Annotated in this window: 204 protein-coding genes, 6 tRNA genes, 9 rRNA genes, 2 pseudogenes and 1 riboswitch (1 of these 222 cut by a window edge); of the genes and pseudogenes, 164 read left to right on the forward strand and 57 right to left on the reverse strand. The window is 43.4% G+C overall.

The features are described 5' to 3' along the window. Together glyS and glyQ are read right to left on the reverse strand one after the other, a co-directional pair. Positions 1 to 2044, reverse strand: the 5' portion of a protein-coding gene (gene glyS / locus CXF80_RS14085) for a glycine--tRNA ligase subunit beta (RefSeq protein WP_101033454.1). The gene continues 41 nt to the left of window position 1, outside the view; 2044 of the gene's 2085 nt are visible here — the first part of the coding sequence; it begins with the start codon at positions 2042 to 2044; the stop codon falls past the left edge of the window. Between the two features lie 9 nt (positions 2045 to 2053). Next, complete coding sequence (gene glyQ, locus CXF80_RS14090; RefSeq protein WP_101033455.1) at positions 2054 to 2959, reverse strand: glycine--tRNA ligase subunit alpha; 906 nt, start codon at positions 2957 to 2959, stop codon at positions 2054 to 2056. Between the two features lie 112 nt (positions 2960 to 3071). Between glyQ and CXF80_RS14095 the strand changes: the two genes are divergently transcribed. Then, entirely contained in the window at positions 3072 to 3635 is a 564-nt protein-coding gene (locus tag CXF80_RS14095; RefSeq protein ID WP_101033456.1) for a DNA-3-methyladenine glycosylase I, read from the forward strand. A 92-nt stretch (positions 3636 to 3727) separates the two neighbouring features. Here CXF80_RS14095 and CXF80_RS14100 read toward each other — a convergent pair whose 3' ends face one another. The 5 genes from CXF80_RS14100 to fadB all read right to left on the reverse strand — a co-directional run bounded on the left by CXF80_RS14100 (position 3728) and on the right by fadB (position 11524). Next, a complete protein-coding gene (locus CXF80_RS14100; protein ID WP_101033457.1) occupies positions 3728 to 6910 on the reverse strand; it encodes an amidohydrolase family protein in 3183 nt (1060 codons plus the stop codon). Between the two features lie 359 nt (positions 6911 to 7269). Continuing rightward, positions 7270 to 7713 (reverse strand): MOSC domain-containing protein, encoded by a 444-nt coding sequence (locus tag CXF80_RS14105; RefSeq protein ID WP_101033458.1) that lies wholly within the window; start codon positions 7711 to 7713, stop codon positions 7270 to 7272. 3 nt (positions 7714 to 7716) lie between these two features. Next, positions 7717 to 7962: a sulfurtransferase TusA gene (tusA, locus tag CXF80_RS14110; RefSeq protein ID WP_101033459.1), complete on the reverse strand. Its 246-nt coding sequence runs from the start codon at positions 7960 to 7962 to the stop codon at positions 7717 to 7719. 225 nt (positions 7963 to 8187) lie between these two features. Continuing rightward, on the reverse strand, positions 8188 to 9351 hold the full coding sequence (gene fadA, locus CXF80_RS14115; RefSeq protein WP_101033460.1) for an acetyl-CoA C-acyltransferase FadA: 1164 nt from the start codon (positions 9349 to 9351) through the stop codon (positions 8188 to 8190). A gap of 22 nt (positions 9352 to 9373) precedes the next feature. Then, positions 9374 to 11524 carry a fatty acid oxidation complex subunit alpha FadB gene (gene fadB / locus CXF80_RS14120; RefSeq protein ID WP_101033461.1) on the reverse strand — a complete coding sequence of 717 codons (2151 nt, stop codon included), beginning with the start codon at positions 11522 to 11524 and terminating at the stop codon, positions 9374 to 9376. Between the two features lie 237 nt (positions 11525 to 11761). Between fadB and pepQ the strand changes: the two genes are divergently transcribed. The 4 genes from pepQ to hemG (CXF80_RS14140) all read left to right on the forward strand — a co-directional run bounded on the left by pepQ (position 11762) and on the right by hemG (CXF80_RS14140) (position 15749). Further along, on the forward strand, positions 11762 to 13081 hold the full coding sequence (pepQ, locus tag CXF80_RS14125) for a Xaa-Pro dipeptidase (protein WP_101033462.1): 1320 nt from the start codon (positions 11762 to 11764) through the stop codon (positions 13079 to 13081). Further along, positions 13074 to 13688, forward strand: a complete 615-nt coding sequence (locus CXF80_RS14130) for a YigZ family protein (protein WP_101033463.1) — start codon at positions 13074 to 13076, stop codon at positions 13686 to 13688. The genes pepQ and CXF80_RS14130 overlap by 8 nt, the downstream gene beginning before the upstream one ends. A gap of 73 nt (positions 13689 to 13761) precedes the next feature. After that, the gene (locus CXF80_RS14135; protein ID WP_101033464.1) at positions 13762 to 15219 is read left to right on the forward strand and encodes a TrkH family potassium uptake protein; all 1458 of its coding nucleotides are present in this window, start codon (positions 13762 to 13764) and stop codon (positions 15217 to 15219) included. A gap of 2 nt (positions 15220 to 15221) precedes the next feature. Further along, on the forward strand, positions 15222 to 15749 hold the full coding sequence (gene hemG / locus CXF80_RS14140; RefSeq protein ID WP_101034782.1) for a menaquinone-dependent protoporphyrinogen IX dehydrogenase: 528 nt from the start codon (positions 15222 to 15224) through the stop codon (positions 15747 to 15749). 82 nt (positions 15750 to 15831) lie between these two features. Here the strand turns inward: hemG (CXF80_RS14140) and CXF80_RS14145 are convergent, their stop codons facing one another. Then, positions 15832 to 16137 carry an ArsR/SmtB family transcription factor gene (locus CXF80_RS14145; RefSeq protein WP_101033465.1) on the reverse strand — a complete coding sequence of 102 codons (306 nt, stop codon included), beginning with the start codon at positions 16135 to 16137 and terminating at the stop codon, positions 15832 to 15834. A gap of 198 nt (positions 16138 to 16335) precedes the next feature. Between CXF80_RS14145 and hemG (CXF80_RS14150) the strand changes: the two genes are divergently transcribed. Further along, positions 16336 to 16887: a menaquinone-dependent protoporphyrinogen IX dehydrogenase gene (hemG, locus tag CXF80_RS14150; RefSeq protein ID WP_101033466.1), complete on the forward strand. Its 552-nt coding sequence runs from the start codon at positions 16336 to 16338 to the stop codon at positions 16885 to 16887. A gap of 6 nt (positions 16888 to 16893) precedes the next feature. On the opposite strand, the gene CXF80_RS14155 is transcribed toward hemG (CXF80_RS14150), so the two are convergent. From CXF80_RS14155 to def, 5 genes are read right to left on the reverse strand one after another with little or no spacing between them, the layout of a single operon-like run. Continuing rightward, the gene (locus CXF80_RS14155) at positions 16894 to 18336 is read right to left on the reverse strand and encodes a TrkH family potassium uptake protein (RefSeq protein WP_101033467.1); all 1443 of its coding nucleotides are present in this window, start codon (positions 18334 to 18336) and stop codon (positions 16894 to 16896) included. Positions 18337 to 18342: 6 nt separating this feature from the next. Then, positions 18343 to 19752, reverse strand: coding sequence for a Trk system potassium transporter TrkA (trkA, locus tag CXF80_RS14160; RefSeq protein ID WP_101033468.1), 1410 nt, complete (start codon positions 19750 to 19752; stop codon positions 18343 to 18345). Positions 19753 to 19768: 16 nt separating this feature from the next. Continuing rightward, positions 19769 to 21052 carry a 16S rRNA (cytosine(967)-C(5))-methyltransferase RsmB gene (gene rsmB, locus CXF80_RS14165; protein WP_101033469.1) on the reverse strand — a complete coding sequence of 428 codons (1284 nt, stop codon included), beginning with the start codon at positions 21050 to 21052 and terminating at the stop codon, positions 19769 to 19771. A gap of 1 nt (position 21053) precedes the next feature. Beyond that, entirely contained in the window at positions 21054 to 22010 is a 957-nt protein-coding gene (gene fmt, locus CXF80_RS14170; RefSeq protein WP_101033470.1) for a methionyl-tRNA formyltransferase, read from the reverse strand. 8 nt (positions 22011 to 22018) lie between these two features. Further along, entirely contained in the window at positions 22019 to 22531 is a 513-nt protein-coding gene (gene def, locus CXF80_RS14175; protein ID WP_101033471.1) for a peptide deformylase, read from the reverse strand. A gap of 126 nt (positions 22532 to 22657) precedes the next feature. On the opposite strand from def, the gene CXF80_RS14180 reads away from it, so the two are divergent. From CXF80_RS14180 to CXF80_RS14225, 10 genes are all read left to right on the forward strand, one after another. Continuing rightward, on the forward strand, positions 22658 to 23764 hold the full coding sequence (locus tag CXF80_RS14180) for a LysM peptidoglycan-binding domain-containing protein (RefSeq protein WP_101033472.1): 1107 nt from the start codon (positions 22658 to 22660) through the stop codon (positions 23762 to 23764). Between the two features lie 83 nt (positions 23765 to 23847). After that, positions 23848 to 24864, forward strand: a complete 1017-nt coding sequence (gene dprA, locus CXF80_RS14185) for a DNA-processing protein DprA (protein ID WP_101033473.1) — start codon at positions 23848 to 23850, stop codon at positions 24862 to 24864. 2 nt (positions 24865 to 24866) lie between these two features. After that, positions 24867 to 25340 carry a DUF494 family protein gene (locus CXF80_RS14190; protein ID WP_101033474.1) on the forward strand — a complete coding sequence of 158 codons (474 nt, stop codon included), beginning with the start codon at positions 24867 to 24869 and terminating at the stop codon, positions 25338 to 25340. A 59-nt stretch (positions 25341 to 25399) separates the two neighbouring features. After that, positions 25400 to 25963 carry a DNA topoisomerase family protein gene (locus CXF80_RS14195; RefSeq protein ID WP_101033475.1) on the forward strand — a complete coding sequence of 188 codons (564 nt, stop codon included), beginning with the start codon at positions 25400 to 25402 and terminating at the stop codon, positions 25961 to 25963. A 38-nt stretch (positions 25964 to 26001) separates the two neighbouring features. Then, positions 26002 to 26568 carry an L-threonylcarbamoyladenylate synthase gene (locus CXF80_RS14200; protein WP_101033476.1) on the forward strand — a complete coding sequence of 189 codons (567 nt, stop codon included), beginning with the start codon at positions 26002 to 26004 and terminating at the stop codon, positions 26566 to 26568. A 4-nt stretch (positions 26569 to 26572) separates the two neighbouring features. Continuing rightward, positions 26573 to 27499, forward strand: a complete 927-nt coding sequence (gene hemF / locus CXF80_RS14205) for an oxygen-dependent coproporphyrinogen oxidase (protein WP_101033478.1) — start codon at positions 26573 to 26575, stop codon at positions 27497 to 27499. A 218-nt stretch (positions 27500 to 27717) separates the two neighbouring features. After that, positions 27718 to 27879, forward strand: coding sequence for a hypothetical protein (locus CXF80_RS20175; protein ID WP_157822237.1), 162 nt, complete (start codon positions 27718 to 27720; stop codon positions 27877 to 27879). Beyond that, positions 27876 to 28124, forward strand: coding sequence for a hypothetical protein (locus tag CXF80_RS14215; RefSeq protein ID WP_101033480.1), 249 nt, complete (start codon positions 27876 to 27878; stop codon positions 28122 to 28124). The genes CXF80_RS20175 and CXF80_RS14215 overlap by 4 nt, the downstream gene beginning before the upstream one ends. A gap of 68 nt (positions 28125 to 28192) precedes the next feature. Then, positions 28193 to 29029 (forward strand): shikimate dehydrogenase, encoded by an 837-nt coding sequence (aroE, locus tag CXF80_RS14220; RefSeq protein WP_101033481.1) that lies wholly within the window; start codon positions 28193 to 28195, stop codon positions 29027 to 29029. Further along, positions 29026 to 29286 carry a DUF1488 domain-containing protein gene (locus CXF80_RS14225; RefSeq protein ID WP_101033483.1) on the forward strand — a complete coding sequence of 87 codons (261 nt, stop codon included), beginning with the start codon at positions 29026 to 29028 and terminating at the stop codon, positions 29284 to 29286. Before aroE ends, CXF80_RS14225 begins: the two co-directional genes overlap by 4 nt. A 27-nt stretch (positions 29287 to 29313) precedes the next feature. Here the strand turns inward: CXF80_RS14225 and CXF80_RS14230 are convergent, their stop codons facing one another. Together CXF80_RS14230 and CXF80_RS14235 are read right to left on the reverse strand one after the other, a co-directional pair. Next, entirely contained in the window at positions 29314 to 30549 is a 1236-nt protein-coding gene (locus tag CXF80_RS14230; RefSeq protein ID WP_101033485.1) for a sensor domain-containing diguanylate cyclase, read from the reverse strand. Between the two features lie 298 nt (positions 30550 to 30847). Continuing rightward, entirely contained in the window at positions 30848 to 31393 is a 546-nt protein-coding gene (locus CXF80_RS14235) for a gamma carbonic anhydrase family protein (RefSeq protein WP_101033487.1), read from the reverse strand. Positions 31394 to 31976: 583 nt separating this feature from the next. Here CXF80_RS14235 and CXF80_RS14240 point away from each other — a divergent pair. The 4 genes from CXF80_RS14240 (at position 31977) to CXF80_RS14255 (ending at position 40051) form a co-directional block, all read left to right on the forward strand. After that, positions 31977 to 33519, forward strand: a 16S ribosomal RNA gene (locus CXF80_RS14240). Between the two features lie 381 nt (positions 33520 to 33900). Then, positions 33901 to 36804 (forward strand): 23S ribosomal RNA (locus CXF80_RS14245). 192 nt (positions 36805 to 36996) lie between these two features. After that, positions 36997 to 37112 (forward strand): 5S ribosomal RNA (gene rrf / locus CXF80_RS14250). Together the 16S, 23S and 5S rRNA genes form the textbook arrangement of a ribosomal RNA operon. 455 nt (positions 37113 to 37567) lie before the next feature. Beyond that, complete coding sequence (locus CXF80_RS14255) at positions 37568 to 40051, forward strand: putative bifunctional diguanylate cyclase/phosphodiesterase (protein WP_101033488.1); 2484 nt, start codon at positions 37568 to 37570, stop codon at positions 40049 to 40051. On the opposite strand, the gene CXF80_RS14260 is transcribed toward CXF80_RS14255, so the two are convergent. Both CXF80_RS14260 and CXF80_RS14265 read right to left on the reverse strand, forming a co-directional pair. Continuing rightward, positions 40023 to 40991 carry an alpha/beta fold hydrolase gene (locus CXF80_RS14260; RefSeq protein WP_101033490.1) on the reverse strand — a complete coding sequence of 323 codons (969 nt, stop codon included), beginning with the start codon at positions 40989 to 40991 and terminating at the stop codon, positions 40023 to 40025. The genes CXF80_RS14255 and CXF80_RS14260 overlap by 29 nt on opposite strands. A gap of 63 nt (positions 40992 to 41054) precedes the next feature. Then, positions 41055 to 42860, reverse strand: coding sequence for a DUF885 domain-containing protein (locus tag CXF80_RS14265; protein WP_101033492.1), 1806 nt, complete (start codon positions 42858 to 42860; stop codon positions 41055 to 41057). A 214-nt stretch (positions 42861 to 43074) separates the two neighbouring features. On the opposite strand from CXF80_RS14265, the gene add reads away from it, so the two are divergent. Then, positions 43075 to 44070, forward strand: coding sequence for an adenosine deaminase (add, locus tag CXF80_RS14270; RefSeq protein WP_101033494.1), 996 nt, complete (start codon positions 43075 to 43077; stop codon positions 44068 to 44070). A gap of 101 nt (positions 44071 to 44171) precedes the next feature. On the opposite strand, the gene hemN is transcribed toward add, so the two are convergent. The 3 genes from hemN to CXF80_RS14285 form a co-directional block, all read right to left on the reverse strand. Next, positions 44172 to 45548 (reverse strand): oxygen-independent coproporphyrinogen III oxidase, encoded by a 1377-nt coding sequence (gene hemN, locus CXF80_RS14275; RefSeq protein ID WP_101033495.1) that lies wholly within the window; start codon positions 45546 to 45548, stop codon positions 44172 to 44174. Positions 45549 to 45736: 188 nt separating this feature from the next. Beyond that, positions 45737 to 46486 carry an NRDE family protein gene (locus CXF80_RS14280; protein WP_101033497.1) on the reverse strand — a complete coding sequence of 250 codons (750 nt, stop codon included), beginning with the start codon at positions 46484 to 46486 and terminating at the stop codon, positions 45737 to 45739. A 56-nt stretch (positions 46487 to 46542) separates the two neighbouring features. Continuing rightward, complete coding sequence (locus CXF80_RS14285; RefSeq protein ID WP_101033499.1) at positions 46543 to 48129, reverse strand: metal transporter; 1587 nt, start codon at positions 48127 to 48129, stop codon at positions 46543 to 46545. A gap of 319 nt (positions 48130 to 48448) precedes the next feature. On the opposite strand from CXF80_RS14285, the gene CXF80_RS14290 reads away from it, so the two are divergent. From CXF80_RS14290 to CXF80_RS14300, 3 genes are all read left to right on the forward strand, one after another. Then, a complete protein-coding gene (locus CXF80_RS14290) occupies positions 48449 to 49048 on the forward strand; it encodes a YhgN family NAAT transporter (protein ID WP_101033501.1) in 600 nt (199 codons plus the stop codon). A 480-nt stretch (positions 49049 to 49528) separates the two neighbouring features. Next, entirely contained in the window at positions 49529 to 49843 is a 315-nt protein-coding gene (locus CXF80_RS14295; RefSeq protein ID WP_101033503.1) for a hypothetical protein, read from the forward strand. Continuing rightward, positions 49843 to 52683, forward strand: a complete 2841-nt coding sequence (locus CXF80_RS14300; RefSeq protein ID WP_101033505.1) for an immune inhibitor A domain-containing protein — start codon at positions 49843 to 49845, stop codon at positions 52681 to 52683. The genes CXF80_RS14295 and CXF80_RS14300 overlap by 1 nt, the downstream gene beginning before the upstream one ends. Before the next feature lie 84 nt (positions 52684 to 52767). Here the strand turns inward: CXF80_RS14300 and CXF80_RS14305 are convergent, their stop codons facing one another. Beyond that, the gene (locus tag CXF80_RS14305; RefSeq protein WP_101033507.1) at positions 52768 to 53352 is read right to left on the reverse strand and encodes a chorismate--pyruvate lyase family protein; all 585 of its coding nucleotides are present in this window, start codon (positions 53350 to 53352) and stop codon (positions 52768 to 52770) included. Positions 53353 to 53478: 126 nt separating this feature from the next. On the opposite strand from CXF80_RS14305, the gene CXF80_RS14310 reads away from it, so the two are divergent. Together CXF80_RS14310 and rlmF are read left to right on the forward strand one after the other, a co-directional pair. After that, the gene (locus tag CXF80_RS14310) at positions 53479 to 53880 is read left to right on the forward strand and encodes a flagellar basal body-associated protein FliL (RefSeq protein ID WP_101033509.1); all 402 of its coding nucleotides are present in this window, start codon (positions 53479 to 53481) and stop codon (positions 53878 to 53880) included. Further along, positions 53880 to 54962, forward strand: coding sequence for a 23S rRNA (adenine(1618)-N(6))-methyltransferase RlmF (gene rlmF, locus CXF80_RS14315; protein ID WP_101033511.1), 1083 nt, complete (start codon positions 53880 to 53882; stop codon positions 54960 to 54962). The genes CXF80_RS14310 and rlmF overlap by 1 nt, the downstream gene beginning before the upstream one ends. Here rlmF and CXF80_RS14320 read toward each other — a convergent pair. Next, positions 54959 to 55813 (reverse strand): formate dehydrogenase accessory sulfurtransferase FdhD, encoded by an 855-nt coding sequence (locus CXF80_RS14320; RefSeq protein WP_101033513.1) that lies wholly within the window; start codon positions 55811 to 55813, stop codon positions 54959 to 54961. The two genes, rlmF and CXF80_RS14320, sit on opposite strands and share 4 nt — an antisense overlap. 343 nt (positions 55814 to 56156) lie before the next feature. Between CXF80_RS14320 and CXF80_RS14325 the strand changes: the two genes are divergently transcribed. The 21 genes and pseudogenes from CXF80_RS14325 to CXF80_RS14420 all read left to right on the forward strand — a co-directional run bounded on the left by CXF80_RS14325 (position 56157) and on the right by CXF80_RS14420 (position 75101). Next, positions 56157 to 56624, forward strand: coding sequence for a DUF3305 domain-containing protein (locus tag CXF80_RS14325; protein ID WP_101033515.1), 468 nt, complete (start codon positions 56157 to 56159; stop codon positions 56622 to 56624). Next, on the forward strand, positions 56621 to 57265 hold the full coding sequence (locus CXF80_RS14330; protein WP_101033517.1) for a DUF3306 domain-containing protein: 645 nt from the start codon (positions 56621 to 56623) through the stop codon (positions 57263 to 57265). The genes CXF80_RS14325 and CXF80_RS14330 overlap by 4 nt, the downstream gene beginning before the upstream one ends. Positions 57266 to 57427: 162 nt before the next feature. After that, positions 57428 to 59107: a 4Fe-4S binding protein gene (locus CXF80_RS14335; protein ID WP_101033519.1), complete on the forward strand. Its 1680-nt coding sequence runs from the start codon at positions 57428 to 57430 to the stop codon at positions 59105 to 59107. A gap of 10 nt (positions 59108 to 59117) precedes the next feature. Continuing rightward, the gene (locus CXF80_RS14340) at positions 59118 to 59783 is read left to right on the forward strand and encodes a TorD/DmsD family molecular chaperone (protein ID WP_101033521.1); all 666 of its coding nucleotides are present in this window, start codon (positions 59118 to 59120) and stop codon (positions 59781 to 59783) included. Positions 59784 to 59833: 50 nt separating this feature from the next. Further along, positions 59834 to 60028, forward strand: a complete 195-nt coding sequence (locus tag CXF80_RS14345) for a formate dehydrogenase (protein ID WP_101033523.1) — start codon at positions 59834 to 59836, stop codon at positions 60026 to 60028. Positions 60029 to 60044: 16 nt separating this feature from the next. Continuing rightward, on the forward strand, positions 60045 to 62894 hold the full coding sequence (locus CXF80_RS14350; protein ID WP_101033526.1) for a formate dehydrogenase subunit alpha: 2850 nt from the start codon (positions 60045 to 60047) through the stop codon (positions 62892 to 62894). A gap of 25 nt (positions 62895 to 62919) precedes the next feature. After that, a complete protein-coding gene (gene fdh3B, locus CXF80_RS14355) occupies positions 62920 to 63516 on the forward strand; it encodes a formate dehydrogenase FDH3 subunit beta (RefSeq protein WP_101033528.1) in 597 nt (198 codons plus the stop codon). Positions 63517 to 63564: 48 nt separating this feature from the next. Beyond that, positions 63565 to 64581: a formate dehydrogenase subunit gamma gene (locus CXF80_RS14360; protein ID WP_101033530.1), complete on the forward strand. Its 1017-nt coding sequence runs from the start codon at positions 63565 to 63567 to the stop codon at positions 64579 to 64581. A gap of 1019 nt (positions 64582 to 65600) precedes the next feature. Next, positions 65601 to 66008: a VOC family protein gene (locus CXF80_RS14365; protein WP_101033532.1), complete on the forward strand. Its 408-nt coding sequence runs from the start codon at positions 65601 to 65603 to the stop codon at positions 66006 to 66008. Positions 66009 to 66016: 8 nt separating this feature from the next. Beyond that, positions 66017 to 66223, forward strand: a complete 207-nt coding sequence (locus CXF80_RS14370; RefSeq protein WP_101033534.1) for a hypothetical protein — start codon at positions 66017 to 66019, stop codon at positions 66221 to 66223. Between the two features lie 448 nt (positions 66224 to 66671). Continuing rightward, a complete protein-coding gene (locus CXF80_RS14375; protein ID WP_101033536.1) occupies positions 66672 to 68378 on the forward strand; it encodes a BCCT family transporter in 1707 nt (568 codons plus the stop codon). 294 nt (positions 68379 to 68672) lie between these two features. Beyond that, positions 68673 to 68876, forward strand: a complete 204-nt coding sequence (locus CXF80_RS14380) for a hypothetical protein (RefSeq protein ID WP_101033538.1) — start codon at positions 68673 to 68675, stop codon at positions 68874 to 68876. Positions 68877 to 69008: 132 nt separating this feature from the next. Next, positions 69009 to 69347 (forward strand): TraR/DksA family transcriptional regulator, encoded by a 339-nt coding sequence (locus tag CXF80_RS14385; protein ID WP_101033540.1) that lies wholly within the window; start codon positions 69009 to 69011, stop codon positions 69345 to 69347. Between the two features lie 148 nt (positions 69348 to 69495). Continuing rightward, the gene (locus tag CXF80_RS14390; protein WP_101033542.1) at positions 69496 to 69891 is read left to right on the forward strand and encodes a cupin domain-containing protein; all 396 of its coding nucleotides are present in this window, start codon (positions 69496 to 69498) and stop codon (positions 69889 to 69891) included. Between the two features lie 103 nt (positions 69892 to 69994). Continuing rightward, positions 69995 to 70249, forward strand: coding sequence for a DUF5676 family membrane protein (locus CXF80_RS14395; RefSeq protein ID WP_101033544.1), 255 nt, complete (start codon positions 69995 to 69997; stop codon positions 70247 to 70249). A 735-nt stretch (positions 70250 to 70984) separates the two neighbouring features. Then, positions 70985 to 71374: a septal ring lytic transglycosylase RlpA family protein gene (locus tag CXF80_RS14400; RefSeq protein WP_101033546.1), complete on the forward strand. Its 390-nt coding sequence runs from the start codon at positions 70985 to 70987 to the stop codon at positions 71372 to 71374. 149 nt (positions 71375 to 71523) lie between these two features. Beyond that, on the forward strand, positions 71524 to 72207 hold the full coding sequence (locus CXF80_RS14405) for a hypothetical protein (protein WP_157822238.1): 684 nt from the start codon (positions 71524 to 71526) through the stop codon (positions 72205 to 72207). A gap of 318 nt (positions 72208 to 72525) precedes the next feature. Continuing rightward, on the forward strand, positions 72526 to 72699 hold the full coding sequence (locus CXF80_RS20520; RefSeq protein WP_232772110.1) for a hypothetical protein: 174 nt from the start codon (positions 72526 to 72528) through the stop codon (positions 72697 to 72699). 617 nt (positions 72700 to 73316) lie between these two features. Beyond that, the gene (locus CXF80_RS14415) at positions 73317 to 74027 is read left to right on the forward strand and encodes a hypothetical protein (protein WP_101033551.1); all 711 of its coding nucleotides are present in this window, start codon (positions 73317 to 73319) and stop codon (positions 74025 to 74027) included. A gap of 95 nt (positions 74028 to 74122) precedes the next feature. After that, positions 74123 to 74224 (forward strand): annotated as a pseudogene (locus CXF80_RS20795) (DUF1643 domain-containing protein); the annotation flags it as partial. Positions 74225 to 74519: 295 nt separating this feature from the next. Further along, the gene (locus CXF80_RS14420) at positions 74520 to 75101 is read left to right on the forward strand and encodes an antibiotic biosynthesis monooxygenase (protein ID WP_101033553.1); all 582 of its coding nucleotides are present in this window, start codon (positions 74520 to 74522) and stop codon (positions 75099 to 75101) included. A 580-nt stretch (positions 75102 to 75681) separates the two neighbouring features. Here the strand turns inward: CXF80_RS14420 and CXF80_RS14425 are convergent. Next, positions 75682 to 76296 (reverse strand): TetR/AcrR family transcriptional regulator, encoded by a 615-nt coding sequence (locus CXF80_RS14425; protein ID WP_101033555.1) that lies wholly within the window; start codon positions 76294 to 76296, stop codon positions 75682 to 75684. 111 nt (positions 76297 to 76407) lie between these two features. Between CXF80_RS14425 and CXF80_RS14430 the strand changes: the two genes are divergently transcribed. The 7 genes from CXF80_RS14430 (at position 76408) to CXF80_RS14460 (ending at position 83446) form a co-directional block, all read left to right on the forward strand. Beyond that, a complete protein-coding gene (locus tag CXF80_RS14430) occupies positions 76408 to 76950 on the forward strand; it encodes a carboxymuconolactone decarboxylase family protein (protein ID WP_101033557.1) in 543 nt (180 codons plus the stop codon). A gap of 895 nt (positions 76951 to 77845) precedes the next feature. Further along, on the forward strand, positions 77846 to 78262 hold the full coding sequence (locus CXF80_RS14435) for a GFA family protein (RefSeq protein WP_101033559.1): 417 nt from the start codon (positions 77846 to 77848) through the stop codon (positions 78260 to 78262). A 390-nt stretch (positions 78263 to 78652) separates the two neighbouring features. After that, positions 78653 to 79441 (forward strand): EcsC family protein, encoded by a 789-nt coding sequence (locus CXF80_RS14440; protein ID WP_101033561.1) that lies wholly within the window; start codon positions 78653 to 78655, stop codon positions 79439 to 79441. 268 nt (positions 79442 to 79709) lie between these two features. Then, positions 79710 to 80177 (forward strand): hypothetical protein, encoded by a 468-nt coding sequence (locus CXF80_RS14445; protein ID WP_101033563.1) that lies wholly within the window; start codon positions 79710 to 79712, stop codon positions 80175 to 80177. 94 nt (positions 80178 to 80271) lie between these two features. Continuing rightward, a complete protein-coding gene (locus CXF80_RS14450) occupies positions 80272 to 81315 on the forward strand; it encodes an alpha/beta hydrolase (RefSeq protein ID WP_232772111.1) in 1044 nt (347 codons plus the stop codon). A 299-nt stretch (positions 81316 to 81614) separates the two neighbouring features. After that, positions 81615 to 82331: a ZIP family metal transporter gene (locus tag CXF80_RS14455; RefSeq protein WP_101033567.1), complete on the forward strand. Its 717-nt coding sequence runs from the start codon at positions 81615 to 81617 to the stop codon at positions 82329 to 82331. Positions 82332 to 82576: 245 nt separating this feature from the next. After that, positions 82577 to 83446 carry an EamA family transporter gene (locus CXF80_RS14460; protein ID WP_101033569.1) on the forward strand — a complete coding sequence of 290 codons (870 nt, stop codon included), beginning with the start codon at positions 82577 to 82579 and terminating at the stop codon, positions 83444 to 83446. 209 nt (positions 83447 to 83655) lie between these two features. Here CXF80_RS14460 and CXF80_RS14465 read toward each other — a convergent pair whose 3' ends face one another. Then, positions 83656 to 84606, reverse strand: coding sequence for a LysR family transcriptional regulator (locus CXF80_RS14465; RefSeq protein ID WP_332871111.1), 951 nt, complete (start codon positions 84604 to 84606; stop codon positions 83656 to 83658). A 49-nt stretch (positions 84607 to 84655) separates the two neighbouring features. On the opposite strand from CXF80_RS14465, the gene CXF80_RS14470 reads away from it, so the two are divergent. The 4 genes from CXF80_RS14470 (at position 84656) to CXF80_RS14485 (ending at position 88776) form a co-directional block, all read left to right on the forward strand. After that, positions 84656 to 85486: a CmcJ/NvfI family oxidoreductase gene (locus CXF80_RS14470; RefSeq protein WP_101033571.1), complete on the forward strand. Its 831-nt coding sequence runs from the start codon at positions 84656 to 84658 to the stop codon at positions 85484 to 85486. A 158-nt stretch (positions 85487 to 85644) separates the two neighbouring features. Beyond that, complete coding sequence (locus tag CXF80_RS14475) at positions 85645 to 86769, forward strand: alkene reductase (RefSeq protein ID WP_101033573.1); 1125 nt, start codon at positions 85645 to 85647, stop codon at positions 86767 to 86769. Between the two features lie 85 nt (positions 86770 to 86854). Further along, positions 86855 to 87862: a zinc-dependent alcohol dehydrogenase family protein gene (locus CXF80_RS14480; protein WP_101033575.1), complete on the forward strand. Its 1008-nt coding sequence runs from the start codon at positions 86855 to 86857 to the stop codon at positions 87860 to 87862. A gap of 581 nt (positions 87863 to 88443) precedes the next feature. Then, positions 88444 to 88776 (forward strand): DMT family transporter, encoded by a 333-nt coding sequence (locus CXF80_RS14485; protein WP_101033577.1) that lies wholly within the window; start codon positions 88444 to 88446, stop codon positions 88774 to 88776. Between the two features lie 264 nt (positions 88777 to 89040). On the opposite strand, the gene CXF80_RS14490 is transcribed toward CXF80_RS14485, so the two are convergent. Continuing rightward, entirely contained in the window at positions 89041 to 90204 is a 1164-nt protein-coding gene (locus CXF80_RS14490; protein WP_101033580.1) for an iron-containing alcohol dehydrogenase, read from the reverse strand. 268 nt (positions 90205 to 90472) lie between these two features. Here CXF80_RS14490 and CXF80_RS14495 point away from each other — a divergent pair, with 268 nt between their 5' ends. From CXF80_RS14495 to CXF80_RS14520, 6 genes are all read left to right on the forward strand, one after another. Next, positions 90473 to 91342, forward strand: coding sequence for an AraC family transcriptional regulator (locus CXF80_RS14495; protein ID WP_101033582.1), 870 nt, complete (start codon positions 90473 to 90475; stop codon positions 91340 to 91342). A gap of 70 nt (positions 91343 to 91412) precedes the next feature. After that, positions 91413 to 91736, forward strand: coding sequence for a N(4)-acetylcytidine aminohydrolase (gene yqfB, locus CXF80_RS14500; RefSeq protein ID WP_101033584.1), 324 nt, complete (start codon positions 91413 to 91415; stop codon positions 91734 to 91736). A 333-nt stretch (positions 91737 to 92069) separates the two neighbouring features. Further along, on the forward strand, positions 92070 to 93407 hold the full coding sequence (locus CXF80_RS14505) for a coproporphyrinogen III oxidase family protein (RefSeq protein ID WP_101033586.1): 1338 nt from the start codon (positions 92070 to 92072) through the stop codon (positions 93405 to 93407). 291 nt (positions 93408 to 93698) lie between these two features. Next, a complete protein-coding gene (locus tag CXF80_RS14510) occupies positions 93699 to 94544 on the forward strand; it encodes a PfkB family carbohydrate kinase (RefSeq protein WP_101033588.1) in 846 nt (281 codons plus the stop codon). A 292-nt stretch (positions 94545 to 94836) separates the two neighbouring features. Then, positions 94837 to 95529 (forward strand): MOSC domain-containing protein, encoded by a 693-nt coding sequence (locus tag CXF80_RS14515; RefSeq protein ID WP_101033590.1) that lies wholly within the window; start codon positions 94837 to 94839, stop codon positions 95527 to 95529. A gap of 39 nt (positions 95530 to 95568) precedes the next feature. Further along, on the forward strand, positions 95569 to 95928 hold the full coding sequence (locus CXF80_RS14520; RefSeq protein WP_101033592.1) for a DUF4870 domain-containing protein: 360 nt from the start codon (positions 95569 to 95571) through the stop codon (positions 95926 to 95928). A gap of 95 nt (positions 95929 to 96023) precedes the next feature. Here CXF80_RS14520 and CXF80_RS14525 read toward each other — a convergent pair whose 3' ends face one another. Continuing rightward, entirely contained in the window at positions 96024 to 97943 is a 1920-nt protein-coding gene (locus tag CXF80_RS14525) for a methyl-accepting chemotaxis protein (protein ID WP_101033593.1), read from the reverse strand. A 412-nt stretch (positions 97944 to 98355) separates the two neighbouring features. Beyond that, on the reverse strand, positions 98356 to 100005 hold the full coding sequence (locus tag CXF80_RS14530) for an electron transfer flavoprotein-ubiquinone oxidoreductase (protein ID WP_101033595.1): 1650 nt from the start codon (positions 100003 to 100005) through the stop codon (positions 98356 to 98358). A gap of 231 nt (positions 100006 to 100236) precedes the next feature. Next, a riboswitch (molybdenum cofactor riboswitch) is annotated at positions 100237 to 100369 on the forward strand. On the opposite strand from CXF80_RS14530, the gene moaA reads away from it, so the two are divergent. The 11 genes from moaA (at position 100357) to CXF80_RS14585 (ending at position 108910) form a co-directional block, all read left to right on the forward strand. Continuing rightward, a complete protein-coding gene (gene moaA / locus CXF80_RS14535) occupies positions 100357 to 101337 on the forward strand; it encodes a GTP 3',8-cyclase MoaA (RefSeq protein WP_101033598.1) in 981 nt (326 codons plus the stop codon). (Overlaps the previous riboswitch by 13 nt.) A gap of 86 nt (positions 101338 to 101423) precedes the next feature. Next, positions 101424 to 101900 carry a cyclic pyranopterin monophosphate synthase MoaC gene (moaC, locus tag CXF80_RS14540; RefSeq protein WP_101033600.1) on the forward strand — a complete coding sequence of 159 codons (477 nt, stop codon included), beginning with the start codon at positions 101424 to 101426 and terminating at the stop codon, positions 101898 to 101900. Between the two features lie 64 nt (positions 101901 to 101964). Continuing rightward, a complete protein-coding gene (gene moaD, locus CXF80_RS14545) occupies positions 101965 to 102213 on the forward strand; it encodes a molybdopterin synthase sulfur carrier subunit (RefSeq protein WP_101033602.1) in 249 nt (82 codons plus the stop codon). Between the two features lies 1 nt (position 102214). Next, the gene (gene moaE / locus CXF80_RS14550; protein WP_101033604.1) at positions 102215 to 102685 is read left to right on the forward strand and encodes a molybdopterin synthase catalytic subunit MoaE; all 471 of its coding nucleotides are present in this window, start codon (positions 102215 to 102217) and stop codon (positions 102683 to 102685) included. Positions 102686 to 102727: 42 nt separating this feature from the next. Then, a complete protein-coding gene (gene modA / locus CXF80_RS14555; RefSeq protein WP_101033606.1) occupies positions 102728 to 103573 on the forward strand; it encodes a molybdate ABC transporter substrate-binding protein in 846 nt (281 codons plus the stop codon). Beyond that, the gene (gene modB / locus CXF80_RS14560) at positions 103573 to 104253 is read left to right on the forward strand and encodes a molybdate ABC transporter permease subunit (protein WP_101033608.1); all 681 of its coding nucleotides are present in this window, start codon (positions 103573 to 103575) and stop codon (positions 104251 to 104253) included. The genes modA and modB overlap by 1 nt, the downstream gene beginning before the upstream one ends. Continuing rightward, positions 104234 to 105346 (forward strand): ABC transporter ATP-binding protein, encoded by a 1113-nt coding sequence (locus CXF80_RS14565; protein WP_101033610.1) that lies wholly within the window; start codon positions 104234 to 104236, stop codon positions 105344 to 105346. The genes modB and CXF80_RS14565 overlap by 20 nt, the downstream gene beginning before the upstream one ends. Positions 105347 to 105730: 384 nt before the next feature. Next, positions 105731 to 106192, forward strand: coding sequence for a hypothetical protein (locus tag CXF80_RS14570; RefSeq protein ID WP_232772112.1), 462 nt, complete (start codon positions 105731 to 105733; stop codon positions 106190 to 106192). 13 nt (positions 106193 to 106205) lie between these two features. After that, the gene (locus CXF80_RS14575; protein WP_101034784.1) at positions 106206 to 106883 is read left to right on the forward strand and encodes a response regulator transcription factor; all 678 of its coding nucleotides are present in this window, start codon (positions 106206 to 106208) and stop codon (positions 106881 to 106883) included. A gap of 67 nt (positions 106884 to 106950) precedes the next feature. Then, the gene (locus CXF80_RS14580; protein ID WP_101033613.1) at positions 106951 to 108192 is read left to right on the forward strand and encodes a sensor histidine kinase; all 1242 of its coding nucleotides are present in this window, start codon (positions 106951 to 106953) and stop codon (positions 108190 to 108192) included. Between the two features lie 40 nt (positions 108193 to 108232). After that, positions 108233 to 108910 carry a TIGR01621 family pseudouridine synthase gene (locus tag CXF80_RS14585; RefSeq protein WP_101033615.1) on the forward strand — a complete coding sequence of 226 codons (678 nt, stop codon included), beginning with the start codon at positions 108233 to 108235 and terminating at the stop codon, positions 108908 to 108910. 133 nt (positions 108911 to 109043) lie between these two features. Here the strand turns inward: CXF80_RS14585 and CXF80_RS14590 are convergent, their stop codons facing one another. Beyond that, positions 109044 to 110252, reverse strand: coding sequence for a GGDEF domain-containing protein (locus tag CXF80_RS14590; protein WP_157822239.1), 1209 nt, complete (start codon positions 110250 to 110252; stop codon positions 109044 to 109046). 153 nt (positions 110253 to 110405) lie between these two features. On the opposite strand from CXF80_RS14590, the gene CXF80_RS14595 reads away from it, so the two are divergent. Next, on the forward strand, positions 110406 to 110573 hold the full coding sequence (locus CXF80_RS14595) for a YqaE/Pmp3 family membrane protein (protein WP_101033619.1): 168 nt from the start codon (positions 110406 to 110408) through the stop codon (positions 110571 to 110573). A gap of 188 nt (positions 110574 to 110761) precedes the next feature. Then, complete coding sequence (locus CXF80_RS14600) at positions 110762 to 110893, forward strand: DUF2986 domain-containing protein (RefSeq protein WP_101033621.1); 132 nt, start codon at positions 110762 to 110764, stop codon at positions 110891 to 110893. 91 nt (positions 110894 to 110984) lie between these two features. Here the strand turns inward: CXF80_RS14600 and moeB are convergent, their stop codons facing one another. After that, on the reverse strand, positions 110985 to 111755 hold the full coding sequence (moeB, locus tag CXF80_RS14605) for a molybdopterin-synthase adenylyltransferase MoeB (protein ID WP_101033623.1): 771 nt from the start codon (positions 111753 to 111755) through the stop codon (positions 110985 to 110987). Between the two features lie 8 nt (positions 111756 to 111763). Further along, on the reverse strand, positions 111764 to 113017 hold the full coding sequence (gene moeA, locus CXF80_RS14610) for a molybdopterin molybdotransferase MoeA (RefSeq protein ID WP_101033625.1): 1254 nt from the start codon (positions 113015 to 113017) through the stop codon (positions 111764 to 111766). 155 nt (positions 113018 to 113172) lie between these two features. Between moeA and CXF80_RS14615 the strand changes: the two are divergent. Then, positions 113173 to 113466 (forward strand): annotated as a pseudogene (locus tag CXF80_RS14615) (GIY-YIG nuclease family protein); the annotation flags it as partial. An 8-nt stretch (positions 113467 to 113474) separates the two neighbouring features. On the opposite strand, the gene CXF80_RS14620 reads toward CXF80_RS14615, so the two are convergent. The 4 genes from CXF80_RS14620 to hslR form a co-directional block, all read right to left on the reverse strand. Then, positions 113475 to 115334: a M14 family metallopeptidase gene (locus CXF80_RS14620; RefSeq protein ID WP_101034785.1), complete on the reverse strand. Its 1860-nt coding sequence runs from the start codon at positions 115332 to 115334 to the stop codon at positions 113475 to 113477. 190 nt (positions 115335 to 115524) lie between these two features. Continuing rightward, on the reverse strand, positions 115525 to 117081 hold the full coding sequence (locus CXF80_RS14625) for a phosphoenolpyruvate carboxykinase (RefSeq protein ID WP_101033629.1): 1557 nt from the start codon (positions 117079 to 117081) through the stop codon (positions 115525 to 115527). A gap of 252 nt (positions 117082 to 117333) precedes the next feature. Next, on the reverse strand, positions 117334 to 118194 hold the full coding sequence (hslO, locus tag CXF80_RS14630) for an Hsp33 family molecular chaperone HslO (RefSeq protein WP_101033631.1): 861 nt from the start codon (positions 118192 to 118194) through the stop codon (positions 117334 to 117336). Positions 118195 to 118204: 10 nt separating this feature from the next. After that, positions 118205 to 118618, reverse strand: coding sequence for a ribosome-associated heat shock protein Hsp15 (gene hslR, locus CXF80_RS14635; protein WP_101033633.1), 414 nt, complete (start codon positions 118616 to 118618; stop codon positions 118205 to 118207). A gap of 263 nt (positions 118619 to 118881) precedes the next feature. Between hslR and gspC the strand changes: the two genes are divergently transcribed. The 12 genes from gspC to CXF80_RS14695 all read left to right on the forward strand — a co-directional run bounded on the left by gspC (position 118882) and on the right by CXF80_RS14695 (position 130396). Continuing rightward, positions 118882 to 119796 carry a type II secretion system protein GspC gene (gspC, locus tag CXF80_RS14640; protein WP_101033635.1) on the forward strand — a complete coding sequence of 305 codons (915 nt, stop codon included), beginning with the start codon at positions 118882 to 118884 and terminating at the stop codon, positions 119794 to 119796. A 24-nt stretch (positions 119797 to 119820) separates the two neighbouring features. Next, positions 119821 to 121953 carry a type II secretion system secretin GspD gene (gene gspD, locus CXF80_RS14645; protein WP_101033637.1) on the forward strand — a complete coding sequence of 711 codons (2133 nt, stop codon included), beginning with the start codon at positions 119821 to 119823 and terminating at the stop codon, positions 121951 to 121953. 7 nt (positions 121954 to 121960) lie between these two features. Next, positions 121961 to 123505, forward strand: a complete 1545-nt coding sequence (gspE, locus tag CXF80_RS14650) for a type II secretion system ATPase GspE (RefSeq protein WP_372491462.1) — start codon at positions 121961 to 121963, stop codon at positions 123503 to 123505. A 3-nt stretch (positions 123506 to 123508) separates the two neighbouring features. Next, complete coding sequence (gspF, locus tag CXF80_RS14655) at positions 123509 to 124741, forward strand: type II secretion system inner membrane protein GspF (RefSeq protein WP_101033641.1); 1233 nt, start codon at positions 123509 to 123511, stop codon at positions 124739 to 124741. 100 nt (positions 124742 to 124841) lie between these two features. Continuing rightward, positions 124842 to 125276 carry a type II secretion system major pseudopilin GspG gene (gene gspG / locus CXF80_RS14660; RefSeq protein WP_101033643.1) on the forward strand — a complete coding sequence of 145 codons (435 nt, stop codon included), beginning with the start codon at positions 124842 to 124844 and terminating at the stop codon, positions 125274 to 125276. 1 nt (position 125277) lies between these two features. Next, positions 125278 to 125850 (forward strand): type II secretion system minor pseudopilin GspH, encoded by a 573-nt coding sequence (gspH, locus tag CXF80_RS14665; RefSeq protein WP_101033644.1) that lies wholly within the window; start codon positions 125278 to 125280, stop codon positions 125848 to 125850. Then, positions 125843 to 126250 carry a type II secretion system minor pseudopilin GspI gene (gene gspI, locus CXF80_RS14670; protein WP_232772114.1) on the forward strand — a complete coding sequence of 136 codons (408 nt, stop codon included), beginning with the start codon at positions 125843 to 125845 and terminating at the stop codon, positions 126248 to 126250. Before gspH ends, gspI begins: the two co-directional genes overlap by 8 nt. Continuing rightward, a complete protein-coding gene (gspJ, locus tag CXF80_RS14675) occupies positions 126231 to 126905 on the forward strand; it encodes a type II secretion system minor pseudopilin GspJ (protein WP_101033646.1) in 675 nt (224 codons plus the stop codon). Before gspI ends, gspJ begins: the two co-directional genes overlap by 20 nt. Next, complete coding sequence (gene gspK / locus CXF80_RS14680) at positions 126905 to 127891, forward strand: type II secretion system minor pseudopilin GspK (protein ID WP_101033648.1); 987 nt, start codon at positions 126905 to 126907, stop codon at positions 127889 to 127891. The genes gspJ and gspK overlap by 1 nt, the downstream gene beginning before the upstream one ends. Before the next feature lie 50 nt (positions 127892 to 127941). Further along, entirely contained in the window at positions 127942 to 129147 is a 1206-nt protein-coding gene (gspL, locus tag CXF80_RS14685; protein ID WP_101033650.1) for a type II secretion system protein GspL, read from the forward strand. Position 129148: 1 nt separating this feature from the next. Then, positions 129149 to 129625, forward strand: coding sequence for a type II secretion system protein M (locus CXF80_RS14690; RefSeq protein ID WP_101033652.1), 477 nt, complete (start codon positions 129149 to 129151; stop codon positions 129623 to 129625). A 9-nt stretch (positions 129626 to 129634) separates the two neighbouring features. After that, positions 129635 to 130396: a type II secretion system protein N gene (locus CXF80_RS14695; protein WP_101033654.1), complete on the forward strand. Its 762-nt coding sequence runs from the start codon at positions 129635 to 129637 to the stop codon at positions 130394 to 130396. A 179-nt stretch (positions 130397 to 130575) separates the two neighbouring features. Here CXF80_RS14695 and yrfG read toward each other — a convergent pair whose 3' ends face one another. After that, positions 130576 to 131241 (reverse strand): GMP/IMP nucleotidase, encoded by a 666-nt coding sequence (yrfG, locus tag CXF80_RS14700; protein ID WP_101033656.1) that lies wholly within the window; start codon positions 131239 to 131241, stop codon positions 130576 to 130578. A gap of 77 nt (positions 131242 to 131318) precedes the next feature. Between yrfG and nudE the strand changes: the two genes are divergently transcribed. Both nudE and cysQ read left to right on the forward strand, forming a co-directional pair. Beyond that, positions 131319 to 131906 carry an ADP compounds hydrolase NudE gene (gene nudE / locus CXF80_RS14705; protein ID WP_101033658.1) on the forward strand — a complete coding sequence of 196 codons (588 nt, stop codon included), beginning with the start codon at positions 131319 to 131321 and terminating at the stop codon, positions 131904 to 131906. Positions 131907 to 132022: 116 nt separating this feature from the next. Then, positions 132023 to 132832: a 3'(2'),5'-bisphosphate nucleotidase CysQ gene (gene cysQ / locus CXF80_RS14710; protein WP_101033660.1), complete on the forward strand. Its 810-nt coding sequence runs from the start codon at positions 132023 to 132025 to the stop codon at positions 132830 to 132832. 279 nt (positions 132833 to 133111) lie between these two features. Here cysQ and mnmH read toward each other — a convergent pair whose 3' ends face one another. The 3 genes from mnmH to CXF80_RS14725 form a co-directional block, all read right to left on the reverse strand. Next, on the reverse strand, positions 133112 to 134212 hold the full coding sequence (mnmH, locus tag CXF80_RS14715) for a tRNA 2-selenouridine(34) synthase MnmH (RefSeq protein WP_101033662.1): 1101 nt from the start codon (positions 134210 to 134212) through the stop codon (positions 133112 to 133114). Then, entirely contained in the window at positions 134212 to 135267 is a 1056-nt protein-coding gene (gene selD / locus CXF80_RS14720) for a selenide, water dikinase SelD (RefSeq protein ID WP_101033664.1), read from the reverse strand. Before selD ends, mnmH begins: the two co-directional genes overlap by 1 nt. Before the next feature lie 747 nt (positions 135268 to 136014). Further along, positions 136015 to 137124, reverse strand: a complete 1110-nt coding sequence (locus CXF80_RS14725) for an acyl-CoA desaturase (protein ID WP_101033666.1) — start codon at positions 137122 to 137124, stop codon at positions 136015 to 136017. Between the two features lie 156 nt (positions 137125 to 137280). Between CXF80_RS14725 and fabR the strand changes: the two genes are divergently transcribed. Further along, positions 137281 to 137898, forward strand: a complete 618-nt coding sequence (gene fabR, locus CXF80_RS14730; protein WP_101033668.1) for an HTH-type transcriptional repressor FabR — start codon at positions 137281 to 137283, stop codon at positions 137896 to 137898. Between the two features lie 64 nt (positions 137899 to 137962). On the opposite strand, the gene trmA is transcribed toward fabR, so the two are convergent. Beyond that, entirely contained in the window at positions 137963 to 139060 is a 1098-nt protein-coding gene (trmA, locus tag CXF80_RS14735; RefSeq protein WP_101033670.1) for a tRNA (uridine(54)-C5)-methyltransferase TrmA, read from the reverse strand. A 129-nt stretch (positions 139061 to 139189) separates the two neighbouring features. Here trmA and murI point away from each other — a divergent pair, with 129 nt between their 5' ends. Further along, complete coding sequence (gene murI / locus CXF80_RS14740; RefSeq protein ID WP_101033673.1) at positions 139190 to 139969, forward strand: glutamate racemase; 780 nt, start codon at positions 139190 to 139192, stop codon at positions 139967 to 139969. Positions 139970 to 140011: 42 nt separating this feature from the next. Here murI and CXF80_RS14745 read toward each other — a convergent pair whose 3' ends face one another. After that, on the reverse strand, positions 140012 to 140455 hold the full coding sequence (locus tag CXF80_RS14745; RefSeq protein WP_101033675.1) for an RNA recognition motif domain-containing protein: 444 nt from the start codon (positions 140453 to 140455) through the stop codon (positions 140012 to 140014). Between the two features lie 687 nt (positions 140456 to 141142). Between CXF80_RS14745 and CXF80_RS14750 the strand changes: the two genes are divergently transcribed. The 7 genes from CXF80_RS14750 (at position 141143) to birA (ending at position 149042) form a co-directional block, all read left to right on the forward strand. Beyond that, a 16S ribosomal RNA gene (locus CXF80_RS14750) occupies positions 141143 to 142685 on the forward strand. An 89-nt stretch (positions 142686 to 142774) separates the two neighbouring features. Next, positions 142775 to 142851 (forward strand) — tRNA-Ile (locus CXF80_RS14755). 145 nt (positions 142852 to 142996) lie between these two features. Further along, positions 142997 to 143072, forward strand: a tRNA-Ala gene (locus CXF80_RS14760). A 352-nt stretch (positions 143073 to 143424) separates the two neighbouring features. Beyond that, a 23S ribosomal RNA gene (locus CXF80_RS14765) occupies positions 143425 to 146328 on the forward strand. Between the two features lie 128 nt (positions 146329 to 146456). Next, positions 146457 to 146572, forward strand: a 5S ribosomal RNA gene (rrf, locus tag CXF80_RS14770). Between the two features lie 494 nt (positions 146573 to 147066). Continuing rightward, a complete protein-coding gene (murB, locus tag CXF80_RS14775; protein WP_101033677.1) occupies positions 147067 to 148083 on the forward strand; it encodes a UDP-N-acetylmuramate dehydrogenase in 1017 nt (338 codons plus the stop codon). Then, a complete protein-coding gene (birA, locus tag CXF80_RS14780) occupies positions 148080 to 149042 on the forward strand; it encodes a bifunctional biotin--[acetyl-CoA-carboxylase] ligase/biotin operon repressor BirA (RefSeq protein ID WP_101033679.1) in 963 nt (320 codons plus the stop codon). Before murB ends, birA begins: the two co-directional genes overlap by 4 nt. 37 nt (positions 149043 to 149079) lie before the next feature. On the opposite strand, the gene coaA is transcribed toward birA, so the two are convergent. After that, complete coding sequence (gene coaA, locus CXF80_RS14785; RefSeq protein ID WP_101033681.1) at positions 149080 to 150030, reverse strand: type I pantothenate kinase; 951 nt, start codon at positions 150028 to 150030, stop codon at positions 149080 to 149082. Positions 150031 to 150253: 223 nt separating this feature from the next. On the opposite strand from coaA, the gene CXF80_RS14790 reads away from it, so the two are divergent. From CXF80_RS14790 to rplQ, 45 genes are all read left to right on the forward strand, one after another. After that, positions 150254 to 150329, forward strand: a tRNA-Thr gene (locus tag CXF80_RS14790). 7 nt (positions 150330 to 150336) lie between these two features. Further along, positions 150337 to 150421: transfer RNA gene (locus tag CXF80_RS14795), tRNA-Tyr, on the forward strand. 34 nt (positions 150422 to 150455) lie between these two features. Beyond that, positions 150456 to 150529: transfer RNA gene (locus tag CXF80_RS14800), tRNA-Gly, on the forward strand. A 9-nt stretch (positions 150530 to 150538) separates the two neighbouring features. Then, positions 150539 to 150614, forward strand: a tRNA-Asn gene (locus tag CXF80_RS14805). A gap of 113 nt (positions 150615 to 150727) precedes the next feature. Continuing rightward, on the forward strand, positions 150728 to 151912 hold the full coding sequence (gene tuf, locus CXF80_RS14810; RefSeq protein ID WP_101033683.1) for an elongation factor Tu: 1185 nt from the start codon (positions 150728 to 150730) through the stop codon (positions 151910 to 151912). Between the two features lie 268 nt (positions 151913 to 152180). After that, positions 152181 to 152552 carry a preprotein translocase subunit SecE gene (gene secE / locus CXF80_RS14815; RefSeq protein ID WP_101033685.1) on the forward strand — a complete coding sequence of 124 codons (372 nt, stop codon included), beginning with the start codon at positions 152181 to 152183 and terminating at the stop codon, positions 152550 to 152552. A gap of 10 nt (positions 152553 to 152562) precedes the next feature. Next, on the forward strand, positions 152563 to 153114 hold the full coding sequence (gene nusG, locus CXF80_RS14820; RefSeq protein WP_101033687.1) for a transcription termination/antitermination protein NusG: 552 nt from the start codon (positions 152563 to 152565) through the stop codon (positions 153112 to 153114). A gap of 128 nt (positions 153115 to 153242) precedes the next feature. After that, positions 153243 to 153671 (forward strand): 50S ribosomal protein L11, encoded by a 429-nt coding sequence (rplK, locus tag CXF80_RS14825; RefSeq protein ID WP_101033689.1) that lies wholly within the window; start codon positions 153243 to 153245, stop codon positions 153669 to 153671. Positions 153672 to 153675: 4 nt separating this feature from the next. Next, on the forward strand, positions 153676 to 154377 hold the full coding sequence (gene rplA, locus CXF80_RS14830) for a 50S ribosomal protein L1 (protein WP_101033691.1): 702 nt from the start codon (positions 153676 to 153678) through the stop codon (positions 154375 to 154377). Between the two features lie 273 nt (positions 154378 to 154650). Continuing rightward, positions 154651 to 155151 (forward strand): 50S ribosomal protein L10, encoded by a 501-nt coding sequence (rplJ, locus tag CXF80_RS14835; RefSeq protein WP_101033693.1) that lies wholly within the window; start codon positions 154651 to 154653, stop codon positions 155149 to 155151. Positions 155152 to 155205: 54 nt separating this feature from the next. Next, positions 155206 to 155571 carry a 50S ribosomal protein L7/L12 gene (gene rplL, locus CXF80_RS14840; RefSeq protein WP_101033695.1) on the forward strand — a complete coding sequence of 122 codons (366 nt, stop codon included), beginning with the start codon at positions 155206 to 155208 and terminating at the stop codon, positions 155569 to 155571. A 234-nt stretch (positions 155572 to 155805) separates the two neighbouring features. Next, positions 155806 to 159837, forward strand: a complete 4032-nt coding sequence (gene rpoB, locus CXF80_RS14845; RefSeq protein WP_101033697.1) for a DNA-directed RNA polymerase subunit beta — start codon at positions 155806 to 155808, stop codon at positions 159835 to 159837. Positions 159838 to 159919: 82 nt separating this feature from the next. Next, a complete protein-coding gene (gene rpoC, locus CXF80_RS14850) occupies positions 159920 to 164146 on the forward strand; it encodes a DNA-directed RNA polymerase subunit beta' (RefSeq protein WP_101033699.1) in 4227 nt (1408 codons plus the stop codon). 176 nt (positions 164147 to 164322) lie between these two features. Then, complete coding sequence (gene rpsL / locus CXF80_RS14855) at positions 164323 to 164697, forward strand: 30S ribosomal protein S12 (protein WP_101033703.1); 375 nt, start codon at positions 164323 to 164325, stop codon at positions 164695 to 164697. 82 nt (positions 164698 to 164779) lie between these two features. Further along, positions 164780 to 165250, forward strand: coding sequence for a 30S ribosomal protein S7 (gene rpsG, locus CXF80_RS14860; RefSeq protein WP_101033705.1), 471 nt, complete (start codon positions 164780 to 164782; stop codon positions 165248 to 165250). Between the two features lie 78 nt (positions 165251 to 165328). After that, positions 165329 to 167425: an elongation factor G gene (gene fusA / locus CXF80_RS14865; RefSeq protein WP_101033707.1), complete on the forward strand. Its 2097-nt coding sequence runs from the start codon at positions 165329 to 165331 to the stop codon at positions 167423 to 167425. A 69-nt stretch (positions 167426 to 167494) separates the two neighbouring features. Continuing rightward, positions 167495 to 168679: an elongation factor Tu gene (gene tuf, locus CXF80_RS14870; RefSeq protein ID WP_101033683.1), complete on the forward strand. Its 1185-nt coding sequence runs from the start codon at positions 167495 to 167497 to the stop codon at positions 168677 to 168679. A 353-nt stretch (positions 168680 to 169032) separates the two neighbouring features. Further along, positions 169033 to 169344: a 30S ribosomal protein S10 gene (gene rpsJ / locus CXF80_RS14875; RefSeq protein WP_011635639.1), complete on the forward strand. Its 312-nt coding sequence runs from the start codon at positions 169033 to 169035 to the stop codon at positions 169342 to 169344. A gap of 27 nt (positions 169345 to 169371) precedes the next feature. Continuing rightward, complete coding sequence (gene rplC, locus CXF80_RS14880; RefSeq protein WP_101033710.1) at positions 169372 to 170010, forward strand: 50S ribosomal protein L3; 639 nt, start codon at positions 169372 to 169374, stop codon at positions 170008 to 170010. Between the two features lie 17 nt (positions 170011 to 170027). After that, a complete protein-coding gene (gene rplD, locus CXF80_RS14885) occupies positions 170028 to 170633 on the forward strand; it encodes a 50S ribosomal protein L4 (RefSeq protein WP_101033712.1) in 606 nt (201 codons plus the stop codon). Further along, positions 170630 to 170932, forward strand: coding sequence for a 50S ribosomal protein L23 (gene rplW / locus CXF80_RS14890; RefSeq protein ID WP_101033714.1), 303 nt, complete (start codon positions 170630 to 170632; stop codon positions 170930 to 170932). The genes rplD and rplW overlap by 4 nt, the downstream gene beginning before the upstream one ends. Before the next feature lie 16 nt (positions 170933 to 170948). Beyond that, positions 170949 to 171773, forward strand: a complete 825-nt coding sequence (gene rplB / locus CXF80_RS14895) for a 50S ribosomal protein L2 (RefSeq protein ID WP_101033716.1) — start codon at positions 170949 to 170951, stop codon at positions 171771 to 171773. 15 nt (positions 171774 to 171788) lie between these two features. Continuing rightward, positions 171789 to 172067, forward strand: coding sequence for a 30S ribosomal protein S19 (gene rpsS, locus CXF80_RS14900; protein WP_101033718.1), 279 nt, complete (start codon positions 171789 to 171791; stop codon positions 172065 to 172067). A gap of 15 nt (positions 172068 to 172082) precedes the next feature. Beyond that, positions 172083 to 172415 carry a 50S ribosomal protein L22 gene (rplV, locus tag CXF80_RS14905; RefSeq protein WP_101033720.1) on the forward strand — a complete coding sequence of 111 codons (333 nt, stop codon included), beginning with the start codon at positions 172083 to 172085 and terminating at the stop codon, positions 172413 to 172415. 12 nt (positions 172416 to 172427) lie between these two features. Continuing rightward, the gene (gene rpsC, locus CXF80_RS14910) at positions 172428 to 173117 is read left to right on the forward strand and encodes a 30S ribosomal protein S3 (protein WP_101033722.1); all 690 of its coding nucleotides are present in this window, start codon (positions 172428 to 172430) and stop codon (positions 173115 to 173117) included. 11 nt (positions 173118 to 173128) lie between these two features. Then, entirely contained in the window at positions 173129 to 173539 is a 411-nt protein-coding gene (gene rplP / locus CXF80_RS14915) for a 50S ribosomal protein L16 (protein WP_101033724.1), read from the forward strand. Beyond that, positions 173539 to 173730 carry a 50S ribosomal protein L29 gene (gene rpmC / locus CXF80_RS14920; protein ID WP_101033726.1) on the forward strand — a complete coding sequence of 64 codons (192 nt, stop codon included), beginning with the start codon at positions 173539 to 173541 and terminating at the stop codon, positions 173728 to 173730. Before rplP ends, rpmC begins: the two co-directional genes overlap by 1 nt. Then, positions 173730 to 173978: a 30S ribosomal protein S17 gene (rpsQ, locus tag CXF80_RS14925; RefSeq protein ID WP_101033728.1), complete on the forward strand. Its 249-nt coding sequence runs from the start codon at positions 173730 to 173732 to the stop codon at positions 173976 to 173978. Before rpmC ends, rpsQ begins: the two co-directional genes overlap by 1 nt. Positions 173979 to 174153: 175 nt before the next feature. Then, a complete protein-coding gene (gene rplN / locus CXF80_RS14930; protein WP_011635649.1) occupies positions 174154 to 174522 on the forward strand; it encodes a 50S ribosomal protein L14 in 369 nt (122 codons plus the stop codon). 10 nt (positions 174523 to 174532) lie between these two features. Continuing rightward, entirely contained in the window at positions 174533 to 174847 is a 315-nt protein-coding gene (gene rplX / locus CXF80_RS14935; RefSeq protein WP_101033730.1) for a 50S ribosomal protein L24, read from the forward strand. Positions 174848 to 174860: 13 nt separating this feature from the next. Continuing rightward, positions 174861 to 175400 (forward strand): 50S ribosomal protein L5, encoded by a 540-nt coding sequence (gene rplE, locus CXF80_RS14940; RefSeq protein ID WP_101033732.1) that lies wholly within the window; start codon positions 174861 to 174863, stop codon positions 175398 to 175400. A 10-nt stretch (positions 175401 to 175410) separates the two neighbouring features. Next, positions 175411 to 175716, forward strand: coding sequence for a 30S ribosomal protein S14 (rpsN, locus tag CXF80_RS14945; protein WP_101033734.1), 306 nt, complete (start codon positions 175411 to 175413; stop codon positions 175714 to 175716). Positions 175717 to 175740: 24 nt separating this feature from the next. Next, a complete protein-coding gene (gene rpsH / locus CXF80_RS14950; RefSeq protein WP_101033736.1) occupies positions 175741 to 176133 on the forward strand; it encodes a 30S ribosomal protein S8 in 393 nt (130 codons plus the stop codon). 10 nt (positions 176134 to 176143) lie between these two features. Then, positions 176144 to 176677: a 50S ribosomal protein L6 gene (rplF, locus tag CXF80_RS14955; protein WP_101033738.1), complete on the forward strand. Its 534-nt coding sequence runs from the start codon at positions 176144 to 176146 to the stop codon at positions 176675 to 176677. A 10-nt stretch (positions 176678 to 176687) separates the two neighbouring features. Continuing rightward, a complete protein-coding gene (gene rplR, locus CXF80_RS14960) occupies positions 176688 to 177038 on the forward strand; it encodes a 50S ribosomal protein L18 (protein WP_101033740.1) in 351 nt (116 codons plus the stop codon). A gap of 12 nt (positions 177039 to 177050) precedes the next feature. Further along, positions 177051 to 177554: a 30S ribosomal protein S5 gene (gene rpsE, locus CXF80_RS14965; RefSeq protein WP_011494651.1), complete on the forward strand. Its 504-nt coding sequence runs from the start codon at positions 177051 to 177053 to the stop codon at positions 177552 to 177554. A 6-nt stretch (positions 177555 to 177560) separates the two neighbouring features. Continuing rightward, positions 177561 to 177749, forward strand: coding sequence for a 50S ribosomal protein L30 (gene rpmD / locus CXF80_RS14970; RefSeq protein ID WP_101033742.1), 189 nt, complete (start codon positions 177561 to 177563; stop codon positions 177747 to 177749). Beyond that, positions 177749 to 178183: a 50S ribosomal protein L15 gene (gene rplO, locus CXF80_RS14975; protein WP_011635657.1), complete on the forward strand. Its 435-nt coding sequence runs from the start codon at positions 177749 to 177751 to the stop codon at positions 178181 to 178183. The genes rpmD and rplO overlap by 1 nt, the downstream gene beginning before the upstream one ends. 7 nt (positions 178184 to 178190) lie before the next feature. Next, a complete protein-coding gene (gene secY / locus CXF80_RS14980) occupies positions 178191 to 179513 on the forward strand; it encodes a preprotein translocase subunit SecY (protein WP_101033744.1) in 1323 nt (440 codons plus the stop codon). A gap of 41 nt (positions 179514 to 179554) precedes the next feature. Continuing rightward, positions 179555 to 179668: a 50S ribosomal protein L36 gene (gene rpmJ / locus CXF80_RS14985; protein ID WP_006083579.1), complete on the forward strand. Its 114-nt coding sequence runs from the start codon at positions 179555 to 179557 to the stop codon at positions 179666 to 179668. A gap of 116 nt (positions 179669 to 179784) precedes the next feature. Further along, entirely contained in the window at positions 179785 to 180141 is a 357-nt protein-coding gene (gene rpsM / locus CXF80_RS14990; RefSeq protein ID WP_101033746.1) for a 30S ribosomal protein S13, read from the forward strand. Positions 180142 to 180158: 17 nt separating this feature from the next. Further along, positions 180159 to 180551: a 30S ribosomal protein S11 gene (gene rpsK / locus CXF80_RS14995; RefSeq protein ID WP_011635661.1), complete on the forward strand. Its 393-nt coding sequence runs from the start codon at positions 180159 to 180161 to the stop codon at positions 180549 to 180551. A gap of 32 nt (positions 180552 to 180583) precedes the next feature. Beyond that, positions 180584 to 181204 carry a 30S ribosomal protein S4 gene (gene rpsD, locus CXF80_RS15000; RefSeq protein ID WP_101033748.1) on the forward strand — a complete coding sequence of 207 codons (621 nt, stop codon included), beginning with the start codon at positions 180584 to 180586 and terminating at the stop codon, positions 181202 to 181204. Between the two features lie 24 nt (positions 181205 to 181228). Next, on the forward strand, positions 181229 to 182218 hold the full coding sequence (locus CXF80_RS15005) for a DNA-directed RNA polymerase subunit alpha (protein WP_101033750.1): 990 nt from the start codon (positions 181229 to 181231) through the stop codon (positions 182216 to 182218). Between the two features lie 40 nt (positions 182219 to 182258). Next, complete coding sequence (gene rplQ / locus CXF80_RS15010) at positions 182259 to 182654, forward strand: 50S ribosomal protein L17 (protein ID WP_101033752.1); 396 nt, start codon at positions 182259 to 182261, stop codon at positions 182652 to 182654. A gap of 2215 nt (positions 182655 to 184869) precedes the next feature. On the opposite strand, the gene ccmE is transcribed toward rplQ, so the two are convergent. From ccmE to ccmA, 5 genes are read right to left on the reverse strand one after another with little or no spacing between them, the layout of a single operon-like run. Then, positions 184870 to 185358, reverse strand: coding sequence for a cytochrome c maturation protein CcmE (ccmE, locus tag CXF80_RS15015; protein WP_101033755.1), 489 nt, complete (start codon positions 185356 to 185358; stop codon positions 184870 to 184872). Continuing rightward, the gene (ccmD, locus tag CXF80_RS15020) at positions 185342 to 185554 is read right to left on the reverse strand and encodes a heme exporter protein CcmD (RefSeq protein WP_101033757.1); all 213 of its coding nucleotides are present in this window, start codon (positions 185552 to 185554) and stop codon (positions 185342 to 185344) included. The genes ccmE and ccmD overlap by 17 nt, the downstream gene beginning before the upstream one ends. Then, the gene (locus CXF80_RS15025) at positions 185554 to 186300 is read right to left on the reverse strand and encodes a heme ABC transporter permease (RefSeq protein WP_101033759.1); all 747 of its coding nucleotides are present in this window, start codon (positions 186298 to 186300) and stop codon (positions 185554 to 185556) included. Before CXF80_RS15025 ends, ccmD begins: the two co-directional genes overlap by 1 nt. Then, on the reverse strand, positions 186300 to 186986 hold the full coding sequence (gene ccmB, locus CXF80_RS15030; protein ID WP_101033760.1) for a heme exporter protein CcmB: 687 nt from the start codon (positions 186984 to 186986) through the stop codon (positions 186300 to 186302). Before ccmB ends, CXF80_RS15025 begins: the two co-directional genes overlap by 1 nt. A 9-nt stretch (positions 186987 to 186995) precedes the next feature. Beyond that, positions 186996 to 187646, reverse strand: coding sequence for a cytochrome c biogenesis heme-transporting ATPase CcmA (gene ccmA, locus CXF80_RS15035; RefSeq protein WP_101033761.1), 651 nt, complete (start codon positions 187644 to 187646; stop codon positions 186996 to 186998). Between the two features lie 323 nt (positions 187647 to 187969). Here ccmA and CXF80_RS15040 point away from each other — a divergent pair, with 323 nt between their 5' ends. Then, on the forward strand, positions 187970 to 188263 hold the full coding sequence (locus CXF80_RS15040) for a c-type cytochrome (RefSeq protein ID WP_101033762.1): 294 nt from the start codon (positions 187970 to 187972) through the stop codon (positions 188261 to 188263). 94 nt (positions 188264 to 188357) lie between these two features. On the opposite strand, the gene ccmI is transcribed toward CXF80_RS15040, so the two are convergent. Next, the gene (gene ccmI, locus CXF80_RS15045; protein WP_101033763.1) at positions 188358 to 189614 is read right to left on the reverse strand and encodes a c-type cytochrome biogenesis protein CcmI; all 1257 of its coding nucleotides are present in this window, start codon (positions 189612 to 189614) and stop codon (positions 188358 to 188360) included. Positions 189615 to 190031: 417 nt separating this feature from the next. Here ccmI and CXF80_RS15050 point away from each other — a divergent pair, with 417 nt between their 5' ends. From CXF80_RS15050 to rrf (CXF80_RS15080), 7 genes are all read left to right on the forward strand, one after another. Continuing rightward, positions 190032 to 192002 carry a heme lyase CcmF/NrfE family subunit gene (locus tag CXF80_RS15050; RefSeq protein ID WP_101033764.1) on the forward strand — a complete coding sequence of 657 codons (1971 nt, stop codon included), beginning with the start codon at positions 190032 to 190034 and terminating at the stop codon, positions 192000 to 192002. A gap of 16 nt (positions 192003 to 192018) precedes the next feature. After that, positions 192019 to 192573, forward strand: a complete 555-nt coding sequence (locus CXF80_RS15055) for a DsbE family thiol:disulfide interchange protein (protein WP_101033765.1) — start codon at positions 192019 to 192021, stop codon at positions 192571 to 192573. Then, positions 192573 to 193055, forward strand: a complete 483-nt coding sequence (nrfF, locus tag CXF80_RS15060) for a heme lyase NrfEFG subunit NrfF (protein WP_101033766.1) — start codon at positions 192573 to 192575, stop codon at positions 193053 to 193055. The genes CXF80_RS15055 and nrfF overlap by 1 nt, the downstream gene beginning before the upstream one ends. Before the next feature lie 75 nt (positions 193056 to 193130). After that, a complete protein-coding gene (locus CXF80_RS15065; RefSeq protein WP_101033767.1) occupies positions 193131 to 193655 on the forward strand; it encodes a TlpA family protein disulfide reductase in 525 nt (174 codons plus the stop codon). A gap of 559 nt (positions 193656 to 194214) precedes the next feature. After that, positions 194215 to 195757 (forward strand): 16S ribosomal RNA (locus CXF80_RS15070). Positions 195758 to 196138: 381 nt separating this feature from the next. After that, positions 196139 to 199042 (forward strand): 23S ribosomal RNA (locus CXF80_RS15075). Positions 199043 to 199170: 128 nt separating this feature from the next. Continuing rightward, positions 199171 to 199286 (forward strand): 5S ribosomal RNA (gene rrf / locus CXF80_RS15080). Positions 199287 to 199982: 696 nt separating this feature from the next. Here rrf (CXF80_RS15080) and mutT read toward each other — a convergent pair. From mutT to nadC, 9 genes are all read right to left on the reverse strand, one after another. After that, complete coding sequence (gene mutT / locus CXF80_RS15085) at positions 199983 to 200381, reverse strand: 8-oxo-dGTP diphosphatase MutT (RefSeq protein ID WP_101033768.1); 399 nt, start codon at positions 200379 to 200381, stop codon at positions 199983 to 199985. Positions 200382 to 200484: 103 nt separating this feature from the next. Then, entirely contained in the window at positions 200485 to 200694 is a 210-nt protein-coding gene (gene yacG, locus CXF80_RS15090; protein ID WP_101033769.1) for a DNA gyrase inhibitor YacG, read from the reverse strand. A 42-nt stretch (positions 200695 to 200736) separates the two neighbouring features. Continuing rightward, positions 200737 to 201471 carry a cell division protein ZapD gene (zapD, locus tag CXF80_RS15095; RefSeq protein ID WP_101033770.1) on the reverse strand — a complete coding sequence of 245 codons (735 nt, stop codon included), beginning with the start codon at positions 201469 to 201471 and terminating at the stop codon, positions 200737 to 200739. Beyond that, positions 201464 to 202093: a dephospho-CoA kinase gene (gene coaE / locus CXF80_RS15100; RefSeq protein ID WP_101033771.1), complete on the reverse strand. Its 630-nt coding sequence runs from the start codon at positions 202091 to 202093 to the stop codon at positions 201464 to 201466. The genes zapD and coaE overlap by 8 nt, the downstream gene beginning before the upstream one ends. Next, complete coding sequence (locus CXF80_RS15105; protein ID WP_101033772.1) at positions 202090 to 203016, reverse strand: prepilin peptidase; 927 nt, start codon at positions 203014 to 203016, stop codon at positions 202090 to 202092. Before CXF80_RS15105 ends, coaE begins: the two co-directional genes overlap by 4 nt. Positions 203017 to 203055: 39 nt before the next feature. Next, on the reverse strand, positions 203056 to 204324 hold the full coding sequence (locus CXF80_RS15110) for a type II secretion system F family protein (RefSeq protein ID WP_101033773.1): 1269 nt from the start codon (positions 204322 to 204324) through the stop codon (positions 203056 to 203058). A 122-nt stretch (positions 204325 to 204446) separates the two neighbouring features. Then, entirely contained in the window at positions 204447 to 206153 is a 1707-nt protein-coding gene (pilB, locus tag CXF80_RS15115; RefSeq protein WP_101033774.1) for a type IV-A pilus assembly ATPase PilB, read from the reverse strand. 101 nt (positions 206154 to 206254) lie between these two features. Continuing rightward, a complete protein-coding gene (locus CXF80_RS15120; protein ID WP_101033775.1) occupies positions 206255 to 206677 on the reverse strand; it encodes a prepilin-type N-terminal cleavage/methylation domain-containing protein in 423 nt (140 codons plus the stop codon). Between the two features lie 1081 nt (positions 206678 to 207758). Next, positions 207759 to 208637, reverse strand: a complete 879-nt coding sequence (gene nadC / locus CXF80_RS15125; RefSeq protein WP_101033776.1) for a carboxylating nicotinate-nucleotide diphosphorylase — start codon at positions 208635 to 208637, stop codon at positions 207759 to 207761. Between the two features lie 734 nt (positions 208638 to 209371). On the opposite strand from nadC, the gene ampD reads away from it, so the two are divergent. From ampD to CXF80_RS15165, 8 genes are all read left to right on the forward strand, one after another. After that, entirely contained in the window at positions 209372 to 209926 is a 555-nt protein-coding gene (gene ampD, locus CXF80_RS15130) for a 1,6-anhydro-N-acetylmuramyl-L-alanine amidase AmpD (protein WP_101033777.1), read from the forward strand. A gap of 138 nt (positions 209927 to 210064) precedes the next feature. Beyond that, positions 210065 to 210916 carry a beta-lactamase regulator AmpE gene (ampE, locus tag CXF80_RS15135; RefSeq protein ID WP_101033778.1) on the forward strand — a complete coding sequence of 284 codons (852 nt, stop codon included), beginning with the start codon at positions 210065 to 210067 and terminating at the stop codon, positions 210914 to 210916. Between the two features lie 386 nt (positions 210917 to 211302). After that, positions 211303 to 212055, forward strand: a complete 753-nt coding sequence (gene pdhR / locus CXF80_RS15140) for a pyruvate dehydrogenase complex transcriptional repressor PdhR (RefSeq protein ID WP_101033779.1) — start codon at positions 211303 to 211305, stop codon at positions 212053 to 212055. Between the two features lie 69 nt (positions 212056 to 212124). Beyond that, the gene (gene aceE, locus CXF80_RS15145; protein WP_101033780.1) at positions 212125 to 214791 is read left to right on the forward strand and encodes a pyruvate dehydrogenase (acetyl-transferring), homodimeric type; all 2667 of its coding nucleotides are present in this window, start codon (positions 212125 to 212127) and stop codon (positions 214789 to 214791) included. A gap of 11 nt (positions 214792 to 214802) precedes the next feature. Then, positions 214803 to 216803, forward strand: a complete 2001-nt coding sequence (gene aceF / locus CXF80_RS15150; protein ID WP_101033781.1) for a pyruvate dehydrogenase complex dihydrolipoyllysine-residue acetyltransferase — start codon at positions 214803 to 214805, stop codon at positions 216801 to 216803. Positions 216804 to 217003: 200 nt separating this feature from the next. Then, positions 217004 to 218434, forward strand: a complete 1431-nt coding sequence (gene lpdA, locus CXF80_RS15155) for a dihydrolipoyl dehydrogenase (protein ID WP_101033782.1) — start codon at positions 217004 to 217006, stop codon at positions 218432 to 218434. 328 nt (positions 218435 to 218762) lie between these two features. Continuing rightward, positions 218763 to 223226 (forward strand): EAL domain-containing protein, encoded by a 4464-nt coding sequence (locus CXF80_RS15160; RefSeq protein WP_101033783.1) that lies wholly within the window; start codon positions 218763 to 218765, stop codon positions 223224 to 223226. 104 nt (positions 223227 to 223330) lie between these two features. Next, positions 223331 to 225595 carry a patatin-like phospholipase family protein gene (locus CXF80_RS15165; protein ID WP_101033784.1) on the forward strand — a complete coding sequence of 755 codons (2265 nt, stop codon included), beginning with the start codon at positions 223331 to 223333 and terminating at the stop codon, positions 225593 to 225595. A 245-nt stretch (positions 225596 to 225840) separates the two neighbouring features. Here the strand turns inward: CXF80_RS15165 and hxpB are convergent, their stop codons facing one another. Further along, positions 225841 to 226500, reverse strand: a complete 660-nt coding sequence (gene hxpB, locus CXF80_RS15170) for a hexitol phosphatase HxpB (protein ID WP_101034787.1) — start codon at positions 226498 to 226500, stop codon at positions 225841 to 225843. 402 nt (positions 226501 to 226902) lie between these two features. On the opposite strand from hxpB, the gene acnB reads away from it, so the two are divergent. Together acnB and CXF80_RS15180 are read left to right on the forward strand one after the other, a co-directional pair. Then, the gene (acnB, locus tag CXF80_RS15175) at positions 226903 to 229500 is read left to right on the forward strand and encodes a bifunctional aconitate hydratase 2/2-methylisocitrate dehydratase (protein WP_101033785.1); all 2598 of its coding nucleotides are present in this window, start codon (positions 226903 to 226905) and stop codon (positions 229498 to 229500) included. Positions 229501 to 229785: 285 nt separating this feature from the next. Beyond that, positions 229786 to 230475: a hypothetical protein gene (locus tag CXF80_RS15180; RefSeq protein WP_101033786.1), complete on the forward strand. Its 690-nt coding sequence runs from the start codon at positions 229786 to 229788 to the stop codon at positions 230473 to 230475. Positions 230476 to 230686: the final 211 nt, after the last annotated feature.

Raw genomic sequence — 230686 nt, forward strand, 5'->3', positions numbered from 1 at the left:
CACGAAGATTGGTTAATAAGGCTAAACGATTATTTTTCAATGCTTCATCATCAGCCATTACCATCACATCTTCAAAAAACAGATCGACACTTTCGCGTAAGTCAGCTAGCAAGGTTAATGCTTGTTGGTAATCGCCATTGGCAAACAAGGGGGCTAACTGCGGTTGCAGTTGTGCTAGTTTGTCGGCTAAGGCTTTTTCTGCTGTTTCGGTTAATAGTGCTTGGTTGATGGTTTCAGGCAGTTTACCTTCAACTTTAGCCAGAATATTCGATACCCGTTTATTCGCTGCTGCAAGCGCGGTAGAAGCGTCTAAACCACGGAAGTGAGAAACAGCATTAATACGGCTGTCAAAGTCTGCTGGACGAGTAGGGCGACGAGCAAGTACGGCCAAAATAACATTGACTTGAATGCCTTTATCTTGGTACCAAGCACGGAAACGTGCGAGCAGGAACTCAAGGACATCTTCGCCGCTATTGGCATTAGTCACGTTAGCTGCGTGCAATGCTTGAGCTTTAGCGATTAATTCAACTAAGTCGAGTGGCAGTTTGTTTTCAACGATAATGCGTAAAATACCAATGGCTGCACGGCGAAGGGCAAATGGGTCAGCCGCCCCTTTTGGAGCTTGGCCAATACTAAAAATACCCACTAAAGTATCGAGCTTTTCAGCTAACGCAACGGCACATGATACGCTTGCTGTTGGTACTGTATCACCCGAGAATTTAGGTTTGTATTGCTCTTCAAGCGCCACGGCAACGGCTTCTTCTTCGCCGTCTAAACGGGCATAATGCATGCCCATAGTGCCTTGAGTGTCGGTAAACTCCATAACCATATTAGTCATAAGATCAGCTTTAGACAATAAACCGGCGCGGCTGGCATCAGCACTATTAGTGTTTACACCGTTGTCGTTCATTTGCGTTGCAATGAAACCAGCTAGCGTTGAAATACGCTCAACTCGGGCCTTTAATGTGCCCAGTTGTTTTTGAAATACCACAGTTTCCAAGCTAGCAATACGAGATTCAAGCTTTTGTTTCTTATCAGTATTAAAGAAAAACTCTGCATCAGCAAGACGAGGGCGTACCACTTTTTCGTTACCCGATATAATCTGTTGTGGATCTTTTGATTCGATGTTGGTAACAAAAATAAAGTTAGGCAGTAGCTTGCCTGCTTTATCAAATACGGGGAAGTATTTTTGGTCACCTTTCATGGTGTAAACCAAGGCTTCAGAAGGCACATCTAAAAACTTTTCTTCAAAACTGGCCGTCAATACAATTGGCCATTCAACTAATGAGGCCACTTCTTCTAATAAGCTGTCTTCAATATCGGCAACGCCGCCTAATTTGGCTGCAGCGGCTTCAGCATCGGCTTTAATCAGTGATTTACGCAGGTGATAATCGGCAAGGACTTTTCCTTGCTCTTTAAGCGCGGCGAGGTAGTTGTCTGCATGATCTAATTCAAAGCTCGCTTGGCCCATAAAGCGATGTCCGCGAATAACGCGGTCAGATTTAATCCCAAGTAATTCGCCAGAAACTATTTCGCTACCTAGTAACATGGTCACTGTGTGCACAGGGCGAATAAACTGCGTTTTGTTGTAACCCCAACGCATCCGTTTTGGAATAGGTAACTTGTCTAACGCTCGCTGTGCCATGTCAGTAATTAAGCTTTTTGTTTCAACGCCAACTACTTTAGCTTGATGAACTAACCATTCACCTTTATCGGTCACTAAACGTTCGGCCTGTTCAATAGTAATACCGTTACCACGCGCCCAACCTTGTGCTGCTTTAGTTGGATTACCGTCTGCATCAAATGCTGAACTGACTGCGGGTCCACGTTTTTCAATCACTTTATCGGCTTGAGCTTGTGCTAAACCAATGACATTAATCGCTAAACGTCGAGGGGCTGCGTACCAAGTTGCAGATTCAAAATGTAAATCTGCTTTGGTTAATTCATCGGTAAAGTTTGCTAGAAATGATTCGGCTAAAGTGCGCAGTGACTTTGGCGGTAACTCTTCGGTACCAATTTCAATGAGTAAGTTTTCAAAATTCATTCGTTACCTCTACTTACACATTGGGAAGCCAAGAGCTTCACGTGCTTGATAATAAGATTCTGCAACACCTTTTGCCATCGTGCGAACGCGAAGAATATAACGCTGGCGTTCGGTAACTGATATAGCATGGCGAGCATCAAGTAAGTTGAAAGCATGTGATGCTTTCATGACTTGCTCGTAAGCAGGTAATGGTAGCGGTTTTTCGAGTGATAAAAGGTGATGGCACATTTTTTCACACTGATCGAACAGGGTGAACATAAAGTCGACATCGGCATGTTCAAAGTTATAAGTTGATTGCTCAACTTCGTTCTGATGGAAAATATCACCATAAGTGACACGACCTAAAGGTCCGTCGGTCCAAACAAGATCGTATACACTATCAACTTCTTGAATATACATCGCTAGACGCTCAAGTCCGTAAGTGATCTCACCGGTAACGGGGCTGCATTCAATGCCGCCGACTTGCTGGAAATAAGTAAACTGAGTCACTTCCATTCCATTAAGCCAGATTTCCCAACCCAATCCCCAAGCACCTAATGTTGGCGATTCCCAATTGTCTTCAACAAAGCGAATATCATGTATTTGGGTATCAATGCCGAGGGCTTCAAGTGAGCCAAGATAAAGTTCTTGGATGTTGTCTGGCGATGGCTTGAGGACTACTTGGAATTGATAGTAATGTTGTAGGCGATTAGGGTTTTCACCATAACGTCCATCAGTAGGACGGCGAGACGGTTGCACATATGCACTGCTCATTGGCTCTGGGCCTAATGAACGCAAGAACGTCTGCGGGTGAAAAGTACCAGCGCCAACTTCCATATCCAGAGGTTGAACAATAGCGCAACCTTGTTGCGCCCAATATTCCTGAAGGGTTAGAATAAAACCCTGAAATGTCTTTACGTCGTGTTTCGTCGTCATGTCTACTACTGTCAGGCTATTAATAGAAAATGGTTATGATTATACCTTGTCGAGCAAGGCAGATGTAGGTTATTTTTTAACGTATACATAAAAACGTTAATGGGACTCTAGTATGCAAGTTAACCGATGTGGTTGGGTAAGTGAAGATCCTTTATATCAGCAATACCACGATACGGTTTGGGGACGACCTCAATTTGATCCCAAACAGCTTTTTGCTAAGTTATGTTTAGACGGTCAGCAGGCTGGATTATCGTGGCTTACTATTTTAAAAAAGCAGCAAAACTATGAGCAATTTTTTGCCAATTTTGAGCCCAGTATTATTGCCCAATATGATCAACACAAGGTGGAAGCATTAATGCTTGAACCGGGTATTGTGCGTAATCGACTTAAAATAAACTCGATCATCAAAAATGCCAAAGCCTATATGGCGTTTGTAGAGCAGGGTAATGATTTTGCTACTTTTTTGTGGGATTTTGTCGGCGGTTCGCCTAACGTTAATCAGTTTGAATCATTGAGTCAAGTTCCAGTACAAACCCCTGAGTCTGAAGCTATGTCTAAGGCATTAAAAAAGCTTGGTTTTAATTTTGTCGGGCCCACAATTTGCTATGCGTTTATGCAGGCGGTGGGGATGGTTAATGACCACACCACAGATTGTCATTGTTATGGCCAGTTTTAATGAGTCTTGATCGACAATAAAAAGGGCTGTTCCACGTGGAACAGCCCTTTTTTGTCTAAGTCACTTTATTGTAATTTAACATATTAACTGGTTTAGATTTTCTCGAAGAAAAATGGTTTACGTTGGTGTTTATCACCGTTTAATTGATCCATGGTTTCTGAGTTAAACAACTTACCATTGACCATGGTATAAGTGACTTTATCAGTAGTTCTGATATCGGCTAATGGATCGCCATCAATCACTATTAAGTCTGCCAATTTACCGACTTTAATAGAACCTAGTTGATGGTCCATACCAAAGGTAATAGCCGGATTTATGGTCGCTGTTTTCAATACTTCCATATTACTCATTCCACCTTGAGCAAACATCCACATTTCCCAGTGAGCGGCTAGACCTTCACGTTGACCGTGAGCACCAATATTGGGCTTTACGCCGAGTTCATTGAGTTCATTTGCTACACGCGCCACGTTAAAGTGGTTGTAATGTGCGTCGGGTGCTGTGGTTCTGCGCATTGAACGTGCATCTAAAATATCGTGTGGTACATACATGCTTAGCCGAGGGTGAGCCCAAACATCGGTTTTGTCATACCAGTAGTTTTCGCCTGAAATACCGCCATAGGCAACAACCAGTGTCGGGGTGTAGTGGACTTCCGTCTGGCTCCAAAATTGTTTGATGTCGTTATAAATTGAGGCAACGGGTAATGAGTGCTCTACCGTTGTGTGGCCATCGGCAATCATCGACAAGTTATGTTGTAATAAACTGCCACCTTCTGGTACCACCATCATTTCAAGTTCGCGTGCTGCGGCGATAATTTGCTGGCGCTGATCGCGACGTGGTTGGTTATAGCTTTTAACACTAAAGGCACCAACTTTTTTAAGACGCTCTAAATGGAATTTAGCATCATCGAGCGAGTCAACGTGCGAGGTGTAACCGGGTAGATTTGCGCCATACAAAATGGTACCGGTTGAAAAAATTCGTGGCCCAACAATTCTGCCGGATTTTTGCTGCTCAGAAGCGGCAAATATTTCAGTGGTGTCATTTGATGGATCATGGATCGAGGTCACCCCAAGTGATAAACCTGAATACAATGCCCAGTTTTGCTGTGGAATAATTTCATCATCTGCTTGACCACCATGAGCGTGGGCATCGAATAAGCCTGGCATAATCGTTTTGCCGCTGATGTCGATGACTTGGGCGTCTTTAGGAATAGTGGTATTAGCACCGCCGACGCTAACAATTTTATTGTCTTTAACAATGACAACACCATTATCGATCACCTTGTCATTTTCCATGGTGATTACTTTGCCGCCAGTAAACACCACGGTTCCACGTGGAACATCAGCCTTATCTTTAAAGCCAATAGAAGTTATTTTAGGTTCAACTTTGGTTTCTGCTTTAGCATATTGAGTGTCTATATCGGCTTGATATAAATCAGGGCCCAATGTCCAATACAGTTGGTTGTTTTGGCTATTCCAACTAATACTCTCTCCTGCACGGGTGCTTAGTTGGCTAATGGGCAAATTAGTGGCTTTAGGGCCAATGGCAATGGTTTCACCGTGTTTTGCAAAGGGCGTAACATAAACTCGGAAACGCTCGGCAAAGGCCAAGTGCTCACCGTTTGGTGACAAACGAAACTCTGTAGCATGCTCACTGGTGTAATGGGTACGCTTTTCAAAACCATTCATACCGATGGATGCGAACTCTGGTGTCTCATCTGAATCCATAAAGTAAACCCGTTCTGGGTCCGCGCCAAATTGGGGCTGATGGCCACTGGCAGTTAGTTTGGTATTTTGCTTACCTTTGATATCGACTTTATATAAACCAGGTTCTTGTGACCAAGTCCGTGGTGTTATGTCGCCACCACGTGCTTTTCGATAAACGATATAATCGCCATTAGGTGAAAAGGTCGGTTCAACATATTTACCAGGCTCACTGGTTAACACTTTAGCATTGCCACCACGGGCGCTAACGACCCTAACGGTGCCTTGTAGTTGGTCTGTCCAAGTGGTAAACACAATATCTTTGCCGTCTCGAGACCATTGTGGAAACAGTTCATTTATATCTTCGTCTAAACGCGTTAAACGCGCTTTTTTACCATCGTTTATATTACGGATCCAAATTTTACCTAAAGCCTCAAACACCACTTTGTTGCCGTCTGGTGACACTTGTGCCATACGCAGCATTTTTACATCAAACTCATCTTGGTCAAGATTTTGGGTAAAACGGACCGAGGGTTGAATGTCTCGTTGAGCGTTAACACTAAATGGGATGTCAGAGACTTGTTTGCTGTCTACGTCGAGTTTGTTTATTTTACCTTTAGCCCAAAATACGATGTGCTTGTTGTCATTGGTCCATGACATTGTCGGGTATACACCATGGATGGCCCAGGTTTCCTGCATATCACGATCAAGCTTGTCATAAAGCTTGGTTTCTTTACCTGAGTTTAAATCGACAGAATATAACGTGGATTGGAATCCATCGCGTTTGATGTATGCCAGTGTTTTACCATCAGGACTTGGTGTTGGACGAATTGCACCACCGGTACCTTCGATTATGACTTCTATATCACCCGTCTGAGTATCGTAACGCTTTATTTTATAAATGCCTTTAACTGAGTCTTTAGAGTAGTGAAAGGTTTTGCCTGGGGTGGCATCTTGGCTGAAGTAGATGTAACGCCCATCGGGTGAGTAAGCGGGTTCGCCTAAATCTTTTTGTTCATTTGGGCGCTCTGTAAGTTTAACGCCTTCACCCCCTGCGATGTGATACATCCATACTTCACCAGCTCCTAAGCTGCGGGTACCGGTAAAATGTTTTCTGGCCACGAGATATTGTGAATCTGGACTCCAGGCAGGGCTATTTAATAGACGGAATGTTTCGGTGGTAATGGGGTGGGGATTAGTGCCATCGGCATTCATAATCCAAATATTATCACCGCCATCCTCGTCAGAGGTAAAAGCAATATATTTACCATCAGGACTATAAACGGGCTGCATTTGCCAAGCAGTACCTTGTGCTAGTGGGGTTGCTTCACCACCAGCAATCGGAATTTGGTAAATGTCGCCTAATAGATCAAACACTATGTGTTTACCGTCTGGTGACACATTGATATTCATCCAAGTACCTTCAGAAACATTAATGTCTATTTTTGTCAGAGGTGCATTTTCAGGCGCATTGACGAGCCATTTCGTTTTTTCATCTTCAGCAAAGGCTGCTGTATTTAGCCCTAACGTTAATGCCAGCGCGGTATAAAGTGGTGTTATTTTTTGAGTAAACATAAATTATCCGTTATTTTTTTAGTTTGTTGTTGGCTTTGTTATTCTTGTTTTTTATTTTACGAATAGCGTTAAATCAGTTCATTTATTCTTAATTCTTATATTAAGTATGAGGTTGAAATGAATTTAATGGCCCCCTTTATCGCATAATTAACGCATAAGGGGTACTACAATTCTGTTTCAATTGATGATGTATATTAACAACTTAATCATGTTGACCCATCGCAAGCGAAGTTTGCAATGAGTTTTTCGGGATAACGTCAGTAATAGAAATGGGTAAATGTGCTACAGATATTAATGTATCAAGCTTAATTTGAGATGAGTTCTATTTAATGAATGTGGCTAAATTTATTATTTACAGCTTAGCTAAGGATGATTAGATCACCAGGCTGAATTAATCCGCCATTGATGACTCTACACGTAACACCACCACGCCAATCTGGAGTTAATGCCTGTTCTAGACCTGCATGCGCGAGTTCCATTTTTTTACAGGGATCGGTTTCGCCGGTGATCTGCAATCGAAGCTCAGTTCCAATGGTGATAATTTTGCCAACATCAGCGGCGCTAAATTGGTAGCCGTTAATTAATAAATTGGCTCGACGAGTTAACCAATCTAAATCTGTTTTGACCTGTTGGCAGGCTATTTGCCATTGCTGTTTCGACAATACGGTAACTTGGCGTTTGCCTGGTCGGCCAAAAACATCATTTTCCACCCCTCGCGCTAAGGTCACATTGGCACAGAAAGCGGGTTTCATTGCGCCGCGTTTTGCCGTTTTGTATGCGATAGCTTCCAAGGTGATAGTCATTATTTACAATCCTTTTTTGAGCAAGTAATGGTAAGGGGCTTTACTGATATCGAAGGCAATTAACGTGTGGTCCATAAATTCACAAAAACTTGGGATATCACGAGTCGTAGCCGGATCATCTGCAATGATGAGTAATGTTTCACCTTCGGCCATTTTTCGAACGGTTTTACGGATCATCATTACAGGTTCTGGGCAGCGAAGTCCAAGTGCATCGAGTTGGTATTGTGCTTGGGTGTAAATATCGGTCATTGAGTGTTATCTATTTTAACTAATCTAATTAGCGCTAATATTACTCTTGTGATTTATGCTTGCCAAGTTTGCTATTAATTTATGTTTTTTTAACGTTTTTTATTTTGCCTAAAACATGTTTCACGTGGAACATTAGCCAAAGTAGGAAAAGAAAAAAATAAAAAAAACGAGCCAAAAGAGCTCGTTTTTTATTACTGATCATTAATCAGCTTGGCATTTGTAACCTTATACGCGTTCGAATACGGTTGCGATACCTTGACCTAAACCGATACACATAGTGGCAAGACCAAGTGTTGCATCTTTTTCTTCCATTAAGTTAATCAGTGTTGTTGAAATTCGTGCGCCTGAACAACCTAGTGGGTGGCCCAATGCAATTGCGCCACCGTTAAGGTTAATCTTCTCATCGACGACATCTTGCAAGCCAAGATCTTTAACACAAGGTAAAGACTGTGCAGCAAAGGCTTCATTCAATTCGATAAGATCTAAATCTGCAACAGACAAACCGGCACGGGTTAATGCTTTTTTGGTTGCGGGTACTGGGCCGTAACCCATAATGGCTGGATCACAACCCGCAACAGCCATAGAGCGGATGCGAGCACGAATCGTTAACCCAAGGGCACGCGCTTTTGACTCTTCCATGACCAACATAGCAGAAGCACCATCTGATAATGCTGATGATGTACCCGCTGTCACAGTACCGTTAACGGGGTCGAATGCTGGACGTAAACCCGCAAGCGACTCGAGTGTTGTTTCAGGACGGATAACTTCGTCATTCATCACTTTAATCAGTGTGCCGTTTGCGTCGTGGCCTTCAATACCCCAAATTTCTTTGGCAAAACGACCTTCAATCGTTGCTGCATGAGCACGCTGATGAGAGCGCACGGCAAACGCATCTTGTTGTTCGCGAGTAACACCGTACATTTTACCCAACATTTCAGCGGTCAAGCCCATCATGCCTGATGCTTTTGCAACACGGTTTGCGAGGCCTGGATGGAAATCAACACCGTGGTTCATTGGTACATGACCCATGTGCTCAACACCACCAATGATGAAGGTGTCACCTTGGCCGGTCATAATGGCACGAGCCGCTTGGTGTAGGGCATCCATTGACGAACCACATAAACGGTTTACGGTAACGGCGCCAGCTGTTTTAGGAATACCAGCTAATAATGATGCGTTACGAGCAATGTTGAAACCTTGTTCAAGGGTTTGCTGCACACACCCCCAAATCACATCTTCAATGTCATTAGGGTCTAGTTGTGGGTTACGCACTAATAGCGCTTTCATTAGTTCTGCAGACAAGGTTTCTGCACGTACATTTCTAAATACCCCAGCCTTAGAACGGCCCATTGGGGTACGAATGCAGTCTACGATAACAGCTTGTTTCATGATTTAATTCCTTTCCCGCTAATTAGGCTTGGTAGTAACTACCGTTGTTGGCTGCAAGTGCACGCATTGCATCGGTAACTTGATACAAGCCACCGAGATGTGCGTATTTGTCTGCTAGGGCAACAAAGTTTGCTACGCCCATGGTGTCTAAGTAACGGAATACACCGCCGCGGAATGGTGGGAAACCAATACCGTAAACCAGACCCATATCGCCTTCAGCAGGTGATGCAATAATGTCTTCTTCTAAACAACGGACGGTTTCGATGATCATCGGGATCATACAACGAGCGATAATATCATCAGACTCGAATGCCTTTAATTCACCAAAAGTGGCGTGCAATAATTCATAGCTTGTTGGATCAATGTCTTTCTTCGTTTTACCACGACGGTCGACAGAATAAGCATAGAAACCTTTTGCATTTTTTTGACCTAGACGCTTGTTTTCAAACATAATGCCGATAGCATCTTTGCCATTTTTACCCATGCGGTCAGGGAAGCCTTCTGCCATTACAGCTTGGGCGTGATGACCGGTATCTAAACCGACTACGTCAAGTAAGTAAGCCGGGCCCATAGGCCAGCCAAACTGTTTTTCCATCACTTTATCGACAGCAGCAAAATCCGCACCTTCAGCGAGTAGACCACTAAAGCCGGCAAAGTATGGAAACAATACCCGGTTAACGAAGAAGCCTGGGCAATCATTTACCACAATTGGGGTTTTGCCCATTTTGCTAGCGTAAGCCACAACGGTTGCGATGGTTTCTTCAGAGCTATGCTCACCACGGATAATTTCAACTAATGGCATTTTATGCACAGGGTTAAAGAAGTGCATACCGCAGAAACGCTCTGGTTTCTTCAGGCTTTTTGCCAATAAGTTGATTGAGATGGTTGAAGTATTTGACGCAATAATGGCATCTTCAGATACGTATTGTTCGACTTCTGCAAGCACTGTCGCTTTCACTTTTGGATGTTCAACAACGGCTTCTACAACGATATCGCTATGTTTAATGGCGGCATAATCTAATGAAGGAGTAATGTTGTTTAATACTTTAGCCATTTTCTCTGGCGTAGAGCGGCCTCGAGCAACTTGAGTCGTAAGGATTTTAGCTGCTTCGTTTAAGCCTAACTCTAATGCTGGCTGAGCGATGTCTTTCATGACAATCGGCGTGCCTTTGCTGGCACTTTGGTATGCAATACCACCACCCATGATACCTGCACCCAATACCGCGGCTTGGTTTATATCATGAGCCAGCTTACCGGCTTTCTTTGCTTTACCTTTTACAAACTGGTCATTTAAGAAAATACCAATTAGAGCTTGGGCAACGTCTGTTTTAGCCAATTTAATGAAAGCCTGTGCTTCCACTTTTAATGCGCCATCACGATCTAAACCTGCAGCGTGTTCAATAACATTCACAGCGGCCATTGGCGCGGGATAATGTTTGCCTGCAACTGAGAACACCATTCCTTTCGCTGTGGCAAAAGACATCATGGCTTCAAGCTTTGGTAACTGTAATGGTGATTGCTTTTTGGTACGTCGGGCTTGCCAATCAAGGCTGCCATTAAGTGCATCATGCAACATTTGGATAGCTGCGGCTTGTAAATTCTCTGGTGCAACAACGGCATCAATAGCACCTACTTTTAAGGCATCTTCTGGGCGTTGATCTTTAGCCGTGGTGATCCACTCAAGCGCATTATCTGCACCAATCACTCTAGGCAAACGCACTGTGCCACCAAAACCAGGAATAAGACCTAATTTTGTTTCTGGTAACCCGATACGAGCATTGGTATCTGCAACACGTAAGTCAGTTGCTAAAATGGTTTCACAACCACCACCAAGAGCAAAACCGTTTACGGCAGAGGCCGTTGGGAACGGTAAGTCTTCTAGCTTATTGAATACCGCGTTGGCTTGTTCAACCCAAGCTAACAAGGTTGCATCGTCTTGTTGAAATAGGGTTAAGAATTCAGTGATGTCTGCGCCAACAATAAAAGTGCTTTTTGCTGATGTCAGCAATAAGGCTTTAATGTCAGTGTTTTGTTTGATGCTGTCTAGCGCGGCATCAAGAGAGGCTATAGTTTCTCTGTCAAATTTATTTACCGAACCTTGTGCGTTAAAGCACAGTTTGGCAATATTATCTTCAAGTAACTCAACCTGAATGGTAGGGCTTTGGTAGATCATTGCTTGCTTCCTTATTGCTTAAAAGCGACTTCCACATCTTATTTACTGTGCAGTTATCAAGCTTGAATCACAGCGGTTTCGGCCATCTATTGACCAACTAATTATCAGTGTGCGACTAAATGAGACAAATTACAACAACCAATTTAAACGGCCGTTTAATTTCTTATCGTCTAGGGAGGAGTTTTTATGTTTGTGATAGACTGATCAAGTTAACACTTATTAAAAAAGGGATACTCAATGGATCTGTTAGCCCATCTATATCATGCACACATCGGTGAACTAAATCGTCGAGTCGCTGAAATTTGTCTGCGTGAGAATATTTCAGGCTTAGTTATTCATTCTGGTCAGCCGCACCGACAGTTTTTAGATGATTTAAACTATCCCTTTAAAGTTAACCCGCAATTTAAAGCTTGGTTGCCGATTTTAGATAATCCTAATTGTTGGATTATTGCCAACGGCCAAGATAAACCGCGTTTAGTATTTTACCGTCCGGTCGATTTTTGGCACAAGGTGAATGATTTGCCTGATGCCTTTTGGACTGAGCATTTCGAGATTGAATTATTAACCAAAGCGGATCATATTGCCGAATATTTACCCAAAGAGATGACTCAATGGGCTTATGTTGGTGAGCATTTGGATGTTGCAGATGTATTAGGATTTACCTCTCGAAATCCCGATGCTGTGATGAATTACTTACATTTTCATCGTGCGGATAAAACCCAATATGAACTTGAGTGCATGCGCCGAGCGAATCAAATTGCCGTAAAAGGTCATTTAGCGGCCAAAAATGCTTTTTATAATGGCGCTAGCGAGTTTGAAATACAGCAGCGTTATTTGCTCGAAATTGGCCAAGGTGAAAACGAAGTGCCTTATGGCAATATTGTGGCATTAAATCAAAATGCCGCTATTTTGCATTACACTGCTTTAGAACATATAAATCCAGCACAGCGTTTATCATTTCTTATTGATGCTGGGGCCAGTTATCACGGCTATGCTGCTGATATTACAAGAACTTATGCATTTGAAAAAAATCGCTTCTGTGAATTGATTGATGCACTCAATAAGGTGCAATTAGCCATCATTGACACCATGAAACCCGGGGTTAAATACACCGATCTCCACATTGCGACTCACGAGCACATTGGTCAGTTATTGATTGATTTTGGCTTGGCTAATGGTACGGTTGAGCAGTTAGTTGCCCAAGGCATTACCCGAGCATTTTTCCCCCATGGCTTAGGTCATATGTTGGGGCTACAAGTCCATGATATGGGCGGTTATGCTCATGATGAACGTGGTACTAATGTCGCCGCGCCAGATGAGCACCCATTTTTACGTTGCACCCGAGTGTTAGCAGCAAATCAGGTACTCACCATTGAACCTGGTATTTACATTATCGATACCTTGCTTGAGCAACTATCTGCAACCGCTAAGCTAGCCATTAATTGGCAAACTGTTGCTGAGCTGCGTCCATTTGGTGGTATTCGTATTGAAGATAATGTGATAGTGCATCATAACCGAGTGGAAAACATGACAAGAGAGTTTGGTTTAGTTGATTGAATATTATGTAGTTCCAACAGCTAATGTATTGATTCAAGAAGAGATAAAGCATAGTCGCTTTATCTCTTTGTTATTTCATTGTCCACACCCAAATGATATGAAGTTAGCACTTACTGACATAAAGCGGCAATATCCTGGAGCGAATCATTATTGTTATGCTTTTGTCTCTGGCAGCCCTGAAAACACCATTGATATGGGGGCCAGTGATGATGGTGAACCATCAGGTAGCGCAGGCAAACCCATGTTAGCGTGCCTACAAGGCGCAAACATGGGTGAGCTTGGTGCCATTGTGGTGCGTTATTTTGGTGGCACCAAGTTGGGTGTAGGTGGTTTAGTGCGTGCTTATACTTCGGGTATAAAGCAAGGATTAACGCAAATACAGACTCAGGTGAAGCATCTAAGGTATCGGGCAAGCTTAGTGTGTCATTATGCTCAACTAACTGATGTTGAGTATTTAGTTGCTCAACATGATGGCGTGGTGACGGATAGAATGTTTAGCGACATTGTTGAAATACACTTTGAGCTGGCTAAATCACACCATCAGGCTTTTAATCAAGCATTAGCGACACTGACTCAGGGCCAACTACAAGTAACGTTTACAGTTTGAGCTATGACTAACTTATGCCAGAATGTCACTCAATAGTTAAATCCGACGCAGCACAACTTAAACAGAATCCTTAATGCAATATAAAACAATTATTAGAATCACAGGTTTGCTGATGGGGTTATTTTCAATCACCATGTTGCCGTCAGCATTAGTGGCTATCTTGTATAAAGATGGTGGCGGTACTGCTTTTATTCAGGCCTTTTTTGTCAGTATTTTTTTAGGCTTTTTATTGTGGTACCCCAACCGTCATCAAAAAGGTGATCTACGAACTCGTGAAGGTTTCTTGATTGTGGTGCTGTTCTGGACAGTGCTGGGATCCATAGGTGCGCTGCCGTTTATTTTTGCTAATAACCCCGATTTAAGTTGGACCGACAGTTTTTTTGAATCATTTTCAGCCTTAACCACCACGGGCGCTACCGTGATTGTCGGGCTAGATAACTTACCTAAGTCAATATTGTTTTATCGCCATTTACTGCAGTGGATGGGCGGTATGGGTATCATTGTTTTAGCCGTAGCCATTTTACCGCTGTTGGGTATTGGTGGTATGCAGCTGTACAAAGCTGAAGTACCAGGCCCGGTTAAAGACACTAAAGTGACCCCTCGGATCGCCGAAACAGCTAAGGCATTATGGTATATATACTTTTTGCTCACTACCGCTTGTGCTTTAGCATTCTACTTTGCTGGTATGGATGCATTTGATGCGATTTGTCATTCCTTTTCGACCATTGCGATTGGCGGTTTTTCTACTCATGATGCGAGTATAGGCTATTTTGAAAGCCCGTTAATTAACGTGATTTGTGCTGTTTTCTTGCTCATTGCGGCAGCCAATTTTAGCTTGCACTTTGCTGCATTTACTCGCCGTGGTATTAACGTTAAGGTCTACCTAAAAGACGCGGAGTTTAGGGTTTTGATTGCCGTGCAACTGGTGTTGACCGCAATCTGTTTCGCGACATTATATCAGTCAGGTATTTACGATACTCCTGAGAAAACCCTTGATTATGCCTTCTTCCAAGTGGTATCAATTTCAACTACCGCAGGTTTTGGTACTGAAGATTTCCATTCTTGGCCGTTGTTTTTACCGATTTTATTAATATTCTCAAGTTTTATTGGTGGGTGTGCTGGTTCTACTGGCGGCGGCATGAAAGTCATCCGCTTCATTCTACTTATTTTGCAAGGTTCACGTGAGCTAAAACGATTAGTTCATCCTAAGGCTTTGTATTCCATTAGGATCGGCTCAAAGGTATTACCCGATAGAATTATTGATGCGGTGTGGGGATTCTTTTCCGCTTACGCATTAGTATTTGTGGCGTGTATGGTTATTTTAATGGCCATGGATATGGACGCCATTACCGCATTCAGTGCCACTGCCGCGAGTTTAAATAACTTAGGACCGGGTCTGGGTGATGTGGCATCAAATTATGCCAGTATTTCAGATGGTGCCAAGTGGGTACTGGTGATGGCGATGTTATTTGGTCGATTAGAAGTGTTCACCTTATTGGTGTTATTCACCCCTACATTTTGGAAAAATTAATGATGAAAACTGCAATTCTGTACTCTACAGTCGATGGGCAGACGCTGGCAATTTGTCAGCAAATCAAGCAAGTTTTAATGAAAAATGGCGATCAGGTTTGGATGGTTAACCTAGCGGAGGCTGACGCGGATGATTTAGTTTGTGTCGATAAAGTCGTTATTGGTGCCAGTATTCGATATGGCAAACATCGACCAGAATTGTTCAAGTTTGTTGAGCAACACAAAGCCATACTCGATACCAAGCGGAACAGTTTTTTTAGCGTAAACGTTGTGGCAAGAAAGCCTGAAAAAAACACTCCAGAAACCAATCCTTATATGGTGAAGTTTTTAGGACTATCGGCTTGGAAGCCTCAGCTATTAGGCGTCTTTGCGGGTAAGATAGATTACCCTCGTTACGGTTTCTTCGATAAGTTTATGATCCGATTTATCATGTGGATGACCAAAGGACCGACCGATACACAGGGAACGTTCGAGTTTACGGATTGGAGTAAAGTCGATGATTATGCCAAACAAATAACAGGGCAAATGTAACCTCATGACACCAACAGCGGGTCCAATGACATATTATTGGACACACTATTCACTCTCAACGCTATTTAAGCCTTTATGTTAGTTAAGCGCAGTAGCGTCGATGTAGAATAGAGATAACTTCGGTTACTTGCTCATTTTTAAGCGTGTAATAAACCACTTGTGAGCTCTTACGAGTGTTGACCAAATCTTGGGTACGCAGTACCGCTAAATGCTGTGACAATGCTGATTGGCTCAGCGGCACTGTCTCATTTAACTCCGTGACACTTAATTCTTGTTCTAACAATAAACATAAAATCATTAAGCGGTAAGGATTCGCAATGGCTTTTAACCATTGTGCAGCCGTTTCGGCATTAATAAGCATCGTTGCGACATCGATATCTTGCTTCATGAGTGTCCTTATATAACCTTTAATTGCGAGTTAGTCTGGGTTCAGTTTTGTTTTCTATATCATAATACTTTTGCTTCATAGAGATCTCAATTTAAACGATTAAATATATGAGCCATTTCTAATTTGTGATCTTTGCAGGGGTTTTAAGAGACTTTTTTTGCCAAACTGATGAAAATCAATCAGCAATGAGAATCAAAAATGGCCAATGTTTTAGTGTTGTATTATTCTCGGGGTGGCCACACCGCACATATTAGCCGTGCAATTTCAGAGCAAATTCAATCCAAAGGCGATAATTGTGATGTGATGAATATTCAAGATAAAACCCCAATCGATTGGTCTAAATACCAAGCTGTTGCGTTAGGGGCTTGCGTCTTATATGGCTCATATCATAAATCGGTGTTTGAATTTGTTCGTGAAAATCAGCGACACTTGTCGCAGTTACCCAATAGTTTTTTTTGCGTCAATGTCGTCGCTCGCAAGCCAGAAAAACGCATACCCGAGAACAATAAATACTTACAGAAGTTTTTAACCTTATCGGCGTGGAAACCCCAAGATGTCAAAATTATTGCCGGTAAAGTCGATTATCCTTCTTGGCCTTGGTATGACAGCTTAATGATCCGCCTTATTATGAAGATGACCGATGGCCCCACCGATCCTACTGCAATTATTGATTATACTGATTGGGACGATGTGAAAGCCTATGCTGACCATATTACCCATTTAGCGTCTTCTGGGGTCGTTATTGCCTAAGCGATTTTAAAAACGCCAAAATTTAGGGTGAAATAACACTGCGACAGTCAGTATTTCCAAGCGCCCTAATAACATTCCTAGTGCCAATGCCCATTTTGCTACGTCAGGAAGTGGAGCAAAGTTTCCTGCTGGGCCAATAATAGGACCAAGCCCTGGTCCTACGTTGGTGACCGCAGTAATCGCTCCTGTAAAGCTGGTCATTGGGTCTAACCCTGTCAGTACTAATGTAATTGAAAGCACTAATATCACGATAACCATCAGCATAAAAAACGCCATGATTGAGCGGACAATATCATCACGAATACGATGGCCATTGTATTTGTCTTTAAACACCCCGTTAGGATGAAACTGTTGTTTAATTTGTTGACGCATAATTGAGAATGCGATTTGAAAACGAAATATTTTTATCCCACCAGATGTTGAGCCAGAACAACTGCCAATAAACATTAGAAATAGAAATATCACACTGGCGAAAGCCCCCCAAGATTGATAGTCCGTTAACCCATAACCTGTGGTAGTGATAACCGAAATGACATTGAAACTGGCTAATCTTAATGCATCTAAAAAGTCTATTTGCTGGTGTTGCCAAAGCCAAAAGGCTAACGAAAATGACACCAGTAACACAAAGCGTAAAAATCCTTTTACCTGTTGATCATTCCATAAGCGTAAGCTGCGTTGCTGTATGGTTTGTACAAACATCAATAACGGCAATCCGCCTGCCAACATAAACACGATACTCACCCAATGAGCCGAGTGTGAAAAGATGGCCATTGATTTATCTGAGGTTGAGTATCCTCCGGTCGATAATGTTGTCATTGCATGATTGATTGCTTCAAACCAGTGCATGCCAGCAAGGTGATAAGAATATGCACATAGCATTGTTAATGCCGTATAAATCAAGAATAAGTGTTTAGCCATATGCTGGGTGCGGGGGATCGTTTTGTCACTCCAATCAGAGGATTCGGTCCTAAATAAGCGCATACCCCCCACATTCAAAAACGGTAGGATTGCCACGGCCATGACAATAAAGCCTATGCCGCCAAGCCATTGCAATAATGAACGCCAGACTAAAATACTATGGTCCATATTATCTAAACCAGATAAAACCGTTGAACCTGTGGTGGTAATGCCTGACATGGTTTCAAAAAAAGCGTCGGTATAATTAATGCCGTGATAAAGCGTGAAGGGTAAGGCTGCAAATAAGCTGACCACAAACCAAGTCACACTTGTCAGCATAAACATGTCGCGGATGTTGAGGTTGAAATGATGGTGTCGGCCATTTTGGATACACAAAATGGCGAAAAAGCCGGTAAACAACCCAGAGATCATAAAGTCACCAATGGTTTCTTCAGCATAAAACAGTGCAAAAGCCATTGGTACCAGCATAAATCCTGTTAGTATCGCCAGAAAAATACCGATAATGAAAATGATTTGTTTGAAGTTAAGCATAAGAACTTAAAAGAAAAATGCGCTAGGTTGAAATAACTTTTCTACGTCACCGATGAACTTCTTATTGACCAAGAATAAAATGACATGGTCACCCTGTTCGATTACCGTTCTATCGTGGCCCATTAACACCTCATCATTACGAACAATGGCGCCAATGGTGGTTCCTGGTGGCAGCTTGATATCACCAATTTTTTTCCCGACCACTTTTGAGGTACTCGAATCACCATGGGCGATGGCTTCAATGGCTTCTGCTGCACCACGGCGCAATGAATAAACATTACAAATATCACCTTGGCGAATATGCGTCAGCAGCGCTGAAATAGTAGCTTGTTGCGGAGAGATGGCTATATCAATGTTAGCTTCTTGTACTATATCAACATAGGCTTCACGTTGGATCAGCACCATGACTTTTTTAGCACCCATTCGTTTGGCGAGTAGCGCGGACATAATATTGGCTTCATCGTCGTTAGTGACGGCGATAAACACATCGGTTTGATCTATGTGCTCTTCAAGCAATAATTCTTGGTCTGAGGCATCACCACAAAACACGGTGGTTTTTTCCAATTTTTCAGACAGTAACTCTGCGCGCTCTTGACGGTGCTCAATCAATTTAACCGAGTGAGTACGTTGTAGTTTTTGGGCAAGGCCAAAACCAATATTACCGCCACCGGCAATCATTATATTGCGGTACGAATTATCCAGTTTTTGCATCTCACTCATTACCGCGCGAATATGGCGGCTATCGGCGACGAAAAACACTTCGTCATCGGCTTCAATAATGGTGGTGCCACGCGGCATAATGGGACGACCTTGTCTAAAAATAGCCGCCACCCGGGTATCAATATTGGGCATGTGCTCACGTAATGTGGCGAGTGCGTTACCCACTAGTGGGCCACCATAATAGGCTTTAACCGCAACAAGGCTGAGTCTACCCTTTGCAAATTCAAGAACTTGAAGTGCACCAGGGTATTCGACCAATCTTTGTATGTAAGCGGTCACTAACTGTTCTGGTGCAATTAACTCGTCAATAATAAAACCGCCACGAGGTTTGGCATCACCGCTTTTAATTTCACTGCTGATAAATAGTTTATCTTGAAGTTCCAAATAGGCTTCTGAGCGAATACGCGCAATTTTTGTCGGTGTGCCAAAAAGGCTATAAGCGATTTGGCAGGCAGACATGTTACATTCATCGCTGTTTGTTACTGCAATGAGCATGTCCGCGTCTTCTGCTCCCGCTTCTTTTAGTACACTAGGATGGGCGCCATGACCGACAACAACACGCAAATCAAATTTGTCTTGCAACAACCTTAGTCGAGCGCGATCACTGTCGACGAGTGTGATGTCGTTATTTTCACCGACCAAGTTTTCAGCTAATGTGCCGCCAACTTGTCCAGCCCCTAAAATAATAATTTTCATGGCTTGAGGTACATCCTTAAAGTGCTTTAACTAGGCGAGCGTAATAAAAGCCGTCCATATTGTCTTGTCCTGGCAAAATCTGCCAACCGATATCATCGAGATGAGTTTGTTGCTCTATCGGTACTAAACTCGCATCGGGTGTCCGTGTTAGAAATAGCTCAACTTGCTGGCTGTTTTCCTGGGGTAAAATAGAACAGGTTGCATATAATAAGCAGCCACCCGGTTTAAGCCATTGCCAGCAATGATCCAATATTTGTGTTTGTAAGTTGGCTAACTCTTCAATATCGCTATTTTTACGTAACCATTTTATATCAGGGTGACGACGAATAACGCCTGTGGCTGAGCAAGGTGCATCGAGTAATATGCGATCAAATTGCTGTCCTTGCCACCATGATGGGATATCAGCAGCATCGCCGTGAATAAGCTGCGCTTTTAAATGCAACCTGTCCAGATTTTGTTGTACTCGAGCTAGGCGTTTTTGATCAAAGTCGACTGCGACTAAATTAATATCGGGAGCAAGCTCTAGTAAATGGCAACTTTTGCCACCTGGTGCAGCACAGGCATCTAGGATCAATTCATCCGCCATTGGTGCCAGTAAGGTTGCAGCCCATTGCGCGGCGCCATCTTGAACAGAGACTGCTCCTTGCATAAAATCAGGTAAAGCGGTCACATCTTTTGCGCCTTCGAGCAATATAGCATCTTGGCTTGGGCCTGCTTGGGCGGGAATATCGTGTTGGGCTAATGCCGCTAAATAAGCATCACGTGTTTGTGATTGCTGATTATTACGCAGCCACATGGGTGGACGCTGATGGCTTTGCTCAATAATGTTTTGCCAATGGTCTGGATAAGCTTGTTGTAAGCGTTTAATAAACCAAGCTGGAGTATTAAAATGCAGGGTTTCGGAGTCGGTGTTTAAGGCGGCATCTTGGCGCTGTATAGTACGCAATACACCATTGACCACTTTTACCAAACCATCAAAACGTAACTGTCGGCAGGCTTCTGCCGTTTCAGAAATAGCGGCATGTGCCGGAATGCGAGTAAAGTAAAGCTGGTAACAACCGACAATCAACAATTGATGTAATATGCGCTGCTTTCCCTTAAACGGCTTGGCTAAGCAGTCGCTGACGCATTTGTCGAGTTGTGGCAATTGGCGCATAACGCCGTAACATAGTTCTGCTAATAGGGCTTTGTCTTTGCCATTTTGCAGGTGTTGTTGCTGATCGGGTAGCGCTACCGATAACGACATACCCTTTTCAAGTACTTCATAAATCGCTTTAGCTGCCAGTGCGCGCACATTCATGCTAGTTAGCCTCTTGGTTTAAACACACACCAGCGGTAAACCAATCACCACGAGCATTCAAAATATCGGCCACATTAAGTGGCTTTTTGTTGGGCAGTTGCATGGTCTGAATAATTAACTTGCCATCAGCGGTAGCCACTTCAATACCGAGTTTGGTTGCCGCGATAATGGTGCCCGGAGCTTCGTGACATACTTCTGCGGAATAATCAGCTTGCCAAACTTTAATGGTACTTTGATGATGCTCAAAATAGCTGACGGGCCAGGGATTAAATGCACGGATGTCTTGCCATAATTGCTTGGCTGTTTTATGCCAATCAAGACGCGCTTCTTCTTTAGAGAGTTTTGCCGCGTAATTGGCAAGCGATTCATCTTGCTTTTGAGCCGTTAACGTCCCTTCGCTTAATCCTGCTAAAGCCTCAATTAATGCTTCAGGTCCTTGGGCTGCGAGTTTTTCATATAGACTGGCTGAGGTGTCGCTCGGTTCGATGGGTAAGCGGGTGTTAAACAGCATATCACCAGTGTCTAGGCCGATATCCATTAGCATAATGGTGACACCGGTTTCTGCGTCGCCTGCCCATAATGCTCGTTGGATAGGCGCGGCTCCACGCCAGCGCGGTAAAATTGAACCGTGAACATTGATACAACCTAAACGCGGCGTATCAAGAACTATCTTTGGTAAAATCAACCCGTAAGCAACAACAACCATGATATCGGCATTGAGGTGTGCTAGTTCCGCTTGTGCCGCCTCATTTCGTAATGATGCTGGTTGAAATACCGGAATGGCATGCGCTAATGCCATTGCTTTTACTGGGCTTGCTGTAAGTTTTTTACCTCGCCCAGCGGGTCTATCGGGTTGAGTATAAGTCGCAATCACATCATGTTCAGAGTCGATGAGCGCTTGTAAATGTCTGGCAGCGAAATCCGGAGTACCGGCAAAGATAATTTTTAACGGTTTCAAATTTTTTCCTATACTTCTCTAGCATCTAAACGAGCTTCTTTTTCAAGCTTAGTTTTTATACGTTGGCGTTTTAATGGTGATAAGTAATCGACAAACAACTTACCTTTAAGGTGATCCATTTCATGCTGAATACAAACGGCAAATAACTCATCTGCTTCAACAGTGAACTCTTTACCGTGACGATCTAGGGCTTTGAGCGTGACAAATTCAGCACGGTCAACTTTGGCATAAATCCCCGGTACCGATAGGCAGCCTTCTTCATTTGCAAAGTCGCCACTACTGGCAATAATCTCAGGGTTAATAAAAACGGTTGGGCGTTCTATCTCATCTTGTAAATCCATCACAATCAATTGTTGATGAAAATCCACTTGAGTTGCGGCTAGACCAATACCTTTTTCTAGGTACATCGTTTCAAGCATGTTATCTATTTGCGTTTGTAATAAAGGACCAAAATCCGTTACAGGCTGAGCTATAGTGCGTAAACGCTCATCTGGAAATCGTAAAACATTAAGTAGTGGCATATATAAACTCTTCACAAGTCTGTCAAATTTCAGCCAGATAGCTATACTGGCCATTGCGATTAGGGTAATTTTAATACTTACCGCTTATCAATAACAGCAAAAAGCTCTAATAAAGAGCTAAACAACATGGATCTCACCATGAAACGCTTACTTTTACTTGTTTTTTTATCATTAAATTTTTTTGGGGCTAACGCTGATACATTAACCCTAAAGGCGGGCCATCCTGACACGTATGTCGTTAAAAAAGGCGATACGTTGTGGGATATCTCTGGATATTTTTTGAATGACCCTTGGCGTTGGCCTAAATTGTGGGGTGTTAACCCGCAAATTGCTAATCCACATCTAATTTACCCTGGCGATAGACTGACATTAGTATTTATTGATGGTCAACCTCGTTTAGTGGTTAAGCAGCACATTCAGAAGAGTCCTGAAGGACGAGTCATATCCAAAGATGGCCCGATTCCTGCTGTTGATCTTGCCTTAATTAGACCCTATTTAGTACAAAATAGAGTTGTGGATCCTGCATGGTTATTGGAATTGCCGATTGTTATGAGCGGCGAGAGCCCATCAATTCATCATGTGGTCGATGACGTTGTCTATGTTAATGCGCAGCTTGAACAAGGCCTTAAAGTGGCAATTTATCAAACTGGACGTGAGTTTTTTGCTCCAGATAGCGACGAATTATTAGGCCAGGAAATTATTTTAGCTTCGAGTGGGCGGGTTATTGAGTCTGGCGTTGTGTCAAAAGTTGAATTGCTCAGTAGCTTACGTGAAACCAAAGGTGGCTTTCATGTTGCCCCTGTAGAAGATGAAGCGTTAATGTCGGCTTATTTTATCCCAAAAGCGGCAGACTTAGGTGTTTCTACCTCTATTGTTGGTATAACAGGTAACATTCGTGAAGCCGGTAAGTTAGATGTTGTCTATCTTGATCGTGGTGCCAATGATGGTGTTGAGACTGGACATGTTTTTTCAATGTACCGCGATGGCGAAAACATTATTATTGATAATGAGGGTAATCCAGTTCGACCTATAGACCGTTCATCTTACGATAAAGTGCTGGCGAACTTTTCAGATGATACCGTGTATAAAATGCCAGATATTTTTCATGGTAATTTGATGGTTTTTAAAGTGTTTGATAAAACCAGTTTAGGTTTGATTATGTTCAATGAGCACCCCGTTCGAGTCGGTGATAAATTGACTAAACCAGATCCCTTGACCATTAAAGGTGAATAATTTCAGATAAACTGGTCGACTGGTTAGTTGTTTGTGCCGTATCTGGGCTAGGACCTGCTCGGATTCAACAATTATTAACTCAAATGGACGTTGAAGAAATTCGTCAACGTCTAGAGTTTGAACCTCAGGCCTTGCCTTTACCAGCAAGCCTATTGGCTAAATGTAGTATCGACTTTAATAAGGTCGAGCAAGCCCTAGCCTGGCTTGATTCGCAGTCCAATCACTATATTGTGACCCTCTCTGATCCACTTTATCCGCCATTACTTGCACAAATTAGCGATCCACCACAGGTATTATTTGTTAAAGGGTCGATAGAATCTCTTGTGTTACCGAGTATTGCAATGGTGGGAAGCCGTAATGCCTCTCGAGGCGGCTTAGATATAACGGCAGATCTCGCTTATCATTTAGCTCACCAAGGCTTTTCAATTACCAGCGGCATGGCTGCTGGTATTGATGGTGCAGCCCATAAAGCGACTCTGGCTGCTAATGGAACGACCATAGCAGTATTGGGCTGCGGGGTTGAGTGCATTTACCCTAAGCGTCATCAAAACTTGTATCATGACATTATCAATACAGGCTGTGTAATCAGTGAATATTGGCCAAGTATAGGGCCTTTTGCTGGTAACTTCCCTCGGCGTAACCGTATTGTCAGTGGCCTAAGCTTAGGCACTGTCGTGGTTGAGGCAAGCCGTAAAAGTGGTTCGTTAATTAGTGCTCGACTTGCAATGGAGCAAAACCGTGAAGTGTTTGCTGTACCAGGATCGGTGTTAGGGGGCTATAGTCAAGGTTGCCATGATTTAATTAAAAATGGCGCCAAACTTGTCGAGTCGGCTGTCGATATAATCGAAGAATTGGGCAGTTTATCGGATTATCACCTTGAACAATTGCATCTACGGCACCATATACGAGATAATGACATTTGTGATTTGCCATTTCCTCCGCTGTTATCTAGTGTAGGATATGAAACTACTGCGGTAGATGCAGTAGTTGAGGATAGTGGGAAACCAATAGATCTGGTGTTAATACAAATGCTTGAACTTGAGTTACAAGGGTGGGTTGCAGCAGTGCCCGGTGGTTACGTCAGACTAAAGAGGAGTTAGCCATGTTTGATATCCTCATGTATTTATTTGAAAATTATGTTCATAGTGAAATTGAGCTATTAGTTGATGAAGATGAGCTCACTAAAGAGTTAACCCGTGCGGGTTTTCATCAAGTTGATATTATAAAAGCACTTTCTTGGTTAGAGCACCTTGCTGATCTACAAGAAAGCGATAAACCTTACTTGTGTAATCACGCACAACATTCATTCCGTATTTATACCAAAGCGGAAATGGCCAAATTAGATGTTGAGTGCCGTGGTTTTTTATTGTTTTTAGAGCAGATACAAGTACTCAGTGTCGAAACCCGTGAAATGGTCATTGACCGTGTCATGGAATTAGATGAACCTACATTAGTGTTAGAAGATCTCAAATGGGTGGTATTAATGGTACTATTTAACGTGCCAGGAAATGAGTCAGCCTATGAGCAAATGGAAGATTTAATCTTCGAGCAGCCAGAAGGGCGTTTACACTCATAACAAAAAGGAGGCTTAGCCTCCTTTTTTAGGTCTACAGAAAATTATTCATTGAGAGCACCATGTCGAAAATTGATCCGCAGTTGTTTACTGTCCACGAGCATGCACTGGAGAAAGAGTTTGAACTTTGTCCTGTTTGTGGTTCTGAACTGTCGGTTAAACACAGTAAACATGGCAGCTTTGTGGGGTGTAATAACTACCCAACATGCGACTATACTCGTCCACTAGTGCAACATGAGTCGATAGAGACTCAAGTTATCAGCGGTTCAGAATGTCCGCAGTGTGGCCATGAGTTAGCGGTTAAGTCTGGTCGGTTTGGTCTTTTTATTGGTTGCACTCACTACCCAGAATGTACTCATATTGAAAAACACGATCACACCAATCAAGCTGAACAGATTGTTTGCCCTCAGTGCGCCAAAGGTCATCTTGAGTCTCGGACCAGTCGTTATGGTAAAACTTTTTTTGCTTGCAGCGCCTACCCAAAATGTAAGTTTATCGTAAACTATCCTCCGTATAATGAAGCTTGCCCTGATTGTGGCTTCGGGATTTTAGTTGAGCGTAAAGGTGCGGCGGGTAGTAGAGTTGAGTGTCCGCAAAAATCCTGTAAATATAAACGAGCTCTGTAGTTTTCGTTATTAATATCAATTTGATGTAAGGAAATTTCATGTTGCAATTGCAGCCATCCGCTGTCGCTGCCGTCATAAATCAAGGCGGAGTGATTGCTTATCCAACTGAAGCGGTGTTTGGTTTAGGCTGTGATCCTGACAACGACAGTGCTATTGAAAAATTGTTGGCTGTTAAACAGCGTCCTTGGCAAAAGGGGTTGATTTTAGTAGCCAGTTCTTTGGATCAACTTTTGCCTTACCTTGATATCACTCAGCTAACTGAACAGCAGTTGCAGTTTGCGCAATCAAAGTGGCCAGGCCCCTTTACCTTTGTTATGCCTATTCAGTCCCATGTATCCAAATTACTCAGCGGTGAATTTGATTCGATTGCAGTGCGCGTATCAGCTCACCCCGTTGTGCGAGAGTTGTGCGACACCCTCAATAAACCCCTTGTATCGACAAGTGCCAATTTAGCTGGAAAGTCACCGGTCGTCGATGCACAACATATCATCACTGATTTTACTGATAAAATTGATGCATTGATTTTAGGTAAGCTGGGCGAACAACGTCAGCCATCAACCATTATTGATGCCCGCAGTGGTCAGATCCTTCGTAATGGAAGCTAATACTATGTCAAACAACCTTTCTCAAGTGCCCGACGCACAACAAGTAAAATCATTCCTGCTAGCATTACAGCAAAATATTTGTCAGCGTTTAGAGCTACTCGACGGCAAAGCCACTTTTAAAGCTGACTCATGGAAGCGTGAAGAAGGCGGCGGTGGCACTAGTCGAGTATTAACTCAAGGCAAAATCTTTGAGCAAGCAGGCGTTAACTTTTCACATGTTATGGGTGCATCTATGCCTGCATCGGCTACTGCGCATCGCCCTGAATTAGCTGGCCGTAGTTTTGAGGCGATGGGGGTGTCTTTAGTGATCCACCCCAATAACCCATATATCCCGACGACCCATGCCAACGTACGTTTTTTTATTGCCCGTAAAGAAGGTGCGGACCCTGTGTGGTGGTTTGGTGGCGGATTTGATTTAACACCTTATTACCCCTTTAAAGAAGATGTCGTCAGCTGGCATCAAACGGCTAAAGATATTTGCCAGCCATTTGGCGATGACGTTTATCCTAAATACAAAAAATGGTGTGATGAGTATTTCTTTATACCGCATCGTAATGAAACTCGAGGTGTCGGCGGACTGTTTTTTGACGATTTAAACGAACCCGGTTTTGAGCGTAGTTTTGAGTTTATGCAAGCGGTAGGAAACGGCTTTATTGAAGCTTATGCGCCAATTGTCGAGCGCAATAAAACCTTAGAATACGGTGACGATGAGCGCCAGTTCCAACTTTATCGTCGTGGCCGCTATGTCGAGTTTAACTTGGTTTATGATCGTGGCACCTTATTTGGTTTACAAACCGGCGGTCGTACAGAATCGATTTTAATGTCAATGCCGCCTCTGGTACGTTGGGAATACGCGTTCACCCCTGAAGAAGATAGTCCAGAAGCTGAGTTGTACGACATCTACTTAAAACCACAAGACTGGTTAGCTTAAGTTTAATTTCAATCGGATTCTACCTTGTCATGCTGCAATAACGAGTCATCGGTTACCCATGTTGTCTGCTAAGGTCGAAATAGCCTGAATCATCGTTTGTTGATGTTCAGGCTTTTTTATTGCGTTGTTAATCGCCGCGCGCATGAAAATGATCCTCCGATCACCATAGACTCAGCGATAACGGAGGGCATGTGTCTAGCACGTAATGCCGGATGAATATGCGTAACTTGCCAGCAAGTGTTGAATCGCTGCATCATTCACTCGTAATTGCAGGTAAACTAGCCAAAGCAAGAGTAATAATAGCGGTTGTTTTCCCAGATGGTAGCCATGGTATTTACGCACTCCGTTTTAGTTTGGCAATGGGGTTGCCAATGGCATGAACTATGGTGATATTCTGGCTGCTGTGACGGCAAATATGGCAGATATATTCTATTTAGATACTGGGCAGATTGCGGTTGGAAAACTGGCAGGTTTAGTCTTATGCAGAGGCGCCTCTTTGGTGTTCAGCAGTAAAGTACAAAAGATTTGGATAGCAGTAGAAAAACAAGATACTGACAGCCGTCAAGGTAAGCTAGGTGATCGCTATTTACAAAAAAAGCCAATGCCTGAGGTATATAGCCGCTAACATTTGATGATAGACGTCAGATGTGTCCATCGTAGGCAAATAATGCCGTTAACTAAGAGGTGAAGTAAATGACCGATAAGTATGCTGTATTTGGTAACCCGATAGCGCAAAGTAAGTCGCCATTCATACATACTGAGTTTGCCAAACAAACTCAGCAAGACTTAAGCTATGACGCTATTCTCGTCTCTGTCGATCAATTTGATTCTTCGTTAACGGCATTCTTTACCGATGGTGGTAAAGGCGCCAATGTTACCGCACCTTTTAAAGAACAAGCATTTGCCATGTGTGATGAGCTCAGTGAGATGGCTACACTCGCAGGCGCCGTCAACACGTTGTTTAATTTGCCCAATGGCAAAATAGGCGGTGACAATACCGATGGCGTTGGCTTGGTGAATGACCTAGAAATGCTATTTGGTTCGTTAAAAGGTAAGCGAGTCTTATTGGTAGGTGCTGGTGGCGCGGCAAGGGGGTGTATTTTGCCTATTTTGCAGCATAATGTGGCTCAATTGGTTATCTGTAATCGGACTCACGAAAAAGCAGAGCAACTCCAAGCCTTATTCAGTGAATATGGCAACTTTTTTGCTAAACCCATTGAGGAATTACACTCTCCGTTTGATTTAATCATTAACTCAACCTCTGCAGGTTTATCTGGGCAGTTAATTACTCTGCCTAATGTTATCGTAGATAAAACCACTGATTGTTATGACATGACCTACAGCCAACAAACCACAGTATTTAACAAATGGGCGCAAGATCAACATGCTCGAAAAACCGCTGATGGGCTAGGTATGTTGGTTGGTCAGGCGGCAAAAAGTTTTAGTTTATGGCGCGGTGTGACTCCTGATACTGCATCTGTCATGGGAAAACTGCGTGAATCATTAGCACAAAAGGCAGCGGACGAATGAATCAAAGCGTGATTTTTACCGATCAGCTCTATATCGAAACAAATGAAGTAAGGTTTATTGCGCAGCAACAGGGGATAAATATTAATTGTTTTGCTCGCTTTTCTGTTATTAGTGAGCTTTGTGATAACCAACTCGTGGATCAACATAATGCCGCCAGTTTGTTTGAGCAATGTCGTTTTGACCTTGAAGACCTAGCAGAAGCATTGATTGAACAAGAAGCTTTTAGTGACAGTGGTGACATTACTGTTATTTCATGATGTGTTTAATAAGCTGGATTGGTCAAGTTAGTTTCGTGCAAGCTTCGGTGCCGACCATTTTTTGAGTCGTTTCTGGGTATACATATTGTTATCAGCTTGCTTAAAGGCACTCTCCCAATCTTGATCATATTGTGCAAATCCATAGCTAAAATGAATGCCATGTACGCAAGCGGCGAGGTCTTGCTGCAATTGGGTGATTTGCTGCTCTAAGGTATCGATAGGACCGCGGCATAAAGCAACAAACTCATCACCACCATAACGCGCAACCAAAAACTCAGGATGCCATAGCGCCTTTAGTGATTGTGCAATGGCTTTTAATGCATCGTCACCCGCTTGGTGTCCATATTGATCATTTAACGGTTTTAAGTTATCCATATCCAAGATGATAATATAACTGGCTAACTCTGGATTGTGTTGCCATTGTAAAATCGTGGCATCAAACTTCTTACGGTTATACAGCTCGGTTAATCCATCATAATCTGCCATGATTTCGATTTTCTTCGACTTTTGATATAACGAAATCGCATTAGCGGCTTCAGAGGTTAGAATATTAACCAAGTTAATATCATAATCACCAAAGGCATCCATCTTGATACTGTCTAAGTTCATCATTCCATAAAGTTCACCATCAATATGGATTGGGCTAGATAAGGTTGAGCAGATTGGTTTTATCGAAGCATGTAATAGTGCATGTTGGTCTTCATTTGTGAGAGTACTTTTAGCATTGATGTTCTTCATGTTGTTAATCACAACCGCTTTATCACAGCGACCATTCGTCCGTCGGAACTGAAAGGTTTCTTCTAAGGTAAAGTTTATTTTTCGAAGAGCATCTATATCTAACCCCACAACCGACTCAAATTGTAATCTAGTGGTATTCTTATCAACCAGAATGATACTGCCCATTTCGGCATCATCGATAGCACTTACTGCTTTTTGCAATAGAGCGTCTAAAAAGGTTTTTTCAGAATCGTATTGACTGGATAAATTAACTAATTCATAAGTCGTATCGTTAATGTGGATGACTTGCTCTAAGTGTTGCCAAAGCCGTAAAATATTTTGTTTGTGGATATAATAAGTGATGCCATAACTCAAAGCGTAAACGCCACAAATAAGCATTAGGTATAAATAGGTATTTGCATTACTAGGTATGGCGAATATGAAAATAATAACGAAAAAAAATAAAGGCACAGCAAGCAATAATAGATGACTCTTAAAGTCTACATAGGCAATGTGCTTATTGTTAATGCGTCCGTTACTGTTCACTTCATCATCCTAATAATAAGTCGGTAATACTCTTTAGCATTAAACATCGATGCTCGACGCGACTCAAGTCAAACTAAACTACCATCTTCTAGTAAATATAGGCTAACTATCGTCTTCAGAGTGTGTTTGAGTCCCGATGTTATAAGTAATAAACAAACGGTAATGGCCATTTATTCTGTAGATCATAGTGAGTGTATCAACGAAGATCATAAAGATATGCGTGGAATGACTTGTTTTGACAAGGCTTAAACGAAATAGACCAACATATTTTTGGCCCAAATCGTTTGTATGAATAACGCTACTGTTGTAAGTCTACTAAGTACTCATTTTTTAAACGGACATAATTATCAGCCGATTGTGGTAAAAATACACGTTCCGCGTCAGTTAACGGTCGAACTTGTTTACATGGGCTGCCTACATATAAGTAACCACTTTGCAAAATTTTATTGGGTGGCACGAGTGAGCCCGCGCCGACAATCACGTCATCTTCTACTATTGCACCATCAAGTAAGATAGCGCCCATACCTATTAGCACGCGATGACCAATCTTGCAGCCATGCAACATCGCCTTATGACCAATAGTCACATCATCACCAATAATTAATGGATTACCATTAGGATTAGAAGGCGATTTACGCGTTACATGCAATATACTGCCATCTTGGACATTACTGCGTTTACCAATACGGATCTTATTCACATCACCACGAGCAGCAACTAATGGCCAAATGCTGGCGTCATGGTCCAATTTTATATCGCCAACAAGTACTGCAGACTCATCAACATAGACGTTATCAGCTAAATTAGGGTGGATCCCTTGGTAAGTTCTTACATTGGTAGACATAACAATCCTTATATATTTATGGTTTCAGACAGTATAATGCTTAAAAACTAGCTGGTCAGGCTAAATTATCCGCAAACAAACCCAAAATGACAAATCACCTCAATAAAGGTTGCGCTAAATCTTGTATTGCCTATAATGCGCATCCACTGACACGGCAGACAGCGAAAGCAGTCACCGAGTTGGGTTGAATTAAGTGGTTCAAAACACTGAGTTCAAGGCGAAAAGAAAGTTTGAAAAAACACTTGACGCGAAACGGGAAATGCGTAAAATACGCACCCCAAGCCAACGACCTAGCGTCAGCGGCCGCTGAATGAAAAATCGAAAGATGTTCATGTTAGCAACGTTCTTTAACAATCTAAACAAGAAATCTGTGTGGACATTCACAGGTATTGAGTTATTCGAAATTGTCTTCTGTTCTTCGGAATGTTGGCAATCAAAAAATTTCAACTCAATGCAACGATGAGTGTTCATAGTAATATGTACAAACATTATTTAGATTCTTCCGAGTCTAATTAATGAAATCAGAATTCATTGAGCCGAAAGCATCGTTCTTACTTGTAAGAGTGGGGTTTTCAAAAAACTTTAATTGAAGAGTTTGATCATGGCTCAGATTGAACGCTGGCGGCAGGCCTAACACATGCAAGTCGAGCGGTAACACAAGGGAGCTTGCTCCTGAGGTGACGAGCGGCGGACGGGTGAGTAATGCCTAGGGATCTGCCCAGTCGAGGGGGATAACAGTTGGAAACGACTGCTAATACCGCATACGCCCTACGGGGGAAAGGAGGGGACCTTCGGGCCTTCCGCGACAGGATGAACCTAGGTGGGATTAGCTAGTTGGTGAGGTAATGGCTCACCAAGGCGACGATCCCTAGCTGTTCTGAGAGGATGATCAGCCACACTGGGACTGAGACACGGCCCAGACTCCTACGGGAGGCAGCAGTGGGGAATATTGCACAATGGGGGAAACCCTGATGCAGCCATGCCGCGTGTGTGAAGAAGGCCTTCGGGTTGTAAAGCACTTTCAGTAGGGAGGAAAGGTAGCGTGTTAATAGCCCGTTACTGTGACGTTACCTACAGAAGAAGGACCGGCTAACTCCGTGCCAGCAGCCGCGGTAATACGGAGGGTCCGAGCGTTAATCGGAATTACTGGGCGTAAAGCGTGCGCAGGCGGTTTGTTAAGCCAGATGTGAAATCCCCGGGCTCAACCTGGGAATTGCATTTGGAACTGGCGAACTAGAGTCTTGTAGAGGGGGGTAGAATTCCAGGTGTAGCGGTGAAATGCGTAGATATCTGGAGGAATACCGGTGGCGAAGGCGGCCCCCTGGACAAAGACTGACGCTCATGCACGAAAGCGTGGGGAGCAAACAGGATTAGATACCCTGGTAGTCCACGCCGTAAACGATGTCTACTCGGAGTTTGGTGACTTAGTCACTGGGCTCCCAAGCTAACGCATTAAGTAGACCGCCTGGGGAGTACGGCCGCAAGGTTAAAACTCAAATGAATTGACGGGGGCCCGCACAAGCGGTGGAGCATGTGGTTTAATTCGATGCAACGCGAAGAACCTTACCTACTCTTGACATCCACAGAAGAGACCAGAGATGGACTTGTGCCTTCGGGAACTGTGAGACAGGTGCTGCATGGCTGTCGTCAGCTCGTGTTGTGAAATGTTGGGTTAAGTCCCGCAACGAGCGCAACCCCTATCCTTATTTGCCAGCGCGTAATGGCGGGAACTCTAGGGAGACTGCCGGTGATAAACCGGAGGAAGGTGGGGACGACGTCAAGTCATCATGGCCCTTACGAGTAGGGCTACACACGTGCTACAATGGCAAGTACAGAGGGTTGCAAAGCCGCGAGGTGGAGCTAATCTCACAAAGCTTGTCGTAGTCCGGATCGGAGTCTGCAACTCGACTCCGTGAAGTCGGAATCGCTAGTAATCGTGGATCAGAATGCCACGGTGAATACGTTCCCGGGCCTTGTACACACCGCCCGTCACACCATGGGAGTGGGCTGCAAAAGAAGTGGGTAGTTTAACCTTCGGGAGAACGCTCACCACTTTGTGGTTCATGACTGGGGTGAAGTCGTAACAAGGTAGCCCTAGGGGAACCTGGGGCTGGATCACCTCCTTACCTATACGACTAACTCAATACCTAAAAGTGCAGCGATGCATGTGAGTGTTCACACAGATTACTTGTTAACTTCTTCGGAAGTAGAGTGAAACACGCCGCCAGCCGGCTAGTGTTGTTCTTTAACAATTTGGAAAGCTGATAGTACTAACTAAAGGCGCATGAATAATGATTCGTTGTTATTGGTGTGATTACGTTAGTGCGAAAAATAATACTGATGCGAAAGCATTAGTATCTTGAGTTCTCAAAACACTGTTTAAGTGTCTTGAATATTCTAAAAAACTAAGGCGAGTCCACTTCCTACCCGGAGGTGAGACAAGTAAAAACCAGCTGGTCATGATATGACTCAGAGGTTCACGCAAGTGAAACTCATTTGGGTTGTATGGTTAAGTGACCAAGCGTATACGGTGGATGCCTTGGCAGTCAGAGGCGATGAAGGACGTAATAACTTGCGAAAAGCGTTGGCGAGCTAGTAATAAGCATTTGAGCTAACGATATCCGAATGGGGAAACCCGGCCACATAAGTGGTCATCATAACGTGAATACATAGCGTTATGAGGCGAACCTGGGGAACTGAAACATCTAAGTACCCAGAGGAAAAGAAATCAACCGAGATTCCCCTAGTAGCGGCGAGCGAACGGGGATTAGCCCTTAAGTCTATGGGGTGTTAGTGGAATGTGTTGGAAAGCACAGCGGCACAGGGTGATAGCCCCGTACATGAAAACTAACCGTAGATGAAAACGAGTAAGGCGGGACACGTGACATCCTGTTTGAATATGGGGGGACCATCCTCCAAGGCTAAATACTCCTGACTGACCGATAGTGAACCAGTACCGTGAGGGAAAGGCGAAAAGAACCCCTGTGAGGGGAGTGAAATAGAACCTGAAACCGTGTACGTACAAGCAGTGGGAGCGGTTCTTGAGACCGTGACTGCGTACCTTTTGTATAATGGGTCAGCGACTTACATTTTGTAGCGAGGTTAAGCGAATAGCGGAGCCGTAGGGAAACCGAGTGTTAACTGCGCGTTTAGTTGCAAGGTGTAGACCCGAAACCGAGTGATCTAGCCATGGGCAGGTTGAAGGTTGAGTAACATCAACTGGAGGACCGAACCGACTTATGTTGAAAAATGAGCGGATGACTTGTGGCTGGGGGTGAAAGGCCAATCAAACTCGGAGATATCTGGTTCTCCTCGAAAGCTATTTAGGTAGCGCCTCGAGCGAATACCATTGGGGGTAGAGCACTGTTAAGGCTAGGGGGTCATCCCGACTTACCAACCCTTTGCAAACTCCGAATACCAATGAGTACTACTCGGGAGACAGACAGCGGGTGCTAACGTCCGTTGTCAAAAGGGAAACAACCCAGACCGTCAGCTAAGGTCCCAAAGTGTATGTTAAGTGGGAAACGATGTGGGAAGGCTCAGACAGCTAGGATGTTGGCTTAGAAGCAGCCATCATTTAAAGAAAGCGTAATAGCTCACTAGTCGAGTCGGCCTGCGCGGAAGATTTAACGGGGCTAAACATACCACCGAAGCTACGGGTGCATTTCATTAGAATTGCGCGGTAGAGGAGCGTTCTGTAAGCGGTTGAAGGTGAAGGGGTAACCCACACTGGACGTATCAGAAGTGCGAATGCTGACATGAGTAACGATAAAGGGAGTGAAAAACTCCCTCGCCGAAAGACCAAGGGTTCCTGTCCAACGTTAATCGGGGCAGGGTGAGTCGACCCCTAAGGTGAGGCCGAAAGGCGTAATCGATGGGAAACAGATTAATATTTCTGTACCTTCACTAACTGCGATGGAGAGACGGAGAAGGCTAGGCTAGCGCGGCGTTGGTAGTCCGCGTTTAAGGTGGTAGGTTGTATTCTTAGGCAAATCCGGGGATACGCATTTAATTGCAAGACTGAGGACTGATGACGAGTCACTAAGGTGATGAAGTAGTTGATGCCATACTTCCAGGAAAATCTTCTAAGCTTCAGGTTAGTGGGGATCGTACCCCAAACCGACACAGGTGGTCGGGTAGAGAATACCAAGGCGCTTGAGAGAACTCGGCTGAAGGAACTAGGCAAAATGGTACCGTAACTTCGGGAGAAGGTACGCTGCCGACGGTGATAGGACTTGCTCCTTAAGCTGTTGGCAGTCGCAGATACCAGGTGGCTGCAACTGTTTATCAAAAACACAGTACTGTGCAAAATCGCAAGATGACGTATACGGTATGACGCCTGCCCGGTGCCGGAAGGTTAATTGATTGGGTTATCTTCGGAGAAGCTCATGATCGAAGCCCCGGTAAACGGCGGCCGTAACTATAACGGTCCTAAGGTAGCGAAATTCCTTGTCGGGTAAGTTCCGACCTGCACGAATGGCGTAATGATGGCCACGCTGTCTCCAGCCGAGACTCAGTGAAGTTGAAATTGCGGTGAAGATGCCGTATACCCGCGGCTAGACGGAAAGACCCCGTGAACCTTTACTATAGCTTGGCACTGAACATTGAACCTACATGTGTAGGATAGGTGGGAGACTTTGAAGCTTGGACGCTAGTCTGAGTGGAGTCAATCTTGAAATACCACCCTTGTAGTTTTGATGTTCTAACCGCGGCCCCTAATCGGGGTTCGGGACAGTGCCTGGTGGGTAGTTTGACTGGGGCGGTCTCCTCCCAAAGAGTAACGGAGGAGCACGAAGGTTGGCTAAGTACGGTCGGACATCGTACGGTTAGTGCAATGGCATAAGCCAGCTTAACTGCGAGACATACACGTCGAGCAGGTACGAAAGTAGGTCATAGTGATCCGGTGGTTCTGAATGGAAGGGCCATCGCTCAACGGATAAAAGGTACTCCGGGGATAACAGGCTGATACCGCCCAAGAGTTCATATCGACGGCGGTGTTTGGCACCTCGATGTCGGCTCATCACATCCTGGGGCTGAAGTCGGTCCCAAGGGTATGGCTGTTCGCCATTTAAAGTGGTACGCGAGCTGGGTTCAGAACGTCGTGAGACAGTTCGGTCCCTATCTGCCGTGGGCGTTGGATGATTGAAGGGAGCTGCTCCTAGTACGAGAGGACCGGAGTGGACGAACCGCTGGTGTTCGGGTTGTCATGCCAATGGCATTGCCCGGTAGCTACGTTCGGGATCGATAACCGCTGAAAGCATCTAAGCGGGAAGCGAGCCCTAAGATGAGTCATCCCTAGAGCTTTAAGCTCTCTAAAGGGCCGTAGGAGACTACTACGTTGATAGGCAAGGTGTGTAAGCGTTGTGAGGCGTTGAGCTAACTTGTACTAATGACCCGTGAGGCTTAACCATACAACCCAGATGGGTTTTACTGAAAATGTTCCCGACATTTTCTAGCACTTCCTCCTTCCATGGAGGTCGTACTGACAGGGAGCATAACCTTAGTGTTAGAATAGAGCGCTTAAGTAGTGTTTTGTAGACTCAAAAAAATCAGCTTTCCGAATTATTATTTACGGCCTTAAAGGCGGTAGATATACAAATTTGTCTGGAAACCATAGCATTGTGGCACCACCTGATCCCATTCCGAACTCAGAAGTGAAACGCAATCGCGCCGATGGTAGTTTGGGGTCTCCCCATGCGAGAGTAGGTCATTTCCAGGCGCCTAATTTACTCGAAAGAGTAGTGAAACAGCCCGCTATTATATAGCGGGCTTTTTTACGTCTTCAATTTATGGTGTAGAGTTTGTTACTCGCCAAAACATGACAGCAGTTTGTCGAATATGCCCATGCGGTAGTGAAACAGCCCGCTATTATATAGCGGGCTTTTTTACGTCTGCAATTTATGGTGTAGAGTTTGTTATTGGCCAAAACAGGACAGCAGTTTGTCGAATATGCCCATGCGTGAGTAAATCCTTTCTATATATCAGATATGCTATATATGCGTAAATAAAATTACACTTACCAGTCAAACAGGGTAGAGTGTGTAGATCGATTTAAAGCTACTAATAAATAATAAGTTTTTATATTGTATGTGCTATTAGGAGACATAACTGTCTTTACTTATTGATAAGATTACCGCTAGCATATCTTCATATATTTCATTGGGTGGGTTTATTTTGCCTCGTTTGCCGAATCTTTCTCTGACTATACTGGTTCCTGTGTGTATTTTTATCCTTTACCTTGGTTTGGTATGTGGACAGTATTTCTATGAGCATGCGGAACTAAAAGATCAGCTTGCATCAACACAATCAGAGCAAATTCAGAAAGATTTATTTAGAATGCGTCACGTGGTTGAATCATCTTTATTGATGCAAGATTTTGAACGGTTAGAGCAGGAGGTTGCTTTAGTTTCAACAGATCAAAATATGATGGTGTATGTGATACTTGATTCTGCTAGTGAAATTCAATTCGCTAATCATATTATTTGGCGTGAGAGTAATGCTACTAACGTATTGGAAGGCTATTCTGCTGATTTGCACGGAAGTGTTATCGCCAACAATAAACCTTACTTTAAGGTCAATTTCGATCGATTATCCATACAGGCTTATTATCCTTTAAACGCTAATTCTCGATATAGTTATTCAAATTCAGTAGATCTAATTTATCTAGAATATGACATTGCCAATACCTTATCAGAATCGGTTGATCGCCTCTTAAAGCGCTTTATTGAGATCTGGGGGATTGGCGCTTTATTTTTGTCACTATTTTGCTTCATGTTGCATTACTTACTGATACGACCGTTAATTCAGTTAAGCCAAGCAGCTAAAAACCTTGATTCTCCGGATTTCAACACTGATATTATGTGTGCATCAACCGAACTGGTTAACTTACGTGATTATCTAAATCAGGTTAATGGTCGATTATCTCGAAGCAAGAAACGGCTTAATGATGCTGAGCAACGTTGGCTTTTTGCGGTTGAGGGCGCGCGAAATGGCATTTGGGATTGGTGTATTTCTACTGGAGATGTGTTTGTTTCTGATCGCTGGAAAGACATCTTAGGCTACCAACCTTACGAGCTTGATAATGACTATTCTGTTTGGGAATCTCGTTTACATCTTAGTGATAAGCTACAGGTATTAAATACTTTACAGAACTACATCAGTAACCAACATGAATATTATGAAAGCGTTCACCGGTTGCGCCATAAAGATGGCCGCTATATTTGGATTCTTGATCGTGGAAAAATAGTTGAGTGGGATGAGTTAGGTCGGCCATCGCGGATTATCGGCACCATTACTGATGTTTCTGGTGATGTTAAAAGCCAACGTGTTGCTAATGATAAGCAAGGTCATAATGGCCTTACCGATTTAATTAATCGTGATGTACTAGCCGATCAACTCTATGATTCACAGGTTTTAAGCCGCAAGACCGGTCAATTCTCTGCGCTATTGATGATTAATTTAGATAACTTTAAATTAATTAATGATGCTTTGGGTCGCCAACTTGGTGACCGATTGTTAATGCAAATAGCAGCGCGCTTATCAGCTACGTTTTCTAGTACTGGTTTAGTTGCACGCCTTGGGGCTGATGAATTCGTTATTCTGGCCAAAAACTTTGGTAATGAAATCGATCAAGCAAACAAGCGTGCACTAGCATTAGCAAGTGAAGTAAGGCAGCTAATTGGTCGTAGTTATACCATTTCAGAGCAAAACTTGTCTATTTCGGCCAGAATTGGTTTAGTGATTTTTGATGGTATTGAGTCATTAGAACCTCAAGTGCTATTGGCTCGTGCTGATAGCGCTTTAGAGCAAGCAAAAGACAGCCGCTCTAATGGTTGCGCCATTTATCGACCTGAGTTTGAGCAGAATCAAGTACAACCTTTTAAATTACAAAATGAACTAAAAGTTGCTATTCACAACCAACAGATGTCATTGGTGTATCAACCTGTTGTCGATCGGGCAGGACAACTTAATAGCGTTGAAGCCTTGATGCGTTGGTATCACCCTCAGTATGGCTATATTAGTCCACGTAAATTTATTGCTGCAGCTGAATTATCCGATTGTATTTTCGAGCTAGAGTTATGGGCATTAGATAAGGTTTGTGAGTTGATACAATTACTTCAACAAACCAATGCAACCATTCCATTAATGTCATTAAATATTTCTTCGCGCCACTTTCATCAAGATCATTTCGTAAATGTCATTATTAGCAGGATTAATGCTGCGCAAATATCACCGAAATTACTTCAATTTGAACTAACGGAAGACGTATTTGTGGTCAATGCTAAGGTGGCAAAAAACAAAATTTCCGAGCTACAACGATACGGTATCAATATTGCGATGGACAATTTTGGCGGTGGTTCTTGTGCCGTTCATCAACTGCAAGGTATTGGCTTTTCACAAGTGAAGTTAGCTGCTATTTATCTTGAAGATATAGAATATAACCCCGAAAGCTTTAATATTGTTAGTGCTGTAGTTGAGTTTGCGACCAAATTGAACTTCCCTGTTGTCGCTAAACAGGTTGAGAATAAGCAACAACTCAACTTACTGACACAGGCGAAGTGTACTTGGTTTCAAGGTTATATCATTAGTCGGCCACTAGATCATGACGATATTATTCAGTTAATTAACACTAAGCTATCGTTGAGTGTTGTGCCATAAAATCGATAGTATGAGAAAGTGCAATATTACGCATGCTATCGCTCTCGATAAACACTTCGTGATATGCGCCTTCAATCACCACCTTATGACAATGAGTGCTTAATGTTTGATTTTGCGCCTTATTACAGACAATAGTGTCTTTTTCTGCTTGTAAGATGAGTATTGGGGTTTGGCTATGTTTAGCATAGTTGATACATCTGTTTGCTGCGCTCATTGCTTCAAGCAACCAATGATTGGTCGGTGAGCCCAACTGTACCTCGGTGGTATCCTCGAATACGTTGCGATAGTGCTGGTAGCGAAATGGGCTATGAGTGAGCTTGTTACGCTTAAAACTATCTGGTTGGTAATGCGTTCCACCTAGCACAAAGGTACTGTGTACTTTGCCTGCTTCAATGCGATTATTATCGAGCTTTTGAGCTAACCAACGGACAACCGATTGAGCAAAAGGTAGACGTATAGCAAACATAGGTGCTGAAAATACTGCTGCAGTAAACGTTTGCGGGTATTTATTTAGATAGTCACTCGCGATAGTACAACCCATTGAGTGAGCTATGATAAATAACTCTTCATGCAGCTGTGGGCGCACGACCTGATCAATAAATTGAGCAAAGTCATCCGTATAATCGGTAAATTTCTCAACATAACCCTGATGTGGATTATGGGTGAGTCTGTCTGACAGCCCTTGGCCTCGATGATCTAAAGCGTAAACGCTGAATCCTTGTTGATATAAGTCGTATATCAATTCTTGATACTTCACATAGGATTCGACCCTGCCATTACTGATCACTATTGCGCGTTGATTATTAGGATGTTGGATCATCGCATAAGCAATTTTTATTCCGTTATGGGTGCAGAAACTCGATTGGTGCACTTGTTGCCAAAAGTGTCGCTGATCACTGGTATTGAGCTTTAATTCGGATGAAAATTTCATGTAATGCATTGTTATAAGCCAGCTTGTTATAATCTTAAATAGTGTTTAATTTCGACGCGTTCATCTATATTGTTACACGCTGCTCGCTTCTTTTACCATTGCTTGTTGACGAGCAATAAACTCATCAACCATTTGCTCTAGTACTGACATCGGGATAGAGCCATTCTCTAAAACGGCATCATGAAACTGTCTAATATCAAAATCTTTTCCTAATGATTTTTCTGCTTTAGCGCGTAAGCGTTTTATGGTTAATTCACCAATTTTGTATGACAGTGCTTGGCCTGGCCAAGAAATATAACGATCTATTTCTGTGGTGACGTTGTGCATTGAAAGGGCTGTATTGCTGGCCATAAAATCTATCGCTTGTTGGCGGCTCCAACCTTTAGCATGCATGCCAGTGTCGACGACTAAACGGGCCGCACGCCACATTTCATAGGTTAAGCGGCCAAAGTTACTGTAGGGGTCTTGATAAAACCCAGCTTCTACGCCTAAATATTCTGAATATAAGCCCCAGCCTTCACCAAACGCAGAGATATAACTGTACCGCCGAAAGTTGGGTAAATTAGTCAGTTCTTTATTCAATGATATCTGTAAATGATGCCCTGGAACCGCTTCATGTAAGGTTAATGCTTCAAGCTCGTAAAGCGGTCGCTTATCTAAGGCGTAGGTGTTCACCCAATAATAGCCGGGCTCGTCGTCACGGTTTGAACCTGAGTAGCGTCCCGTTGTGTATTTTGGCGCTATTTCTGCAGGTACAGGTTCAATGCCATAAGGCGTCCGTGGTAATTTGCCAAAATATTTAGGTAATATAGCATCGGCTTTTTTGGCAATAAACGCCGCTTCTTTAAGTAATTCATTAGCTGTTTTAGGATAAAATTGTGGATCGGTGCGCAAAAAGGTTAAAAAGTCAGCAAAACTGCCTTTAAAGCCAACGTCTTTAATAACCTGTTCCATTTCTGCTCTTATACGAGCGACTTCTTGTAATCCAAGCTGATGGACTTCTTCAGCGGTCATTGGCAGTGTGGTGTAATACTCAACTCTGTTTTGATAAAAAGCCGAGCCATCAGGCAAGGCGGAAGCGGCAATGTTTATTCGTGCATTAGGAATGTATTCTTGAGTCATAAAATCATAAAACTGCTGATACAGCGGTAGTACGATTTGCGCTACAGTGGCTCGACCTTGTTGGGTCAGCGATTCTTTTTCTGACGCGCTAAAATGATCAGGGTAATGGGTAAACGGCGTAAAGTAACCGCTGGTTTCAACCGGAACAATAAAAGCGCTAATGCTGTCTTCAAAACCCTTTAAGGTGACTTTTGCTGGGGTGATACCAGCGGCTAAGCCTTGTTTGAGCCAATATATTTGCTGGGTAAAATGGCGTGGTAATTGTTTAAGTTTAGCTAAATAGTGCTGATAATCTTCAACGCTACTGAAGCGAGCTTTAGCAATCGATGCGATAGATGCATGGAAACCACTTTCAGCCGTTATAGGTAAATAGTGGTCATGAAAACGATACAGGTCGACTTCATTTTGCAGCTGATCCTGCAAAATTTTAGCATTGATGACATCGGATTTTGATAACGGCTTTCGGTCAAGCTGTTTAAGTTTTTTGAGATTTTCGAGGGTCTGTTGGTATTTTTTCGCTAATGTTTGAGCAGATAAATCGTCAAGCATTCCTGCGGCAGAAGCGTCACCTAAACTGGCTGCTAACATCGGTGAATAAGCTAAATTAACTGCCCAACTCTGGTCTATAATCGCTTGTAAATTGGGATCTATCTGCGTTTGTTGGCGAGTGACGCGGCTATCAATCTGAGTCGTGGTAACACTATTACAAGCCGATAAAGTTAATATTATCAGTGCCGGTAGGATCAGCAAGCGCATTAATAGTCCTTTATTATTTAACCTTTTTGTCAGTATTAGAGTATGCCCGATTTAAGCATAAAAAACACATCACAAATTAGCATGAGTTTTTGGTGTGATAGATTCCAGAAAAAACATTGCTCATCAGAATTAGTCTCAATACATGTTAAACTGAAAACGATTCTCTGACCGACAAAATTAAACTAATGGCAGGGTAAGTTTATAGGGGTTAATTATGATAGATAAAACCATTCCGCTAGTTGATTTACATCGACACTTAGACGGTAATGTTAACGTAAAGACTATTTGGGAATTAGGCCATCAACATGGTATTCAATTACCCGCTAATTCACTAGAAGAGCTTGCGCCATTTGTGCAAATCCAAGGTAAAGAAAGCAACCTAATGGATTTTTTGAAGAAACTAGATTGGATGGTTGCTGTATTAGCCGATCTTGACGCGGTGAAACGTGTTGCCTATGAGAATGTTGTCGATGCAGCATCGCAAGGGTTAGATTACGCTGAATTGCGCTTTAGTCCTTATTACATGGCGATGAATCATAATTTAGCCATTGAAGGCGTTGTTGAAGCCGTTATCGATGGTGTGCGTGCCGGTGTCAAAGAGCATGATATTAACATTAACCTAATTGGTATTATGTCGCGTTCTTTTGGACAAGAGAAATGCCGTTTAGAGCTTGAAGGCATACTCGCTCACCGTGACAGTATTGTCGCGATGGACTTAGCTGGAGATGAACTCGGTTTCCCTGGCGATTTGTTTACAGAACACTTTAAGCGTGTTCGAGATGCGGGATTACAGATCACCGCTCATGCTGGTGAAGCGGCAGGGGCTGAAAGTATTTGGCAAGCTCTTAATGTATTAGGCGCGACACGTATTGGTCATGGCGTGAATGCGATTCATGATCCTAAATTGATGGAATATCTTGCCAAACATAGGATCGGGATAGAATCGTGCCCAACCAGCAACTTACATACCTCTACTGTTAAAGATTATGCTGTTCATCCACTGCGTAAGTTTATGGATGCGGGGGTATTGATTGGACTCAATACTGACGACCCAGGGGTGAGTGCGATTGATATCGCTCACGAGTACCGTGTGGTTAAATCTGAAATGGGTCTAAGTGATAGCCAGCTGGCGACATTGCAACGTAATGGTGTTGAAATGGCCTTTATATCTGATAGTGACCGCAAAGCGTTATATGCCAAAAAAGCGTAGTAGCGTCAACGACGATATAAAAGCAGTCTTATAAGATTAGTTTACAAAAACAGCCAGCAAATGCTGGCTGTTTTTATATTATATTGATTATAAACAGTTACTTAGATAACTCTTGAAAACTGTTGTTGACGGGCTTTTTGGCGATAATACACATCAAAGCACATGCAAATATTACGAATAAGTAGTCGACCTGTCGGGCTTATTGTTAACTTGCGATCTGTGATATCGACCAGTTTATCATTGATAAAGGTTTGCAATAATTTCAGATCTTCCACAAAATATTCTTCGAAGTTAATCGCAAACTTACGGTCAATTTTGTCCATGTCTAAATCAAAATGACAGATAATTTGTTTAATCACCGCACGGCGAATTTCGTCATCGTGATTTAAGCTACAACCTTTCCATAATGCATGACCATTGGCATCAATCGATTCGTAATATGGACGAATATCTTTTTGATTTTGGGCATAGCAGTCGCCAATTTGGCTGATAGATGACACCCCTAATCCAAGTAAGTCACATTCTTCTTGGGTGGTATAACCTTGGAAATTACGATGTAATTTACCGGTGTTTTGTAATTTTGATAGCTCATCATTGGGTTTGGCAAAGTGGTCCATACCAATAAATTGATAACCGGCACCCGTTAATGATTCTATTGTTTGACGTAGCATATCTAATTTTTGTTGTGGAGCCGGCATATCATGTTCTTTAATTTTACGCTGTGCAGCAAAACGCGATGGTAAATGTGCATAGTTAAAGACAGATAAGCGATCGGGTGAAAGCTCAATAATTCGGGCTATAGTTTTAGCAAACGTTTCTGGTGTTTGCAGCGGTAAGCCGTAAATTAAATCGACGTTAGTAGATACAAAGCCTAGTGCTTTTGCCCTAGCCATTAAGTCGAAAATAAATTGTTCGTCTTGCTCGCGGTTAACGGCAATTTGTACTTCTTTATTAAAGTCCTGCACACCAATAGACACTCGGTTAAACCCAGCTTCTTTTAAGGTATCCAACATACTTAACTCGATTTCTCGAGGGTCGACTTCAATAGAGTATTCACCAACGTCTGCAAAATTAAAGTGTTGTTTAATTAGCTTGCTCAGTTTAAGGATTTGTTCTGGGCTTAAAAACGTAGGTGTACCACCACCCCAATGCATTTGGGTTACCGTGTAGTTTTTGAATAGTGGGGCACGTTTAATAATTTCAGTGGCCAGATACTCAATGTATTGGTCGGCTTTGTGTGAGTGACGAGTAATAATTTTATTACAACCACAGTAGTAACAAAGCTTGGCACAAAATGGAATATGTACATAAAGCGACAGTTTGTCTGATTTACTATTTTTAATTGATGTCAGTAAATTTTGCTCAGTAAAGGCATCGTCAAATTCTAGTGCGGTCGGGTAAGAAGTATAACGGGGACCGCTGTAATTGTATTTTTCGATCATCGACTGATCCCAACTAATCTGAGTGGGCTGCTTCAAGGCGTGTCCTCCAATGGGTAAATTAGCAACATACGAAGTATGCAATGTTCGTAATCAAATAACCTTGATCTAGGTTGTAAAAATGAATGTTGCTTATGGAGACGAGTGAAGTTTAGCGATAGCTGATATGGGATAATGACCAGACTGTGCAACAGATCACGGTTTGTATTTCAGACAAAGTAGATTTTTTAGGCAAGATTAATATGTTGAGTCCCTAAATTACGTGCCTTACCATCGTATCTCACTTCAGTAAATTGCACGTTACCACTGCGGTGTTTTAATACAATGCTGGTTGAACGAGTGCCGTATGCTTCATGTTGGATAAAAATAGAGGACAGTCGACGCTCCCATTCAAGGCTAATGCCCGTTTGAGGTAAATCTTGATCCCTTGGTTGCGAGGTATCGCGCATGATCGCCAGTAATTGGTCTATGCAAGGTGATTGCATCTGGTTGATATAGTTTTGAAGCTGCTGTTGACCTTTAGCCATCTTAGGCCATATATCATCTAATGCCCCGTTGCTCACGGCGTGAAAACCTGAAGTAAGCCGAGTCGTGGTTAACATCTTACTGTTAAAGCAAAAGAGTTGTTGGTGTTGTTCGAAAACTAAATTAAACGGATTGTAATTGTCTGCATGTTCAATAAGCCATTGGCTATTGATATGATGTTTTGTGAGTGCATCAACGACTAATTCACCGCGACTGCGAACGCCATCTTGCTGTTCGATTGAACGAATATTAGTTAACCCGGCAAATTGACCTTGTTCATTGACCCCAATCCATGTTCCGCCGGCTTGTTTATCTTGTCCTGCGATAATAGCTGGCATGGTTGCCCAACGATAAGCCGGTTCGGTTGCTCGGTGATGAAATTCATCGCGATTGGCACAGACTATTAAGGGGTAATCTGGATGCGCTTCAACGGCAATAAATAAAATACACATAGCTGCCCCTTTAAATATGTCGACACCATCATCATAACCTAGTTAATCGATCCTGATTAATGATGATGTTTATGTGTCGAAGCTGAGTCGTGATGATGTGAGTTCTGGGTGTCTGAGTGATGGTCTTGATCATGGGTATGTGGTGCTGATTTTAGGTTAATCATCAAACGGCTTAAAAAATTTCGAGGTCCAAGTCGCAGTAAGCTGGCGCCAAACAATAAAACGATCGCCACTAAGCCAATAATATTAGCTGACTCAGGCAGCTGTAATGTTAATGATGAGCTCAGGGGTAATTGATCTGCCACCATTAGCCCTACAAGTAAAATACCGCCTAACATGAGTCCTTGTTTCCAATTCATTAACTTAAATTGGCTAATACTGAGTACGGGTGCAGCCAATAAGGTAAAGGCCACTGCAATTTGGCTCCAACCACTGTAAGCCAAAGCAAGGGCTAAAATCACCGTGCCTAAATTACAAAAACGCATCGGTAAAAAGACTAAGAGTAAGATAAACACCTGCAATGCAGGGTTTTGTAATGGAACCGATGGATGACCGATGAGGTTTGCTAATACTAAGCTGAGGATAATCCATGGTGCACTTCGGTCGACTAATTGGCTAAAACCAAAACGCCATGGTGACTCAGATAAGGTTGGATGCGGGTCTGTCAGATCCACTTGCGTTAGGGTCATTAGTGCCCCAATGGCCAATAACCCCAGCGCTTGGTAAAGCGCAAACCAAGGGCCTAACAGTAATAAGGTAATTAATAATGCTTCTGGTCCAGCTAAACGCTGTAACCAACGCAGCCCTAAGGAAGAATGAGATGGTCGTAATCCTGATGCGAATCTAGCCGTAGCAATAAAGTAACTGCCTAATAAAATAGGTGAAATTGTTAGTAACCAACTAACGAATTGTTCTGAACCATGATTTTGATGAGCATGTTCGTGACCGCCAGTATCCATGAGGAGTAATAAAGCCAATAGCCCTAGACCAAGTAAGCTGCCGATACCTGCCTGATACTGATATTGGCCCTGTTTATCTTCATCTTGGTGGCCGTGAGGCTGATGTAACACCACATGTAAAATTGAACCCGTAACAAAGGCTTGCAAGTAAACAGTATTTTCAAGGCTTAATTGAGTCAATAAATGCTCACCAGCAAAGTAACCGACACTGGTTAATATCATCATGGCAACTAAAACCACACTAGCCCACCGAGTGCCAACTTGAGGCTTGAGTAACCACCAAATAGCGACACCAACAGGTAAGCGATGCATGATCACGCCTAAAGCAAGGAGTGCCGAATTACCTTCTTGTTGTGCCAAGACCATGGCTCCACCGTCAGTCATGGTATGCAGCAGCAGTCCGCCAATACCTAATGTGAGGGTGATGTTGTGGGTGATCTCTGAATATCGATGAAACAGTTTTTCACTGGCCGTAGGGCCCCAAACGCCAAGCATGACAAACAATAGCGTGATAAACCCACCATGCTCCAATAGTTCCGGCAAAATATGAATGAGGACTAGTCCGCCAAGGGAGACGAAAATAAATCCATCTAAGCCCTTTTGAAGTCCACTACCTGACGAGAAGAAGCGGTAAAAAAGAGGCCCAAACAGTAATGCAATACAGCTAGCGATTAGATAGAGCATGTTATCCAGAAATCAATCGAAAAAAACAACGCAGTATAACATTCTAAACCAGTATTGTAGTGTGTGAATATTTCAAGCTGAAAAAATTACACTTGGTTAGTTGTGAATATAGATCGAGTCATTGAAGATAAAGTAGAAAAAAGTTCATAAGATCATTGCGTTGGTAACTGTTGGCTGGTTATTTATGATGTGAAATTGTTTACAATTATTAGCGGCTATAGCCCTAAAGTCATCAATAAATTGGCTATCTGCATCGCTTATGTTACTGCGTTGAGTATACAATGTAGCCCATATTTCGTTAATTAAAAGATTGTCGTCCATGGATGTTTTTTCTGCAGCCGTCATGCTGTTCTTGATTATAGACCCGCTGGGTAATTTACCTGTATTTGCTTCCATATTGCGCCATCTTGATCCCAAAAAGCGCCGTAAAGTATTAATCCGTGAACTGTTGTTTGCGCTGGTCATTATGTTGTCATTTTTGTATACCGGTGAAGCCATCCTTAATTTTCTGGACTTACGTACTGAGTCCGTCAGTATTGCCGGTGGTATTATCCTGTTCTTAATCGCGATCAAAATGATCTTCCCCTCGCCGGGTGGCGTTGCCGGAATGGCAGCAGGTGAAGAGCCTTTTATTGTCCCGATGGCGATCCCGTTGATAGCGGGTCCGTCTATTTTAGCGGCATTGATATTACTGGCGCACACTGACAACAGCCGTATGACGGATTGGACGATTGCGTTAGTTTCTGCTTGGGGCATGAGTGCGTTTATCTTAATGTTTTATAAGTTGTTTACTCGCATACTTGGTGAGAAAGGTTTAATAGCGGTAGAGCGGTTAATGGGAATGGTATTGGTGATGATATCAGTACAAATGTTACTTGATGGGATATCAAAATACATTACCCACAGTGGCTTAAGCTAATCCTTACCGAGAGATATAACACTGAGTTAACTCTAGGAATACTAAACGATTATCAAGCAGCCGTTTTCTCTCGCTCACTGCGTTGATGTCTCTTGTAATAGACTGACTATTGATAGGTCACCTCAACTCTGGATAATAAACTGTGTATCAAACAGCCCTTTGTGCCGTGATCGAACGAGTATCGAGTTACAATAGGTCCCTATTGACGCGTCAATACGCCTCGTTAGCAAAAAAATGGCAAGTGTGCTCTGAAATGGATAAAAAGTAAGCCGCTTTTATCAATTTGCCACAGCACTTATTCCCAGTGAAGGTAAAAAGCCGACTCAACAGAGTTGGCTTTTTGTTTGCTGAAGCTAAGTTAATGGCCTTTTTTATTAATTTTTAATCGAACGGATACATTTACATTAAAGAATGTCTAACTTAATTGTAACCCAGCAGTTGCAGCTGTTAATGTTATGTCATTATTGTTTGGGGTGAATTATGAAATACATTATCGTCACGTTGGGACTGGTTTTTATGACCTTGCAAGGGTGTCAAAATCAGTCGGCAGCATCGGCAGACGAACAAGCGGCCACTGTTGTGGTAGTCAAACCGTTAGTTAAAGATTGTGGCCCTAGCGGGATGCCACCTTTACGTGATCGCACTAAATTAACTGAAAATTTGCGAGCCCAAGGGCTAATCACCGCCGATATGGATCAAGCACAAATAGATAAAATTGTTGCTGATTACATCACTAAACGCCAAAAAGCATTTGAAAAATGCCATAAACCAACACCCAATATAGGTAAGTTGTAATGAGTAAGTTGACTAAATATCAAGGGTTAGCCATTTCAACGTTATTGCTTGCATGCACTAGCATGGCAGTACTTGCGGCTCCGCAAACGGGTACACCTGCTGATGGCGGGTTAATTAATAAACAACAAGTGCTGTATTGGTTGATTAAACGTGGTGAAGTGAGCGCCGACGCCAGTGAGGCCGTTAAACAAGCCGCTGTTGATGCCTTTGTGAGTCGAGGTCGTCATACAAGGTTTAAACCTGCCACTATAGAAGTCAAAGCTGAGCAACTGCGCATTAAACGCTCAGCGCAAAAAAACACTAATAGTGCTCAATATGTTGTTGCCAATAACAAAGTCTTAGCCGATCAAGATATCACCAAAACAGTAAAGGTTTTGGCTGTATTGGTGGACTTTCCAGACTTACCTCACGATGCTAACCAACTTGAGGCTGGTGATACCGACATGTATTACAGCAGCTATCCAGCATCCCATTATCAGCAACTATTATTTTCAGAAAGCGGTTTTGTAGGCCCAAGTAATCAAACTCTGCAATCGGCTTATCAGTATTTTCAGGCCGTGTCGGGTAATAGCTTTTATTTTAGCGGCCAAGTGCAAGACTGGGTAACCGCAGACAACAATGCCGCTTATTACGGTGGTAATGATGTTGATGAAAATGACAAGGCAGTACCTGAGCTCGTCAAAGAAGCGGTGACCAAAGCCGTGCAAAACATGACTGACCTTGAATTAGCCCAGTACGATATTGAAGACCCTTTTGATATAGATGGCGACGGTAATTATGATGAAGCAGACGGTATTATTGATCACGTGATGCTATTTCATTCTAGCATTGGTGAAGAAGCGGGTGGCGGAGTGTTAGGTACTGATGCCATGTGGTCGCACCGTTTTTATGTCGACTTGAATACTAATGGTTATATCATTCCTGGCCGCGGTGGTCTTAAGGTGTTTGGTTATACCGTGCAGCCTATCGATTCTGCTGCAGGAGTATGTACTCACGAGTTTGGTCATGATTTAGGCTTGCCGGATGAGTATGACACGACTAACGGTGGCGACGGTTCACCCGTAGGAGCTTGGTCACTGATGTCTGGCGGTAGCTGGACTGGTAGCATTGCGGGTGCTCAACCCAGTGGTTTGAGTCCGTATGCAAAATCCTTCTTACAGCAAAAATACAAGGGTAAATGGGTTAATGAACAACACCTATCTCTGGCCGATTTAACCAGCAGCGGTACCGCTGTGAAGCTTAATCATGCTGTTAATACTGATGCGGTAAACCAGCTATCAATCGCGCTCCCTGCTGAGGAAATTACGTTTAAAGCGCCATTAACCGGTCAATATCAATATTATTCAGGTCAAGGCAACCTGATCAATAATGCCATGTCATTTGATGTGACGTTACCATTAGCGACCCCGTTATCCTTATCTTTCCAAGCCCATTGGGATATTGAAGATGATTATGATTATGTGCAGGTATTGGTTGATAGCGTTGCTATAGAAGGTAACCACACGAACAATACAAATTCAGTTTATCCTACGGTAAAACATTCGATTAGCGGTAAGTCGAGCGACATCAGTACCGCGTATGGAAGCGATTCTTGGGTGGATCTAAATTTTGATTTGAGCGCATATGCCGGTCGTGATGTGCAAATCAGTGTGGTGTACAAAACCGATGAAGCCGTTGGCGATTATGGTATGGCGATTGATGATATTCAATTAACCAACCAAGACACGGCATTTTATCGCGATGGAGCCGAAACTAACGGCATGGCAACCTTATCTGGTTTTAGCCGCATTGAAGATAGTCTTGCTGGTAAAGCAAGACGTTACATTGTGCAATTACGCAGCCATCAAGGTGTAGATGCTGGGCTGGTTTATAACAACTATGAAGCGGGTTTATTGTTGTGGTTAGAAAATTTTAATCAAACCGATAACAATGTGTCAGAGCACCCTGGAAAAGGGTTAATTGGAGTGGTCGATGCAGACCAAGATTTGATTGGTAGTCAATCTACTGATGTGCAAATTCGCGATGCAACATTTAGCTTATTTGCCCAAAGTACATACAGTGGTGATAACCACTTAGCTGCCGAGCCTCTATTTGATGACAACCGCGATTACAGTGCGCCGCTAAAGCCCATGGCTGGGATGATATTGCCTGAGCTAGGCCTAACCATGCAAGTAACAGAGCAAGCAACAGACAGCAGTACAGCAACCATTGAGTTTGCCTTGTCTGATAGCAGCGTATTGCCACCCGTTACGCTTACGGCCGACATTAATGCGCAAGCCATTGGTGCTGATGTGAGCTTTAATGCGGTGGTCAGTGGCGGCAGTGATTACACTTACCTATGGTCGTTTGGGATAAATAGTGCCACCAGTACCGATACTGCGCCAAGCTACACATACTCTGCATCGGGCGACTATATTGTCAGTGTTATTGTCAAAGATGGCGCGGGTAATACTGTGACGGCAACAGAAACAGTACGTGTGGTTATTCAGCCTATAGCGGCATTTTCCATATCTCAAACTGACCTCACTGTGATGTTGACTAACACGTCTAGCCAAGGTTTTGGTCATTTGACTTATCTATGGGATTTTGGCGATAACAGTACTAGTACGGCGCAAAACCCAAGCCATACTTATACAGCAGCAGGTACTTATACCATTACGTTAGTGGCCACAGACTCTGTTGGTAATGTTGTTACGGTCAACCAAGCCGTAAACGTATTAGCGTCAATGGAGACCGTTGCTACGCCAGTTACAACAGACAGTGATAGCGGTGGTGGTAGTTTGGGTTGGTTAAGTGTGTTGATGCTGAGCTTGTTAGGATACTGGCGTAAGCGGGCTTAATCCTAACAATACAAAAACGCCCATAAGGGCGTTTTTTGTTTTAAATTAATAACATTAAATTATGAGATAGGGTTAACGAGCACACTAAGCACTTTGATTAATATAATCGACCGCCGCAGGCAGAAATATTTCGCTAACAATAAGTTGTGAGTTATGTAAATTAAAGTAGCGTCTACGGCCCCATAAGCTGCTGTTAACGTGTTGATTTAAGCTGGTGGCTAAGGCTGCTAAACGGCCACAGGTTTTAAACTGGGCGACTTCAATATTGCCGGGCGTAATGTCTGGGCTAGTAAACAATAATTCACCCAAAGACCGAGTGCCAAGGCGAGTAAAATCATTGTATTGATTATCATTGCGCTGAGTGCTTAAAATGGTTTGTGGGATCAGTGTTCGGGCAAATACCCATGGGATACCGTCAAGACACAATAATACCTCACGGACCCAAACAGGGTCAGTCTGAGCAGGGAACTCATCTGCTAGAGGCTCAAGTAAATGCTCGCCTAACACTTTTACTTCAAAATGATTACAGTGTGTCTTAAGGCGCAGGGTCAAACTCCCCGTTGCTAATAACCATTCTTTAAGCTGGCTATCGGGCAATGAATCGATTTTTTGTGGCGAAAACCAATGAATTGATTCACCATAAGGAAAGCTAATACTGGTCACATTCATCTAAAACTCGTTACAATATATCTCAACGGCATTAGTCTATCATGTCAAAGATGAGCAAACACTCTAAGGGAGTGGCCAATATGGCTTATTTAATTAACGTTCCACATTGACGGAGTTTGTTTCACTATGAAAAAATTGGTTTCAACGTTAGTTATGCTGTGTTGTTTCGCATTTAATGTCCATGCAGCAGATGAGCAAGCCCTCGAAGATTATGCTTATTACGGCTTTGAGCCGGACATTGTGACTAACTATATTTCGAATCGAAAAAAGTTAGGTTTTGTTAAAATCAGTGTTGAATTGATGGTAAAAGATCCAAACGATTTAATGAGCTTAGAGCATCACGATCCTTTGCTACGTTCGGCCATTGTTGAAATTTTAGGTAATCAGTCCGAAGAAAAGGTTAAATCCTTATCTGGAAGAGAAGACATTCGCCGTGAATGCTATGAGACGGTCAATCGCCTAATGGAGCAAGAAGTCGGTCGCTCTATTGTGGTTAATTTATTATTCACTAAGTATTTATACGATTAATGACCCGTTCAACGACACCGCCAGTGCGAGCCAAACATGATACCGCTAAGCGTCCGCCAAGCCGGTCGACTGCCAACATTAACCGCGCCTCGGTAAAGTTGAGCAAGCCTGTCTTATCAAAAGCATTGCATCCGCGTAATGCCCATCAACAGGGTTACGACTTTGCCGCATTAATAAGCGCTATGCCAGCGCTAGCCTCTTTTGTACGTCCAAACCCTTATGGTAATGATTCTATCGATTTTGCCGACCCTAAAGCGGTAAAAAGTCTCAATGCGGCATTACTGCTGAGCGAGTATCACATTAATGGCTGGGACATTCCTGAAGGGTATTTGTGTCCACCTGTGCCTGGTCGAGTGGACTATTTACATTACATTGCTGATTTATTAGCGGTTAAAGGCAAGGTGGTTAAAGGGGCGCGTATTCGCGGATTGGATATCGGCACCGGTGCAAATGGTATCTATCCGTTACTTGGGATCCAAACCTATGGTTGGCAATTTGTGGCGTCGGATATTGATCCTGTCTCTATCGCTAATGTCGCCAAGATTGCACAACAAAATTCAAAGATTGCCACGCATTTGCAGTTAAGATTACAGCATCAACCCGAGCATATCTTTAACGGTCTGATTGCTACCGATGAACAGTTTGATGTCACTTTGTGTAACCCGCCGTTTCATCGTTCACTCGCTGAAGCATCTGAGGGATCATTACGTAAAGTTAATAATTTAGCCAAAAATAAGCAACAAAACCAGGGGCAAAAATCGCGTAAGTTAGCGGCAAGCCAAGCTAAGCCTACGCTTAATTTTGGTGGTCAAAAAGCAGAGCTATGGTGTGAGGGCGGTGAGCAACAATTTTTAACTAATATGATCAAACAAAGCCGAGATTATGCTAACCAAGTGCTATGGTTTACCTCATTAGTCTCAAAGTCAGAAAACCTCAAACCTTGTTATCAATTACTCAAACAAGTGAACGCCGTTGAGGTGAAAACCATCGAGATGACACAAGGTAATAAAGCGACCCGCATATTAGCGTGGAGCTTTTTAAGCCCTGCATTACGTCAACAATGGGTCGCATTGCGTCCTTAATCCTTCGCTGCATCAAATGTTATCGTTTCACTGCCGTGATACACCAAAAAGTGCCGCCCTTTGGCGCGAGCAATTAGGGTGATACCCATTTGCTGGGCTAAGTCTAAGCCCATTTGGGTCACGCCACTGCGCGACAGTAGTACCGGTATGCCCATCTTGGCAACTTTAATGACCATTTCAGATGTCAGTCTACCTGTAGTGTAGAAAATTTTATCATGTCCCGATTGTTGATCTAACCACATATCTCCGGCGAGAGTATCAACGGCATTGTGGCGGCCAACATCTTCAACAAAGGCTAAAATTTTCTCGTCTTTGCATATTCCACAGCCGTGTACGGCGCCGGCATTTTTGTAGGTTTCATTATAGGCATTAATGTTGCCGAGTAAGGCATAAATAGTCGATTGCTTTAATGCCGGTGTCGGCAATGATATCTTATCTAAACCTTCTAAAAACCCCCCATAAACCGTGCCTTGGCCACAACCGGATGTGACGGTTTTTTCGGCTAACTTCTGCTCAATATCCTCAGAGACCTCTTGGGTGATCACCGCAGCTGAGCTGACATCCCAATCAACAATAACCGATTCAAGTAAACTTAACTCACTAATAAACCCTTGGTTTTTTAAGTATCCAAGCGTTAGGGACTCTGGTTTTGCACCCAATGTCATTAAGGTCACAATGGGACGCCAATTTAAGTACACCGTTAATGGGCGTTCACAGGCGACAAATTTATCGACGACTTGACCTAGCTCGTTTACGGCTTTGACTGCAATGGTCAGCGGTACCTGAGTCTTGGTTTTAACAAATTTTATCGCGTTGCGCTGCAAAGATTTGGCTGAAACAGATTGAATCATAAGCGAGTTAGCCTCTAAGTGGGTCTTTCATTAATGGGAGTAGGCCGTGTTTGCCTGCTTCATCACCTAATAAGCATAGCAATTATTATTCCCTTAACTTAAAACAACTTACCTAAGCGTGATCTGGCGCAAATCTTGACAAATTCAATGTTATTGGCGTGTATTTATGTCCCACCTAAAATCGCATAGTGGACATATTGTCCTATTATTACTAATAATTTCGGGATCTAGTTCAAAGTTATTTTTACTTTCTAGTTGGCATCATTTTTGCTGCTACTTTAATAATAAAGAAATCAATCTAGTGTATTTCAATACACATATTCATGTCAGAGGTAAGCATTCCATGCAACACACCGACACGATTTGGCCAATGTATGTTTCACTCAAAAAAGTGCAAACCCAAGTAGGGCGTTGGACATCAGTCCGTTGGGAGCTTGACCAAATGATTCCTGCCACGCTAGAACAGCCTGACAATGGTGTTTTGGTTAAATTGGCATTACACAAAGATGAACGTGGTAGTTATCGCATCAATCTTGATATGGATAATTCAACACTTTTTATCGTATGCGACGAACTGATTGATGGCACATGGGTTCCTGCGATGATTTCAGCTGACCAATATGTCAGCGCTGGCTGTCTTGAATCAGATACTCCGGTGCTCAATATCCCAATGCCTGGTGCAATAGCTTGTTGGATAGAAGCATTTATCACTCGTCACGGCGAGGTCGAGATCAGTGCCCATAGACGTAAGCATGTTAACCGTCGTAAAAATGAAGGACCCAGCGCTAATCACTCAGGGAAAATGCAATGAATGATAAGGCTGAAGGATTAATTAACCGGTGGGAGCTTAGGCGTCAGCGGGTCGCTGAAGAGGCTGAACAAGAAGCGCTGCTGCAGCACACGCTAGATCATGCTGATGACACCGACACGCTACCAGCGGAAACGCTGCAAGATGTTAGCACAATAGACCATGAACCCGATGAGGTGACAGAGTCTGAGCCGTTACCTGACCCGAGTACTATTGAAGTTGGCGGCAGTTTTGCGCGTTTTATGGCCAAAAGTGTTGACCCAACGACTAAAACCGCAGCGTTGCGAGCGTTATGGAAACAACCGCAATATGGTCATATCGATGGGCTACTTGAATATGCGCTGGATTATACTAATCAACCGTTACTCTCTGCGGATGTCTCAGCCGAGTTGGCCAATAAAGTATTTCGTTATGTCATTGAAAAAGAACAGCCTGAGCCAGAATTAGATGCTGACTTAGCACAAACCGACTTAACGGAAACCGCGCTGGCTGAACAAACCGACTCGATAACTGAAGAGGAGCAAATTGTTTTAGCCGATGAAAATGCACCACAAATTGCAGCGTTATCGTCACAAGAACAACCGCTTTGTCACGCTGATGACCTGATAAAGCAAGCTGCCGCCAGCGATGAGGCGAAAGCGTAATACCACAGTCACTAAATAAATGTGACACAGATAAAAGCCGTTATTTAACGATTTAGCACGAGTTAGAGTTAATTATAGTCAATTAATGACCAGCAATAAGCGTCAACAGTGAACTGAGCTACCACTGTTAATGAGGTATAAAAACCGAGAATTGGGAACGCAATGAGTATTAGAAAAAACCAGCCACAGCTGAAACAAGCACGACAACAGGTAATGGCGAATACGCAGATTTTGCAAAATTTAATTCCGCCTACTGTCAGCTATACCACCAAGGGGCATGTGCTCGTTATTGGGCCTGAAGATCTGGCGCGTTTAGCGGCGGACAAATTGTCCACTATGGCAAGCCGGGTTATTTTGGCCAATGAAGCGATCACTAGCCAAGACGAAACCCACCTTGAAGCAGTAATGAATGCGGCCACTGATGTCGAAAGTTATTACAATAAATTGGCCAGCGTTAAAGGTTTTCTAGGACAGTTTCAGGTTAAAGTGGAAGGTGAAAGCGGTATCACAGAGTTAAGTGTGGTCGCCATTCGTCAAGCGCATTTTGATATCGTGCTCGATTTAAGCCACAGTCCCTGCATCAGCCTTGAAATGCTTCCACCGGGTTACTTTTATGTTGGCCAAGACTCCGCGTTACTTGCTGATGCAATTGCCAACATTCCAGACTTAATCGGTGAGTTTGATAAACCGCGCTATGTTCGGGTTAACAGTGATATTTGTGCCCATGACAAACACGGCTTAAACGGTTGTAACCGTTGTTTAAACTTTTGTCCTGCCGATGCCATTAGTAGCGTAGCGCATAAAATTGAAATTGATCCTTATCTTTGTCATGGCGCAGGCAGTTGTACCAATGCATGCCCAACAGGGGCGTTGAGTTACGATTTACCCACCCCAGCATCACTGCATACTTACCTTGAAAAGCTAGTCAGTCGTTATCGCCAAGAAGCGCAAACAGCGCCGGTTATTTTATTTCATGACAATGAAGCGGGTGCCGAATGGATTACGGAACAGCTCAGTGGTGACGTTTTACCTGTCGCAATGGAAGAAATCACTGTGGCGAGTATTGACCATTGGTTGGCAGCATTAGCTAATGGCGCACGGGAAATTTTGATCTTACAAACGCCGACAACAGCACCAACATTACTGCAAATGCTTAAAGGTGAGTCAGCATTAGCGAATCGTATTCTCGATCAAATGGGCCAGCCACAACGGATCCGGTTAATTACCCCGTCAGAGCTAAGCCAATTAGATGATGTGCTAGCGGTTAGTTTAGCTTGGCCAGTGATTATGCCGATGACCTTAAACGCTATCGAACCTAATACCAATGTGAAACGCAGTATCGTGTTTCAAGCTATTGACCACCTTAATGGCCAAGCCGCAGGTGTTGATGATGTGTTAGCCATGGCGAATATTCCATACGGTATGGTGAGCATAAACAGCGACAAGTGCACATTATGCATGTCGTGTGTGGCCACGTGTCCAACACAAGCGTTAAAGGATGGTGGCGATTCACCAGCACTTAAGTTTGTCGAGCAAGATTGCGTCCAATGTGGGTTATGCGAAGCCGCCTGTCCCGAAAACGTGATTAGCTTAGTGCCACAAATCAACTTCAATCAGTCTGCAAGACAACAAGTTCAAGTGTTAAAGCAAGAACCCCCATTTGAATGTATCCGATGCGGTAGCGAATTTGCGACTCAATCAATGATACATAAAGTAATTGAGATGGTGGGTGAACATAGCGCATTTAGCGCTAATATTGAGCGTTTGAAAATGTGTGGCGATTGCCGTGTAAAAGACATGTTTGAAGACATCCTTGACGATCCAGAAAAGCAATTGCAATAAGAGATCTGCTATGACAGAAACAGGAAGAAAAGTAAGTGAAAATGATCAGTTAAGAGCCGATATATATCAGCTACTGGCTGCGTTATTACGCCGCCAACCAAGTGCTGAATTATTGCAGTTTTTAGCTGATTTAGAGGTAGAAGCCGAAGAAGGCAATACCATGAGCCAAGCATGGCATGCGTTAAAACTCGCGGCATCAAACAGTGACACAAACACATTAGAAGATGAATATTTTGCCATTTTCTTAGGCGTTGGCAGTGGCGAGATTATGCCTTATGGCAGTTGGTTTATGACCGGGTCGTTAATGGATAAACCCTTAGCGGCATTGCGTAATGACCTAATGCAACTGGGTTTTGAACGTGAAGATAACGTCAAAGAGCCAGAAGACCATGTCGCCGCGTTATGTGAAGTCATGGGCTGCCTAATTTTAGAGGCGCCAGGTTACCGCCAATTAGCGTTTTATCAACGCCATATTGGCAGTTGGATTATGCATTTTTGTGACAATTTAGCCAAAACACCAAGTGCTATTTTTTACCAAAGCGTAGCACAATTAGCTCAAGCATTTTTCACCGCTGAAGCCAATGAATTTGAACAGCTAAGTTTAGATATTCCGGTGAATTGTCCAGGTAGTGCTGATTTAGATCCGCTTGAACAAGAAGTTGTACAAATTAACTAAACCGGGTGATGGCATATTCTGCCTCATCTTTTTATCAACAAGGAGACAATATGAAGAAGCAAGCTTCCGACATGGGTCGTCGTCAAATGCTAAAAGCATTAGCGCTCGGCAGTGCGGCAGGTGCTGTGGCCAGTGTCAGTGCACCCGCACTTGCGCAAGTCACTAAACCGTCTGCAGAGCCTACGAGCAGTAACTATCGCGAAACTGAGCATATCCTTAACTACTATGCTTCGTTAAGAAAATAACAAAGGAGAGTGTGTGATGCGATTAACCCGCAAAACAGACACGGCCGCCAAAGCTGAAAAGTTAGGCCTAGGTCTCAACCGACGTCAATTCCTCAAGTCTGCCAGTTTGGCAACGGGTGGAATTGCTGCGGCTTCAATGCTTGGCGCTGGAATGATGCGTAAAGCTGAAGCGAAAGATGTACCCCATGATGCACCAACAGAAGTAATACGGACTATTTGTTCACATTGCTCGGTTGGTTGTGGTGTTTATGCCGAAGTTCAAAATGGCGTGTGGACAGGGCAAGAGCCTGCGTTCGATCATCCATTTAACGCTGGTGGACATTGTGCCAAAGGCGCGGCATTGCGCGAGCATGGTCATGGTGAAAAACGTCTTAAATATCCAATGAAACTTGAAGGAGGAAAGTGGAAAAAACTTTCTTGGGAACAAGCGATTGAAGAAGTTGGTCAACGAGCCCTTGATATCCGTCAAGAGTCTGGTCCTGATTCAGTTTACTTTATGGGTAGTGCTAAGTTCTCAAATGAACAAGCTTATATGTACCGCAAATTAGCGGCAATGTGGGGCACGAACAACGTCGACCACTCTGCACGTATTTGTCACTCTACCACGGTAGCCGGTGTTGCAAACACTTGGGGTTACGGTGCGCAAACGAACTCATTTAATGATATTCGTAACTCGAAAGCGATGATGTTCATCGGTTCGAATCCTTGTGAAGCTCATCCAGTTGCTATGCAACACATCCTTGAAGGTAAAGAGCGCGGCGCGAAAATTATCGTTGTCGACCCTCGTTTTACCCGAACTGCAGCTAAGTCTGACGAGTTCGTGCATATTCGTCCTGGTACGGATATTCCTTACATTTACGGATTATTGTGGCATATTTTTGAAAATGGCTGGGAAGATCAAACGTTCATCGACCAACGTGTATACGGTATGGAACGTATCCGTGAGGAAGTGAAGAAGTGGAACCCACAAGAAGTTGAACATGTTGCTGGCGTACCTGAAAAGCAAATGTATCGTGTAGCGAAACTGCTTGCAGAAACTAAGCCAGGTACTGTGGTTTGGTGTATGGGTGGTACTCAACATCACATTGGTAATGCTAACACTCGTGCATACTGTATCCTTCAGTTAGCGCTAGGTAATATGGGTGTTTCTGGGGGCGGTACTAACATTTTCCGTGGTCACGATAACGTTCAAGGTGCAACTGACTTTGGTCTATTGTTCGATACGTTACCAGGTTACTACGGCTTAACCTCCGGCTCATGGGGCCATTGGTGTAACGTTTGGGACTTAGACTTTGATTGGGTTAAAAACCGTTTCGACCAAGAGCAGCATTTAGAGCAAGATCCGATGACGTCTACAGGTATCCCATGTTCTCGTTGGCATGATGGTGTACTGGAAGATAAATCTAAGATTGCACAGAAAGATAACATTCGTATGGCATTCTTCTGGGGTCAATCTGTTAACACCGAAACCCGTGGCCGTGAAGTGCGTGAAGCATTGAATAAAATGGACACAGTCGTTGTTGTGGATCCTTTCCCAACAATGGCCGGTGTTATGCACGAACGCCAAGATGGCGTGTATTTATTACCTGCGTCAACTCAGTTTGAAACTTACGGTTCAGTATCTGCTTCAAACCGTTCACTACAGTGGCGTAGCCAAGTTATTGAACCATTATTCGAGTCTAAGCCTGACCATGTGATCATGTACAAGCTGGCGAAGAAGTGGGGCATTGATGCTGAATTCTGTAAGCATATTAAAGTGAATGGCGATGAGCCGTTGATTGAAGATATGACACGTGAGTTCAACAGAGGTATGTGGACCATTGGTTACACTGGCCAAAGTCCTGAACGTTTGAAAATGCACCAAGAAAACTGGGGCACTTTCGACATTAACTCACTTGAAGCACCTGGCGGCCCAGCTAAAGGCGAAACTTATGGTTTACCTTGGCCATGTTGGGGCACCCCAGAAATGAAACATCCAGGTTCGCAAATCTTGTATCGCACTGACCGCGAAGTTAAATTCGGTGGCGGTAACTTCCGTGCTCGTTATGGTGTTGAGCATAATGGTACTAACATTCTTGCTGAAGGCTCTTTCTCAAAAGGTAGTGAAATCGAAGATGGTTACCCAGAGTTTACTGCAGACATGCTTAAACAGCTTGGCTGGTGGGATGACCTAACTGCTGAAGAAAAAGTTCATGCTGAAGGTAAAAACTGGAAGACTGATATTTCTGGTGGTATTCAGCGCGTGGCAATCGCCCATGGTTGTATGCCTTACGGTAACGCTAAAGCGCGTTGTGTTGTTTGGAACTTCCCGGATGATATCCCGATCCATCGCGAGCCGTTATATACCCCTCGTCGTGACTTAGTGGCTAAGTATCCAACTTATGAAGATCGTATGGTGGCTCGTCTACCAACACTTTATAAGTCTATTCAAGAGAAAGACTTTGCTAAAGACTTCCCTCTTGCAGTAACAACCGGACGTTTGGTTGAGTTCGAAGGTGGTGGTGAAGAAACCCGTTGTAACCCATGGCTTGCTGAACTACAGCAAGAAATGTTTATCGAGATCAACCCAGCAGATGCTGCAGATCGCGGTTTACGTGATGGCGATGATGTGTTTGTCCACAGTCCAGAAGGTGCCAAAATTACCGTTAAGGCAATGGTGACACCGCGTGTTATTGCGGGTGAATGTTTTATGCCATACCACTTCGCGGGTGTGTTTGAAGGCAAGAGTTTAGCCGAAAACTACCCAGAGGGTACTGTGCCTTACGTGATTGGCGAAGCTGCCAATACCGTCATGACTTATGGTTATGACGTCGTCACGCAAATGCAAGAGACCAAAGCTAGCTTGTGTCAGATAAGCAAAGCCTAAACACTTGATGAGGAGATAAGCCATCATGGCAGTCATGAAATTTCTGTGTGACACCAAACGCTGCATCGAGTGTAACGGTTGCGTCACAGCATGTAAAAACGAAAACGACTCTGCTTTAGAGTGGGGTATTCAACGTCGCCGCGTGGTGACACTTAACGACGGCGTTCCTGGAGAAGCGTCAATCTCAGTCGCATGTATGCATTGTACCGATGCACCTTGTATGGCGGTATGTCCGGCCGACTGTTTCTACCGTACCGAAGACGGCATTGTGCTGCATAACAAAGATACTTGTATCGGTTGTGGCTATTGCTTCTATGCTTGCCCATTTGGCGCACCACAGTTCCCTCAAAAGAGTGCATTTGGTAGCCGTGGCAAAATGGATAAGTGTACTTTCTGTGCGGGTGGCCCAGAAGAAGATCATTCAGAAGCCGAGCGCTTAAAATACGGTTCTAACCGTATTGCAGAAGGCAAATTACCCATGTGTGCTGAGCTTTGTTCAACCAAAGCGTTGTTGGCCGGTGATGCAGGCATAGTGTCTGATATTTACCGTCAACGTATGGCCGCTCGTGGTAATCCAAATGTGATTTGGGGCTACAATCCTAAAACAGGCGAAATGATCTAACCCAGAGCAATGGCTGCGATAATTATCGCAGTCATATAAGGAGTGACAATGTTAACTTTAACGTTAAACAAATCACTGCGCAGGATGTTTGCTCTGTTGGTTCTGTGTATGGGATTGGGATTGGTTATATCGCCGGTGTATGCCGCCGATGAACAATCAAGTCAGCAACAAGCAAAGTCTAAAACCAGTGATGCAGATCTCTGGCGCGCAGTAAAAGCCGGCGAACCAGGATACAGTACAGACAAAGGTCTTGATGCTGATGTGCTGATTAATGTCGCGGGTAATGAAGGTAAGATATTGCGAAATACTTACCTAAAACCCGCACTTGGTTTAGCCGTTATAGGGGTTTTTGCGGCCTTTTTAGTGTTTTACTTAGTCAATGGTCCATCAACACTGAGTAAAGGCTTTTCGGGTAAAATGGTACTTCGCTGGAGCAAAAGTGATCTTTGGTTACATTGGACGATGGCGATATCTTGCCTAATCATGATGCTAACTGGATTGGTCATTATGCTTGGGCGGCATGTCTTAGCCCCTTATGTCGGTGACGGCATTTGGGCGGGGGTCATCGCCTTTAGTAAGTTTTCCCATGATTGGTCTAGCCCCATTTTTATGGTGTCTTGGCTGTTGTGCATCATCAAGTGGATGCCACTACAAACCTTCAAAATGTATGACTTGAAATGGTTTTTATTGGTCGGTGGTTACATTAACTTTGGCCCATTTAAAGGCAAGCACCCAGACAGTGGGTTTGCCAATGCGGGTGAAAAAATGTGGTTCTGGACCTTAGCTATTTTCGGTCTTAGCATCAGTGCCACAGGGATAATCTTAGTATTTCCCCTGCTCGATTTACCACGTGAGCTGTCAATGCTCGCACTCCTTGTGCATGGCGTAAGTGCAGTAATTTTAATCGCGTTTACCATAGTGCATATTTGGATGGCGACCGTACTCAGTGAAGGTAGTATGGAGAATATGGTGTCAGGCTATTGCGACGAAAACTGGGCTTCGCAGCACCACAATATGTGGTACGACGAAATCAAAGCAGATGGTTCGTTAAAATACAAAGAGTAAAGCAGTCATACTGGTGTTAACACACTCGTATATTGCCGAAATAAAACACCTTGTTGGGTAACTAACAAGGTGTTTTTTTGTTTAGGTTCTTTCTAAGGGGGGGGGGGTCAATAGCATTTTGGTGTTGCCCGCAATGTGAAACTGGGCGGTTACCGTTTATGGGATTAATCTCGCTATTAAAAATAGTCGAGCGTGAAGCTTGTTCTGAGGCTGTCGGGTTAAATGCGTAAAATTGAGTGGTGTGCCCTATGAAACGGCGTGCTTAGTTAATACACAATTAGCTGAGACGACAGCGCACATCATTACGCAGGAAAATTATGATGCAGTACAGTAACAGGACAATAGAAAGTGATGAAACAGCTCAAAGCCTAGCTTAAAAGATGTCATCAGAAAAAACGATTAGCCGAGTTTTTGTGCAAAAAACTACCGACAAAAAGCAAATTTCTATAGCATCTTACGCTAAGTAAGGCGTTACCGATTAATGTGGCTGTGGCATCGGCCAAATCCAATAAGCAATGTATGCATCGCAAACAGCGCAACGCATAAATACTAGAACGTTAGGTTTCTAAGGATGGGATCATTTGAGTGAATTTATTACCGCAATTTGGCCATTACTCTGTCTTTCGATGTTTCCTTTGGCTTTATAGTATTTGGTGGTGGCTAAACGTGTTTTAAATCTCTTGGAGTCTGCCCCTCCGAAGTTTGGCTTGAACGGGGAAACCTTCAACTTATCAAAAATAAACCCATCAGTAACTCTGATAAGTTTATGGTGTTTATACTAGAAGCAGATTACAGTTTGCTCAAGGATGAAAGCTATCGAGGAAAGGTCATTTACTCAGGCCTCTTTTAATTAGCGGGCGTTTGATCCTAGTTTTTGCATTTATAGCTCCAATAGTTATTGGCCGACAATAAATATAACACGCGGCTAAATTCATATTCACTAAGGCTGTTATGCCGTTTGCTGAGCAAATCGCCCGCCAGCACTTGGCTCACTTATTAGCAGGGCGTTAGACCCTAAAATGAGAAATAAAATCATGAAGATAATGAGTCTTGATCATGTTGGTATTCGAGTAATGGAGTTTGATAGAGCGATCCGATTTTATGAAAAACTGGGTTTTTCGGTAACTAGGCAAGACTCGAAAGAGCATGTTGTGGTACTGAAACATGACAGTGGAGTAGAAATAAATCTCTTGGATAGCGGTAGCAATGATAATAATCAGAAGAACGTACTAATGGATGTTGAAAACAAATATCCTGGTTATACGCATTATGCATTAGAAGTTAACTCTGCTGTAAACGCGAAACAGTACCTAGAGTCTATTGGATTAGTCGTTACTGAAGGACCCGTTACCTTTGGTGATGGTAAAACATCTATTTTCATTCGCGATCCAGATAAAAATGTTATTGAATTGACACAACTTCCATAGGTACAACGATGGCAACTAAAAATAATGATGATAATCCCGTTGATAATAGCTTTGAGTACGCTATGTCGCAGCGAGGCAATCCGGTTGATGATCCACTTGCGGCCATTAAAACGATGCGTTTAGAGCAACTGGCGGTATGTCGCCTAAAAGCAGTGAAAGAAATGCAAGCTATGGGCGATAAAGCGACAAAGAGTAAAGTAAAAACCGATGACTAAGAAGCTGTAACTCACGTTGTACTATTACTTATAATATTGAGCTGTCAGTAAATAATAAACATTGGTCTAGTCTTTAGTTTACTTTATTTGCAGGAAAATGAGGATAACTATGGCTAGGTTTAGCTTGCTGATGGTGTGCTTAACACCTAACCATTCTATTTTGTGTGCCTATTTAGCTTGATTGATATCAAGCTTATATTGCCGGGTTAAATCCGCTATTTCCTTCATTTTTCATCTTCCTCTCACTTCATAATGCTCAATCTGCTAAACAATATTCCCAATTTATCAACTGGAATAATCGAAGACTATCGTAATGAATGCTGAAAGAGACTATGTTGAATACTATAACAATGAATGGCTTAGTTTAATTTGTCGCTAATGTTACGGATTATAACAATGGATGGCTTAACTTAGCTGCTTGTGAATAGCCAGAAGGTTAAGGAGTAGTATGTGGAGTGGCGTAGGAAAGCTTAAGTGCTGGGTAAATCGACTGCTTGGGGATGTGGGGGTGGTTTTTTATCTATCAATATTTCTGATTGTTGCCTTTTTGACGGTTGCGGCTGTCGATCCTGATGAAACACAAAGGTTGGCACAGAAAGCATTGAATGCGACGACGAGCAATTTTGGTTGGTTGTATCTTCTGACCAGTAGCGGTTTTGTGCTCTTTACTTTGGGCTTGGCTTTTTCTCGATTCGGCATTATTCGCCTTGGTCTTGATGATGAACCTCCTGAATTTAGTTTTAGCAGCTGGCTGGCGATGATCTTCTCCGGTGGAATGGGGGTTGGTTTGGTCTTTTGGGGGGTAGCAGAGCCGATACTTCATCTTAGTTCACCGCCTTTAGGAATAGGCGCGCCAGGCTCGGTAGAAGCTGCGCAGACGGGTATGCGTTATGCCTTTTTTCATTGGGGCCTGCATCAGTGGGCCAACTTTACGGTGGTGGGGCTGGCCATTGCCTATGTGAGGTTTCGTCACAACAGTCGTGGTTTAATTAGCGAAACTTTTCGGCCCTTGTTGGGAGACCGTGTCGATGGCGGTTGGGGAAATGCGATTGATATTTTGGCGGTGCTTTCTACTATTTTTGGTGTGGCAACGACGCTCGGGCTGGGGGCGTTACAGATTAATAGTGGTCTGTCTCGGCTCTCTGGTATGCCTTACGGCATCACGCCCCAGTTACTGATCATTGCCGGACTCGGCTCGTTGTTCATACTGTCAGCCATGACGCCATTAAATCGCGGCATACGTTACTTGAGTAATGCCAATATGGTGTTGGCTGCAGGTCTATTGCTGTTTGTTTTAATGCTTGGGCCTACGGCTTTTATCTTCAGTGAATTGACCCAAACTATGGGCGAATACGTGGGTAATATCATCCAGATGAGTTTGGTAACGACGCCATATTCTAGTGCGCATTGGGTGCAAGAATGGACCATTTTTTATTGGGCTTGGGGCCTTAGTTGGGCACCTTTTGTCGGCAGCTTTATTGCCCGTATTTCTCAGGGACGCACTATTCGGGAGTTTGTTTTAGGCGTTATGATTGTGCCAGTGCTATTGAGTATGCTCTGGTTTTCTACCTTTGGCGGCTCCGCTATTTATTTTGAGCTGTTCGAAAACGCGGGTATCGCTGCGGCAGTGGCGCAGGAAGTGCCCGCAGGGCTCTATGCCATGCTAGATCAATTACCCGGTGGCTTTTATGCGGCGATTGTTGCGGTTCTTTTGGTGTCTATGTTTGTGGTGACATCTGCAGATTCGGCTACTTTCGTGTTGGGTATGTTTACGTCTAAAGGTGTTCTTAATCCTACCCGCTTTGTGCGTATTTTATGGGGTGTGTTGCAATTACTGATGGCGGGCGTGCTGCTGCTTAGTGGGGGGCTGCTGGGTCTGCGGACGATCTCTATTGTGACGGCTTTTCCTTTTATGCTGCTGATGGTGTTAATGGCTTATTCGCTTTATCGAGATTTGTCTTTGGAATGGCAGCGAAGGCAAAAAAATGACAACCTTTTGCATGAGCGGATTGAGTCGATGTTGTTACGAGAGTCCGAAAGAGAAGCCGCGCGACAGGCGGAAGAAAATGCTCACCCCTCGGCGCCAGAACCTACAGAAGACGCTGATGTTGGAGAAGCTGTAGAACATGAAGAAGGGGAAAAAATTGGTAACTAGCTGCTTTGTTGGTCAATTATTTATTAGCTTTTTACCTTTGTTCTCAGTGCTGCAATTATTGTCTTTACAGCTTTTATTAGGCATTGAAAAATGTTTTTTTGGTTGAATTAAATTATGCCAATCAAGATTGTGGGTGATTGAATACATTCAACTTACACCTTGTTGAAAATAAAACACCGCTGATGCGATTTAGCCGATTTTATGTCGACAGAAAATGTCATTTTGTATTTCTTGGGTTTGTGCGAAACCTATGAAACATTAAGTCTAAAATAATACCATTGGCCAGGAGCTGATATGTCAGAGATACAAAGTAATGAAAAACAACAAGTCACTATTGTTGATATAAAAATGCCATTTATGTCGATGGTCATTTTCCTCGTCAAACTTGCCATCGCTTCAATTCCAGCCTTTATCATTTTGTCGTTTATTTTTATGATTTTAGGCATGCTTTTGGGGAGTGTTTTTCATGGCTTAGGCATGGGAATGGGTCATTATTAGCTTTGATTTGCCAGTCTTGAATAAACACGTTAATCAACTGGATTAAACACCGCGGGTTATTTTTGCTACGCTCAAGTTTAGTCCACAATTTTTCGCCAGTTATTAATGCGATAGAACGGAGTGCATACGCAGATGGACGAAACGCAAATCAAACATTTCAAACAGCAGTTGCTGCAACTGCGGTCTGAACTCATGAGCCTAAGCAGCACGTCTGATGACGCAGCAAAGGCCGTGGAACTGGATCAATCGGCCGTTGGTAGGCTAAGCCGAATGGATGCGATGCGTGCGCAAAGCATGGCGATTGAAGCAAAAGTGCGGCGTGAACATCAGATCTTAAGCATTGAGGGCGCGTTGCGCCGAATTGCCGCTGATGATTTTGGCTTTTGCCTCACCTGTGGGGAAGAGATAAACATCCGCAGACTAGAGGTGGACCCGTCTTACTCGCTATGCATCAAGTGTGCAGATAAGTGATTGATAGAGTGACCTTTGATTGATAGATTTATCTTTAATACGTTAATCAACAGGACTTAAAACCGCGGACTATTTTCGTTACGATCACGTTTAGGCCACTATTTTTCGCCAGTTATTAAGCCATTATATAGCTACAAGGATCCCGTAAGTGTCTAAATCTATAGCAATCACAATTAAAGATGCGTTGTCGAAAGTTAAGTTTCTCAAAAATAGAACAGCTGAAACGACTGCCGATGAAGCAAAAGATGCTTTTACTTTGTTATCAGAATATAGAGATGGCGGAATATACGTGGCTCATTACTCTGGTTTTAGTGAGTGGGAAAGGCACCTTAATGGTGACGAATTCGTTCAGGTGTTAGGTGGTGAAACAACCTTGATTTTATTAAACCAACATCAACAACAGCGTAACGAATTATCATCGGGTCAAATATTAGTCATTCCAAAGGGGATTTGGCATCGCTTTGAATCACCGGACGGAGTTAAGGTGATGACGATAACGCCACAACCAACAGAACATAGCACTGAGTGCCCAGTCGAGACATAACAAAAATTAAACAGGGACACTATATTCGTCAATTACATGTTGCCTCTACATAAAGTATTATGTTTTTTAACTCAACTTAACCCTAGCGATATTAAAGGAAGCTATGAGTATAAAACCCACAACAATGGCAATTTCCGCAGCAATTTCTTTTGCATTACTTTGGGTTATTTGTAGCGCCACGGTACATTTTTTTCCGGAACCTATGATGTTAATCTCGGGGCACATGGTGCATGCTAATTTATCGGATATGAATTGGACTCTAACGTGGTCTGGTTTCTTTATCGGTCTAATTGCTTGGTCGGGTGTTGCTGGCATAAGTGTATGGTTAGTAGCCGTTATCTATAATATGTTAAAATAAACATGATGTTAAAATAACCGTGATTTTCAAATAAACATGGACGCCTATTAGTGTTGGCGGGTAGTAAAGCATTAGTCTGTTATTACCTTTCTTCAATGGTAACTGATATTGGTCAGTGCAAGACAAACGATAGTGGGTTTGGATAACTCGCCTTCTCCCGGCAGATGGAAAGTTGCCACAGCTGTTCAGGTGTTGTGGGTAAGCATTGCTGTGTGATATCGATAACATGACAACTGATAATATGACAACTATGAGCATCGCCGCGATTGGGCTTATCCACGCATTCTTGAACTCGCGATTACCTTTGCGATTGATACCCGTGCGTATGCACTCTTGTTAATGAGCGGGGAGCCATCACTTGCCTGTTTCGCTTAATGTGAATGCTGATGAAAGAGGCTATGTTATTGATGATAACCATGGCTGGCTGTAGCTTTCATTCGGCCAACAAACAGTGAATACCTAATGGCAGATTTATTGTCTCGTTGGTAATATTAAAAAGTTAACACAAGCCTGAATTGGCAGAACGTCAAGGCAATAGTTTGCCAAATTGCTCACCGATAACCCCACCGAAACCCTTTCTAGGATACCAAAATGGTGTTCAGCGTAATGATCAATGAAAATAGCGGTTTCATTTGAATCACTATTCAAAGTCAGTTAGTGTTTATGACATGATTAAATGACAACAAAACGAGTTATTCTTCAGGCTCGTTATGTGAACACACTAAAAGACAAAAAATGGTAGCCATTTCACGAAAAATTCAGTTTTTAACGTTTTCCTGTATTTTAGCAGGTTGTACTTCGATTCAGCCTGGTGCTGGTGACAACTGGATAGGCTTCACTGAGTCTGGACAAGCCTCATTCTATGCAGATAGATATCAAAACAGAAAAACAGCTAGCGGTGATCTATATAAGCACAATCAAAAAACAGCCGCGCATAGAGATTTACCCTTTGGTTCAAATGTAAAAGTTACCAATACCAATAATGGTAAAAGCGTTATCGTTAAAATCAATGATCGTGGTCCATTTGTTAAAGGACGCATCATTGATCTTTCAAAGTCTGCTTTCAGCAGTATTGGCAATATATCTAATGGTGTAATTAACGTTAAAATAGAAATAGCCCGGTAGCACATAGCGATTGCATTATATGGCTTGGTTTAGCCTTCATTAGTGGGGTTTTCATAACAAGCCATTGATATGTAGAGGTTATTAATTCCACGTTTGTAGCGCTTTAACTTAACCCGATTGAACTAATATTGAGAAGTGTTGCTAAAGATATGATAGAGATTGAATATTCTATTGGTGAATTAAAAACGTCGATGCTTGTTGTAGAAGAACATCGTTTTTACCTTATTGCAGAGGCTTGGATAAAGGCTGTAGATCTCAATGTGGGTGACAAAATAGTAGCCTGCAGTGATGCCGTAGCTGAGATAGAAAGCATAAATAACGTTGAAGATTCACACTATTGTCGTGATTTAAAAATCAGTCACAATCATAATTATTTTGTAACCACAGCGCGCCCAGCGTTTCACGATACTCTCTGCGATCGCGCCCCAATAGACAAGCTTGAACTCATAGCCTACGAGCAGGCAAATAGGCCCTCTAATTTTCCTGATGGCAAGCCAACGGGTTACCACGGTGGTCCTTGGGTTGCGGCTAGATATTTACACAGCGATCCCAGCAAGGAAACTATAGGTTGGGGGTGTGCAAATGACAACATGTGTGCTGAAGATGTCGCGGTAAGTGATTTGAGGCAAAAATTGGGCGATGCTATTGGACTGGATCGAGATAATGTCGAGATTTCACATGCTTATTTGAGAAAATATACTAAAAAAGGCCGCTTCGTCAACAAAATGAGCCCTTGTGTTCATTGCCGTGATAATTACGGCAGCGCGCTAAATGACGAGACTGTAGGTGTGAGTAATTTAGCTAAAAACGGCCGTGGGTATTTACCCCCATAGGGAAATGACTTATAGCTAGAGGTATCCATTTTTATTGAAATGACTAGGCCTATCTAACCCATATCTCCCAGAGGGAGGTCATGGGTGACAATATCCCCGCGTCACAGTACTGAAATATATAGATCTAAGCGTCAACGCCGAATGTTGTCTGTTAGACGGAATTACTACGTGTTTCCACATCAATGAACCGACTCAATTTTACGATTGAGTGTCGTTTCTAAAACAGATCTCGCCTGGTGTCTATCATTGAGCCATTATGATAGTCGGTAACATCTCGAACAAAACATTAACGCATTGCCACCCAAGATGGTTAGCTTCATGTTTAGCGTCAAAGGCTACATTGTGCTGGTAGACGATACGGGCCGAATTATCTGTGAAGATAAAAGCTCAAGCAGCCAACCCATTCTAGATAGGCTCAACATCCCAGTAGAGAACAGGCTGAACATTATCATCGATTTGGGGCGTTTATTTAACGGTGCGGTTAGGGCTTGACGGCATTAACTGAGTACAGTGAGCATTTAGATCGAAAACGGCGCTTCAAATTGCCAACCTTGGCGGTGTATTCTATCTATAATACCTGAAACCAGTAATCCCATTTCTATTTGATTGATATCAAGTATCTTCTGCTAAGTTGAATCAGCCGTATGACTTATATTTTTCTGTCTACACTCCATTTATTGATAACTCCAGTTCAATTTGTACGTTTAAATAATCGTAAAAGACTGTCGTAAAAAAACTAGCGTAATAAATGTACAAAGAAGCAATGTTATTTCATTAGAAAAGATGGGCTTATATAAGTCGTTCCGATGGCGCCCTAGCTTGACACTTTAAATAATTGGATGGGGCAATAATTTTTCAGAGCGTGTCGATGAACGCCTAGCGTATATCAGGATCAATATATCATCCAAGGTTTAGGATGAGTCTGTTGATGCGGTAGAGGACAAGCTAATTTATAACGATCGGATTGATGAAGCAGAAGGTGATGGCATAGTCTATTCTTTTTACGGGTTTGTCTTCTCGTCGGAATGATACGTTGAGATTACAGCGCCCTCACAGCCGGTGCCGTTGAGCATCGGCGTTAGGCTTACTAGAAAATGGAGATTTCTGTGATGAAAAAAATACCTAGTAGACAATTGTTATTTACTTTTATTGCTTCTATATCTGCATTAGTAGTGGTAGCGGAGATGAGCTTTATTTTTGACGTTGATATTCCTCTTATGACGCGAGATGTTGCCGCGATAGGTAACATCCATCCTCTTTCTGGGTTTCTTTCAAGTCTGGGCATTCTTCTGTGGTGCGCGGTCGTGTCAATATGCTTTTTTATGGCAAGGGTGCTTCGCCATAGCAACCAAAGAGAGATAGTTAATTTTTTATATTATTCAGCCCTATTGACGCTTTATTTGATGCTTGACGATTTATTCCAATTTCATGACTCATTAGTATCTCAGTATCTTGGATTGAATGAAAAGGTGGTCTACCTGATTCTGGGCGTTGCGGTATCGGCTTATCTACTCACTTTTAGATCGCTTATTTTGAAAACAAATTACTATTTTTTATTGTTGGCGTTAGTATTTCTTGGTTTTTCTGTTGTTATTGACGCTATTCTTCCGCCAGAGTTGTGGCGGCTTCTAGGTCATTGGGAATATTTTATCGAAGACGGTGCAAAATGGTTAGGAATTGTAGCTTGGTGTAGTTACTTCGTGAATACATCACATCAATTTCTGGAGAGTGAATTCAGCTCAACCGATCCATTCAAACGGATGCTAGTACCTAGCGCCGCTGATGGCGAACTTGGGGTTAATCAAAGTCTTTTGCAATGATAATTAGCTTAAATCCATCAACAGTAAATGAAGTTGAACACCATCCTACCATTACATGTGGTATCCATTTTGCGAAGCCATAGGGCTATAGTGGTGTTTGGATGACAAATTTATTTGCATATCGTGCTACAGAGCCAAGTGAGATCAACATACAAGGTGATCCCATTGGTGCAGGCAACGATAGCTGTCTCAATTAGCTAAGATGGCGGTGTTGTTGTCTTATGGGGCAATGAAGACGGTTACTTAAATTGTGCTTATGCCGTTAAAGGTATGCCGGCAAACTTCATCTTCTGAAGATGAATTAATCTAGCGGGTCTGCACAGGCATTTTATTTAAAAGCGGATTTAAACGTTGATTTAAAAACTGCACTAATGGACGTTCAACAAGTCAATTAATTGAAGTAAAAACCGCGGGCTATTGTGCTTCACTTCATTTTAGCCCACAATTTTTCGCCAGTTATTAGGTGTTGAGCAATATTAGGCCACAGATATTATGAATACAGATACAGCTTCTGAGAGCGCCAGCGATCTAGAAGGGGCGACAGTTGTCATTACCCATAGAGTGCGTGAGTGCAAGCACGCTGAATACGAAAATTGGTTTAATGAAATTGCGCCCCTTTGCAAAGCCTCGCCAGGCCATCTGGACTGGCACATCGTCCGTCCGATTTCTGGACTAACCGGAACATACACGATCATTATCCGATTCGACACACGATCACATTTGCAGCAATGGATGGAGTCGCCGACTCGCTCTCGTTTGATCGAAAAGGTTAAGCCGCTATTAGCTACTGGCGACGACTTCTTTATAAGTAGTGGACTGGATTTCTGGTTTACCCCAGAAAGGGCCAAAGCTAAAGTACCCGTGCGCTGGAAGCAGTACATAGTGACATGGTCCGCTATCTACCCTTTAGTGCTGGGTGTTCCGATAGTTATTGCACCAGTGTTGCGACTCTTGCACGTTCCCGATAATCATTTTATAACGACGCTTGCCGTAACAGGGACCGTGGTTTTTCTTATGGTCTATTGGGTCATGCCTCGTTACACACGACTTATCCAGCGATGGTTATTCCGTTGAGACACTCTATGGCCCAACCGCGGGCTCATATAGTCTGAAGCGGAGCGGGCACTATTAAGTGTTAGATATGCACCTTGAAAATCGAAAATACATTATCGGTAATGAAGTGAGCATCGCAGATCTCTCTGCCTAGGGGGATTGATAAAGCAAAGGCGGTACTTGGCGATGATGGGTTAGCGCCTTACCCAAATCTTCAGCATTAGTTTGGTGGTGCGAACAGTCGTGTTACGGGAGACAAAAGCGCGCAATATTGGTCAAGACCTTGAGTTTAAATATGATTTTGACTCTGTTGCACAAAGCTCTCGTTATCCGTAACATTTTTCTAAAGCGTCGTTTCAAGGATCAATGCAAAGGCTTTGAGGTAAGACTAACAACCGCTGTCCGCTTCATTCAGTTAAGCCACCCATGCCCTTTTTTGTCAGCCACAGGTTTTCGAATTGGCAGACTTGCTTCATGATGGCAGCCCAATTACCGCCTGTTGCTTATTGCTTAGATGAGATAGCGTTTAGCCCTGCCATACTCAAGTTAAAATTTATTACTTAACATCAGACATTAAAACGATAGCATTTATCTGCCATTTTTATTCAAAAAATTGAGCCGGGGAAATTGATAGGTTTTTCATCACGGTAAACATTTGATTGATCATCGGTTGAGCTAATGGCTCAACGCCAGGCCGGTTAACGTAGCCGCGTAATCCGGTAAAATGAACCTGAAAAAAGCGCGCGTACTCTATTGCCGACAACTTATCGCTTAGCTCATTATGCTCAATGGCTTGCTCAAAAATAGCCGTAAGATAGCCTTCAAATTTAGCGGCTAAATCTACACTCAGTTCATATAAATGGCTGTCTTTATCGGCAAATTCACTGTTTGCTTTTACTAGCATGCAAATGGCACTTGGGCTGCAAGCTTTGGTTTTAATCAGCACATTTTCTACAAATGCGCGCAACCCACCGACTATAGAATCGGAAGTCGATAAAAAGCCTTCTATTTGGTTTTTCATATCTAGGGTGTAGTCTTTAAGCGACTCACAATATAGCCCTTCTTTAGAGCCAAATGCAGAATAAATACTGCCAGGACGCATGTTAATGGCGTCTTGTAAATCGCGCGTAGAAGTAGCATGAAAACCTTTTTCCCAAAACAGTTGGCTAGCTAGGCGAATGACATTCTCGCGCTCAAATTTAACCTTGTTTACCATGTTAATTCCAATCAATTTGAACAATTGCTCAATTTTAACTTGAGCAGGCGCTCAAAATCAAATAGTATTGTTGTCACGTTACTTATATTTATATTTTTATTGGAGCCAAACATGGCAGAATTTACGTTATACACAGCCGAGACCGCACCAGAAGAAGCAAAACCTTTACTCGCCGATTCGGTAGCCGCATTTGGTATGTTACCTAACCTACATGCAATAATGGCTGAAGCACCGACCTTACTTAAAGGTTACCAAGTACTGCATGAGCTGTTTCAAAAAACATCATTCAATGCACAAGAGCTAACCGTGGTATGGCAATCAATTAATGTTGAGCATAACTGCCACTACTGCGTCCCCGCTCATAGTGGCATTGCAGCGGCAATGAAAGTAGATCAAGACATTGTTGATGCATTAGTTAACAAAACCCCACTTGCTAACCCTAAGCTTGAGGTTTTACGTGAAACAACACTGGCAATGACGCGCGAGCGCGGTGTGATAAGCGATGAGCAAATAGAAACATTCTTTGCGGCAGGTTATGGTAAACAACAACTTTTAGAAATTATTGTTGGCTTATCTCAAAAAGTAATGAGCAACTACACTAATCACTTGGCAGATACGCCGGTTGATGAAGCCTTTAAAAAATACGTAAAATAATGAGATTTTTTAAATAACGAAAGGCAGCCTAGGCTGCCTTTTTAGTATTCGCACTATTCCCCAGGATGCCGAAGATAGCTTATTGCCGTGACGAGGCGCCTAGTGAGTTACCGAATTGCCATGGGGGCGCAACAAGGCAAGAACGTATTTACGCGACCAATAAACTGAGCCATATACGGACGCTCTCGGTGAGTCTAGCGACAGTTTTTGGCCTTTATCTTTTATTCAACCGTTCAGTCTTGTCATTGCTTTTGATACGAATCATGTCCCGCTAAAAACGCTTGTACTGTGCTGATGTTTATAATCGATACGGGCTTAACAGTCTAGCGGCCCCTAATGAAATCCGATCCACTACGCCTAAAAATGTGCAACACCCTTGCGATGCAGATCAGCCTCTGCCAACTCACTTCTAGCCTACGCCTCATATGATGTTTATCAGCTCGCACTCTTTAAACATTTATTGTGCTAGCGGCCTCAATCCGTTATCGCGGTCAAGCCCTTCCCATTGGCTAATCGTTAACGCTTAATAACGATAAGTTAGCTTAACGATGATCTTGCTGCAGAGGACTTTTAACTCATCAGTTGATGCCCATGGTGGGCGTACATCAGTCAAAGCACGCATTTTTTATTCCCCAAAAGCCGCCAGCGTCAGCAAGTTGGTGTTTGAAGTGCGAGACGGCGATGAAGAGGCGAGCATTTACAGATAGAACTTTCAAGTCTAAGGTTACAAATCTCTACATTCTTGAAGCCATCTCTAAATTGTTGAAGAAATCCAGAATATCGATTGATGTAGACTATGATTCGATATCCAATAACTCGTTATGCAGCACTTGTCAGTGATATGGATGCTTATTACTCGGACATTGACAATGATTAATTACCCAGGAGAATGACGATGTCAGATGTAAAAAACAGCAGTGGAAGTTGCCTTTGTGGCACCGTTAAATTTGCCGCTCAAAGTGGCAATAGCGTGGGTGTTTGCCATTGCAGCATGTGCCGCAAATGGAATGGAGGACCACAAATGGCTGTTTACTGTGGTGATAGTGTCTCGTTCGAAAATGAACAGAGTATTTCAGTCTATAAGTCGTCTGAATGGGCGGAACGTGGGTTTTGCAAAAATTGCGGTAGCCATTTATTTTATCGATTGCAGGGTAATCAGCATATGATCCTAGCGGGTGCTTTCAATAATAATGAAGATTTTATTGTTGAGAGTCAATATTTTATAGACGATAAACCTTCGTTTTATCGGTTCGAAAATGAAACGGTAAACCTGACTGGTGCCGAAACTGCAGAAAAAATGGGACTGAGTTAATAGACCGGTCGTCTCGAGAGGTTGTTTCGAAAGTAAGGCAAGCGTATAGGAAGCATAATTGAGTATTGCTTATCAATAATTGATGCGTCAATGTACTTCTAACGATAAGGATAGGCCGCGCGAAGCCGCGTCCTTACCCCGAGAGCTGAACAAGCCCTATGTGAGGCGTGACTAAGACGCTTTATTATGTCACTGACCGAACGAGAGTTCGACCGATTTGACGTGACGTTTTTGGATGTGATTTGCGTGTGGCGGCGCTCCCTTTGCGGGTTGCTAAGACTGATTTTCTCTCTGGTCATGATGGGAAAATCATGCCCGCGATAGCCAACATCAGTTGAATACGCAATGCAGAACCGCTTGCTTGTATTACTTCACCATAAAGGAGTTTATTTGAATATTTCAGAATCACATAAAAAAGAGCTTTTAGTGGCCAAATCATTATTAGAAAACCCTGGGCTCGCGGTAAAAATAACTCATTTTATAGGTACCCCTATTGAAAAAGGTTTAGCCTTACTACCTGATAATTGGCATAGAAATATCGCTAAAGTGACAGAGAAATCGCTACTTAAAGCGTCTGAAGCGGCAATCTTTACCATGAAAGATATTCCCGGAGAAGAATCGTCTAATCATTGGCATAAATTTGGCGCAGCAGTGAGTGGGGTGGGAGGGTTCTTTGGGTTGGCAGCGATAGCTGTTGAACTGCCTATTTCAACATCAATAATGCTGCGTTCTATAGCTGATATTGCGCGTAGTGAAGGAGAGTTGATCACCACACCGGAAACAAAAATGGCTTGTTTAGAAGTGTTCGCATTGGGTGGCGAAAGTGATTTAGATGATAGTAGTGAATCTGGATATTTTGCCATCAGAGCCGCTCTTGCCAAATCAGTCTCTGAAGCGGCTGAATTTATGGTTAAAAAAGGTATTACCGATGAAGCCGCTCCTGTGTTAATTAAGCTAATTTCTAAAATTGCTGAAAAGTTTGGTGTTCAAGTTACTCAAAAAGCCGCGGCTCAAGCTGTACCTGCTATAGGCGCTGCGGGTGGTGCAATCATCAATACTTTATTTATTGATCACTTTCAAGACATGGCGAGAGGGCATTTTATTATTCGAAAATTAGAGCGTGTATACGGATATGATACAGTAAAGAATGCTTATAATGTGTTACCTAAAAATGGTTAACACATTGTTGAACCGATACAAAATGGTTTATTGTGCTCGCTTCTCACAAAGCATAGCTAACTTTTCCTGCGGTTTAACGAGGCATTAAGGCTGTCACATTTCTCTAAAACCTATTTTACCTTGTACGCGACATTAAAAAGAGTGAGCTTGAAGAGTGAAACCCATTAACCATCATTTTCATTTTTAGACATTCTATAGTCTCGTTAGGGCGCTACTCGATGTCAGACAGGGCCTCATTTGTTGATAAATTTTTAAAGGTCAAAAAAATATGAAAAAATTGTTTAATACTATATTCGCTGGCGTTCATCTGTTCGCGGCTGTGGTCCTTATCATCCTATCCCTGATAATTATGCTGTGGTCTGTTTATGATGTCATTTCCGCTATTAAGGATGACACTGGATTTATTCCATTAATGCTTCAGTCTGTAGCCGCGATAATAATCGCGGCAGCCATTATTGATGTTGCACAGTATATGATGGAAGAAGAAGTCTTTAAGGACAAAGAGCTGCGAGACCCTAAAGAAGCAAGAAGAACAATTACAAAAATAATTGTAATCATTACTATTGCCGTCAGTATTGAAGGGTTGGTTTTTATATTTAAAGCAGGTACGAAAGACATTAGCCTTTTACTGTATCCGGCTTTACTCATCATGGTATCCGCGATTTTAATTGTGGCGCTCGGTATATATCAAAAATTAAGTGCGACTATAGAAAAGACAGAGAAAGAAGATGCATAACACATCATTGAGAATTATATGGCATATGATTTAGATAAGTCTTTACTTGGGGCATATTGCGGCATTAGTCGCATAAAATGACTGTGTATGCCACTTGGGCAATTTTATTGTTCTAATGCTCCAGAACGACTTAAATAAAGGAAATTTTATGAAGTTAAAATCGATGCTTATGAATATTGCGGTAATATTGCCATCAATTTTTTTGGCTCATAATTTACTCGCCAGTCCATTAGAGCAATCTAGCGAAACGTTTTTCTCACTTGCTGAGATAAAAGAGGGTGATAAAAAGCCGCTACAGCCTGTTGAATACAGACCAGCAACTGATAATGTGTCTTTAGCATATCGCGCGTATCTGCCACTAAAACCGCAAGCAGTTTTGATTTTTTATCATGGAGCGGGTGCTCATAGTGGGCTGATCTATAACCACATTGGTGTTGGATTACGTGATGATTTTGATATAGCGGTATATATGCCAGATATTCGAGGACATGGTAGTTCACAAGGTGATCGAGGTGATGCCCCAGATGTTGAACAAGTGTGGGCTGATATTAATACCATCGTCAGAGTTGCGCGTGATAAATATCCAGATATGCCTATTTTTATTGGCGGGCATTCCAGTGGTGCAGGCCTAGCGCTTAATTATTCGAGTTGGGATCAAAGAGCGGAGGTTGAAGGGTATGTGTTTCTTGCTCCGTATTTTGGCTTTCGTTCAGAAACCAACTACGACAAGGGTGAAAATATAGGTATTGAGTTTTCTACTGTGAAAACGTCAAACTTTATTATTAATACTATAAGTGGCGGTTTATTTTTAGGTCATTCCAAGGCGGTTAGATTCAATTTCCCCGATGCTGTGTTAAGCAAAAACCCTGAAATCGTTCCATTTAACACCGTAAATATGTCAAATGCGCTTACCCCACACTCTCCTGATCTTCAGTTATCTGATTTAGAGCAATTTGGATTATGGATTGGAAAGCAAGATGAAGCGTTTGACCCCATAAAAGTGACCCTGTTTGCGCAAAATAATAGTGACAACAAAGTGCGCAAGGAAATTAAAATCGTCGATAAAGAAAATCATTTTTCTATCATTTTGAATGCACACAATCTTATTGGGCCGTGGCTTAAAAGAGCGATTAAGTAGTCCTATTGTATGCCTAACCAATAAGGATAGGCCGCGCGACGCCGCGGGCTTATCCCAAGTGTTGAACAAGTCCGATATTGGCTGTGACCAAGACTGTTTTTATCCAGTGGTTAATAACCGTTCGAGAATGTAACCGACTTGCAGTAAGGTTTATAGATTTCTTTTGTGCCCCACGGCGACTTAGCTCAATAAGCCATTCAAACGGAAAAATACCGTTGGCTGTTTTCACTCAGTCCAATATGTTAACCATCTATATCTAGACACTTAATGTGGTGTCATACCCCTAAAAGGATCAAATCATGTCTTTGCTGCTAACTGTTTTAGCAACCACACTGCTTGCTGGTTTGGCTATGCCGTTAGGTGCTTTAATTGCCCATTTTGAGAACGTGAGCAGTGAGTGGCTTGAACAGGAATTTAGGCACAGTGTCATGGCTTTTGGGGGCGGGGCATTATTGTCAGCCGTTGCTTTGGTTTTAGTGCCAGAGGGCATAGCGCATCTTGATCCATTATCGGCTTGTATGTGGCTTATGGTGGGCGGACTTAGCTTTATGGCCCTTGATATTTACCTTAACAAAATAGATACCCCAGCCACTCAACTAGCAGCCATGCTAGCGGATTTTATTCCTGAATCAATCGCACTAGGTGCGGCGTTCGCAACGGGAAGTAACAATGCGTTCTTACTGGCAGCGTTAATCGCGTTACAAAACGTGCCTGAAGGGTTTAGTGCCTATCGTGAATTAAATGACTCTTCTGCTTATAGGCCCCAAAAAATTATCATCATGTTTTGTTTAATGGCTGTGCTTGGGCCTATAGCAGCAATGTCTGGCTATTTATGGTTATCAGAGTCGCCAAAAGTGATTGCCGCAGTCATGCTTTTCGCATCGGGTGGTATCCTCTATTCAATATTTCAAGATTTAGCGCCTCAGGCAAAACTAGAAAATCGTTGGGCCCCGCCAATGGGGGCGGTATTTGGGTTTGGTCTGGGTATGTTGGGGTTAATGTTAACCACATCATGATAATGGGTGCGGGCATAACAAATAACCATAAGGCCGCACTAAGCTGCGTCATTACCCTAAGTGTCGAATAAACCCTATATTGGATGTGGCTAAGATTGTTTAGTATGTAAAATTTGGCTGATGCCTACCATATCGTGACCTTAATGGTATGACTTCTGTGCCTAACAATAATAATTGCTGCCGTGTTTGACTTGCCTCAGGTAGAATGCCGACACATAGTTTTTTCATTTTTTGGCGTATTCTATATGCAAATCAATCGTGTACTTCTGACCGCTGTCGGTAGTGTTTTGCTGGCGATGGTGACCATTCAGTCTGGCGCTTCGTTAGCAAAACAACTTTTTCCCTTGGTTGGGCCAGAAGGCACCACAGCACTGCGTTTAGGCTTTGCCGCTGCGGTACTTTGGCTAGTATTTCGTCCATGGCGGGCATTACCTCAAGGCAGAGATTGGCAGAGCATTATTATTTATGGTCTGTGTTTAGGCGGAATGAATATCTTGTTTTATTTAGCCATTGAACGTATTCCGTTAGGGATTGCGGTTGCGCTTGAGTTTACCGGTCCCTTGGCAGTCGCCTTGTTTGGCTCAAAGCGCAAAAGCGATCTATTTTGGGTCGGTTGTGCCATTGCGGGGATTTTACTGCTGCTGCCTGACTTATCCAGTGCTCAAGGGCTTGATATTACGGGCGCATTGATGGCACTTGGGGCCGGGGCGTGCTGGGCCGGTTATATCTTGTTTGGTACGCGCACCGGCAAGCAAGCATCAGGTGGAATTACTGTGGCATTAGGCATGACGGTAGCAGCCATAGTGCTAGTACCCGTTGGCGCCGTGAGCCAAGGCTTAGCGTTATTGAGCTGGGAAGTACTACCGCTTGGGTTATTGGTGGGGGTGTTATCCAGTGCCTTGCCTTATTCGTTGGAAATGGTGGCGCTTAGAAATATGCCCACCCAGGCCTTTAGCGTGCTAATGAGTTTAGAGCCTGCCATTGCCGCATTGGCAGGTCTTATGATACTAAGTGAGCAATTGACCTTGTTGCAGTGGTCCGCCATCGGTTTGGTGATTATCGCTTCGGTAGGGAGTAGTTTCACCCCTAAAAAAGCGATAGAGATGGGGGTGTGATCTTGGTTGGTAATTCTTGTGTATTAATGTCCACATTGTTTTATAAGTAATTATATAAACAGTGTTTTAAAAACGGCGCCGATAATTTTTAAGCAAATGCCGCAAACATTTATACAGAAATAAGCAGCAAGGCGCTGTAAATGGCCAACGCTGGCTATAGGGTTAACTTTTCAACTGATCCGCACGCTTAATTAACATGCTACTTTGTGCTATGAATGAAAAATATCATCAAGGATATTCAATAACCATCGATGCAACGGATTTTTTTCTGAACGTTTGTGCCAAGCGACAATAACATCAAAGCTGGGAGGGCTCTGTTCAATTTCAATGGCAACCAACCTGGGGTCAGGTAATAATCTCGCCGGCAGGAAAGCAATCGTATTTGTGGCCTCTATTATGGTAGATGCTGACGAAAAGCTGGGTACTGACATTAAAATATTCCTTTTCAGGTCTTTTTTTGCAAACCAGGAATCATGAGAGCCTTTCAGATTGGGTCGAGAAGGTGAAATAACGATTTGCGGTAGCTGCGCGATTTCTTTCAGACTGTATTTCTTATCACGATAGATTGAGTTTTTTCCTGTTACACAAACATGGCGATCTTCAAATAAGCGCATATTTGGGTAATCTTGCGGAATAAATTCTGGGAAGGTGAATACGAGATCAAGCTCACCAGTGACCATTAGCTGATGTAAATTGTCCGATTCAAAATCCCTAATAATAACTTTCAGGTTCGGAGCTTGTTTATTCACCTGTTTAAGTAACATCGGCAAAATAGTCACTAAGGCATAATCTGAGGCGCTTATCTGTAAAACCCCCGATAGTTCAGCCGGGGTAAAGTGATCACCAGAGATTAAATTGTCAATATCAGCCAGTATATTATTGACCTTATGCTCCATTTCTTCCGCAACATGTGTGGGCGTCACGCCATTGCTGGTTCTTATAAACAGTTCATCATCAAAGGTATTTCTTAGCTTTTTCAGTTGCTCACTAATGGCTTGCTGAGTTAAGCCCAATAAATTTGCCACTTTAGATAAATTTCTTTCCTGAAGTAACAACTGGAGAATACGCAGTTGTTTTATATCAAGTCTATTGATACCACTAATATTTGTATCTCCAACAAGTTTATATTGTTTTTTTTTGTATTGAAGAGAGTTTAGCATACATCCCATCGAATTCATTAGCGGCAGTATTTCGCACGGAGGATCCATTATGTTGTTGGATGGGGTAAGTCAAAAACAGTCATCAATTAAAGCAGAAATTAATTATATAAAATCAGATTCTAGTGCCATTTTTGATTTATCAACCACAGCAAAAAGTGCGAATAAACTAACGGAACATGTTGATACTCGACTCGTTGAAATAGCCAATGCGCGCTTATTGAATACCCCTCCATCACTCAATAATGATGGCTTTGGTTTAGCTAAAAATGATTATGTTGTTGCGAACTATTTTGACGATAACCTTGTTCAAACAGAGCTTTATCCACAAATAATAAAGCACCTCTTGGATCTAACCAATGCCAGTCAATGTCTTGTTTTTGACCATACCATTCGCTCGGTTGAAGATCATTTAACGCGCACAGAAAAGCGCGCTCCTATTCATACCGTACATAACGATTACGTGGCGAGTTCAGCAGAAAACCGTCTTAATATAGAACTGAAAAAAAGCGGCCTAAATGCAAGTGATTATAAAAAGTTTCAGTTTATAAATACTTGGATCCCTTTAGTTGATGTAGTACTCGATAGTCCTTTGGCACTTGGAGATGCAAGAACATTTCACCCCGAACAATCTCGAAAGTTACCGGTGGCTTATCCTGATCGTATCGGGGAAATAGAAGCTTTTAGTTATGACGATAATAATCGTTGGTATTTTTATCCTCAAATGACATCGCAAGAACAACTCAATTTTAAAGTCTTTGATAGCGACCTAGATAGCGCTATTTCAAGGACTCCTCATAGCGCGTTTTCATTGCCAATGAGTGATCAAAAATCAGCTGCGCGGATAAGCATTGAAGTCAGATGCATAGTGTTATTCGACTAAGCTCGACCCTTTTGCCGTTGTTTGGTATGACAAATTAGGTATTGGTCGAGAAACGCCTCAACCCATGCTTGACGCATATAGCCAACAGAAAAATAGCTTGATCAGCTTACATAGATCACCGATAGGTCTATTTTAATCACATTCTCGGAGTCACATAAATGAAGTTCTCTCACTTATTTAAAGAAACCCAATTAGGTCCATATACCTTAAGAAATCGTATTGTTTTACCACCACTGACACGTTCACGAAGTGATCAGCCAGGGAATATTCCTAATCAACTGATGGCGCAGTACTATGCTCAACGATCGGGCGCTGGTTTCATGGTGACGGAAGGAACGCAAATTGAACCTAGAGGGCAAGGATATGCGTGGACACCGGGCATTCATAGTGCCGAGCAAATTGCGGGCTGGAAACAAGTCACCAAAGCCGTACATGATGCAGGTAGTATTATCTTCTGCCAATTGTGGCATGTTGGACGCGTCTCTCACACCTCATTACAGCCAGATCAGCAAGCACCTATTGGCCCATCTGACCTTATAGCAGACACCGTTAAGGTGTTTATTGAAACGGCTCCAGATCAAGGCGCCTTGGCCGATCCAAGTGAGCCAAGAGCACTGTCTACCGCCGAGGTTGAAGAGCTTGTACAGATGTATAAACAGGCGGCAATTAACGCCAAAGAAGCTGGATTTGATGGCGTTGAATTACACTGTGCGAATGGCTACCTTGTTAATCAGTTTATCTCTGAGCATACTAATAATAGAACCGATAAATACGGTGGTACTTTAGCGAATCGTTTACGTTTTCTAAAAGAAATAACCGAAGCGGTTGCGAGTGTTATGGGGCCAGATAAAGTCGGGGTAAGGTTTGCGCCATTATTTGAAAGTACCGATGAAGTCAGAGTGTATTTAGGGTTAGTTGAAAGTGACCCTCATTTAACCTATATCGAAGCGATTAAAATTTTAAATAATATTGGCATTGCCTATTTATCCCTTGCTGAAGCTGATTGGGATAATGCTCCAGATTTACCTGAAAAATTTTATCAAGAAGTCAGATCAACCTTTGATGGCTTAATTATGTATGCAGGTAAATATACCCCAGAAAAAGCGCTTCGAATATTGACTGAAGGTCATGGTGATATTTTTGGTTTTGGCCGGCCATTTATTGCTAATCCAGACTTACCTGAACGCATTAAATACGAATGGCCATTAAATGAAGCCGATCCATCGACTATGTACGGCGGAACCAACAAAGGCTACACAGATTACCCCGTATACATAAAGTAGACAGCTTGTTGCTCAATGCTGAGAAAAGTTGTAGCACTAATTCTGCTATACATTTCCTATACATGAAATAATTAGAGGACTTAGTATGAAAAGCATGACCCTTTCTACACCGGGCGGTCTTGACCAGCTCAAGCTTAACCATAGCGCGGAACCTGGCGAACCGGGGCCTGGCGAAATACGAGTACGTATTCGAGCCTGTTCTCTCAACTTTCACGATTATGCAGTGGTTGTCGGAGCCATCTCGACCGAAGACAACCGCATCCCCATGGCGGATGGCGCCGGCGTTGTAGAAGCCATCGGTGAAGGTGTCAGCGAATTTAAGATTGGTGACCCTGTCGTGTCGACATTCTTCCCTGATTGGCTAACTGGCCCCGCTCTTATTGGAAACTTCAGTACCACACCCGGTGATGGCCAGGATGGTTACGCCCGCGAGCAGGTTGTCCGCCCAACCAACTGGTTCACCCACGCCCCTAAAGGCTACACCCATGCCGAAGCCGCCACATTGACCACCGCAGGCTTAACCGCATGGAGAGCGCTTGTTGTTGATGGCGGCCTGAAAGCAGGCGATACCGTGCTCACGATGGGCACCGGTGGTGTGTCTATCTTTGCACTGCAGTTTGCCAAGATGATGGGCGCTCGGGTTATTTCTACGTCGTCTTCAGACGAAAAGCTGGAACGGCTCACCGCACTGGGTGCCGATCACACCATCAATTACAAAACCACACCGGCCTGGGGCACTAAGGTTCAGGAAATAACTGGCGGCAAGGGCGTCGACCACGTTATAGAAGTGGGTGGCCCTAGCACTCTGCCAGAATCTATTGATGCCGTGCGCATTGGTGGCCATATCGCGCTTATTGGGGTGTTGACTGGCTGGGCTGGGGATATTCCAACCGCAAAACTGATGGCGAAACAGGTTCGCCTGCAAGGACTGATTGTGGGCAGCCGAAACCATCAGCAAGAAATGATCCGCGCGATTGAAGCAAACGACATGCACCCGATCCTTGACCGGTCATTTGCGCTGGAAGAGATCGCTGACGCGTTCCGCTACCAAGAGTCTGGCAAGCACTTCGGTAAGATCTGCCTAGCGTTTTAATCCGAGCAATATATGGCCAGCCACTTGTGAAACCATTTTTTGCATCTAGTGGGGAATGCGCAAGTTGGTTATGGTGGGCTTAGTCAATCCAATCCGCAGCGGCTTATGGGCCACTGCGGCCTTATAAAGTCGGATTGAGTCTGCGCCACAAAGCAACTATTTTTGCCGGGTGTGGCGCTTAAACAACAGCATCGATAATTTTTTACCGAATGCCGCTAACATTTATGCAGATATAAGCGGCAAGACTATGCACATTGCCAGCACAGGCCATGTGCTTAACTCTTTAACTAGATAGCGTCATTCTCGATTAATAGCTATCAAGTCTATGTTACTGTTTTGAATGGGTCATATTGTTTACATTTAATAGATTAAAGCTTAATTCATCGAGAAACGAATTCAATATTTTTTGTGTGAAGAGTCAAAAACGCTATGTTATTAATTAGAGAGTAGAGCGGTTTCGTAAGGTATTATATGATGACTGAATGTACAGATGATCAGGCATAGAGATAACATGCTAGGCTGTTTTTTTTATTATTTAGTCTTTATACTGCGCGGCTGTTTTGTCTGCGTAGAAAGTAAAAATGAAAAGTTGGATATTTTTAAGTGTGGCCATTTTAACTGAAGTTGTGGCAACTTCTGCACTTAAAGCAAGCGATGGATTTTCAAGAATAATGCCTTCAATCGTGGTTATTGTGGGGTACGTATTATCTTTTTATTTTCTATCTTTGGCGCTAAAAACTATTCCTGTTGGTATTGCTTATGCGACTTGGGCTGGATTGGGTATTGTGCTCATTACGGTGATCGCTTGGGTGATGTATGGGCAAAAATTAGATTTAGGTGCGCTAGTGGGAATGACGTTAATTTTAGCGGGTGTTGTAGTAATGAACTTATTCTCAAGCGTTACTCCGCATTAGTATTAGCGTTAGTACGCAACCAATAACATAGACATTGCGTAGCCGAATTTTTGTGTTTTTATTCACTTTTTTCTCCACTTTTCGAGCCGACGGTGCCCATTTCTAGCTAATGATGCTAATGCGCAGCGTTTTTAGGCACAACAAAAAGGGCTTAACAATGATAGTCATTGTTAAGCCCTTTTTGTTTAATGTTAGTCATAGTCTTGGATATAGCCGCTCAAGCCTAAGCGATGAATGGGTTGATCGCTTAGGCTGTAAGCGTTATTACCACGCCATGTCTAAAATCTTACGGCTGGTGGCTAAATCGACTTGGCCGCTTTCAGATAATGCGGTCATGCCATGAGCTTCTAATGCATTAATCACTAGGCTGATTTGATCTTGGGTTACACCGTGATCGCGTAAACGGGTTGGTAAACCCACTTGCTGGAAGAAAGCTTCTGTTTTGTCAATGGCTTGATCCACTCGGCTAGCTTCATCACCTTCAGTGATATCCCAAACGCGTGCTGCGTATTGCAGCAGTTTGGCGTGTTTTTGATCTTTTAACACGCGCCATACTGATGGCAATACAACGGCTAACGTTTGTGCATGGTCGATGTGAAACAACGCGGTTAGCTCGTGGCCGATCATGTGAGTAGACCAATCTAATGGCACGCCTGTACCTATCATGCCGTTTAGAGCAGATGTAGCACTCCACATTAAGTTAGCGCGGGCATCGTAGTTAGTTGGCTCTTCAACGGTAATAGGACCAATTTCAATAAGGGTGCGCATAATGCCTTCTGCCATGCGGTCTTGTACGCGGGCATCAACGGGGTAAGTCGCATATTGCTCAAGCACATGCACAAACGCATCGACAACACCGTTTGCCACTTGAATTTTGGGTAAGCTAAAAGTTAATTCAGGATCTAGCATGGCAAATGTTGGGTAGGCACATGGGTGATTTACTGGGAACTTACCGCCTTGATAGCTTACTACTGCAAAGGCGTTCATTTCTGAACCCGTAGCCGGCAGGGTAGCAATAACGCCAAGTGGGATGACGTTGTCATTAGCCACTGGAACCGGTGTAAATCCGTGATGTAATAAACTTGCTGTGTCACCGTCAAACTGAGTCGCTAGGGCGATAAATTTGGTGCCGTCCATAACCGAACCACCACCGACAGCCAGTAAGAAGTCGATGTTTTCTTTACGGGCAACGTCAACGGCTTTTATTAGGGTGCCGTATGTCGGGTTTGCCTCAATGCCGCCAAACTCAAATACAATGCGGTCACCTAATGCGGCTTTGACTTTATCGAGTGTGCCGAAACGTTGCACGCTGCCGCCACCGTAAGTGATTAATACTCGTGCATTGGCTGGAACAAGTTGGTCTAACTCTGCGATACGGTCTTTGCCGAAAACAACATGAGTAGGGTTACGATAATCAAAATTGAGCATAATGGACGCCTTTTGGTTGAGCGGTGAAACAAAGAGTTGGCTGATTGTTGATGCATAAGTCATTTATGGAAAAGTTTTATATACACAACAACAAGGATAAATTATGTGATTATGATAGCTGATTGAGTCAAAATAAACAGACACAGAGCTATCGAGTTCATGCCTATTCCTATCTATATTGTTTAAATAAGGTGGTTTTTTGGTTAATTTGATACCTTTTACTGCTTTTTTGATAGTATTGGTATGAAGGTTTTTCTAAGGGGAAGGTATGAGTGAAGCAGCAAAATTAATGGCACAACTTGCCCCAACTGAAGGGGTTAATCATACCCATTTATCCGGTGTGCATGTGTTTCGTAGCTCACGGTATGGCGCGCGCGGACCCATGTGCTATTCACAAGGCGTGCTTATTGTCGGCCAAGGTAAAAAACGGGTTTACTTAGACAACCAAAGCTTCGATTACGACCGCCAGCACTCATTAGTGATGACGGTGCCACTGCCGGTAGAGTGTGAAACGTTTGCCAGTATTGAAGAGCCTGTATTAGTATTGATGGTTGATATCGATTTAGTGCAGCTTAATTACATTATCCGACTGATGGATGAGCATCATCAGATCCCTAAAGATTTAAACGAATCGCGCCAGAGTGGCTTTTTTGTTGCTGATAACACTGAAGACATGGATTGCAGCGTTATTCGGCTATTACAGGCGTTACAGTCGCCATTAGAAGCCAAAGTAATGGGTGAGGCGTTAGTGCTTGAGTTATTGTATCGTTTATTAGACTCGCCCAATGCCGCACCGCTTTATGCGTTGTCGCTTAGCCACACTCGTTTATCGAGGGTCGAAAAAGCCCTTAGCTACATTCATAAACATTATGGTGAGTCGGTTGAAGTAGACACTTTAGCTCGTTTGGTCAATATGAGTCCGTCGGCGTTTCATCGTTGCTTTAAAGAGGTCACCGCCTCATCACCGATACAATACTTAAAGAAGATCCGCCTGAATAAAGCCAAAGCGTTATTACAAGTGCAGAATTTGAAGGTTAAAGAGGTATCAACTCAGGTGGGGTACGAAAGCACGGCCCAATTTAGCCGCGAGTTTAAACGCTACTTTGATCAAAGCCCAGGCGAGTGCGGGAGGTTATAATGGCTATTCCCCTTCCGAGTAAGTCATGTGCCCCGAGTGGGTACGTTATGTTTTTAGTTAAGGCCACCTAATGATGACAGTACCCACGGAAATGACCTTTTTTGAGTTTTTAACGCCGTTAGTTGCATCAGGGCGGAAGACGATTACTATCCGTGATGGCAGCGAAAACCATTACCAGCCGGGCAGTCAAGTGCAGGTGTTTACTCTTGAAAGCCATACCAAGGTGTGTGACATCATTATTTTGGCCGTTGAGCCATTAGCATTTGATGACATTAATGAGTTTCATGCTAGTCAAGAAAGCCTGCCATTAGTTGAGTTAAAGCAACTGATCCAAACTGTGTATCCTAATCAGCAAACCTTGTTTATGATTTCATTTAAATTGCTTGCTACTTAATGCTCATGATTATCAAAAAGTTATCAACTAAGATTTCTTCTGCTGTTGATATGCGCGTCCGACTTTGGTTGTAGGTTCAGCTTGCTTTGTTCTATTTTCTGGTTTTAGCCGCAGCATTAGCCCCTCATCAGTAACTCAATAAGCAATACCTAAAACATGACCTGCTTAACAAATGTGCGCCAATAACCATGTTAGTTTGCATATCTATTAGCTAGTTCACATTTTAGCTATCTCTAAAGTGATATTTTGTTTTCCTGCTTAGGGTATGCGTATTTTATTTAGCGCTTTTTATCAATGGTTTTGCTCTCAGGGCTCATTCAGTTAGGATTTTTTATGTCTCCAATTATTCAATCAGCCAGCCAGGAGTTGATTAAACCTTATCAATCTAATATTACCGTACCCAATTGGATGATCAGCTCTATGGAGCGGGTCATGCAGTTTTATGTTGATAAAAACCTGCGCCTCGACACCATTTCTACTGACCGCATGCCTAAGCCCATCGAAGGCAAAAAATACATGTTGTATGCGCACATTCCGTTTTGCCATACTTTGTGTTCGTTTTGTACCTTTCACCGGTTTTTATTCCGCGAAGATAAAGCGCGCGAATACTTTGTTGCGCTGCGTAAAGAAATGCAAATGGCCAAAGATTTAGGCTATGAGTTTGAATCTATGTACATTGGCGGTGGCACCACCACAGTGCTTGAAGATGAATTAGCCCGCACCATCGAACATGCAAAAAACTTGTTCCCGGGCATTAAAGAAGTGTCATGTGAGTCTGATCCGCAGCATTTGGCCAACCCTGAATTTAAGCAATTAAAAGGACTGGTCGACAGAATGTCGATTGGGGTACAAAGCTTTGATGATGGCATTTTAAAAATGACCGATCGCTTAGACAAGTTTGGTTCTGGCCAACAAACCTTTGACAATATTATGGCGGCCAAAGAGCTGTTTCCTATTATCAATGTGGATTTAATTTTTGGTTTTCGTGGTCAAACGGATGAAATTATCCAGTCAGATCTTGAAATTGCCTCAAAACTCGACCCACGCCAAATTACTACCTATCCGCTAATGATCACTCACCAAACCCGTAAAAGCGTTAAGAACCAGCTAGCTGCACCCCAAGGTGAAATGGTCAATCAGTACCGACAGATTTTAAACCACTTGACGGGGCAATACACACAGTTATCGGCTTGGGCATTTGGTAAAACTAATAACGAAGGCTTTGATGAGTACGTTATTGATTATGATGAGTATCTCGGTGTAGGTTCTGGTTCATTTAGTTTTTTAAATGACACGCTATACGTGAATACATTTTCGCTGAAAAAATATCAACAACGTATTGCCGAAGGCCGTATGGCGGTTGAGCAACAGAAAAAATACCAGCTAAAAGAAGTCATGCAATATCGCTTTTTGCTGGGTATGTTTTCTGGGCGTTTATCACGTAAATATTTTCGCGATACTTTCAACGTTAATTTAGACACCGCCTTGTTTAAAGAAATGGCCTCAATGAAAGCGATGGGGGCACTTAAAAATGACCCAGTTAACCCAGATGAACTGATTGTGACCGATAATGGCAAAATGTTGGGGCTATTGATGATGAAGGAGTTTTACTCCGGCATGGACAATGTGCGTGCCCAATTGCGTCAACCACTTGCCACTGGTGATATGTAATCTCAGTTCGGGATAATCAACGCTTATCAAAGTACCATTTGCCTTGTTATCTGCGTTGTATTGACTTGCAATAGACCCGCTATTGATGCTGCTATTCACGCGTGAATACGCCTTGTTAGCAAAAAAAATAGCAAGTTTGATATAAAATTAGCTTAAATATTTTTATGTTAGTTTAATAATCCCATCTCTTAACCCGTATTGAGATCATCGAGATAACCAAAGGCCGTGTTAATCACGGCCTTTTTGTTATACTCAAGGTTCTTTTTATCGACGCTTTTTTAGGTGAGTTGCATGGCCAATATTCTTTTACTTGCCAATATCAATTGTGATCGCATTCTAGTGCTTGATAAGCCACTAAAAACCGGTGGCCGTTTTCATTATCAAGATGGCGGATTACGTTTAGGCGGTGGTGGTGCGAATACCGGATTGGGCTTAGTGTGGGCTCAACACAAGGTGTCTCTGGTGAGTGAGGTCGGTAGTGACGACATAGGTGACTGGATTTTAGCTAAGGCCAGCACCTTAGGGCTCGATTGTCGTTTGGTGCACCGCTTTAGTGGCAATACTTGTGAAATGTTACTGGTGATGACACCCGATGGTGAACGGACCATTATTCGACCACAGCGACCTATTTTTGAACTTCCCGCGCCACCCGACTGGCAACATTGGGATGCTTTTTATATTAACTCCTCAGCAAAAGGTGCCGGCGCTTGGGCGGCAAATGCTATTGCGTCTAATCCTAACTGCAAAGTGATATCTCAACTGGCAAAAGATGAGCGCAACCGTCCTTGTCATGTGCTGATCGCATCGATTACCGATATGCAAGGTCGTTGCAACCAAGATCCATGGTTGTTTGCGCAAGCAATTGCCGGCGATGCATTAGAATATTTTATTGTTACCGATGGCGACCAAGGGGCGATGGTGTATAGCGCGGATGGCAAACAACATGTTCCAGCCGTTACAGCCGATGTGGTCGACACTACTGGTGCTGGCGATGCCTATGCCTCTGGGGTGACCCATGGCTTATGTCAGCAGATGTCGATTACCGATGCAATGCATGAAGGAGCTTTGTGGGCATCGTTTGCTGTTGCAACCAAAAGCTCAATTCCAGGCGAGGCACTGAAACAGTATCTAGCCTAAGGTCAACTTGGGTTAAGTTAAGGTTTGCAGGCGAACGCTGCGCATTGCTAAGTATATGCGGATAACTAAAATAGTATTGGTTTGTCATTTTAGTGTCATTGTTGGCCTTTATGATGAGCCCGTCTAAACAACTTTTATAGTATCCAATGGTTCAGACCATTTTTAGCTATTATTTTTGCTATATTATCTCCCATTTTATTGATGGCCTTACTCTTCTACAGTAAGGCTTTTTTTTGTCTGAAAATTGGGTATATTGGCACTGTGTAATCATACTTAAGCAAGGACATGCTGGATGAGTGAGCGATTGGTAAAGTGTATTTCTGGGCTGTATTTAGGTGACCAAGTGCAAATGCATAACGGAGTTGCCAGTTGTATTAATCAAAAACATGCCGTTAAGCTTTTGACCGTGCAGTTTGACCGGGTAGTAGGCAATCGTGAGGCCGACCCTAAACATCACGGTGGTCTCGACAGAGTGCTACATCATTTTCCGCGTGAACATTATGGCCAATACCGGCGCTGGGATTTAATGCCAACCTTTGGTGATGCACCTTCAATGGGCGAAAACATCAGTACAGTTGGCCTTAATGAAGCACAGGTTAATATCGGCGACATTGTCCAAATTGGCGATGTTACCTTACAAGTCACTCAGCCTCGCTCGCCTTGTTTTAAACTCAATTTACAGTTTGGTCAGCCTAAATTTGCCTTAGCCATGCAAGAAAGTCGCATGTGCGGTTGGTTTTATCGGGTGCTGTCTGAAGGCGATATTCGTTCTAGTGATAGTATTGTATTGCTGGAGAGGAAAACGGATATTAGCGTAGCTAAAGCCATGCAGATTTATTTTTTAGCTGAATTTGATGCTGCGCAATATCAGCTGCTGCTTGAATGCGACGGTTTAGCGCAAAGTTGGGTTAATTCATTGCAGCGCAGACTTGATCAGCAAAGCATAGAAGATTGGGCAATGCGCTTATATGGCAAAGCGAGTTAGAGAATAACAATATAATAAAAAAATGATAAGGAATATCAAATGGCCGAACCGATAAGCGAAGTTAGCAAGCAAGCGAAAGATATGGGTTTATTGATCCATGCAGCCAGTTTTGTGGGGTATGTTTTTCCTTTGGGCAGTGTTCTAGGACCTTTAATTGTCTGGTTAATGAAACGTGATGAATTTGAGTTTGCCAACCAATGCGGAAAGAATTGTCTTAATTTTAAATTGAGCTTAATGGTTTATGCCCTAGTATCAGCAATATTGATTTTGATTGGCGTGGGAGTATTACTGTTAGCGGCGTTGGCATTGCTTGATATTATTTGTACCATTATCGCGATGGTGAAAGCTAGCGATGGCATCGCTTACCAATATCCGCTCACGATTCGGTTTCTGAAGTAACCCGTACTATAAACATAAAGTGATGGCCAATAATCATAAGCATTAAAAACGCCACTCAAATGAGTGGCGTTTTTTTATGGCTATTGATTAACGCATTACACTTTAAAGCGCGCCACTAGGGTATCAAGACGAGTGGCTAACTGATTCAATGATTTACTTGCATGCGCAGCCGCATGAGCTGTATCGGCTGTACGTTGAGTAATATCGTTGATTTCAGTCACATTGCGATTGATGTCTTCAACTACGGTTGATTGCTCTTCTGTTGCCGCAGCAACTTGAATGTTCATATCGCTAATCAGCGCAATACGTTGACTAATACCACTTAACGAATGACTTGCCTCATCAACAGCTGTAACACCTTCGAGTGAGCGGCTACGAGATTGCTCCATCGCATTAACGGCACGACTGGTTTCTGATTGAAGCTTATCAATCATGGTTTGCACTTCGTTGGTCGATGCAGCCGTTCGAGAAGCCAAGTTACGCACTTCATCTGCAACAACAGCAAAGCCTCGTCCGGCTTCGCCTGCGCGAGCGGCTTCAATCGCCGCGTTAAGTGCAAGTAAGTTAGTTTGCTCTGATATGGCACGAATAACATCTAAAATGCTGCCAATTGACTTAGTGTGCGTTGCTAACGACTCAATCACTTCACCGACCTGTTCAACATCTTTAGATAATTGATTAATAGTTGAACGTGCTCGGGTTACCACTTTTTGACCATCAATCGATTCGGTATCAGCATCTCGAGCGGTAACCGCTGCTTGAGCTGCATTGGTCGCAATTTCATTAACCGTAGCACCCATTTCGTTAATTGCGGTGACAACCATGATGGTGCGGTCTTTTTGTAATTGGCTATCATCTAACGTTTGATGGGCTTGGTTTGATACATCAACTGCCGATAAACCTAGCTGCTCGCTGGTTTTGGCCACTTCGACTACCGTATCTTGAATTTTGCTGATAAAACTATTAAAACCACGGGCAAGCTGGGCTATTTCGTCATCTCCAGTAACAGGGAGTCGTTGGCGTAAATCACCTTCACCTTCACCAATGTTACGAAATAGCTCGGCAATATGGGCAATAGGACGACTGACCGAACCGGCAACGACAATCGAAATCGCAATAAACACCGCTGCGATAAGTATTGTCCACAGTAAAATTTGATACGCAGAGTCTTGTAGCAAGGCAAAGACTTCCGCTTCAGGCACTTGAGCAACTAAGTACCAGTCCATTGATTCAATGTAGCTGCTGGCGATCAGCATATTCTGGCCATCGACTTCCGCTTTGACCAAATTAAAGTCTCTTTGGTTTAACAGCTGGTTAGTATTGGCGTTAGGGTACAAGCTGCTAAGTTTACTCTTACCCACTTTACGCGTGTCTTGATGCAGTTTTACGTCACCCTTGGCATCCACTAAATAGACAAAACCGCTATCTTCTATTTTAAATGAAGCCAGTAAATTAACCATGTCATCTAATGATTTGGCTAAACTAACAAGCCCACGACCATTGGGTTGTTGGTAGCTAATAAATAGTTTTACTTCACCATTGGCTTCGGTAAAGATACTCAGCATTCGCTCTTGTTTGCTATCACGGTAATCAAAAAACCAGCTGTCTTGTTCTGGGGTTAACACGCGTAAAAACCCGTCTTGGGTATAATAGGCTGCACTCTCACGATCGGCATAAGACGCTTGAGCTAAGCCGAATTGATCTTTTACATCATTAAGTTGTGCAATCACGAGACTTTCTTGGTCTGCTGGACGACCATTTTCAAGCCATCCAAGCAACATTCGGCTATTGGCTAGCTGTTCTGCTGCATTTATTAAACCACTAATTTCGAGGTCGACTTGATTGCGAATTTGCATAAGCAAGCTCGGCATTTCCGAGTTTAACATGCGCTGTTCGACGATTTGTTTTGCACTTCGTTGGCTCAGCAGTCCGACTAACATCGTCGACAGCAGTACAGCGAACGTTACCGTCAGCAAGATTTTTTGCTTAATGGTAAGGGTATTAAATGTATTCATCTACAACAGCCTCTTGGGAGTATCTTTATGATATGCGGGAATATTATGGCAATAAATTGATAGTTATTTTGTCAGCAAACGCATTGAGTCATTTCAAGGTTAAATAATGAAGGCATATCAAACTGTCAATGTATCGATAATAGTACTGAGTTCACATGCAACAGGCTCGCAATTAGCTGCGTGAATCAGTCTTGATATCAGCATAACGTTTAAGTTTGAAATAACCGGCTTTACGCCAAGTCGATTTCACTGCGTTAACTTATTTCTCTATTTGAGTACGGAAACAAAATAGTCTTTTTGTGTAGGTTGTTCTGATTTTATGTGGCGCATGATAGTCGATAAAACAAAAAAAACGCACTACTATTTTGTGTGCGTTTTTTTGACGGTGCCAATAATTTAGCTATTGGTTAACTTACATATTGGGATAGTTTGGCCCGCCGCCGCCTTCTGGTGTAACCCAAGTAATATTTTGGCTCGGGTCTTTAATGTCACAGGTTTTACAATGAATACAATTTTGAGCGTTAATGACAAACTTTTTGTCACCGGCTTCTTCAACGACTTCATAAACACCTGCCGGACAATAACGTTGTGCGGGTTCATCAAATTTGGCTAAATTGACCGAAATAGGGATGCTTTTGTCTTTTAGATGTAAATGACACGGCTGATTTTCTTCGTGATACGTGCTCGACATATACACTGACGATAACTTATCAAAGCTCAATTTCCCATCAGGTTTAGGGTAATCAATTTTGGTGTAATCGCTGGCTAATCCCATTGTGGCATAGTCTGGCGTCGTGTCTCTAAAGGTCACTGGAAACTTACCGCCAAACCAATTTTGGTCGATATAGTTAAAAGCGCCACCCAGTAGAGTACCAAACTTGTGTAATGCTGGACCAAAATTACGCGATTGGTATAGTTCTTCGTGAAGCCAGCTCTCTTCAAAACGTTGTTGGAAGCAATCTAGATCTTTACCACCTTCTAAACCTGCAATTAAGCCTTCACCTAAGGTTTTAGCCGCGATGATACCGCTTTTAATTGCAGTATGGATGCCCTTAATTTTGGAAAAGTTAAGCGTGCCAGCATTACAGCCAATAATTAACCCACCTGGGAAACTCATTTTAGGCAGTGAATTTAAACCGCCTTTGGCAATGGCCCTTGCACCATAGGATAAGCGCTCACCACCCGTTAATGTTTCGGCAATAACGGGATGAGTTTTATAGCGCTGAAATTCATCAAATGGACTGAGATGAGGATTTTTATAATTTAAATCGATTATTAACCCCACGGCGATTTGGTTGTCTTCCATGTGGTATAGAAATCCGCCTCCTGATGAGCCATTCACCAGTGGCCAACCGCCAGTGTGAACCACTTTACCCTGTTGATGTTGCTCGGCAGGAACCTTCCAAATTTCTTTAAAGCCTAAGCCATAGTGCTGCGGCGTTTTGCCATTGTCTAAATGATATTTTTGGATCAATTGTTTACCCAAATGACCACGACAGCCTTCTGAAAAAACGGTGTATTTGGCATGTAACTCCATACCTGGCATGTAGCTGTCTTTAGGTTGGCCGTCTTCACCGACGCCCATATCACCGATTAAAATACCTTTAACACTGTTGTCTTCATTAAACAGCAATTCACTGGCGGCAAACCCTGGGAAAATCTCTACGCCCATGGCCTCTGCTCTGTTGGCTAACCAACGGGCTAAGTTAGCAACACTAATAATGTAATTGCCATCATTGTGCATTGTTTTAGGCACTAAGCTATTTGGTATTAAGCGTGATTGCGTTTCTGAATTAAGCAAATAGATTTCGTCATGTGTGACTTTGGTGTTTAGCGGGATATCTGAGTCACGCCAATCATTAAACAATTCGTCTAGTACATCGGGTTCAAATACTGCACCCGATAAAATATGTGCGCCAACCTCAGAGCCTTTTTCTACCACGCAAACGGTGATTTCTTTATCGGCATCTTTAGATATTTGCATTAAACGACAAGCAGTTGCTAAACCCGCTGGGCCTGCACCGACAATTACTACGTCGAACTCCATTGACTCGCGTTCCATGTTCTCACCTTTCCAAGTTTCCCGTTCATCGCGGGTTTATTGTTTTTATATAATGATAAGTAAACGATCGTTTGTTCTTTACTCACCTTACCGCAAAATTCGCTTTTGTCACAGTAGCAAACACAATCTTGTCAGCGTGAGTCGAGTCACAAAAAAATAACCCTATAGTCTTTTAAATTAAGATATTCACCTAAAGGGGTATTTGTGAAACCGCAATTAGGCCTATAATTGGATCTGACGGTTCTCCGAGCTTTTTGCCCTACGTCAATGATATGGGCAGTTAGCCGTGGTAATTTTGCCACCGGGGTGAGTAAAGAAATGCACTCACCTCCCACACTTGGAAAGGTTAACATGTCCCAATTACAAGACAGCTTTGGTCGAAGATTTCACTATTTGCGGATGTCAGTTACTGATGTTTGTAATTTCAAATGTTCTTATTGTTTGCCCGATGGGTATAAACCCGATGGCAAGCCTAGCTTTTTAACGCTTAATGAGATTGAAAATCTCGTTGCAGGCTTTGGAGAGGTCGGCACTCAAAAAGTTCGAATCACCGGTGGTGAGCCCACTCTGCGCAAAGACTTCACAGATATTGTGCGGATCGTTGCCGCAAATCCTAATATTAATACCGTAGCAATGACCACCAATGGTTATCGTTTACAGCAACATGCTAAAGAATGGTATGACGCTGGTTTACGGCGTATTAATATCTCTGTTGATAGCCTAGATCCTAAAATGTTTTATCAAATTACCGGCGAAAACAAATTCGACCAAGTGATGCGGGGTATTGATGCCGCACTTGAGGCGGGGTTTGAGCGGGTTAAAGTCAATGCCGTGTTACTTAAAGGCTTAAACGATAGAGATTTACCACGTTTTTTGCAGTGGATTAAACATACACCTATCGATTTACGTTTTATTGAGTTAATGGAGACGGGTTTAGGTCACGATTATTTTAACGCGCATCATCTAGCTGGTGTGGACATAAAAAAACAACTTGAGCAACAAGGCTGGTTATATGATCTGCCAAGTGTTGATGATGGTCCTGCGCAAAACTTCAGTCATGCAGATTACCAAGGTCGTATTGGGCTAATTATGCCTTACGCTAAGAATTTCTGTGCCAGCTGTAACCGCTTACGTGTGTCTGCAAAAGGTAAATTACATTTATGTTTGTTTACTGAAAATGGCGTCGATTTGCGTGATTTATTGCAAAATCCTTCGCAGCAAGATGAATTAATAAGTCGTTTACACGGTCAATTAGCCCAGAAAAAAGAAACCCATTATTTACATCAAGGTATTACCGGTGTGACTCAGCACCTTGCTTCTATTGGTGGTTAAGCGGTTATTGAGCTAAACAGACGGATGACGCACAATATAGTGGTGCTCAGTCGATAGAGATTGAATTTGATTAAGGCAATTACAGTATGAGCAATCGTTTTACCCATATTAACGCCGATGGCAATGCCCATATGGTCGATGTGACTGAAAAAGCGGTCACTGAGCGTGAAGCCCGCGCTGAAGCCTTTATTGATATGGCTCCTGAGACTTTAGCCATGATCATGAATGGCAGTCATCACAAAGGTGATGTGTTTGCGACCGCACGTATTGCCGGGATTCAAGCGGCTAAAAAAACGGCTGATTTGATCCCATTATGTCATCCCTTGATGCTGACTAAGGTGGAAGTTGAGCTTGAAGCTCAGCCTGAGAATAACCGCGTGCGCATTACCAGTTTGTGTAAATTGTCAGGCAAAACCGGTGTCGAAATGGAAGCGTTAACGGCGGCATCTGTCGCCGCATTAACCATTTACGACATGTGTAAGGCGGTACAAAAAGACATGATTATTTCTCAAGTTAGGTTACTGGAAAAACGCGGCGGTAAATCAGGCCATTTCCAAGCTTAATCGGTCAATGATTACTCGGGTAAACCTCGATAGATGTTATGAATAAATACAGTGAGAAACCACTATGATCCAAGTGTTATTTTTTGCGCAAATTCGTGAGTTATTAGGCAGCGCTAAAGTTGAGCATACTGCCGAGAATATTGATACCGCTGAAGCGTTACGTGCAGCGCTTGCCGCCACTGATGACAAGTGGGCCAAAGTGTTGGCATCAGACAAATTACTGGTGGCAATTAATCAAACCATGAGTCAGTGGGATTCACCGGTGAAAGACGGCGATGAAGTGGCCTTTTTCCCTCCGGTTACAGGGGGGTAATATGGAACAGTGTAATCCTCAAATTAATGTGCGTGTTCACACTGAAGATTTTTGTGTCGCCGATGAGTATGGGTTACTTGCCTGCAATAATCAGGACGGCGCCGTGGTCAATTTTGTCGGTAAAGTACGTGACTTTAATGATGGCAGTGCCGTAACCGATTTAACCCTAGAGCATTATCCTGGGATGACCGAGTCGGTATTAATGCAGATTAGCCAACAAGCTTGCGATCGTTGGCCATTAAGCAAAGTGACAATTATTCATCGAGTTGGTACTCTGATGCTTGGCGAACAAATCGTGTTTATCGGTGTGACCAGTGCTCATCGTAAAGCGGCATTTGCAGCTTGCGAGTTTTTAATTGATTTTTTAAAGACCAAAGCGCCTTTTTGGAAACTTGAAGCCGGTGATACTGGCCGTAAGTGGGTTGAGGCGCATGATAGCGATCAGCAAGCCGCTAAAATGTGGCAAAAGTAGTATTTATCCATATTACTGGTACATAGCAAGGATAAGCCCTCAATGTCTTTCATTAACACCATTATTCAGATTTATTATCGGCTTTTGCAGCGGCTTCATACCAGTGGTATCGCGGCGTTGCTCGCGATATTACTGGTGGGATTCAGTTCAGTAAGCGTGGCCAATGACGCCCCCGCCATTGCCGCCGCGGCCAATATTCAGTTTGCTGTAGACGAGATAGCGATACGTTTTCAACGGAAAACGGGGTTGGCTGTGCGGGTAAGTTATGGTTCATCGGGTAATTTTGTTACTCAAATTCAGCATGGTGCACCGTTTGAAATGATGCTCAGTGCTGATGAGAGTTATATTGATAAGTTACATCAAGCGGGTTATACCCAAGATAGTGGGGTTATTTATGCTATTGGCCGACTTGCCCTTGCTGCGCCTAAAAAATCGCCGTTAATTTTGGACGCTAATTTAGTTGGGCTAAGGCAATTAATCGACGATGGAAAATTGTCTCGTTTTGCGATAGCCAATCCCGATCATGCACCCTATGGTGAGAGCGCGCGTGAAGTGCTCAAAGCAAAAGGCTTATGGGATATGTTGCAGCCCACCCTGATTTTAGGCGAGAATGCTGCACAAGCCACCCAATTTACCATTAGTGGCTCCACTCAAGGCGGGATAGTGCCGTTATCCTTAGTGCTAACGCCTGCATTTGCTAAGCGCGGAAACTATGTTGTTATCCCTGATTCGTTATATCAACCTCTCAATCAACAGATGGCATTAATGCCTAATGCATCTAAAACTACCGAGCGATTTTATCAATACATGCAATCAGCTGAGGCGCAGGAAGTGTTAACTCAATTTGGGTTTAATTTACCGCAACCTACTATTAAGAAGGGTGCTTAATGGATTGGCAAGCTCTGTGGCTGTCGGTCAAACTGAGTTGTTTTACCGTAATATTATTAATTCCGTTGGCCATTATGGTTGGACGATGGTTGGCGTACCGGCAGTTTAAGGGTAAGTCATGGCTTGAGGCTTTGATCATGGTGCCGTTAGTGTTGCCGCCGACGGTTATTGGCTATTACTTGCTGGTAGGGTTAGGTAATCAGAGCGTGATAGGCCAATGGGTTGAACAATTAACGGGCCAGCAGCTGGTGTTTCATTTTTCAGGCTTAGTGATCGCTTCTATCATCGTCAATATCCCTTTTGCGGTTCAACCTATTCAACGTGCTTTTGAAACCATTCCCATTGATATTCGTGATGCTGCGGCCTGCTGTGGCATGAGTCGATTACGTATTTTTCTTCGAGTCGAATTACCGATGATATGGCCTGGAGTATTAACCGCAGTGGTGCTGTGTTTTTCTCATGTACTAGGCGAGTTTGGTGTGGTGTTAATGCTGGGCGGTAATATTGCCGGTGAAACCAAGACTATCTCGATAGCAATTTATGACAGTGTGCAGGCATTTGATTTTGATTCCGCAGGAATGATGTCTTTGGTATTACTCTTGTTTGCAGTGAGTGCTTTAGCGCTGACTACGAGTATGTCGAAGCGTTTAGGAGGGCATTATGGTGCCTCGCAGCGCTGATCTTATATGTGATATTTCACAAACTTCTCCTATTCCACTTGAAGCGCATTTTAGTTGCCGCGCCGGTGAGGTATTAGCGGTTGTTGGTCCTTCCGGTGGTGGTAAAACCACCTTGCTAAGAATGATAGCCGGTTTGAGCTTACCTCAACAGGGACAAATCCACTGTGGTGATCTGCTATGGTTTGATGCACAACAGTCGATTTCGTTAACGCCACAGCAACGGCATATTGGTTATATGCCGCAGCATTTTGGTTTGTTTCCGCATTTATCAGCGTTAGATAATGTCATTTCTGGGCTTGACCATGTCCCCAAAGCATTGCGAAAATCGCGTGCTTTAGATTGGTTAGAGCGCGTCAACTTGCAAGGTTTGCCTGATCGCTTACCCGCTCAATTGTCTGGCGGACAACGTCAACGAGTCGCGCTGGCTCGTGCACTGGCTCGCGAGCCGACTATTTTGCTGCTTGATGAACCCTTTTCTGCCGTAGACAAAGAAACTCGCGAGCGCTTATACATTGAGTTAGCTCGCTTAAAACAACAATTATCTATACCTGTCATCATGGTAACCCATGATATGCATGAGGCGTTGTTACTGGCCGATAAGATGATATTGATTAGCCAAGGTAAAATGTTGCAACAAGGCAAGCCATTTGAGGTGTTATCTCACCCCAATGACGAAGCGGTGGCCAGGCAGATGGGCTTGAGGAATATTTTTGATGGTCAAGTTGTAGAGCAAGACATTGAACGCAACATGACCAAGTTTACTTTGGGTGATGAACTCATTGTCAGCGACAGTGCACCACGATTAACCATCGGCCAATCTATCCGCTGGGTGATCCCAAATCAAGGTATTCGCTTTAACGCCATTAGCAGTGGTCGTTTGTGTAAAAGCTTAAATAAATTAGAGGTATTAATTGAATCTGTACTGGTGATGGGTGAATCATCACGGGTGATAGCATCTGTTGTCGGTATTGGGTCGATCATCAATACCGATGTGCCGACTCATTTGGTGCATAAATTAGCCTTGGCGGCAGGCGTGCAAACGACTATTGCTCTCAAGTCAGATCAAATTCACATTTTAAGTGTGCAGTCTTGATTTTGATAATAAAAGCAAATAAAACAATAGTTTGATCGCGTTTTGGCGCTATTTCTGAATAATAACATGACCATTGACGCGTCAATATGGCTTGTTGGCAACATCAATGACGGGTTTACGATAAAATGTTGCCATTTGTGCCATTTGTGCCGTTATTATCGATTGACCTGACCTCTTATTTCGAGAAAATGTTATGTGACGACGGCCCATCGCGCCGAAAAATAATATTTATGATCAATTATTAATCTTAGATTTCTTGGGACTTCGTCTGCTCTTAGGTAGAGTGGTCATGTAATACCATTTTCAATTATATAGAGGCTCGTGATGGTTCGGTTGCTGCTAGCAATATGCTTTCTTCCTTGTGCCGTGATGGCGACACCGTCTATGCACTCTTTATTGATCAATGGCGACTTTTTAAAGCCAATAACGGTCATGGAACAATTAGAGCAACAAGATGAAGGCACCATTTGTGACTTTGATGTTGATGTTGAAGAAGGCTTGCTGGTGTATAAAATTTCTATGGTTAACGTAGAGACACACCGAATACATAAATACCAATACCGAGCCTTAGACGGTACATTATTAGCTGAAAAATCGTCAACTTATGCCTCTGATGATATTGGCCAAGTGAATGCGGCAAAAATGCTCCAAGCCAAGCATATGAAGTTTTCAGAATTAGTGACTCTCGCGATTGAAAATCAGCAAGGATATTTAACACAGGCGGAATTGGACCACGATTTGTCAATTAGTTATCTCGAACTAAAATTACTCAATCAAGATAGTAGAAATACCATTGCTTTCGATATTGAAACCCTACGTCCACTACCTTTGCTCAAATGGGATTAAAGACTCTATGACTATGCGTATTTTATTGGTTGAAGATGATGCTACTACATTAAAGTATGTAGCCGATGGATTTACTGCTCAGAAATATCAAGTCGATAGTGCGACGGATGGTCAAGAAGGGCTAACGTTAGCGAAACATAACCAATATGATTTGTTGATCCTCGATCGTATGCTACCTAAGTTAGACGGCTTAACATTATTATCTGCTCTGCGTACCAGTGGGAATAATACTCCGGTACTCATTTTATCGGCATTAAGCCACGTTGATGAGCGTGTAAAAGGTTTGCGTGCGGGTGGTGATGATTACATGACTAAGCCATTCGCCTTTGCGGAATTATTAGTGCGTGCTGAAAAGCTTATTCAACGCAATGTGGTTGAACCTGCTGCCACAGATATTGAGGTTGGTAGTTTGAAGATGGAATTACTCACCCGTAAAGTTACCCTGGATGATAGCGAGTTAATGCTACAACCAAAAGAATTTCAATTGCTTAAATATTTAATGGAACACCCGAATCAAGTGATTAGTCGGACATTATTATTTGAAGCAGTATGGGACTACCATTTTGATCCTCGTACCAACGTGATTGATGTGCACATCGCCAAATTACGTCGCAAATTTGAAGAACTTGGGCATGGTGAGCTAATTGAAACCGTAAGAGGGGCTGGTTATCGCCTTTGCAAAAGGCATTAAGCCTTACCAAAGTAGTGCGTGGCGGATCACGCTTATCTTCTCGACTTTAGTCACCATACTCATTGTTATGTTGGTGCTCAGTCTCTATCGACAGTTAGTTATTGAGCAACAAAATCAGGTAGACAAACATCTTTCTGCAGAAATGCAGCGCTATCAGCAGTTAGCATTAACGGTTAACCGTCGTAGTTTTGCCGCTCAAATTCGTGCTGCCGATCCAAAAACGGCATTGATTGCCTGGCGCAACAGTGTCGATATGGTTGGCGCACTGACTTTCTTACCCGAAAACATGCCACAACTGCCCGAAACCAAAGATTTCCCTATTTTTACTGGCGGCCCAGATAAGCTGCATATCCTGACTGGCGGTCTAGTCATTACTCGTTATGGCCCAGTACTCATTGCTACGCGAACCGATCAGCTTGCAGCGTTAATTGAGAAATTTATTAATGCGGCGTTTTGGGCGGTGGCGTTTACGTTAGGGCTCACGCTAGCATTAGGTTATATTTTCTCTAAAGCCATTCTTAGGCGACTGGTCGAATACAACCGCTTAAGTGAACAAATTGAAGCTGGACATTATGAAACGCGTTTGCCGGTAAGTGAAAGCCAAGATGAATTTGACATGCTTGCGCGGCAATTTAATTTGGTGCTCGACACTTTAGAGCAAAACTTACGTGCCGTTCGCGGCGTCAGCGATAACATTGCCCATGATTTACGCACCCCGCTATCGCATTTGCGCATAGGCATAGAACAGTTGTCGCAAAAACCTACGTCTGAGCTTGCAGATGCCACTGCTGAGTTGCTAGAAGAGTTAGACCATTGTCTGGGGACATTTGATGCCATGTTATCGTTAACTCGCATTGAAGAAGGCCAGCAAATGCTTGATTTACAGCCGGTGAGATTACAGCAAATCTGCCAAGATTTATTTGAGATGGCTGAGGTTATTGCAGAGAGTCGCGATCAAGTGCTGAAAATCAGTTTAGAAGGTGATATTCACGTTAATGGTGATAAGTATTTATTGTTCCAAGCTTTGTTTAATCTAGTGGATAACGCGATAAAGTATTCACCCGAGGGTGCTACAATCAGTATTATTCAGCACGGTAAACATATTCAAATTAGTGATAATGGACCGGGTATTATTGACGAAGATAAAGAGCGGGTATTTGACCGTTTAGTCCGCTTAGACCCAAGTCGTCATTTCAAAGGCACGGGTTTAGGCTTGTCGATGGTAAAGGCTATTTTGTCGCGTCATAAAGCGACGATTTCATTACATGATAATAACCCTGGTTTATTGGTGAGTATTCACTTTAAATAATCCTGCGGGTATCCCCCCTTTAATCCTTGTTGGATAATCTATGTATCAAGTGATCAGTGACCAAACAGACTTTATTGTCATCAGTAAGTCCGTTAATGTTCATTTTCATAGTCAAGATGGCAGCGCTGGGGTGATTGCTCAGGCAGAGGCTGATTTAGGTTATAAGCTTTACCCTGTTCATCGTCTCGATACTCCGACATCCGGTTTGCTGGTGGTGGCTAAATCACCACAAGCTGCTAGTGTGTTTACCCAAATGTTTACTCAGCATAAAGTTCAAAAATATTATCTGGCAATCGCTTGCGGTAAACCTAAAAAGAAACAAGGTTGGATTATTGGCGACATGGCTAAGTCGCGTCGCAGTATGTATAAATTACTGCGGACCAGCAGCAACCCCGCCGTAACGCAGTTTTTCAGTCAGAGTATTGCCCATGGTATGCGGCTGTATTTACTGAAACCGCTCAGTGGCAAAACCCATCAATTGAGAGTGGCTTTAGCCAGTATTGGAGTGCCTATTTTAGGCGATCAACTCTATGGCAATGAGCTTAGTGACAGGTGCTATTTACATGCTTATAGTTTGCATTTTACTTATCGAGATCAGGCTTATGTTTTTCAACAACCGCCTTCATTAGGTCAACAGTTTTTGTTGTCAGCATGCCAACAGCTTATGGCTAATCAATGGCAATCACCTAATGATTTACCGTGGCCGAGTAAAGACTAGTTGTCTTTTATTAGCCTGTGGCACCGCCGGTTTATTATCCCGAGCAGAGGTTACAGAGAGGGTTAATAGGCTGAAGTCTTGTTAATGGGCTAAAGTTTATGATGTGCAAAGGCAGGTGAAACGCTTGTATCGATTAAGATTGCTCTATTGAGCTAGCGGCAATCGATTCATCTATTGAGTCCATTGAGCAAATCGTATTACGACCTTTGCTTTTAGCAAGGTACATGGCATCGTCAGCGAGCTGTAATAACTGTTCAATAGTGAGGTGAGTTTTACAGGTTGCATAGCCAGTGCTTAGGGTAATATTAATGGTGTTTTTTTGCCAAATAATAGATAAGTCGTTTATTCTATCTTGCACTTTCTCAGCAACTATTTGGGCTTCATCTGTATTAGTGGATGGTAATATAACCAGAAACTCTTCACCACCATAACGGCAGATAAAGTCGACTTTGCGTAATGTCTGCTGTAATACTTCAGCAGTTTGTTTGAGCACTTTGTCGCCGGCTAAATGTCCGTATGAGTCATTGATAAGCTTGAAGTGATCTAAATCGAGCACCATTAGAGTATAAGCGAGTCCATTACGTTGCCACAAGGCATCAACTTGTTCGAGTTTGTCCAATAATGCATGGCGATTCCATAAGCCTGTCAGTTGATCTTTGTTGGCTAACCGAGCGACTTTGAACACTAAACGAGTTAGAGCATTACCAAATAATACTAAATTAGTCAGTAATAACAATATGATGTAGCTCCACATCACCAATGATGAGTTAAGCTTGTCAGCGGCAGAAATGTTGGCAAGTTGGTCGGGGGAAAACAACAGAGCCATGGCGCGGATGATAAATAGCAAACCTATGGTAAAAAAGGGTATGTTTAACAAAGTCGCATAATACAGCGGTAGGTGTTTTTTCACTGCCCGAAAGTTATCAATACCCGTTAGAGTGATAAAGGTCGCTGCGGTAATACTCATGACGATCACTAAGTACACTGCATAGGTCAGGGAGGGGGGCACTAGTAGCATTAATAATGCCGTGGTCGCCAGTAATATAAGATCAAATCGATAAGTTAAAGGTTGTTTAAATAAATGTTGGCAACCCCAGCGTACCAGAGCAAAACCCAGTAGGATTGTCATGTCTGCAACAAACCAGTATAAATAGTTAATTGCTTCAGTACGTTGGGTATAAAGTAAGAGACCAATAAAAGTGCAAACGTTGGTCGCCGCGAAACACCAGCTGGCTTTAGGTGCAATGCGTAATAGATGAGCAAGCAATGTCCAGGCTAGTGCACAGCTTAGCGCGATTAAACTAAAAAATTGAACAAAAACAATACTCTGACTATGTTCCATATGACTCATTAGTATCGTGAAGAAGATGACTCATGATGCAATAACAAAATAAGTGCACAAAAATAGAATAATGATTCCAGTTAACAAGTTGTATCGTATACTATTTTTATAATTTTTGTCGCTAAATTAATCAACTTAAATAAGGTAACTAACATGGATTCTAATAAATTATTACTGGTCATCCTTGCGATTTTGCTCCCACCAGTAGCGGTACTGCTCAAAAATGGTATGGGTAAGGACTTATTAATTAATATCCTATTATGCCTTTTCTTTTTTGTACCTGGGCTTATCCATGCACTGTGGGTGGTACTACAAGAATAATCGTGGTTCTGAGCGATGCAATTTGGTTTTTGATGTGTTGCAATCATTAGAGGTTGGGCAGGTTTGAGGCGATCATTGTCTTGTAGACAGGTTGTTTTGTATAATGATTTTTTTGTATCAAACTCAGATTGTATAAACCGTAGATTATATAAAAAAACACCGTCAACAAATGCTATCAAGAGACCCATATGAACCGTAAAAAGAAAATCAATCAAACCCTGAAAGCCAAAGCAAAAAAAGCCAATGCGAAGCTCCATGCAACCAATAAACCCTCTTATGTTGCTAAAGCTGACCGCGAAAGGCTTACGCAGGTTGAATGAGTTGCAGCGCCATTAACAGATTTTGTTGATAGCGCTGACTGAGAGAATACTCACGTCTGTGCTATTACCAACGTCTGAGTCTAGTATCACTTTAGACGTTCACACCACAGACGTTACAGTGGGGTTGTTTAGGCAAGCGCATCTGCCTAAACTCCATGGTCATCGCATCAATCATTAACAACTTCCCCGTTAAAGGCAGTCCGATACCTGTGATTACTTTAATGGCTTCTGTTGCTTGGATACAACCAATCATACCGACCACAGGTGCAAGAATACCCGCTTCGACACAAGTTAACTGTTGCTCGCCAAATAAGGCACTAAAACATTGATAACAAGGACTGTGTTGTTGATAGTCAAATACCGTTACAGTGCCTTCCATCCGAATCGCTGCGGCCGACACTAAAGGCACCTGGTGCTCAAAACAGCTTTTATTAAGCTGTTCTCGTACTAACATATTGTCGGTGCAATCAAGAATTAAGCTATGCTGACTTACTTGCGCGTTAATCTCATCATCATCTAACAGGGCATTAATCGTATTAATCTTAATTAGCGGATTTAGTTGCATTAACGCCTGTTTAGCCGATTCAACTTTTGGCTGCCCAATATTGGTATCATGGTGTAATACTTGACGCTGTAAATTAGAAAGCTCTACCGTATCAAAATCAACTAAGGTGATTTCACCCACCCCAGCCACGGCAAGATATTGGCTTGCTGCACAGCCTAAACCGCCAGCACCAATAATCAATACCTTAGCAAGTTTCAACTTTTCTTGGCCATCAATATCGATAGCTTTAATGGAGATCTGACGGCTATAACGCAGCATTTCCGTGTCGGTGAGTATCTCTTGATCAAGTGAGTCCATATTTATTCCTAACACAACACATGATTAAATGGTTCTATGGTAACTTGGGTTCCTTGGGCGGTGTTACCTTGGTCTTGATCTAATATCACAAAGCAATTCGCTAAACTCATTGACGTGAGCATGCCAGAGCCTTGGCCGCCGGTAATGGCTACCTCAAGCTCACCCAACTCATTACGACTGAGTATGGCGCGTTGGTATTCGACTCTGCCAGGATGTTTGCGTATGTCAGTCAGTAACCGTGCTTGGCAAAATAAAGGCGTAACCGGTTTTAGTCCCTGCATTTTATGTAAAATAGGCAACACCAATTTATAAAACGTCACCATCGATGAGACTGGATTACCGGGTAAACCGCAAAAAACAGCATTACCTACTTTACCAAATGCAAACGGCTTTCCTGGCTTAATAGCCAGTTTCCAAAAGGTGATGTGACCTTCTTCTGATAAAATTTGCTTAATAAAATCGGCTTCACCAACCGAGACTCCGCCTGATGTTAACACCATATCAGCTTGGCTTGCTGCTTCTCTAAATGCGCCACGAATAGCTTCTTTATTGTCGGCTATGACGCCTAAATCAATCCATTCAACATGGCTTTTACTTAATAAACCTTGGATTGAATAGCGGTTAGAGTCATAAATTTGTCCTGGTGCCAGTTCACTTCCCACTGGGCGTAATTCATCACCAGTGGAAAAGAAAGCGACTTTCAATTTACGTGTCACTCTAACGTGGCTAATACCGATGGTGGCGAGTACACCCATTTCTGCAGCACGGATAATGACACCACGGTGTAAGACTTTGGTACCGGCAAGCAGTTCTTCACCGCGACAGCGCACATTTGCGCCTAATCGATGCGGATGCTCAATGGTAATTTGGTTTTGGTCTGCTTGGGCTTTTTCTTGCATTTGCACGCTATCAAAACCCACAGGCACAGGTGCACCAGTCATAATACGAATACAGCTATTGGGTGGCACTTGGCCGTTGAAGGGGTGACCCGCAAAAGAACTACCCACTAGGGTGAGGGTTGTTTTATCCTGTGATGGGGTTAAGTCAGCAAACCGAAATGCGTAACCGTCCATTGCTGAGTTATCAAATGGAGGTAAATCAATACTTGAGGCGAGATCTTCGCCAAGTACTCTGTCGATTGCTTGGGTTAATGAAACGAGCTCGGTATCTTGGGTTGCTTCAACTTGAGCTAAAAGTTGCTCAATCGCTTGATCGGGATGAAGCAATGCTGGTTGAGCGCAAGGGTCTTGATTATTGGACATCAGCATTTCCTTAATGAATAGCTAAAATACCATGAGCAGCGTTATGGGCTGAAATAGGTGTTGGCTTTTTAATGGTGTTTAGTATGCCATGATGACACAAGAGTTTTATGATCACACTTAAGGTTTTAAATTTTATGTCGCAAAATAACGCCAATACGGCTTGGTATTTATACATTATTCGCTGTGCCAATTCACATTTGTACACTGGCATTACCACGGATATTGCGCGTCGCCTTGCCGAGCATCAAGCAAGCGGCCCTAAAGCGGCTAAATACCTAAAAGGTAAAGGGCCGTTAACCTTGGCTTACCAAGAGCAATTGACTGACCGAAGTGAGGCTTCAAAACGTGAAATTGTCATCAAGAAATATTCGCGTTCGCAAAAATTATCATTGATTGAACAGTATAAGCTAAGCCGTCACCCTACAAGCACCAACGCACCTGTAGAGTGATAGCGATATTATTTAGAGGCTCGTAACACTGGGTACTTCATGTATTCCTTATCGTAGTAAGGGCTGCGTTCATAAAACCAGCGTAACCTCGCTTTGCTATCTTGAGCAAAATCTGGGTCCTGTAATGCTTGATCAAATTCGGCTTTTAGTGCTGGATTGTCGCTAAGCATTTTTGCCGCTAAAGGCTCAACTGCATAGTCTTCAATGTATTCTGTACGGGTAAAAATGGTATTAAAAAATCCCCAGTAAAACAAAGAGTCCTCAGCTTGAGGTTCAAGTAATAGCATGGCTAAATCACCTAAAGGCTGGTCGGTTGGGATACGCACACTCCCAGCAGGAAGATGGGTGGTAATTTTGTGGAGGGTTGTTTGCGCTGACACGGTTTGATGGCCTTCATAATCAGCACTTGAGAATATTGGCTTGCTGAATTGATATTGCTGCGCAGTAATCGATGTTGGTTTATTCAGTCGTGTCATTCTGATGCCATGTAAAGATAAACGATTAATAACCTCAGCCCACTGTGGCGGAATGTAATAAGCCACAGGACGAGTGACAGTGATCACTGGCTGGGTGTTCGCAATAACAGGTAGGTTACTGTATAGCTTAGGTTCTTCAGTCCAACGAACGACCTTATCGCCACTGATCGGGCTTTGCTCGATACGGTAATCCATACCTTTAAAGTCTCTACCTTGTGCCAAGGTTTCTTTTTGCCAACTGATGGTTAGCTTGCTTGGGTTTCGATATTTGTCTTTATTGATGGCAGTTTTTAGTTTAGTGCTATTTTTCGCCACCGTTTTAAGTGTTTGTTCAAGCATGACATAGGTGCCAAGGACTCGTTGCTTATAGGGTTTAAGGCTATGGTTTTCAATTAAAATAGTTGGTAAATGGCGCGCATCACCATAGCCATTAGAAAATCGCGGGCTAGGATTCCACAATGACAGACCTTTGCTCATGTCGGTGTTATCGTTGGCAAACACCAATGACCCCGGAATATGACCTTGTTCGGTTAAGGCTTGTTCAACGGCAGGACGGTAAATGGACTCAAGCCATGCAAAAATGCTTGGGCTATGTCCCTGCTCAACGTTGTAGCCAAAGGTGACATCATATTGGTAGTCAATGCCATCGGTCACATGGATATCAATGTATAAATCTGGCTGCCAAATAGTAATGGCACGGATAAGGTGCTGCATTTCTAGCGCATCTGCTTTGGCATAGTCGCGGTTTAAATTAAGATTCTTAGCCGTGGTGCGCCACCCCATATTCACCGGTCCACGCTGATTAACCCGGCTAAATTGACTGCTGCGCTCGTGAGCATCGACACTAAAAATGGGAATAAACAGTAAATTGACGTTTTTAAGTAATCCGCGTTTATTGCCATGGCTGATATCACGCAGTAGCATCATGCCAGCATCTTTACCGTCAATCTCTCCCGAGTGAATCCCCGCTTGCACTAAGACGGTTGCTTTACCATTATCGATTAATGCTGTTGCCGTTGATCCCCCGTCTTGCGATGCAACAATCATCCATATATCTCGTCCTTGGGGGCTTTTACCAATACTGACTTTTTGCAACATGTCACTGCTGTCGACGAGTTTATCTAACCATTCCATGGTGTCGTGATAGTTTGGGCTAGAAATATAGCCTTGCTGCTCAAAGGGGGTTACCCAAGGCTGATTTGCGCTTAACAGTAACGACTCACTCGCGCCTGACCAAGGACGCATTGGAGGCAGTATGCTGTTGTTTTCTAAATGCGCCATTTTCTCTGTCGGTACCAGGGGCGTCGACTGGGCAGTATCGTTAGCATGAGCGGATGTGGAACTGATGAATAATAAACTGACCAGTAAACTGGTAAGAAAAATACGGCGCATGAATACCCCTGTGAGTAATGATGGTGTTGAAACTATTACGTTAACGACATCATAGCATTGCACATCATCAGTTTCAGAGGCTTTTATGGTGATAAGTGAACTGAATTTATAGCGATAAAAAATCCCAACCGGAGTCGGGATTTTAGGCGTCATATTACATTAAGTGGACGGCGAAGAGTCGATGTATTGCTTATACGTTAGGGCCGGCATTTTTAATGGCATCAGACACGTGATATTTTGCAAAATTATCACTGAACTCTTGCGCGAGTTGCTGAGCATATTTGTTGTACTCAGCTTTGTCTGCCCATGTGTTAACAGGGTTCAACAATGCGGTGGTGACGCCTGAAACACTAACCGGTACATGTAGATTGAGCTTATCAATATAAAGCGTTTCAACATCTTTGAGCTCACCGCTAACAATGGCATCAACAATGGCTCGCGTTGTTGGAATATCAAAACGCTTACCTACACCATGTGGACCACCGGTCCAGCCAGTGTTGACCAGGTAAACTTGGCTGCCAAACGACTCAATGCGTGCCATTAATAACTCGGCATATACGCCTGCAGGGCGTGGGAAGAATGGTGCACCAAAACACGTCGAGAAGGTTGACTGGATTGCAGCAGTAGAACCCATTTCGGTTGAGCCTACTTTCGCGGTATAACCAGACAAGAAGTGATACGCCGCTTGCTCTTTACTTAACACCGATACTGGCGGTAATACGCCCGATACATCACAGGTTAAAAAGACGACCGCATGAGGTTCTGCGCCGCGATTACTTTCTTTACGCTGAGCTATATGTTCTAAAGGGTAGGCCGCACGACTGTTTTCAGTCAGGCTGGTATCTTTATAGTCAGGCACTCGTTGTTCATCAAGTACGACGTTTTCTAATACAGTACCAAAACGGATAGCGTCCCAAATAACAGGTTCATTTTTTTGGCTTAAGTCGATACATTTTGCATAGCAGCCGCCTTCGATATTAAATACGCCACCGGGTGCCCAGCCGTGCTCGTCATCACCAATTAAAAACCGTTTTGGATCGGCAGAAAGAGTGGTTTTACCGGTACCAGATAAACCGAAAAACAAAGTAGTATCACCATCGTGGCCGACGTTAGCCGAACAATGCATTGGTAACACACCTTTTGCTGGTAATAAGAAGTTCTGTACCGAGAACATCGACTTTTTCATTTCACCAGCGTACTTCAAGCCCACAAGAAGTACTTTTCGTTCGGCAAAGTTAAGAATAACGGCCGCTTCAGAATGGGTACCATCGCGTTCTGGTTCGCAAACAAATCCAGGCGCATTGATAATTTGCCAGACATCTTTGTTGCCACGATTAAATGTTGTTGGAGTGATAAATAAATTACGCGCAAAGAGTTGATGCCACGCATACTCAGTGGTTACATGTACTGGAATATAATGCTCGTCATCAGCGCCCACTTCGAGTTCAGACATAAATAACTCTTTGTCTGCAAGGTAAGCTTCTACACGACCCCATAATGCATCAAATTTACTGGCATCAAATGGACGGTTTACTTTGCCCCATTCAATATCAGCTTCGGTGTTTGCCTCTTTGACGATAAATCGGTCATTGGGTGAACGACCTGTTCTTTCCCCTGTTTTGGCCACTAAGGCACCATTTGCGGTGAGTTGACCCTCTCCACGAAGAAGCGCGATTTCTACAAGCTGTGCTGTCGTAGGATTGAGGTGAACGCGGTTTGATACATCCGCCATAGTGTTGATCTCCATGTCTTTTAGGTCGTGTTTCGCAATGAATCGCTATTGGGGTTAGGTGTTGAAACTTAGTTTGATATTTTGCTTGCGCAATGGCTATAAACTAATGTAGGAGATTGTAACGCAAGTTAACGCTCTGGTAACGAACAGTTTGGTTATTTTTTTGATGGTTTTTTGGTTACAGGCATTTTTATCGGTGTTTTAGGGATAAAAAAAGCGCAAAGTGCGCTTTTTTTGTAATTTGTTACGTATCTATTACGTCATTGGTTACTGTTTTGATTGGCTGCTGTGGCTACCGGAATATAATGCCGCTATATCGATGGCATCAAAAGAGTATTTTGCTGTGCAGTACTCACAATCCATATCAATTTTGCCTTCCTCGGCCAAAATCGCTTCAACTTCAGCTTGCGGCAAGGTTTTAATGGCCGCGCCACTGCGTTCATAAGAACAGCTACATTTAAACGTCACATCAACAGGATCAAATAAGCGCACTTCTTCTTGATGATACAAGCGATGTAATACTTCTTCTGCATCAAGAGTGAATAACTCTTCTGCTTTGATGGTAGACGTCAATGTTGATATATGTTCAAAGTCATCATTTTGCTCCGACTTTGTTGGCAACACTTGCAGAAGCATACCTGCGGCTTGTTTACCGTTAGCAAATAACTGAATTTGAGTGGGTAATTGTTCTGATTGGTTAAAGTATTCTTCTAAGCATGCTGCTAGGTTGACATGATCTAGCGACACAATACCTTGATAACGCTCACCGTCATCAGGTGTTAGGGTAATGACCATATAGCCTTTACCAAACATTTGTTGCAAACTTGCATCTGTAGCAATATCGCCGTTCCAACGTGCTACACCACGTAAGACTTGCTTATTATTACCATTAATTACCGCCAAAGAGACTGGGCCATCGCCCTGTAATTGTACGCTAATGTCACCGGTAAACTTGATGGTTGCCGTGAGTAACGATGTCGCGGCCATTAATTCACCGATTAGACACTGTAATGCGACCGGATAGCTATGTGCAGAAAGCACTTCTTGGTAGCAGCGTTCTAATTGGACTATCTCGCCTCGCACATCGGCATTATCAAAAATGTAGCGCTGTAAAATATCATTGTTCATCTGTATTCTCTTACTCTTTGGGCGCCGAGTACTCTTTAAAGCGCATAATCTGTCGTCGTTGTTTTTTATCCGGCTTATGATCTGGGGCCGGATTATTTAAATTATTGAGCCGTCGAGCTTCTGCATTGATAATACGTTTGCTAATGCTTTCAGGTGTTTCTTCGTATAGCGTTTGCGCCACACTCGCGCTTTGTCTATGTCCAGATAATTGGAGCACAATAATCTCTCGATCATCATGACCTTGACGAAGGCGGATTTTTGCACCGACTTCAGCATTCTTACTGGATTTAGTCCGTTGGCCGTTGTAATGTACTTTACCGCCATTGATCATGTCTTTGGCGATGGCGCGGGTTTTATAAAATCGTGCTGTCCATAGCCATTTATCGAGCCGGATAAAGCTTCTTTCGGGCTGAGTTTTAGTCAAATGACCTCCAAAACTGGGATGATTTCACAGACTGAGTAACCTAATTGCCATACAATGTGTATATTATCGTAATAGGGACAATATTATGGCCTTTTTATGGGCGCAAAGTTAGCATATTTGATGGTGATCCGCCAATCGATATGCGCTAGGGTTGTTGCTTTATCCTGTGTGAGTTAGCATAACGGCTAAACATCTATTTAACGCATATTATTAACAACTAGAACAAAGACCTGTACCAACATGTATAGAGAGTCCAATAGCATATGGATGTATTAGATAAACTGATCGCTAACGCCGCAAAAATACCACATAAGCCATTGAGTATTATTGTATTTTGGCTTGGAATGATCACAGTGTTGCTTTTAGCTGCACAGATCACATGGAAGTTGATGCCAGCATCATCGCAATCTGCGATGTGGCAACCATCCCCCATTTCAGCAGGCACTGCTAAGCGTATTGAGCTTGCTGGTGTACGTAACCTATTTCTTTTTGGCCGCTTAGACAACAATAGCAATAAACCCAAAGCTGAAGTCGTTGAACAAATCACTGATGCGCCTAAAACAAACTTGTCAATTCAGTTGAGGGGGGTTGTTGCGTCGACTGCGGAAGATCAGGGGTTAGCCGTTATTGAGTCAAGCGGGCAGCAAGAAACCTATAGCTTAGGCGATAAAATTAAAGGAACTTCAGCTGCTTTAAAAGAGGTTTATGCTGATCGCATCATTATTAGTAACGGCGGTCGTTATGAAACCTTGATGCTTGATGGCCTTAAATATTCCGCGCAAAGTGACGCAAATACTCATTTACAACAAGCGAAAGTCGATCAACAAGTGACCCGAGTTGATCGTCGCGATAATCAACGTTTTTCTGAAGAACTGTCTAATTCTCGTGAAGAGTTATTAGCCGACCCCAGTAAAATAACTGATTTTTTAGCTATCTCACCTGTACGTAATGGTGATGAATTAGCTGGTTACCGTTTAAATCCTGGTAAAGATGTTGCGTTGTTTAAGCAAGCGGGTTTTCAGGCTAATGATTTAGCCAAATCAATAAATGGATTTGATCTGACCGATATGGGTCAGGCATTAGAAGTGATGGCACAACTGCCTGAGCTCACCGAAATGGCTGTCATGGTTGAGCGTGAAGGGCAGTTGGTCGAAATCATGTTTAGTTTGCCAGAATAATTTGGCGTTAGAGGATTGAATAAAATGAATAAAAAAGGGATCCGACATAAGATTATTGCTGGAATGCTGGTGGGCGCTGCGATGATAGCGGCACCGAGTGCTTGGTCGGAACAATATGCCGCCAATTTTAAAGGCACTGATATTCAAGAGTTTATTAATATTGTTGGTAAAAACCTCAATAAAACGATAATTGTAGATCCAACGGTACGTGGCAAAATTAATGTCCGCAGTTACGACTTGTTGAATGATGATCAATATTATCAATTCTTCCTTAACGTCCTTCAAGTGTATGGCTATGCAGTGGTTGAAATGGACAACCACATCATTAAAGTGATTAAAGATAAAGATGCCAAAATGGCCTCTATCCGTGTCGCCGATGACAATGCGCCTGGCGTTGGTGATGAAATGGTCACCCGTATTGTTCCTTTATACAATTCTGAAGCTAAGCAGCTTGCACCGTTATTGCGGCAGTTAAATGATAATGCTGGTGGTGGTAATGTTGTTAATTATGACCAATCGAATGTATTAATGATTTCTGGCCGTGCAGCGGTAGTGAATAAGCTGGTAGAAATCGTCCGCCGAGTGGATAAACAAGGTGATACTGACGTGCAAGTGGTGGCATTAGACTATGCCTCTGCGGGGGAGATTGTCCGCATTATAGACACCCTATATCGCACTAGTGCTAACCAATCACAACTGCCTGGTCAAGCACCTAAAGTGGTTGCTGACGAGCGCATGAATGCCGTTATTGTCAGTGGCGATGAAAAAAGCCGTCAACGTGTGATCGAGTTAATTAGACGTCTAGATGCAGATCAAGCGACTACCGGAAATACCAAAGTCCGTTATTTGCATTACGCCAAGGCGGAAGACTTAGTTGAAGTATTAACTGGGTTTGCACAAAATTTACAAGATAATAAAGACGGGGCTGGCAGCCAACAAGGCAATTCAAGTAAACGTCGTAGTGATATTAACATTATGGCTCACAGTGATACCAACGCGCTGGTTATTAGCGCCGAACCTGATCAACTGCGGACGATTGAAAGCGTCATTAATCAGCTCGACATTCGCCGTCCTCAAGTACTCGTTGAAGCCATTATTGTTGAAATCGCTCAAGGCGATAACGTGGGGTTTGGGGTGCAATGGGGCAGCGAAGCTGGTGGCTTAACTCAGTTTAACAACATTGGTGCAACCATTGGAGAAGTCGGTGCAGGAGTCTGGGCTGCTCGTGAAGAAGATGGTACTAGCGTGACGACCATTGACGGTAATGGTAATCCAACAACAACAACTAATCCAACTTCAGATGGCGACTACACCTTGATTGCCCAAGCTCTGGGGAAAGTGAATGGTATGGCGTGGGGCTTGACCACAGGTAACTTTGCTGCACTTATCCAAGCTGTTTCAAGCGATACCAATTCAAACGTATTAGCAACCCCATCTATCACCACATTAGACAACCAAGAAGCCTCTTTTATTGTCGGTGATGAAGTGCCGATCCTTACTGGCTCAACCTCAAGTTCAAATAATGACAATCCTTTCCAAACCGTTGAGCGTAAAGAAGTCGGTGTTAAGTTAAAGGTTGTGCCGCAGATTAACGAAGGCTCATCGGTTAAATTAACCATAGAGCAAGAAGTCTCGGGTGTGAATGGTAATACCGGTGTGGATATCAGCTTCTCTACGCGTCGTTTAACGACCACTGTTATGGCTGATTCTGGGCAAATTGTGGTTTTAGGTGGATTAATTAACGAAGAAGTACAAGAAAGTGTTCAAAAAGTACCTTTTCTTGGTGATATTCCTTTTCTAGGTCATTTATTCAGGTCTTCATCGAGTAAAAAGATCAAGAAAAATCTAATGATTTTCATTAAACCCACCATAATCCGTGACGGCATTACAATGGAAGGTATTGCAGGTCGTAAATACAATTACTTCAGAGCATTACAGCTTGAACAACAAGCTCGTGGTATTAATCTAATGCCAAATACTGATGTTCCTGTACTGGAAGAATGGGATCAAGAGGCATACTTACCTGATGACGTTAATGACGTGCTAGAGCGTTATAAAAGCGGCCAAGGTTTAGGAACAAAAATGCGTGAAACCGATCCAGCATTGCGTTCAATTGATGAAAGCATGCAAAAGGACAAGGCTCAAAATAATGACTGATAGCGTGATGACCGAGCCATTAGCTCAAGTATCAAGTGACGTCGCCATGGAAGTTGTCGAAGGTGACGGGGTTTTTCACTCCAATAGCAAAGAGCGTTTGCCGTTCGCCTTTTCACACCGTTTTCAATTGGTGTTAGCGAAAGAGAATGAGCAACTTTGTCTTTTCTATACCGATAACACACCACTCAGTGCCATGTTAGAAGTGCGGCGCTATGCCGATGTCGAGTTACCTTTAGTCAAGCTAGAGGTGACTCATTTTGAGGCTAAACTCACTCAAGCGTATCAATCTAATTCTTCAGAAGCCCAACAGCTAATGGAAGATATTGGTAACGAAATGGACTTGTTTACTCTGGCTGAAGAACTGCCACAAACTGAAGACTTGCTCGAAGGTGATGACGACGCGCCGATTATTAAATTAATTAATGCATTATTGTCGGAAGCGATTAAAGAAGAAGCATCAGATATTCACGTCGAAACTTATGAGAAACAATTAATTGTTCGTTTCCGTATTGATGGCGTATTAAAAGAAGTGTTAAAGCCGAATCGTAAATTATCGTCCTTGTTGGTGTCGCGCATTAAAGTGATGGCACGTTTAGATATCGCCGAAAAACGCCTGCCTCAAGATGGTCGTATTTCGTTACGTATTGCCGGTCGTGCTGTTGATGTGCGGGTATCGACCATGCCATCAAGTCATGGTGAACGCGTGGTAATGCGTTTGCTGGATAAAAATACCGGTAACTTAGACTTAGAACAACTGGGAATGACGCTCGGCATTCGCGAAAAATTCGATGAGTTAATTCGTAAGCCACACGGGATCATTCTAGTGACAGGCCCAACAGGGTCAGGTAAAAGTACCACCTTGTATGCTGGGTTAACGGAAATCAATTCTAAAGACACTAATATTTTAACGGTTGAAGATCCGATTGAATATGAGTTAGAAGGCATTGGTCAAACTCAGGTTAACACTAAGGTTGATATGACCTTTGCTCGTGGGTTGCGCGCGATTTTACGTCAGGACCCCGACGTAGTGATGATTGGTGAGATCCGCGATTTAGAAACTGCGCAGATTTCAGTGCAAGCTTCATTAACCGGCCACTTGGTTATTTCAACCTTACACACGAATACGGCATCAGGGGCGATTACCCGTTTGCAAGACATGGGGGTAGAGCCCTTTTTAGTCTCATCAAGTTTACTTGGCGTGCTCGCTCAGCGACTAATCCGGACATTATGCCCCATTTGTAAAGAAGCGCACGAGCCCGATGAGCGTGAACGTGAATTACTGGGTATTACCGCAAACGACACTCGGGTCATTTATCGCGCTAAAGGCTGCAAAGCTTGTAGTCAAAATGGTTATCGCGGTCGAACTGGTATTCATGAATTGCTCATTGTTGATGATAATGTCCGTGAATTAATTCATGGCGGCAGGGGTGAGTTAGCCATTGAAAAACACGTGCGAAAATCGATTCCAAGTATTCGTCATGACGGCATGAGTAAAGTACTCGCCGGTGTGACGACGCTAGAAGAAGTATTACGCGTTACACGCGAGGAGTAATCAATGGCGGCGTTTGAATACAAAGCCCTCGATAGTAAAGGCAAACAGCAAAAAGGTGTGATCGAAGCTGATACCGCACGCCATGCTAGAGGCCAGCTGCGTGAGCAGCACCTTATGCCACTGGAACTCCAGCCGGTCAATGAGAAAGAAGCCCGCTCACAGCGTGGTGGCTTTAACCTAGCGAATTTGTTTAAGAGACGGATTTCAGTTGCCGAACTTGCGTTGATCACTCGCCAAATCGCGACACTGGTGGCTGCGGGTTTACCGATTGAAGAAGCGCTAAAAGCGGTGGGACAACAATCAGAAAAAGATCGTTTAGGCAGCATGATTATGGCTGTGCGTTCTCGGGTGGTTGAAGGTTACAGTTTAGCGGACTCAATGGCCGAGTTTCCGCACGTGTTTGATGATTTATTCCGTGCGATGGTGGCCTCGGGTGAGAAATCAGGCCATTTAGAAGTGGTGCTTAACCGATTAGCTGATTACACCGAGCGTCGTCAACAACTCAAAACAAAGCTAACTCAGGCAATGATTTATCCTATCGTATTAACCGTGGTCGCTATTGGTGTTATCGCCGTGTTACTTGCTGCTGTGGTGCCGAAGGTGGTTGGACAGTTTGAGCACATGGGGCAAGAATTACCTGGAACGACCCAGTTTTTAATTCTTGCATCTGATTTTGTGCAACATTGGGGGGTGTTGGTTGTACTGCTCATCTTTGGTTGCATGATTGTTTTTCAGCGTATGCTGACCAATCCGGTAATGCGGATGAAATTTGACACTGCACTTTTGCAAATGCCAGTGATTGGTAAAGTCAGTAAAGGATTAAATACCGCCAGATTCGCGCGCACATTAAGTATTTTGTCAGCGAGTTCGGTACCGTTACTTGATGGAATGCGTATCGCCAGTGAAGTGTTACAGAATGTCAAAGTGCGTGCCGCTGTCGATGATGCAACGGCCCGAGTCAGAGAAGGAACTAGTTTGGGCAATGCGTTGACTAATACTAAGTTATTCCCTGCAATGATGTTGTATATGATTGCATCTGGAGAAAAAAGCGGTCAATTAGAGAATATGCTTGAACGCGCCGCAGATAACCAAGACCGAGATTTTGAGTCGAACGTGAATATAGCTTTGGGGGTTTTCGAGCCCATGCTAGTCGTCAGTATGGCATCGGTTGTATTATTTATTGTAATGGCAATTTTACAGCCTATTTTAGAGTTAAATAACTTGGTTACCGGCTAGGTTTTAGACTGTGTATATCTTGGTAGACTAAACATGTAACCAAGCGTAAGAGCTGATTTTTACGCTTGAATATAGAGACAATTTTTAGAGGAAGTAAGCAATGCAACATAATAATATGCAACGAGGTTTCACCTTACTCGAAGTAATGGTAGTAATTGTTATTTTAGGTATTTTAGCGTCAATGGTTGTGCCCAACCTCATGGGTAATAAAGACAAAGCCGACCAACAAAAAGCCATATCAGATATTGTTGCGCTAGAAAATGCATTGGACATGTATAAGTTAGATAACAGTATTTATCCAACGACGGAACAAGGTCTTGATGCGTTAGTGCAAAAGCCTAACTCGTCACCAGAGCCGCGTAATTTCCGTGAAGGTGGTTATGTTAAGCGTCTACCTCAAGACCCATGGCGCAGTGACTATTTACTCTTAAGCCCTGGTGAATATGGGAAAATTGATATTTTCAGTGCAGGCCCAGACGGACAACCAGGTTCTGAAGATGATATCGGAAGCTGGAATTTACAAGATTTTCAATAAAATGATTCAACATCGTCAAGCCGGCTTCACCTTACTTGAGGTGTTGATCGTGGCATTGCTCATGGGGTTGGTGGCCTCAGCGGTAACCTTATCTATGAATGTTGCTGGGCCGGAACAGATGCTCAAAAAACCAGCGCGACGTTTTATCGCCGCGACTGAGATGGTGCTTGATGAAAGTGTATTAAGCGGCCAGTTTATTGGTATTGTGATTGACGAAGATCAATATGAGTTTGTGTTTTATCAAGAAGGTAAATGGATGCCTGTTGAGCAAGATCGGCTATTATCGGCCGAAAAAATGGATGCCGGTATTACCTTAGATATTGTGATCGATGGTATGCCATTAGTTCAAGAAGACGAGCAAAATGAGTCTTGGTTTGATGAGCCTTTTATCGACGAAAAGAGCGAAGAAGAAAAAAAGAAACACCCTGAACCGCAAATATTATTGTTTCCCAGCGGTGAGATGACACCATTTGAGCTGGGTTTTAATATGATAAATGACGACAGTCAGCCGGTCAATGTACTGGTTGTTGGTGACGCGTTAGGCCGCTTAACATTAGGGCGTGTAGATGAATAAAGTAGCCTTCAATCGACACCCTATTCACATGCGCGGTAAAAGCCGTGGCATGACCTTACTTGAGGTGATAGTTGCTTTAGCGGTATTTTCAATTGCTGCGGTATCGGTGACCAAAAGCTTGAGTGAGATCATGGCTAATATGCCCATTTTAGAAGAACGAACTTTAGCGCAATGGGTGGCCAGTAACCAAATGGTCGACGTGCGATTGCCTGGTACCTTTCCTGATATAGGCCAAAAAACAGGTCAGTCAGAACTCGCAGGCCGTGAATGGTATTGGCGCCAAGAAGTGATTAAGACGACAGATGATAAATTTAGGATGATCCGTATTAGCGTCAGTGACGATGATAAATTTAACCGTGTGGCTGCTCAGGTAAATAGTTATGTGCATAACAAAGGTTAAGCATTTAAGCGGTTTTACCTTACTCGAAATGCTTATCGCGATTGCGATTTTTGCCATGTTGGGTATTGCGGCAAACTCAATATTATCGACGGTGATGAAAAATGATGAAGTCACCAAAGAGTTCGCTGATCGGCTTAAGTCATTACAACAGGGTTTTGGTGCGTTAGAACGCGATTTGGGCCAAATGGTCGCGCGTACTCCTAGGTTAATTGACGGCCGCGGCAGTCAATTTTTTCAAGTGGGTGGCAATATTCTCGACTCAGAGACCGAAGCATTGATGTTTTACCGTTTAGGTTGGTTAAACCCTGATGGTATGTTACCCAGAGGCAGTTTGCAGTCGGTGGCCTATGTGGTCCAAAATGGCCGATTAGAACGCTGGTATTATCCTTATCCAGAGCCAATATCAGGAGCCGAACCATTAAAAAGTGTCGTGATTGACCATGTCTTATCGATTGAATATTCGTTTTATATGGATGATAAATGGCAGAAGAATGTTGATGGAACTGTGATGCCAAAAGGGATCGCGATGGAAATAGAGTTAGAGGGTTTGGGTAAAATCCAACGTCGATTTTTATTACCTAAAGGTGCTCCAGCGACCAAGTCTACAGCGGACGATGATAAGCAAGGCAATAACAACAACGGCGGGTCAGTATAATGGGCGGCCAAAAGCAACGAGGTGTTGCGTTAATTGTGGTGATGTTGATTGTCGCTATGGTAGTGATTATTGCTACCAATATTAGCAGCCGTAATCAGCTTTCAATGCGCCGAACGCTTAATTTAGCCCAATATGACCAGGCTTACTGGTATGCTCTTTCTGCTGAAGAATTGGCGATGAAAGTGCTCAAGCAAGATTTTGAAGACTCAGAAGGGACGGTACATTTACAACAGTACTGGGCCTTAGCCAATGTCGCTTTTCCGGCCGAATATGGTGAAATTGTTGGTGAAGTACAAGATATGCGGGCTTGCTTTAATGTTAATGCCGTTGGGCAAGCTTCAACGCAGACCGATAATGGTCAGCCCAAAATGACGGTAGCAGCAAGGCAGTTCCAAGCGCTACTGATCAGTTTAGGGGTAGGTGATTTTGGTGCAGAGAAACTCACTTATACCCTTAAAGATTATATCGACCAAGACACGTTATCTGCACCATATGGGGCTGAAGATGCTGAATATGAGTCACGTAATGTGCCATATCGTGCCGCCAATACCTTGATGCAGCATCGCAGTGAGTTACGCGCAGTATTAGGGTTTAGCCAAGATGTTTATCTGAATCTTTCACCTTATGTGTGTGCAATACCCGGTGAAGATAGCCAGTTATTGAATGTGAATACCATTAAGGTTGAGCAGGCCGCTTTACTTGCTGGGATGCTTGAAAATAAAATTTCAGTGAGTGAAGCTGAAAACATTATCAATAATCGTCCCGCGGATGGGTATGAAAAAATTGAAGAGTTTTGGGAAAGTTCGTCACTGAGTGGCATCAATTCCGAAGCGAATGCAAAGTCGAGTTTTGTCGTTGATAGTCAGTACTTTTTATTGAAATCTGGTGCTAAAGTAGATAACGCATTATTTCGAATGGAAAGCGTACTTAAGCGTAATGGTAACAATTTAGATGTGCTCACCCGTCAGTATGGTGGCCAACAATAATAACAAATTCATTGCGTAACAATGCGTATTGAGATCGGTGGAGAATAACAGTGTCTGAACGGCTATTTATCCGGTTAGGAAAAACATCAGAACACCCATGTTCATGGCTGGTATGGTCTGAACAAGCGCAAGAAATTATCGCTTCTGGTGAGTTAGCTGATGCCGCTAGCCTCAGCAGTTTAGCTGAGCGTGCGGGTAATCGTCCTGTTGATGTACTTGTGCCTGCGGCCAATATGACATTGACACAAATTATGTTACCAGAAAAAGGCCAACGCCAAGCATTAAAGGCGTTGCCATACATGCTGGAAGAATCATTAGCGACGAATGTAGACAATATGCATTTTGTGGTTGGTCCTCGCGAAGGTGAGCAACTTAATGTGGCTGCTGTAGCGCATGAGCAAATGCAACTATGGCTTGAATGGCTGCATCACGCAGGCTTGAAAGTGAAACGAATTGTGCCAGATTGTTTGGCATTACCGTTAGATCAATGTCGCTGGGCAGCAATGAGTGTCGGCAGCGAATATTTAATCAGAACCTCGGAAGGGGGCGGTGTCAGTTTACCTAAAGCATGGTCTGCAATTGCATTACCACGGCTATTGTCTCAAGTGGTGCAGACCAATGATGACCCTATTAGCATGGCCAGTTATAGCGACGATATCGATTTTTCTGGGGTACAAGTTGAATCTAAGCCGTTAGATTTACCTATGATGGTATTAGCAAAGGGCATTTTAAATGCGCCGATTAATTTATTAAGCGGTGTATATAAGCCCAAGAGTGAATACAGCAAACAGTTATTCATTTGGAAAAATGCTGCGATAGTGATCATGCTTGCCATAGTATTAGCGTTAGTCAATAAAGGTTTGGCAATACATCAACTCAACAACCGCACTGCAGAATTACAAGCCCAAAGTGAAGTCATTTTTAAGCTGTCGTTGCCCGCGGTTAATCGCATTGTCAATATGCGCTCACAAATGGACAGTCAGTTACGCAGTATGCAAGGTCAAGGTGGTGGTGCAGTATTTTTTGAAATGTTAGACAACCTTAAACCTGCATTTAGCAAGGTGCCAGAGTTAAAACCCAATACATTGCGTTTTGAAGCCAATCGTAATGAATTACGCATGCAAGTGACGGCAAAAACCTATGGCCAAATTGAAGAGTTTAAAGCGTTTGTCGCCAAAGACTACCAACTAGATGGTGGTGCCATGAACAGTAGCGAAGACAGCGTCACCAGTACGCTGACGTTAAGGATTAAATAACATGGAAAATATGCGTATTTGGTGGCAAAGTTTAGCTATTAGAGAGCAACAGCTGGTTGGTTTTTGTGCCGTGGTACTTGTCATTGGTATTGTTTATTGGGGTATTTGGGCACCTATATCTAATGCTCAAGAAGCCGCCGAGCGCGATAACATCGCCGCACAGAAAACGTTAAATTATGTTAAACAAAGCGCGAATAAAATAACGGGTCTAAAACAAGCTGGTGCGCAAGCGAAAGTACCTGGAAGTTTAAGCTCCATCGTCAACCAAACCGCGGGACAATATCAATTAGAAATCACCCGTATGCAGCCGCAAGGCGATAAGATCCAACTCTGGATGGATGATGTGCCATTCGACGCACTCCTGGGTTATTTACATGACTTAGTGACGCAGAAAGGATTAACACTGGACAGTGTTGATTTAACGGAATCAGACGTTGCTGGCTTTGTAAAAGTAAGACGTATTCAGCTTTCACAGTAAGGGTTTTTTGTGAGTTTATTTTCAAAAATAGTCATTGGCGTCATTATCTATATGATGTTTTTATTGGTATATTTACCTGCAAATTGGTTAGTCAGTATTGCCCCATTGCCAAATAATATGGTGATAAGTGGTGCAGAAGGTACACTTTGGCAAGGGAAAGCGGCCTTAATCACGATTGATCAACGACAGATAGAACGGGTTAGATGGACGTTAAGTCCGTGGGGATTATTTGTTGGTCAAGCCAATATCGATTTTAATGTCGGTAATCGTGCCACGCCAGTCAGCGGTAAAGGCAGTCTTAGCTGGTCATTATCTGGGATGAGCGCGAAAAATATTCGTCTTGATCTACAAGATAGCTTTATACTAGCGGGTGCTCGCTTACCTTTTAAAACCCAAATTGACGGTGATGTGAGCATAATGGTTGAAGTCTTAAAGCAAGGTAAACCATGGTGCGAACAATTACACGGTAAATTATTTGTAAATCACACTAATGTCAAAAATCAATTTGGGGTATACCCTTTGGGCAATATCACATTGGGATTGAGTTGTCTTGACGGGCAATTACAACTGGCCACTGATGAAACGCAAAACGTATTGGGCTTAACGGGGACAGCTATTTTAGGCGAATCAAACTTGGTTAAGGTCAGTGCTAAAATTAAACCGACAGATGCTCAACCTAAGGATTTACGTGAGGCGTTACCATTTTTAGGTCGACAAGATACTCAAGGGTATTATCCTATTAACTATCAAGGTGTTGTGCCTGGTTTGTAATACCTATAAAGAGATTAATAAAAACGCCTTGATACCAATATCAAGGCGTTTTTATATCATTCACATTTGATTCAGCAATGCTAGCTTAACTATAATGGCCACGCTTAAAAATCAATCGCTACTCGGCGGTCATTCAACTTAACTTCAATCCCTTCGTTGTTCCTATGGCGACAATATTGCTAAATGGCTTGAAGTGTCTGTAATAGTAGGTGGTAATCGGTAATCGCTGGGAAATTGGCAAATTCAAGCTGAGGTTTTTGGCTATCTGGATTCTTTATTCCGAGTTGATAACCTACCCCCGCTTTTTTTGATGCCGCTAAAATGACTTCGCTGTCATCAATAAATAAACACCTCGACGGATCTACCTTAAATTTATTAAATGCATATTGCCAAAATTGTGGATGCTCTTTGGGATAGCCGCTTTCATGGCTCGATAGCATGTCGTCTAAACCATCGGCTAAGTTGGTATGGGTTAACTTAAGGGCTAAACTTTGTGGGTGAGCATTAGTAAACAAGATGCGTTGCTTATTTGCCCCAGCTAATGCCTGTAAAAAAGGCATGCTGTCTTGGCGAAGCTTAATTCTGTCCGCCGATGCATGGTGTAATGCCAAAATATCGAGTTTTAAATGGCGTTGCCAGTAATCAAGACAATACCAATCTAAGGTGCCGACCACATCATAGCAAGCTTGTTTAGCTAATTTATTGGCTTCATCCAAGCTTATTTGCCTCTGTATGCTTAATTGTTCAGGCACTATATGCAACCAAAAGTGGTTATCAAAATGAAGATCAAGCAAGGTGCCATCCATGTCGAGTAGGACTGTATCTATTTTATACCAAGGAAACATGTAAATTCCGGTTGTAGAATATACCTAGAATAGTAAGATTGTACCTTGTCTATATTAATTCGTCACATGGGGCTTCAATGACACAGCGGCATAAAAAGCCGGAGATCCTGCATACCGAAATTGTTGCTAAAAGCCGACTGTTTCAAATCGAGCAGGTACACCTTAAGTTTTCTAATGGCGTAGAACGTCAATATGAAAGAATGAAAGGCGGTAGCAGGGGGGCTGTGATGATGGTGCCTATTCATCAAGGTAATTTGTTATTAGCCAGTGAATATGCCGCTGGCACCGATAATTACGAGCTGGGTTTTCCTAAAGGATTGATTGATCCTGGTGAAACAGCGATTGAAGCAGCCAATAGAGAGCTCCAAGAAGAAATTGGTTTTGGTAGTTATCAATTGACTCATTTAAAAGAGCTATCACTTGCGCCTGGTTACTTTTCCAGCAAAATGCATATTTTTGTGGCCGAAAAACTGTATCCCAGTCGTTTGGAAGGTGATGAGCCAGAGCCGATCGACGTGATCCCTTGGCCATTATCTGATTGGCAGTTATTACTCGATAATGTCGACTTTTCTGAGTCTCGCAGTGTGAGTGCGCTTTTTTTAACTCAGCAATATCTGAGTACATCAACGGATAGTCTTAAACGTGAGCTAAACGATGTAGAATAGATAAATTACTCGGCGTATTGTGTTAGCCATAGAACAGCAACATAGAATAGGCGATAGCCTTGATTATTGGTGTCCTTGTCAGGTCATCTTTCTCGAATCCAGCAATTGGAGTAGTAATGAAGCCAGAAGATGTAATTGAGCAAGTCATAGACATTGCAACGGAAGCTGGGCAAACAATTCGTGACATTTACCTTAAAGGTAACTTTAAACGCGAAATGAAGGCAGACAATACCCCGGTGACGTCTGCCGATTTAGCTGCGCACGACATTATTTGCCGTCAGTTAGCTGAGCTAACGCCTGATATTCCTATTTTAAGTGAGGAAGCGGCGGATATTCCATTAAGTGTGCGTGAAACATGGAAACGCTATTGGTTAGTCGATCCATTAGATGGTACTGGTGAGTTTATTGCGGGCAGTGGTGATTTTTCAGTCATTATTGCCTTGGTTGAACATAATCGTCCTATCATGGGTGTGGTTTATGTGCCGATGACGAAAGTGTGTTACTACGCGATCGCGGGGTTAGGAGCTTATAAGCGTGATGGTAAGAATGAGCTACGCATTACCAGTAAACAATTAACCGGTGATGAACCAGAGCATTTGCGTTTAGCGGTCAGTCGTCGTCAAGACCCGCAATCGGTATTAAAGCTGCTTAATAAACCCAATCATTGTGAGTTAGTGGTGATGGGAGGCGCTGCATTAAAAAGTTGTTTAGTGGCCGAAGGGCGTGCAGATTGCTATGTCCGCTTAGGGCCAACTGGTGAGTGGGATACGGGCGCGGCGCAGATCATTATTGAAGAAGCGGGTGGGGCACTGATTGATATTAATTTGCAGCCTATGACCTACAATGAGCGTGAAACGCTCGAAAATCCTAATTTCATTGTGGTCGGCAGTACCAATCTCCCGTGGGATATGTTGCTAACAAATTGATTAATAGTTATTTTACTTGTTTTGAATTAATGGTTCTGTTTGTCTGTTTTTTAGTCGACGGCTGATTTTGACTCATTTTATGGGTTGAGATTAGCTAATATGTCTACCTGAAACTAGGATGGCGCTTTACTTGATAGCATTAGCTAACCAATGGCGAGTTGCTTTATTGCCAGCATAGATATTGCTTGGGCTACTCTGGCAGGTAAGGGTTAATTTTAATGCCGAAGACCATGATATCCCAAAAAAGCCCTCATCTAGAGGGCTTTATTTTGAAATGACTTATGACTTGTGAGTATCTAGCCATTGGTGTATCGCTTGCCTACTCCCTTGGAAGACAACCCTGTCATTTTTCTTTTCAAGTTGGTATTGGTACATCGGGTCATAGTAAATATCGAGTAACAGGTTTATCCAGTCTAGATGTTTACTGGTATCATTTTGGCTTTGTTGTACCTTAAGTGCATCGTCAACCAAGTCCTGTAATTGCTGATGTTGTTTACCGCCTAAGCGTTTACGGATCCCCAATAAACTTTGAGTCAAATAAGCTCTAAATGCATCAAAACCATCATGCTCACCAAAGTGAGACACATAATCAGCGAGTTTTTGTTCAACATAATCATTCAATAAACGCGGTAAACGCGCATCTAATGGTTCATCGAGAACGATAATATCCGCTTGTTGCATGGCGTTGTAAAAATGATGAGGCAGGGCTGACCGGCCTATAAGCATACTTTCATCTTCTAACAGTAAATGGCTATGTTGCTGTTGTTGATGCTTCAGTAATGCCACACCTAAGTTATTTTCGAAGTTAATTTGACTGGGTTGTGGATCGATATTTTTGCCAAAGCTTGATCCCCGATGATTGGCAATGCCTTCAAGATCGACGGACTCATCACGTTGGTTGATAACTTCCGTTTTACCACTGCCTGTTATGCCACTTAAAATGAGCACTTTAGATTGATTGGGTGCTTGCTCGATAGTATTGATTAAAAAATTACGCATGGCTTTATAACCCCCTTCAATATATGGGATATTCATGCCAGATTCTTTAATCCATTGCTGTGATAACGTTGAACGTAAACCACCACGAAAACAATATAAATAACTATCAGGATGTTGTGACAACTGAGCGAGCCAAGCATCTATACGTTGTTGCTTAACGGGACCATTTACTAACCTATGACCTAACGCTATGGCAGCATCTTGGCCATTTTGTTTATAACATGTTCCTACTTTTTGGCGTTCACTATCTTGCATTAACGGTAAATTAATCGAGTGACTAAAGGCACCTTTGGAAAATTCAATGGGTGCTCTGACATCTATTAACGGACGATTTTCTAATAATAGTCTGCCATATTCTGAGCTGGGAATGACGTCACTCATTAGCTTAATTCCATAAGGATATCGTATCCGTCAGCGCGAGGTTCATATTCATGGAGGGTACCGATACAAGTTGCGGCAATACCATTGGTTTCCAATAATACTTTCAGTTCATGTTCAGCCTCTGCACTCACAGAAACTAACAATCCGCCGCTGGTTTGTGGATCGCAGATAATGGCTTTCTGTTCATCGGTTAATGGCGGTAAATACTCGCTATAACTGTCAAAATTACGATGGGTACCGCCTGGGATACAACCTTGAGCGAGGTAATCACTGACTTTGGGTAACAAAGGAACTTGGGATAATATTAAATTCGCTTTAAGTTTTGCACCTTGGCACACTTCAATTAAGTGGCCAGCCAGTCCAAAACCAGTGACGTCAGTTAAGGCATTAACGCCAACAATTTTAGCGATATCAATACCAATTGTGTTGAGCTGACACATCGCATCAGGTGCAATTTGACTGTCTTCATCACGCAGTTTCTTTTGTTTCTGCGCAGTGGTCAGAATGCCAATTCCAATCGGTTTGGTGATATATAGGCGATCGTTAGCTTTAGCGGTGTTATTTTTCTTTACTTGCTCGAGCGGGATTTGTCCTGTCACGGCTAAACCAAAAATAGGTTCTGGGGCATCAATACTGTGACCGCCAGCCAGCATAATACCAGCATCGGCACAGGCTTGACGTCCACCATCAACCACTTTTTGGGCTATTTCTGCTGCTAATAGATTGATTGGCCAACCTAAAATAGCAATCGCCATAATAGGCGTTCCCCCCATGGCATATATGTCGCTAATGGCATTGGTTGCTGCAATTCGGCCAAAGGTAAATGGGTCATCCACAATGGGCATAAAAAAGTCAGTGGTACTGATAATGCCAGTTTGTTCATTCAGCTTATAGACGGCTGCATCGTCACGTGTTTGATTACCGACTAATAAGTTAGGATCAGTAAACACAGGGAGTTGTGACGCAAGAATGGTACTTAATACTTTTGGGGAAATTTTACAGCCGCAGCCTGCGCCATGGCTATATTCGGTGAGCTTAATTGTTTGATCAGGCATGGTAGTTGATTTATCGCTGGCGTATTGAGCAGCAATTATAATGTTTCTCAGTAAGAATATCTTGTATTTTACTCTGTCATTAACGTGACTGTGTCGAGAGTCGAGAATAAAAGATAATTATGAGCATTAGTTTATTTTGGTTGCGGCTAGTTTTTCAACCAATAGAGATAATATGACGGAGAGCCGACTATCGTGGTAAGGCGCAAAGAGCATACACATGAACACATAAAACAAATGGCGAGCGATGGTGATGACCCATTTAAAGCCGAGAACATCGATAAGCTAAGATTAATAAAATTGGCGAGTCAAATAGGTTAGGTATCAAGTACTTTGATTCATATATTGAGAAGCTACCACGATTTATTATTAGCGGTATCTGAACAGTCATTAGCGCAGTTAGCCACAACATTAACGTTAAAGATGAGTGATAATACACTGTTGAATACTCAGCAGACGGCGATACGATCCTGTTAGCCTCTGGAGTGAGGGGGTTAACTTTAGCCACAAGGGCGGGTACTTACCACTTTCCCTAAGGATTTTTGGTCTAAAGTGGCGCTGAGCATTGCCCCTTTTTCGATGGCAGTCAGACCAACTGCCAAATGTTGTAACAGCAAGTGCGCCCAACAATTTACCAAACCTCAACATGGGTTAAGAGCTGAGATTAATTAACTCTTTACTCGAACTCGTTGAGATTACTTAAAAAAAAAGGTTACGCTATACGTAACCTTTTTTTATGCTATTTACGTATTATGACGTATAAGCAGCCGTTAAGCTTTTCCAATTACGTTGTTGTTCAAGAAATTGGTTACGCAATAATTGTACTTGTTGTTTCAGATTGTGATCTGTAAGTTGCTTGCGTTTCGCCTCTAACAAGCTCTTTTTCGCTTGATAATAGTCAACTAAGTGTTGCTTCATCAGCTCATACTCTGCTTGAAATTTTTCGATTATTTCATCGCAGTTAGGTAAGTGCGCAACCTGATTCTGTGCTTGTAAAAGTTGCATCTGCAAACGTGCACTTTCAATGCGCTCTTGTGGCACTTTACGTAAATCACTGGCTAAACCAAACCAGTTCATTAGCTTGATTAACCATTTGGTTGGATCGTAGTCCCACCATTTTATTCCATTGCGGTAATCATTTTCGAAAATATGATGGAAGTTGTGATAACCCTCGCCATATGTCAGCAATGCTAAAAATGCATTATCTTTAGCGGTATTTTTATCCGTGTACGGTTGTTTACCCCAGAGATGAGCCAATGAGTTTATGAAGAACGTGCAGTGATGTACTACCACTAGACGCAATAAACCTGCCATAAGTACCATTGATAAAATATCGCCATTCAACCAGCCTATAAATGCTGGTAAACCTATATTCATTAAAATCACTAAGGCTAAGTAGTGCTTGTGTTGCCACATAACGATACGATCATTTTGTAAATCGCGGACGTTATTATAGTTACTATAGCGGCTTGCTTGATACTCGCGCAGCATCCAACCTATGTGGCTGTACCAAAATCCCATTTTGGCTGAATACGGATCTTTATCATTATTATCAACATGTTTGTGATGAACGCGGTGATCACTACACCAATGTAATGCACTGTTCTGTAGTGCTAATGCTCCGCCTAGTGCGTATAAAAAACGAACCGATGAGTGAGCTTTATAAGCTTTATGTGACCATAATCTGTGGTAACCCGCAGTAATCGATAGACCACTTGCGTAAGCGAAAATAACAAATGCAATCCATTCAATGCCATCAAAGCCATGGGTAAAACCACGCCAAGGGATTAACACCAGAGCACCAATAAAAGTAATGGCAAATAACAGGGTATTAAGCCAAATGATTGGAGGTTTTTTCATTTAGTAGGGTTCCAATAATAGGGATAAATAAGTTGAGCGTACAATTGTACGCTAATTTAACGTACAGAACTAGTCATGGTCAAGCTTAACAGGGCTGTGTTTCTGTTGTAAAAACGGTATTATCTGTGAATTAATATTGACTGAATGGATTAGTAAATGGGCGTAAGAGCACAACAAAAGGAAAAAACCCGCCGTGCATTAGTAGATGCTGCATTTAATCAACTCAGTGCCGAGCGTAGCTTTTCTAGCTTAAGTTTACGTGAAGTTGCACGTGAAGCTGGTATTGCGCCCACATCATTCTATCGCCATTTTAAAGATATGAACGAGCTTGGCTTAACCATGGTCGATGAAGGCGGATTAACCTTACGTCAAATGATGCGTAAAGGTCGTCAACGCGCAGAAGCCGGTGGTAGCGTGATCCGTATTTCTGTTGACACTTTTATGGAAGTGTTGGAATCAAATCCTAACGTATTTCGAATACTGTTACATGAACGTTCAGGTACCTCTGCCGCATTTAGAGCTGCAGTTGAGCGCGAAATTGAACACTTTATCTCTGAACTTGCTCATTACACTGAAGCACAAGCTAACCGAACACCTGTGTTAGCGCGCGCTCAAGCTGAAGCGCTGGTTATTTTGGTATTTAATGCGGGAGCATCGGCGTTGGATTCAAAACGTAGCGAACGTAGAGCGTTGGCCGACCAATTAGTATTGCAACTGCGGATGGTCGCTACTGGTGCTGAAGCGTTACAACATAAAATGGATAATAGAGCCTAATCAACTGCCTTTATAAACAAACAGTACGCTAATCATTAGCGCCCTGTTTGTTAGTTAATCTGCATTACTTACGTTCTAGTAATACTCCCGATTCCATGTGGTCGGTATAGGGGAATTGGTCAAATAGCGCAAAGCGAGTGATTTTATGTGTTTGGCCTAAGGTTAACAAATTGTCATTCAGTGTTTCTGGATTGCATGAAATATACAAAATCCGCTCATAACCTTGTATAAGCTTTAATGTTTCAGGGTCAATGCCTGCACGAGGCGGGTCAACAAAGATAGTATTGCAATCGTAACTGTCTAAGTCGATGCCTTCTAAACGTCTAAATTGACGCTTTTTCGCCATCGCATCACTAAAGTCTTCAGCAGACATACGAATAATTTGGACATTATTGACTTTATTAATATCGATATTGTACTGAGCGGCATCAACTGAAGGCTTGGCCAGTTCGGTTGCTAAAACGCGATTGAAATTTTGTGCTAATGCAATAGTAAAATTGCCGTTGCCACAGTACAACTCAAGTAAATCTCCTTGGCTGTTTTTAGTTGCATCAACGGCCCATTCCAACATTTTTACGGATACTTTAGCATTGGGCTGGGTAAAGCTATTTTCTATCTGCTTATAATATAATCGTTGAGCGTTTACAGTAAGCGTTTCGGTAACATAGTCTTTATCTAAATCGATTTTCTGTTTGCGTGCTCGGCCAATAATACTGACATTAAATTGAGCAGACAATTTTGCCTTTAATTGAGTCGCATGTTCGCGCCATTCTTCATCAAGCTGACGGTGATATAACAAAGAGACCAATATCTCGCCACTTAACGTCGATAAAAAGTCAATTTGAAACAGCCTATAGCGTAACGCAGGATTGGGAGTTAATTCGGTGATTAATGCAGCCATCATTTGATTAATCATCAACCCCGCTGGCAAATATTGATCGCAACGCACTTTAGCATTCAATGCTTTATCAAACATGTAGTAATATAAGTCATCACCTTCATGCCACATTCTAAACTCAGCACGCATGCGATAATGCATAGGCTCAGAAGCAAAGACTTCAAGCTTTGGTGGATTGAAATCGGCAAAGGCCTGTTCTAGCTTGATGCGCTTTTGTTGTAATTGTGCATCGTAGTTTTTAGGATCCATTGCAGCTAAATTCATATCGACCACCTAAGACTGTAAAAAAGGGCGCAAATAGTATACTAAATGACGCTGATGTCTAGTATTACGCGCCTAAGTATAAAATGACATGACGATTAAAACTGAGCATATTCATATTTGGAGCCCCTATTGTCTGGACCTATTTTAGTATTTGATTCTGGTATCGGCGGATTGTCGGTCATGAATGAAATTAGAAAACAGCTGCCACAGCATGATTATTGCTATTTATTTGATAATGCCCGCTTGCCCTATGGCAACTTATCAGAGCAAGAGTTAATAGCTGGATGTGTTGCTCTGATCACCCATCATGCTCGACGTGTTAATGCCAGTATCGTGGTTGTTGCCTGCAATACCGCCAGTACTTTGGTATTGCCGCTATTACGCCAACAATTAACAATTCCTATCGTGGGCGTTGTTCCTGCCATAAAACCTGCCGCGATGTTATCGAAGAAAAAGCACATTGGTTTATTGGCTACGCCGGGCACAGTGAAACGAGATTACACTCAAGCGCTAATCAATCAGTTTGCTGGAAACTGCAAGGTCGAATTATTTGGTACGTCAGATTTAGTGTTACTTGCTGAGCAACATGTGGCGCGTCAGCAAATCGATAGGAATAAACTAAACGATATCTTATTTCCCATAGCGGCATCTAATATTGATGTACTGGTACTGGGCTGTACCCATTTCCCAATGATAGCGTCAGAAATTAGTTATTATCTTGGTGGCGGCGTAACACTATTAGATTCTGGGGAAGCAGTAGCAAAGCGAGTTAGGTTTTTACTGAGCAGAGACAATGATGGAAGTAAACAATTACAAGCGTGTTATACCAAGGATATTAGCGAAGGGCTTAAAGCAACATTAGTCGATTATGGTTTTGGTGATTTTTCGCTGGTAACCATAACCGACTAACAACACTGTTTAAATAGTGCTAAGAATCCGGCTCAATAACGATTAGCTATTTTCTGTATCAGATTCTTGTGATTTAGCTTCTCTTACCTTTAACGTGCGTTCTTGAAAGCTGTAGTCGTTTAATTTCGACATTGCCTTCTGTGCTCCCGCTTCAGACATCTCAACAAACCCAAATCCTTTACGGCGTCCTGTTTTACGGTCTCGTACTAAACGAACGGAGTTAACCGGTCCGTACTCACCGAACAATGCTTTTACTTCTCCCTCATGAACACGATAAGGCAAGTTGCCAACATACAGTGTCATAGTGGGACCTACATACGGTTCCTCTGTAGAATTTGAACCACTAGATGGCATAAAGGTGAAAATTAACGTCGCAACGACTACACCAGCAATAAACGCTACCGAAGATGGTGTGCCGCCAAACTGAGAAAAAACAAAAGCGCCAAGAAGCGCCGCAATCAAAACAATCACGAATGATTTCTGCATAAAATAATCTCTAATGAATAAAAAAATGATAAATAACTGTTAAATACTATTACATACTAATTAAAAATTACCAGATAAACCAGAGTACTGTTGAAAAATTGAGCTTGAAATCAACTTAAATATCAAAAATAAGTGTTTTGTGATTTAGGTGAAGACGGTTCTTTGAACAAAAAAGTTAAAAAAGAATCGATCTGACCAAAAGTTCGACATTCAAAACATTTCATCAATAAAAGCGCTTGCACTAAATCTCAAGCTGCCTATAATGCGCATCCACTGACACGGCAGACAGCGAAAGCAGAAACCGGTTAGCGTTATTTACAACTACTTAATAGTGTTGATAACAGGCAAAAAGAAGTTTGAAAAAACACTTGACGCCATAAAGGGAATGCGTAAAACCCAAGCCAATGACCTAGCGTCTTACGGCGATGCATGAAAGATAGCATCAACGCTCTTTAACAATTTATCAAGTAATCTGTGTGGACATTCACAGGTATTGAGTTATTCGAAATTGTCTTCTGTTCTTCGGAATGTTGGCAATCAAAAAATTTCAACTCAATGCAACGATGAGTGTTCATAGTAATATGTACAAACATTATTTAGATTCTTCCGAGTCTAATTAATGAAATCAGAATTCATTGAGCCGAAAGCATCGTTCTTACTTGTAAGAGTGGGGTTTTCAAAAAACTTTAATTGAAGAGTTTGATCATGGCTCAGATTGAACGCTGGCGGCAGGCCTAACACATGCAAGTCGAGCGGTAACACAAGGGAGCTTGCTCCTGAGGTGACGAGCGGCGGACGGGTGAGTAATGCCTAGGGATCTGCCCAGTCGAGGGGGATAACAGTTGGAAACGACTGCTAATACCGCATACGCCCTACGGGGGAAAGGAGGGGACCTTCGGGCCTTCCGCGACAGGATGAACCTAGGTGGGATTAGCTAGTTGGTGAGGTAATGGCTCACCAAGGCGACGATCCCTAGCTGTTCTGAGAGGATGATCAGCCACACTGGGACTGAGACACGGCCCAGACTCCTACGGGAGGCAGCAGTGGGGAATATTGCACAATGGGGGAAACCCTGATGCAGCCATGCCGCGTGTGTGAAGAAGGCCTTCGGGTTGTAAAGCACTTTCAGTAGGGAGGAAAGGTAGCGTGTTAATAGCCCGTTACTGTGACGTTACCTACAGAAGAAGGACCGGCTAACTCCGTGCCAGCAGCCGCGGTAATACGGAGGGTCCGAGCGTTAATCGGAATTACTGGGCGTAAAGCGTGCGCAGGCGGTTTGTTAAGCCAGATGTGAAATCCCCGGGCTCAACCTGGGAATTGCATTTGGAACTGGCGAACTAGAGTCTTGTAGAGGGGGGTAGAATTCCAGGTGTAGCGGTGAAATGCGTAGATATCTGGAGGAATACCGGTGGCGAAGGCGGCCCCCTGGACAAAGACTGACGCTCATGCACGAAAGCGTGGGGAGCAAACAGGATTAGATACCCTGGTAGTCCACGCCGTAAACGATGTCTACTCGGAGTTTGGTGACTTAGTCACTGGGCTCCCAAGCTAACGCATTAAGTAGACCGCCTGGGGAGTACGGCCGCAAGGTTAAAACTCAAATGAATTGACGGGGGCCCGCACAAGCGGTGGAGCATGTGGTTTAATTCGATGCAACGCGAAGAACCTTACCTACTCTTGACATCCACAGAAGAGACCAGAGATGGACTTGTGCCTTCGGGAACTGTGAGACAGGTGCTGCATGGCTGTCGTCAGCTCGTGTTGTGAAATGTTGGGTTAAGTCCCGCAACGAGCGCAACCCCTATCCTTATTTGCCAGCGCGTAATGGCGGGAACTCTAGGGAGACTGCCGGTGATAAACCGGAGGAAGGTGGGGACGACGTCAAGTCATCATGGCCCTTACGAGTAGGGCTACACACGTGCTACAATGGCAAGTACAGAGGGTTGCAAAGCCGCGAGGTGGAGCTAATCTCACAAAGCTTGTCGTAGTCCGGATCGGAGTCTGCAACTCGACTCCGTGAAGTCGGAATCGCTAGTAATCGTGGATCAGAATGCCACGGTGAATACGTTCCCGGGCCTTGTACACACCGCCCGTCACACCATGGGAGTGGGCTGCAAAAGAAGTGGGTAGTTTAACCTTCGGGAGAACGCTCACCACTTTGTGGTTCATGACTGGGGTGAAGTCGTAACAAGGTAGCCCTAGGGGAACCTGGGGCTGGATCACCTCCTTACCTATACGACTAACTCAATACCTAAAAGTGCAGCGATGCATGTGAGTGTTCACACAGATTACTTGATAGAAAGAAAGAGAAATTACGTTGGGTCTGTAGCTCAGCTGGTTAGAGCGCACCCCTGATAAGGGTGAGGTCGGTGGTTCAAGTCCACTCTGACCCACCAATCTTTCCTACTCTGCGTTGGATGATAACTCGTTTAGTATACTAAACGTCGCTATCAACCGCCTTGATTAGAAACGATTGGCAAGCCAATTTTTTTGGTAAGACCTTCATTGAAGGTAAACGTAAAATCTCAACTGCATGTAAATGGGGCTATAGCTCAGCTGGGAGAGCGCCTGCCTTGCACGCAGGAGGTCTGCGGTTCGATCCCGCATAGCTCCACCATTTACACTTATCATGATGATAAGCATATGCATAGGTTAGAGATGCCAAAGATAAATGAAACTTTATCTTTGGCTTTTTTAAGCCCGCTCTTTAACAATTTGGAAAGCTGATAGTACTAACTAAAGGCGCATGAATAATGATTCGTTGTTATTGGTGTGATTACGTTAGTGCGAAAAATAATACTGATGCGAAAGCATTAGTATCTTGAGTTCTCAAAACACTGTTTAAGTGTCTTGAATATTCTAAAAAACTAAGGCGAGTCCACTTCCTACCCGGAGGTGAGACAAGTAAAAACCAGCTGGTCATGATATGACTCAGAGGTTCACGCAAGTGAAACTCATTTGGGTTGTATGGTTAAGTGACCAAGCGTATACGGTGGATGCCTTGGCAGTCAGAGGCGATGAAGGACGTAATAACTTGCGAAAAGCGTTGGCGAGCTAGTAATAAGCATTTGAGCTAACGATATCCGAATGGGGAAACCCGGCCACATAAGTGGTCATCATAACGTGAATACATAGCGTTATGAGGCGAACCTGGGGAACTGAAACATCTAAGTACCCAGAGGAAAAGAAATCAACCGAGATTCCCCTAGTAGCGGCGAGCGAACGGGGATTAGCCCTTAAGTCTATGGGGTGTTAGTGGAATGTGTTGGAAAGCACAGCGGCACAGGGTGATAGCCCCGTACATGAAAACTAACCGTAGATGAAAACGAGTAAGGCGGGACACGTGACATCCTGTTTGAATATGGGGGGACCATCCTCCAAGGCTAAATACTCCTGACTGACCGATAGTGAACCAGTACCGTGAGGGAAAGGCGAAAAGAACCCCTGTGAGGGGAGTGAAATAGAACCTGAAACCGTGTACGTACAAGCAGTGGGAGCGGTTCTTGAGACCGTGACTGCGTACCTTTTGTATAATGGGTCAGCGACTTACATTTTGTAGCGAGGTTAAGCGAATAGCGGAGCCGTAGGGAAACCGAGTGTTAACTGCGCGTTTAGTTGCAAGGTGTAGACCCGAAACCGAGTGATCTAGCCATGGGCAGGTTGAAGGTTGAGTAACATCAACTGGAGGACCGAACCGACTTATGTTGAAAAATGAGCGGATGACTTGTGGCTGGGGGTGAAAGGCCAATCAAACTCGGAGATATCTGGTTCTCCTCGAAAGCTATTTAGGTAGCGCCTCGAGCGAATACCATTGGGGGTAGAGCACTGTTAAGGCTAGGGGGTCATCCCGACTTACCAACCCTTTGCAAACTCCGAATACCAATGAGTACTACTCGGGAGACAGACAGCGGGTGCTAACGTCCGTTGTCAAAAGGGAAACAACCCAGACCGTCAGCTAAGGTCCCAAAGTGTATGTTAAGTGGGAAACGATGTGGGAAGGCTCAGACAGCTAGGATGTTGGCTTAGAAGCAGCCATCATTTAAAGAAAGCGTAATAGCTCACTAGTCGAGTCGGCCTGCGCGGAAGATTTAACGGGGCTAAACATACCACCGAAGCTACGGGTGCATTTCATTAGAATTGCGCGGTAGAGGAGCGTTCTGTAAGCGGTTGAAGGTGAAGGGGTAACCCACACTGGACGTATCAGAAGTGCGAATGCTGACATGAGTAACGATAAAGGGAGTGAAAAACTCCCTCGCCGAAAGACCAAGGGTTCCTGTCCAACGTTAATCGGGGCAGGGTGAGTCGACCCCTAAGGTGAGGCCGAAAGGCGTAATCGATGGGAAACAGATTAATATTTCTGTACCTTCACTAACTGCGATGGAGAGACGGAGAAGGCTAGGCTAGCGCGGCGTTGGTAGTCCGCGTTTAAGGTGGTAGGTTGTATTCTTAGGCAAATCCGGGGATACGCATTTAATTGCAAGACTGAGGACTGATGACGAGTCACTAAGGTGATGAAGTAGTTGATGCCATACTTCCAGGAAAATCTTCTAAGCTTCAGGTTAGTGGGGATCGTACCCCAAACCGACACAGGTGGTCGGGTAGAGAATACCAAGGCGCTTGAGAGAACTCGGCTGAAGGAACTAGGCAAAATGGTACCGTAACTTCGGGAGAAGGTACGCTGCCGACGGTGATAGGACTTGCTCCTTAAGCTGTTGGCAGTCGCAGATACCAGGTGGCTGCAACTGTTTATCAAAAACACAGTACTGTGCAAAATCGCAAGATGACGTATACGGTATGACGCCTGCCCGGTGCCGGAAGGTTAATTGATTGGGTTATCTTCGGAGAAGCTCATGATCGAAGCCCCGGTAAACGGCGGCCGTAACTATAACGGTCCTAAGGTAGCGAAATTCCTTGTCGGGTAAGTTCCGACCTGCACGAATGGCGTAATGATGGCCACGCTGTCTCCAGCCGAGACTCAGTGAAGTTGAAATTGCGGTGAAGATGCCGTATACCCGCGGCTAGACGGAAAGACCCCGTGAACCTTTACTATAGCTTGGCACTGAACATTGAACCTACATGTGTAGGATAGGTGGGAGACTTTGAAGCTTGGACGCTAGTCTGAGTGGAGTCAATCTTGAAATACCACCCTTGTAGTTTTGATGTTCTAACCGCGGCCCCTAATCGGGGTTCGGGACAGTGCCTGGTGGGTAGTTTGACTGGGGCGGTCTCCTCCCAAAGAGTAACGGAGGAGCACGAAGGTTGGCTAAGTACGGTCGGACATCGTACGGTTAGTGCAATGGCATAAGCCAGCTTAACTGCGAGACATACACGTCGAGCAGGTACGAAAGTAGGTCATAGTGATCCGGTGGTTCTGAATGGAAGGGCCATCGCTCAACGGATAAAAGGTACTCCGGGGATAACAGGCTGATACCGCCCAAGAGTTCATATCGACGGCGGTGTTTGGCACCTCGATGTCGGCTCATCACATCCTGGGGCTGAAGTCGGTCCCAAGGGTATGGCTGTTCGCCATTTAAAGTGGTACGCGAGCTGGGTTCAGAACGTCGTGAGACAGTTCGGTCCCTATCTGCCGTGGGCGTTGGATGATTGAAGGGAGCTGCTCCTAGTACGAGAGGACCGGAGTGGACGAACCGCTGGTGTTCGGGTTGTCATGCCAATGGCATTGCCCGGTAGCTACGTTCGGGATCGATAACCGCTGAAAGCATCTAAGCGGGAAGCGAGCCCTAAGATGAGTCATCCCTAGAGCTTTAAGCTCTCTAAAGGGCCGTAGGAGACTACTACGTTGATAGGCAAGGTGTGTAAGCGTTGTGAGGCGTTGAGCTAACTTGTACTAATGACCCGTGAGGCTTAACCATACAACCCAGATGGGTTTTACTGACCTTAGTGTTAGAATAGAGCGCTTAAACAGTGTTTTGTAGACTCAAAAAAATCAGCTTTCCGAATTATTATTTACGGCCTTAAAGGCGGTAGATATACAAATTTGTCTGGAAACCATAGCATTGTGGCACCACCTGATCCCATTCCGAACTCAGAAGTGAAACGCAATCGCGCCGATGGTAGTTTGGGGTCTCCCCATGCGAGAGTAGGTCATTTCCAGGCGCCTAATTTACTCGAAAGAGTAGTGAAAAAGCCCGCTATTACATAGCGGGCTTTTTTACGTCTGCATTTTAACAAACCGGATCGCTGCGCTGCTAGGGTGGACTGCGTCCTGCTAGGGTCGCTTCGCTGCTAGGGTGGACTGTGTCCTGCTAGGGTAGCTGCGCTGCTAGGGCGGACTGCGTCCTGCTAGAGCTTGCGTTATTCTACTACCGCTATATGGGGCCACATGTCTCGAAATTGGCCGAACAGCGTAGGTTTAACTCGAAATATGTGTTTGAAATATGTGTTTTTAGTCGCTATTTTCGTAGATTTAACCAACTCATATCTCAATAGATCGACCAGAACTGATTTGTTTTGCAACTTGTGAGAATACTTTTATTTGCTCTATTAAATCAAATTTACCTTAAATAACCTGCTTTTTTAAACAGAAACAAACTAATTTAAAGTTATCTTCCCTGTTACAATAACCGCATTCTTTATAAAGTTGATTCTCTATGTCTATATCTTTGGCAGCGTTTAATACCTTTGCTCTTCAGCAGAATTGCACTTCACTTGTTGAAGTGACGAGCAAAGCTGAACTCATTGATATTTGTAATAAATTGTATAAACAACAGTTGCCTATGTTGGTGCTTGGCGGCGGCAGTAATTTGGTTTTTACTGAAGATTATGATGGCACTGTGGTAAAAGTCTCTACAAAAGGGATACAGTTTACTGCAGATGATGATTATCAATATATCACCATTCAAGCCGGCGAAAATTGGCATAACCTAGTTGAGTCCTGTTTGCAAAAACAGATTGATGGTTTAGAAAATATGGCTCTGATCCCTGGGACTGTAGGTGCGGCACCAATACAAAACATTGGTGCCTATGGTGTTGAATTTAATCGGTTCTGTTACGAGATCGAGTTTTTACAACTCGATACAGGACACTTGGTTCGTTTTAACAACCAACAATGTGATTTTGGATATCGTGAGTCTATTTTTAAAAAACAACTCAATAATTTAGCCGTAATTACCGAGGTCACACTGAAATTGGCTAAGCATTGGGTGCCTGTAATAGATTATGGGCCTTTGCAACACTTTGACCCATCGACAGTCACAGCCAAGCAGATATTTGATTGCGTCTGCCACATTCGCCAATCAAAATTGCCAGATCCTAAGGTATTAGGCAATGTCGGTAGTTTTTTCAAAAACCCGCTAGTTTCAACTAAGGCCTATAATGAACTTAAACTTTGTTTTACCGACCTGGTCGCTTATCAACAAGTTGATGGTCAATATAAACTTGCTGCAGGTTGGTTAATCGATTACGTCGGTTTAAAAGGGGTTAATATCGGTGATGCTGCCGTTCATCAAGATCAAGCTTTGGTGTTGGTTAACCTCGGTCACGCTACTGGCAAACAAGTCTGTCAATTAGCGAAATACGTCATCCAGATGGTTTTTGACAAGTTTGCTGTCATATTACAACCCGAGCCTAGGATTATGGGTTCAGTTGGGGAGATAGAAATAAAATGAATGAACATTGGTCACGCAAGCGCCAAATATTAGCGTGTTTACACCATGATCGTTTTGTTTCGGGTGAGGTCATTGCGCAGTCTTTATCGCTTTCTCGTGCAGCAATTAATCAGCATATCGATGCATTGAAAGACTATGGTATTGAAATATACAGTGTAAAGGGCCGAGGCTATAAATTAGCAAAGCCTCTGTCACTGGTAAATGAGTCACATCTTGTTAATGGTGTTGATGGGCGCTGTTTTTATTTTGATGAAACGACAAGCACTAATGCTTTTATGCTTGGACATGCTGCTGAACTGAAATCCGGTGATATTTGTATTGCTGAATATCAATCTGCCGGCCGTGGAAGAAGAGGAAGGCAATGGTTATCCCCTTATGGTCACCATATTTATGCCTCTATGTTTTGGCGCTTAAATGGCGATATTAGCCAAGCAAGTGGTTTAAGCCTCGTTATTGGCTGTTCTATAGCTAAAACATTATCAAATTTTGGTGTCCAAGGATTGGGATTAAAGTGGCCAAATGATATTTACCTTGATAATAAGAAATTGGCAGGAATTTTAGTGGAAATCTCTCATTGCACAGACCAACAAACCGAACTAGTGCTTGGTTTTGGTATTAATATGAGTATGTCTGCTGAGCAAGGTGAGCTTATTGACCAGCCATGGAGTGACCTATCCAGTTTGATGAGTATGCCTGATAAAACCGAGCTATTGATTAAACTGCATAAAACCCTTAAGGCTGATCTGCAGTTATTCGAGCAGAAAGGGTTAGAGGTTTTTTTAGACCGCTGGAATGAATTTGATTTATTTGTTAATCGTGATGTTACCCTGTTAATGGCCCCTAATTCAGTTAGTGGTATTTACCGAGGTATTGATAAACAAGGGGCGTTAATACTTGAAACCGAACAAGGTGTTAAGCGCTATCTAGGTGGTGAAATTAGTCTTAGGTCAGCACTGTAGAGGGTAAACATGAGCCTAGTTATAGGCGCATATGTTATTATTTTCTCAATAAAACGCGGTCCATTAAGTGATTTGGTCCCTTTTGTAAAATGAGGTGGGCCCGCTCTCGCGTTGGCCGAATATTTAATGATAAATTCGGCCCATTAATAGTATCCCAAATGTTCGCCGCAATAACATTAGCTTCATCATCGGATAGAGATGAATAGTGATGAAAAAATGAGTTTGGATCACTAAATGCACCTTGCCTGAATTGTAAAAATCGTTGTTTGTACCAGTCTTTCAGTAATGATTCTTCAGCATCGACATAAATAGAAAAATCTACAAAATCTGAAACAAACGGCCTCCTTGTATCAACCGGGCTGTCTAAGCCTGTTTGCAGCACATTTAAGCCTTCTAAGATTAAAATGTCAGGCTGACATATGGATTGATGTTCATCGTAGCGTCTATCGTATGTCACATGCGAGTAAAGCGGGGCAATAACTTCTTCATTACCTGCTTTTACCGCAGAAATAAATTCCACTAACATTTTCATGTCATAGCTTTCAGGAAAGCCTTTACGCTGTAGTAATCCTTTGCGTTTAAGGTCTGCTAATGGATATAAAAAACCATCAGTGGTGACTAAATCAACTTTAGGATGCTCAGGCCAACGTTGCAATAACGTTTGTAATATTCGCGCTGTGGTACTCTTACCAACCGCAACGCTTCCTGCGATACTAATAATATACGGACCTGGAGATGCTCTCTGCTCGAGAAAATTATCAAGAACCAGTCCACGCTGTTGCTTAGAGCCGACAAATAAATTCAGTAAACGACTGAGGGGAAGGTAAATGTCAGTGACTTCGTCTAAAGACAGCTTTTCATTCATACCACGCAGGTTTTCTAATTCAGCCTGACTCAATGTGAGCGGCACCGATTTGCGTAATTCAGCCCAATGCTTGCGCTGAAAAGCAAAGTAGAGTGCATCTTGTATTGAGTTAATTGGGTTCATCACCATTCCTCTAGTTTGGTCAGGCACATTACACTATCGAATAAATGGCGACAATAGTTTGGTCTTCATTTGTATTAATCACTAATTACATTTGTCTGCAAATCACACTTTCTATTCAAAATGAGTGCAAAAAAGCGTCATTTGAAACTTTTTTTAGGTTTTTTACCATTTAGCTATTGCACTCCGAGGCACATTTACCTAATATCCGAACCCGAAATGATGCGCCGGCATAGCTCAGTTGGTAGAGCAACTGACTTGTAATCAGTAGGTCCCGAGTTCGACTCTTGGTGCCGGCACCATTTTTCTGGAGGGGTTCCCGAGTGGCCAAAGGGATCAGACTGTAAATCTGACGGCTCAGCCTTCGAAGGTTCGAATCCTTCTCCCTCCACCATTTTCTAGGTAGTTAGGTAGCCTAAATAGGTTGCGCGGATGTCGTATAATGGTATTACTCCAGCCTTCCAAGCTGATAACGCGGGTTCGATTCCCGCCATCCGCTCCAAATTTGTTCGCTGATATGGCTCGGTTGGTAGAGCGCACCCTTGTTAAGGGTGAGGTCGGTAGTACGAATATGCCTACCAACACCAGCCTGTTATGAATAAGCATCCTAACCCTAAATAATCGATTCGATGTCATTTTATGCATCGGATTTTTACTATATGTGTTTTCATCACCAAGATAGTTGGACTGAGGCAATACCATGGCAAAAGCTAAATTTGAACGTAACAAGCCCCATGTAAACGTGGGCACCATCGGTCACGTTGACCATGGTAAAACAACCTTAACAGCAGCAATTTCTGCCGTTTTGTCTAAGACATATGGTGGTGAAGCTCGTAACTTCGCTCAAATCGATAACGCTCCAGAAGAGCGTGAGCGCGGTATTACAATTAATACTTCTCACATCGAATATGACACACCATTACGTCACTACGCACACGTAGATTGTCCAGGTCACGCGGATTATGTTAAGAACATGATTACCGGTGCTGCACAGATGGACGGCGCAATCTTAGTAGTAGCTGCTACTGATGGCCCAATGCCACAAACACGTGAGCACATCTTGCTTTCTCGTCAAGTAGGTGTCCCTTTCATCATCGTATTCATGAACAAATGTGACATGGTAGATGATGAAGAATTACTAGAATTAGTAGAAATGGAAGTGCGTGAGCTTCTTTCAGAATACGACTTCCCAGGTGATGATTTACCAGTAATCCAAGGTTCAGCGCTTAAGGCACTAGAAGGCCAGCCAGAGTGGGAAGCTAAAATTCTTGAGCTTGCAGAAGCTTTAGATACTTATATTCCAGAGCCAGAGCGTGACATCGATAAGCCGTTCCTACTACCAATCGAAGACGTATTCTCGATTTCAGGTCGTGGAACAGTGGTAACCGGTCGTGTTGAACGTGGTATCGTTCGTATATCAGACGAAGTAGAAATTGTTGGTGTTAGACCAACAACTAAAACGACTTGTACTGGTGTAGAAATGTTCCGTAAGTTACTTGACGAAGGTCGTGCTGGCGAAAACTGTGGTGTGTTATTACGTGGAACTAAGCGTGATGATGTTGAACGTGGTCAAGTACTAGCTAAGCCTGGTTCAATTAACCCACACACAACATTCGAGTCAGAAGTCTACGTGTTGTCCAAAGAAGAAGGCGGACGTCATACTCCATTCTTCAAAGGCTACCGTCCACAGTTCTTCTTCCGTACAACAGACGTAACAGGCACAATTGAGTTACCAGAAGGCGTAGAAATGGTTATGCCTGGTGATAACATCAAGATGGTAGTTACACTGATTTACCCAATCGCGATGGATGACGGTTTACGTTTTGCTATCCGTGAAGGTGGCCGTACAGTTGGTGCAGGTGTTGTAGCTAAAATTATCGCGTAATAGCGACTTTAGTGAACACTGAAAAAGGAAGCCTCGGCTTCCTTTTTTATTTTTAGGGTGAAATTGAGAACAAAATTTGATTTTTTGATTGATTTTTTAACCATACCCTACCTGCATTGTTGCGAATAAAGCTGAATAAGAATACAATCTATGACCGATTTTGGACCCTGTGCTTATGCATTTTCTGGGAAAGTTCGGAAATGCGGATTTGGTAAATATGTTGTTTACCAAGCTAAGCTCAGGTCGTAGTGAGTAACGGAATTAACCGATGAAAACAAATATTGAAAACCAGAGTGATTCTTTGGATATCGTTAAGTGGGGCGTAGCAGCATTGCTAGTTGCTACTGCTGTTATAGGCAATCAATTTTATGCAGATGCTAATGTAGTGGCCCGTGTTGCTGGGGTTATTATTGCCTTTGCTATTGCAGGTGTCATTGCGCTGCAGACAAGCAAGGGTAAGCAGGCACAATCTTTTGCGCGTGAAGCACATATTGAAGTGCGTAAAGTCGTTTGGCCAACTCGCCAAGAGGCGCTGAACACTACTTTTATTGTACTTGCAGCTACTGCTGTAATGGCATTAATCCTTTGGGGATTAGATGCAATATTGTTACGAGTAGTCAATTTAATTACTGGCGTATAGGCATCTGAAAATGACTGAAGTTACAGAAGCGAAAAAAAGATGGTATGTGATCCAAGCTTTCTCGGGCTACGAAGGCCGTGTGCTTAAAACACTGCTCGAACATATCAGAATGCACAATATGGAAGAGTACTTCGGTGAGATCTTAGTTCCTACTGAAGAAGTTGTTGAAATGCGTGCCGGTCAACGTCGTAAAAGCGAACGTAAATTCTTCCCTGGTTATGTACTAGTCCAGATGGAAATGAATGATGATAGTTGGCACTTAGTCAAAAGTATTCCTCGTGTAATGGGCTTTATTGGTGGCACATCAGATCGCCCTTCACCGATTTCTGACAAAGAAGCTGACGCTATTCTTCAACGTCTTCAAGATACTGTTGAATCTCCAACTCATCGTATTATGTATGAACCTGGTGAAGTTGTTCGTGTGTGCGACGGTCCATTTGCAGACTTTAACGGTACTATTGAAGAAGTCGATTATGAAAAGAACCGTATTAAGGTTTCTGTGATGATTTTCGGTCGTTCAACACCAGTAGAATTAGATTTTCATCAGGTCGAAAAGAGCTGATTAAAATAAATACAAATAAATATTGTTTGCGAGTGTAGTTTTTTATATAATTCGCACCCGTTGTTTTCAGGGGAGCATATTGGCATGTCGCCAAAATGCGTTTGAACCCAAATTGAGGATATGTCGACATGGCAAAGAAAATTGAAGCTTATATTAAGCTACAAGTAGCAGCTGGCGCTGCAAACCCGTCTCCACCAGTTGGTCCTGCTTTAGGTCAAAAAGGTGTGAACATCATGGAATTTTGTAAAGCATTCAACGCTCGTACTGAAAAGTTCGAGAAAGGTATGCCGATCCCTGTTGTTATCACTGTCTATAGTGACCGTTCTTTTACTTTTGTAACTAAGACTCCACCTGCATCTTTCCTACTGCTTAAAGCACTAGGTCTGAAATCAGGTTCTGGCCGTCCTAATACTGATAAAGTAGGAACTATCAAGCGTAGCGTTGTTCAGGAAATTGCTGAATCTAAAGCCGCTGATATGACTGGTGCTGATATTGAAGCGATGACTCGCTCAATTGAAGGTACTGCACGTTCAATGGGTTTGGTAGTAGAGGATTAATATAATGGCAAAGCTAACTAAGCGCGGTCGCGTTATTCGCGAAAAAGTTGATGTAACAAAACAGTATGACATCAGCGAAGCTGTAATACTTTTAAAAGAATTAGCAACTGCTAAATTTGTTGAAAGTGTTGACGTTGCTGTTAACCTAGGTATCGATCCTCGTAAATCAGATCAAAACGTGCGTGGTGCTACTGTACTTCCACACGGTACTGGTCGTGACGTTCGTGTTGCTGTATTCACACAAGGTGCTAACGCTGAAGCGGCTAAAGCTGCTGGTGCAGAACTTGTGGGTATGGAAGATCTAGCTGCACAAGTTAAAGCTGGCGAAATGAACTTTGATGTTGTTATTGCCTCTCCAGATGCAATGCGCGTTGTTGGTATGTTAGGTCAAATCTTAGGCCCTCGTGGTTTAATGCCTAACCCTAAAACGGGTACAGTAACGCCAAACGTTGCTGAAGCAGTTAAGAATGCCAAAGCGGGTCAAGTTCGTTACAGAAACGACAAAAATGGTATTATCCATACAACTATCGGCAAAGTAACTTTTACTACCGAACAGTTGAAAGAAAATTTAGAATCGTTAGTGTCAGCACTGAAAAAGGCTAAGCCTGCAGTTGCTAAAGGCATTTACGTGAAAAAAATAAGCGTCTCTACCACTATGGGTGCAGGCGTTGCTATCGACCAGAGTTCTTTGGAAGAAGCGAAGTAATATACAAGGAGCGCGTATTAGTCTATAATATGCGCACTTTGTGGGTTGAAGCCGCTTTTATTCATTAATTTTCGAATTTTTGGATAATAGAGTCGGTTTCCGTCCAAGACCGCAGGTGTTAATCGTCAGATTGACTTAATTTCCAGCGTAGACGGTGTCAGGCCCCAGCTAAATTTTTTTACTGGAAATCTGCACCGTAAGTAATTAAACACATATGTGTTTAATTTGGTAAATACTAGGGAATTCCCTAGGTAGAATCCAGGAGTAAAGCCAATGGCATTAAGACTCGAAGACAAAAAGGCAATTGTTGCTGAAGTCAACGAAGCTGCCAAAGGTGCACTTTCTGCAGTTGTTGCCGATTCACGCGGCGTGACTGTAGGTGCTATGACCGGTCTGCGTAAAGCTGCTCGCGAAAATGGTGTGTTTGTACGTGTAGTACGTAACACTCTTGCTCGTCGTGCAGTTGAAGGTACAGCTTTTGAGTGCCTAGCAGATACGTTCACCGGCCCAACTTTGATAGCTTTCTCTAATGTGCACCCAGGTGCAGCAGCGCGTCTTTTAAAAGACTTCGCTAAGGGACAAGCAAAATTTGAAGTTAAAGGTGCAGCTTTCGAAGGGATGTTTATCCCTGCAGCTGATATTGATCGTTTAGCGAAACTACCAACATACGAAGAAGCACTAGCTCAGTTGATGATGACTATGAAAGAAGCATCTGCTGGCAAATTCGTTCGTACATTGGCCGCCCTTCGCGATCAAAAACAAGACGCCGCTTAATTTTAAGCAGGCAGCTTAATAAAATTGAATTCAGAACAATAGGAAATATTTCTAATGTCTATCACTAAAGACCAAATCTTAGAAGCTTTCGCAGCAATGTCTGTAATGGAAGTTGTTGAACTAATCGAAGCTATGGAAGAGAAATTCGGCGTTTCTGCTGCAGCTGCAGTAGTTTCAGGCGGCGGCGAAGCTGCTGTTGTTGAAGAGCAAACAGAATTTGATGTAGTTCTTACATCATTTGGCGAAAACAAAGTATCAGTTATTAAAGCGCTTCGTAGCGCTACAGGTTTAGGCCTGAAAGAAGCTAAGACTATGGCTGAATCTTCTCCAATCGCAGTTAAAGAAGCTGTGTCTAAAGAAGAAGCTGCAACACTTAAAGCTAGTTTAGAAGCTGCTGGTGCATCTGTTGAAGTTAAGTAAGCTATAATCTAGCTTGCATCACCCAAGTAATTGGGTGAAGGCTGGCGGTTTTTTAACCGTCGGCCTTTTTTGCGCTTTATGCGCAGGCGATTTTTTTTCACCGTTTATCGCCAGTTTTAGCAGTCCCTAGCAGAGATTACTGGTTAGGTTCTTGCCATCAACGGTGATGGGCAAACGTGCTGATTTAATTATATTATTTCAGTCTTGGTCACATCTCGTAAGCAGAGGAAACCCATGGTTTACTCCTATTCTGAAAAGAAGCGTATTCGCAAAGACTTTGGTAAGCGTCCAAAAGTTTTGGACATTCCTTATTTATTGTCTATCCAGTTAGACTCTTTTAAGAAATTCACCGATCAGGACCCTACGGGTGAGCGTGGCTTTGAAGCCGCATTCCGTAGCGTTTTTCCTATCAAGAGCTTCTCTGGCTATTCTGAGCTTCAATATGTCAGCTACAAGCTAGGTGCGCCAGTTTTTGATGTGAAAGAATGTCAGATCCGCGGTGTTACTTATTCAGCCCCACTTCGCGTGAAATTACGCATGGTGTTGTTTGACCGTGAAGCTGCTGCTGGTACTGTTAAAGACATTAAAGAGCAAGAAGTCTACATGGGTGATATCCCCATGATGACTGATAACGGTACTTTCGTTATTAACGGTACTGAGCGTGTAATTGTGTCTCAGTTACACCGTTCTCCAGGTGTGTTCTTTGATCATGACCGTGGTAAAACCCACTCTTCTGGTAAGGTGCTGTATAACGCACGTATTATTCCTTACCGTGGTTCATGGCTTGACTTTGAATTTGATCCTAAAGATGCTCTATTCGTTCGTATTGACCGTCGTCGTAAACTACCGGCGACTATTATTTTACGTGCGCTTGAATATTCAACTCAAGATATCCTCGATTTATTCTTCGAGCGTATTGAGTTTAAGATTAAAAAAGACTCATTAGTAATGGCACTTGTGCCTGACCGTCTTCGTGGTGAAACTGCAGGCTATGACATTAAAGATGCTGAAGGCTCTTTACTCGTTGAAGCTGGCCGTCGCATTACTGCGCGTCATATTAAGCAACTTGAAAAAACCAACACTACTGAGCTAGAAGTACCAGTAGATTATATTGTTGGTAAATATGCTGCTCAAGACTACATCGATGAAGATACCGGTGAAGTGTTAGTGACAGCAAACAGCGAGATTAGCTTAGAAAATTTAGCTAACTTATCACTTGCTGGAATCAAGAATATTGATACTTTATTTATCAATGACCTTGATCATGGTGCTTATATTGCTGACACATTACGCATTGATTCAACAACTAACCGTTTAGAAGCGTTAGTTGAAATCTACCGTATGATGCGTCCTGGTGAGCCACCAACCAAAGATGCAGCTGAAGGTTTATTCCAAAATCTATTCTTCAGTGAAGAACGTTATGACTTATCTAAAGTAGGTCGTATGAAGTTCAACCGTCGTCTTGAGATTGCTGAAGACGAAGGTCGTGGCGTGCTGTCTAAAGAAGACATCGTTTGCGTTATGAAGAAAATCATCGAAATCCGTAACGGTAATGATGAAGTCGACGATATTGACCACTTAGGTAACCGTCGTATTCGTAGCGTGGGTGAGATGGCTGAAAACCAGTTCCGTGTTGGTTTAGTCCGTGTTGAGCGTGCTGTTCGTGAACGTCTATCTTTAGGCGATTTAAACGAGCTTATGCCACAAGACTTAATTAATGCCAAGCCAATTTCTGCGGCAGTGAAAGAATTCTTCGGTTCTTCACAGTTGTCACAGTTTATGGATCAAAACAACCCGTTGTCAGAAGTCACGCATAAGCGTCGTATTTCTGCGCTTGGTCCTGGTGGTTTGACTCGTGAACGTGCTGGTTTTGAAGTTCGTGACGTACATCCAACTCACTACGGTCGTTTATGTCCAATTGAGACCCCTGAAGGTCCAAACATTGGTCTAATCAACTCGTTAGCAAGTTTTGCGCGCACTAACTCTTACGGCTTTTTAGAAACACCTTATCGCAAAGTGATTGATGGTGTGATTACTGATGAAGTTGAATACTTATCAGCAATCGAAGAAGGCCGATATGTCATTGCTCAGGCTAACATCGAAATTGATGCTGATAACCGCATGGTTGAAGAGCAAATTGCTTGTCGTCACAAAGGTGAGTCAACCTTTATGCGTGCAGCAGATGTTCAGTATATGGACGTATCTCCACAACAGATTATTTCTGTTGCGGCATCATTAATTCCGTTCTTAGAACACGATGATGCTAACCGCGCATTGATGGGTGCAAACATGCAACGTCAAGCAGTACCTACTTTACGAGCTGATAAGCCGTTAGTCGGAACGGGTATTGAACGTACTCTTGCTGTTGACTCTGGTGTGGTTGTTGCTGCTAAACGTGGCGGTGTGGTTGATTATGTTGATGCTAGCCGTATCGTAGTTAAAGTGAATGAAGATGAGCTACACGCAGGTGAAGCGGGTATCGACATTTACAATCTAACTAAATATACCCGTTCAAACCAAAACACTTGTATCAACCAACGTCCTTGTTGTTCAGTTGGTGAGCCAGTGGTTCGTGGTGATGTATTGGCTGATGGTCCATCTACCGATTTAGGTGATTTGGCGCTTGGTCAGAACATGCGCATCGCATTTATGCCTTGGAACGGTTATAACTTCGAAGATTCGATCTTAATTTCTGAGCGCGTTGCGCAAGAAGATCGTTTCACCACTATCCATATTCAAGAGCTTTCTTGTATTGCTCGTGATACTAAATTGGGTAGCGAAGAAATCACTGCTGATATTCCAAACGTTGGGGAATCTGCTTTATCTAAATTAGATGAATCAGGTATCGTCTATATTGGTGCAGAAGTGAAGGGTGGCGACATTCTTGTGGGTAAAGTGACACCTAAGGGTGAAACACAGTTAACGCCAGAAGAGAAACTACTCCGAGCTATTTTTGGTGAAAAAGCTTCTGACGTTAAGGACAGCTCATTACGTGTTCCTAACTCAGTCAAAGGCACCATCATCGACGTACAGGTATTTACCCGTGACGGCGTTGAGAAAGACAAGCGCGCGCTTGAAATTGAAGATATGCACGTTCGCCAAGCTCGTAAAGACTTAGGTGAAGAGTTCAAGATCCTTGAAGAAGGTGTATTGGGCCGTGCTCGTAACTTGTTACTGTCTGTCGGTTACTCTGAGGCTAAGTTAGCTGAGATCCCACGTAAAGACGTATTAATTCAAGTTATCGACGATGAAACCAAACAAACTGAATTAGAGCAGTTAGCTGAACAGCACGAAGAGCTAAGAGCTGACTTTGATAAGACATTTGAAATCAAGCGTCGTAAGATCACCCAAGGTGATGACTTGGCTCCTGGCGTACTGAAGATTGTTAAGGTTTACCTTGCAGTTAAACGTACTATCCAGCCTGGTGACAAGATGGCGGGTCGTCATGGTAACAAAGGTGTTATCTCGAAGATTTGTCCCGTTGAAGACATGCCATACGATGAAGAAGGTAATCCTGTAGACATCGTACTTAACCCACTGGGCGTACCATCGCGTATGAACATTGGTCAGGTACTGGAAGTCCACATGGGCGCAGCAGCGAAGGGTATCGGTAATAAAATTACCGCTATGCTTGAAGAGCAGCGCGAAATTGCCGAACTTCGTGGTTACATCAAGCAGGTTTATGAGTTAGGTGATGACGTGCTTCAGCGCGTTGATATCGATTCGTTCACTGATGATGAAGTGGTGCGCTTGGCGACCAACCTTAAAGGTGGTATTCCAATTGCTACACCAGCATTCGACGGTGCTAAAGAGAAAGAGATCAAGCAAATGCTTGCTCTTGCAGGCTTACCAGAGTCTGGCCAGTTGACATTATGTGACGGCCGTACCGGTAACGAATTTGAGCGTAAAGTAACCGTTGGTTACATGTATATGCTTAAATTGAACCACTTGGTTGATGATAAGATGCACGCTCGTTCTACGGGTTCGTACAGCTTAGTTACACAACAACCATTGGGCGGTAAAGCTCAATTTGGTGGTCAGCGTTTCGGTGAGATGGAAGTGTGGGCACTAGAAGCATACGGTGCTGCCTATACTCTACAAGAAATGCTAACAGTTAAGTCAGATGACGTTAACGGTCGTACTCAGATGTATAAAAACATCGTCGACGGTAACCATCAGATGCAACCGGGCATGCCTGAGTCTTTCAACGTATTGTTGAAGGAAATTCGTTCACTTGGTATTAATATCGAGTTGGACCAAGAGTAAGCATCGCACTTAAGCAATGTTTGGTAACCAAGGGTGCTTTGCATCAGCAAAGCACCTGGTTTAACTCCTTCAGGAGAGAAACGTGAAAGACTTATTAAAGTTTCTTAAGCAGCAAAGTAAGACTGAAGAATTTAACGGTATTAAAATTGGTTTGGCCTCGCCAGATCTAATCCGTTCTTGGTCTTTTGGTGAAGTAAAGAAGCCAGAAACCATTAACTACCGTACATTCAAGCCTGAACGCGAAGGTTTGTTCTGTGCGCGTATCTTTGGTCCAGTTAAAGATTACGAATGTTTGTGTGGTAAATACAAGCGTTTGAAGCATCGTGGTGTGATTTGTGAAAAGTGTGGCGTAGAAGTTACCCAGACTAAAGTGCGTCGTGAGCGCATGGGTCACATAGATCTGGCTAGTCCAGTTGCCCACATTTGGTTCTTAAAATCACTTCCGTCACGTATCGGCTTAATGCTGGACATGACGTTGCGTGATATTGAACGCGTACTGTATTTCGAATCATTTGTGGTGATCGAGCCGGGCATGACCACGCTTGAGCGCGGCCAAATGCTAACCGAAGAAACATATCTTGATGCGTTAGAAGAATACGGTGATGAGTTTGAAGCTAAGATGGGTGCCGAAGCAGTTCTTGAATTGCTACGTGCTATCAACTTAGAAGAACAGATCGAGCAAATGCGTGAAGAGTTGCCTTCAATCAACTCAGAAACCCGTCGCAAGAAGGTCACTAAGCGCCTTAAACTGATGGAAGCATTTTTCACATCTGGTAACAAACCAGAGTGGATGATCTTAAAAGTATTACCGGTTCTTCCACCTGATCTACGTCCATTAGTGCCGTTAGATGGTGGTCGTTTCGCGACATCAGATCTGAACGATCTTTATCGTCGTGTTATCAACCGTAACAACCGCTTAAAGCGTCTGTTAGATTTAGCTGCGCCTGACATTATCGTACGTAACGAAAAACGTATGTTACAAGAGTCAGTTGATGCGCTATTAGATAACGGTCGTCGCGGTCGTGCTATTACCGGTTCTAACAAGCGTCCGCTTAAATCTCTTGCTGATATGATCAAGGGTAAGCAAGGTCGTTTCCGTCAGAACTTACTCGGTAAGCGTGTTGACTATTCAGGCCGTTCGGTAATTACCGTAGGTCCTACTTTACGTCTGCATCAGTGTGGTCTTCCTAAGAAGATGGCGCTTGAACTATTCAAGCCATTCATCTACGGCAAGTTAGAAGGTCGTGGTTTAGCGACTACTATTAAAGCTGCTAAGAAAATGGTTGAACGCGAACAGGCTGAAGTATGGGATGTGTTAGACGAAGTGATTCGTGAACATCCAGTCATGCTTAACCGTGCACCTACACTTCACAGACTGGGTATTCAAGCATTTGAACCTGTACTGATTGAAGGTAAAGCAATTCAATTGCATCCGTTAGTTTGTGCGGCATACAACGCCGACTTCGACGGTGACCAAATGGCGGTTCACGTACCATTAACGCTTGAAGCTCAGTTAGAAGCTCGTGCGCTAATGATGTCAACCAACAACATTTTGTCACCTGCTAACGGTGAGCCAGTAATTACTCCGTCTCAGGACGTTGTATTAGGTTTGTACTACACCAGTCGTGAGCGTGTTAACGGTCGCGGTGAAGGCATGGCTTTTTCTGATGTGTCTGAAGTAGAGAAAGCTTACGCTACTGGCGTTGCTGAATTACATGCTCGCGTTAAAGTTCGTATTACCGAAACGCATATTGCAGAAGATGGCGAAAGAACTAAAGCAACTCGTATCATTGATACAACTGTTGGTCGTGCTCTTTTATCATTAATTTTGCCTGAAGGCTTATCGTATGATTTGGTTAACCAAAACATGGGTAAGAAGCAGATCTCTAAGTTGTTGAACACCTGTTATCGTCAATTAGGCCTTAAAGATACCGTTATCTTTGCTGACCAATTGATGTATACCGGTTTCCGTTTTGCGACCATTTCTGGTGCCTCTGTTGGTATCGATGACATGGTTATTCCAGACGAGAAATACACCTTAGTAGCAGACGCTGAGGCTGAAGTGCTTGAAATTCAAGAGCAGTTCCAATCAGGTCTTGTTACCGCCGGTGAGCGTTACAACAAAGTAATTGATATCTGGGCAAGCGCGAACGAAAAAGTCTCGAAAGCGATGATGGAAAACCTGTCAATTGAGACAGTGATTAACCGTGATGGTGTTCCAGAGCAACAAGCATCGTTTAATAGTATCTATATGATGGCTGACTCGGGCGCTCGTGGTAGTGCGGCTCAGATCCGTCAGTTAGCCGGTATGCGTGGTCTGATGGCTAAGCCAGATGGCTCAATCATCGAAACCCCAATTGTGGCTAACTTCCGTGAAGGTCTTAACGTACTACAGTACTTTATTTCTACTCACGGTGCGCGTAAAGGTCTTGCCGATACCGCATTGAAGACGGCGAACTCGGGTTACTTAACCCGTCGTTTAGTAGACGTTGCACAAGACTTAGTCGTTATTGAAGATGACTGTGGTATTGAACGTGGTCTAACAATGAAACCGCTTATTGAAGGTGGTGATGTTGTTGAACCATTACGCGAACGTGTTCTAGGTCGCGTGGTTGCTCTTGACGTAATGAAGCCTGGTACAGAAGACGTGCTTGCTCCACGCAACACACTCCTTGATGAAGCATGGTGTAATACGTTAGAAGAACACAGTATCGATGAAGTTATTGTACGTTCAGTTATTACCTGTGATACAGACTTCGGTGTGTGTGCAGCGTGTTACGGACGTGACTTGGCTCGTGGTCATATTATTAACCACGGTGAAGCGATTGGTGTTGTTGCTGCGCAGTCAATTGGTGAACCTGGTACTCAGTTAACCATGCGTACGTTCCACATCGGTGGCGCGGCATCTCGAGCTTCTGCAGAAAACAACGTTCAAGTTAAGAACGCGGGTTCTCTGAAGTTACACAATGCTAAGCATGTTTCTAACATCGACGGTAAGCTCGTTATCGTATCTCGTTCTTCTGAATTAGCCATCATCGATGAGCTAGGTCGTGAGAAAGAGCGTTATAAAGTGCCTTACGGTACCGTATTAGAGAAATTGGAAGACAGTGAAGTTGCCGCTGGCGAAATTATCGCTAACTGGGATCCACATACTCACCCAATTATTTCTGAAGTGGCTGGTAGTGTTAAATTCGTTGATATGATTGACGGTGTCACCATGACACGTCAAACAGATGAATTAACCGGTTTATCTTCTGTCGTGGTGCTCGATGTCGGTGCGCGTACTTCAGCAGGTAAAGAATTACGTCCAGCAATTCGCTTAGTTGATGCAAACGGTAATGACTTAACGATCCCTGGTACAGAAGTACCAGCTCAATACTTCTTACCGGGTAACGCGATTGTGTCGAAAGACGATAACGCGAACATCAACGTTGGTGACCCATTAGCACGTATTCCACAAGAATCGTCTAAAACCCGTGATATCACCGGTGGTCTTCCACGTGTTGCTGACTTATTCGAAGCGCGTAAACCAAAAGAGCCTGCCATTCTTGCAGAAATCTCTGGTACGATCTCGTTCGGTAAGGAAACTAAGGGTAAACGTCGTCTAGTGATCACTCCAGCAGATGGTAGTGAACATTATGAAGAAATGATCCCTAAGTGGCGTAACTTAAACGTGTTCGAAGGTGAAAAAGTCGAACGTGGTGAAGTTATTGCAGACGGTCCAGAAGCGGCACATGACATCTTGCGTCTTCGTGGTATTCACAACGTAGCTAACTACATTGTGAACGAAGTACAGGACGTTTACCGTCTACAGGGCGTTAAGATCAACGATAAGCACATCGAAGTGATCATTCGTCAAATGCTGCGTAAGTGTTTAATCTCTTCAGCAGGCGATAGTGATTTCCTAGCGGGCGAACAAGCAGAAGTATCACGCGTGAAGATTGCTAACCGTGAGCTAGTCGCTCAAGGTAAAGCACCTGCAACGTTTGAGCGTGAATTACTCGGTATTACCAAAGCTTCTTTGGCGACTGAATCATTCATCTCTGCAGCCTCGTTCCAGGAAACCACTCGTGTGTTAACTGAAGCGGCCGTTGGTGGCAAGAGCGATCCATTACGTGGTCTGAAAGAAAACGTAATTGTTGGTCGTTTGATCCCAGCCGGTACTGGTTATGCTTATCACAAAACCCGTAACGAAGAACGTGCTAAAGTATTAAGTTCTCGTGGCAAAGTGGAAGCTACAACAGTAACCGCAAGCGAAGCTGAACAGAACCTAGCAGACCTACTAAACTTGGCTGGTAGCCAAGATTAAGTTAATGGTTTGTTAAAAAAGGCGCCATTGGCGCCTTTTTTATCGGAATATGCACGAAAAGTTGGCTATTTCTTGACAGGCAGCCATTACCTTTCTAAAATTCCGCGTCCCACCATTGTGGGATATAGATTTTTCACACCTTATTGTTGAGTTTAAATCAACTGTCGGAGCTATACATGGCAACTGTTAACCAGTTGGTACGTAAGCCACGCGCGCCAAAAGTCGAAAAGACTAATGTGCCTGCGTTGAACGCGTGCCCACAAAAACGTGGTGTTTGTACTCGTGTGTACACTACAACACCTAAAAAACCTAACTCTGCACTACGTAAAGTAGCTCGTGTGCGTCTAACTAACGGTTTCGAAGTCACTTCGTATATCGGTGGTGAAGGCCATAACTTGCAAGAACACAGTGTAATTCTAATCCGTGGTGGTCGTGTTAAAGACTTACCTGGTGTGCGTTACCACACTGTTCGTGGCGCATTAGACTGTGCTGGCGTGACTTCACGTCGCCAAGGCCGTTCTAAGTACGGTGCTAAGCGACCTAAGTCTTAACGTATTCCGTTTAAGTAAGGCCAAGCTAATATTTATTTGACATTCCAGTTTTGGAAATACCTGAAGCATACGGAGAATTAATATGCCAAGACGTCGCGTTGTAGGACAACGTAAAATCCTACCAGATCCAAAGTTTCACAGTGAGTTGTTGGCTAAGTTCATCAACGTCATTATGAAGGACGGCAAAAAGTCGACTTCAGAAAAAATTATTTACAAGGCATTAGATGTTGTCGCTGAAAAGAAAGGCGAAAATCATTTAAGTATCCTTGAAGCAGCTCTTGATAACGTTCGCCCATCAGTCGAAGTTAAATCTCGTCGTGTTGGTGGTTCTACTTATCAAGTACCATGTGAAGTTCGTCCAGTGCGTCGTAACGCACTAGCGATGCGCTGGTTAGTTGAAGCTGCTCGCAAACGTGGTGAAAAATCTATGGCTTTACGTCTAGCAGGTGAAATGCTAGATGCGTCTGACAACAAAGGTACTGCGGTTAAGAAGCGTGAAGACGTGCATCGCATGGCTGAAGCTAACAAAGCATTTGCCCATTACCGTTGGTAATATGATGGAGCGGACTTCGGTCCGCTCCATATTGTTGATATTGCTAAAACCAAAAGTTTTAGCTGAGAGGGTATAATAGTGGCTCGTACAACCCCAATTGAGCGTTATCGTAATATCGGTATTGTTGCTCATGTGGATGCAGGTAAAACTACCACAACAGAACGTGTTCTGTTCTATACCGGTATGTCTCATAAAATCGGTGAGGTGCATGACGGCGCCGCTACGACAGATTGGATGGTACAAGAGCAAGAGCGTGGTATTACTATCACATCTGCTGCAGTAACAACATTTTGGCGTGGTATGGATGCTCAATTCGCTGAACACCGTATTAATATCATCGATACCCCAGGTCACGTAGACTTTACAATTGAAGTCGAGCGTTCATTACGTGTTCTCGATGGTGCTGTAGTAGTATTTTGCGGCTCGTCAGGCGTTGAACCACAATCTGAAACTGTATGGCGTCAAGCAGATAAATACCACGTTCCACGTCTGGTGTTTGTTAACAAGATGGACCGTGCAGGTGCTGATTTTGACCGTGTAATAAATCAAATTCGTAACCGCCTTGGTGCGACTTGTGTGCCAATACAATTAAACATTGGTGTAGAAGAGAACTTCAAGGGTGTTATTGATTTAATTAAGATGAAAGCCATTAACTGGTCTGAAACAGATCAGGGGCTGACATTTACTTATGAAGTCATTCCTGCAAATCTAGCGGCAAAAGCTGCAGAGATGCATGAGTATCTCGTGGAAGCAGCAGCTGAAGCCTCTGATGAACTGATGAACAAATACCTTGAAGAGGGTGAGTTATCAGAAGTAGAGATCAAAACAGCGTTGCGTCAGCGCACAATTAACAATGAGATCGTGTTAGCCACTTGCGGTTCTGCATTTAAGAACAAAGGTGTGCAAGCGGTACTCGATGCGGTAGTTGACTTTTTACCTGCACCTATTGATGTTCCTGCAATTACAGGCATTGATGAAAGCGAAAAAGAAGTCAAACGCCTACCAGATGACAATGCCCCTTTTGCGGCTTTAGCATTTAAAATTGCGACTGATCCATTTGTTGGTACACTGACCTTTATCCGCGTGTATTCAGGTGTACTTGAATCAGGTGCTGGTGTTTATAATTCTGTTAAGCAGAAACGTGAGCGAGTAGGTCGAATTGTGCAAATGCACGCTAATGACCGAACAGAACTGAAAGAAGTACGTGCTGGCGATATAGCGGCTGCTATCGGTTTTAAAGATGTAACAACCGGTGATACCCTTTGCGATAACAATCACAGAGTGATTCTTGAGCGCATGGAGTTCCCTGAACCCGTAATTACCATTGCCGTTGAGCCTCGTTCAAAAGCTGACCAAGATAAAATGGGGATTGCGCTGCAAAAACTAGCAGCAGAAGACCCGTCTTTCAAAGTTGAAACTGATGAAGAGTCGGCACAAACACTAATATCTGGTATGGGCGAATTGCATCTAGACATCATCGTTGACCGTATGCGTCGCGAATTTGGTGTAGAGTGTAACGTAGGTAAACCACAGGTTGCCTACCGTGAAACAATTCGTTCTAAAGTAGAAGTGGAAGGTAAATTCGTACGTCAATCAGGCGGACGTGGCCAATATGGTCATGTTTGGTTAAGAATTGAACCACTCGAAGAGGGTGCGGGCTACGAATTTGTTAACGAAGTTGTAGGTGGTGTAGTTCCTCGAGAATTCATTCCTGCCGTTGACAAAGGTATTCAAGAACAGATGAAGAATGGCGTATTAGCCGGCTACCCTGTACTTGATGTGAGAGTCAGTTTGTTTGATGGTTCATATCATGATGTGGACTCGAACGAAATGGCGTTCAAAATTGCAGGCTCTATGGGCTTCAAAAAGGGCGCGCTAGAAGCAACCCCTGTGTTGCTCGAACCTTGTATGAAAGTAGAAGTGACTACACCTGGAGATTATATGGGCGATGTTGTGGGTGATTTAAACCGCCGTCGTGGCATAATTGAAGGTATGGACGATGGCATCGCAGGTGTTAAACTTGTTCATGCAGTAGTGCCTCTATCTGAAATGTTTGGTTATGCGACTGATTTGCGCTCTGCATCTCAGGGTCGCGCTTCATACTCTATGGAGTTCTTGAAGTACGCAGATGCACCGCAAAACATTGCAAAAGCGATTATAGAATCTCGTAACTAATATTGGTTACGGCATCAATGTTATATTGCTCGAATTAATCGAGCACTTCTGAAAAGAAAGGAATATATCGTGGCAAAAGCTAAATTTGAACGTAATAAGCCTCACGTAAACGTGGGCACCATTGGTCACGTTGACCATGGTAAAACAACCTTAACAGCAGCAATTTCTGCCGTTTTGTCTAAGACATATGGTGGTGAAGCTCGTAACTTCGCTCAAATCGATAACGCTCCAGAAGAGCGTGAGCGCGGTATTACAATTAATACTTCTCACATCGAATATGACACACCATTACGTCACTACGCACACGTAGATTGTCCAGGTCACGCGGATTATGTTAAGAACATGATTACCGGTGCTGCACAGATGGACGGCGCAATCTTAGTAGTAGCTGCTACTGATGGCCCAATGCCACAAACACGTGAGCACATCTTGCTTTCTCGTCAAGTAGGTGTCCCTTTCATCATCGTATTCATGAACAAATGTGACATGGTAGATGATGAAGAATTACTAGAATTAGTAGAAATGGAAGTGCGTGAGCTTCTTTCAGAATACGACTTCCCAGGTGATGATTTACCAGTAATCCAAGGTTCAGCGCTTAAGGCACTAGAAGGCCAGCCAGAGTGGGAAGCTAAAATTCTTGAGCTTGCAGAAGCTTTAGATACTTATATTCCAGAGCCAGAGCGTGACATCGATAAGCCGTTCCTACTACCAATCGAAGACGTATTCTCGATTTCAGGTCGTGGAACAGTGGTAACCGGTCGTGTTGAACGTGGTATCGTTCGTATATCAGACGAAGTAGAAATTGTTGGTGTTAGACCAACAACTAAAACGACTTGTACTGGTGTAGAAATGTTCCGTAAGTTACTTGACGAAGGTCGTGCTGGCGAAAACTGTGGTGTGTTATTACGTGGAACTAAGCGTGATGATGTTGAACGTGGTCAAGTACTAGCTAAGCCTGGTTCAATTAACCCACACACAACATTCGAGTCAGAAGTCTACGTGTTGTCCAAAGAAGAAGGCGGACGTCATACTCCATTCTTCAAAGGCTACCGTCCACAGTTCTTCTTCCGTACAACAGACGTAACAGGCACAATTGAGTTACCAGAAGGCGTAGAAATGGTTATGCCTGGTGATAACATCAAGATGGTAGTTACACTGATTTACCCAATCGCGATGGATGACGGTTTACGTTTTGCTATCCGTGAAGGTGGCCGTACAGTTGGTGCAGGTGTTGTAGCTAAAATTATCGCGTAATAGCGACTTTAGTGAACACTGAAAAAGGAAGCCTCGGCTTCCTTTTTTATTTTTAGAAACTGACAATCATTGGTGGTATTGACCCAGGATGTGTAATGAATACTCAGCAATTGATTGTAAAACAACTTTCTGAAGACTATTTACACAATGGGCTTGATCTCCGATAAAAGTTCTGTATACTTGCCCCCTCGCTGACTAGTGCAGCGTAAATTATAATGACTAACCAGTATGGTTAATCATTTTCACAGCGACTCCGATTGGGAGTCGAACGGTTAAATCATCTCGCTCTGCTTTTCCATTAGGAAGAAGCTAGAGGGTGATTTTTTATATGTCCATTTTAGGAGCTCTGGTCAATGCAGAACCAAAGAATCCGTATCCGCTTGAAAGGCTTTGATCATCGTTTAATTGATCAGTCTACAGCGGAAATCGTTGAAACTGCTAAGCGTACAGGCGCGCAGGTACGTGGACCTATTCCACTACCTACTCGCAAAGAGCGTTATACCGTTTTGATCTCTCCGCACGTTAATAAAGATGCTCGTGATCAGTACGAAATTCGTACCCACAAGCGTTTAGTTGACATCGTAGAGCCAACAGAAAAGACTGTAGACGCATTAATGCGTTTAGATCTTGCGGCTGGTGTCGACGTTCAGATTAGCTTAGGTTAATTGAGATCCTTAGAAGAGGTTTGAGAGATGGCTATCGGTCTTATTGGTCGTAAAGTGGGTATGACTCGCATCTTCACTGAAGATGGTACGTCAATCCCTGTAACAGTAATTGAAATTGCAGGCAATCGTGTTACTCAAGTGAAAACTTTAGAAACAGACGGTTATCGTGCACTTCAAGTAACTACTGGTACCAAAAAAGCCAATCGCATCACTAAAGCAGAAGCAGGTCACTTTGCCAAGGGCGGCGTCGAAGCCGGTCGTGGTTTATGGGAAATGCGTTTAGCAGATGGTGAAGGCGAAGGCATTGAAGTTGGTGCTGAAATTAATGTTGATATTTTCGCTGAGACAGTGAAAGTAGATGTTACCGGTCAATCAAAGGGTAAAGGCTTCCAAGGCGGTGTTAAGCGTTGGAACTTCCGTACTCAAGATATGACTCACGGTAACTCTTTGGCACACCGTTCGAATGGTTCTATCGGTCAGAACCAAACGCCTGGTCGTGTATTCAAAGGCAAGAAAATGTCAGGCCATATGGGTGCTGAGCAAGTAACGACTCAAAATCTACACGTTGTACGTGTTGATGCAGAACGTAACTTGTTATTAGTACGCGGCGCAGTTCCAGGCGCTACCAATGGTGACTTGATTATCAAGCCAGCAGTTAAAGCTTAAGGTCTGAGGAGATAGTAATGGAATTGGTATTGAAAGACGCCCAGAGCGCTCTTGAAGTTTCCGAAACTACCTTCGGCCGTGACTTTAACGAGGCACTGGTTCATCAGGTAGTTGTAGCGTATGCTGCAAACGCGCGTCAGGGCACTCGTGCCCAAAAGACTCGTGCAGAAGTAACTGGCTCAGGCAAAAAGCCTTGGCGTCAGAAAGGCACTGGCCGCGCTCGTGCCGGTAGTGTTAAAGGCCCAATCTGGCGTGGCGGTGGCGTAACTTTCGCTGCTAAAACACAAGATCACAGCCAAAAAGTTAACAAGAAGATGTACCGTGGTGCTCTTAAGAGCATATTTTCTGAATTGGTACGTCAAGATCGTCTGGTTGTTGTTGAATCATTTGGTGTCGAAGCTCCTAAAACACAAGAGCTGAAAGCTAAATTAAAAGCAATGAACTTAGAAGACGTTCTAATTGTTACTGCTGAAGTTGATGAGAATTTATTCTTAGCAGCTCGCAACTTATACAAAGTTGACGTTCGTGACGTAGCGGGTCTTGACCCAGTGAGTCTAATTGCGTTCAACACTGTTCTTGTTACTGCTGACGCAGTGAAGCAAATCGAGGAGATGCTAGCATGATCCGCGAAGAACGTTTGCTAAAAGTTATTCTTGGTCCACATATCTCTGAAAAGAGTACTGTGCTTGCTGAGAAAAACAACACTGTAGTCTTCCGCGTAGCCATCGATGCAACTAAAGCAGAGATTAAAGCTGCAGTAGCGAAGCTATTTGAAGTTGAAGTTAATTCGGTTCGCACTTTAGTTAATAAAGGCAAAACCAAACGTACCGGTGGCCGAGTTGGTCGTCGCATCGATTGGAAAAAAGCCTATGTTACTTTAGCTGCTGGTGCTGACATTGATTTCGTCGGCGGCGCTGAATAAGCAAAGGAGAATTATCATGGCAGTTATTAAGTGTAAGCCAACCTCTCCAGGTCGTCGCCACGTAGTTAAAGTGGTGAATACGGACCTGCATAAGGGTAAACCTTTTGCTGGCCTGTTGGCGAAAAAAACTAAAAGTGGTGGCCGTAACAATACTGGCCGTATCACTGTTCGCCACATAGGTGGTGGACATAAGCAGCACTATCGTATTGTTGACTTTAAACGCAACAAAGATGGTATTCCTGCGAAAGTTGAACGTCTTGAATACGATCCAAACCGTACAGCGCACATCGCGTTAGTACTGTATGCAGATGGTGAGCGTCGTTATATTCTTGCTGCAAAAGGCATGAAAGCTGGCGACCCAATCCAATCTGGCTTGGATGCAGAAATCAAGACTGGTAACGCTAGACCGTTACGCAACATTCCAGTAGGTAGTGTTGTACACGCTGTTGAAATGAAGCCTGGTAAAGGCGCTCAGATCGCACGTTCAGCTGGTGCTTATGTACAAGTTGTTGCGCGTGATGGTGCTTATGCAACTCTACGTCTTCGCTCTGGCGAAATGCGTAAAGTTCCAGTAGATTGCCGCGCAACATTTGGTGAAGTTGGTAATTCCGAGCACATGCTACGCCAGTTAGGTAAAGCAGGTGCTACGCGCTGGAGAGGCATACGCCCTACAGTTCGAGGTGTTGCAATGAACCCAGTAGACCATCCACATGGTGGTGGTGAAGGCCGTACTTCTGGTGGACGTCATCCAGTGAGTCCATGGGGTGTGCCGACTAAGGGTTATAAAACTCGTAGCAACAAGCGCACTGACAAGTACATCGTACGTCGTCGTAATAAATAGTTAAGAGGATTCGCCATGCCACGTTCTCTCAAGAAAGGTCCCTTCATTGACCTGCACTTGCTGAAGAAGGTAGAGAAAGCGATGGAAGCGGGAGACAAAAAGCCAATTAAGACTTGGTCTCGTCGCTCAATGATCATCCCTAATATGATTGGGTTGACCATCGCTGTCCATAATGGTCGTCAGCACGTACCTGTGTTCGTAACTGACGAAATGATCGGTCACAAGCTTGGTGAATTTTCACCAACTCGCACTTATCGCGGCCATGTCGCAGATAAGAAAGCGAAGAAGCGTTAATACGGGAGGAATAAGATGGAAGTTTTAGCTAAACATCGTTTTGCTCGTACGTCTGCGCAGAAGGCCCGTCTAGTTGCTGATCAAATTCGTGGATTGCCTGTTTCTAAGGCGCTCGAGATTTTGACATTCAGCCCCAAGAAAGCCGCCGTACTAGTTAAAAAAGTACTTGACTCAGCTATCGCAAACGCCGAACACAACGAAGGTGCTGACATTGATGAGCTTAAAGTTGGAGCCGTCTTCGTAGATGAAGGCCCAACAATGAAGCGCATCTTGCCACGTGCTAAAGGCCGCGCTGATCGTATCATGAAGCGTACCAGTCACATTACTGTGGTTGTAGCAGATCGCTAGGAGAAGAGAGCAATGGGACAGAAAGTACATCCTAATGGTATCCGTCTGGGTATCACTAAGCCTTGGATCTCTACCTGGTACGCAGATAAGTCAGACTATGCAAATAATCTGAACAGCGACTGGGAAGTGCGTCAATATTTAACTGAAAAGTTAAAAGCCGCATCAGTATCTAAGATTGTTATTGAACGCCCAGCGAAAAGCATCCGCGTTACTATTCACACTGCCCGTCCAGGTATTGTGATTGGTAAGAAGGGTGAAGACGTTGAAGTATTACGTGCCTATGTGTCTAAAATCACTGGTACTACTGCTCAAATCAACATCGCTGAGATCCGTAAGCCTGAATTAGATGCTAAGCTCGTTGCTGACTCAATTGCTCAGCAGTTAGAGCGTCGTGTTATGTTCCGTCGTGCTATGAAGCGCGCAGTACAAAACGCAATGCGCATTGGTGCCCAAGGTATCAAAGTTCAAGTTGGTGGCCGTTTAGGCGGCGCCGAAATCGCACGTACAGAATGGTATCGTGAGGGTCGTGTACCTTTACATACTTTACGTGCTGATATCGACTATTCAACAGCAGAAAGTCATACGCAATATGGTGTGATTGGTATTAAAGTTTGGATCTTCAAAGGCGAAGTTCTAGATGGATTAATACCAGCGATTGAAGAGCCTAAGCAGCAACCTAAGCGTAAGCCTCGTGCTAAATAGGAGAAACTTTTATGCTGCAACCTAAACGTATGAAGTTTCGCAAGATGTTCAAGGGCCGCAACCGCGGTCTAGCGAACGGTACTGAAGTTAGCTTTGGTACTTTCGGTTTGAAAGCAGTCGGCCGTGGCCGTTTAACTGCTCGTCAAATTGAATCTGCACGTCGTGCCATGACACGTCACGTTAAGCGTCAAGGACAAATTTGGATTCGAGTTTTCCCTGACAAGCCAATTACCTCTAAGCCTCTAGAAGTGCGTATGGGTAAAGGTAAAGGTAACGTTGAATACTGGGTATGTCAGATTCAACCTGGTAAGGTTCTTTATGAGATGGATGGTGTTCCTGAAGCGTTGGCTCGTGAAGCCTTTGCTTTGGCTTCAGCCAAACTTCCTCTGAAGACTACCTTCGTAACTAAGACGGTGATGTAATGAAAGCGAGCGAACTAAGAGAAAAGAGCGTTGAAGAACTTAACGCTGAATTACTTGGTCTGCTGCGTGAGCAGTTTAACCTGCGTATGCAACACGCTACTGGTCAGTTGAGCCAAACTAATCAATTGAAACTAGTGCGTCGTAACATTGCACGTGTAAAGACCATTATTACTTCTAAGGCAGGTGCGTAATGTCTGATAAAACCCGTACTTTGCAAGGTAAAGTAATTAGCAACAAAATGGACAAGTCTATTACTGTTGCTATTGAGCGCCAAGTGAAACATCCTATTTATGGGAAGTACATTAAGCGTACTACTAAGATCCATGCACATGACGAAACTAATCAGTGTAACGAAGGGGATTACGTGGCGATTAGCCAGTGTCGTCCGCTATCTAAGACTAAGTCTTGGACGCTTGCTGAAGTAGTGACAAAAGCCTAATTTTATTAGGCTAACGTAAACGGCCCCAGTATTTGGGGCCGTTTGTTTTTTTTGCTATGCATCCCGAAAATGTGTGTTATACTTGCGCGCCATTTTTAAGTAAATTATTGCTTGAATTTGGTTCAAATGTAGTCCCATAGTGGGATTGTGTAGTAACGATAGCGGAGCACTTGAAATGATCCAAATGCAATCGACTCTAGACGTCGCATGTAACAGCGGCGCACGCAGAGTTCAGTGTATTAAGGTCTTGGGTGGCTCTCATCGTCGTTATGCCGGTATCGGCGACATCATCAAAGTTTCTGTTAAAGAAGCAATTCCTCGCGCTAAAGCGAAGAAAGGTGATGTATATAACGCGGTGGTAGTCCGTACTAAGAAAGGCGTTCGTCGTCCAGACGGTTCTGTCATTCGCTTCGATCGAAATGCAGCGGTTTTGCTTAATGCAAACCTTGCACCGATTGGTACTCGTATCTTTGGCCCAGTGACACGTGAATTGCGTAATGATAAATTCATGAAGATTGTCTCGCTGGCACCAGAAGTACTGTAAGGAGCTTCAAATGGCAGCTAAAATCCGTCGTGAAGACGAAGTAATTGTATTAGCAGGTAAAGACAAGGGTAGCCGCGGTAAGGTTTCTCAAGTTTTACCTACTGGTAAGTTAATTGTTGAAGGCCTCAATCTTGTTAAAAAGCACCAGAAACCAAACCCTCAATTGGGTGTGACTGGCGGCGTTATCGAGAAAGAAGCACCGATTCAAGCATCAAACGTTGCGATCTTTAACCAAGCCACAGGCAAGGCAGATCGTGTTGGTTTCCGATTTGAAGACGGCCAAAAAGTCCGTTTCTTTAAATCGAACAGCGAACTCGTTAAGTAATTTGGAGTAAACGATGGCGAAACTGCATGATAAATATCAAGAGACTGTAATCGCTGAACTAGCTAAAAAGTTCGGTTATAGCAGTGTCATGCAAGTCCCTCGGATTGAAAAAATCACCCTCAACATGGGTGTAGGCGAAGCTGTTGCAGATAAGAAAGTTATGGAGCATGCGCTCCGTGACATGACTGCAATCGCTGGCCAGAAACCAATTGTAACTGTTGCACGTAAATCAGTTGCTGGTTTTAAAATCCGTGAAGGCTACCCTATTGGCTGTAAAGTGACCCTGCGCGGTGAGCGTATGTGGGAATTTTTAGAGCGTTTAGTTGACATTGCAATACCACGTATTCGTGATTTCCGAGGCTTAAGCGCTAAAGCGTTTGACGGTCGTGGTAATTACGCAATGGGCGTGCGTGAGCAGATCATCTTCCCAGAAATCGATTATGATAAAATCGATAAAATTCGTGGTATGGATATTGTTTTCACTACTACTGCGAAGAATGATGAAGAAGGTCGTGCTTTGTTAGACGCTTTTAACTTCCCATTCAAGAAATAAGGGTAGCATAATGGCAAAAACATCTATGAAAGCACGTGAAGCAAAACGTGCGCAGCTCGTAGCTAAATATGCTGAAAAGCGTTTAGCACTTAAGGCTATTATCAACAGCCCTGCAACTTCTGACGAAGATCGCTGGGATGCTGTACTTAAGTTACAAGCTCTACCACGTGATTCCAGCGCTGTGCGTCAACGCAACCGCTGTAATCAAACTGGTCGCCCACATGGTTTCCTACGTAAATTCGGCTTAAGCCGTATTAAATTACGTGAAGCAACCATGCGTGGTGAAGTTCCTGGTCTGCGTAAGGCCAGCTGGTAAGCACTTGTCACGGAGTAAGCTAATATGAGCATGCAAGATCCTATTGCGGATATGTTAACCCGTATTCGTAACGGCCAAGCTGCTAACCACGTATCTGTAAAGATGCCTTCAGCTAAGTTAAAAGTAGCAATTGCTAAATTACTTAAAGATGAAGGTTTCATTACTGAATACGCCGTAGCAGATGAAGCTAAGCCTGAATTAGAAATTACCTTAAAGTACTTTCAAGGCAAACCAGTCGTTGAGACTATCCAGCGTGTAAGTCGCCCTGGTCTTCGTATTTACAAAGGTAAAGACGAGCTACCAAAGGTGATGGGCGGTCTGGGTATCGCAATTGTGTCCACTTCTAAAGGCTTGATGACTGATCGCGCCGCCCGCCAAAATGGCTCGGGTGGCGAGGTTATCTGCTACGTAGCGTAAGGAGCTAGAAATGTCTCGTGTTGCAAAAGCACCAGTCACTGTTCCTGCTGGCGTAGAGGTGACTTTAAACGAACAGACCTTAACTGTGAAAGGCAGTAAAGGAAGTCTGACTCGAGTAATCAACAATGCGGTAAATGTTGTTATCGAAGATGCACAAGTTAAGTTCCTTCCTGTCGAAGGCGTTGCTAACGCTTGGGCACAGGCTGGTACTGCACGTGCATTGGTAAACAATATGGTTGTTGGTGTATCTCAAGGTTTTGTGAAAAAACTTAAATTAGTTGGTGTAGGTTACCGTGCAAAGATTGCTGGTAGTGACTTAGATTTAACTTTAGGTTTTTCACATCCATTAGTACACAAACTGCCCGCAGGCGTTACTGCAGAGTGTCCTAGCCAAACTGAAATCGTGCTTTCGGGCGTTGATAAACAGTTAATTGGTCAGGTTGCTGCTGAAATTCGCGGATATCGTCCACCAGAGCCTTATAAGGGCAAAGGTGTTCGCTATGACGACGAAGTAGTACGCCGTAAAGAGGCTAAGAAGAAGTAGGTAACGCGATATGGATAAGAAAACATCTCGCTTACGTCGCGCTACTCGTGCACGTAAGAAGATCCAAGAGCTGGGCGTGAATCGTCTGGTTGTACATCGTACACCACGTCACATTTATGCTCAGGTAATCAATCCTGAAGCTCAGGTGTTGGCAGTTGCTTCAACCGTTGAAAAAGCGGTTAAAGAACTACTAAAGAGTACCGGTAACGTGGATGCAGCTAAAGCAGTAGGTAAAATTGTTGCTGAGCGTGCGATCGAGAAGGGCGTAGCAATAGTTGCGTTCGACCGTTCTGGTTTCAAGTATCATGGTCGTGTCGCTGCGTTAGCAGATGCCGCTCGTGAAGCTGGCCTGAAGTTCTAAGGGGTTATAAAAATGGCTAAATTAGAAGCTCAGCAAAAAGACGATCTGCAAGAGAAATTAATTGCAGTTAATCGTGTTTCTAAAGTAGTTAAAGGCGGTCGTATCTTTAGCTTCACTGCACTAACAGTTGTGGGTGATGGTAATGGTAAGATCGGCTATGGCTATGGTAAAGCGCGAGAAGTTCCAGCTGCTATTCAAAAAGCAATGGAAAAAGCCCGTAGAAATATGGTAACCGTGGAGTTGAATGCAGGTACTTTGCATCACCCAGTTAAAGGTCGCCATACTGGTTCTAAAGTTTATATGCAACCAGCATCACAGGGTACCGGTATTATTGCCGGAGGCGCAATGCGTGCCGTATTGGAAGTAGCAGGCGTTCATAACGTTCTGTCAAAAGCATACGGTTCTACTAACCCGATCAACATCGTTCGCGCAACTGTCGATGCGTTGGTGCACATGAAGTCACCAGCTCAAATCGCAGCAAAACGTGGCCTGAATGTTGATGAAATTCGGGGGTAATGCACCATGGCTACTAAAACTTTAAAAGTCACACAGACTAAAAGCAGCATTGGTCGTTTACCAAAACACCGTGCAACCTTAACCGGTTTAGGCCTACGCCGCATTGGTCACACTGTCGAAATTGAAGATACACCTTCAGTTCGCGGTATGATTAACAAGGTGTACTACATGGTTTCGGTGGAGGAATTAAGATAATGCGTCTAAATACTCTATCTCCAGCAGCAGGTTCTAAATCTGCTCCTAAGCGTGTAGGCCGTGGTATCGGTTCAGGTTTAGGTAAAACAGCGGGACGTGGCCATAAAGGTCAGAAGTCTCGTTCAGGCGGCGGCGTTCGCGTCGGTTTCGAAGGTGGTCAAATGCCACTTAAGATCCGCCTACCTAAATTTGGCTTTACCTCGCGTCGCGCTTTGGTAACAGCTGAAGTTCGTTTACTCGAACTAGCAAAAGTTAACGGTGATGTTGTCGATTTGAATGCACTGAAAGATGCGAATGTTATTACTCGCAATATCCAGTTTGCGAAAATCGTTCTTTCAGGTACCATTGACCGCCCTGTGACTGTAAAAGGTCTGAAGGTAACTAAAGGTGCTCGTGCAGCTATTGAAGCTGCCGGTGGCAAGATCGAGGAATAATACATCGATGGCAAAACCAGGACTTGATTCAAAAAGCGCGAAAGGCGGTTTGTCTGAACTGAAAACTCGTCTTCTGTTCGTGATTGGCGCAATTATCGTCTTTAGAGCCGGTTCGTTTGTGCCAATTCCTGGTATTGACGCCGCTGTATTGGCAGAGCTATTTGCTCAGCAAAAAGATACCATCCTTGGCATGTTCAACATGTTCTCGGGTGGTGCTTTAGAGCGTGCTTCTATCTTCGCATTGGGTATCATGCCGTATATTTCGGCATCTATCATAATGCAGTTATTGACTGTTGTGCATCCTGCACTCGCTGAATTAAAAAAAGAAGGCGAATCAGGACGTAAAAAAATCAGTCAATATACTCGATATGGCACACTTATGCTGGGTACGCTGCAATCTGTCGGTATTGCAACGGGTTTACCAAATCTGATGCCTGGCCTTGTGGCCAATCCCGGAATTGGTTTTTACTTTGTTGCAGTTGTGAGTCTAGTAACAGGAACTATGTTCCTCATGTGGCTAGGTGAGCAAATTACCGAACGTGGTATTGGTAATGGTATCTCGATTTTAATTTTCGCAGGTATTGTTGCTGGTCTACCATCGGCCATCGGCTCAACAGCCGAGCAGGCGCGTCAAGGTGACATGAATGTTTTAGTACTACTGTTGCTCGCTGTTATTGTATTTGCTGTAACTTATTTAGTGGTATTTGTGGAACGTGGTCAACGTCGTATCGTCGTTAACTACGCTAAGCGCCAACAAGGCCGTAAGGTTTTTGCAGCGCAAAGCACCCATTTACCTTTAAAAATTAATATGGCAGGTGTGATTCCACCAATCTTTGCTTCCAGCATTATTTTGTTCCCAGGCACACTGGCTCAGTGGTTTGGTCAAAATGAGTCTATGTCATGGTTAAGCGATTTCGCTTTAGCTGTGTCACCAGGACAACCGCTGTATTCATTATTGTACGCGTCAGCAATTATCTTTTTCTGTTTCTTCTATACTGCGTTGGTTTTTAACCCTCGTGAAACAGCAGATAACTTGAAAAAGAGTGGTGCATTCATTCCTGGGATCCGTCCCGGAGAACAGACTTCGCGTTACATTGATAAAGTAATGACACGTTTAACCTTAGCGGGTGCGTTGTATATTACCTTTATCTGCTTAATTCCGGAGTTCATGTTAATTGCGTGGAAAGTACAGTTCTATTTTGGCGGTACTTCACTACTAATTATAGTCGTCGTGACCATGGACTTCATGGCTCAGGTTCAGACCCATATGATGTCTCATCAGTATGAGTCTGTGATGAAGAAAGCTAATCTCGTTAACAAAGCGAAATAAGATCGCTTTGGAAAACAAGATTGCTTTTACGGAGTGATGAAATGAAAGTTCGAGCTTCCGTGAAGAAGATCTGCCGTAATTGCAAGATCGTCAAGCGTAGTGGCGTTGTTCGCGTTATCTGTGTTGAACCAAAACACAAACAGCGTCAAGGCTAAGAAAGAAGTTTGGTCAGCCCAATAATGGGCTGACCAAAATATTGTTTGCAAATCTGTCGTCTGTCGAGTATCCTTTCGGGCTTTTCGCAGATGACCTTTAACTTAAGGAGTGCATAGTGGCCCGTATCGCTGGCATTAACATTCCTGATCAAAAGCATGCAGTCATTGCGTTGACTGCTATCTTTGGTATTGGACGTACACGCGCTAGAGCAATCTGCGCATCTACTTCAATCGCCGAAGATGCTAAGATCAAGGAATTGAGCGAAGCTCAGATAGATATCCTACGCGAAGCAGTCGCCAAATATTCAGTAGAAGGTGACTTGCGTCGTGAGATTTCAATGAACATCAAGCGTCTTATGGATCTTGGTTGTTATCGTGGTCTCCGCCATCGTCGTAGCCTGCCCCTTCGTGGGCAACGTACTAAGACCAATGCGCGTACGCGTAAAGGTCCACGTAAGCCAATCAGAAAGTAACGGGAAGGTAAACCAAAATGGCTAAAGTTCCGTCACGTTCTCCGCGTAAGCGCGTACGTAAACAGGTTGCAGATGGCATGGCTCATATCCATGCGTCTTTCAACAACACAATTGTCACCATTACGGATCGTCAAGGTAATGCGTTGTCATGGGCTACCTCAGGTGGTTCTGGTTTTCGTGGTTCACGTAAATCAACACCATTCGCTGCACAGGTTGCTGCTGAGCGTGCAGGTATTGCTGCTCAAGACTACGGCGTTAAAAACCTTGAAGTTTTCGTGAAGGGTCCAGGTCCAGGTCGTGAATCAGCCATTCGTGCGCTGAACGCTGTTGGTTATAAAATTACCAACATTACCGATGTGACGCCTATCCCTCATAATGGCTGTCGTCCACCTAAAAAACGTCGTGTATAACACTGCGTATATAGGATAGTTGGAGAAAGATCATGGCAAGATACTTGGGTCCCAAGCTCAAGCTCAGCCGCAGAGAAGGTACAGACCTTTTCCTAAAAAGCGGTGTGAGAGCAATCGAATCGAAGTGTAAGCTAGAAACTGCACCTGGACAACATGGCGCACGTAAGCCACGTTTGTCTGAGTATGGTATTCAGCTACGCGAGAAACAAAAAGTTCGTCGTATTTTCGGAGTGCTAGAAAAGCAATTCCGTAACTACTACAAAGAAGCTGCACGTTTAAAAGGCAATACAGGTGAAAACCTATTGCAACTTTTAGAAGTCCGCCTAGATAACGTTGTTTATCGTATGGGTTTCGGTTCTACGCGTGCAGAATCACGTCAGCTAGTAAGCCATAAATCTGTTATGGTTAACGGTCGTGTTGTTAATATTCCGTCATTCAAAGTGTCTGCGAATGATGTTGTAAGCATCCGTGAAAAGTCACGTACTCAAGCTCGTATCAAAGCGGCTTTAGAAGTGGCTTCTCAACGTGAAAAGCCTACATGGGTAGAAGTCGACAATGCGAAAATGGAAGGTGCTTTTAAGCGTATTCCAGAACGTAGCGATTTGTCTGCGGATATTAACGAACAGCTGATCGTCGAGCTTTACTCTAAGTAAGGCTAACAAACAAGAGAGGACACAATGCAGGGTTCTGTTACAGAATTTCTTAAACCGCGTCTCGTTGATATTGAGCAGGTTAATTCAACTCGCGCCAAAGTTACACTAGAGCCACTAGAACGTGGTTTTGGCCATACCTTAGGTAACGCGTTGCGTCGAATCCTATTGTCGTCTATGCCTGGCTGTGCAGTTACTGAAGTCGAAATTGACGGCGTACTGCATGAATACAGCAGTAAGGAAGGCGTGCAAGAAGATATCCTTGAGATATTGCTTAATCTTAAGGGATTAGCAGTGACCATCGAGGGTAAAGACGAGGCTTTGCTTACATTAAGCAAGTCCGGCACAGGCCCTGTTACAGCAGCAGATATCACGCATGATGGTGATGTTACCATCGTGAATCCTGATCATGTTATCTGTCACTTGACTGGTAACAATGATATCAGCATGCGTATCCGCGTTGAGCGTGGTCGTGGTTATGTGCCTGCTTCGGCTCGTGCACAGACTGAAGACGATGATCGCCCAATCGGTCGCTTATTGATTGATGCTTCATTCTCGCCTGTAGCTCGCATTGCATATAATGTTGAAGCTGCTCGTGTAGAACAACGTACTGACTTAGACAAACTTGTGATTGATATGACCACTAACGGTACTATTGATCCTGAGGAAGCCATTCGTCGTTCCGCAACCATTTTAGCTGAACAGCTAGATGCGTTTGTTGAATTACGTGATGTGACTGAGCAGGCTGTTGTAGAAGAGAAACCGGAGTTCGATCCGATTTTGCTGCGTCCTGTCGACGATTTAGAGCTAACTGTACGTTCGGCTAACTGTTTAAAAGCCGAAGCGATTCATTACATCGGAGATCTGGTACAACGCACTGAAGTTGAGTTGCTTAAGACCCCTAACTTAGGTAAGAAATCTCTTACTGAAATTAAGGATGTTTTAGCGTCTCGCGGACTGTCGTTAGGTATGCGTCTAGAAAACTGGCCACCGGCTAGTTTAGCTGACGACCTATAAGTCTCAGGTTAGTACAGATTTAGGTTATAAGGATTAGGTCATGCGCCATCGTAAGAGTGGTCGTCAACTAAACCGCAACAGCAGTCATCGTCAAGCTATGTTTCGTAACATGGCTTGTTCAATAGTTCGTCATGAGATTATCAAGACAACTGTAGCTAAAGCGAAAGAACTGCGTCGCGTTGTTGAACCTCTAATAACACTTGCTAAAATTGACAGCGTTGCAAATCGCCGTTTAGTTTTTGCTCGTACCCGCGACGCTGAAGTTGTAGGTAAGTTATTTACTGAATTGGGTCCACGCTTCCAGGAACGTCCTGGTGGCTACACTCGTATTCTAAAGTGCGGTCTACGTACCGGTGATAAAGCCCCAATGGCTTACATCGAGTTAGTAGGTCGTCCTGAAGCTGCTGAAGCTGTTGAAGTTGAAGCTGCTGAGTAATTAGTTACTCACCGAAAAAACCGAGCTTAGGCTCGGTTTTTTTTATTTTTTTTCTGCATCGGTCATATTATAAGCGTCCGGGTAAGTACCTCTTCAGTAATGCTTATGACTCCTTCATCTTAACGACTAACTTTTACATCAAGAGTTAATATGGCTAAATGTTCTCATGAAAGAATGAGCTGCCTCCCAACAAATGCAGCCAGCGGCTTAACGATTACTGGTTTTTGTCATTAACATAATCTCAGTTTCAGCACCTTCTACTTCCGTAAAGCAACCAACCGGCAAAAGGTCGCAGCGTTTGTTAACGCTATAGTGGCAACATCAACCTCGTCAGCATCCTGGCAAGTACCTCTTCAGTAATGCTTATGACTTCTTTATCTTAACCACTGACTATTACATCAAAAGTTAATATGGCTAAATGTTCTCATGAAGAATGAGCTGCCTCCCAACAAATGCAGCCAGCGGCTTAACGATTACTGGTTTTTGTCATTAACATCATCTCAGTTTCAGCACCTTCTACTTCCGTAAAGCAACCAACCGGCAAAAGGTCGCAGCGTTTGTTAACGCTATAGTGGCAACATCAACCTCTTCAGCATCCTGGCAAGTACCTCTTCAGTAATGCTTATGACTTCTTTATCTTAACCACTGACTATTAGATCAGGAGTTAATATGGCAAAAGTTCTCATGAAGAATGAGCTGCCTCCCAATAAATGCAGCCAGCGCTTTAACGATTACTGGTTTTTGTCATTAACGTAATCTCAGTTCAGCACCTTTTACTTCTGTAAAGCAACTAAGCTTCAAAACGTCGCGGCGTTTGATAAATAACAGTGATCATGTCGACAGAGGTGACGCTCCAACGCTTTTCAATAGACTATCTGCTTGTAGCATCAAACGGGTTTTTGGGCTTCCCCTGTTCGTTGTCAGTCAGCCTTATTTGTGAAAGTATTATAACCCCAAGCTATTAATTCGCTCATCACCAGCACTATTTTGTATATATCAGCAGTACCTATTAGCCCTATACAAGCCAGAGATACAGCTCAAGCGTTAATCGCAGATTGGATGATAAAGTCCGCCGTCCTGTTAACCCCTTATATGATTTACGGTACCAACCTCTATTAACTAAAAGTGAACCTAACGCTGATGAAACGACGCTCAAAGTGATTAACGAATCGTATCTGTGGGTGAGAATTTCTCTGGCGTGGATGAGCCTCGTTATCAAGGTTTAAACAGCCTTGTGCTGTACGACTATTAACAAGGTAGCCTCAAGGACACGTGCGAGAGCGGTTTTCTTGCCACGGAGCAAACCAGTTTAGCGTTATTTACCGATTGATTGCTACGCGGCCTTCCAACAGGCAAACAATAGACTTGTGTGGCTATTCACGACCATAAATTCAAAGAAACGTGAAAGTTGCACAGGAAAAACAAAACTCGCAGCGTCAGCAAGGCGGATATGGCACTGAGCATGATAGCCAAGCGGTATTGAAATGCAAATACCTACACTAAGTCAAAAAGACTGATCATTTTTTTGAGTGGCTCATTCAAGTTCTTCAGGAGGCAATTTAAGCACTGGCTCGATACATCAGCTAAGCAAGTGCCAAAAAACGCCCTTGGCCAAGACATACATTACAACCTGCTCTATGGCCAAAGCCTAGCCAGTGACATAGAGAATAGCGGATTTAATAACGACAACAATCGTTGACAGCGCGTAGTAAAGCAGTTTGTGATTGGCCGTTAATACTGATGGGTTAACCTCAACCATAGTGGTGTAGAGGGGAGTGTTATTTTTTGCAACATAATAGAAATGGCTTCAGGAATGGGTTAACACCGTTCGATTACATTAAACACTGCTTAGAGCCGCTATCCTTGCCTCATAGAGACCTCTACAGTCTATTTATCTGGCTCGTTAATCTAGGTGAGGGTAGTTTTCAAAACGCTTAGTAAGTAGCGATCTTGTGTTCGCTGAGCAGTAGGTTCAGTGCCTGCTCATCATGACGTGCCTTTGATTTTCATCGCCGGCTCAATGAGTTATCGTTAAGTTTCTAGTGTGGATTTATATGCCTTTAACTCTAGACCTTATACTGAGTTAATGATTAAAGTAGTCTGAATCCAGATAGAGGCATTGGTTTACCCGAATAGCATCCAATGCCTGCAGACGGTAAATTAGTTTTGCTGGGTATAAAAAAAGCCTCCGAAGAGGCTTGATTGAATGTTGTGTTTACTTACTATTTCCCATAGCCTCTTCACTATAGGTAGGCTTTTCATGCTTTTGCCCCATCGCTTCAGCGACTTCAGGCGGCATATAGTTTTCATCGTGCTTGGCGAGGACTTCAGTCGCTTCTAATTTTCCAGACGCTACTAGAATACCTTGGGCAACGATCCCTTGGCCTTCTCTAAATAGGTCTGGAAGTAAATCATCATATGTGACGAACACTGTTCCACCCGCTGAATCATGCACTGCAAATTCAACATGTAAACTTTTTGGATCGCGTTTCATCGACCCTATTGTGACCATGCCACCGACTCGGATCCGTTGTCCTACTTCTGGCATTACACCCGTATCGTTTTTCCCGTGGGTAATTTCATACGGTGTATAGAATAAATTCAAATTTGAATTTAGTGCGTATAACAATAACGAAGCAACAGCTGCAACACCGGCTATTAACGCTACTGCAAGGGTTAATCTCTTTTTACGTCTTGGATTCACGATTATTACCTCTTGTTTCTTTCAGGCGTTGTTCACGCGTTATTTTTTTAGCTATTTCAATTAGGACGGTGCGTTTTTTTCGCACGCTGAGGATGATCAAGGTTCCTAAAGAGCCGATTGTTACACCGTAAGACAACCATACATAAAATCCATAGCCACCCATATTAATGAAATCTTTCAATGAATCAAATTGCATTATTTTGCCTCCTCTGCAGTTGCTAAATCTCTTACCCAAGGGCGCATGCCATTTCGAGCGAGGATTTCGGTTCTATAACGGACTAAGGTAATTGCACCTATCATTACTCCAAAACCAACTATATTGATCAATAGTGGGTATAGCATATCTGTCGACATGGTTGATTTTTCGGTTATTTTAATTGTAGACGGTTGATGTAAGCTGCTCCACCAGTCGACAGAGTATTTAATAATCGGAATGTTAATCACACCGACAATGGCCAAAATACCAGAGGCTCTAGCCGCGAGCACCTTATCTTCAAATGAAGCATACAGCGAAATAATGCCTAAGTATAAAAAGAGTAAGACTAATTCAGAGGTCAGACGCGCATCCCATACCCACCAAGCGCCCCACATTGGTTTGCCCCATGCGGCTCCGGTAAGTAATGCTATGAATGTGATAACCGCACCAATAGGTGCTATTGCTGCCGCGGCCCAATCGGCAGATTTAATTTGCCATACTAAACCTATAAAGGAAGCGGTTGCCATTGCCAAATAAGCGCTCATTGACATCGATGCGGCAGGCACATGGATGAAAATAATGCGATAACTATCGCCTTGTTGGTAATCTGTTGGTGCAAACAATAATCCCCAAATGCTCCCAGTTCCAATAAGTAAAATCGCGAATGTGGTAAACCACGGCAGTAGTGTGCCTGACAATTTATATGCTCGTTCAGGATCAGCGAAGGTATGAAGCCATTTCCACATTAGTTTGTACTCACACGTAAAGAGGCACCAATTGCAAAAGGAGCCAAGATTAAAGAACCGACCAACATAGCGGCTAGTATCGCCAGTTGGCCATCATAAGTAAGGTTGAGTCCTGCAGCATCAATTGCGCTAGTGGCAAAGATAAGTACAGGAATATATAAAGGTAGAATGAGTAAGCTCAGTAACACGCCTCCTTTTCGAAGCCCAACGGTTAGTGCAACACCTATCGCACCTAGTAAAGATAACACCGGGGTTCCTAGCGCTAACGTCGCCATTAATGCACCGTAACTATTACTCTCTAAATGCAATAGAACGGCTAACAAAGGGGCAACTAAGATTAATGGCACACCTGTTAGTATCCAATGAGCCAGTACTTTTGATAATACTAATAATGGTAATGGCTGTGGACTCAACAACATCTGCTCAAGGCTACCATCGTTGTAATCGGCTTTAAATAATCGCTCTAATGACAACATAGAGGCGAGTAAGGCCGCGACCCATATAATGCCAGGTGCTACTCTTGTTAGGACCTGAGGTTCAGGCCCAATTCCTAGAGGAAAAAGAGTGACCACTAATATAAAAAATAATAGTGGGTTAAAAATATCACCGCGATGTCGGATAGCAATTCTTAAATCTCGTTGCAAAAACGTCATGAATGATGCGGTGTAACTAATTCCTCGTTTCATCCCAATACCTTATATAAAGCGATAGTCGAGCGTGACTTTGCGTAACATGTCATCACGAATAATGCTCATATCTTGGTGGGTGGTTAATATGACACATCCTCCCGATTTAGCATGTTGTATGAAAAGTTGTTCCAATTCTTCAACGCCTTTTTTATCAATTGCTGTAAAAGGTTCATCGAGGATCCAGATTTTACAGTTGCTATGCTGTAAACGTGCTAAAGCGGTTCGACGGTGTTGTCCTGCAGATAAATGACCTGCCAGAGCTTCTTCAAAACCGGTTAAATTGACCTTCGCCAAAATAACGTTAGTGTCGAAATCATCATAGCCACTGATTCTTAAATTGAAGTTAAGATTTTCTTCTGCAGTGAGCTCACTTTTCACACCCGCCAAATGCCCAAGATATAACAAGTCGAGATTAAACTCGTCTCTACATCGATTAATGTCTTCACCTAAATATTCAACCTCACCAGCATACGGGCGAGATAAGCCTGCAATAATACGTAGTAGGCTTGTTTTACCAGCACCATTTGGGCCTTCAACTTGGACAATATCACCCGCATTGATGTTAAAACTAAGTTCATCAAATAAAATGCGTTCTTCGCGAATACAGGTCAATTCGTTGGCACTTAATAGTACTTTTGGTTGGTTTGATATAGTCACTTATCCCTCTTGTTTTGCTTGAGGATGAATTCGAAAAGATATTAACACAAACACTTTTACCGGTTTAGCTTTGTCACCGATTAAGTGCTAGCAATTTGATATGGTTCCAAAAAATAATATATAGTTTGAACTTTTTTAATGATTGCTAATATATTACCTTAACTGCACTGATTGTCTTGATTTAGGGACTAAGCTGAGATTGTTATCACAAAAAGATGAGTTTTTTTGCTATTTGTAGTAATCTTATCTTGCCAAAATGAGTCTGCCTTCTAAATCAAAGGGCAGCGTTAAGCTTTATATATTTGCAATTAGGAACGATGAACATGAAAAAATTGTTAGCAATGACTGCAGTAGCTGCATTAACTTTGTCTGCAAATGTATTTGCTCAAGAAGGTGAAGCTATTTATAATAAAGCGTGTCAAGTCTGTCACAGCATGGGCGTGGCTGGTGCGCCTAAAGCTCATGATACTGCGGCATGGGAACCACGCCTAGCGAAAGGTTTAGATGCCTTAGTGGGTTCGGTTAAGTCAGGTTTAAACGCTATGCCACCAGGTGGTATGTGTACTGACTGTACCGATGACGATTACAAAAAAGCAATTGAGTTTATGTCTAAGTAGCTTTCGACTAGATCAAAAAACCGGCTAATAGCCGGTTTTTTTATGGGTCAATCTTAGTCATGTTAGCGTATAACATCACTAAGACTAAACAGGGTTACTGTACTAAGGTATCCAGTGTTAGTGCAGCATTACCACCCACTTTTATTGCTTTAATTGTGCCCTTTAAGTCACCCGACTGTGGCTTAACACTGCCATTCTTTGACAATACCGCAATGATTTCGACTTCTTGTACTGAACTGAGTGTGACATCGCCACCCATAGAAGTACTGTCATCTAGTGTAATTGTTGTGGGTAAACTGCTTGCGCTGATTTTAGTTGCGGCTAGCGGTACTTTAAGGCCTTGGGTTGCTCGTGCGAAAATAAACACAGTATCTGTATCAGCCACTTTATCCGCTAGTTCTGGCGAAATGGATATTTCAATCGCCACCGTTTTGGCGTTGCTAGTGATATCTGATTTGTGATTGGCATCACTAGGCATTGAGTCTGGGTTTTCACCAAGGCGCATGTTAGCAGACTCAATCGCATTCATTAATGCTGTTCTATCAACATCATTACGATCACTGTCTAAGATCATTTGCCACGAATTGATGGCTTTATTGTAGTTTGCGGTAAAGAAAGCATCCATACCAACGAGAAGCAGCGTGGAGGGATCTTGTGGATCTAACGCTAAAGATTGATCAATTATCGCTTGAATTGCCGGTGACATTTGTTGATTAGCTTTGTAGTATAGCGCTGTCGCTTTAGGGCCAAGGAGTTCAGCTTGCGTGCCCACTAACTCCATCACTTTATCAAATGCAGCAACGGCTTTATCATATTGATTGGCAGAGATATAAGCATGCCCAAGGCTAAACCAAGCTTGACTGTCGTCTGGCTGAGCTTGCACTTTTGCTTCCATTATCTGTACCCGTTGCGACATAATTTGCGCCGGATCCATACCCTGATGAGGATTGCTGGCTTGCGAAGGAGGGTTGGCTAATTCGTTGTAAGCACCAAGTTGTTGATAAAAGTAACCTGAAACAGCCAACAAACAAATGGTCATAAAAGCAGGCCACAAAGCAGTTTTTGATTTAATTTCGACATCAAGGGAGTCGTCACCCTTTTGTTTCATATCCTGAAGTAGATTTATCTCTAGTTCTTTCTTTAATGCTTCGAATTCGACTTGATCTAAAAGATCGTCTTTCAATTCTTTTTCAAGAATCGCTAAACGTTCAGCAAAAAGTTCAAGGTTAGTTTGTCTACGAACACCAGATTCTTCAGCTTGTAACAGCTTTTTCTGGCGAAAATGTGGAACCCAAATCATGATTAGGCCGATGAGTACGACAAGCGCAATAAATATCCAAAATGTGGTCATTGTTTCAATATTCACTTTTAGGTTAACAGAGAAAGCGGCAATTACCGCAGTGCTTGGAATCTTGATTATACGTAAAGATTATTAATTGAATAGTAATATAAGGAAGATATGAATCCAAATCCTGATAGTTGCGTACTGGTTCACAGATTGAATTGTTTGGCTAACTCATGGTGAAACTTTGTTAAGGTAATCCTGTCAGACTGGTTGTGGAAACTTTTCTATTTATCTCAATCGATGTTCATAATGAGACTAGTGACCCAATTTTGCACGAAAATGGCAGACAGAAGTCATCGCAAGTTCTAAAATGCGTTAAAATTCGTTTAAGCTAATGTGCGTATATTAGTTCATCGCATTAATTGGTACTGTAGTGATTTGTTTGTTTCAGATCCGCTTATTTTTTTAGACTAAGGAATACCCATGATTCCAGAAATTGGACATTTCTCGCTCATTCTCGGTTTGGCTTTTGCCATACTGTTAGCTAGCGTGCCGTTATATGGTTCCGCATGTAAAGACCAGTATCTCGTTCGTTATGCTTGGCCATTGACATACGGAATGTTTTTTTTCATCACTCTATCGGTCGTTATCCTAGGGTACAGTTTTGCGGTTGATGATTTTTCGGTGGCTTATGTCGCACATCATTCCAACTCACAATTACCTATTTTCTTTAAGATTGCGGCAGTTTGGGGTGGTCATGAAGGATCACTATTATTCTGGGTCTTTGCATTATCTGTATGGTCTACCTCTGTGGCACTATTCAGTAAAGGGTTAGAAGAAGTCTTTACCGCCAGAGTATTGTCAGTCTTAGCGATGATTGTTGTTGGTTTCACCTTATTCATGGTACTGACATCAAGTCCATTTGAACGGTTATTTCCTATTCCTTTAGAAGGGCGAGACTTAAATCCGATGCTGCAAGATGTTGGATTAATCTTCCATCCACCTATGCTGTATTTGGGTTACGTGGGTTTCTCAGTATGTTTTGCTTTTGCCATTGCAGCACTTATGAGTGGCAGACTTGACTCTGCATGGGCTCGTTGGAGTCGTCCTTGGACTTTAGCGGCTTGGATATTTTTAACCGGTGGGATCTCATTAGGTTCTTGGTGGGCTTATTACGAATTAGGTTGGGGCGGCTGGTGGTTTTGGGACCCGGTTGAAAATGCTTCATTTATGCCTTGGTTAGTGGGTACTGCGTTAGTGCACTCATTAATCGTGACAGAAAAACGTGGTGCATTCCGTAACTGGACTGTATTGCTAGCTATCTTTGCGTTCTCATTAAGTTTACTCGGCACATTTATTGTTCGTTCGGGCGTATTAACGTCAGTACATTCTTTTGCAGCAGATCCAAGTCGTGGTTTGTTCATCTTGCTGTTGTTAGGCCTTGCCGTCGGCGGTTCGTTAACTCTGTTTGCTTTCCGAGCCAGTGAAATGAGCAGTCCAGCACGATTTGAGCTTAAATCGAAAGAAACCATGCTGCTAATCTGTAACGTATTACTTACTGTTGCAGCGGGTACTGTTCTACTGGGTACACTATATCCTTTACTGATTGATGCATTAGGTATGGGCAAAATTTCAGTGGGCCCTCCGTATTTCAATGCTGTGTTTGTACCTATCGTACTAGTGCTATTTTGTTTTATGGGTATAGGTCCAATTATTCGTTGGAAGAAATCTAAAGCCGGTGAAATCAAAAGACAGTTACTTGTTCCAGCTATTATCGCGTTAGTTGTGGGTGTTGCAGCTCCATTTGTTGCTGGCGGTGAATTTAATGCTTGGGTAATGTGTGGTGTGGGTGCTACCGCGTGGATCATGCTAGCCACTCTTCGCGCTGCTTATAATATGGTAAGCAATAAAGAAGGCGGTATCAGTCTCAATCAAATAGGTCGTAGCCAGTTAGGGATGCTCTTTGCCCACTTTGGTATTGCGGTGTCAGTAATGGGGGCAACAATTGTCTCTAATTACTCGATTGAAAAAAGTGTTCGCATGGGACCAGGTATTAGCCAAGAGCTGGCAGGTTATACATTCAAGTACTTAGAAACTAAAAATGTTGTCGGCCCTAATTATACTGCCAAACAAGGTCAGATTGAGATTTATAAAGATGATGAATTTGTCTCTTTGTTAAAGCCTGATCGTCGTCAATACACTGTTCGTACTATGGATATGACTGAAGCAGGTATTGATTGGGGATTATTCCGCGACTTATATGTCACTATGGGCGACCCCATTAGTTTAACTGAGTTTGCTGTACGTCTTAATTATAAACCCTTTGTACGTTGGATATGGTTTGGCTCAATCTTTATGATGATTGGTGGCTTCCTTGCTGCATCAGATAAGCGTTATCGTGTGAAGCAAGTTGCTTCAGAAGATGTAGTAAAAGCAAAATTAGCGACAGTGTAATTAACTCGGAGACACTATGAAGAAGTTTGTACTGTTTATACCCTTAGTCATATTCTTGGGTATGGGCGCGTTTTTATACAAAGGATTATTTCTCAATCCTAAAGTGCTCGATTCAGCATTAGAAGGAAAGCCTGTTCCGGCTTTCCAACTTGAGCGCTTAGAAGTGCCTAGTGAAGTCTTAACTGAGAAAGATCTTCCTGCAAAAGTGTCGATGTTAAACTTTTGGGCGACTTGGTGTCCCGCATGTAAATATGAGCATCCTTACTTGATGATGTTATCTAAACGTAATTTGTTACCTATATATGGTATCAACTATCGTGACGAGCGAGCATTAGCAATTAAAGAGTTAACCACTCTAGGTGACCCTTACACAGCCAATATCTTTGATAAAGATGGTCGCCTAGGGCTCGACCTTGGGGTTTATGGCGCACCAGAAACATTTATTGTCGATCATAACGGTATTATTCGTTATCGTTATGCAGGACCGATAGATCAAACGGTATGGACACAAACCTTGTATCCGATGATCCAGCAATTACAAGCTGAAGCTAAAGTTGATGGAGCATCGTAATGAAATTCGTATTTAAAATAATGATGGCTTGTACGAGTTTGCTTTTTACTTTGACGGTAATGGCTACACCAGTCGATACCTATGAGTTCAAGTCAGCAGAAAATCAACAAAGGGCATTGTCACTCGCGCATCAATTGCGTTGTCCACAATGTCAGAATCAAAATTTAGTCGATTCAAACTCACCTGTTGCACAAGATTTGCGCTTAGAAGTGTATCAGATGGTTGATAGTGGTAAATCTGAAGTTGAAATTATCGACTTTATGACTAGTCGCTATGGTGATTTTGTTTTGTACAATCCTAAGCTAGACTCAAAAACATATATTCTATGGCTTGGTCCATTTGGGTTACTTATTTTGGGTCTCTTTATTGGCTTTATCTTTGTGCGCAAGCAACGGATTCAAGCCACAGAATCCACAACCTTGTCGACAGAGCAACAAGCCGAGTTAGATGCAATATTAAATCCTAATAAGACAACCAAGTAACCAATCGGAGTATTAACCTTGAAACAGTGGTTTGCGTATATCTTCACGAGCTTCTTTATATTGGGTATTGCAAGTATGGCTAATGCATACCCCGGCATGCAAGCTGCGGCTAAGCAAACCACTGAGTCAACACTTGATCGGATTAATATCCTACCGCAACCATTCCCTATTGCTTTAGTTGACTTCACCAACCCCGTTGGTCAGCCAATTAATTTTGAACACTATAAGGGAAAAGTGGTTGTGGTTAACGTTTGGGCTACTTGGTGTCCACCTTGTGTCAGAGAGCTCCCTGCGCTTAATCGATTAGATAAAAGCTTAGATGCAGAACATTTTGCACTAATACCTATTTCTATTGATGCCGAAGCAGTTAATGTCGTACAGCCATTTTTGGAATCTCTTGAATTATCCACATTCAACTCATATTTTGATCCGCAACAACAGTTACGAGATGTATTCCCACTCGATACAATACCGGCGACATTTATCTTAAATGAACAAGGTGAGCTGGTGGCCTATGTTCGCTCGTTTGTCGATTGGGATGATAAGAATGTGATTAGTTTCCTTAACCAATTCCGCAACAGCACAGTAAAAGTACAATAAACATTCAAGAAAGCTCAAAAAATATCTTAAAGGATCGCTTTTGGTGAAAAGATCGCCAAGCGATCCTTTTTTCTTAAAAAAGGGCTTGCGCTAAATCTTGTATTGCCTATAATGCGCATCCACTGACACGGCAGACAGCGAAAGCAGTCACCGAGTTGGGTTGAATTAAGTGGTTCAAAACACTGAGTTCAAGGCGAAAAGAAAGTTTGAAAAAACACTTGACGCGAAACGGGAAATGCGTAAAATACGCACCCCAAGCCAACGACCTAGCGTCAGCGGCCGCTGAATGAAAAATCGAAAGATGTTCATGTTAGCAACGTTCTTTAACAATCTAAACAAGAAATCTGTGTGGACATTCACAGGTATTGAGTTATTCGAAATTGTCTTCTGTTCTTCGGAATGTTGGCAATCAAAAAATTTCAACTCAATGCAACGATGAGTGTTCATAGTAATATGTACAAACATTATTTAGATTCTTCCGAGTCTAATTAATGAAATCAGAATTCATTGAGCCGAAAGCATCGTTCTTACTTGTAAGAGTGGGGTTTTCAAAAAACTTTAATTGAAGAGTTTGATCATGGCTCAGATTGAACGCTGGCGGCAGGCCTAACACATGCAAGTCGAGCGGTAACACAAGGGAGCTTGCTCCTGAGGTGACGAGCGGCGGACGGGTGAGTAATGCCTAGGGATCTGCCCAGTCGAGGGGGATAACAGTTGGAAACGACTGCTAATACCGCATACGCCCTACGGGGGAAAGGAGGGGACCTTCGGGCCTTCCGCGACAGGATGAACCTAGGTGGGATTAGCTAGTTGGTGAGGTAATGGCTCACCAAGGCGACGATCCCTAGCTGTTCTGAGAGGATGATCAGCCACACTGGGACTGAGACACGGCCCAGACTCCTACGGGAGGCAGCAGTGGGGAATATTGCACAATGGGGGAAACCCTGATGCAGCCATGCCGCGTGTGTGAAGAAGGCCTTCGGGTTGTAAAGCACTTTCAGTAGGGAGGAAAGGTAGCGTGTTAATAGCCCGTTACTGTGACGTTACCTACAGAAGAAGGACCGGCTAACTCCGTGCCAGCAGCCGCGGTAATACGGAGGGTCCGAGCGTTAATCGGAATTACTGGGCGTAAAGCGTGCGCAGGCGGTTTGTTAAGCCAGATGTGAAATCCCCGGGCTCAACCTGGGAATTGCATTTGGAACTGGCGAACTAGAGTCTTGTAGAGGGGGGTAGAATTCCAGGTGTAGCGGTGAAATGCGTAGATATCTGGAGGAATACCGGTGGCGAAGGCGGCCCCCTGGACAAAGACTGACGCTCATGCACGAAAGCGTGGGGAGCAAACAGGATTAGATACCCTGGTAGTCCACGCCGTAAACGATGTCTACTCGGAGTTTGGTGACTTAGTCACTGGGCTCCCAAGCTAACGCATTAAGTAGACCGCCTGGGGAGTACGGCCGCAAGGTTAAAACTCAAATGAATTGACGGGGGCCCGCACAAGCGGTGGAGCATGTGGTTTAATTCGATGCAACGCGAAGAACCTTACCTACTCTTGACATCCACAGAAGAGACCAGAGATGGACTTGTGCCTTCGGGAACTGTGAGACAGGTGCTGCATGGCTGTCGTCAGCTCGTGTTGTGAAATGTTGGGTTAAGTCCCGCAACGAGCGCAACCCCTATCCTTATTTGCCAGCGCGTAATGGCGGGAACTCTAGGGAGACTGCCGGTGATAAACCGGAGGAAGGTGGGGACGACGTCAAGTCATCATGGCCCTTACGAGTAGGGCTACACACGTGCTACAATGGCAAGTACAGAGGGTTGCAAAGCCGCGAGGTGGAGCTAATCTCACAAAGCTTGTCGTAGTCCGGATCGGAGTCTGCAACTCGACTCCGTGAAGTCGGAATCGCTAGTAATCGTGGATCAGAATGCCACGGTGAATACGTTCCCGGGCCTTGTACACACCGCCCGTCACACCATGGGAGTGGGCTGCAAAAGAAGTGGGTAGTTTAACCTTCGGGAGAACGCTCACCACTTTGTGGTTCATGACTGGGGTGAAGTCGTAACAAGGTAGCCCTAGGGGAACCTGGGGCTGGATCACCTCCTTACCTATACGACTAACTCAATACCTAAAAGTGCAGCGATGCATGTGAGTGTTCACACAGATTACTTGTTAACTTCTTCGGAAGTAGAGTGAAACACGCCGCCAGCCGGCTAGTGTTGTTCTTTAACAATTTGGAAAGCTGATAGTACTAACTAAAGGCGCATGAATAATGATTCGTTGTTATTGGTGTGATTACGTTAGTGCGAAAAATAATACTGATGCGAAAGCATTAGTATCTTGAGTTCTCAAAACACTGTTTAAGTGTCTTGAATATTCTAAAAAACTAAGGCGAGTCCACTTCCTACCCGGAGGTGAGACAAGTAAAAACCAGCTGGTCATGATATGACTCAGAGGTTCACGCAAGTGAAACTCATTTGGGTTGTATGGTTAAGTGACCAAGCGTATACGGTGGATGCCTTGGCAGTCAGAGGCGATGAAGGACGTAATAACTTGCGAAAAGCGTTGGCGAGCTAGTAATAAGCATTTGAGCTAACGATATCCGAATGGGGAAACCCGGCCACATAAGTGGTCATCATAACGTGAATACATAGCGTTATGAGGCGAACCTGGGGAACTGAAACATCTAAGTACCCAGAGGAAAAGAAATCAACCGAGATTCCCCTAGTAGCGGCGAGCGAACGGGGATTAGCCCTTAAGTCTATGGGGTGTTAGTGGAATGTGTTGGAAAGCACAGCGGCACAGGGTGATAGCCCCGTACATGAAAACTAACCGTAGATGAAAACGAGTAAGGCGGGACACGTGACATCCTGTTTGAATATGGGGGGACCATCCTCCAAGGCTAAATACTCCTGACTGACCGATAGTGAACCAGTACCGTGAGGGAAAGGCGAAAAGAACCCCTGTGAGGGGAGTGAAATAGAACCTGAAACCGTGTACGTACAAGCAGTGGGAGCGGTTCTTGAGACCGTGACTGCGTACCTTTTGTATAATGGGTCAGCGACTTACATTTTGTAGCGAGGTTAAGCGAATAGCGGAGCCGTAGGGAAACCGAGTGTTAACTGCGCGTTTAGTTGCAAGGTGTAGACCCGAAACCGAGTGATCTAGCCATGGGCAGGTTGAAGGTTGAGTAACATCAACTGGAGGACCGAACCGACTTATGTTGAAAAATGAGCGGATGACTTGTGGCTGGGGGTGAAAGGCCAATCAAACTCGGAGATATCTGGTTCTCCTCGAAAGCTATTTAGGTAGCGCCTCGAGCGAATACCATTGGGGGTAGAGCACTGTTAAGGCTAGGGGGTCATCCCGACTTACCAACCCTTTGCAAACTCCGAATACCAATGAGTACTACTCGGGAGACAGACAGCGGGTGCTAACGTCCGTTGTCAAAAGGGAAACAACCCAGACCGTCAGCTAAGGTCCCAAAGTGTATGTTAAGTGGGAAACGATGTGGGAAGGCTCAGACAGCTAGGATGTTGGCTTAGAAGCAGCCATCATTTAAAGAAAGCGTAATAGCTCACTAGTCGAGTCGGCCTGCGCGGAAGATTTAACGGGGCTAAACATACCACCGAAGCTACGGGTGCATTTCATTAGAATTGCGCGGTAGAGGAGCGTTCTGTAAGCGGTTGAAGGTGAAGGGGTAACCCACACTGGACGTATCAGAAGTGCGAATGCTGACATGAGTAACGATAAAGGGAGTGAAAAACTCCCTCGCCGAAAGACCAAGGGTTCCTGTCCAACGTTAATCGGGGCAGGGTGAGTCGACCCCTAAGGTGAGGCCGAAAGGCGTAATCGATGGGAAACAGATTAATATTTCTGTACCTTCACTAACTGCGATGGAGAGACGGAGAAGGCTAGGCTAGCGCGGCGTTGGTAGTCCGCGTTTAAGGTGGTAGGTTGTATTCTTAGGCAAATCCGGGGATACGCATTTAATTGCAAGACTGAGGACTGATGACGAGTCACTAAGGTGATGAAGTAGTTGATGCCATACTTCCAGGAAAATCTTCTAAGCTTCAGGTTAGTGGGGATCGTACCCCAAACCGACACAGGTGGTCGGGTAGAGAATACCAAGGCGCTTGAGAGAACTCGGCTGAAGGAACTAGGCAAAATGGTACCGTAACTTCGGGAGAAGGTACGCTGCCGACGGTGATAGGACTTGCTCCTTAAGCTGTTGGCAGTCGCAGATACCAGGTGGCTGCAACTGTTTATCAAAAACACAGTACTGTGCAAAATCGCAAGATGACGTATACGGTATGACGCCTGCCCGGTGCCGGAAGGTTAATTGATTGGGTTATCTTCGGAGAAGCTCATGATCGAAGCCCCGGTAAACGGCGGCCGTAACTATAACGGTCCTAAGGTAGCGAAATTCCTTGTCGGGTAAGTTCCGACCTGCACGAATGGCGTAATGATGGCCACGCTGTCTCCAGCCGAGACTCAGTGAAGTTGAAATTGCGGTGAAGATGCCGTATACCCGCGGCTAGACGGAAAGACCCCGTGAACCTTTACTATAGCTTGGCACTGAACATTGAACCTACATGTGTAGGATAGGTGGGAGACTTTGAAGCTTGGACGCTAGTCTGAGTGGAGTCAATCTTGAAATACCACCCTTGTAGTTTTGATGTTCTAACCGCGGCCCCTAATCGGGGTTCGGGACAGTGCCTGGTGGGTAGTTTGACTGGGGCGGTCTCCTCCCAAAGAGTAACGGAGGAGCACGAAGGTTGGCTAAGTACGGTCGGACATCGTACGGTTAGTGCAATGGCATAAGCCAGCTTAACTGCGAGACATACACGTCGAGCAGGTACGAAAGTAGGTCATAGTGATCCGGTGGTTCTGAATGGAAGGGCCATCGCTCAACGGATAAAAGGTACTCCGGGGATAACAGGCTGATACCGCCCAAGAGTTCATATCGACGGCGGTGTTTGGCACCTCGATGTCGGCTCATCACATCCTGGGGCTGAAGTCGGTCCCAAGGGTATGGCTGTTCGCCATTTAAAGTGGTACGCGAGCTGGGTTCAGAACGTCGTGAGACAGTTCGGTCCCTATCTGCCGTGGGCGTTGGATGATTGAAGGGAGCTGCTCCTAGTACGAGAGGACCGGAGTGGACGAACCGCTGGTGTTCGGGTTGTCATGCCAATGGCATTGCCCGGTAGCTACGTTCGGGATCGATAACCGCTGAAAGCATCTAAGCGGGAAGCGAGCCCTAAGATGAGTCATCCCTAGAGCTTTAAGCTCTCTAAAGGGCCGTAGGAGACTACTACGTTGATAGGCAAGGTGTGTAAGCGTTGTGAGGCGTTGAGCTAACTTGTACTAATGACCCGTGAGGCTTAACCATACAACCCAGATGGGTTTTACTGACCTTAGTGTTAGAATAGAGCGCTTAAACAGTGTTTTGTAGACTCAAAAAAATCAGCTTTCCGAATTATTATTTACGGCCTTAAAGGCGGTAGATATACAAATTTGTCTGGAAACCATAGCATTGTGGCACCACCTGATCCCATTCCGAACTCAGAAGTGAAACGCAATCGCGCCGATGGTAGTTTGGGGTCTCCCCATGCGAGAGTAGGTCATTTCCAGGCGCCTAATTTACTCGAAAGAGTAGTGAAACAGCCCGCTATTACATAGCGGGCTTTTTACGTCTGTAATTTAACAGCTTCGCTGCGCTGCTAGGGTCGCTGCGCTGCTAGGGTCGCTGCGCTGCTAGGGCGGACTGCGTCCTGCTAGGGATAGCTTCAGAAACGATAACAAGCGAACGCTGTGCTCACGGATAGAGACAGCTTCGCTGCTAAGATTTTATAGCATCTAGCAGCGCAGCGTCCTAGCCTCTAGGCTTTTAGCTCGATTGTTATCTCTTGTCATCGCTTGCTACCGCTCGCTGCTAAGATTTTATAGCCTCTAGCCGCGTAGCGTCCTAGCCTCTAGGCTTTTAGCTCGGTTGTTATCTCTCGTCATCGCTTGCTACCGCTCGCTACCAAGATTTTATAGTATCTAGCCGCGTAGCGTCCTAGCCTCTAGGTTTTTAGCTCGATTGGTATCTCTCGTCATCGCTTGCTACCGCTCGCTACCAAGATTTTATAGCCTCTAGCCGCGCAGCGTCCTAGCCTCTAGGCATTTAGCTTTAGCTTTTTCGTCCATTCGCTTGTTATCGTATTTCATCGCTCGCCATCGCTTGCGGCTAATATTTTATAGCATCTAGGCATTTCGCTCTGAAACGAGCATGTTGAAGTGATTTGAATAGATTAATAAGCTGTCATTACACAACTTATCAATATGACTTACCAAGGCAGGGTTAATAGCTTATCTAAAATAGGTTTATTGGCTTCAGGGAACTCATATTCAGAGATGGATTGTAATTCAACCCATTGTATTTGTTGTCCTTCAACGCCGGTTGCTTGGCCATTGAAATCAGTCACTAAGTGGATATCAAGTCTTACCTGCTTATCTGGATAGTCATGGCTGATATCCATAAATGCTGTTGTGCTTTTTACATCAAGATCCACTTCTTCTTTCAATTCACGAATTAGAGCGGCAGTTACCGTTTCATTTTGTTCAACTTTACCACCCGGGAATTCCCATTTTCCACCTTGATGTAAATGGTCATGACGCTTGGCTAATAAAATTTGTTTATGTTGGTTTATAATAACGCCGACAGCAACATGTATTCTCTTTTGCATGTTTTGCCCTTACTATTTCTTCTTATTGTTCGAATAGATTGTTCGAATAGATTGTTCGAATAGATTGTTCGAATAGATTGTTCGAATAGGTTATCTGAACTGATTATTTAAAGAAGTCACCTTCATCAAAACCAGCATCATCCAACAGATCTAGGTCTATATCGTGCTTAACCGGAATAGCATGTTTTTCACTCGCCCAGTCACCGAGATCGATAAGTTTACAACGTTCACTGCAAAAAGGCTTAAATAGGGAGTCGTCTTTCCATTCAACTTTGGTGCTGCAAATTGGGCAGTTTACTACTGTTAAAGGCATAATCATTCTTGGTTATTAATCTTACTCGTGATGGTAAAGTGTTTAGGTGCAGGTTGCTAGTGAGAACTCAACAGTTTCACTTGTATGACGATGTAAATCGAAATCGACAAAATGAATGGCATAACGATTTCGATTGCCACTGATTGTAGGATAGCAATTCTGGTTGGGGTTTATTTTTACACGGATTAATGACAGAGGCTGCGGTGAGCTGCCTTGATAGAACCCTACTGGTGCTTGGCATAAACTAAAATCTGCTGTCGTTCTAATCAGTTCTAGCAGTAGCATGATTGGGGCTAATAGTGGCTGAAATTGCATCCGCCAGTTTTCGATATCTTGCTGTCGATATTGCCAGTCTTTGTCTAGCCAAAAGTGCAGCTGAGGAAAATCAAAATTACAGTATGCCCCGGTCATATTGAAGCGCTGTCGTAGTGAACAGATAAACTTATCTTGTTTAAGGCTACAACCAATTCTTTCTTGTGCTTGCAGCGGCGACTTCAATGCAATCAGTCTTTCGGTGAGTTGATCTACTTGCGCGTTATCAACATTTGAGTTTGTACGCCAATGGGAAATTAACTGAATTTGTTTATCAATATCTTTTAATATATCAGTGCGATAATCACAACGTTCTGTTAGCTCTGCAAGAGAAAATAACGGGGCAAAACATTGATGTTGACTATCCTGTTCGGCATGCAGTTTTAACTGTAAGGCAAGGTTTTCTATACGCAGATAACTGCGTATTTTTTCATTTAATGGTTGTTCATAGATTAAATCAGTCATGGACGTTAGTTTCTAAATCGGCTGCCTGTTGTAAGTATTGTTGGTGCAGACCAAATACTTGACTGCGCAACACCTCATGATCTCCTTGATTATCTATAATATTATCAGCTTGAGCAAGCCGCTGTTCTCGGGTCATTTGACTCGCCAGAATATGCTCAACTTGTTGTTTGCTGACGCCATCACGTTGTATCGTCCTTGAAATCTGTAACTCTGGGGCAATATCTACAACCAAAGTCGTATCAACTAAACTATCTAAATGATTCTCAAATAGCAAGGGCACTATCATTATTACGTATGCTGATGTCGATGTTTGTACTTGGTCGAGCATCTTCTGGCGGATCATAGGGTGGAGTAAATTATTAAGCCACAGACGTTGCTCTGGGTTATCGAAAACTTGTGCTCGCAGAGCCGCTCTATCAAGGCTGCCATCGGTTAACAAAATCGCCTGGCCAAAGTGCTCTGTTATTGCTTTGAGCCCATCAGAGTTGGTTGAGACAACCTCTCTGGCGATAACATCGGCATCAACTAAGTCTATGCCGTATTGCGCGAATAAATTCGCCACAGTCGTTTTACCACTGGCAATGCCGCCAGTTAGCCCCACGATAAACTTTTTTAACATCATAAGGTACTCAGATACCAATTGAGGATGTCATGTCCCCACACTAAGGCTATCCATCCCGCTAAAGCAATATAAGGACCAAAGGGGATTGGGTTACCTTTGCTGAGCCGTTTAGCCATAATCATGGTTATGCCAACTACCGCGCCCACTAGGGATGATAATAGAATAATTAATGGCAGCATTTGCCAACCTAACCATGCACCGAAGACGGCTAATAATTTAAAGTCACCGTATCCCATGCCTTCTTTGCCAGTCACCAATTTAAATAACCAAAATACTGACCACAAGCTTAAATAGCCAGCGGCAGCGCCGATAATAGCGTCTTGAGGGCTAGCATAAATACCTTTAAGGTTAATGATTAATCCTAACCAAAGAATTGGTAAGGTGAGTTGATCGGGCAAGAGCATTTCATCTAGATCAATACCCGTTAATGCCACCAAAACAAAGGTTAAAATACTGGCATAGAAAAATTGCCATGTTGGGCCAAAGTGCCAAGCTAATGTGGCAATCAATACTCCGGTGAGTAGTTCGATAATCGGATAGCGGATTGAAATACCTGTGTTGCAATCGGCACACTTTCCCTTAAGCAGCATCCAACCCAATATAGGCAGATTATGCCAAGGTTTAATGTCGGCTTTGCATTTAGGGCAGGCAGAACCTGGCACGATGAGGTTGTATTTTTTCGGAAACGGATCGATGGCTTTATTTAAGCGCTCATTGCCTACTTGTTCGACAATATCTGGATGATATTCATTGAGGTAAAAATTACATTCGCTTTGCCATTCGCGTTTCATCATCACAGGTAAGCGGTGGACTACTACGTTGAGAAAACTGCCAATGGTGGCCGCAAAAATAAAGCTAATCGCCACAAATGCCCAAGGATATTGGCTCATTGTGGCAATAAAAGTTGAGATAAATTCAGTCATTGTTATTCTTATACTTATTTTTATACTTGATCATATTTTTTAGCTAACAATTTTACCCATTTGAAAGATAGGTAAATACATCGCCACAATTAATCCGCCGACAACCGTACCAATCACTACCATCATAATGGGTTCTATTAAACTTGATAGCCCATCGACCGCATCATCAACCTGCATTTCATAAATATTAGCCACTTTATTTAGCATTTCATCTAAGCCGCCGGATTCTTCACCTATCATTACCATTTGGATTAACATATCTGGGAATAATTTGGTGGTGCGCATCGCCACGTTCATTTGCATACCCGACATCACCTCTTGGCGTACCTTTAACAGCGCTTTACGGTACACATAATTTCCTGACGCGCCAGCAGCAGACTCTAAGCCATCGATTAATGGCACTCCTGCAGCAAAAGTGGTTGCTAAAGTACGGGCAAAACGCGCCATTGATGCTTTGTGGAGAATATCACCAATCACGGGAATTTTTAGCAGTAATACATCTATTCGATCTCGAAAGCTCTGTGAATTATGGTGTGCTCGTCGAAATAACCAAATAGCAACAACAATACCTATGGCAAAGAAATACCAAGAGGCTTGTAACCCTCTGGAAAGACCCACTACAAACTGGGTAAATGCCGGTAGTTCAGCACCAAATCCTTTAAAAATACTTTCAAATTGTGGTACTACAAAAAGTAAAAGCAGGACAGTAACCGCAATAGCAACTATCACCACAGCAGCTGGATAGAACATGGCTTTTTTTATTTTGGATTTTAACTGCTCGGCTTTTTCGCGATAGGTTGCTATACGATCAAATACTGTATCGAGTGAGCCGGAATGCTCACCCGCAGCAACTAAATCAACATACAATTCATCAAAGTATCTTCTATGGGGTCTCAAAGCGTCAGATAGAGGAATACCGGATTGAACATCAGATAGAATAGTACCAAGCAATTCGCGCACTTTGGCTTTTTCATGGCCGCGACCAAGCAGTTCAAGAGTGGTAACTAAGGGGACTCCCGCAGCAAGCATGGTGGCTATTTGGCGGGTGATCATCGCAATATCCATCGCGTTGATGCTTTTTTCAGTTCTCCACAACGGAGCAGACTTTTTACTTACGCCCTTTGGGGTGACACCTTGGGCTTTTAATACACTGCGAACTTCAGCAATAGTGGATCCCTTGAGCTCACCAGAAGTGCGCTTGCCATCACGATTGGTACCCTTCCATTGGAAAGTGAACACCTTAGGTTGGTGTTTTGTTTTGTTCACCTTTAGCTTTCTTTTTGTTTTTGTTGTAGTTGCTGTGGCCATTTAGCCAATCCTTTTATTTTTGTGCGTCATCCAAGCTAAAGCATTATTGTTAATGATAAATAACCCATTAAATGGTCGAATGACGATAGCTGAATAAGTATAACTGAAGAACTATAACGGAATTAAAAGCTAGTGACACGGTTAATTTCGGCGATACTGGTGACGCCGTTAATAACTTTGAGTAAGCCTGATTGACGTAAATCCCGCATCCCTTGTTGCTTAGCGAGGGTGGCCATTTGCATTGAGTTGCCGCCTTCCATGATGATACGCGCAATTTCATCGCTCATTTTCATCACTTCGTAAATACCGACCCGGCCTTTATAGCCACCCGAACACAGCTCACAACCGACGGGTTTAAATACCGTAAAGCCTTTGGCTATATTGGCTTCAGTAAAGCCTAAGCGTTGCATCTCAGCAACAGGGATTTCTTCTTCATGCTTACATGCAGGGCATAAGCGCCGGGCAAGGCGTTGGGCGATAATTAAATTGACTGAGCTAGCAATGTTGTAGCCCGGTACGCCCATATTAATCAAACGAGTCAAGGTTTCTGCTGCCGAGTTAGTGTGCAGGGTTGATAATACTAAGTGGCCGGTTTGCGCGGCTTTAATCGCTATTTCGGCAGTTTCCAAGTCGCGGATTTCGCCCACCATCACTACATCGGGATCTTGACGCAAAAATGAGCGCAATGCCGAAGCAAAGGTTAAGCCGGCTTTTAAATTAATGTGAACTTGATTAACCCCTTCGAGGTTAATTTCGACCGGATCTTCGGCGGTGGAAATATTACGCTCTTCGGTATTAAGAATATTAAGGCCGGTATACAAGGACACGGTTTTACCCGAACCTGTGGGGCCGGTAACAAGGATCATCCCTTGTGGTTTAGCGAGCATTTCCTCATATAATAGCCGTTGATCGTCTTCATAACCGAGCTTTTCAATTCCCAGTTGCGCAGAAGATGAATCTAAGATCCGCATTACGATTTTCTCGCCCCAAATGGTCGGCAAGCTACTAACACGAAAATCAATTGATTTGGTGCGCGACAGCTTCATTTTAATCCGCCCATCTTGCGGCACACGGCGTTCAGCAATATCCAGTTTTGACATGACTTTTAAACGAGCTGAAATCCGATTGGATAGGTTGACCGGCGGCTCTGATACTTCATGCAATATACCATCGATACGAAAACGAATGCGGTAGCGCTTCTCATAAGGCTCGAAATGTAAATCAGAGGCACCTTTACGGATGGCATCAGTGAGAATTTTATTAATATAGATAACGATAGGCGCATCGTCACTGCTGTCACCGGTCGGCTCATCACGTCTTTCGGTATTAGCGACTTCAATACTTGCAAGAGCTTCTTCGTCAATGCCTTCTAATCCAAGACCGCTAATGTCTTCTTCAAGTATTTTTTCTAAGGCTTTATGCAGTTTGTCGTCTTCAACGAGAATCGCCTCAGCATGCAAGCCTAAACTGAATTGAAAATCTTCAAGGGCGGCAATATCAGTGGGATCTGACGTTGCTATATATAATCTATTGCCACGTTTAAATAGGGGGAGACATTTGTGTTTGTTGATGAGTTTTTTGTTTAGCAAATTTTCAGCAATATTACTTACATCAAACTCATTTAAATCAAGCAGCGGTGTGCCATATTCTTCATAACATAGTTCTGCAATTTCCCGTGCTGATAAGTGTTTTGCGGCTATTACTGATGTTACAAAGGATCTTTTGGTTTTTCTGGAATCATTTATTACTAATGAAGTTAACTCTTCACTAAGTAAGCCTTTGTGAATAAAAAGAGTTGATAAACCGAGATTAAGACCATTATTAGGCATAAATTTCCTAGTGAGGAATTAACTTAGTAATTTTAAATCTATCAAAAAATGCCAAGAACAAAACAATGATTCTTGGCGTTTAATTAAGACTTTAGAAAATATTAAGGAGTTGGAAGTCCTGCGCCTTCTATACATTGTGCAGTAGTTGCACCTGCACCAGCACTAACAATACCATAAGTTACTCGGCCATCAGTTGTAATGGTTGCTGTTAAAGTACAAGCACCTTCAGCAAATGCCAAAGTACCACCAACACCTTCACCTGTCATACCCGTTAGGGTCATACCAGGTGCTGCAGTAACGTCAGCAGCTAAAGTACCGCAAGATATACCTGACTGTACACACGTTACAGATTTAGTAGTGAATGAGGCAACTGCTTTCATTGCAGCACCACCGTGAGCAGCACCCACATAATCACGATAAGCTGGCAATGCGATTGCTGCAAGGATACCGATGATCGCGACTACGATCATTAATTCAATAAGAGTGAAACCCTTAGCGTTTTTGATTTGGTTGATACCTTTCATTTTTCTCTCCGTAAAATAGGCTGGGGTAGTCTCAATCCTCGATATCTATAAGCTTCACCTATACTAGCAACTAATGCTAGTAACTAGATGAAGTAGTTGGCATTCCATTTGCCTAAAACCGTAAAGCACAATTGTGTGGTACTAGATGACCACGATTATTATAGTGCCAGCGTTACTTGTGTTGACCATGGTTATCTCTGTCTATGCTGTTTTTGGCACAATGGCACAATGGCACAATGGCACAATGGCACAATATACAACACATAGGTAATAACCATGTTAACCGCAAACAATGCTAGCCGATTATTTATTTAATAGAGCATTTAGGCTGAGTGGTAAACATAGAGTAAATAGGTCAATGTTAACAAGATACAAAATAACATCTGCTAGTGTGGTTACAAAGTAAATGTTAATTAATTGTTGGTATTTTGACGTTATTTACAATCTAACGAGCACAGTGCATGGCTGAAAGGCCAACTCGCCGAGGTAAACGTTAATATAAACGGTTACAAAATGGAATAGGGTTAACGGCTAAATAAAAAATAAATGTCTAAAAACGCTCTATTTTCACATTTTCCGTACATTATGCGATAAATTATTTTTGACTTCTCTGGGTTAAGAAGTGTTTTTTTGACAAAAAAGCAACAAAGGCGTTTTATTGGCGCTTTTTGGGGGAGAAATCTGACAGGTTTATACCCAAGCTAAAATCTAAAAGCCTAGAGGCTAGAGCGCTACGCTGCTAGATGCTATAAAAGCTAAAAGCCTAGATACTAGAGCGCTACGCTGCTAGATTCTATACAAGCAAAAAGCACAAAGCCTAGATCGTTTCGCTGCCAGGACGCTACGCGGCTAGAGGCTATAAAATCTTAGCAGCGAAGCTGTCCTAGCAGGACGCAGTCCGCCCTAGAAGCGAAGCGGACTATCCGCGTAGCGGCCTAGACCCTAGCAGGACGCAGTCCGTTCTAGCAGCGCAGCGATCCTAGCAGTGACGTAGTCACGCCCTAGCACCCAGCAGGACGCAGTCCGCCCTAGAAGCGAAGCGCACTATCCGCGTAGCGGCCTAGGACCTTAGCATTTATGGTTAACTTTTTAATCTCAATGACAAATCTAAGGCTTTTACGTGCTTAGTCAGTGCGCCGACAGAGATGTAATCTACTCCCGTTTGCGCGAAGGAGGCTAGGGTGTCTAAGGTGACATTGCCTGAAACTTCTAATTTAGCGCCATTACCTTGGTTTTTATAGCGATTATTAAGGCTGACAGCGTCGACCATCATAGTCACGTCGAAATTGTCGAGCATAATGATATCGGCGCCGCCATCGAGTGCTTGAGTGAGTTCTTCAAGTGACTCGACTTCGACTTCGACTGGTTTGTGACTGTCTAACGCGCGTGCTGCTGTAATGGCTTGTGAGATGCCGCCGCAAGCCATAATGTGGTTTTCTTTAATTAAGAAAGCATCGAATAAGCCTATGCGGTGGTTTCTGCCGCCACCACAAGTTACCGCGTATTTTTGGGCGGTGCGAAGGCCTGGGATGGTTTTGCGGGTATCGAGTAATTGGGTATGGGTGCCCACGAGCTTATTCACGTACAACTTTGTTAAGCTGGCAACCCCTGACAAGGTTTGAATAAAGTTCATTGCGGTACGTTCGCCCGTTAAAATAGCCCGTGCAGGGCCAGATAGTTCGCATAACAATTGATTGGCCACAATTAAATCACCGTCATCAACATGCCAATGCAGCACGACTTCACTGCCCAGTTGATTAAAGACTTGCTCTGCCCACGCTTTACCACAAAAAACCCCATCTTCGCGGGTGATTAACATGCCAGAAACGTGTCTATCTGCTGGGATAAGCTGGGCGGTAATATCGGCATTAAGCATGTCGTGGATAGTATTATGGGTCGTGTGACCTAAGTCTTCATCAAGCGCTGTTTGCACAGCATGACGGATATCGTTTTCTAACATAAGCTAAGTCCTTGCTAAAGAACGTGATAAGGCTAAATGATAACCTTGTTCAACAGAGTGTTCAATGGGGTGTTTGTTGCGAAAAGCATTTGTTAAAGATTAGCATAATTTGGCTATATACTGACACTTATATGCATCTAAAAGCTAAAAGCCTAGAGGCTATAAGAGCGAAAGCTTAGAGCCTAGAGCGCTGCGCTGCTAGATGCTATAAAATCTTGGTGACTAGCGGTAGCAAGTGATGACATACGATAAAAAGCGAAAAAGCGAAAAAGCGAAAAAGCGAAAAAGCGAAAAAGCGAAAAAGCGAAAAAACTAAAGCCTAGGTGCTAGAGCGCTACGCTGCTAGATGCTATAAAATCTTAGCAGCGAAGCTGTCCCTAGCAGGACGCAGTCCGCCCTAGCAGCGCAGCGATCCTAGCAGTGACGTAGTCACGCTCTAGTAACTAGCAGGACGAAGTCCGCCCTAGCAGCGCAGCGATCCTAGCAGTGACGTAGTCACGCTCTAGTAACTAGCAGGACGCAGTCCGTCCTAGCAGCGCAGCGATCCTAGCAGTGACGTAGTCACGCTCTAGTAACTAGCAGGACGCAGTCCGTCCTAGATCTTAGGGATAATCAGCATTGGTATTGCGGTTTAATACTGTTGAATTTAGACTGACTCTGGTTATCAAGCACTGGTTATGAAATGGTTATGAAATGGTTATAAAATGGTTAGATAGTTATGTTTAAGGAGGCGTATGCCAAAAGGCTTATTACAACAAGGTTGGTTGGCCAGCGCTAGACCATGTATTTCGCCACATTTTAATCCACGACCCAACAATGAGGTCAGCTTGTTGGTGATCCACAATATTAGCTTGCCTGCGGGGTGTTTTGGTTTACCGCATATTGATGAACTATTTCAAGGTTGCTTGGATATTGATGCAGACGAAAGTTTTGCTCAGTTGGCTGGCTTGCAAGTCTCGGCGCATTTTTTAATTAGGCGCGATGGTGAAGTGGTGCAGTATGTTGGTTGTGATGACAGAGCATGGCACGCTGGGGTTTCTGAGTTCAAGGGGCGTAAGGGCTGTAACGACTTTGCCATTGGCATCGAACTGGAAGGCACAGATAGTAGTGGCTATACCGACGAGCAATACCAGCAATTAATCCTGTTAACATTGGAGTTAATGGCGCAGTATCCTATGATTAAGGTAAATAATATTGTTGGCCATTGTGATATCGCTCCTGGGCGTAAAACCGACCCTGGTTTCAGTTTTGATTGGTCGCGATATCAACAGGCCATTGCAAATGTTTAGATAAGCGTTTGTGGTATAGCTTGTGTTACTCGTTATGTGTTTCGCTATGCGTTACAGGGTACTTGCAGGCTCCGCCCACTTACACCACAGTCCTTCAATGATGACAGCTGTAACTGAATAGAAGTAAAAAGGATATTCATGGCGTTATTTTCATTATTAGTGGCAATTTTAGTTGAACGTTTGAAGCTGCTGCCAAGTGGTTGGCAGTTCGATAGCGTTATGACGCGTTACCAAAAAAAGTTTTGGGATAGCCAATCACTTAAATCAGCATTTAGCGTTGCGATGGCGATTGTGCTGCCGGCTTTATTGGTCTTTGTGATCAGTTTTCTACTCGAGGGTATATTTTTTGATATATTGAGTTTGTTATTTTGGGTACTGATATCCATTATTTGTTTTAGTCACCAATCATTACGAGGCGTGTTTAAACAGTATATCCAGGCGGCATGTCGTGGCGACGTACAAGCTTGTTATCGTTATGCCGGCGAGTTGGATTGTAGTGACTGTTTAGACGTGGTGGATGAACAGGATTTAGGCTGTAAAGTGGGACAAACAGTTGCTTGGCTTAATTACCGCTATTACGGTGCCGTTGCATTGTATTTGATATTTTTAGGGCCGGTAGGTGCAATATTATACTGTACTGTGCGCTTTTACAGTGAGTACAACAGTAAGCATAAGCTTGAAATGCCATTGGTCGATCATTTACAGATGTTATTTGATTGGTTGCCAAGTCGGGTGTTTAGTTTTGGCTATGTATTAAGTGGCCAGTTTAGCGAAGGCTTAAGTGCGTGGCGGCAATATGGTTTAAGTGTCAATATTGATGCAAAAACCATAGTGACTAATACTGCGGTGGCGGCTGAGTCTTTACCTGAAGCGGGGGATGCGCCACTGAGCGTGCAGTCCACATTGGCATTACTGGCATTGAGTAAACGTAATTTTGTGTTGCTGCTGACGTTGGTTTCCGTATTAACCATTTTTGGTGTTGTTAGCTAGCTAGGCCGCTTCGCGGATAGTGCGCTGCGCTTCTAGGGCGGACTACGTCCTGCTAGGACAGCTTCGCTGCTAAGATTTTATAGCCTCTAGCAGCGTAGCGCTCTAGTATCTAGGCTTTTAGCTTTTATAGCATCTAGGCTTCTAGCTTTCACTTTTAACGATTTATCCCAACGCTTATCCGGTATTGAGGCTAATATGGATAAATAGTCTGACCCTTAGAACAGAAATATAGGTTATGCTCTAGGCATGAGCGTTTTAAACGACGCAGCTCTCTTTTGTCAGTATTCTGATAACTAGACATGGCTTGTATGATTTGATAAAGTGCGCTCTCTCATATTAATTGGTAAGACCAATTGACAATTGCTTGTTAAGGAGCTGAGCGCAAAATGGCTTATATTAAGATCAACCAGCCAAAAATTTCTGATGTGATCATGGAGCAATTAGAGCGAATGATCCTCGAAGGCAGTTTGCAGCCGGGTCAAAAACTACCTCCTGAACGCGAACTCGCGGTGCAATTTGAAGTGTCTCGTCCTTCATTGCGTGAAGCGATTCAAAAATTAGAAGCTAAAGGCTTGCTCATGCGTCGTCAAGGCGGTGGCACCTACGTTAAAGAACAACTTTGGCAAAGTCTTGCCGATCCTATTGTTGAATTAATGCATAACGATTCTGAAAGTCAGTATGACTTACTCGAATTTCGTCACGCCACAGAAGGCATGATGGCGTATTATGCTGCGCTGCGCGGCAATGATGCGGATATGCAAAATATCCAAAATCGCATTATTGAGCTAGAAGCGGCAACTAATGTTGAAGCGAAAGCGGCTGCTATTGTGCGTTTTTATCGCGCAGTTGCTGAGGCGTCACATAATGTTGCCATGCTGCATTTAGTGTTGAGTTTAACCCCCGTGCTGCACAAAAATGTGGCACAAAATTTGGAGCTTTTAAGCAAAAGCCAAGACGCTTCCACCATGGCAAATGATCACAGACGCGCGTTACTGGCTGCGATTATACGCCGAGACCCCGACGCCGCGCGCGAAGCTTCGAATGAGCATTTAAGTTATATCGAAGAAATCATGTTGTCGGTAAGAAAAGAAGACAGTCGGTTGCAACGTAGTTTGCGCCGTTTAAAGAGCGGCGCGTAACTGAGTTGCTGTGTCAACAAGCAGCAACTAAAGCCGAAATATAACCCGTATATAGAGAAGGACTGCGATATGTCTGAAGATATGCTTCAAGATTTAGATCCATCAGAAACCCAAGAGTGGGTTGATGCTCTGCAAGCTGTACTAGAGCAAGAAGGGTCTGAACGAGCACACTTTTTACTCGAAAAATTAATCGATAAAGCGCGTCGTAACGGTACTCACTTACCTTATAATGCAACAACTGCTTACTTAAACACCATTCCTGCAGGCCAAGAGCCAAATATGCCCGGCAACCAAGAAATGGAACGCCGTATTCGGGCGATTATCCGTTGGAATGCCTTGGCGATGGTGTTACGTGGTTCTAAGAAAGATTTAGAGCTTGGTGGCCATATTTCAAGTTTTGCTTCTAGTGCGACGATTTATGATGTGTGTTTTAACCACTTCTTCCGCGCACCTAATGAGCAAGATGGTGGTGACTTGGTGTATTTCCAAGGCCATATCGCACCCGGTATTTATGCGCGTTCATTCCTTGAAGGGCGTATTACTGAAGAACAAATGGCTAATTTCCGTCAAGAAGTCGATGGCAAAGGTCTTTCTTCATACCCGCATCCTAAGTTAATGCCTACTTATTGGCAGTTCCCGACGGTATCGATGGGCCTAGGTCCTATTCAAGCGATTTACCAAGCGCGTTATTTGAAGTATTTAACTGACCGTGGTTTAAAAGATTGCTCTAAGCAAACGGTTTACTGTTTCTTAGGCGACGGTGAGTGTGATGAACCAGAAGCATTAGGTGCTATTAGTTTAGCGGCACGTGAAGAATTAGATAACTTAGTGTTTATCGTTAACTGTAACTTACAGCGTCTTGATGGCCCTGTACGTGGTAACGGTAAAATTATCCAAGAACTTGAAGGCGAATTCCGCGGCGCAGGCTGGGAAGTCGTTAAAGTGATTTGGGGTCGTTATTGGGATCCATTATTGGCCCGTGATACCAGCGGTAAGTTATTACAGTTAATGGAAGAAACCGTAGACGGTGAATACCAAAACTGTAAAGCCAAAGGCGGCGCATGGACCCGTGAGCATTTCTTTGGTAAGTACCCTGAAACTGCCGAAATGGTGGCTAACATGTCAGATGATGACATTTGGCGCTTAAACCGTGGTGGTCATGATCCGGTTAAAGTTTACGCTGCACTTGAACATGCACAAAAAACCAAAGGCCGTCCAACGGTTATCCTTGCCAAAACGGTTAAAGGTTATGGTTTAGGTGACGCAGGTGAAGGTAAGAACATCGCTCACAACGTCAAGAAAATGGGTCTCGATTCTATCCGTCATTTCCGTGACCGTTTCAATATTCCAATCCCGGATGACAAGTTAGAAGATCTGCCTTTTTATCATCCAGGTCCAGACTCTGAAGAAGTGAAATACTTGAAGAGTCGCCGTGAAGCGTTATTAGGTTATTTACCACAACGTCGTGAAAAATTCACTGAAGAGTTAGAGATCCCTTCATTGAAGATTTTTGATTCGATTTTGAAAGGCTCAAATGGCCGTGAAATTTCATCAACAATGGCGTTTGTTCGAGTATTAACGGCGTTATTAAAAGACAAAAAAATCGGTAAGCGCATTGTGCCGATTATTCCTGATGAAGCGCGTACTTTTGGTATGGAAGGTTTATTCCGTCAAGTGGGTATTTATGCTCATGAAGGCCAAAAATATATCCCACAAGATTCTGATCAAGTTGCTTACTACCGTGAAGATAAAACCGGTCAAGTATTGCAAGAAGGGATTAACGAGTTAGGGGCGATGTCATCTTGGGTTGCTGCAGCAACAAGCTACTCTGTTAACGATATGCCAACCATTCCTTTCTACATTTATTACTCAATGTTTGGTTTCCAACGCATTGGTGATATGGCGTGGGCCGCAGGCGATATGCGTGCGCGTGGTTTCCTAGTGGGTGGTACTTCAGGCCGTACAACATTGAACGGCGAAGGTTTACAGCATCAAGATGGTCACAGCCACGTGTTGGCGAACACGATTCCAAACTGTATTTCTTACGATCCTACTTATGGTTATGAAATTGCGGTGGTAGTACAAGATGGTATTCGTCGTATGTATGGCGAAAATCAAGAAGATATCTACTACTACTTAACCACCATGAACGAAAACTACGTGCAGCCAGAAATGCCAGCCGGTGCTGAAGAAGGTATTGTCAAAGGTATTTATAAGCTTGAGTCTGTTGCTGGTAGTGGTAAAGGTAAAGTTCAGTTAATGGGTTGCGGTACTATTCTTGAAGAAGTTCGCAATGCAGCACAAGCATTAGCCAAAGACTTTGGTGTCAGTGTCGACGTATTCAGTGTGACCAGCTTTAACGAGTTAACCCGTGACGGTCAAGCTGCTGAGCGTTGGAACATGTTGCACCCAACCGCAGAGCCTAAGCAAGCGTATGTCAGTCAAGTGTTATCGTCAGATGCGCCTGTAATTGCGGCTACCGACTATATGAAAATATACGGCGAGCAATTACGTGCTTTTGTACCAACAGATTATAAAGTGTTGGGTACCGATGGTTTTGGACGCAGCGACAGCCGTGCAAACTTACGTCATCACTTTGAAGTGGATGCCAAGTTTATTGTTATTGCGGCGCTGAAGTCACTTGTTGATCGTAATGAAATGCCTGTTGATGTGTTAACGAAAACCATCGCTGAATATGGCATTGATGCTGATAAGATCAACCCACAGTTAGCGTAAGGGGATACAAAATGGCTGAATTAAAAGAAATTTTGGTTCCTAATATCGATACTGATGCCGTACAAGTTATTGAAATTTGTGCTGCAGTGGGTGATTTTCTTGAAAAAGAAGCGTCAATCATCACAGTTGAAAGCGATAAGGCAACCATGGACATTCCAGCACCTTTTGCTGGCACCTTGGCAGAATTAAAGATTGCTGTAGGTGATACTGTGTCTGAAGGCACGTTAATCGCGATGATGAGTGCTGCTGACGCCGCGCCTGTTAAAGCAGAAGCACCTAAAGCAGAAGCGCCAGTTGCCCAAGCTGCGGCTCCTGCACCTGTAACGCCAGTGGCAGTTACTCCAGCAGCTGCGCCAAGTGCTGGCAGTTCAGAAGTGATTGAGGTCAAAGTACCTGATATTGGTGGTGACACCGATGTGTCTATTATTGAAGTTCTGGTTGCTGTTGGCGATAGCATTGATGTTGATACGGGTCTGATTACCTTAGAAACCGATAAAGCCACCATGGATGTTCCGTCACCCAAAGCGGGTGTGGTTAAAGAGCTTAATGTGGCCTTGGGCGACAAAGTGTCTGAAGGTTCATTGGTTATCATGTTAGAAGTGGCCGGTTCTGCTCCTGTTGCAGCAGCACCTGTTGAATCTGCGCCACAAGCAGCTGCACCGGTTGCTCAAGCGGCTCAGGCTCCTGCAGCACAAGCCGCAACGACAACTCAAGTACAAGAAATTCATGTACCTGACATTGGCGACGCTAGTGATGTTGATATTATCGAAGTGTTGGTTTCTATAGGTGATGACATCACTCTAGATCAAGGCTTAATTACCCTTGAAACTGACAAAGCGACCATGGAAGTACCGGCCCCATTTGCCGGTAAGTTAGTGTCGTTAACCGTTAAAGTGGGCGATAAAGTGTCTCAAGGTAGCTTAATTGCTACGATTGAAACCACAAGTACTGCGCCAGTGGCCCAAGCGGCTCCAGTGCAAGCTGAACCTGCACCCGCAGCGCCAGCGCCAACCATAGCGGCAAGTCGTCCATCAACTCCGCCAGTGCCGTATCATCCAAGTGCAGCGAAGCCTACGTCAACAGGTGTCGCACATGCATCACCTGCGGTACGTCGTTTAGCGCGTGAATTTGGTGTTGATTTAAGCCAGGTGTCTGGTACTGGCCGTAAAGCGCGTATTTTGAAAGAAGACGTACAAGCGTTTGTTAAGTACGAGTTGTCACGTCCTAAAGCTTCAGCTGTTACGGCGGTTGCTGGTGGTGCTGGCAGCTTAAACGTGATTGCTGCGCCTAAGGTTGATTTCAGTAAGTTTGGTGAAGTGGAAGAAGTGCCATTAAGCCGGATCCAGAAATTATCGGGTCCTAACTTACATCGCAACTGGGTTACCATTCCACATGTTACCCAGTTTGACGAAGCTGATATCACTGAGATGGAAGCATTCCGTAAGCAACAAAACGAGCTTGCTGCGAAGAAAAAAGCCGATTACAAGATCACCCCATTGGTGTTCATGATGAAAGCGGTTGCCAAAGCATTGGCTGAGTTCCCTGTGTTTAACTCGAGTTTAAGCAGTGACGGTGAGTCACTTATCCAAAAGAAATATTTCCATATTGGTGTGGCTGTTGATACCCCGAATGGCTTAATGGTTCCTGTGGTTCGTGATGTCGATAAAAAAGGCATTGTAGAATTGTCGCGTGAATTAACCGATATTTCTATCCGCGCTCGTGATGGCAAGTTAAAGTCGGCTGATATGCAAGGTAGCTGTTTTACTATTTCAAGTTTAGGTGGTATTGGCGGTACGGCGTTTACGCCGATTGTTAACTACCCAGACGTGGCGATTTTAGGGGTGTCAAAATCTGAAATTAAGCCAAAGTGGAACGGTAAAGAGTTTCAACCTAAATTAATGTTGCCCTTATCCTTGTCATATGACCATCGCGTTATTGATGGGGCGATGGCTGCACGCTTTAGTGTGACCTTATCTGCAATATTATCAGACATTCGCACATTGATTTTATAACCCAAAAGGTCGCTCATAAGAGCGACCTTTTTATTGTGATCGGTTTCAAACAAATTGATTTGAGTATAAAATGCGCCCATCCCAATTTTTTAGTTAACAACTGAATGGAAATTGGACGTGAAACGTAAGTTTCAAGCTGGCGACATCGACATTTGGGCCGATCCGTCTTTCACACGGAATGAACAAGATTAGAGGAAATCATGAGTAACGAAATAAAAACTCAAGTAGTCGTACTAGGGGCAGGCCCAGCAGGTTATTCTGCGGCGTTTCGTGCTGCTGACTTAGGCTTAGACGCCATAATTGTTGAGCGTTTCAGTACCCTTGGTGGTGTGTGTCTGAACGTTGGCTGTATTCCTTCAAAAGCACTATTGCATGTAGCAAAAGTCATTGAAGAAGCCAAAATGGTTGCTGATCATGGCATCGTTTTTGGTGAGCCTAAGATTGATTTAGACAAATTACGTGGCTTTAAAAATAAAGTTGTTGGACAGTTAACCGGCGGATTAGGCGGAATGTCTAAAATGCGTAAAGTTGATGTGGTTAATGGTTTTGGTAAATTTACTGGCCCTAATAGCTTAGAAGTCACTGCAGAAGATGGCACAGTGACAGTGGTTCAGTTTGAACAAGCCATTATTGCTGCCGGTTCACGTCCCATTAAATTACCGTTTATTCCCCATGAAGACCCGCGTATTTGGGATTCGACTGATGCACTAGAACTGAAAGAAGTTCCAGGTAAGTTATTAGTGATGGGTGGCGGTATTATTGGTCTAGAAATGGCCACCGTATACGCTTCTTTAGGCAGTGAAATTGACGTGGTTGAAATGTTTGACCAAGTTATTCCCGCTGCAGACAAAGACGTTGTTCGTGTATTCACTAAACAAATTAAGAAGAAGTTTAACCTTATTCTTGAAACGAAAGTGACTGCGGTTGAAGCCAAAGATGACGGTATTTACGTCACAATGGAAGGCAAGAAAGCGCCTGCAGAACCTGTACGTTATGATGCCGTATTAGTCGCCATTGGTCGTTCACCTAATGGTAAGTCTCTGGCTGCTGAAAAAGCCGGTGTTAATGTTGATGAGCGTGGCTTTATTAATGTTGATAAGCAGTTACGTACCAACGTACCTCATATTTATGCTATCGGTGATATCGTTGGCCAGCCTATGTTGGCTCACAAAGGTGTCCATGAAGGTCATGTTGCCGCTGAAGTGATTTCGGGCTTGAAGCACTATTTCGATCCTAAAGTTATTCCATCAATTGCTTACACAGACCCTGAAGTTGCATGGGTCGGCCTCACTGAGAAAGAAGCGAAAGAGCAAGGTATTGCTTACGAAACGTCGACGTTCCCGTGGGCAGCAAGCGGCCGTGCAATCGCATCAGATTGCAGCGAAGGTATGACTAAGTTAATTTTCGAGAAAGAGACTCACCGGGTGATCGGTGGTGCTATTGTCGGCGTTAACGGTGGTGAATTATTAGGTGAAATTGGCCTAGCCATTGAAATGGGGTGTGATGCTGAAGATTTAGCATTAACGATCCATGCTCACCCGACATTACATGAATCAGTTGGCTTAGCGGCTGAAATGTATGAAGGTTCAATTACTGATTTACCTAACCCTAAAGCGGTTAAGAAGAAGTAATTAATACTTGACGACATAAGGCGCTCCTATCTAGGGGTGCTTTTTTTTTACCTACAATTTGACTTTGTGGAGGTGTCTTAGGTGAAAGTATTACTTTATAAACATAATCATGTTAAAACATTAATATTGATTATAAAAAAAGATAGATAAACTCGCTAAAAAATAACTTGTCAGACGTTATGCAGGATTATTTTTGTTTCCGTTTAAAAGATTATATTGTTTGTTCCAGCTGCAGAGCCGTTAAATAATAATGCTGGCCGCGGTAGTCTCATCGGCTGATGATGACGATGAGTACAAATATTTTCTTTTCGAGGTATAGGCTTAATTTATGATAAAAGCGGTAATCTGTTGCTTCGTTAGTGTGATTTTTTACTTATTCAGCGCTGCTCCAGCGAGTGCAGCAGATATCGTTCAGCGAGTGTTTACTGCGCGCGATGGGTTAGCCAATGCCACGATCCAAGATATAAGCTTTGGCCATTATGGATTTGTTTGGTTGGCGACTCAGCAAGGTTTGTATCGGGTTAGTAATAATAAAGTTAGGCGCATCGATAAAGTCGGTTTTGATTCAGTCCTTGATGATGAGCTCATTTCTACAGTCGTTAATTCTGACCAAGACCATTTACTTATTGGCACCAATTCCTCGTTATATTTATACAGCATTTTAGATAATCAGTTTAGCTTGTTGCTTAAGCCTAAAGACAATGATGTCACTAACATTAATAACAGTATTCGCGTGGCAGCGACTCAGCGTCAGCTCGATGGACGGCTGTTAATTCTAGCTTATTCTGGCCAAGTTTATTATTTTGATGATACTTCTCAGCAATTGTATTTATCCCCTAGTCATTTATTAGATCACAATTTACCTTGGCGTAACGCGCTTGAATTAAACAACGCGCAATATTTGTTTTCCACTGATCATGTGCTGCAACTTCATCAGGCTGACGGGACCTTCATCGGCGTATTTCCATGGTCGGATAAAAACGGTTCCATTAGAAAGCTGTTTCAAGATAAACAACAGCGGGTATGGATGCTGACATCGAAAGGGTTATTTAAGGTCAATACCAATACGCTCACACTACAATCGGTGCCTGAAATTCCTTATTATGTTGAGCAAATGGAGCAAGATCTTAATGGTGATTTATGGATTTCAAGCCGTGCAGGATTGATTTTTTGGAGCCAAGAAAACAACAAGCTAATCGTATACCGTGACGAACTTAAACAAAGAGCTAATATTGATTACATTCATGATATGGCGGTTGATGCAGAGGGGTTGTTGTGGGTTGGTGGTTCAGGTGATGGTCTTGCTGTGATTGCGGGCAAACCTGAATTTTTAATTGATGATTACTCTAAAAAACCGCCTTATCAACTTGATAATGAAATGGTGTGGTCGGTATACAGTGAAGGCGACAAGGTGTGGTTAGGTACCGATGGTGGTTTGTCTGTGGTTAATACACTTGACCAAACATCAACCATGATAATCCCAGCAGGGTTTGAACTTAATGACAGTATTTATCGGATTGGATCCCTAGACGCACAGCACCTTGTGTTAGCCACCACCAGTGGCTTATATGTGGTCAATAAATTAACCAATACCAGTACTGATTTTGCTCAGTGGAGTGGTGGCAAAGCGTCGCTGAGCGATAGGATTGTCATCGGTATTTATCGTGACGAATTGTTTAACGATATGATTTGGTTTACCACCAATAAAGGCTTGTATTATTGGCAAGAGGGTAATGATGATTTGACCTTACAAGCGCTATCAAATGGTAAGCAGTCATTAAGTAATACGCTATATAAAGCCTTATTAAGGGATGATGCGGATCATTTATGGATTAGTGGCAGTAAACATTTTGGCTATTTAACCACTGCTGATGAATATGTTTCTAAAGTGGATGTATTTGCCGATTTTACTAATCTCCCAACGATGAATAGTATTATGCAAGTGGCCCCAGGCGTTATCTGGTTAGGCACTTCCCAGCAAGGTATTTATCAATTCAATACTCAGACCGATGAGATTATTTCGCTTGATCAACAGTGGAAGATCGACTGTAAAGTGGTGTTCTTTTTTCAAGAAACGGCTACGGACCATATTATCGGTTGTGCTAGCGCCATCATTAAAGTCAATAAAGCGTCAGGTAAAGTCAGTTCATTTAGCCATAAAGATGGATTCATTTCTGATGAATTTAATGAGTCGGCAAAATTTTATGATCCTGATAAAGGATTTTATGTCGGTACGCCAGACGGCGCGATGTTAATCGATCTTGATAAACTGGCCCCACGTACTGTCAATGACAAGGTGATACTTGAATCTGTGTCAGTATATTATGAGAATAATACCGCCGTTTTTTTGATCCCAAGCCAATTGTCGCAAGTCGAACCTGGTGCCAACTTAATTAGCTTTCAAATTGCCATTCTCGATTACCTTGATAATAAGCCGATGACCATACAGTATCGTCTGGTTAAGAATGGCGCCGACACTGGGAATTACGTGTTATTAGAAGGGCAGTCACAAATTAATATTACCGGTTTAAGTGCAGGGGCGTATGTGCTTGAACTGTTATATAAAAGAAATGGTGTATGGTCGAGCGAACCCTTCCAGTATCCCTTTATGGTTAAGCAATTTTGGTGGCGATCGCAACAATTTAAAGGTGCATTAACTTTTAGCCTATTACTTATTGTATTAGCGATATTGGTGTTTAGGCAGCGACAGATCAATCGCTTTAAAAAAATGAACGTTGCATTGCTGCAAAGTGATGACCGTTTGCGCCAAGCGTTGAAAGGCAGCGATTCAGACTTATGGGAGTGGCACGGCAATACGCGACTTTTATCATTAGATAATCGAGGTGGTGTACTGGGTCCTATACCGTATATCGAAATGAAACTAGAAGAAATTCCCATTCATCAAGATGACATTGAGCTGATCACTAAAGCCTGGAATAAGTTGCTGTTATCTGCAACAGACATGATTGATATTGAGTACCGATATCAAAATGAACATGATCATCAATGGCATTGGCTGCGGATTAAAGGCCGCGCCATTGAGGTTGATCAAAACAGTGGAAGGTTAATTCATGCTGCAGGGATGTATACCGATATCACTCAGCAAAGAGCACTTGAAAGTGAGGTCAATTTATTAGCTCAAGCGTTTGAGAATACCTCCGAAGGCATGTTGATCTTAGACGTGAATAAAAACATCAAAATTAGTAATGCTGCTGCTAATTTAATTCTAGCGGCTAAAAAGAGTGATTTAGCTGGCAAACCTTTTTCCGACTTAGTGTTTGAGACTGTAGAGCCTTTTGACATGGATGATGTGTTTGATAAGGAGCTCTTTTGGACCGGAGAATGCGAGTTTAATTGTAGTGATGGTAGCCGATGTCCTGTATGGATAAATGTGTCGACCATGTTTAATTTAAATGGCACTGCATTACATTATGTGGTGGTATTTTCAGATATCACTGAGCGTAAACATAATGAGCTTCATCTGCGCCGCTTGGCAAACAATGACATGTTAACTGGCTTAGCTAATCGGGCGATGTTTTCGCGTCGATTAGGCCAGGTTATTGAAACGGCAAAGCAACAGAACGAAACCTTAGCGCTACTATTTTTAGACCTCGACAGATTTAAACATGTTAATGACTCATACGGTCACAGTATGGGTGACGCATTGTTAGTTGAAGCCGCAAGTCGACTGCAGTCTTGTTTGTCTGAAGAGCATTTGTTGTGTCGTTTTGGTGGTGATGAATTTGTTATTTTGCTGCGTGACGCCAAAGATGTCGATACCATTAATCACATTGCAAAACAGCTATTAAAACAAATCGAAACGCCCTTTAAATTGTACGGGCGGGAATTCTTTATTTCGACCAGTATTGGCATTAGCATTTGGTCTGGTGATGATCAAACCCCCGAGACCTTGATAAAAAATGCCGATTTAGCCATGTATCATGCAAAAGAAGAGGGCAGGGGGAATTTTCAATATTATTCCGCTGAGCGCAATGCAGAAGCATTATACCATTTGCGCTTAGAAGCTGATTTGCATCGAGCGATACTGTGCAACGAATTTGAAGTGTATTACCAGCCCCAGATCGATGTTCACCAACAAAATAGAATCGTAGGCGTTGAAGCTTTGATCCGTTGGAAACACCCAAAAGATGGCATGGTCAGACCCGATGTGTTTATTGGTATTGCCGAATCCTGTGGCTTGATTGTTGAGATCGATCGCTGGGTGCTGACTCAAGCTTGTCTCGACGGTGCTCGCTGGCATCAACAGTATCAGAGTGAGATAAAAGTGTCTGTTAACGTATCGGCTATGCATTTTAGGCAGCCAGATTTTATCGACTTTTTAACCGCAACACTGCATCAAACGGGAATGCCTGCAAGGTGTTTATCGGTAGAAATTACTGAAGGTGTATTGATGAAAGAGATCGATATTGCCAGCCAACACTTACTCGCACTTAAGCAGTTAGGTATTAATGTTGCCATAGATGATTTTGGCACCGGTTATTCATCACTTGCCTATTTACGGTCATTCCAAGTGAACACCCTAAAAATTGATCGCTCATTTTTAATTCATATTGATACCAATCAAGCCGATCAAGCTATTGTGAGCAGTATTATTGAATTAGCGCGAAACCTATCCCTTGACGTTATCGCCGAAGGCGTTGAATCGGAGCAGCAATTGGATCAAGTGGTTAAGCGAGGATGCCATGTTATTCAGGGGTATTATTTTGCCAAGCCGATGCCCAAAGCCGAACTTGAACTCGACATTAAGCGAAAAATGCTGATTAATGAGTAATGTGCACTTTTGTCTGGCTGGTGTCATCTGCTGCTATCCATTAGTATGGCTATTGGTCAAATTTTGTTAGAATGAGTTGTTTTTACTTACTTTCGGAATGATTTATGCAACAAACTTTGCGCCTTAACCTGACGACTTGGTTTTTGGCTAGCTGTATTTGCTTTAGCTTAGCGGTGCAACCAGTCTATGCTGCCAAAAAATCTACTAAAGAAAGACCGACCATTGGCTTGGTGCTCAGTGGTGGCGGCGCCAAAGGTGCTGCCCATATTGGGGTGCTGAAAGTACTTGAAAAACATCATATCCCTGTAGATTATATCGCTGGCACCAGTATTGGCGCCTATGTCGCCGGCATGTATGCGCTCGGTTACAACGCCGACCAAATCGAAAAAATTATGCTTAATGGTGAATGGTCTAAAGGCTATTCAGATACGATTCCGCGAGATAAATTAAGCTACCGTGATAAACAGCAACGTGATCAGTTTAATATTCCACTCACTGTGGGTTATAGCAATAATAGCTTAACCTCACCCAGCGGCTTGTTGCGTGGCCAGAGTATGTCGCAGTTGCTGCGTAATTCGACAGGATTAGTTGAACAGTTTGGTGACTTTGATGAGCTAGCCGTTCCTTATCGGGCGGTAGCGACTGATTTAGCGACCAGCGAAGCCGTAGTGTTATCTAGAGGCAGTGTAGTACAAGCGATGCAAGCCTCTGCCACTGTTCCGGGCGCGCTGCAGCCTGCGCTTATTGACGGTCGATTACTCGTTGATGGTGGCATTGCTAACAATATGCCTGTTGATGTAGTCAAAGCTATGGGTGCCGATATTATCATCGCTGTCGATATTGGATCTGCCCTGACCAAACAAGAAAACTTAGACAGTACTCTTGCCGTATTAGAGCAACTCTCAACCATTTTGACTCAAGCGAGCACGGCGCGCCAAAAAAACTTACTGACTTCAAGCGATATTTTAATTCGTCCTGCTATTGATAGCTTAAGTACCACAGATTTTTCCATTATGCCGTTGGCACTCAAATTAGGTGAAGATGCCGCCAATTTAGAGTTGGTGACGTTAGCGCCTCTTGGCATTAGTGAATCAGATTATTTGGCTTATCAAGCGAGTAAATTACAACAAAGCGCGCTGTGGTTAGATCCGCTTAAAAAACCCATTTATAAAATTGCTTTTGATAATCAATCAAAAGTCAGTGAGAAATTACTGCGTGAGCGTTTAGGGATTACCGAAGGTATTGTGCTTAGCAAAGAGGATTTAGATTCAGCCCTAAACCGAGTGTATTCGCTGAATAAATTTGAGCGTGTCGATGCTGAGTTTGAAGATGTTGAACAAGGGCGAATTTTAACCATCACCACCAAAGCCAAATCATGGGGGCCGAATTATTTCCAGGCGGGATTTAATTGGGAGGATGACTTCACCTTAGATTCAGCGATTACCCTTAGCTTAGCTTATACCATGACCGACTTGACTGAAAATGGCGGCGAGTGGCGTAATGAATTAGAACTGGGATATAGAAAGTTAGTGGCTACTGAATTTTATCAACCATTAGATCGTGACCAAAAATTCTACAGCCTAGGAAGATTCCAGTATGAAATGAAAGATTGGAATTTGTTTAATCAAAGCAATCGTTATATTCAACTTGAAAACAGTGTGGCTCAACTCGTTTTAGGTCTTGGTTATAACTATGACTCTGATGGTCTTATTGAATTAGGTTTTATCGCAGAAGATGGGCGTGTCAGGAGTGAATTTGGCTTGGTTGATTCGCTTAACTACCATTCAAGCGGCGGCTATTTTAAAGTGGCCTACGACAATCTAAACAGTATTAGCTTCCCGACAGAGGGTAATCGAATCACCTTTGTTAGCTATTTAAGAGATGAGTCTTATAAGGGCTTAAGTAACGTTGGCAACACTTCTAGTGATGATTTAGCCTGGCAATTTGAGGCTGACTGGAAAGGCGCGTTAAAGCTCGGTAATCATGCCATTGTGGGTAAAATGGAATTGGCTACGGTTGAGAATGATGGTGACTTTACCTTACATGTTGCTGATTTAGGCGGTTTTTTAAACTTGTCTGGTTTTCGCAAAGATACCTTAGTCGGGGCGCATAAAGTATTTGCGGCGGTGATCTATCAGTATGATCTCGGCCGTGATGTGCTAATCACCGACTTACCTTTGTACTTAGGGACGAGCCTTGAAGCGGGTAATGTATGGTTTGAGCGAGATGATGTCGCTTTAGATGATTTGATTTTCGCCAGTAGTATGTATTTAGGTACCGATACCGATTGGGGCCCCGCGGCATTAGGCTTTGGTTTTACTGACCGCGGCGAATCGGCTTTCTATTTATTTGTCGGTAAAAACTTTTAGGCAGTCTATCTAAGCCAAAAGTCTAGAGGCTTACGAGCTAAAAAGCCTAGTGGCTAGAGCGCTTCGCTGCTAGATGCTATACAAGCTAAAAGCCTAGAAGCTAGGACGCTGCAGAGGCTATTAAATCTTAGCAGCGAAGCTGTCCCTAGCAGGACGAAGTCCGCTCTAGAAGCGCAGCGCACTATCCGCGTAGCGGCCTAGGACCTTAGCAGCGTAGCGGCCTAGGACCTTAGCAGCGTAGTGACCTAGGCCCCTAGCAGCGCGGGTAATAATCCTGCGTGAGCTAGCTGATGATGGGCAATAACCCATTTAGTGTGAGTTGCGGTATGAGGCGCAGGGATCGCTACCGTTTGCATGCTGGCTGCCCGAGCCGCAATCAAACCATTAAACGAATCTTCAATAGCGATGCATTGACTCGGCGCTATGCCCAGCCCTGTGGCACAATTTAAATACACCTCGGGATGGGGTTTGCCGTAAGCTAGATTTTCAGCAGATTCAATCGCATCAAAATAATGACCAATAGTGAGTTTATGCAAAACAGCCTCAATAATCCGTGATGACGACGAGGTGGCTAATCCTATTTTAAGCCCTAGACGTTTACACGCGTCCAGCGACTCAATCACGCCGAGCATGGGCTCACCATTGGCGTTGATTTGGGCTATCACTTCATTGACTATTTTTGTCGCCGTGGCGGCATTATCATAATTTGGCCAAGGAAAGCGTTGATACCAATAACTCACAACATGGTCTATCCGCATGCCTGTCGTTTGCTCAACTTCTTCGAGACTGAGGTTTAGCCCACAACCATTCAGTACAGTTTGCTCGGCTATCTGCCAAGCGGGCTCAGAATCGATTAAAATTCCATCCATATCAAAAATAACGGCTTTTACCTGGGTTGACACAATATTGGTTCCATAAAGGTGGCGATAGTCAGGGCTAATTATTGCCTTGTTGTTGATAAGGCACAATCAGAACCGTGTTTTATAAAAAATATTTAATCGACAGAGAGGAATATAATTTTGTGGATAGTTTAATCATTGGGTTCATTGTAAGTTTATGTATCTAATGAAATTTAAGGCTGTTTAAAACTATTGTCTAATTTTATTTTAGTAAACTTGTCGGTAAATTGATTTCTGGGCTGATAAATCGCGTTGATTTCATCTCGCTAATAGTGTGAGCTGATTCATACTTTTACAAAGCTGTAGTATACTGGAGGTCGGATTTCAAGCCCGAACCAGTGGAATTATCAGCGTATCATAATGACGCTGAGTTTTGCCGTTAGGCGTCAAACAAAGAGGAATGTTGCCGTGCTAGAAGCATATCGTAAACACGTCGCAGAACGTGCTGCAGAGGGCGTAGTCCCTAAGCCATTAAATGCACAACAAGTGGCTGAACTGGTTAAGTTAGTTGAAACACCTCCAGCGGGTGAAGAGGCATTCGTCCTCGACTTGCTAGAACATCGTATTCCACCTGGAGTAGACGAAGCTGCTTATGTTAAAGCCGCTTTCCTTGATGCCGTTGCTAAAGGCACTGTGTCATCTCCGATCTTAAGCGCTGAACATGCTGTTAAACTACTTGGCACTATGCAAGGTGGTTACAACATTGATCCGTTAATTGACCAATTAGATAATGCCGCATTAGCACCTCTATCTGTTAAAGCACTCTCCAATACATTGTTGATGTTTGATTCATACCACGATGTTGTTGAAAAAATGCAAGCGGGCAATGAATCGGCTAAACAAGTGGTTGAAGCTTGGGCCAATGCCGATTGGTTTTTAAACCGTCCTAAATTGACTGAAAAAGTCACATTAACCGTATTTAAAGTGTCTGGTGAAACCAACACTGATGATTTGTCGCCTGCGCCAGATGCATGGTCTCGCCCTGATATTCCACTGCATGCATTAGCGATGTTGAAAAATGCTCGTGACGGTATTGTGCCTGATGAATCAGGTGTTGTGGGACCCATCAAAGAAATCGAAGCGTTGAAAGGCAAAGGTCATCCATTAGTTTATGTGGGTGATGTTGTTGGTACCGGTTCTTCACGTAAATCTGCCACTAACTCAGTGTTATGGTTCATGGGCGATGATATTCCTTATGTGCCGAACAAGCGTGCTGGTGGCTTCTGTTTAGGCAATAAGATTGCGCCGATCTTTTTCAACACCATGGAAGATGCGGGTGCATTACCGATCGAACTCAACGTTGATCAGATGGACACTGGTGATGTGATTGATATCTACCCTTATCAAGGTGTCGTTAAGCGTCATGGCACAGATGAAGTGATTTCAACATTCGAATTAAAAACCGACGTGTTATTAGACGAAGTCCGTGCTGGTGGTCGTATTCCGTTGATTATTGGCCGTGGTCTTACTGACCGTGCGCGTGAGACTTTAGGTCTTGAAGCATCGACAGTATTCGTTCGCCCACAAGACATTGCCGCGTCTGACAAAGGTTATACTTTAGCTCAGAAAATGGTCGGTAAAGCGTGTGGTGTTGATGGGGTGCGTCCTGGTCAATACTGTGAACCTAAGATGACTTCAGTGGGTTCACAAGATACCACTGGCCCTATGACACGTGACGAGTTGAAAGATTTAGCCTGTTTAGGCTTTAGTGCTGATTTAACTATGCAGTCTTTCTGCCATACAGCGGCTTATCCAAAGCCTGTTGACGTGACAACTCATCACACATTGCCGGATTTCATTATGAACCGCGGTGGTGTGTCATTACGTCCAGGTGACGGGGTTATTCACTCGTGGTTAAACCGGATGTTATTACCCGATACCGTTGGTACGGGTGGTGATTCACATACTCGTTTCCCTATTGGTATTTCGTTCCCTGCAGGTTCTGGCTTAGTGGCATTTGCTGCGGCAACAGGTGTGATGCCGCTTGATATGCCTGAGTCAGTGTTAGTACGCTTTAAAGGCAAAATGCAACCCGGTATCACCTTACGTGATTTAGTCCATGCTATCCCATTAAAAGCCATTGAAATGGGTCTGCTAACGGTTGAGAAAAAAGGCAAAATTAACGCTTTCTCTGGCCGGGTATTAGAAATCGAAGGTCTTGAAAAGCTTAAAGTTGAGCAAGCATTCGAATTATCTGATGCCTCTGCTGAGCGTTCAGCTGCAGGTTGTAGCATTAAGCTAGACAAAGAGCCGATCATTGAATATCTCACCTCTAACATCGTGATGTTAAAGTGGATGATAGCTGAAGGTTATGGCGATCGTCGTACGATTGAACGTCGTATCGTTGCAATGCAAGAGTGGATTGCCAATCCTGAGTTGATGCAAGCGGACAGCGATGCTGAATACGCAGAAGTGATCGAAATCGACTTAAACGACATCAAAGAGCCAATTCTTTGTGCACCAAACGATCCTGATGATGCAGTATTATTATCAAGCGTTGCCCAAACTAAGATTGACGAAGTGTTTGTCGGTTCTTGTATGACTAACATTGGTCACTTCCGTGCGACCGGTAAGATGCTAGAAAAGTTTGCTACCACGCTACCAACCCGTTTATGGATTGCACCACCGACTAAGATGGATCGCGATCAATTAACGGAAGAGGGTTATTACGCCATCTTCGGCCGTGTTGGTGCTCGCATTGAGATCCCTGGTTGTTCTTTGTGTATGGGTAACCAAGCACGTGTAGAGGCAGGTGCTACTGTAGTATCAACCTCTACTCGTAACTTCCCTAACCGTTTAGGTACGGGGGCCAACGTTTACTTAGCATCTGCTGAGTTAGCAGCCGTAGCAGCGTTATTGGGTCGTTTACCTTCACCTGAAGAGTATCAAGAATACGCTAAAGAATTAGATGCCTCTGCAGCTGATACTTATCGTTACTTGAACTTCGACCAAATCGATTCTTACACTAAGAAAGCTGACAGCGTGATTTTCCAAGCCGCGCTTTAAGCTTTAACTAGTTAATTGTTGAACAAAAAAAATGCCAGCAGAAATGCTGGCATTTTTATTGGTATAAAATCATTTAGTTTGTAAATTGTTTGTGGACAGAAATGCGTTAGTGACTATGCTCTAGCAAAGATGTTTTGATGAGAAAAAGTATCTCGACTTATTAAATAAAAATAGTGAAGTAAATATCAATCATGTATGGCACATTAAAGTAAACTAGTCTTGCACCAAATAAAAAAGTATTATTTAAAAAGTGTTACCACCTCATCAAATCAAAAGGAATTGTTCTTGAATACTATAAAAATTTTATTTTCGTTAGCCTTAGTTTATATAACTACAGGCTGTACTAGCATCCCCCAAAATGCACAAACAAGCATTAAGCAGTTTTCTAAGCCTCCTATCGGTGAAATAACAGAGGCTTTTGTTGGCGACAATATGCTTTATCAGGGAAAGGTATCTACAGCAAAATACCTTCATGTTAAAAAGATGATAGATGGTGTTGGTTATGATATTTACGAAGGGTTCTATAAAGCTGTAGGTGAAAAAAATGGTAAAAACTTCTACTCGATCACTGGTAATCCAGGGGCCGTTATAAAAAATCCATTTGTAGATCCGCAAGTGGCATTATCAATGAATAATGTCAGAGAAGTTTGTGTTTCAACTCCATTTGTAACTGAAGCAGCTTGTTATGAGGGAGGAGAACCAGAGGAGATTTCCCGCAGTATTGAATCTGCCCAAGACTTTCAACAAACATTAATTTACAGCGGCAGCAATGGGCGAATAATTAATGCTTCATATAGGGAATTTACAGGTGGCATGGCTCGTGATGCTTTTAGTAATAGCGTTGAATACGATATGGATAAATCAAACACCATTCGTTACAAAGGTGCTGAAATTGAAGTCATTGAATATGACAATCGTAGTATTAAGTATAAAGTTCTAATACCGTTTAAGCCTGCTGTTGAATATCAATACTAACTAGTTCGCATAGGTATCCTATGTATCGCTGAATCACGGGGTTGTTGAGTCGTCTGCTTTGTAGCATTATTAAATTTAGTCAGTAGATTGACGAGTGTTGTAACACTCAAAGGTCTACTCGACAAGCTTTGGGGGTAAAATGAGTATTAACTGTGCCATCCATTATTAATTAATACCAGTTTTAAAAAGTTTAGCTTTCTATATTATTGAT

Source organism: Shewanella sp. Actino-trap-3, assembly GCF_002836275.1.
Taxonomy (GTDB): domain Bacteria; phylum Pseudomonadota; class Gammaproteobacteria; order Enterobacterales; family Shewanellaceae; genus Shewanella; species Shewanella psychromarinicola.

Bases quoted from the DNA above. Each gene is read 5' to 3' on its own strand.
- glyQ (WP_101033455.1), bottom strand. From the start codon at position 2,959: ATGACGACGAAACACGACGTAAAGACATTTCAGGGTTTTATTCTAACC.
- CXF80_RS14095 (WP_101033456.1), top strand. From the start codon at position 3,072: ATGCAAGTTAACCGATGTGGTTGGGTAAGTGAAGATCCTTTATATCAG.
- CXF80_RS14100 (WP_101033457.1), bottom strand. From the start codon at position 6,910: ATGTTTACTCAAAAAATAACACCACTTTATACCGCGCTGGCATTAACG.
- CXF80_RS14105 (WP_101033458.1), bottom strand. From the start codon at position 7,713: ATGACTATCACCTTGGAAGCTATCGCATACAAAACGGCAAAACGCGGC.
- tusA (WP_101033459.1), bottom strand. From the start codon at position 7,962: ATGACCGATATTTACACCCAAGCACAATACCAACTCGATGCACTTGGA.
- fadA (WP_101033460.1), bottom strand. From the start codon at position 9,351: ATGAAACAAGCTGTTATCGTAGACTGCATTCGTACCCCAATGGGCCGT.
- fadB (WP_101033461.1), bottom strand. From the start codon at position 11,524: ATGATCTACCAAAGCCCTACCATTCAGGTTGAGTTACTTGAAGATAAT.
- pepQ (WP_101033462.1), top strand. From the start codon at position 11,762: ATGGATCTGTTAGCCCATCTATATCATGCACACATCGGTGAACTAAAT.
- CXF80_RS14135 (WP_101033464.1), top strand. From the start codon at position 13,762: ATGCAATATAAAACAATTATTAGAATCACAGGTTTGCTGATGGGGTTA.
- hemG (WP_101034782.1), top strand. From the start codon at position 15,222: ATGAAAACTGCAATTCTGTACTCTACAGTCGATGGGCAGACGCTGGCA.
- CXF80_RS14145 (WP_101033465.1), bottom strand. From the start codon at position 16,137: ATGAAGCAAGATATCGATGTCGCAACGATGCTTATTAATGCCGAAACG.
- hemG (WP_101033466.1), top strand. From the start codon at position 16,336: ATGGCCAATGTTTTAGTGTTGTATTATTCTCGGGGTGGCCACACCGCA.
- CXF80_RS14155 (WP_101033467.1), bottom strand. From the start codon at position 18,336: ATGCTTAACTTCAAACAAATCATTTTCATTATCGGTATTTTTCTGGCG.
- trkA (WP_101033468.1), bottom strand. From the start codon at position 19,752: ATGAAAATTATTATTTTAGGGGCTGGACAAGTTGGCGGCACATTAGCT.
- rsmB (WP_101033469.1), bottom strand. From the start codon at position 21,052: ATGAATGTGCGCGCACTGGCAGCTAAAGCGATTTATGAAGTACTTGAA.
- def (WP_101033471.1), bottom strand. From the start codon at position 22,531: ATGCCACTACTTAATGTTTTACGATTTCCAGATGAGCGTTTACGCACT.
- CXF80_RS14180 (WP_101033472.1), top strand. From the start codon at position 22,658: ATGGATCTCACCATGAAACGCTTACTTTTACTTGTTTTTTTATCATTA.
- dprA (WP_101033473.1), top strand. From the start codon at position 23,848: ATGGACGTTGAAGAAATTCGTCAACGTCTAGAGTTTGAACCTCAGGCC.
- CXF80_RS14190 (WP_101033474.1), top strand. From the start codon at position 24,867: ATGTTTGATATCCTCATGTATTTATTTGAAAATTATGTTCATAGTGAA.
- CXF80_RS14195 (WP_101033475.1), top strand. From the start codon at position 25,400: ATGTCGAAAATTGATCCGCAGTTGTTTACTGTCCACGAGCATGCACTG.
- CXF80_RS14200 (WP_101033476.1), top strand. From the start codon at position 26,002: ATGTTGCAATTGCAGCCATCCGCTGTCGCTGCCGTCATAAATCAAGGC.
- hemF (WP_101033478.1), top strand. From the start codon at position 26,573: ATGTCAAACAACCTTTCTCAAGTGCCCGACGCACAACAAGTAAAATCA.
- CXF80_RS20175 (WP_157822237.1), top strand. From the start codon at position 27,718: ATGCGTAACTTGCCAGCAAGTGTTGAATCGCTGCATCATTCACTCGTA.
- CXF80_RS14215 (WP_101033480.1), top strand. From the start codon at position 27,876: ATGAACTATGGTGATATTCTGGCTGCTGTGACGGCAAATATGGCAGAT.
- aroE (WP_101033481.1), top strand. From the start codon at position 28,193: ATGACCGATAAGTATGCTGTATTTGGTAACCCGATAGCGCAAAGTAAG.
- CXF80_RS14225 (WP_101033483.1), top strand. From the start codon at position 29,026: ATGAATCAAAGCGTGATTTTTACCGATCAGCTCTATATCGAAACAAAT.
- CXF80_RS14235 (WP_101033487.1), bottom strand. From the start codon at position 31,393: ATGTCTACCAATGTAAGAACTTACCAAGGGATCCACCCTAATTTAGCT.
- CXF80_RS14260 (WP_101033490.1), bottom strand. From the start codon at position 40,991: ATGCATTACATGAAATTTTCATCCGAATTAAAGCTCAATACCAGTGAT.
- CXF80_RS14265 (WP_101033492.1), bottom strand. From the start codon at position 42,860: ATGCGCTTGCTGATCCTACCGGCACTGATAATATTAACTTTATCGGCT.
- add (WP_101033494.1), top strand. From the start codon at position 43,075: ATGATAGATAAAACCATTCCGCTAGTTGATTTACATCGACACTTAGAC.
- CXF80_RS14280 (WP_101033497.1), bottom strand. From the start codon at position 46,486: ATGTGTATTTTATTTATTGCCGTTGAAGCGCATCCAGATTACCCCTTA.
- CXF80_RS14285 (WP_101033499.1), bottom strand. From the start codon at position 48,129: ATGCTCTATCTAATCGCTAGCTGTATTGCATTACTGTTTGGGCCTCTT.
- CXF80_RS14290 (WP_101033501.1), top strand. From the start codon at position 48,449: ATGGATGTTTTTTCTGCAGCCGTCATGCTGTTCTTGATTATAGACCCG.
- CXF80_RS14295 (WP_101033503.1), top strand. From the start codon at position 49,529: ATGAAATACATTATCGTCACGTTGGGACTGGTTTTTATGACCTTGCAA.
- CXF80_RS14300 (WP_101033505.1), top strand. From the start codon at position 49,843: ATGAGTAAGTTGACTAAATATCAAGGGTTAGCCATTTCAACGTTATTG.
- CXF80_RS14305 (WP_101033507.1), bottom strand. From the start codon at position 53,352: ATGAATGTGACCAGTATTAGCTTTCCTTATGGTGAATCAATTCATTGG.
- CXF80_RS14310 (WP_101033509.1), top strand. From the start codon at position 53,479: ATGAAAAAATTGGTTTCAACGTTAGTTATGCTGTGTTGTTTCGCATTT.
- rlmF (WP_101033511.1), top strand. From the start codon at position 53,880: ATGACCCGTTCAACGACACCGCCAGTGCGAGCCAAACATGATACCGCT.
- CXF80_RS14320 (WP_101033513.1), bottom strand. From the start codon at position 55,813: ATGATTCAATCTGTTTCAGCCAAATCTTTGCAGCGCAACGCGATAAAA.
- CXF80_RS14325 (WP_101033515.1), top strand. From the start codon at position 56,157: ATGCAACACACCGACACGATTTGGCCAATGTATGTTTCACTCAAAAAA.
- CXF80_RS14330 (WP_101033517.1), top strand. From the start codon at position 56,621: ATGAATGATAAGGCTGAAGGATTAATTAACCGGTGGGAGCTTAGGCGT.
- CXF80_RS14335 (WP_101033519.1), top strand. From the start codon at position 57,428: ATGAGTATTAGAAAAAACCAGCCACAGCTGAAACAAGCACGACAACAG.
- CXF80_RS14340 (WP_101033521.1), top strand. From the start codon at position 59,118: ATGACAGAAACAGGAAGAAAAGTAAGTGAAAATGATCAGTTAAGAGCC.
- CXF80_RS14345 (WP_101033523.1), top strand. From the start codon at position 59,834: ATGAAGAAGCAAGCTTCCGACATGGGTCGTCGTCAAATGCTAAAAGCA.
- CXF80_RS14350 (WP_101033526.1), top strand. From the start codon at position 60,045: ATGCGATTAACCCGCAAAACAGACACGGCCGCCAAAGCTGAAAAGTTA.
- fdh3B (WP_101033528.1), top strand. From the start codon at position 62,920: ATGGCAGTCATGAAATTTCTGTGTGACACCAAACGCTGCATCGAGTGT.
- CXF80_RS14360 (WP_101033530.1), top strand. From the start codon at position 63,565: ATGTTAACTTTAACGTTAAACAAATCACTGCGCAGGATGTTTGCTCTG.
- CXF80_RS14365 (WP_101033532.1), top strand. From the start codon at position 65,601: ATGAGAAATAAAATCATGAAGATAATGAGTCTTGATCATGTTGGTATT.
- CXF80_RS14370 (WP_101033534.1), top strand. From the start codon at position 66,017: ATGGCAACTAAAAATAATGATGATAATCCCGTTGATAATAGCTTTGAG.
- CXF80_RS14375 (WP_101033536.1), top strand. From the start codon at position 66,672: ATGTGGAGTGGCGTAGGAAAGCTTAAGTGCTGGGTAAATCGACTGCTT.
- CXF80_RS14380 (WP_101033538.1), top strand. From the start codon at position 68,673: ATGTCAGAGATACAAAGTAATGAAAAACAACAAGTCACTATTGTTGAT.
- CXF80_RS14385 (WP_101033540.1), top strand. From the start codon at position 69,009: ATGGACGAAACGCAAATCAAACATTTCAAACAGCAGTTGCTGCAACTG.
- CXF80_RS14395 (WP_101033544.1), top strand. From the start codon at position 69,995: ATGAGTATAAAACCCACAACAATGGCAATTTCCGCAGCAATTTCTTTT.
- CXF80_RS14400 (WP_101033546.1), top strand. From the start codon at position 70,985: ATGGTAGCCATTTCACGAAAAATTCAGTTTTTAACGTTTTCCTGTATT.
- CXF80_RS14405 (WP_157822238.1), top strand. From the start codon at position 71,524: ATGATAGAGATTGAATATTCTATTGGTGAATTAAAAACGTCGATGCTT.
- CXF80_RS20520 (WP_232772110.1), top strand. From the start codon at position 72,526: ATGTTTAGCGTCAAAGGCTACATTGTGCTGGTAGACGATACGGGCCGA.
- CXF80_RS14415 (WP_101033551.1), top strand. From the start codon at position 73,317: ATGAAAAAAATACCTAGTAGACAATTGTTATTTACTTTTATTGCTTCT.
- CXF80_RS14420 (WP_101033553.1), top strand. From the start codon at position 74,520: ATGAATACAGATACAGCTTCTGAGAGCGCCAGCGATCTAGAAGGGGCG.
- CXF80_RS14425 (WP_101033555.1), bottom strand. From the start codon at position 76,296: ATGGTAAACAAGGTTAAATTTGAGCGCGAGAATGTCATTCGCCTAGCT.
- CXF80_RS14430 (WP_101033557.1), top strand. From the start codon at position 76,408: ATGGCAGAATTTACGTTATACACAGCCGAGACCGCACCAGAAGAAGCA.
- CXF80_RS14435 (WP_101033559.1), top strand. From the start codon at position 77,846: ATGTCAGATGTAAAAAACAGCAGTGGAAGTTGCCTTTGTGGCACCGTT.
- CXF80_RS14445 (WP_101033563.1), top strand. From the start codon at position 79,710: ATGAAAAAATTGTTTAATACTATATTCGCTGGCGTTCATCTGTTCGCG.
- CXF80_RS14455 (WP_101033567.1), top strand. From the start codon at position 81,615: ATGTCTTTGCTGCTAACTGTTTTAGCAACCACACTGCTTGCTGGTTTG.
- CXF80_RS14460 (WP_101033569.1), top strand. From the start codon at position 82,577: ATGCAAATCAATCGTGTACTTCTGACCGCTGTCGGTAGTGTTTTGCTG.
- CXF80_RS14465 (WP_332871111.1), bottom strand. From the start codon at position 84,606: ATGCTAAACTCTCTTCAATACAAAAAAAAACAATATAAACTTGTTGGA.
- CXF80_RS14470 (WP_101033571.1), top strand. From the start codon at position 84,656: ATGTTGTTGGATGGGGTAAGTCAAAAACAGTCATCAATTAAAGCAGAA.
- CXF80_RS14475 (WP_101033573.1), top strand. From the start codon at position 85,645: ATGAAGTTCTCTCACTTATTTAAAGAAACCCAATTAGGTCCATATACC.
- CXF80_RS14480 (WP_101033575.1), top strand. From the start codon at position 86,855: ATGAAAAGCATGACCCTTTCTACACCGGGCGGTCTTGACCAGCTCAAG.
- CXF80_RS14485 (WP_101033577.1), top strand. From the start codon at position 88,444: ATGAAAAGTTGGATATTTTTAAGTGTGGCCATTTTAACTGAAGTTGTG.
- CXF80_RS14490 (WP_101033580.1), bottom strand. From the start codon at position 90,204: ATGCTCAATTTTGATTATCGTAACCCTACTCATGTTGTTTTCGGCAAA.
- CXF80_RS14495 (WP_101033582.1), top strand. From the start codon at position 90,473: ATGAGTGAAGCAGCAAAATTAATGGCACAACTTGCCCCAACTGAAGGG.
- yqfB (WP_101033584.1), top strand. From the start codon at position 91,413: ATGATGACAGTACCCACGGAAATGACCTTTTTTGAGTTTTTAACGCCG.
- CXF80_RS14505 (WP_101033586.1), top strand. From the start codon at position 92,070: ATGTCTCCAATTATTCAATCAGCCAGCCAGGAGTTGATTAAACCTTAT.
- CXF80_RS14510 (WP_101033588.1), top strand. From the start codon at position 93,699: ATGGCCAATATTCTTTTACTTGCCAATATCAATTGTGATCGCATTCTA.
- CXF80_RS14515 (WP_101033590.1), top strand. From the start codon at position 94,837: ATGAGTGAGCGATTGGTAAAGTGTATTTCTGGGCTGTATTTAGGTGAC.
- CXF80_RS14520 (WP_101033592.1), top strand. From the start codon at position 95,569: ATGGCCGAACCGATAAGCGAAGTTAGCAAGCAAGCGAAAGATATGGGT.
- CXF80_RS14525 (WP_101033593.1), bottom strand. From the start codon at position 97,943: ATGAATACATTTAATACCCTTACCATTAAGCAAAAAATCTTGCTGACG.
- CXF80_RS14530 (WP_101033595.1), bottom strand. From the start codon at position 100,005: ATGGAACGCGAGTCAATGGAGTTCGACGTAGTAATTGTCGGTGCAGGC.
- moaA (WP_101033598.1), top strand. From the start codon at position 100,357: ATGTCCCAATTACAAGACAGCTTTGGTCGAAGATTTCACTATTTGCGG.
- moaC (WP_101033600.1), top strand. From the start codon at position 101,424: ATGAGCAATCGTTTTACCCATATTAACGCCGATGGCAATGCCCATATG.
- moaD (WP_101033602.1), top strand. From the start codon at position 101,965: ATGATCCAAGTGTTATTTTTTGCGCAAATTCGTGAGTTATTAGGCAGC.
- moaE (WP_101033604.1), top strand. From the start codon at position 102,215: ATGGAACAGTGTAATCCTCAAATTAATGTGCGTGTTCACACTGAAGAT.
- modA (WP_101033606.1), top strand. From the start codon at position 102,728: ATGTCTTTCATTAACACCATTATTCAGATTTATTATCGGCTTTTGCAG.
- modB (WP_101033608.1), top strand. From the start codon at position 103,573: ATGGATTGGCAAGCTCTGTGGCTGTCGGTCAAACTGAGTTGTTTTACC.
- CXF80_RS14565 (WP_101033610.1), top strand. From the start codon at position 104,234: ATGGTGCCTCGCAGCGCTGATCTTATATGTGATATTTCACAAACTTCT.
- CXF80_RS14570 (WP_232772112.1), top strand. From the start codon at position 105,731: ATGCACTCTTTATTGATCAATGGCGACTTTTTAAAGCCAATAACGGTC.
- CXF80_RS14575 (WP_101034784.1), top strand. From the start codon at position 106,206: ATGCGTATTTTATTGGTTGAAGATGATGCTACTACATTAAAGTATGTA.
- CXF80_RS14580 (WP_101033613.1), top strand. From the start codon at position 106,951: ATGTTGGTGCTCAGTCTCTATCGACAGTTAGTTATTGAGCAACAAAAT.
- CXF80_RS14585 (WP_101033615.1), top strand. From the start codon at position 108,233: ATGTATCAAGTGATCAGTGACCAAACAGACTTTATTGTCATCAGTAAG.
- CXF80_RS14590 (WP_157822239.1), bottom strand. From the start codon at position 110,252: ATGGAACATAGTCAGAGTATTGTTTTTGTTCAATTTTTTAGTTTAATC.
- CXF80_RS14595 (WP_101033619.1), top strand. From the start codon at position 110,406: ATGGATTCTAATAAATTATTACTGGTCATCCTTGCGATTTTGCTCCCA.
- CXF80_RS14600 (WP_101033621.1), top strand. From the start codon at position 110,762: ATGAACCGTAAAAAGAAAATCAATCAAACCCTGAAAGCCAAAGCAAAA.
- moeB (WP_101033623.1), bottom strand. From the start codon at position 111,755: ATGGACTCACTTGATCAAGAGATACTCACCGACACGGAAATGCTGCGT.
- moeA (WP_101033625.1), bottom strand. From the start codon at position 113,017: ATGTCCAATAATCAAGACCCTTGCGCTCAACCAGCATTGCTTCATCCC.
- CXF80_RS14620 (WP_101034785.1), bottom strand. From the start codon at position 115,334: ATGCGCCGTATTTTTCTTACCAGTTTACTGGTCAGTTTATTATTCATC.
- CXF80_RS14625 (WP_101033629.1), bottom strand. From the start codon at position 117,081: ATGGAGATCAACACTATGGCGGATGTATCAAACCGCGTTCACCTCAAT.
- hslO (WP_101033631.1), bottom strand. From the start codon at position 118,194: ATGAACAATGATATTTTACAGCGCTACATTTTTGATAATGCCGATGTG.
- gspC (WP_101033635.1), top strand. From the start codon at position 118,882: ATGGATGTATTAGATAAACTGATCGCTAACGCCGCAAAAATACCACAT.
- gspD (WP_101033637.1), top strand. From the start codon at position 119,821: ATGAATAAAAAAGGGATCCGACATAAGATTATTGCTGGAATGCTGGTG.
- gspE (WP_372491462.1), top strand. From the start codon at position 121,961: ATGACCGAGCCATTAGCTCAAGTATCAAGTGACGTCGCCATGGAAGTT.
- gspF (WP_101033641.1), top strand. From the start codon at position 123,509: ATGGCGGCGTTTGAATACAAAGCCCTCGATAGTAAAGGCAAACAGCAA.
- gspG (WP_101033643.1), top strand. From the start codon at position 124,842: ATGCAACATAATAATATGCAACGAGGTTTCACCTTACTCGAAGTAATG.
- gspH (WP_101033644.1), top strand. From the start codon at position 125,278: ATGATTCAACATCGTCAAGCCGGCTTCACCTTACTTGAGGTGTTGATC.
- gspI (WP_232772114.1), top strand. From the start codon at position 125,843: ATGAATAAAGTAGCCTTCAATCGACACCCTATTCACATGCGCGGTAAA.
- gspJ (WP_101033646.1), top strand. From the start codon at position 126,231: ATGTGCATAACAAAGGTTAAGCATTTAAGCGGTTTTACCTTACTCGAA.
- gspK (WP_101033648.1), top strand. From the start codon at position 126,905: ATGGGCGGCCAAAAGCAACGAGGTGTTGCGTTAATTGTGGTGATGTTG.
- CXF80_RS14690 (WP_101033652.1), top strand. From the start codon at position 129,149: ATGGAAAATATGCGTATTTGGTGGCAAAGTTTAGCTATTAGAGAGCAA.
- yrfG (WP_101033656.1), bottom strand. From the start codon at position 131,241: ATGTTTCCTTGGTATAAAATAGATACAGTCCTACTCGACATGGATGGC.
- nudE (WP_101033658.1), top strand. From the start codon at position 131,319: ATGACACAGCGGCATAAAAAGCCGGAGATCCTGCATACCGAAATTGTT.
- cysQ (WP_101033660.1), top strand. From the start codon at position 132,023: ATGAAGCCAGAAGATGTAATTGAGCAAGTCATAGACATTGCAACGGAA.
- mnmH (WP_101033662.1), bottom strand. From the start codon at position 134,212: ATGAGTGACGTCATTCCCAGCTCAGAATATGGCAGACTATTATTAGAA.
- selD (WP_101033664.1), bottom strand. From the start codon at position 135,267: ATGCCTGATCAAACAATTAAGCTCACCGAATATAGCCATGGCGCAGGC.
- CXF80_RS14725 (WP_101033666.1), bottom strand. From the start codon at position 137,124: ATGAAAAAACCTCCAATCATTTGGCTTAATACCCTGTTATTTGCCATT.
- fabR (WP_101033668.1), top strand. From the start codon at position 137,281: ATGGGCGTAAGAGCACAACAAAAGGAAAAAACCCGCCGTGCATTAGTA.
- trmA (WP_101033670.1), bottom strand. From the start codon at position 139,060: ATGAATTTAGCTGCAATGGATCCTAAAAACTACGATGCACAATTACAA.
- CXF80_RS14745 (WP_101033675.1), bottom strand. From the start codon at position 140,455: ATGCAGAAATCATTCGTGATTGTTTTGATTGCGGCGCTTCTTGGCGCT.
- murB (WP_101033677.1), top strand. From the start codon at position 147,067: ATGTCTATATCTTTGGCAGCGTTTAATACCTTTGCTCTTCAGCAGAAT.
- birA (WP_101033679.1), top strand. From the start codon at position 148,080: ATGAATGAACATTGGTCACGCAAGCGCCAAATATTAGCGTGTTTACAC.
- coaA (WP_101033681.1), bottom strand. From the start codon at position 150,030: ATGAACCCAATTAACTCAATACAAGATGCACTCTACTTTGCTTTTCAG.
- tuf (WP_101033683.1), top strand. From the start codon at position 150,728: ATGGCAAAAGCTAAATTTGAACGTAACAAGCCCCATGTAAACGTGGGC.
- secE (WP_101033685.1), top strand. From the start codon at position 152,181: ATGAAAACAAATATTGAAAACCAGAGTGATTCTTTGGATATCGTTAAG.
- nusG (WP_101033687.1), top strand. From the start codon at position 152,563: ATGACTGAAGTTACAGAAGCGAAAAAAAGATGGTATGTGATCCAAGCT.
- rplK (WP_101033689.1), top strand. From the start codon at position 153,243: ATGGCAAAGAAAATTGAAGCTTATATTAAGCTACAAGTAGCAGCTGGC.
- rplA (WP_101033691.1), top strand. From the start codon at position 153,676: ATGGCAAAGCTAACTAAGCGCGGTCGCGTTATTCGCGAAAAAGTTGAT.
- rplJ (WP_101033693.1), top strand. From the start codon at position 154,651: ATGGCATTAAGACTCGAAGACAAAAAGGCAATTGTTGCTGAAGTCAAC.
- rplL (WP_101033695.1), top strand. From the start codon at position 155,206: ATGTCTATCACTAAAGACCAAATCTTAGAAGCTTTCGCAGCAATGTCT.
- rpoB (WP_101033697.1), top strand. From the start codon at position 155,806: ATGGTTTACTCCTATTCTGAAAAGAAGCGTATTCGCAAAGACTTTGGT.
- rpsL (WP_101033703.1), top strand. From the start codon at position 164,323: ATGGCAACTGTTAACCAGTTGGTACGTAAGCCACGCGCGCCAAAAGTC.
- rpsG (WP_101033705.1), top strand. From the start codon at position 164,780: ATGCCAAGACGTCGCGTTGTAGGACAACGTAAAATCCTACCAGATCCA.
- rpsJ (WP_011635639.1), top strand. From the start codon at position 169,033: ATGCAGAACCAAAGAATCCGTATCCGCTTGAAAGGCTTTGATCATCGT.
- rplC (WP_101033710.1), top strand. From the start codon at position 169,372: ATGGCTATCGGTCTTATTGGTCGTAAAGTGGGTATGACTCGCATCTTC.
- rplD (WP_101033712.1), top strand. From the start codon at position 170,028: ATGGAATTGGTATTGAAAGACGCCCAGAGCGCTCTTGAAGTTTCCGAA.
- rplW (WP_101033714.1), top strand. From the start codon at position 170,630: ATGATCCGCGAAGAACGTTTGCTAAAAGTTATTCTTGGTCCACATATC.
- rplB (WP_101033716.1), top strand. From the start codon at position 170,949: ATGGCAGTTATTAAGTGTAAGCCAACCTCTCCAGGTCGTCGCCACGTA.
- rpsS (WP_101033718.1), top strand. From the start codon at position 171,789: ATGCCACGTTCTCTCAAGAAAGGTCCCTTCATTGACCTGCACTTGCTG.
- rplV (WP_101033720.1), top strand. From the start codon at position 172,083: ATGGAAGTTTTAGCTAAACATCGTTTTGCTCGTACGTCTGCGCAGAAG.
- rpsC (WP_101033722.1), top strand. From the start codon at position 172,428: ATGGGACAGAAAGTACATCCTAATGGTATCCGTCTGGGTATCACTAAG.
- rplP (WP_101033724.1), top strand. From the start codon at position 173,129: ATGCTGCAACCTAAACGTATGAAGTTTCGCAAGATGTTCAAGGGCCGC.
- rpmC (WP_101033726.1), top strand. From the start codon at position 173,539: ATGAAAGCGAGCGAACTAAGAGAAAAGAGCGTTGAAGAACTTAACGCT.
- rpsQ (WP_101033728.1), top strand. From the start codon at position 173,730: ATGTCTGATAAAACCCGTACTTTGCAAGGTAAAGTAATTAGCAACAAA.
- rplN (WP_011635649.1), top strand. From the start codon at position 174,154: ATGATCCAAATGCAATCGACTCTAGACGTCGCATGTAACAGCGGCGCA.
- rplX (WP_101033730.1), top strand. From the start codon at position 174,533: ATGGCAGCTAAAATCCGTCGTGAAGACGAAGTAATTGTATTAGCAGGT.
- rplE (WP_101033732.1), top strand. From the start codon at position 174,861: ATGGCGAAACTGCATGATAAATATCAAGAGACTGTAATCGCTGAACTA.
- rpsN (WP_101033734.1), top strand. From the start codon at position 175,411: ATGGCAAAAACATCTATGAAAGCACGTGAAGCAAAACGTGCGCAGCTC.
- rpsH (WP_101033736.1), top strand. From the start codon at position 175,741: ATGAGCATGCAAGATCCTATTGCGGATATGTTAACCCGTATTCGTAAC.
- rplF (WP_101033738.1), top strand. From the start codon at position 176,144: ATGTCTCGTGTTGCAAAAGCACCAGTCACTGTTCCTGCTGGCGTAGAG.
- rplR (WP_101033740.1), top strand. From the start codon at position 176,688: ATGGATAAGAAAACATCTCGCTTACGTCGCGCTACTCGTGCACGTAAG.
- rpsE (WP_011494651.1), top strand. From the start codon at position 177,051: ATGGCTAAATTAGAAGCTCAGCAAAAAGACGATCTGCAAGAGAAATTA.
- rpmD (WP_101033742.1), top strand. From the start codon at position 177,561: ATGGCTACTAAAACTTTAAAAGTCACACAGACTAAAAGCAGCATTGGT.
- rplO (WP_011635657.1), top strand. From the start codon at position 177,749: ATGCGTCTAAATACTCTATCTCCAGCAGCAGGTTCTAAATCTGCTCCT.
- secY (WP_101033744.1), top strand. From the start codon at position 178,191: ATGGCAAAACCAGGACTTGATTCAAAAAGCGCGAAAGGCGGTTTGTCT.
- rpmJ (WP_006083579.1), top strand. From the start codon at position 179,555: ATGAAAGTTCGAGCTTCCGTGAAGAAGATCTGCCGTAATTGCAAGATC.
- rpsK (WP_011635661.1), top strand. From the start codon at position 180,159: ATGGCTAAAGTTCCGTCACGTTCTCCGCGTAAGCGCGTACGTAAACAG.
- rpsD (WP_101033748.1), top strand. From the start codon at position 180,584: ATGGCAAGATACTTGGGTCCCAAGCTCAAGCTCAGCCGCAGAGAAGGT.
- CXF80_RS15005 (WP_101033750.1), top strand. From the start codon at position 181,229: ATGCAGGGTTCTGTTACAGAATTTCTTAAACCGCGTCTCGTTGATATT.
- rplQ (WP_101033752.1), top strand. From the start codon at position 182,259: ATGCGCCATCGTAAGAGTGGTCGTCAACTAAACCGCAACAGCAGTCAT.
- ccmD (WP_101033757.1), bottom strand. From the start codon at position 185,554: ATGCAATTTGATTCATTGAAAGATTTCATTAATATGGGTGGCTATGGA.
- CXF80_RS15025 (WP_101033759.1), bottom strand. From the start codon at position 186,300: ATGTGGAAATGGCTTCATACCTTCGCTGATCCTGAACGAGCATATAAA.
- ccmB (WP_101033760.1), bottom strand. From the start codon at position 186,986: ATGAAACGAGGAATTAGTTACACCGCATCATTCATGACGTTTTTGCAA.
- CXF80_RS15040 (WP_101033762.1), top strand. From the start codon at position 187,970: ATGAAAAAATTGTTAGCAATGACTGCAGTAGCTGCATTAACTTTGTCT.
- ccmI (WP_101033763.1), bottom strand. From the start codon at position 189,614: ATGACCACATTTTGGATATTTATTGCGCTTGTCGTACTCATCGGCCTA.
- CXF80_RS15050 (WP_101033764.1), top strand. From the start codon at position 190,032: ATGATTCCAGAAATTGGACATTTCTCGCTCATTCTCGGTTTGGCTTTT.
- CXF80_RS15055 (WP_101033765.1), top strand. From the start codon at position 192,019: ATGAAGAAGTTTGTACTGTTTATACCCTTAGTCATATTCTTGGGTATG.
- nrfF (WP_101033766.1), top strand. From the start codon at position 192,573: ATGAAATTCGTATTTAAAATAATGATGGCTTGTACGAGTTTGCTTTTT.
- CXF80_RS15065 (WP_101033767.1), top strand. From the start codon at position 193,131: ATGGCTAATGCATACCCCGGCATGCAAGCTGCGGCTAAGCAAACCACT.
- mutT (WP_101033768.1), bottom strand. From the start codon at position 200,381: ATGCAAAAGAGAATACATGTTGCTGTCGGCGTTATTATAAACCAACAT.
- yacG (WP_101033769.1), bottom strand. From the start codon at position 200,694: ATGCCTTTAACAGTAGTAAACTGCCCAATTTGCAGCACCAAAGTTGAA.
- zapD (WP_101033770.1), bottom strand. From the start codon at position 201,471: ATGACTGATTTAATCTATGAACAACCATTAAATGAAAAAATACGCAGT.
- coaE (WP_101033771.1), bottom strand. From the start codon at position 202,093: ATGATGTTAAAAAAGTTTATCGTGGGGCTAACTGGCGGCATTGCCAGT.
- CXF80_RS15105 (WP_101033772.1), bottom strand. From the start codon at position 203,016: ATGACTGAATTTATCTCAACTTTTATTGCCACAATGAGCCAATATCCT.
- CXF80_RS15110 (WP_101033773.1), bottom strand. From the start codon at position 204,324: ATGGCCACAGCAACTACAACAAAAACAAAAAGAAAGCTAAAGGTGAAC.
- pilB (WP_101033774.1), bottom strand. From the start codon at position 206,153: ATGCCTAATAATGGTCTTAATCTCGGTTTATCAACTCTTTTTATTCAC.
- CXF80_RS15120 (WP_101033775.1), bottom strand. From the start codon at position 206,677: ATGAAAGGTATCAACCAAATCAAAAACGCTAAGGGTTTCACTCTTATT.
- nadC (WP_101033776.1), bottom strand. From the start codon at position 208,637: ATGTTAGAAAACGATATCCGTCATGCTGTGCAAACAGCGCTTGATGAA.
- ampD (WP_101033777.1), top strand. From the start codon at position 209,372: ATGCCAAAAGGCTTATTACAACAAGGTTGGTTGGCCAGCGCTAGACCA.
- ampE (WP_101033778.1), top strand. From the start codon at position 210,065: ATGGCGTTATTTTCATTATTAGTGGCAATTTTAGTTGAACGTTTGAAG.
- pdhR (WP_101033779.1), top strand. From the start codon at position 211,303: ATGGCTTATATTAAGATCAACCAGCCAAAAATTTCTGATGTGATCATG.
- aceE (WP_101033780.1), top strand. From the start codon at position 212,125: ATGTCTGAAGATATGCTTCAAGATTTAGATCCATCAGAAACCCAAGAG.
- aceF (WP_101033781.1), top strand. From the start codon at position 214,803: ATGGCTGAATTAAAAGAAATTTTGGTTCCTAATATCGATACTGATGCC.
- lpdA (WP_101033782.1), top strand. From the start codon at position 217,004: ATGAGTAACGAAATAAAAACTCAAGTAGTCGTACTAGGGGCAGGCCCA.
- CXF80_RS15160 (WP_101033783.1), top strand. From the start codon at position 218,763: ATGATAAAAGCGGTAATCTGTTGCTTCGTTAGTGTGATTTTTTACTTA.
- CXF80_RS15165 (WP_101033784.1), top strand. From the start codon at position 223,331: ATGCAACAAACTTTGCGCCTTAACCTGACGACTTGGTTTTTGGCTAGC.